Source organism: Streptomyces sp. NPDC003016 (assembly GCF_053591455.1).
The window spans coordinates 1-162,827 of record NZ_JBSFTV010000015.1; the positions used below are offsets into that span (position 1 = coordinate 1).

Annotated in this window: 140 protein-coding genes and 3 pseudogenes; 88 read left to right on the top strand and 55 right to left on the bottom strand. The window is 71.6% G+C overall.

From position 1 onward, the window contains the following. Positions 1 to 223: 223 nt before the first annotated feature. Entirely contained in the window at positions 224 to 3,442 is a 3,219-nt protein-coding gene (locus ACWDZ4_RS15010) for a tetratricopeptide repeat protein (RefSeq protein WP_451508820.1), read from the bottom strand. A 105-nt stretch (positions 3,443 to 3,547) separates the two neighbouring features. On the opposite strand from ACWDZ4_RS15010, the gene ACWDZ4_RS15015 reads away from it, so the two are divergent. Continuing rightward, a complete protein-coding gene (locus ACWDZ4_RS15015; protein WP_451508821.1) occupies positions 3,548 to 5,578 on the top strand; it encodes a thioredoxin domain-containing protein in 2,031 nt (676 codons plus the stop codon). Between the two features lie 789 nt (positions 5,579 to 6,367). Here ACWDZ4_RS15015 and ACWDZ4_RS15020 read toward each other — a convergent pair. Further along, positions 6,368 to 7,003 carry a TetR/AcrR family transcriptional regulator gene (locus tag ACWDZ4_RS15020; RefSeq protein WP_451508822.1) on the bottom strand — a complete coding sequence of 212 codons (636 nt, stop codon included), beginning with the start codon at positions 7,001 to 7,003 and terminating at the stop codon, positions 6,368 to 6,370. Between the two features lie 302 nt (positions 7,004 to 7,305). After that, the gene (gene trhA, locus ACWDZ4_RS15025) at positions 7,306 to 8,016 is read right to left on the bottom strand and encodes a PAQR family membrane homeostasis protein TrhA (RefSeq protein ID WP_451508823.1); all 711 of its coding nucleotides are present in this window, start codon (positions 8,014 to 8,016) and stop codon (positions 7,306 to 7,308) included. Positions 8,017 to 8,236: 220 nt separating this feature from the next. Here trhA and ACWDZ4_RS15030 point away from each other — a divergent pair, with 220 nt between their 5' ends. Further along, on the top strand, positions 8,237 to 10,111 hold the full coding sequence (locus tag ACWDZ4_RS15030; RefSeq protein WP_451508824.1) for a phosphoenolpyruvate carboxykinase (GTP): 1,875 nt from the start codon (positions 8,237 to 8,239) through the stop codon (positions 10,109 to 10,111). Positions 10,112 to 10,336: 225 nt separating this feature from the next. Here ACWDZ4_RS15030 and ACWDZ4_RS15035 read toward each other — a convergent pair whose 3' ends face one another. Continuing rightward, on the bottom strand, positions 10,337 to 10,726 hold the full coding sequence (locus ACWDZ4_RS15035; protein WP_451508825.1) for an SCO4983 family protein: 390 nt from the start codon (positions 10,724 to 10,726) through the stop codon (positions 10,337 to 10,339). Between the two features lie 80 nt (positions 10,727 to 10,806). Continuing rightward, entirely contained in the window at positions 10,807 to 12,018 is a 1,212-nt protein-coding gene (locus ACWDZ4_RS15040) for a pyridoxal phosphate-dependent aminotransferase (RefSeq protein ID WP_451508826.1), read from the bottom strand. 96 nt (positions 12,019 to 12,114) lie between these two features. Here ACWDZ4_RS15040 and mptB point away from each other — a divergent pair, with 96 nt between their 5' ends. Together mptB and ACWDZ4_RS15050 are read left to right on the top strand one after the other, a co-directional pair. Further along, positions 12,115 to 13,617, top strand: a complete 1,503-nt coding sequence (mptB, locus tag ACWDZ4_RS15045) for a polyprenol phosphomannose-dependent alpha 1,6 mannosyltransferase MptB (protein ID WP_451508827.1) — start codon at positions 12,115 to 12,117, stop codon at positions 13,615 to 13,617. A gap of 97 nt (positions 13,618 to 13,714) precedes the next feature. After that, a complete protein-coding gene (locus ACWDZ4_RS15050; RefSeq protein ID WP_451508828.1) occupies positions 13,715 to 15,079 on the top strand; it encodes a carbohydrate-binding protein in 1,365 nt (454 codons plus the stop codon). A gap of 100 nt (positions 15,080 to 15,179) precedes the next feature. Here the strand turns inward: ACWDZ4_RS15050 and ACWDZ4_RS15055 are convergent, their stop codons facing one another. Continuing rightward, entirely contained in the window at positions 15,180 to 16,790 is a 1,611-nt protein-coding gene (locus tag ACWDZ4_RS15055; protein WP_451508829.1) for an N-acyl-D-amino-acid deacylase family protein, read from the bottom strand. A 296-nt stretch (positions 16,791 to 17,086) separates the two neighbouring features. Beyond that, the gene (locus ACWDZ4_RS15060; protein ID WP_451508830.1) at positions 17,087 to 18,367 is read right to left on the bottom strand and encodes an amino acid deaminase; all 1,281 of its coding nucleotides are present in this window, start codon (positions 18,365 to 18,367) and stop codon (positions 17,087 to 17,089) included. A 181-nt stretch (positions 18,368 to 18,548) separates the two neighbouring features. Here ACWDZ4_RS15060 and ACWDZ4_RS15065 point away from each other — a divergent pair, with 181 nt between their 5' ends. From ACWDZ4_RS15065 to ACWDZ4_RS15090, 6 genes are all read left to right on the top strand, one after another. Further along, entirely contained in the window at positions 18,549 to 19,574 is a 1,026-nt protein-coding gene (locus ACWDZ4_RS15065; RefSeq protein ID WP_451508948.1) for a sugar kinase, read from the top strand. Continuing rightward, positions 19,571 to 20,335, top strand: a complete 765-nt coding sequence (locus tag ACWDZ4_RS15070; protein WP_451508831.1) for an IclR family transcriptional regulator — start codon at positions 19,571 to 19,573, stop codon at positions 20,333 to 20,335. The genes ACWDZ4_RS15065 and ACWDZ4_RS15070 overlap by 4 nt, the downstream gene beginning before the upstream one ends. Then, positions 20,332 to 20,742 (top strand): RidA family protein, encoded by a 411-nt coding sequence (locus ACWDZ4_RS15075; protein WP_451508832.1) that lies wholly within the window; start codon positions 20,332 to 20,334, stop codon positions 20,740 to 20,742. Before ACWDZ4_RS15070 ends, ACWDZ4_RS15075 begins: the two co-directional genes overlap by 4 nt. Positions 20,743 to 20,871: 129 nt before the next feature. Then, positions 20,872 to 22,347 carry a GntP family permease gene (locus ACWDZ4_RS15080; protein ID WP_451508949.1) on the top strand — a complete coding sequence of 492 codons (1,476 nt, stop codon included), beginning with the start codon at positions 20,872 to 20,874 and terminating at the stop codon, positions 22,345 to 22,347. 123 nt (positions 22,348 to 22,470) lie between these two features. Beyond that, on the top strand, positions 22,471 to 22,908 hold the full coding sequence (locus ACWDZ4_RS15085; protein WP_451508833.1) for a hypothetical protein: 438 nt from the start codon (positions 22,471 to 22,473) through the stop codon (positions 22,906 to 22,908). A gap of 231 nt (positions 22,909 to 23,139) precedes the next feature. Then, positions 23,140 to 24,573: an FG-GAP-like repeat-containing protein gene (locus ACWDZ4_RS15090; protein ID WP_451508834.1), complete on the top strand. Its 1,434-nt coding sequence runs from the start codon at positions 23,140 to 23,142 to the stop codon at positions 24,571 to 24,573. A gap of 103 nt (positions 24,574 to 24,676) precedes the next feature. Here ACWDZ4_RS15090 and ACWDZ4_RS15095 read toward each other — a convergent pair whose 3' ends face one another. Beyond that, positions 24,677 to 26,041 carry a M14 family metallopeptidase gene (locus tag ACWDZ4_RS15095; protein ID WP_451508835.1) on the bottom strand — a complete coding sequence of 455 codons (1,365 nt, stop codon included), beginning with the start codon at positions 26,039 to 26,041 and terminating at the stop codon, positions 24,677 to 24,679. Between the two features lie 276 nt (positions 26,042 to 26,317). On the opposite strand from ACWDZ4_RS15095, the gene ACWDZ4_RS15100 reads away from it, so the two are divergent. Beyond that, positions 26,318 to 27,625: an Nramp family divalent metal transporter gene (locus ACWDZ4_RS15100; RefSeq protein ID WP_451508836.1), complete on the top strand. Its 1,308-nt coding sequence runs from the start codon at positions 26,318 to 26,320 to the stop codon at positions 27,623 to 27,625. A gap of 64 nt (positions 27,626 to 27,689) precedes the next feature. Here ACWDZ4_RS15100 and ACWDZ4_RS15105 read toward each other — a convergent pair whose 3' ends face one another. Continuing rightward, positions 27,690 to 29,387: a chitinase gene (locus ACWDZ4_RS15105; protein WP_451508837.1), complete on the bottom strand. Its 1,698-nt coding sequence runs from the start codon at positions 29,385 to 29,387 to the stop codon at positions 27,690 to 27,692. A 621-nt stretch (positions 29,388 to 30,008) separates the two neighbouring features. Between ACWDZ4_RS15105 and ACWDZ4_RS15110 the strand changes: the two genes are divergently transcribed. The 13 genes from ACWDZ4_RS15110 to ACWDZ4_RS15170 all read left to right on the top strand — a co-directional run bounded on the left by ACWDZ4_RS15110 (position 30,009) and on the right by ACWDZ4_RS15170 (position 42,131). Next, on the top strand, positions 30,009 to 30,920 hold the full coding sequence (locus tag ACWDZ4_RS15110; RefSeq protein ID WP_451508838.1) for a hypothetical protein: 912 nt from the start codon (positions 30,009 to 30,011) through the stop codon (positions 30,918 to 30,920). A gap of 123 nt (positions 30,921 to 31,043) precedes the next feature. Continuing rightward, positions 31,044 to 31,751, top strand: coding sequence for a Flp pilus assembly protein CpaB (cpaB, locus tag ACWDZ4_RS15115; RefSeq protein WP_451508839.1), 708 nt, complete (start codon positions 31,044 to 31,046; stop codon positions 31,749 to 31,751). A 10-nt stretch (positions 31,752 to 31,761) separates the two neighbouring features. Beyond that, positions 31,762 to 33,390, top strand: coding sequence for an AAA family ATPase (locus ACWDZ4_RS15120; RefSeq protein WP_451508840.1), 1,629 nt, complete (start codon positions 31,762 to 31,764; stop codon positions 33,388 to 33,390). Next, the gene (locus tag ACWDZ4_RS15125; RefSeq protein ID WP_451508841.1) at positions 33,387 to 33,770 is read left to right on the top strand and encodes a TadE family protein; all 384 of its coding nucleotides are present in this window, start codon (positions 33,387 to 33,389) and stop codon (positions 33,768 to 33,770) included. Before ACWDZ4_RS15120 ends, ACWDZ4_RS15125 begins: the two co-directional genes overlap by 4 nt. A gap of 72 nt (positions 33,771 to 33,842) precedes the next feature. Next, a complete protein-coding gene (locus ACWDZ4_RS15130) occupies positions 33,843 to 35,189 on the top strand; it encodes a CpaF family protein (protein ID WP_451508842.1) in 1,347 nt (448 codons plus the stop codon). 6 nt (positions 35,190 to 35,195) lie between these two features. Then, a complete protein-coding gene (locus ACWDZ4_RS15135; RefSeq protein WP_451508843.1) occupies positions 35,196 to 36,134 on the top strand; it encodes a type II secretion system F family protein in 939 nt (312 codons plus the stop codon). Positions 36,135 to 36,242: 108 nt separating this feature from the next. Continuing rightward, entirely contained in the window at positions 36,243 to 37,133 is an 891-nt protein-coding gene (locus ACWDZ4_RS15140; RefSeq protein WP_451508844.1) for a DUF5936 domain-containing protein, read from the top strand. A gap of 180 nt (positions 37,134 to 37,313) precedes the next feature. Beyond that, on the top strand, positions 37,314 to 38,663 hold the full coding sequence (locus tag ACWDZ4_RS15145) for a sensor histidine kinase (RefSeq protein WP_451508845.1): 1,350 nt from the start codon (positions 37,314 to 37,316) through the stop codon (positions 38,661 to 38,663). 14 nt (positions 38,664 to 38,677) lie between these two features. Then, a complete protein-coding gene (locus tag ACWDZ4_RS15150; protein ID WP_451508846.1) occupies positions 38,678 to 39,802 on the top strand; it encodes a response regulator in 1,125 nt (374 codons plus the stop codon). Positions 39,803 to 39,981: 179 nt separating this feature from the next. After that, entirely contained in the window at positions 39,982 to 40,218 is a 237-nt protein-coding gene (locus ACWDZ4_RS15155) for a hypothetical protein (RefSeq protein ID WP_451508847.1), read from the top strand. Between the two features lie 2 nt (positions 40,219 to 40,220). Further along, positions 40,221 to 40,835 carry a pilus assembly protein TadG-related protein gene (locus ACWDZ4_RS15160; RefSeq protein ID WP_451508950.1) on the top strand — a complete coding sequence of 205 codons (615 nt, stop codon included), beginning with the start codon at positions 40,221 to 40,223 and terminating at the stop codon, positions 40,833 to 40,835. Next, positions 40,835 to 41,470 carry a hypothetical protein gene (locus ACWDZ4_RS15165; RefSeq protein WP_451508848.1) on the top strand — a complete coding sequence of 212 codons (636 nt, stop codon included), beginning with the start codon at positions 40,835 to 40,837 and terminating at the stop codon, positions 41,468 to 41,470. Before ACWDZ4_RS15160 ends, ACWDZ4_RS15165 begins: the two co-directional genes overlap by 1 nt. Before the next feature lie 4 nt (positions 41,471 to 41,474). After that, positions 41,475 to 42,131, top strand: a complete 657-nt coding sequence (locus ACWDZ4_RS15170) for an OmpA family protein (protein WP_451508849.1) — start codon at positions 41,475 to 41,477, stop codon at positions 42,129 to 42,131. Positions 42,132 to 42,174: 43 nt separating this feature from the next. Here the strand turns inward: ACWDZ4_RS15170 and ACWDZ4_RS15175 are convergent, their stop codons facing one another. The 4 genes and pseudogenes from ACWDZ4_RS15175 to ACWDZ4_RS15190 all read right to left on the bottom strand — a co-directional run bounded on the left by ACWDZ4_RS15175 (position 42,175) and on the right by ACWDZ4_RS15190 (position 45,537). After that, positions 42,175 to 42,366 (bottom strand): hypothetical protein, encoded by a 192-nt coding sequence (locus tag ACWDZ4_RS15175; protein WP_451508850.1) that lies wholly within the window; start codon positions 42,364 to 42,366, stop codon positions 42,175 to 42,177. Positions 42,367 to 42,378: 12 nt separating this feature from the next. Continuing rightward, a pseudogene (locus tag ACWDZ4_RS15180) lies at positions 42,379 to 43,121 on the bottom strand (DUF5753 domain-containing protein). A gap of 1,441 nt (positions 43,122 to 44,562) precedes the next feature. After that, positions 44,563 to 44,907 carry a hypothetical protein gene (locus ACWDZ4_RS15185; protein ID WP_451508851.1) on the bottom strand — a complete coding sequence of 115 codons (345 nt, stop codon included), beginning with the start codon at positions 44,905 to 44,907 and terminating at the stop codon, positions 44,563 to 44,565. A 189-nt stretch (positions 44,908 to 45,096) separates the two neighbouring features. Continuing rightward, complete coding sequence (locus tag ACWDZ4_RS15190; RefSeq protein WP_451508852.1) at positions 45,097 to 45,537, bottom strand: nuclear transport factor 2 family protein; 441 nt, start codon at positions 45,535 to 45,537, stop codon at positions 45,097 to 45,099. An 89-nt stretch (positions 45,538 to 45,626) separates the two neighbouring features. On the opposite strand from ACWDZ4_RS15190, the gene ACWDZ4_RS15195 reads away from it, so the two are divergent. Both ACWDZ4_RS15195 and ACWDZ4_RS15200 read left to right on the top strand, forming a co-directional pair. After that, positions 45,627 to 46,244 (top strand): PadR family transcriptional regulator, encoded by a 618-nt coding sequence (locus tag ACWDZ4_RS15195; RefSeq protein ID WP_451508853.1) that lies wholly within the window; start codon positions 45,627 to 45,629, stop codon positions 46,242 to 46,244. Then, positions 46,231 to 47,067: an SGNH/GDSL hydrolase family protein gene (locus ACWDZ4_RS15200; protein ID WP_451508854.1), complete on the top strand. Its 837-nt coding sequence runs from the start codon at positions 46,231 to 46,233 to the stop codon at positions 47,065 to 47,067. Before ACWDZ4_RS15195 ends, ACWDZ4_RS15200 begins: the two co-directional genes overlap by 14 nt. An 18-nt stretch (positions 47,068 to 47,085) precedes the next feature. On the opposite strand, the gene ACWDZ4_RS15205 is transcribed toward ACWDZ4_RS15200, so the two are convergent. The 5 genes from ACWDZ4_RS15205 to ACWDZ4_RS15225 form a co-directional block, all read right to left on the bottom strand. Beyond that, positions 47,086 to 47,358 carry a glutaredoxin domain-containing protein gene (locus ACWDZ4_RS15205; protein WP_451508855.1) on the bottom strand — a complete coding sequence of 91 codons (273 nt, stop codon included), beginning with the start codon at positions 47,356 to 47,358 and terminating at the stop codon, positions 47,086 to 47,088. A 101-nt stretch (positions 47,359 to 47,459) separates the two neighbouring features. Then, positions 47,460 to 48,677, bottom strand: coding sequence for a beta-ketoacyl-[acyl-carrier-protein] synthase family protein (locus ACWDZ4_RS15210; protein ID WP_451508856.1), 1,218 nt, complete (start codon positions 48,675 to 48,677; stop codon positions 47,460 to 47,462). Continuing rightward, positions 48,674 to 48,973: an acyl carrier protein gene (locus ACWDZ4_RS15215; protein WP_451508857.1), complete on the bottom strand. Its 300-nt coding sequence runs from the start codon at positions 48,971 to 48,973 to the stop codon at positions 48,674 to 48,676. Before ACWDZ4_RS15215 ends, ACWDZ4_RS15210 begins: the two co-directional genes overlap by 4 nt. Positions 48,974 to 49,019: 46 nt before the next feature. Beyond that, on the bottom strand, positions 49,020 to 51,200 hold the full coding sequence (locus ACWDZ4_RS15220; RefSeq protein WP_451508858.1) for an MMPL family transporter: 2,181 nt from the start codon (positions 51,198 to 51,200) through the stop codon (positions 49,020 to 49,022). A gap of 53 nt (positions 51,201 to 51,253) precedes the next feature. Beyond that, positions 51,254 to 52,531, bottom strand: a complete 1,278-nt coding sequence (locus ACWDZ4_RS15225) for a WS/DGAT domain-containing protein (RefSeq protein WP_451508859.1) — start codon at positions 52,529 to 52,531, stop codon at positions 51,254 to 51,256. A 559-nt stretch (positions 52,532 to 53,090) separates the two neighbouring features. Here ACWDZ4_RS15225 and bdeA point away from each other — a divergent pair. Both bdeA and ACWDZ4_RS15235 read left to right on the top strand, forming a co-directional pair. Continuing rightward, a complete protein-coding gene (gene bdeA, locus ACWDZ4_RS15230; RefSeq protein ID WP_451508860.1) occupies positions 53,091 to 54,026 on the top strand; it encodes a bis(hydroxyethyl) terephthalate hydrolase in 936 nt (311 codons plus the stop codon). A gap of 220 nt (positions 54,027 to 54,246) precedes the next feature. After that, positions 54,247 to 57,060, top strand: a complete 2,814-nt coding sequence (locus tag ACWDZ4_RS15235; RefSeq protein WP_451508861.1) for an AAA family ATPase — start codon at positions 54,247 to 54,249, stop codon at positions 57,058 to 57,060. A gap of 32 nt (positions 57,061 to 57,092) precedes the next feature. Here the strand turns inward: ACWDZ4_RS15235 and ACWDZ4_RS15240 are convergent, their stop codons facing one another. Next, positions 57,093 to 57,476, bottom strand: coding sequence for a DUF192 domain-containing protein (locus ACWDZ4_RS15240; protein WP_451508862.1), 384 nt, complete (start codon positions 57,474 to 57,476; stop codon positions 57,093 to 57,095). Positions 57,477 to 57,581: 105 nt separating this feature from the next. Here ACWDZ4_RS15240 and ACWDZ4_RS15245 point away from each other — a divergent pair, with 105 nt between their 5' ends. The 3 genes from ACWDZ4_RS15245 to ACWDZ4_RS15255 all read left to right on the top strand — a co-directional run bounded on the left by ACWDZ4_RS15245 (position 57,582) and on the right by ACWDZ4_RS15255 (position 60,116). Continuing rightward, positions 57,582 to 58,406 (top strand): prepilin peptidase, encoded by an 825-nt coding sequence (locus tag ACWDZ4_RS15245; protein WP_451508863.1) that lies wholly within the window; start codon positions 57,582 to 57,584, stop codon positions 58,404 to 58,406. A gap of 121 nt (positions 58,407 to 58,527) precedes the next feature. After that, entirely contained in the window at positions 58,528 to 59,646 is a 1,119-nt protein-coding gene (locus ACWDZ4_RS15250) for a baeRF3 domain-containing protein (protein ID WP_451508864.1), read from the top strand. A gap of 110 nt (positions 59,647 to 59,756) precedes the next feature. Continuing rightward, the gene (locus tag ACWDZ4_RS15255; protein WP_451508865.1) at positions 59,757 to 60,116 is read left to right on the top strand and encodes a winged helix-turn-helix transcriptional regulator; all 360 of its coding nucleotides are present in this window, start codon (positions 59,757 to 59,759) and stop codon (positions 60,114 to 60,116) included. A 347-nt stretch (positions 60,117 to 60,463) separates the two neighbouring features. On the opposite strand, the gene mgrA is transcribed toward ACWDZ4_RS15255, so the two are convergent. Next, entirely contained in the window at positions 60,464 to 61,501 is a 1,038-nt protein-coding gene (mgrA, locus tag ACWDZ4_RS15260; protein ID WP_451508866.1) for an L-glyceraldehyde 3-phosphate reductase, read from the bottom strand. A 166-nt stretch (positions 61,502 to 61,667) separates the two neighbouring features. Between mgrA and ACWDZ4_RS15265 the strand changes: the two genes are divergently transcribed. The 5 genes from ACWDZ4_RS15265 (at position 61,668) to ACWDZ4_RS15285 (ending at position 67,527) form a co-directional block, all read left to right on the top strand. After that, complete coding sequence (locus ACWDZ4_RS15265; protein ID WP_344497210.1) at positions 61,668 to 62,429, top strand: isoprenyl transferase; 762 nt, start codon at positions 61,668 to 61,670, stop codon at positions 62,427 to 62,429. A gap of 317 nt (positions 62,430 to 62,746) precedes the next feature. Further along, on the top strand, positions 62,747 to 64,069 hold the full coding sequence (locus ACWDZ4_RS15270) for a PhoH family protein (RefSeq protein WP_451508867.1): 1,323 nt from the start codon (positions 62,747 to 62,749) through the stop codon (positions 64,067 to 64,069). Between the two features lie 432 nt (positions 64,070 to 64,501). Then, on the top strand, positions 64,502 to 65,248 hold the full coding sequence (locus ACWDZ4_RS15275) for an aggregation-promoting factor C-terminal-like domain-containing protein (RefSeq protein WP_451508868.1): 747 nt from the start codon (positions 64,502 to 64,504) through the stop codon (positions 65,246 to 65,248). 123 nt (positions 65,249 to 65,371) lie between these two features. Further along, complete coding sequence (locus ACWDZ4_RS15280; protein WP_451508869.1) at positions 65,372 to 66,799, top strand: AI-2E family transporter; 1,428 nt, start codon at positions 65,372 to 65,374, stop codon at positions 66,797 to 66,799. Next, positions 66,796 to 67,527 carry a hypothetical protein gene (locus ACWDZ4_RS15285; RefSeq protein WP_451508870.1) on the top strand — a complete coding sequence of 244 codons (732 nt, stop codon included), beginning with the start codon at positions 66,796 to 66,798 and terminating at the stop codon, positions 67,525 to 67,527. Before ACWDZ4_RS15280 ends, ACWDZ4_RS15285 begins: the two co-directional genes overlap by 4 nt. Positions 67,528 to 67,601: 74 nt before the next feature. On the opposite strand, the gene ACWDZ4_RS15290 is transcribed toward ACWDZ4_RS15285, so the two are convergent. Next, complete coding sequence (locus ACWDZ4_RS15290; RefSeq protein ID WP_344497229.1) at positions 67,602 to 68,135, bottom strand: alkyl hydroperoxide reductase; 534 nt, start codon at positions 68,133 to 68,135, stop codon at positions 67,602 to 67,604. A 5-nt stretch (positions 68,136 to 68,140) separates the two neighbouring features. Continuing rightward, positions 68,141 to 68,695, bottom strand: coding sequence for a peroxiredoxin (locus tag ACWDZ4_RS15295; protein ID WP_450260635.1), 555 nt, complete (start codon positions 68,693 to 68,695; stop codon positions 68,141 to 68,143). 132 nt (positions 68,696 to 68,827) lie between these two features. On the opposite strand from ACWDZ4_RS15295, the gene ACWDZ4_RS15300 reads away from it, so the two are divergent. Continuing rightward, positions 68,828 to 69,802, top strand: coding sequence for a hydrogen peroxide-inducible genes activator (locus tag ACWDZ4_RS15300; protein ID WP_451508871.1), 975 nt, complete (start codon positions 68,828 to 68,830; stop codon positions 69,800 to 69,802). Between the two features lie 143 nt (positions 69,803 to 69,945). Here the strand turns inward: ACWDZ4_RS15300 and ACWDZ4_RS15305 are convergent, their stop codons facing one another. Together ACWDZ4_RS15305 and ACWDZ4_RS15310 are read right to left on the bottom strand one after the other, a co-directional pair. Next, positions 69,946 to 70,233: a hypothetical protein gene (locus tag ACWDZ4_RS15305; RefSeq protein ID WP_451508872.1), complete on the bottom strand. Its 288-nt coding sequence runs from the start codon at positions 70,231 to 70,233 to the stop codon at positions 69,946 to 69,948. After that, positions 70,230 to 71,165 carry an SPFH domain-containing protein gene (locus tag ACWDZ4_RS15310; protein WP_451508873.1) on the bottom strand — a complete coding sequence of 312 codons (936 nt, stop codon included), beginning with the start codon at positions 71,163 to 71,165 and terminating at the stop codon, positions 70,230 to 70,232. Before ACWDZ4_RS15310 ends, ACWDZ4_RS15305 begins: the two co-directional genes overlap by 4 nt. 250 nt (positions 71,166 to 71,415) lie before the next feature. Between ACWDZ4_RS15310 and ACWDZ4_RS15315 the strand changes: the two genes are divergently transcribed. Further along, positions 71,416 to 73,806, top strand: a complete 2,391-nt coding sequence (locus ACWDZ4_RS15315; RefSeq protein ID WP_451508874.1) for a transglycosylase domain-containing protein — start codon at positions 71,416 to 71,418, stop codon at positions 73,804 to 73,806. Positions 73,807 to 73,909: 103 nt separating this feature from the next. Here the strand turns inward: ACWDZ4_RS15315 and ACWDZ4_RS15320 are convergent, their stop codons facing one another. The 3 genes from ACWDZ4_RS15320 to ACWDZ4_RS15330 all read right to left on the bottom strand — a co-directional run bounded on the left by ACWDZ4_RS15320 (position 73,910) and on the right by ACWDZ4_RS15330 (position 78,199). Beyond that, entirely contained in the window at positions 73,910 to 75,757 is a 1,848-nt protein-coding gene (locus ACWDZ4_RS15320) for a SpoIIE family protein phosphatase (protein WP_451508875.1), read from the bottom strand. A 262-nt stretch (positions 75,758 to 76,019) separates the two neighbouring features. Beyond that, positions 76,020 to 76,694 (bottom strand): cytidylyl-2-hydroxypropylphosphonate hydrolase, encoded by a 675-nt coding sequence (fomD, locus tag ACWDZ4_RS15325; RefSeq protein WP_451508876.1) that lies wholly within the window; start codon positions 76,692 to 76,694, stop codon positions 76,020 to 76,022. Positions 76,695 to 76,783: 89 nt separating this feature from the next. Beyond that, entirely contained in the window at positions 76,784 to 78,199 is a 1,416-nt protein-coding gene (locus ACWDZ4_RS15330; RefSeq protein ID WP_451508877.1) for a class II fumarate hydratase, read from the bottom strand. Positions 78,200 to 78,316: 117 nt separating this feature from the next. Here ACWDZ4_RS15330 and ACWDZ4_RS15335 point away from each other — a divergent pair, with 117 nt between their 5' ends. Further along, positions 78,317 to 79,867, top strand: coding sequence for a ricin-type beta-trefoil lectin domain protein (locus ACWDZ4_RS15335; protein ID WP_451508878.1), 1,551 nt, complete (start codon positions 78,317 to 78,319; stop codon positions 79,865 to 79,867). A 33-nt stretch (positions 79,868 to 79,900) separates the two neighbouring features. Here the strand turns inward: ACWDZ4_RS15335 and ACWDZ4_RS15340 are convergent, their stop codons facing one another. Together ACWDZ4_RS15340 and ACWDZ4_RS15345 are read right to left on the bottom strand one after the other, a co-directional pair. Further along, positions 79,901 to 80,329, bottom strand: a complete 429-nt coding sequence (locus ACWDZ4_RS15340) for a hypothetical protein (protein WP_451508879.1) — start codon at positions 80,327 to 80,329, stop codon at positions 79,901 to 79,903. Positions 80,330 to 80,470: 141 nt separating this feature from the next. Beyond that, on the bottom strand, positions 80,471 to 82,147 hold the full coding sequence (locus ACWDZ4_RS15345) for a fumarate hydratase (protein ID WP_451508880.1): 1,677 nt from the start codon (positions 82,145 to 82,147) through the stop codon (positions 80,471 to 80,473). Positions 82,148 to 82,296: 149 nt separating this feature from the next. On the opposite strand from ACWDZ4_RS15345, the gene ACWDZ4_RS15350 reads away from it, so the two are divergent. The 4 genes from ACWDZ4_RS15350 (at position 82,297) to ACWDZ4_RS15365 (ending at position 86,041) form a co-directional block, all read left to right on the top strand. Continuing rightward, complete coding sequence (locus tag ACWDZ4_RS15350; RefSeq protein ID WP_451508881.1) at positions 82,297 to 82,959, top strand: DUF1707 SHOCT-like domain-containing protein; 663 nt, start codon at positions 82,297 to 82,299, stop codon at positions 82,957 to 82,959. A 92-nt stretch (positions 82,960 to 83,051) separates the two neighbouring features. Further along, the gene (locus ACWDZ4_RS15355) at positions 83,052 to 83,420 is read left to right on the top strand and encodes a WhiB family transcriptional regulator (protein WP_451508882.1); all 369 of its coding nucleotides are present in this window, start codon (positions 83,052 to 83,054) and stop codon (positions 83,418 to 83,420) included. 165 nt (positions 83,421 to 83,585) lie between these two features. Then, positions 83,586 to 84,035, top strand: coding sequence for an effector-associated constant component EACC1 (locus tag ACWDZ4_RS15360; RefSeq protein ID WP_451508883.1), 450 nt, complete (start codon positions 83,586 to 83,588; stop codon positions 84,033 to 84,035). Continuing rightward, positions 84,032 to 86,041 carry a caspase, EACC1-associated type gene (locus ACWDZ4_RS15365; protein WP_451508884.1) on the top strand — a complete coding sequence of 670 codons (2,010 nt, stop codon included), beginning with the start codon at positions 84,032 to 84,034 and terminating at the stop codon, positions 86,039 to 86,041. Before ACWDZ4_RS15360 ends, ACWDZ4_RS15365 begins: the two co-directional genes overlap by 4 nt. An 80-nt stretch (positions 86,042 to 86,121) precedes the next feature. Here the strand turns inward: ACWDZ4_RS15365 and glpX are convergent, their stop codons facing one another. Further along, positions 86,122 to 87,153 (bottom strand): class II fructose-bisphosphatase, encoded by a 1,032-nt coding sequence (glpX, locus tag ACWDZ4_RS15370; protein WP_451508885.1) that lies wholly within the window; start codon positions 87,151 to 87,153, stop codon positions 86,122 to 86,124. A 160-nt stretch (positions 87,154 to 87,313) separates the two neighbouring features. On the opposite strand from glpX, the gene ACWDZ4_RS15375 reads away from it, so the two are divergent. Further along, positions 87,314 to 87,838: a DUF4245 domain-containing protein gene (locus ACWDZ4_RS15375; protein ID WP_344497192.1), complete on the top strand. Its 525-nt coding sequence runs from the start codon at positions 87,314 to 87,316 to the stop codon at positions 87,836 to 87,838. A 139-nt stretch (positions 87,839 to 87,977) separates the two neighbouring features. On the opposite strand, the gene ACWDZ4_RS15380 is transcribed toward ACWDZ4_RS15375, so the two are convergent. The 4 genes from ACWDZ4_RS15380 to ACWDZ4_RS15395 form a co-directional block, all read right to left on the bottom strand. Continuing rightward, on the bottom strand, positions 87,978 to 88,568 hold the full coding sequence (locus ACWDZ4_RS15380) for a malonic semialdehyde reductase (RefSeq protein ID WP_451508886.1): 591 nt from the start codon (positions 88,566 to 88,568) through the stop codon (positions 87,978 to 87,980). Between the two features lie 175 nt (positions 88,569 to 88,743). Further along, entirely contained in the window at positions 88,744 to 88,956 is a 213-nt protein-coding gene (locus tag ACWDZ4_RS15385; RefSeq protein ID WP_451508887.1) for an exodeoxyribonuclease VII small subunit, read from the bottom strand. A gap of 151 nt (positions 88,957 to 89,107) precedes the next feature. Further along, positions 89,108 to 90,316 (bottom strand): exodeoxyribonuclease VII large subunit, encoded by a 1,209-nt coding sequence (gene xseA / locus ACWDZ4_RS15390; RefSeq protein ID WP_451508888.1) that lies wholly within the window; start codon positions 90,314 to 90,316, stop codon positions 89,108 to 89,110. 9 nt (positions 90,317 to 90,325) lie between these two features. Then, positions 90,326 to 91,711, bottom strand: coding sequence for an APC family permease (locus ACWDZ4_RS15395; protein ID WP_451508889.1), 1,386 nt, complete (start codon positions 91,709 to 91,711; stop codon positions 90,326 to 90,328). 84 nt (positions 91,712 to 91,795) lie between these two features. Between ACWDZ4_RS15395 and ACWDZ4_RS15400 the strand changes: the two genes are divergently transcribed. Both ACWDZ4_RS15400 and ppgK read left to right on the top strand, forming a co-directional pair. Continuing rightward, positions 91,796 to 92,788, top strand: a complete 993-nt coding sequence (locus ACWDZ4_RS15400; RefSeq protein WP_451508890.1) for a 4-hydroxy-3-methylbut-2-enyl diphosphate reductase — start codon at positions 91,796 to 91,798, stop codon at positions 92,786 to 92,788. A gap of 30 nt (positions 92,789 to 92,818) precedes the next feature. Continuing rightward, on the top strand, positions 92,819 to 93,559 hold the full coding sequence (gene ppgK, locus ACWDZ4_RS15405) for a polyphosphate--glucose phosphotransferase (RefSeq protein ID WP_451508891.1): 741 nt from the start codon (positions 92,819 to 92,821) through the stop codon (positions 93,557 to 93,559). A gap of 14 nt (positions 93,560 to 93,573) precedes the next feature. Here ppgK and ACWDZ4_RS15410 read toward each other — a convergent pair whose 3' ends face one another. Further along, the gene (locus ACWDZ4_RS15410) at positions 93,574 to 94,161 is read right to left on the bottom strand and encodes a DUF6542 domain-containing protein (protein WP_451508951.1); all 588 of its coding nucleotides are present in this window, start codon (positions 94,159 to 94,161) and stop codon (positions 93,574 to 93,576) included. Positions 94,162 to 94,445: 284 nt separating this feature from the next. Here ACWDZ4_RS15410 and ychF point away from each other — a divergent pair, with 284 nt between their 5' ends. From ychF to ACWDZ4_RS15430, 4 genes are all read left to right on the top strand, one after another. Further along, the gene (gene ychF / locus ACWDZ4_RS15415; protein ID WP_451508892.1) at positions 94,446 to 95,534 is read left to right on the top strand and encodes a redox-regulated ATPase YchF; all 1,089 of its coding nucleotides are present in this window, start codon (positions 94,446 to 94,448) and stop codon (positions 95,532 to 95,534) included. A 665-nt stretch (positions 95,535 to 96,199) separates the two neighbouring features. Next, a complete protein-coding gene (locus ACWDZ4_RS15420) occupies positions 96,200 to 96,451 on the top strand; it encodes a type II toxin-antitoxin system VapB family antitoxin (protein ID WP_062781983.1) in 252 nt (83 codons plus the stop codon). Next, a complete protein-coding gene (locus ACWDZ4_RS15425) occupies positions 96,448 to 96,864 on the top strand; it encodes a PIN domain-containing protein (RefSeq protein WP_451508893.1) in 417 nt (138 codons plus the stop codon). The genes ACWDZ4_RS15420 and ACWDZ4_RS15425 overlap by 4 nt, the downstream gene beginning before the upstream one ends. A gap of 494 nt (positions 96,865 to 97,358) precedes the next feature. Beyond that, positions 97,359 to 97,949 carry a hypothetical protein gene (locus tag ACWDZ4_RS15430; protein ID WP_451508894.1) on the top strand — a complete coding sequence of 197 codons (591 nt, stop codon included), beginning with the start codon at positions 97,359 to 97,361 and terminating at the stop codon, positions 97,947 to 97,949. On the opposite strand, the gene ACWDZ4_RS15435 is transcribed toward ACWDZ4_RS15430, so the two are convergent. Further along, positions 97,864 to 98,307 (bottom strand): nuclear transport factor 2 family protein, encoded by a 444-nt coding sequence (locus ACWDZ4_RS15435; RefSeq protein WP_451508895.1) that lies wholly within the window; start codon positions 98,305 to 98,307, stop codon positions 97,864 to 97,866. The genes ACWDZ4_RS15430 and ACWDZ4_RS15435 overlap by 86 nt on opposite strands. A 91-nt stretch (positions 98,308 to 98,398) precedes the next feature. After that, on the bottom strand, positions 98,399 to 99,682 hold the full coding sequence (locus ACWDZ4_RS15440; RefSeq protein WP_451508896.1) for an MFS transporter: 1,284 nt from the start codon (positions 99,680 to 99,682) through the stop codon (positions 98,399 to 98,401). 111 nt (positions 99,683 to 99,793) lie between these two features. Between ACWDZ4_RS15440 and ACWDZ4_RS15445 the strand changes: the two genes are divergently transcribed. Continuing rightward, a complete protein-coding gene (locus tag ACWDZ4_RS15445; RefSeq protein ID WP_451508897.1) occupies positions 99,794 to 100,306 on the top strand; it encodes a MarR family winged helix-turn-helix transcriptional regulator in 513 nt (170 codons plus the stop codon). A 209-nt stretch (positions 100,307 to 100,515) separates the two neighbouring features. On the opposite strand, the pseudogene ACWDZ4_RS15450 reads toward ACWDZ4_RS15445, so the two are convergent. After that, positions 100,516 to 101,403 (bottom strand): annotated as a pseudogene (locus ACWDZ4_RS15450) (pyridoxal-phosphate dependent enzyme). Positions 101,404 to 101,750: 347 nt separating this feature from the next. On the opposite strand from ACWDZ4_RS15450, the gene ACWDZ4_RS15455 reads away from it, so the two are divergent. Continuing rightward, positions 101,751 to 103,328 carry a S8 family serine peptidase gene (locus ACWDZ4_RS15455; RefSeq protein ID WP_451508898.1) on the top strand — a complete coding sequence of 526 codons (1,578 nt, stop codon included), beginning with the start codon at positions 101,751 to 101,753 and terminating at the stop codon, positions 103,326 to 103,328. Positions 103,329 to 103,492: 164 nt separating this feature from the next. Here the strand turns inward: ACWDZ4_RS15455 and ACWDZ4_RS15460 are convergent, their stop codons facing one another. Continuing rightward, entirely contained in the window at positions 103,493 to 103,936 is a 444-nt protein-coding gene (locus ACWDZ4_RS15460) for a MarR family winged helix-turn-helix transcriptional regulator (RefSeq protein ID WP_451508899.1), read from the bottom strand. Positions 103,937 to 104,088: 152 nt separating this feature from the next. Between ACWDZ4_RS15460 and ACWDZ4_RS15465 the strand changes: the two genes are divergently transcribed. The 8 genes from ACWDZ4_RS15465 (at position 104,089) to ACWDZ4_RS15500 (ending at position 112,704) form a co-directional block, all read left to right on the top strand. Then, positions 104,089 to 104,646 (top strand): quercetin 2,3-dioxygenase, encoded by a 558-nt coding sequence (locus ACWDZ4_RS15465; RefSeq protein ID WP_451508900.1) that lies wholly within the window; start codon positions 104,089 to 104,091, stop codon positions 104,644 to 104,646. Further along, a complete protein-coding gene (locus ACWDZ4_RS15470; protein ID WP_451508901.1) occupies positions 104,631 to 105,536 on the top strand; it encodes an alpha/beta hydrolase fold domain-containing protein in 906 nt (301 codons plus the stop codon). Before ACWDZ4_RS15465 ends, ACWDZ4_RS15470 begins: the two co-directional genes overlap by 16 nt. Positions 105,537 to 105,805: 269 nt before the next feature. Further along, positions 105,806 to 106,558, top strand: coding sequence for a GntR family transcriptional regulator (locus tag ACWDZ4_RS15475; protein WP_451508902.1), 753 nt, complete (start codon positions 105,806 to 105,808; stop codon positions 106,556 to 106,558). Positions 106,559 to 106,734: 176 nt separating this feature from the next. Next, positions 106,735 to 108,486, top strand: coding sequence for a purine-cytosine permease family protein (locus ACWDZ4_RS15480; RefSeq protein ID WP_451508903.1), 1,752 nt, complete (start codon positions 106,735 to 106,737; stop codon positions 108,484 to 108,486). Positions 108,487 to 108,667: 181 nt separating this feature from the next. Next, positions 108,668 to 108,847 (top strand): SPOR domain-containing protein, encoded by a 180-nt coding sequence (locus ACWDZ4_RS15485; protein ID WP_451508904.1) that lies wholly within the window; start codon positions 108,668 to 108,670, stop codon positions 108,845 to 108,847. A 64-nt stretch (positions 108,848 to 108,911) separates the two neighbouring features. Continuing rightward, a complete protein-coding gene (locus ACWDZ4_RS15490) occupies positions 108,912 to 109,340 on the top strand; it encodes a (deoxy)nucleoside triphosphate pyrophosphohydrolase (protein ID WP_451508905.1) in 429 nt (142 codons plus the stop codon). 201 nt (positions 109,341 to 109,541) lie between these two features. Next, the gene (locus ACWDZ4_RS15495; protein WP_451508906.1) at positions 109,542 to 109,970 is read left to right on the top strand and encodes an ATP-binding protein; all 429 of its coding nucleotides are present in this window, start codon (positions 109,542 to 109,544) and stop codon (positions 109,968 to 109,970) included. A 157-nt stretch (positions 109,971 to 110,127) separates the two neighbouring features. Beyond that, entirely contained in the window at positions 110,128 to 112,704 is a 2,577-nt protein-coding gene (locus ACWDZ4_RS15500) for a SpoIIE family protein phosphatase (RefSeq protein WP_451508907.1), read from the top strand. A gap of 61 nt (positions 112,705 to 112,765) precedes the next feature. Here the strand turns inward: ACWDZ4_RS15500 and ACWDZ4_RS15505 are convergent, their stop codons facing one another. The 7 genes from ACWDZ4_RS15505 to ACWDZ4_RS15535 all read right to left on the bottom strand — a co-directional run bounded on the left by ACWDZ4_RS15505 (position 112,766) and on the right by ACWDZ4_RS15535 (position 120,744). Continuing rightward, entirely contained in the window at positions 112,766 to 113,476 is a 711-nt protein-coding gene (locus ACWDZ4_RS15505; RefSeq protein ID WP_451508908.1) for a PspA/IM30 family protein, read from the bottom strand. Between the two features lie 37 nt (positions 113,477 to 113,513). Continuing rightward, positions 113,514 to 115,649 (bottom strand): TPM domain-containing protein, encoded by a 2,136-nt coding sequence (locus tag ACWDZ4_RS15510; RefSeq protein WP_451508952.1) that lies wholly within the window; start codon positions 115,647 to 115,649, stop codon positions 113,514 to 113,516. A 178-nt stretch (positions 115,650 to 115,827) separates the two neighbouring features. Further along, positions 115,828 to 116,685 carry an arylamine N-acetyltransferase family protein gene (locus ACWDZ4_RS15515; RefSeq protein WP_451508909.1) on the bottom strand — a complete coding sequence of 286 codons (858 nt, stop codon included), beginning with the start codon at positions 116,683 to 116,685 and terminating at the stop codon, positions 115,828 to 115,830. A 72-nt stretch (positions 116,686 to 116,757) separates the two neighbouring features. Then, entirely contained in the window at positions 116,758 to 117,528 is a 771-nt protein-coding gene (locus ACWDZ4_RS15520; RefSeq protein WP_451508910.1) for a succinate dehydrogenase/fumarate reductase iron-sulfur subunit, read from the bottom strand. Positions 117,529 to 117,541: 13 nt separating this feature from the next. Next, positions 117,542 to 119,494 carry a fumarate reductase/succinate dehydrogenase flavoprotein subunit gene (locus ACWDZ4_RS15525; RefSeq protein WP_451508911.1) on the bottom strand — a complete coding sequence of 651 codons (1,953 nt, stop codon included), beginning with the start codon at positions 119,492 to 119,494 and terminating at the stop codon, positions 117,542 to 117,544. 43 nt (positions 119,495 to 119,537) lie between these two features. Then, on the bottom strand, positions 119,538 to 120,374 hold the full coding sequence (locus tag ACWDZ4_RS15530; RefSeq protein WP_451508912.1) for a hypothetical protein: 837 nt from the start codon (positions 120,372 to 120,374) through the stop codon (positions 119,538 to 119,540). A 76-nt stretch (positions 120,375 to 120,450) separates the two neighbouring features. Further along, positions 120,451 to 120,744 carry a hypothetical protein gene (locus ACWDZ4_RS15535; RefSeq protein ID WP_451508913.1) on the bottom strand — a complete coding sequence of 98 codons (294 nt, stop codon included), beginning with the start codon at positions 120,742 to 120,744 and terminating at the stop codon, positions 120,451 to 120,453. A gap of 303 nt (positions 120,745 to 121,047) precedes the next feature. On the opposite strand from ACWDZ4_RS15535, the gene ACWDZ4_RS15540 reads away from it, so the two are divergent. From ACWDZ4_RS15540 to ACWDZ4_RS15595, 12 genes are all read left to right on the top strand, one after another. After that, complete coding sequence (locus ACWDZ4_RS15540) at positions 121,048 to 123,420, top strand: ABC transporter family substrate-binding protein (protein ID WP_451508914.1); 2,373 nt, start codon at positions 121,048 to 121,050, stop codon at positions 123,418 to 123,420. A 354-nt stretch (positions 123,421 to 123,774) separates the two neighbouring features. After that, a complete protein-coding gene (gene typA, locus ACWDZ4_RS15545) occupies positions 123,775 to 125,646 on the top strand; it encodes a translational GTPase TypA (RefSeq protein WP_451508915.1) in 1,872 nt (623 codons plus the stop codon). A gap of 491 nt (positions 125,647 to 126,137) precedes the next feature. Then, positions 126,138 to 127,757: a peptide ABC transporter substrate-binding protein gene (locus tag ACWDZ4_RS15550; RefSeq protein ID WP_451508916.1), complete on the top strand. Its 1,620-nt coding sequence runs from the start codon at positions 126,138 to 126,140 to the stop codon at positions 127,755 to 127,757. Between the two features lie 120 nt (positions 127,758 to 127,877). Beyond that, on the top strand, positions 127,878 to 128,807 hold the full coding sequence (locus tag ACWDZ4_RS15555; RefSeq protein WP_451508917.1) for an ABC transporter permease: 930 nt from the start codon (positions 127,878 to 127,880) through the stop codon (positions 128,805 to 128,807). Continuing rightward, a complete protein-coding gene (locus tag ACWDZ4_RS15560) occupies positions 128,800 to 129,753 on the top strand; it encodes an ABC transporter permease (protein ID WP_451508918.1) in 954 nt (317 codons plus the stop codon). Before ACWDZ4_RS15555 ends, ACWDZ4_RS15560 begins: the two co-directional genes overlap by 8 nt. 15 nt (positions 129,754 to 129,768) lie before the next feature. Further along, positions 129,769 to 130,827 (top strand): ABC transporter ATP-binding protein, encoded by a 1,059-nt coding sequence (locus ACWDZ4_RS15565; protein WP_451508919.1) that lies wholly within the window; start codon positions 129,769 to 129,771, stop codon positions 130,825 to 130,827. Continuing rightward, entirely contained in the window at positions 130,820 to 131,971 is a 1,152-nt protein-coding gene (locus ACWDZ4_RS15570; RefSeq protein WP_451508920.1) for an ABC transporter ATP-binding protein, read from the top strand. The genes ACWDZ4_RS15565 and ACWDZ4_RS15570 overlap by 8 nt, the downstream gene beginning before the upstream one ends. A gap of 196 nt (positions 131,972 to 132,167) precedes the next feature. Further along, entirely contained in the window at positions 132,168 to 133,790 is a 1,623-nt protein-coding gene (locus tag ACWDZ4_RS15575; protein ID WP_451508921.1) for a peptide ABC transporter substrate-binding protein, read from the top strand. 42 nt (positions 133,791 to 133,832) lie between these two features. Further along, on the top strand, positions 133,833 to 134,756 hold the full coding sequence (locus tag ACWDZ4_RS15580) for an ABC transporter permease (RefSeq protein ID WP_451508922.1): 924 nt from the start codon (positions 133,833 to 133,835) through the stop codon (positions 134,754 to 134,756). Continuing rightward, complete coding sequence (locus ACWDZ4_RS15585) at positions 134,749 to 135,732, top strand: ABC transporter permease (protein WP_451508923.1); 984 nt, start codon at positions 134,749 to 134,751, stop codon at positions 135,730 to 135,732. Before ACWDZ4_RS15580 ends, ACWDZ4_RS15585 begins: the two co-directional genes overlap by 8 nt. Positions 135,733 to 135,743: 11 nt before the next feature. Beyond that, a complete protein-coding gene (locus ACWDZ4_RS15590; RefSeq protein ID WP_451508924.1) occupies positions 135,744 to 136,727 on the top strand; it encodes an ABC transporter ATP-binding protein in 984 nt (327 codons plus the stop codon). Continuing rightward, positions 136,720 to 137,802, top strand: a complete 1,083-nt coding sequence (locus tag ACWDZ4_RS15595) for an ABC transporter ATP-binding protein (RefSeq protein WP_451508925.1) — start codon at positions 136,720 to 136,722, stop codon at positions 137,800 to 137,802. Before ACWDZ4_RS15590 ends, ACWDZ4_RS15595 begins: the two co-directional genes overlap by 8 nt. A gap of 144 nt (positions 137,803 to 137,946) precedes the next feature. On the opposite strand, the gene ACWDZ4_RS15600 is transcribed toward ACWDZ4_RS15595, so the two are convergent. After that, positions 137,947 to 140,073, bottom strand: coding sequence for a prolyl oligopeptidase family serine peptidase (locus ACWDZ4_RS15600; protein ID WP_451508926.1), 2,127 nt, complete (start codon positions 140,071 to 140,073; stop codon positions 137,947 to 137,949). 168 nt (positions 140,074 to 140,241) lie between these two features. Here ACWDZ4_RS15600 and ACWDZ4_RS15605 point away from each other — a divergent pair, with 168 nt between their 5' ends. The 4 genes from ACWDZ4_RS15605 (at position 140,242) to ACWDZ4_RS15620 (ending at position 143,943) form a co-directional block, all read left to right on the top strand. Then, entirely contained in the window at positions 140,242 to 140,436 is a 195-nt protein-coding gene (locus ACWDZ4_RS15605; protein ID WP_138896464.1) for a hypothetical protein, read from the top strand. 23 nt (positions 140,437 to 140,459) lie between these two features. Then, a complete protein-coding gene (gene mshB / locus ACWDZ4_RS15610; protein ID WP_451508927.1) occupies positions 140,460 to 141,347 on the top strand; it encodes an N-acetyl-1-D-myo-inositol-2-amino-2-deoxy-alpha-D-glucopyranoside deacetylase in 888 nt (295 codons plus the stop codon). Next, positions 141,344 to 141,718, top strand: coding sequence for a DUF6113 family protein (locus ACWDZ4_RS15615; RefSeq protein ID WP_451508928.1), 375 nt, complete (start codon positions 141,344 to 141,346; stop codon positions 141,716 to 141,718). Before mshB ends, ACWDZ4_RS15615 begins: the two co-directional genes overlap by 4 nt. Before the next feature lie 173 nt (positions 141,719 to 141,891). Continuing rightward, positions 141,892 to 143,943, top strand: coding sequence for a hypothetical protein (locus tag ACWDZ4_RS15620; RefSeq protein WP_451508929.1), 2,052 nt, complete (start codon positions 141,892 to 141,894; stop codon positions 143,941 to 143,943). A 6-nt stretch (positions 143,944 to 143,949) separates the two neighbouring features. On the opposite strand, the gene fabG (ACWDZ4_RS15625) is transcribed toward ACWDZ4_RS15620, so the two are convergent. From fabG (ACWDZ4_RS15625) to ACWDZ4_RS15635, 3 genes are read right to left on the bottom strand one after another with little or no spacing between them, the layout of a single operon-like run. Then, a complete protein-coding gene (gene fabG / locus ACWDZ4_RS15625; protein WP_451508930.1) occupies positions 143,950 to 144,732 on the bottom strand; it encodes a 3-oxoacyl-ACP reductase FabG in 783 nt (260 codons plus the stop codon). Continuing rightward, entirely contained in the window at positions 144,729 to 146,495 is a 1,767-nt protein-coding gene (locus ACWDZ4_RS15630; protein WP_451508931.1) for a phytoene desaturase family protein, read from the bottom strand. The genes fabG (ACWDZ4_RS15625) and ACWDZ4_RS15630 overlap by 4 nt, the downstream gene beginning before the upstream one ends. Then, positions 146,492 to 147,496, bottom strand: coding sequence for an ACP S-malonyltransferase (locus ACWDZ4_RS15635; RefSeq protein WP_451508932.1), 1,005 nt, complete (start codon positions 147,494 to 147,496; stop codon positions 146,492 to 146,494). The genes ACWDZ4_RS15630 and ACWDZ4_RS15635 overlap by 4 nt, the downstream gene beginning before the upstream one ends. Before the next feature lie 276 nt (positions 147,497 to 147,772). On the opposite strand from ACWDZ4_RS15635, the gene ACWDZ4_RS15640 reads away from it, so the two are divergent. The 5 genes from ACWDZ4_RS15640 to ACWDZ4_RS15660 all read left to right on the top strand — a co-directional run bounded on the left by ACWDZ4_RS15640 (position 147,773) and on the right by ACWDZ4_RS15660 (position 151,427). Next, a complete protein-coding gene (locus ACWDZ4_RS15640) occupies positions 147,773 to 148,048 on the top strand; it encodes an acyl carrier protein (protein WP_344497144.1) in 276 nt (91 codons plus the stop codon). Continuing rightward, entirely contained in the window at positions 148,041 to 149,273 is a 1,233-nt protein-coding gene (locus ACWDZ4_RS15645; protein ID WP_451508933.1) for a beta-ketoacyl-[acyl-carrier-protein] synthase family protein, read from the top strand. The genes ACWDZ4_RS15640 and ACWDZ4_RS15645 overlap by 8 nt, the downstream gene beginning before the upstream one ends. Then, entirely contained in the window at positions 149,270 to 150,403 is a 1,134-nt protein-coding gene (locus ACWDZ4_RS15650; RefSeq protein ID WP_451508934.1) for a beta-ketoacyl synthase N-terminal-like domain-containing protein, read from the top strand. The genes ACWDZ4_RS15645 and ACWDZ4_RS15650 overlap by 4 nt, the downstream gene beginning before the upstream one ends. Positions 150,404 to 150,603: 200 nt before the next feature. Continuing rightward, positions 150,604 to 151,008, top strand: coding sequence for an FAS1-like dehydratase domain-containing protein (locus ACWDZ4_RS15655; protein ID WP_451508935.1), 405 nt, complete (start codon positions 150,604 to 150,606; stop codon positions 151,006 to 151,008). Further along, entirely contained in the window at positions 151,005 to 151,427 is a 423-nt protein-coding gene (locus ACWDZ4_RS15660; RefSeq protein WP_451508936.1) for a MaoC/PaaZ C-terminal domain-containing protein, read from the top strand. Before ACWDZ4_RS15655 ends, ACWDZ4_RS15660 begins: the two co-directional genes overlap by 4 nt. Positions 151,428 to 151,511: 84 nt before the next feature. On the opposite strand, the gene ACWDZ4_RS15665 is transcribed toward ACWDZ4_RS15660, so the two are convergent. From ACWDZ4_RS15665 to ACWDZ4_RS15680, 4 genes are read right to left on the bottom strand one after another with little or no spacing between them, the layout of a single operon-like run. Then, a complete protein-coding gene (locus ACWDZ4_RS15665; protein ID WP_451508937.1) occupies positions 151,512 to 151,955 on the bottom strand; it encodes an ester cyclase in 444 nt (147 codons plus the stop codon). 46 nt (positions 151,956 to 152,001) lie between these two features. Then, positions 152,002 to 152,706, bottom strand: coding sequence for a 3-oxoacyl-ACP reductase FabG (gene fabG, locus ACWDZ4_RS15670; protein WP_451508938.1), 705 nt, complete (start codon positions 152,704 to 152,706; stop codon positions 152,002 to 152,004). Between the two features lie 4 nt (positions 152,707 to 152,710). Continuing rightward, positions 152,711 to 153,385: an HAD-IA family hydrolase gene (locus ACWDZ4_RS15675; RefSeq protein WP_451508939.1), complete on the bottom strand. Its 675-nt coding sequence runs from the start codon at positions 153,383 to 153,385 to the stop codon at positions 152,711 to 152,713. Next, positions 153,382 to 154,374, bottom strand: a complete 993-nt coding sequence (locus ACWDZ4_RS15680) for an AfsA-related hotdog domain-containing protein (RefSeq protein ID WP_451508940.1) — start codon at positions 154,372 to 154,374, stop codon at positions 153,382 to 153,384. Before ACWDZ4_RS15680 ends, ACWDZ4_RS15675 begins: the two co-directional genes overlap by 4 nt. Positions 154,375 to 154,517: 143 nt before the next feature. Here ACWDZ4_RS15680 and ACWDZ4_RS15685 point away from each other — a divergent pair, with 143 nt between their 5' ends. Continuing rightward, entirely contained in the window at positions 154,518 to 155,159 is a 642-nt protein-coding gene (locus ACWDZ4_RS15685; protein WP_451508941.1) for a MerR family transcriptional regulator, read from the top strand. Between the two features lie 72 nt (positions 155,160 to 155,231). On the opposite strand, the gene ACWDZ4_RS15690 is transcribed toward ACWDZ4_RS15685, so the two are convergent. After that, positions 155,232 to 155,861 (bottom strand): class I SAM-dependent methyltransferase, encoded by a 630-nt coding sequence (locus tag ACWDZ4_RS15690; RefSeq protein WP_451508942.1) that lies wholly within the window; start codon positions 155,859 to 155,861, stop codon positions 155,232 to 155,234. Between the two features lie 265 nt (positions 155,862 to 156,126). Between ACWDZ4_RS15690 and ACWDZ4_RS15695 the strand changes: the two genes are divergently transcribed. The 6 genes and pseudogenes from ACWDZ4_RS15695 to ACWDZ4_RS15720 form a co-directional block, all read left to right on the top strand. After that, positions 156,127 to 156,768, top strand: coding sequence for a DedA family protein (locus ACWDZ4_RS15695; RefSeq protein WP_451508943.1), 642 nt, complete (start codon positions 156,127 to 156,129; stop codon positions 156,766 to 156,768). A 124-nt stretch (positions 156,769 to 156,892) separates the two neighbouring features. Continuing rightward, positions 156,893 to 158,329: an MFS transporter gene (locus tag ACWDZ4_RS15700; protein ID WP_451508944.1), complete on the top strand. Its 1,437-nt coding sequence runs from the start codon at positions 156,893 to 156,895 to the stop codon at positions 158,327 to 158,329. A 56-nt stretch (positions 158,330 to 158,385) separates the two neighbouring features. Continuing rightward, positions 158,386 to 160,596, top strand: a complete 2,211-nt coding sequence (locus tag ACWDZ4_RS15705; RefSeq protein WP_451508945.1) for an MMPL family transporter — start codon at positions 158,386 to 158,388, stop codon at positions 160,594 to 160,596. Positions 160,597 to 160,772: 176 nt separating this feature from the next. Next, complete coding sequence (locus ACWDZ4_RS15710; protein ID WP_451508946.1) at positions 160,773 to 161,516, top strand: hypothetical protein; 744 nt, start codon at positions 160,773 to 160,775, stop codon at positions 161,514 to 161,516. After that, entirely contained in the window at positions 161,513 to 162,700 is a 1,188-nt protein-coding gene (locus ACWDZ4_RS15715) for a lactonase family protein (RefSeq protein WP_451508947.1), read from the top strand. The genes ACWDZ4_RS15710 and ACWDZ4_RS15715 overlap by 4 nt, the downstream gene beginning before the upstream one ends. Positions 162,701 to 162,743: 43 nt before the next feature. After that, a pseudogene (locus ACWDZ4_RS15720) lies at positions 162,744 to 162,815 on the top strand (50S ribosomal protein L16); the annotation flags it as partial. Positions 162,816 to 162,827 lie beyond the last annotated feature (12 nt).

Here is a 162,827-nt window from a genome sequence, read left to right on the forward strand (position 1 = left end):
GTCCAGGCCGGCCTCCTCGGCGATGTGGACGAACCGCATGGGGCCGCCCGCGTCGAGAACCTGGATTACGGCGGTTCCCAGCCCGTCCGGCGCTTGAGGACCGGGGTCCGGGGGCGGAGCCCCTCACCCGGCGGAGCCGCACGGTGCCGCAGCGGGAAGGGGCGGGCGGGGAACACCGCCCCGCAGGGCCCCGCCCGGCACGCCCCGGCGGCGTCCGGAGCTGTCAGCCCCGCGCCCCGTCCACCGGCACGCCCATCACCTCGCGCGCGTGCCGGTTCGGCACCATGCCCAGGCGCCATGCCTGCCAGCCCTCCGCCAGGTCCACGCCCCGCTCCAGCACCAGCCCGTACGCCTCCGCGCAGTCCTCCAGCTTGCCGTCGCGCGTCGGATGTCCCGCGCGGACCAGCCGGGAGAGTTCTTCCCGGGCCACCGCCGTGCCGGCCTCCGAGCCGCCCGGCGATCCGAACGGCAGCAGCGTGCAGCGCAGGAAGCGCGCCCAGTCCGCGCCGCGATGGTCGGCGTACGACACGAAGAGGCGGATCGCCTCGTCGCACAGCTCCAGCGCCTGGGCGGGCCGGTTGTTGCCCGCGTCCACGATGGCCAGTTCCAGGCAGGTCCACGCCTCGCCGTGGGGGACGCCGATGCGGTGGAAGTCCGCGCGGGCGTCGGCCAGGAGCTGCCGGGCGAAGCCGGAGTTGCGGAGGTTGCCGGTCTGCGCGGCGCGCTGGTCGCGGGTGACGCGGCCCGAGTGGTGGCGGGCGCAGGCCAGCCCGTACACGTCCCGCATCCGGGAGAACATGGAGCGCGCCCGCTCCAGCTCGCGCACCGCCCGGTCGGCCTCCCCCAGCTCCTCCAGCGCCTGCCCGAGGTAGTACAGGGTCCACGCCTCGCCGCGCGCGTCCTCCGCCTCACGGTGACGGGACAGGGCCTGACGCAGCTGGTCGGCGGCCGGGGAGGGGTCGCCGTCCACCAGGCGCGCGCGGCCCAGCTGCGTCAGCGCCCACGCCTCGCCGCGCCCGTCGCGCGTACGCCCGTACAGCTCCAGCGCCGCGCGCAGCTGGTCCTCCGCGCGCGGTACGTCGCCCCTGCGCAGGTACACCTGGCCGAGCTGGAAGTGCGCCCACGCCTGGCCGTGCAGGCTCTCGCTCTCGCGGTGCAGGGTGAGGGCGGTGTCCAGGTGGCCGACGGCCACGGCGAGGTTCGTCCGGTCGCGCTCCACCGCGGCCAGCGCGTGCAGTGTCCACGCGCGGTCGGCGGCCAGCTCGTCCGCCGCCTGGAGCGCGAGCGCCTCGTCCAGCTTCGCCGCGGCCTCCGTCAGGTTGCCCTGGTGGTGGAGGGTGATGCCGAGCGAACACAGGGCGCGGGCGGCGCCCGCCTCGTGCTGGGCCTCGAAGTACAGGTCGACGACGGAGGACAGCGTCGTACGGGCCTTGTCGAGCTCGCCGAGCTGGCGGGCCGCGATGCCCGTGCGCCACTGCACGGAGCGGATCAGCAGCCCCTGGTCGACGGCCTGCGTCAGCTCGCTGATCTCACCCAGGCGGTACAGGTCACCGCGCAGCAGGCAGTAGTCGCACAGCGCGCCCAGCAGGTTCAGCACGGCCTGCTGGTCGACGCCCTCCGCGTGGCGCAGGGCCGCCGTGATGAAGCTCGACTCGTCGTCCAGCCAGCGCAGGGCGGCGTCGAGGGAGGTGAAGCCGTGGGCCCCGAAGTGGCCGGCGCGTGTCGACGTCTTGCCGTCCACCAGGCGGATCACCGAGTCGGCCAGCTCGCCGTAGTTGCGGATCAGCCGCTCCTGCGCGGCCGCCCGGTCCGCCGGTTCCTCCTCGTCGGCCAGCCGCGCCTGGGCGAAGGTCCGTACGAGGTCGTGCAGACGGTAGCGGCTGCCCCGGACGTGGTCGATCAGGCCCGCCCGCGCCAGCGCGGACAGCAGCCGCTGCGCCTCCTGCTCGGCGGTGCCCAGCAGCGCCGCCGCTGCCGCCGCGCCCAGGCTCGCCCGGCCCGCGAGCGCGAGGCGGCGCAGCAGGCGGCGGGCCGCGTCCGGCTGGTCGGTGTAGCGCAGCCACAGCGCGCGCTCCACCGGATCGACCGGACCGTACGCCGCCAGATCCGTCGCCAGCGCACGCGGCGAACGCGCCCCCAGCGAGGAGCCCGCGACGCGCAGCGCCAGCGGAAGCCCGCCGCACAGCTCGGCGATCCGGTCCGCCGACCGGGCGTCGTACGGCCCCTCCTTCTCCCCCGCCACCTCCCGCAGCAGCTCCTCCGCGCCCGCCGGGTCCAGCGCCTCCACCGGCAGCTGGTGCACCCACGCCGGGACGCCGGCGGGCAGATCGAGCGGCTCGCGGGCCGTCACCAGCACCAGGCTGTCCGAGCGCTCCGGCACCAGCGTGCGCACCTGCGCCGCGTCCGAGGCGTCGTCGAGCACCACCGTCACCGGCAGCCCCGTCAGATGCTGGTGGTACAGGTCGGTCAGCCGGCGCAGTTGCTGCTCCTGCGAGGAACGCTCCCGGAAGAGCAGCTGCTCGCGCGGCGCACCGAGCCGGTTGAGCAGATGCAGCAGCGCCTCGCGCGTCGACAGCGGCGGCTCGCCCGGCGTGTCGCCGCGCAGGTCCACCACGCACGCGCCCCGGAACTGGTCCCGCAGGTGGTGCGCCACCCGCACGGCCAGCGTCGTACGCCCCGAACCCGGCGCCCCGTGCAGGACCACGACCGTCGGCCGCGTCTCGGTGCTCGCCCGCGCCGCGTGCACCCACTGCGCGATCTGCGCCATCGCCGCCCGGCGCCCCGCGAACGGCCCGTCGGGCTCCGGCAGGTGCCCGAAGGACTGCTCCAGTACGGACCGTCCGCGCGCCGCCTGGCTGCGGTCGGCCCCGCGCAGCCGGCCGGCGACGGCGGTCTTGCGCGCCGGGGTGGGGCGGGCCGCGGCCAGCAGGACGTGCTGCTGGTCCAGGAACGGCCGTATCCCCCGTGTCTCCAGCGCCGTCAGCCACTCCAGCCGCAACTGCTCCGGCCCGCCGGGCCGCGCCATCGCACCGGCCCTCCGACGGGCGGCGGGCCAGTGCGCGGCGGTGACCCTGGTGACGGTGGCGGCGGCCCCGGCGACCGCGACGGCGGCCCCGGCACCGAGCGCGGTGCCCGTCTGCGTACCGAGCGAGAGGTCCGCGCCGACGGCGGCGACGGCGGCAACCGCCGTGACCAGGAACGGGGTGGAGAGATGCGCGCCGCTGAACCGTTCCGCCAGGGACTGCTGCCCGGCCTGCGCCTCGTCCAGCGCCTCGACGTACGCGGCGTACTCCTCGTCCGCGCCGGCCGCCATCGATTCCAGCGCGGCCCGCCCCCGCACCAGCAGCGCCTGGGCGTCGACACGGCCGCCCGACCGCCGTGCCTGTTCCTCGACCGCGCGCGCCAACAGCCGCTCGGCCTCCGCCCGGTGACTCTCCCGCATGTACGTCCCCCTCCGAGAGCAACGATCGCGCGTCAAGTGTCCTGCCCGGCGCGCGCCAGCGCGAGAGAGCAGGGGGATCGGGCGGGGTTCATGCAGGATGGAGGTATGCCGAACCGACTGGCGCACGAGACGTCCCCCTACCTCCTCCAACACGCCGACAACCCGGTCGACTGGTGGCCGTGGTCGCCCGAGGCCTTCGAGGAGGCGCGCAGGCGGGGAGTTCCGGTGCTGCTCAGCGTGGGGTACAGCAGCTGTCACTGGTGCCATGTCATGGCGCACGAATCCTTCGAGGACGAGCCGACCGCCGCCTACCTCAACGAGCACTTCGTCAACGTCAAGGTCGACCGCGAGGAGCGGCCGGACGTGGACGCCGTGTACATGGAGGCCGTGCAGGCCGCCACCGGGCAGGGCGGGTGGCCCATGACCGTCTTCCTGACCGCCGACGCCGCGCCCTTCTACTTCGGTACGTACTTCCCGCCCGAGCCCCGTCACGGCATGCCCTCCTTCCGGCAGGTGCTGGAGGGCGTCAGCGCCGCCTGGACCGGCCGGCGGGGAGAGGTCGACGAGGTCGCCGGGAAGGTCGTGCGGGATCTGAGCGGGCGCTCGCTCGCGTACGGGGCGCCCGAGCTGCCGGGGGAGGAGGAGCTCGCGCAGGCGCTGCTCGCGCTGACGCGGGACTACGACGCCACGCACGCCGGATTCGGCGGGGCGCCGAAGTTCCCGCCGTCCATGGTGGTGGAGTTCCTGCTGCGGCATTACGCGCGTACCGGTTCCGAGGGAGCCTTCCAGATGGCCGCCGACACCTGCGAGGCGATGGCGCGCGGGGGGATCTACGACCAGCTCGCCGGCGGTTTCGCGCGCTATTCGGTCGACCGCCAGTGGGTCGTGCCGCACTTCGAGAAGATGCTGTACGACAACGCGCTGCTGTGCCGGGTCTACGCCCACCTGTGGCGGGCCACCGGATCGGATCTGGCGCGGCGGGTGGCGCTGGAGACCGCGGACTTCCTGGTGGGCGAGTTGCGTACGCAGGAAGGCGGATTCGCGTCCGCGCTGGATGCGGACAGCGACGACGGCACGGGCAGGCATGTCGAGGGCGCGTACTACGTATGGACGCCGGAGCAGTTGCGTGAGGTGCTCGGGGAGCAGGACGCGCAGTTCGCCGCGCGGCTCTTCGGGGTGACGGAGGAGGGGACGTTCGAGGAGGGGGCGTCCGTGCTCCAGCTCCCCGTGGGGCCCGTGGGGGAGGAGGCGGCGGACGAGGCGCGGGTGGCCGGTGTCCGGGCGCGGCTGCTCGCGGCACGCGGGAAGCGGGAGCGGCCCGGACGGGACGACAAGATCGTGGCCGCGTGGAACGGGCTCGCGATCGCCGCGCTGGCCGAGACCGGGGCGTACTTCGACCGGCCTGACCTGGTCGAGCGGGCGACCGAGGCCGCCGATCTGCTGGTGCGGGTGCACATGGACGAGGGGGCCCGGCTGGCCCGTACGTCCAAGGACGGGCGAGTGGGTCCGAACGCCGGTGTGCTGGAGGACTACGCGGACGTGGCGGAGGGGTTCCTCGCGCTGGCGGCGGTGTCGGGCGAGGGGGTGTGGCTGGAGTTCGCCGGGTTCCTGCTGGACATCGTCCTCGACCAGTTCGTGGGGGAGGACGGGACGCTGTACGACACGGCTCACGACGCCGAGAAGCTGATCCGGCGCCCGCAGGACCCGACGGACAACGCGACGCCTTCCGGGTGGACGGCCGCGGCGGGCGCGCTGCTGGCGTACGCCGCGCACACGGGGTCCGAGGTGCACCGGAGTGCGGCGGAGCGGGCGCTCGGCGTCGTGAAGACGCTCGGGCCGCGTGCGCCGCGCTTCATCGGGTGGGGCCTCGCGGTGGCCGAGGCGGCGCTGGACGGGCCGCGCGAGGTGGCGGTGGTGGGCGCGGGCGACGACCCGCTGACGAAGGAGCTGCACCGGGCCGCGCTGCTGAGCGGGGCGCCGGGGGCGGTGGTGGCGGTGGGCGAAGTGGACAGCGACGAGTTCCCGCTGCTGGCGGACCGGGGGCCCGGCGCGTATGTGTGCCGGCACTTCGTGTGCGATGCGCCGACCTCGGACCCGGGGGCGCTGCGGGAGCGGATGGGCGAGACCCCGCGCTAGCCCCCCGCGGGGCCCGTGGAGTCCGCCGCGGGCCCCGCCGGTTCCGGCAGCCCCGCTGCGCGGAGCTGCCTCCGCCCCGCCCCGCCCCGCCCCTTCCCGAACCGGGGTTCCGCCCCGGGCCCCGGCCCTCGAATGCCGGACGGGCTTGATGTGCCCCCTGGGCGATTTCAGCCCGGCGGGTCCGGGAGCGGGGTCTCGGCCGGCACGGGGCCGGGCGGGTCCGCGTCCGGCGGGTCCGCGTCCGGCGGTAGAGCCGGCGGGCCACCAGCGGGAAACGGCCCGCGAAGACCACGGCCGTGCTGATCGCCCTGGCGGGTACGGGCGCGAGGCCGCCCCACCCGATGAACAGGGCCGCCAGTGACAGACGGGCCGCCAGTGACAGGCGGGCCACCAGGTCCGCGTCGCCCACCGCCGGGCAGGTGAGCAGGCGCACCGGTCCGCTGTGGTGGCCGCGTCGCAGGCGGTGGAGGAGCGAGTCGACGAGGACGGAGTTCCACAGGAGCCCGGCCTGGTCGGCGATGTTCTGGGCGGGGGCGTAGTGCGGGCCGCCCGGTCAGGCCGAAGACGGCTGCCCGTGCCCGCGGGCCGGAGGTGCGCAGCGTCACCAGGTGGCGCAGGAAGCGCAGGCCCTCGCGCACCGTCGACTTGGACTCGCCCGCGTGCCGCTCCCCGAAGGCGTACGGCACTTCGGCGATCCCGCGCGGCCCCGGCGGTCCCGTTGGCATCGAGGGCCCCGGTGGCCCCGGTGGCCCGGACCTCAGGCGGTCCGGGCCGCCGGCCCGTCCGCGGTCACAGCCGGAAGCCGTTGCCGAGGGTGTCCAGCGTGCGGTCGACGAGGCCGGCCAGGTCGTCCTGCCGGCCGTGCTCGGCCCAGTACACGGTCGTCTCCAGCAGAGCGGCGACGAATCCCATCGAGAAGACCCGCACTTCGAGGTCGTCCGCGCGCCGCCCCGTCCGCTCGGCCACGACCTCGCACAGCATGCGCCCGGTCGCGGACATGCTGTGCATCATCCGGGCGCGTACGGCGGGTACCTCGGTCAGCAGCTTCGTGCGCAGCAGCATCTCCTCGGGCTCGTGGTCGAGCGAGTGCCGCAGGGCCTGTGTCACCACGGTCCGCAGGGACTCGACGAGCGGTTCGCCGGGCGGGCGGGCGCGCAGGGCCGCTTCCACGAGCGGGTCGTACTCGTCGGTGATGACGATGTCTTCCTTGGCCGGGAAGTAACGGAAGACGGTCGAGGGGGAGACCTCGGCGGCCTCGGCGATCTGCTCGACGGTGGTGGCCTCGTACCCCTGCTCGGCGATCAGCCGGTAGGTCGCGGTACGGATCGCGAGTCGCGTCTTGAGCTTCTTGCGCTCGCGCAGACCCGGGCGGGGCGGTGCGGCGTCGGCGAAGGGGTGGGGGGTGTCGGCGGCCATGCCCGCCATTGTCGGGCATGGGCCCCGGGCCGCCCCGGCTGTCAGCGGGGCATGTCACGATGTGTGTGGGGTAGGTGTACGGGGTGTGAATTCGGTCAGGTGTGCGGAAGGGGGCAGCCGGGGTGAGGGGAATCGTCAACGCGTCGGCCGCGGTGGTGGCCGCGCTGTGCGTCGTGAGTTTCCTGCTGGGCGGCGGGGCCGCGGTGCTCGGGGTGGTGCTGGCGGTGGTCGCGGTCGTGGCATGGCGAGTGGCCGCGGCTTCGAAGCCGCGGCCACTGCGGGGAGGGCGGGTGCGGGGACCGCACGGGCCCTCAGGCCGAATAGGCCACCAGTGAGATGCCGATGTAGTGCGCGACGAAGGCGGCCAGGGTCAGCGAGTGGAACACCTCGTGGAACCCGAACCACCGCGGTGACGGGTTGGGGCGCTTGAGGCCGTAGATCACGCCTCCCGCGCTGTAGAGGAGGCCGCCGACGACCACCAGTACCAGGACGGTGATGCCGCCCGCGCGCATGAAGTCGGGGAGGAAGAAGACCGCGGCCCAGCCCATCGCGATGTAGCAGGGGGTGTAGAGCCAGCGCGGGGCGCCGACCCAGAAGACCCGGAAGGCGATCCCCGCGAGGGCCGCCGCCCAGACCGCCCACAGCAGCGTGCGGCCGGTGGACTCGGGCAGCAGGAGCATCGTGAGGGGCGTGTAGGTGCCCGCGATGATCAGGAAGATGTTGGCGTGGTCGAGCCTGCGCAGCACGGCCTCGCCACGCGGGCCCCAGGTGCCGCGGTGGTAGATCGCGCTGATGCCGAAGAGCATGCAGGCGGTCAGGACGTAGATCCCGCAGGCCACGCGGGCGCGGGTCGAGTCGGCGAGGGCGATGAGTACCAGGCCGGCGACCACGACGGCGGGGAACATGCCGGCGTGCAGCCAGCCGCGCAGTTTCGGTTTGACCGGGCTCGGGAGATCGATCTCGACAGGCCCTCGCCCGGGGCCGTCGGGGTTCGTGAGCTGATCGGACTCGGCGGAAGTCATACGCGCAATCCTACCTACGCGACCGTAGGTTACGACCAGGTACGGGTGCTGTGAGTGGCGATGCTCACGTGTGCGGCCCCCTGGACATATGGGCGGCCGGGTCGGATGATCAAATGAGTGCGGTCGGCACCGGATGAGCGCCAATGAGTCACCACGTGAAGCGTCCGGGTCGCAGCCCCCACGGGGCCTACACCTACATACCCCTCACTTAGGAGCAATCGTGGCGCGCGACAACGCGGCTCCCTCCCCCCGGCACTCCGACGAGCTTCGTGCGGGAGGGACCTCCGTCCTTCCGACGGACCACCAGGAGCTGATCTCCTGGGTCGACGAGATCGCAGCCCTCACCGAGCCGGACCAGGTCGTCTGGTGCGACGGCTCGGAGGCCGAGTACGAGCGGCTCGCCGAGGAGCTCGTCGCCAAGGGCACGTTCAAGAAGCTGGACCCGGTCAAGCGCCCGAACTCCTACTACGCCGCCTCCGACCCGAGCGACGTCGCCCGCGTCGAGGACCGCACGTTCATCTGCTCCGAGAAGGAGGAGGACGCGGGCCCGACGAACCACTGGAAGGCTCCGGCGGAGATGCGTGAGATCTTCGCCGGCGAGCAGGGCATCTTCCGCGGCTCGATGCGCGGCCGCACCCTGTACGTCGTCCCGTTCTGCATGGGCCCGCTCGGCTCGCCGCTGTCCGCCATCGGCGTCGAGATCACCGACTCGGCGTACGTCGCCGTCTCCATGCGCACCATGACCCGGATGGGCCAGGCCGTCCTCGACGAGCTCGGCACCGACGGCTTCTTCGTCAGGGCCGTCCACACCCTCGGCGCCCCGCTCGCCGAGGGCGAGGCCGACGTGCCGTGGCCGTGCAACTCCACGAAGTACATCTCGCACTTCCCCGAGGACCGCGAGATCTGGTCCTACGGCTCGGGGTACGGCGGCAACGCCCTGCTCGGCAAGAAGTGCTACGCCCTGCGCATCGCGTCCGTCATGGCGCGCGACGAGGGCTGGCTGGCCGAGCACATGCTGATCCTCAAGCTCACCCCGCCGAAGGGCGAGGCGGAGTCCCCCAAGTACATCGCCGCCGCGTTCCCGTCCGCCTGCGGCAAGACCAACCTCGCCATGCTGGAGCCCACGATCTCCGGCTGGACCGTCGAGACCATCGGCGACGACATCGCCTGGATGCGGTTCGGCGAGGACGGCCAGCTGTACGCGATCAACCCCGAGGCCGGTTTCTTCGGCGTCGCGCCCGGCACCGGCGAGCACACCAACGCCAACGCCATGAAGACCATGTGGGGCAACTCCGTCTTCACCAACGTCGCGCTCACCGACGACGGCGACGTGTGGTGGGAGGGCATGACCGAGGAGGCGCCCGCGCACCTCACGGACTGGAAGGGCAACGACTGGACCCCCGAGTCCGGCACTCCCGCCGCCCACCCCAACGCGCGCTTCACCGTCCCGGCCGGCCAGTGCCCGATCATCGCGCCCGAGTGGGAGGACCCCAGGGGCGTACCGATCTCCGCGATCCTCTTCGGCGGCCGCCGCGCCACCGCCGTGCCGCTGGTGACCGAGTCCTTCGACTGGCAGCACGGCGTCTTCCTCGGTGCGAACGTCGCCTCCGAGAAGACCGCCGCCGCCGAGGGCAAGGTCGGCGAACTGCGCCGCGACCCGTTCGCCATGCTGCCGTTCTGCGGCTACAACATGGGCGACTACATGGGCCACTGGATCAAGGTCGGCGCGGACAGGCCCGACCAGTCCAAGCTGCCCAAGATCTACTACGTCAACTGGTTCCGCAAGAACGACGCGGGCAAGTTCGTGTGGCCCGGCTTCGGCGAGAACAGCCGGGTGCTCAAGTGGATCGTCGAGCGCCTGGAGGGCAGGGCCAAGGGCGTCGAGACCCCCATCGGCATCCTGCCGGCCAAGGGCGCCCTCGACACCAAGGGCCTGGACCTCTCCGAGGAGGAGCTGGACTTCCTCCTCGCCGTCGACAAGGAGGTCTGGCGCGAGGAGGCCGCCCTGGTCCCCGAGCACCTCGACACCTTCGGTGACCACACCCCGAAGGAGCTGTGGGACGAGTACCACGCGCTGGTCCGGCGCCTGGGCTGATCCCCGGCGCAAGAGCCGACCGGTCTCCGCGGCCGGGCCTTCCGACATCCGCCCTGACCTGTGGGGTCACCGGCCCGTCGCGGCACGGCCCCCGAAGCCCCCTCACGGCTTCGGGGGCCTCCTTCGCGCCTGAACCGGCGCCGCTCCCGCGAAGGCGGCCGGGCGCCGGCGGGTCGATCGGTGGCACCCGGCCCGTACGCCGCTGAGGCACACGGGCCGGGGCCGTCAGTGGGCTCCGACGGGGCGGAGTTCTTCGAGCGCGGCCGCGTGTGCGTCCATGCGCTCGGCGGAGAGGATCGCGACCGCCGTGTCGGCGCGCGAGGCGGCGACGACCAGCGCGCGGCCCGCGAGCTCGTGGGCCCGGCGGTGGAGTGCGGCCGGGCTCGCGTGGGTGAGGCCGGCGTGCCGGGCGGGCGGGGCGCCGCGCAACCGGGCGACCTGGGTGGCGATGCGGTCGGCGGCGGCGTCGAGGCCCAGCTCGTCGGTGACCGCGAGAAGCGCCGCGAGGTGCCCGGCGAGCTGGATGTCCAACTCCTCCTCGCGGGAACGGTGCGGGAAGTCGGCCCGGTCCTCGTCCATGCGATGGACCGACTTGCTGCGGATCGGCTCGTACATGGGATGGCCTCCTGGCAGAGTCAGGAGACCATCCTACATTGGATTCTGTCTAAGGTTGATCCGAGTCGCGCTCGTCTCGCCTAGGGCTGCGCGTATCCGTCCAGGAAGGTGCCGATCCGTGTCACCGCGTCCGCCAGGACCTCCGCCGCCGGCAGCGTCACGATGCGGAAGTGGTCGGGGTCGGGCCAGTTGAAGCCCGTACCGTGCACCACCATGATCTTCTCGGCCCGCAGCAGGTCGAGGACCATCTCCCGGTCGTCCTTGATCCTGTAGACCTTCGGGTCGAGCCGCGGGAAGAGGTAGAGCGCGCCCTTGGGCTTCACGCAGGTGACGCCCGGAATCCGGGTGAGCAGCTCGTACGCCGTGTCCCGCTGCTCCAGGATCCTGCCTCCCGGCAGCACCAGGTCCTCGATCGACTGCCGCCCGCCGAGCGCCGTCGCCACCGCGTGCTGCGACGGCATGTTGGCGCACAGGCGCATGTTGGCGAGGATCGTGAGCCCCTCGATGTACGAGGAGGCGTGCGCCTTCGGGCCGCAGACCGCCAGCCAGCCGCTGCGGTAGCCGGCGACGCGGTAGTTCTTCGACAGCCCGTTGAAGGTGAGGGTCAGCAGGTCGGGGGCGACGGCTGCGGTCGGGGTGTGCGTGGCGCCGTCGTACAGGATGCGGTCGTAGATCTCGTCGGAGCAGACGACCAGGTTGTGGCGGCGGGCGATCTCGGTCAGGGCGCGCAGCATCTCGTCGTCGTACACCGCACCCGTCGGGTTGTTCGGGTTGATGATGACGATGGCCTTGGTGCGGTCCGTGATCTTGCGCTCGATGTCGGCGAGGTCCGGCATCCAGTCGGCCTGCTCGTCGCAGAGGTAGTGCACGGCCGTGCCGCCCGCGAGCGAGACGGACGCGGTCCACAGCGGATAGTCCGGCGCGGGGACGAGCACCTCGTCGCCGTCGTCGAGCAGCGCCTGCATCGACATCTGGATCAGCTCGGAGACGCCGTTGCCGAGGTAGACGTCCTCGACGTCGAGCTCGATGCCCTTGGTCTCGTAGTGCTGCACGACCGCGCGGCGCGCCGCCAGCAGCCCCTTCGCGTCGCCGTAGCCGTGCGCGCCCGAAAGGTTGCGGAGGATGTCCTCCAGGATCTCGGGCGGGCACTCGAAACCGAACGCCGCCGGGTTTCCGGTGTTGAGCTTGAGGATGCGATGACCCGCCGCTTCGAGCCGCATCGCCTCCTCCAGCACGGGGCCGCGGATTTCGTAACAGACGTTTGCGAGCTTCGTCGACTGGATCACCTGCATAACGGCCACCTTACGGGCGCGCGAAGGGAGCCGCCCGGTGTTTTTGGCCACGCGGCCCGGCCGGCCGTTCGTACAGCTCCGATAAATTGACCGGTCATGTGGACGCTGAGTGCTGTCGGGTATCGCCGGCTGGGTGCCGCCGGATCGGTCGCGGTGGCCGTGGGCGGCGTCGCCGCCGGAAGGCTGCCGGCCCGGGATCCGTGGGGGATGTGGGTTCCCCACGGGCCTGTGACGACCGGGGCGGCCGCCGTCCTGGCGTACCTGGGCCTGACCCTCCTGGTCGTGTCCTGGTGGCGGTACGGGCGCCTGGTCGCCCGGGGCGCGGCGGGCGGGGTGCGTGAAACGCTGGTCACGCTGGTCTGGTGGGCGGCGCCGCCGGCACTGGCCCCGCCGCTCCACAGCGCCGACGTCTACAGCTACATCGCCCAGGGCGCGATGGTCCTCGAAGGCCATGACGTCTACACGTCCGGACCTTCGGTCCTCGGCCCGGACGAGCTCGGAGCCGACGCCGCGGCCAGCGTCGGCGGCCACTGGACCGACACCCCCGCCCCGTACGGGCCCGTCTTCCTGGCCCTGGCGAAGGCGGTGGTGGGGGTCACGGACGGGCAGATCGTCCCCGCCGTGTTCGGGATGCGGCTCGTCGCCCTGGCCGCGCTCGCCCTGACCGCCTGGGCGACGCTGCACATCGCCCGCGCCCGTGGCGCCAGCGAGACCGGCGCGCTGTGGCTGGGCGCCCTCAACCCGCTGATGCTGGTCCACGTCGTGGGCGGCATGCACAACGACGGCCTGATGATCGCCCTCATGCTGACCGGCGTGGTGTGCGCGCTGCACGGACGGTGGATTCTCGCCGGCGCGCTCGTCGCACTGGCGGCGACGGTCAAGTCGCCCGCCGCCGTCGCCCTGCTCTTCATCGGCGTACTGGCCGTCCGCCGCACCTCCGGGCCGCTCCTGTGGCGCCTCGTCAAGGCGTTCGCCCTCCCCGGTCTGGTGGCCGGGGCGGTCGCCGTCGCCGCCACCCTGCTCAGCGGCACCGGTTTCGGCTGGCTGCGGACGCAGAGCGTCGCCGCGACCATCCACACCGCCCTCTCCGCCTCCAGCGACATCGGCCTGGGCCTCGGCGAGCTGACGCGCCTGCTGTTCGGCTGGGACCCGGACCCGGTCAAGAACGCGGTCCAGACGCTCGGCCTGGCCCTCGCGCTCGTCGTGATCGGTTACGCCGCCCTGGCGACGTTCCGCAGCGTGCGCCCCTGGCGCGGTGCCCCGCTCCCGCACCCGGTCCATGCCCTGGGCGTGGCCCTGCTGGCCCTGGTCGCCCTCTCGCCGATGGTGCAGCCGTGGTACCTGCTCTGGGGCATGGCGGCGGTCTCCGCCACCGCCTGGAACGGCCGGCTCGGCCGGATCCTGGCGGTGCTGTCCGCCGCCCTGGTCTACGAGACCCACCCCGACGGCAGCACCCCGGCGTACGGCTTCGTCGTCGCGGCCGCCGTGTGCGTGCTGGGCGCGGTGCTGCTGCGCGGGCGCGGGCAGGACGGCGAACCGTTCCGGGGCCCCGCCCCCCGGACGCCGGCAGCCGCGGCGCCGGAGGCCATAACGCGGTGAGGGGGGTCAACCGAGAGCTCGTGTACGCCTGTTCGCACTCCTACGGTTTCGGGACACCCCGCGTGCCACACCCCCACCGAGACCGAGGAGATCCCTCATGCTCCACAGACACGCCAGAGCGGCGTGCGCCGCCATCGCCGCCGCCGGTGCGCTGGTCCTCGCCGGACCGCAGGGCGCGGCCACGGCGCAGCAGGTTCCCGAGTCCGCCGAGGCGGTGACCGGGTCCGCCGCCGACGTCCAGCCGGAACTGCTCGACGCCATGCGGCGCGACCTCGGGCTCAGCCGGGCACAGGCCACGGACCGGCTGGAGAACGAGGCCGAGGCGGGCGCCACCGCCGGCCGGCTCCAGCTCGCGCTGGCCGGTTCGTACGCCGGGGCGTGGGTGGCCGGGGCGGACTCCGCCACCCTCACCGTGGCCACCACCCGGGCCGCGGACGCCGCCGCGATCACCGCCCGGGGCGCGCGGGCCGAGGTCGTTCCCCACACGCTGGCCGAACTCGACCGCGCCAAGGCCGCGCTGGACCGCGCGGCGGTCCGCAACGCGTCGGCCGGCGTACCGGTCTGGTACGTCGACGTACGCGCCAACAGGGTGGTGGTACGGGCGGCCGGACCGGCGGCGGCCGAGAAGCTGATCGCCGCGAGCCGCGCCGACCGTGCGCTGGTCACGGTGGAGAGGACCACCGAGCAGCCGCGCCCGCTGTACGACATCCGGGGCGGCGAGGCGTACTACATGGGGAGCAGCGGCCGCTGTTCGGTCGGCTTCTCCGTCACCCGGGGCACCACGCAGGGCTTCGCCACGGCGGGTCACTGCGGCCGGGCCGGCACCACCACCAGCGGGTACAACCGGGTCGCCCAGGGCACCTTCCAGGCCTCCACCTTCCCCGGCCGCGACACCGCCTGGGTGGCGGCCAACTCCAGCTGGACCGCGACCCCTCACGTCAGCCGGGGCGGCCAGAACGTCCAGGTGACCGGCTCCGTGCAGTCCCCGGTGGGCGCCTCTGTCTGCCGTTCCGGGTCCACCACGGGCTGGCACTGCGGCACCATCCAGCAGCACAACACCAGCGTCACCTACCCCGAGGGCACCATCAGCGGAGTGACCCGGACGACGGTCTGCGCCGAGCCGGGCGACTCGGGCGGCTCCTACATATCCGGCAGCCAGGCCCAGGGCGTCACCTCCGGCGGGTCGGGGGACTGCCGCAGCGGCGGTACGACGTACCACCAGCCGATCAACCCGCTGCTCCAGGCGTACGGGCTGACCCTGAAGACGACCACCGGTGACCCGGGCGACCCGGGCGACCCCGGTGACCCGGGCGAGCCCGGCGGCACGTGGGCGGCGGGCAAGGTCTACGCGGCGGGCGACCAGGTCACCTACGGCGGCGCGGCCTACCGCTGTCTCCAGGGCCACCAGGCCCAGGCCGGCTGGGAGCCGCCGAACGTCCCGGCCCTCTGGCAGCGCGTCTGAGCGTTCCGACCGGCGCGGAGCGTCGCGTGTCACGGCTCCGAGGGGAGCCGTGACACGCGACGCTCCGTTCAGGCCGTGCTCCGTTCAGGCCGTGCTCCGTTCAGGCCGTGCGCCGGACCGACCGGCCCGCGAGGACGTCCGTCCGCCGCCCGTCCTCGATCACGAACCGGCCGTCGATCAGGACGTGCGGGATGCCGGTCGGCAGGGTGCGCGGAGCCTCGAAGGTGGAGCCCGCCGCGACCGTCGACGGATCGAAGAGGACCAGGTCGGCGCGGTAACCCTCGCGCACCAGCCCCCGGTCGGGCAGGCGCAGGCGGGCCGCCGGGCGGGAGGTGAGGTGCGCGACCGTCTCTTCGAGGGTGAGTACGCCCAGGTCGCGGGCGTAATGGCCCAGGTAGTGGGGGAAGGTGCCGTACGCGCGCGGGTGCGGCTTGTGGCCCTGGAGGATGCCGTCGCTGCCGCCCGTGTGCACACGGTGGCGCATGATCTGCCGGACGTTCTCCTCGTGACCGACGTGCTGGAGGATCGTCGAGCCGAGGCTGTCCTCGACCAGCAGGCGCCGGGCGGTGGCCCAGGGCGCCTCGCCGCGCCGCGCGGCGGACTCCGCGATCGTCCTGCCCACGCAGCTCGCCAGACCGGGGTCGCTGACGCCGGAGACCTCGATGGTGTCCCACTCGACGGGGACGCCGTGGCAGCCGTCCGCGCCGACGACCTCCATGTGGTGGCGGATCCTCTCGGCGCTCTCGTCGTCGCGGAGCCGCGCGAGGGTCGCCTCGGGGCCGCCCTCGCCCGCCCAGCTCGGCAGCATCGCGACGAGCGTGGTGCAGCCGGGGGTGTAGGGGTAGGTGTCGAGGGAGATGTCCGCGCCCTCGTCGAGCGCCTTGTCGAGGAGGGCCAGGAGGTCGGGCGCCCTGCCCTTGTTGACGCCGAAGTTCATGGTGGCGTGGGCGAGATGGAGCGCGCAGCCGGCGTTGCGGGTGAGGGTCACCATCTCCTCGTACGCGGCGAGGGCCCCGGCGCCGTACGAGCGGTGGTGGGGGCAGTAGTAGCCGCCGTACCGCGCCACCACGCGGCACAGCTCGGTGAGTTCGGCGTCGTCGGCGTACATGCCGGGCGTGTAGGTGAGACCGGACGACATGCCGACGGCGCCCTGCTCCAGGCCCTCGGCGACGAGTTGCTTCATGCGGGTGAGCTCGGCGGGTGTCGCCGGGCGGTCCTCCCAGCCCGTCGCGTACATGCGGACCGTGCCCTGCGGGACGAGGTACGCGGCGTTGACGGCGATGCCCTGGCGGTCGAGCCGGTCGAGGTACCCGCCGACGGTCCGCCAGTCGAAGTCGACGCTCGTGTCCCCGGGCGCACCGCCGTTCCAGCCGGTGATCGCCCTGCGGACCTCGGCGAGCGTGCGGTCGTCGACGGGCGCGTACGACAGTCCGTCCTGGCCGAGGACTTCGAGGGTCACGCCCTGGGCGGCCTTGGCGCTGTGGTCGGGATCGCGGAGCAGCGCGAGGTCGCTGTGCGCGTGCATGTCGATGAAGCCGGGGGAGAGGGCGAGGCCGTCCGCCTCCAGCGTGCGCCGGCCACGGGGGCGCGGGCCGCCGTCGCCCTCCCGCCGGATCCCGGTGATGCGGCCGTCGTCCAGGGCGACGTCGGCCCGGTAGGAGGCACCGCCGGTGCCGTCGATGACGCGTACGTCACGCATGACGAGGTCCATGGCTGTTCGCCTCTCTGAGTGCCTGCTGGGAGGAGGGCGGGGAGGGGCGGGAGCGCTGCCGGGCCGCCGCGCGGGGTTGTCCCCCTGCCCGCCCTTTCCCGAACCGGGGCAGGCCCGGGCCCCGGACGCCCTTCGGGCGTGTCCTCAAGCGCCGGACGGGCTTGATATGCCGCTTGCGGCAACGCTCAGCCTGTCCGGCGCTTGAGGACCGGGGTCCGGGGCGGAGCCCCGGTTACGGGAGGGGGCGGGCAGGGGAAAGGCCCCCGCGCGGCGGCCCGGCGCGCCCGCCCCCGGGGCTAGAAGAACGTGCGGATGTAGTCCGTGACCGTGCCGTCCGCCTCGACGACAGGGATCAGCTGCCACTTGTCGAAGACCGTGCACGGATGGGACAGGCCCAGGCCGAGCCAGTCACCGACTTCGAGGTCCGCCTCCGGGCCCGTACGCACCCAGCCGTGCTGGTCCGACAGCCCGGTGACCGTGATGCCGGTCGCCGGACGCACCTCGCCCGTACGGGCGTCCCGTACGGCCTGCGCCTCCGGCAGGTCCAGGTCGTACGCCGCGTCGCGCTTGCCCGCGTTGACGAAGGCCTGCCCGGGGGTGGGCCGGGAGACGACCTGCGCCCAGAGGCGGAACGCGGGCTGGAGCGCGCCCTCGTCCGGGACCCGGTTGAAGGGGGTGAGGTGGCGGTAGTGGCCGTCGTCGTGCGAGACGTACGCGCCGGAGCGGAGCAGCTTGAGCACGGGCAGCGAGAGTTCGGGGATCTCCGCGAACACCTCCGCCACCGCGTCGAACCACGCGCTGCCGCCCGCGCTGATCACGACCTCGGGGGAGCCGGCGAAGCGCCCCGCCTTGTCGAAGTCCGCGGCGACGGACACCAGTTCGCGCAGCCACGCGCGGACCGTGTCGCCGTCCGCCTGCGGGACCTCGCCCTCGTATCCGGCCACGCCGACCAGCCGCAGCGTGGCCGTGGCCGCCACCGCGTCCGCGACCGCCGCGCAGTCGGCGGCCGTCCGGGCGCCGGTACGGGCCCCCTCGCCCGCGCCGAGTTCGACGACCACGTCGAGCGGGCGCGAGGCGGACGCGGCCCGGAGCGCCTCGTCCATCAGCTCCACGCCGCGCACCGAGTCGACGTAACAGACGAAGCGGAAGCCGGGGTCGGCGTCCAGTTCGGCGGCCAGCCAGCGCAGCGCGGCCGCGTCGACGACCTCGTTCGCCAGGAAGATCCGCTGGATGCCGTACGCCCGGTAGACGCGCGCCTGGTGCGGCACGGCGGCGGTGATGCCCCACGCGCCGTGCTCCAGCTGGCGCTCGAAGAGCTGCGGCGCCATGGAGGTCTTGCCGTGCGGGGCGAAGGCGAGGCCGTGGCGTTCGGCGTACGTCTCCAGGAGCGCGAGGTTGTGCGCGAGCGACTCGGCGGAGAGCGCGAGCACGGGGGTGGTGAACCCGCCCGTGAAGAGGTTGCGGCGCTCGGCCGCGAGTTCGCCGACCGTCAGTCCCCCGGCGTCCGGCGGGAGCGCCTTGAAGCGGTGGTCCACGCGCTCGTCGGCGAGTCGGCCGACCGGGTTGCCTGCGGCCATGGGAGCCTCCTGGTATGTCGTGTTGCAGCATGTGCAACGACCATTGCGCATATCGCTGAACGCTGTCTAACATCCGAGCCGACGCAGGGTCAATGGTGAGTTCAGTGGTGTGCCCGTGGTGAGGAGCCCGATCGTGACCGCGTCCGCGGACGTATCAGCAGAGCGGGACGGAGGGGGCGCGATGATGGACGTGGTCTGCCTCGGCGAGTCCATGGTGACGTTCCTGCCGTCCCGTCCCGGCCGCCTCGCCGACGTGCCCTCCTTCGGACGCGGCATCGGCGGCGCCGAGTCGAACGTCGCCTGCGCCCTCGCGGCCGCCGGGCACCGCGCGCGGTGGGTGGGCAGGGTCGGCGCCGACGGCTTCGGCGACCACCTCGTCGACACCGTCGCCGCGTACGGCGTCGACACCTCCGCCGTCCAGCGCGACCCGCACCGCCCCACCGGCGTCTACTTCCGTACGGCGGCCGACCGTGACACCGACGGCTTCGAGGTCGTCTACTACCGGGCCGGGTCGGCGGCCTCCGCGATGTCCCCGCGGAACATGCCCCTCGACGAACTGGCCGCGGGCCGCGTGCTGCACCTGTCCGGGATCACGGCCGCGCTGTCCGCGGACTGCCTGGCCCTGACGCGCGAGCTGACCACCCGCCGCCCCGGCCGCCCCCTGGTCTCCTTCGACGTCAACCACCGCGCCCACCTGTGGCACGAGGCCGGGGGCCCCCGCGTCCTGCTCGACCTCGCGCGCGGCGCGGACCTGGTCTTCGTCGGCGAGGACGAGGCGGACGCGGCCTGGGGCGTCCAGGGCGCGGCCGCGATCCGCCGCACCCTGCCCGAGCCGGAGGCCCTGGTCGTCAAGCAGGGCGCGAGAGGCGCGACGGTCTTCACCCGTGCCCCCGGGGAAAGCCGGGGCACCGACACCGTCACCGCCGTCCCCGCCCTCCGCGTCGACGTCGTCGCCCCCGTCGGCGCCGGGGACGCCTTCGCCGCCGGGTTCCTCTCCGCGACCCTGCGCGGTCTGCCCGTACGCGACCGGATCCGGCACGGCCACCTCATGGCCGCCGCCGCCCTCACCGTCCCCGGCGACCTCGCCGCGCCGCCCTCCCGCGCCCACGCCGACCGCCTGGCCGCCCTGGACGACGACGCCTGGGGGAGACTTCGTCTCGGCCCCGGCTGGACGGGCGCCGCCGACCAGGAGGTACGTACGCCATGAGCCAGACCGTCGACCGCGCGCTGAGCATCCTGCCACTGCTCGCGCAGGGCCCCGCCGACCTCGGCCAGGTCGCCGAGCGCCTCGGGGTGCACAAGTCCACGGCGCTGCGCCTCCTGCGCACCCTCCACGAGCACGGCCTCGTCTACCGCCAGCAGGACCAGCGCTACCGCCTCGGCGCCCGCCTCTTCGCGCTCGCCCAGGAGGCCGTCGAGAACCTCGACCTGCGCGAGATCGCGCACCCCCACCTGGCCGCCCTCAACCACGAGTGCGGGCACACCGTCCACCTCGCGGTGCACGAGGAGGACGAGGTGCTCTACATCGACAAGGTCGAGAGCCGCTACCCGGTCCGCATGTACTCGCGCATCGGCAAGCCCGTCGCGATCACCGTCGCCGCCGTGGCGAAACTGCTGCTCGCCGACCTCCCCGAGTCCGAGCGCCGCACCGTCGCGGAGAAGCTCGACTACCCCGCCTACACGTCCCGTTCGACGCCGAACGCCGCCGCCTTCCTCAAGGAACTGGCGCTCGTACGCGAACAGGGCTGGGCCACCGACCTCGGCGGCCACGAGGAGTCCATCAACTGCGTCGGGGCTCCCATCCGCGGTACGGACGGCCGGGTCGTCGCCGCCATGTCGGTGTCGGCGCCGAACGTCGTCGTCACGGCCGAGGAACTCCTCTCCCTCCTCCCGCTGGTGCGCCGCACCGCCGACGCCATCAGCCGGGAGTACTCAGGAAACACACCCCCGAAGGAAGCAAGCGCATGAGCGAGAAGACCGCGATCACCCCCTCCACCCACACCGCCCCGCCCGCCACGTTCTCCCACGGCGTCCGCAAGGGCAACCTCCTCCAGGTCGCGGGCCAGGTCGGCTTCCTGCCGGCCGTCGAGGGCCGGGCCCCCACCCCCGCCGGTCCGACCCTGCGCGAGCAGACCCTCCAGACCTTCGCCAACGTCAAGGCGGTCCTGGAGGAGGGCGGCGCGAGCTGGGACGACGTGATGATGATGCGCGTCTACCTCACCGACACCGACCACTTCGCCGAGATGAACGCGCTCTACAACGCGTACTTCGAGGAGCAGGGCCTCAAGGAGGCCCCCGCCGCCCGTACGACCGTCTACGTCGGTCTCCCCAAGGGCCTCCTCATCGAGATCGACGCGCTCGCCGTCCTGAGCTGACGCCCGCCGTCCCGGTCCCCGCCCCGCACGCCGTACGTCGTCGCGGCACGCCGCCCACCGCCCGGGCGCCGTGCCGCGACACCCCCTGCCCCGAAAGCCCCATGGAATCACGAGGCCCTCCTCATGCCCCTGCTCGCTGCCGCCGCCCCCGTTCCCGCGGAGACCCCACCCCACACCGGCGGTCTCCTCACCCTCGTCGACGGCACGGCCGGTCTGCTGACCGTCGCGGCCCTCGGTATCGGCCTCCTCCTCTTCCTGATCATCAAGGCCAGGCTCCAGCCGTTCGTCGCGCTGCTCGCCGTCTCCATAGTCGTCGGCCTCGGCGCGGGCCTCTCCGTCACCGAACTCTTCGGCACGGTCCAGAGGTCCGCCGTCGTCTCCGTCATCGAATCCGGCATGGGCGGCATCCTCGGCCACGTCGCGATCATCATCGGCCTCGGCACGATGCTCGGCGCGATCCTCGAAGTCAGCGGCGGCGCCGAGGTGTTGTCCTCCCGCCTCCTGGGCCTCTTCGGCGAGCAGCGCGCCCCGCTCGCCATGGGCCTCACCGGCCTCATCTTCGGCATCCCGGTCTTCTTCGACGTCGGCATCTTCGTCCTCGCGCCGATCGTCTACGCCGCGGCCAAGCGCTCCGGCAAGTCGATCCTGCTGTACGCCATGCCGCTGCTCGCCGGCCTCTCCATGACCCACGCGTTCCTGCCCCCGCACCCGGGCCCGGTCGCCGCGGCCGGCCTCTTCCACGTCTCGCTCGGCTGGGTCATCCTCATGGGCGTCGTCTGCGGCATCCCCGCCGTCCTCGCCGCCTGGGCGTACGCCGGCTGGATCGGCAAGCGCGTCTTCGTCGAGGTCCCGCAGGACATGGTGGAGGCCGCCGAGGACGCCAGGGCCGCCGTCCTCGCCGAGCAGACCGCCGCGGGCCGCACCCCGCGGGAGCACCCCGTCCCGCTCGCCACGGTGCTGACCATCATCGGTACGCCGCTGTTCCTCATCCTCGCCGCGACGTTCTCCTCCATCGCGCTCGACGAGTCCACCCTCCGCTCGGCCGTCGAGTTCTTCGGCAACCCCTTCGTCGCGCTGACGATCGCCCTGCTGATGGCGTACTACCTCCTCGGCATCCGGCGCGGCTGGTCACGCAAGTCCCTCGAGCAGGTGTCGACCTCGTCCCTCAAGCCGGTCGGCAACATCCTGCTGGTCGTCGGCGCCGGCGGCGTCTTCGGCGCGGTCCTCAAGGCGAGCGGCGTGGCCCAGGCCCTCTCCGACACCTTCAACGACGTGGGCCTGCCGGTCGTCGTCCTCGCGTACCTGATCTCCCTCGTCCTGCGCGTCGCCCAGGGATCGGCCACGGTAGCGATCGTCACCACGGCCGGCATCGTGCTCCCCCTCGTCGAGCACGGCGACCACTCGCAGGCGTTCCTGGCCCTGGTCATCATGGCCATCTCGGCCGGTTCGATCTTCGCCTCGCACGTCAACGACGGCGGCTTCTGGATCGTCGCCAAGTACTTCGGCATCTCCGAGCGCGACACCCTCAAGTCGTGGACGGTACTGGAGTCGGTCCTGTCGGTCGCGGGTTTCGCGGTCGCCGCGATCCTGAGCCTGGTGGTCTAGCCGTGCGCACGGAGCGCACGGAGCGCACGGAGACGGAAGGCGCCCCGGGACCCGCCCGCCCCGGAGCGCCTTCCGTCGATCGGCGATACTGGCCCCGGAGACGAATGCGAGGGGCTGACTTCAGTGGAACGGAACCAGACCGGACACCCGGGCGGCGCGGCGCCGGGCCCGTACCCGCAGCCGCCGTACCAGCCGCAGCAGGGATTCGGCCCGCCGCCCCCGGTCTTCGCGCCCGCCCCCGGGTCCTTTCCCGCGCCCGCCCCCGCGCCCGCCGGGCCCGACTTCCTGGCGACGGATCCCCGTAACGCGGTCGTGGTCGATGCCCAGGGCGTCTCGCTCGAACGCGACGGCGCCACGGCCGACTTCCCCTGGCAGGACATCCGGACCGTCCACTACAAGCCGGGCACCTGGGGCCACGTCCTGATGGTGGCGGTGGTGCTCCCCGACGGCAGGTTCTTCGAGGGCGCGGTGACCGCCCGTGACCAGGGGAAGCTCCAGGAGTGGTTCACGGAGCTGGCCCCGGTACTCGCCCACTACCTCGCGGGCCGCACCGGTCAGTGAGGGTGTCTCCCCGACGCGTCGGCCGGACGCCCTCACCGACCCGCGCGGGCGCGTTCACCTGGACGCCGTCCGAGCACAACTCTCCGTACGACTCGGGTGTCACACCTTCGGAGGCGTGATCCACCTCGCCGGGAGACACCGCGCCCGGACGAGCCCCGGTCACGACCGCCACCGTGCTCCGCTGATCGTGGCTCACGGCTTCAGCTTTCTTCACGACATACGGAGAGACCTTTGCGCAACAGGAAGACCCTTTCGGCCGCGATCCTCTGCTCGGCCGGCGTCCTCGCCGTCTCGGCCCTGACCGCGGGCACCGCCTCCGCGGCGCCCGCGCACCTCAAGGGCGACTTCAACGGCGACGGGTACGCGGACCTGGCGGTCGGCGTGCCGAAGGCGACCGTCGGCGGCAAGGCCAAGGCCGGGTACGTGAACGTGGTGTGGGGCAGCGCGAACGGGCCCGCCAAGTCCACCGTCATCAGCCAGAACACCGCCGGCGTGCCCGGCGCCGCGGAGGCGGACGACCGGTTCGGTTCCCAGCTGGTGACCGATGACGTGAACGGCGACGGCTACGCGGACCTGGTCGTCTCCGCCCCCCAGGAGTCGCTCTCCGACATCTCCTCCCACCGGCACGGCGTCATCACCGTGCTGCCCGGCTCCGCCACCGGCTTCGGCACCGCGTTCACCGCGGCCCGCGGCTCCCACGAAAACGCCTACATCGGCGGGTCCCTCTCGACCGGCGACTACGACAACGACGGCGACCGGGACCTGGCGTACCAGTCGAGCAACGAGGAGTCGGCCGGGGTGCTGTGGCAGCCGGGCCCGACCGTCCCGAACCCGGCCGCCCCGGCGCGGAGCATCGTGAGCTACCAGTTCTCGGGCCCCACCGCCCTCGCGACCGGCGACTTCGACGGCAACGGCACCGACGACCTGGCGGTGACCTACTCCGGCCAGGAGATCCGCGGCACCGACGTCTACGCCTGGGAGCAGGGCGCGCCGGTCAGGGACTGGTCCACCCCCGACTACGCCGCCTCCCTCGCCGTCGCGGACTTCGGGAAGGACGGCGCCGACGACCTCGTCCTCGGCGGGGTGAGGGCCAACCCGGAGGCGGAGGAGACGTACTGCCCGCAGGCCGTCGGCGGCACGGTGCGCACGGTGGACGGGAAGCCCGGGACCGGTCTCGGTTCCGCCCACGTCTGCCTGAACCAGGACACCCCGGGCGTGCCCGGCACCGGTGAGTCCGGCGACGACTTCGGCGCCGCGGTCGCGGCGGGCGACGTCAACGGCGACGGTTACCCGGAGCTGGTGGTCGGCGTCGGCCAGGAGGCGCTCGGCAGCAAGGCCGCGGCCGGATCGGTCTCCGTACTGACCGGCTCCGCCCGCGGAGTGGACGGTGGCTCCGGCGGCCACGCCTTCCACCAGGACACGGCGGGCATACCCGGCGCGGCGGAGGCGGGCGACCGCTTCGGTGCCGCCGTGGCCCTCACGGACCTCAGCGGTGACGGCCGCGCCGACCTCGCCGCCGGCACGCCGGGCGAGAACTCCTCCACCGGCGGCGTCTGGTACGTACCGTCCCCGGCCACGGCGACGCCGGCCGGGGCCCGTGCGCTGACCCCGAACAGCCTGGGCCTGACGGGCGCGGTCGAGCACGGCCGGGTGTTCGTCCGGTAACCACCGGACGGACGGACCGGGCCCGGGTGCACGCGTGGGCCCGGAGCACGCATGCGGCTGGAGAGCGCCGGACGGGCGCCCTCCAGCCGCATGCGCCGGAGGCTCAGCTGCCGCCGCAGTACTGCTGTTCCTTGCCGATGGACCGGTACATGCAGTCGGAGTTCTCCAGCAACTGGAGCACCGCGTCGCGGTTGCGGCTCGTCTCGCGCTCGATCACCTCGTCGGGCGGGTAGAAGCCGCCGCCGCCCGAGGAGCCCGGGTACATCTCGAAGGTGTAGCCGAAGATCTTCTGGTCGCCCCACAGCCAGTCGTCGATCGACCCGTCCGTGATGTAGAGGTCGCTCGACTGCTCCGGGGTGTAGCCGTTGCTCGCGGCCATCTTCTGCCCGACGGCGGCGAAGGCGTTGCGGTCGTCCTGGGTCATGCCGGGCGCCGTGTCCGCGTTCGTGTAGCCGAACGGCCAGAGCACCAGCTCGCTGTACGTGTGGAAGTCGATGCCGGTCCTGATCTGCTGCTTCCCGCCGACGATCCGCGAACGGACGAAGTCGGCGACGACCTTCACCTCGGGGGCGGACTCGGCGGCCCGGCCCCGGTACGTGTCGGAGCTGAACGATCCCGAGGAGCCGCCGCAGCAGCCCCACTTGTAGTTCCAGTTGCGGTTCATGTCCGTGCCCACGTACGAAGAACCGGAGTTGGGCTGCCGGTTCTTGCGCCAGCTGCGGTACGCGCCGGAGGCGATGTCGTACTCGCCGCCGTCCGGGTTGAGGTCCGGCACGATCCAGATCTCGCGGTTGTTGACGGCGTTGGTGATCCGGGAGTCGGAGCCGTAGCCCGCGCCCAGCTCGCGCAGCAGGTAGAGCGCCATCTCGACGGTCAGGTGCTCACGGGCGTGCTGGTGGTGGGTGAAGAGGACCTCGGGCTCGTTCTCGTCGGTCGCCACGTTGTCGCTGATCTTGATGGCGATGAGATCGCGGCCCTGGTACGACTTGCCGATGACGCGCTTGCTCATGATGCCCGGGTACTGCTGGAGCCGCTGGTTGATCTCCGTGTTCATCTCGGCGTAGTTGTGGTAGCGCGAGTCGGCGGACGGGAAGTCGAACGGCTCGACGGCCTGCCCCGCGGTGCGCGCGGGCGGTCCGGGCAGCGCCTTCGGCGCGTATCCGAGCGCCTTGAGCCGCCCCAGCTGCGCGGAGTTGGCGCTGACGACGACCGAGTGGTCGTCGGCCTCGTCCACCGAGACTCCGGTGGCCGCGACGGCGGTACGGGCGGCGGCGGTGGCCGGGCCGTGGATCTCGTACTGCCTGATCACTTCTTCGGCGGCGGTGGCGGCGGCGGCGGGGGAAGCTGTCCCCTCCGCCGTGGTCGCGCTCGCGGTGAGTGGCGCCGCTACGGCGAGTGCCACGAGGGCCGCGAGGCCCGCGAGGGTGGCGGACTTGGCGGACCCTCTTCCGCGTATGCGGAGTCGCATGCTGTCTCCTGGGTGGGGAGTGTGGGGGTGTGCGACGCATGTCGTGCGGGAGTGCTGGGCCATATGGTGGGCGCATGACATGGACTGGTCAAGGGCGAGGACCGGCCATACGGACATACGGACCGGACATACGGACCGGCCATGGGGTCCGACCGACCGTTCGACCGCCGGGGCGGCGCGTCGGCCGCACGGACCCGCCCTACCCCTTGCGCGAACAACCCGCTCCCGCTTTGGTGACTTGGATCACCGTCGGGGACAAACGGGAGGACGCCGGAGATGACAGGCACGACAGAGAGCGGCACGGGAGAGGCCGTATCCAAGCCGCGCAAGTCCAGTTGGAAGTACATCGGCCCCGGCATCGTCGTGGCCGCGACCGGCGTCGGGGCCGGTGACCTCGTCGCGACGCTGATCGCGGGCAGCAAGTTCGGCTACACCCTGATGTGGGCCGCCGTCATCGGCTGCGTCGTCAAGATCGCGCTGGCCGAAGCCGCCGGCCGCTGGCACCTCGCCACCGGCCGTACGCTCTTCGAGGGCTGGCGCAGCCTCGGCCGGTGGACCACCGTCTACTTCGCGGTCTACGTCGTCGTCTGGGGCTTCGTCTACGGCGCGACCGCCATGTCGTCCTCCGCCCTCCCCGTCGTCGCGCTCTTCCCGGACGGGCCGAGCCTCAAGACGTGGGCGATCGTCATGGGCCTGATCGGCCTGGTCTTCGTCTGGTTCAACCAGTACGCCGTCTTCGAGAAGGTCATGACGGTCCTGGTCGGCGTGATGTTCGTGGTCGTCGTGTACGTCGCGGTCCGCGTCGGCCCCGACGTCGGCGCGTCCTTCGCCGGCCTGCTCCCCGTCCTCCCGGACGGCTCGCTCCTCTACACCCTCGGCCTGATCGGCGGCGTCGGCGGCACGATCACCATGGCGGCGTACGGCTACTGGGTGAACGCCAAGGGCTGGACCAACTCCGGCTGGATGAAGGTGATGCGCCTCGACAACCGCGTCGCGTACATCACCACCGGCATCTTCGTCGTCGCCATGCTGATCGTCGGCGCGGAGCTGCTGCACTCCTCCCAGCTCGCCCTCACCAAGGGCGACCGCGGCCTGATCGACCTCGGCGCGATCCTGGAGGACCGGTACGGCACGGTCACCGCCAAGCTCTTCCTCGTCGGCTTCTTCGCCACGTCCTTCTCCTCCCTCATCGGCGTCTGGCACGGCGTGAGCCTGATGTTCGCCGACTTCGTCGAGCGCCTCCGGCGCGACCGCGAGGGCGCCCCCGTGGACGAGGGCACGGTGGAGGAGGTGGCGGCCGGAGTGAAGGAGCGCTCGCTGCCCTTCCGGGCGTACCTGCTGTGGCTGACGTTCCCGCCGATGACGCTGCTCTGGCTGGACCAGCCGTTCGGCCTGGTCGTGGTGTACGGCGTGCTCGGCGCGTTCTTCATGCCCTTCCTCGCGCTCACCCTGGTGTGGCTGCTCAACTCCTCCCGTACGCCCGCCGAGTGGCGCAACGGCATGCTCAGCAACGTGATGCTGGTGGCGGCGGGCCTGCTGTTCGTCGTGCTGTGCGTACAGCAGGTGCGCGAACTCTTCGAGTGACGCACACGGGCAGCGCCGCCGGGGGAGCGGCGGCGCTGCCGGGCGGGGGCCGGCCGGGGGATCCCTACGGCAGGTTGTGGACGTGCGGCCCCACCGCGTTCGACCAGGCGTTGCCGGCCGTCGCGTCCCAGTTCGTGGACCAGGTCATGGCGCCGCGCAGCCCGGGATAGGTCTTGGCGGGCTTGAAGGAACCGCAGTTCGTCCCGCGCGTCAGGCAGTCCAGCGCGGCGTTCACGATGGACGGGGAGACGTACCCGCTGCCCGCGCCCCGCGTGGACGCCGGTACGCCCAGGCCCACCTGGCTCGGGGCGAGGCCGCCCTCCAGCTGGATGCAGGCGAGCGCGGTGAGGAAGTCGACGGACCCCTGCGAGTAGACCTTGCCGTCACAGCCCAGCATGGAACCGCTGTTGTAGTACTGCATGTTGACGACGGTCAGGATGTCCTTCACCGCGAGCGCCGTCTTGAAGTACTCGGTGCCGGTGGACTGCATGTCGATGGTCTGCGGCGCCATGGTGAGCACGAGCCCCGAGCCCGCCTTGGCGGACAGCTGGCGCAGCGCCTTCGTCAGGTACGTCGAGTTGATGCCGTGTTCGAGATCGATGTCGACGCCGTTGAAGCCGTACTCCTGCATGAGCGCGTAAGCACTGTTGGCGAAGGCGGTCGCGGAGGCGTCACTGTTGATGGTGACGTTGCCCTTCTCGCCGCCGACCGAGATGATCACGGACTTCCCGGCGGCCTTCTTGGCGGCGATGTCGGCCTTGAAGTCGGCGGCGCTCGCGTACCCGACGGCCGGGTCGAGGTTGAAGACGATCTGGCCGGGTGTCGTGGTCGAGTCGGCGAACGACACGGCGATGATGTCGTACTGCGCCTGCACGTCGCGCAGCTTCTGCACGGTCGCGCCGTTGTCGAAGTTCTGCCAGTAACCGGTCAGTGCGTGCTTGGGCACCGCCGGGCCGGGCCCGGGGTCGCCGCCGCCCGGGGCGGTCCGGCCCCTGACGGACGCGGACTTCGGGGACTCGCCGGCCGAGTTGACCGCGGTGACCTGGAAGTCGTACGCCGTGTCCGCGGCCAGCCCGGAGACGGTCGCGGAGGTCCCGCTCACGGACTGCACCTTTGTACCGCCGCGGTAGACGTTGTAGCCGGTGGCGCCGCTGACGCCGGACCAGGAGAGGGCGACGGACGACGGCGTCGTGGCGCCGACCGCGAGCCCGGCGGGGGCGGCCGGGATGCCCGGCTCGGGGTCGGTGCCACCGCCGCCGTCGGGACCGAAGACGGACACGTCGTCGACGTAGTAGGCGCTCTGCCCGTACCAGCCGTGCGTGTAGACCGTCACGGAGGTGGTGGACGGGCCCGCCTTGAAGCTGGTGGTGAGCTGCTTCCAGCCGGACGAGCCGGGCGTCCAGGTGGAGACGTCCGTCGTACCGGTGCCGCTCGCGCCGAGGTAGGCGTACCCGCCCTGCACCCAGGCGCTGAGTGTGTACGTCGCCCCGGGCTTCACGGCGACGGTCTGCGAGCAGCGGGCGTTGTCCTGCCCGCCGGGGGTGCCCTTGAGGGCGGCGGCGCCACCGTGCACGGGGGAAGAGACGGTGGCGCCGCTGCCTGCGGAACAGGCCCAGTTGCTGAGCCCGGACTCGAAGCCGGCGTTCTTGGCGACGTTCAGATCGGCGGCTTGGGCGACGGGAGCGGCCAGACCGGCGAGGGCGACGGTGGCTGCGGTGAGGGCGGCGGTGAGGGTGAGTCGGGGGAGTGCTGGGCGGTCCACTTGCTGCCTCCGGTGGGGGAGTGTGGGGAGGAGTCACTGGGACGGTGGCCACCGTTTGTTGTTGGTCGTTAAAATGGTTCAGACCAATTGAGTTGTCAATACCTCTGACGGAGAAGGGGACCGGGCGGGACGGGCACTCGCTCGGCGCGGCCCGCTTCCCGCCGGAGACCGGCAGGGCGTTGGTGGGTCCGGGGCGTTGGTCGCTTCGGGTGTGGGGGCCGCCTTGGGTGAGTGTGGCGGCGGAGGCCCGGCCCTCAAGGGCGCTCCTGCGTCGCGTCGCCTGCGGCGATTGCGCTGCGCCCCACCCCCTCACCCGACAGCCACCAGGCCCACCCGCGCGATATGCCGGTCGGCGTGCAGGGCGTTTTTCTTCGGGCCGCCCCGGCCCACCGACCCTGAAGCGCTCGGGACGACCCGAAATCCCCCGAAGCAACCAGCGGTTCCCCGCCCGCCGCCGCCCCGCCTCCACCACCGCCGCCCCGCCAGCGGCTCCGTACAAGAAAAACGAAAAGCGTTTTTCACCCGGTACGTCGTGGATAAAGTGCTGGTGCAGCAGGACGGAGCAGCATCGATCTGCGTACACCGGGAGCATCGGCGTACGGAGTGGACGGGGAAACCAACGTGCCGACCGCGATCGCAGTCACCAGCGCCGACCTGGTGCTGCCGCCCACCGACCCGCAGACCCCGACGGCCGCCCTGCTCCAGGCCCCGGACGCTCAGCCGCTCGAAGCCGCGCTCGTCGACATGAGCGTCATGCTGGAGCAGCACGGGTACGTCGTCGCCGTCTACCCCGCCTCCCTCCCCGTCGCCCACGAGCACCGTCTGCACACCGTCCGCTCGATGCTGGAGACCGACCGGCTGGCCCTGCTGAAACTCGATCTGCCGCCCCTGGCGACCGGCGTGCTCGTGCGCCAGCTGCGGCAGTTGTCGATCTGCGACTTCAGCGCGGGCGTCGTCGCGTCGGCGGCCCGGCTGCTGTCGCACTACATCCACGCGGGCGCGCTGCTCAACTCGGTCACGAAGCTGGACCGGGTGCCGGTCAGCCTCAAGTCGCACGCGAAGTCGTGGATGCCCGGTACGCATTTCGGCGTACTGGCCAACCCGAATCCCGAACTGATCAAGATCGGGAGCGGTGGGGCCGGCACGGGGGCAGGGACCGGGGTGGGGGCGGGGGCCGGCGCGGGTCTGACCGGGCCGGAGTTCTCCACCCAACTGCTGGTCGGAAAGGGGAACCTGGTCTCCGACTGGGTCACCGGGACACTCGCCCCCGCCTGGCAGGTCCAGGGCGTACAGGAGACCGCGCTGCCCGCCGACTCCCCGCGCTGGTGGGGCACGGCGAAGATGATCGAGTTCGCCGCTTTCCTGCCGGACATCTCGGTCCTCTACCAACTGGTGGCGTCCGTACGGCGCGAGCGCTGCCCCTGGTGCGGGATCGAACTCATCGGTGACCGCTGCGGGTTCTGTTCGGCCCCCCTCACCCCGCCCGAGAACCGGTCCCGCGCGGTCGGTGTCCTGAACCAGGGGTCGCCCTAGCGCCGCGCGGGCACGATGTCCCTCGGCAGCACAACCGTTCCACGGTTTCACCGCTCCACCCGCGCGCACCACCCCGCTCACTGCCCGTTGAACCGACGTTCCTGATCGAGGTAGCCCTTCTCCATGAACTCACGTCAGCGCCGCGGCGTCATTCTGCTGCTCCTCTCGGTTCTCTGCGCCTTCGGGGCGTTCGCCGGCGTGCTCTCGGTGATCAGCGATGTGAACTCCAAAGTGGGGCCGGAAGTGCCGGCGTACCGGCTCAAGAACGACGTGGCGCCCTACAAGCAGCTGGAACCCGGCCAGTTCGAGAAGATCTCGATGCCCGAGCGGTGGCTTTCCGCCAATGCCGTGACCGACATTTCCGAGGTGCACGGAAAGATCGCGGTGACCCAGCTCCAGCAGGGCTCGCTGCTCCAGAGCGACATGATCGTGAAGAAGCCCGAACTGGCTTCGGGAGAGCAGGAGATCGCGATCATGATCGACGCGGCGACGGGGGTGGCGGGCAAGATCAACCCCGGTGCCCGTGTGAACATCTACGCCACCTTCGAGGGCGAGGAAGAGGGACAGCCGAACAAGTCCCAGGTCATCGTCTCCGGCGCCCGCGTGCTCGACGTCGGCAGGATCACGGCGCTGGAGCCGAACCGGAACGACCGCAGCCGCAAGGCCACCGACGCGGTACCGATCACTTTCGCGCTCAACACGCTCGACGCCCAGCGCGTGGCGTACGCGGAGTCGTTCGCCGAGCACGTGCGGCTGGCGCTGGTGGCCGACGGCAGCGACACCACGATCTCGCCGCGCGACCGTGAGTACACCCTCGACGGGGACAAGTGAGGACCGGCGTATGACGACTCGTATCCTCCCGGCGGTCGGCGACCCCGAGGCCGCCCGCGCCATCACCACCCTCCTCAGCCAGCTCCCCGACGCGGAACCGGCCCCGCCCGTCGCCGACTCCACCTCCCTCCTCGACACCCTCGCGCGGCTCGCGGGCGAATCGCTCGACGAGCTGCCCGAGGTGGTCCTCGTGCACGAGCGCATCGGTCCGGTGCCCGCGCTGGAGCTGATCCGGGAGGTCGCCCTGCGCTTCCCGGCGGTCGGCGTCGTCCTCGTCGCCGCCGACACCGGCCCCGCGCTCTTCACGGCCGCGATGGACTCGGGCGCGCGGGGGCTGGTCGGGCTCCCGCTCGGTTACGAGGAACTGGCGGCCCGGGTGCAGGGCGCCGCCTCCTGGTCCACGGGCGTACGCCGCCACCTGGGCGCGGGACCGGACGTCTTCACGGGCCCCGGCGGCACGGTGGTGACGGTGACGGGCGCCAAGGGCGGCACCGGGGCCACGGTCGTCGCCGTACAGCTGGCACTGGCGGCGAAGGCTTCGGGGCGTACGGTCGCACTGGTCGACCTGGACCTCCAGTCGGGGGACGTGGCGTCGTACCTCGACGTGCAGTTCCGCCGCTCGATCGTCGACCTGGCCGGGATCGCCGACATCTCGCCGCGCGTCCTCCAGGACGCGGTCTTCTCCCACCCCACGGGCATCAGTCTGGTGCTCGCGCCGGCCGAGGGAGAGCGGGGCGAGGAGGTCACCGACCGGGTGGCGCGCCAGGTGGTGAGCGCCCTGCGCAACCGCTACGAGGTGGTGGTCGTCGACTGCGGCACACAGATGAACAGCGCGAACGCGGCCGCCGTCGAGATGGCCGACCAGGCGCTGCTCGTCGTCACCCCGGACGTGGTGGCGGTACGGGCGGCCAAGCGCATGGTGCGGATGTGGGACCGCCTCCAGATCCGCAAGGCGGAGGAGACGGTCACCGTCGTCAACCGCCACAACCGCAACACGGAGATCCAGCCGCCGCTGGTCGAGCGGATCACGGGCACGAAGGTCGCACGGGCCGCGATCCCCGCCAACTTCAAGGAACTCCAGGCGGCGACGGACGCCGGACGCATGCAGGACCTGGACAGCCGGAGCACGGTCAAGCAGGCGCTGTGGGCGCTGGCGGGCGAACTGGGACTGGTGAAACCGGCGGCGGGCGCGGGGGGCAAGGGCGGCGGGAAGCTGCTGCGCAGCGACCGGGGGGCGATCGGGTTCCGGGGGCGGGGCAGGGACCGGGACCGGGGCGCTGTCACGGTCGAGCTGGCCGGTATGGCCCCTCTGATCATCTTCGTGATGGTCGCGATGTGGCAGGCGGTCCTCTTCGGCTACACGTTCTCGCTGGCGGGCAACGCGGCGGACGAGGGCGCGCGGGCGGCCACGGCGGCGGCGACGAGCGGCGCCGGGACCGCCGCGGCGTGCGAGTCCGAGGCCAAGAAACACCTGCCGTCCTCGTGGCAGGGCGACGCCGGGATCTCCTGCGCCCAGGAAGGCAACCTCTGGAAGGCGCACGTCGCACTCACCACCCCGATCCTCTTCCCCGGGGCCGGTAACTTCCCGTGGGAAGTGGACGGCAACGCGGGAGCTGCCCTGGAGGGGGACGGTCCATGAGATCTTTATGCCGCCGCGTCACCGGCCGGGACCACGACCGGGGCGCCGCCATCCTGGAGTTCGCCGGCTTCCTGCCCATCCTGCTGATCGTCGCCATGGCCGGCATCCAGCTCGGCATCGTCGGTTACGCCGCCTCCCAGGCCGGTACCGCGGCGCGGGCGGCGGCCCGTACGGAGGCGCAGGAGGAGTTCCGGGGGCAGGGAGCGGCCACTGGCCTGGCGGCGATGAGCGACTGGCTGGCCGCGCGCACCGCCATCGAGTTCGGCGGCGACGTCACTGCCACAGTCACGGTTTCCATCCCTTCGGTCGTCCCCGGCATGGACGACTTCGGAGAGGTCGAGCGTTCGGTGACGATGCCGGCCGAAGAGGAGCGGCCGTAGCAGCCCGCCCCGCACGAAAGGCCCGCACGAAAGATCCGCACGAGCGATCCGCACCACCGAGGAGTCACCCACATGAGTCTGCGGGCACGCATCACCGCCCCCGACGAGCACGCGGGAGGGCGGGAGGACGGCCACCTGGTCGCCACCTACCGCACCAAGCTGCTGGAGGAGATCGACCTCGCGGAGATGTCCTCGCTCGCGGCGGGCGAACGGCGGGCCCGGCTGGAGCGCGTACTCGCCCACATCATCAGCCGCGAGGGCCCGGTGCTCTCCACCGCCGAGCGCTCCCAGCTCATCCGCCGCGTCGTCGACGAGGCGCTCGGGCTCGGCGTACTCGAACCGCTCCTCGAAGACGCGTCCATCACCGAGATCATGGTCAACGGTCCCGACTCGATCTTCGTCGAGCGGGCCGGCCGCGTCGAGCAGCTCCCCATGCGCTTCGCGTCCAGCGAGCAGCTGATGCAGACCATCGAGCGCATCGTCTCGACCGTCAACCGCCGCGTGGACGAGTCCAACCCGATGGTCGACGCCCGCCTGCCGTCCGGTGAGCGCGTCAACGTCATCATCCCGCCGCTGTCCCTGACCGGCCCGACGCTCACGATCCGCCGCTTCCCGCGCGCGTACCGGCTCCAGGAACTGATCGGCCTCGGCACGCTCGACGAGCAGATGCTGATGCTGCTGTCGGCCCTCGTGCGGGCCCGCTTCAACGTCATCGTGTCCGGCGGTACGGGCTCCGGCAAGACCACGCTCCTCAACGCGCTGTCCGGCCTCATCCCCGACCACGAGCGCATCATCACCGTCGAGGACGCGGCGGAGCTCCAGCTCCAGCAGGCGCACGTCATCCGCCTGGAGACCCGCCCGCCCAACGTCGAGGGCAAGGGCCAGATCACCATCCGCGACCTCGTACGCAACTCCCTGCGCATGCGCCCCGACCGCATCATCGTCGGTGAGGTGCGCGGCGGTGAGACGCTCGACATGCTCCAGGCGATGTCGACCGGCCACGACGGCTCGCTCGCCACCGTCCACGCCAACAGCGCCGAGGACGCGCTGATGCGGCTCCAGACGCTCGGCTCGATGTCGGAGGTCGAGATCCCGTTCGAGGCGCTCAGGGACCAGATCAACAGCGCCGTCGACGTCATCGTGCAGCTGGCGCGCATGGCCGACGGCTCCCGCAGGATCAGCGAGATCGCGATCCTCGTGTCGCACGGCCGCGAACGCTTCCAGATCGCCACCGTCTCGCGCTTCGTCGCCCGGCCGATGAGCGCGGACCGCACCGTCCACGGCCGGTTCGAACACCTCGGCCTGCCCCGCCGCGTCGCCGAACGTCTCCACCTCGCGAACGAGCCGGTCCCGCCCGCGTTCGGCGTGGCGGAGCTCAACGACCCGCTCAGCCCGCTCCACGTCCGAGAGGCCCAGTAGGTACGCATGAACAATTACGCACTGCTGGCGATCGGCAGCACGCTGCTCTGCGGTGTGCTGGGCATCGCCGGGCTCCACACCTACGTCTCGGGCAGGGCCCAGCGCGCCGCCCTCGTCGACCGCCTGGCCCTCACGGACGGCCGTCACGGCACGGGCCGGCAGCGGCGGTTCGCGGAGGTCGACCGGCGGCTCCGGAAGACCGCCCTCGGCAAGCGGATCCACCTGCGTCTCTCGACCACCGGACTCGACCTGACGGCGGGGGAGTTCTTCGTCTACGTGGTGGTCGGCGTGGCCGCCCTCTGGCTGATCGCCTCCTCGGTACTGGCGCCCTTCTTCGGCCCCGTGGCCGGTCTGGTCGCCCTCTGGGGAGCCAGCGCCTTCCTCAACTGGCAGCGGCAGAAGCGGATCGAGGCATTCATCAACCAGCTCCCCGACCTGTCCCGCATCCTGGCCAACGCGACGGCCGCGGGACTCGCCCTGCGTACCGCGCTGAGCATGGCGGCCGAGGAGCTGGAGGCACCGGCGGGCGAGGAACTGGCGGGCGTGGCGAACCAGCTGGCGGTCGGCCGGTCCATCGACGACGCCCTGGGCGAGCTGGCCGAACGCCTGCCGTCGCGCGAGCTCGTCGTCCTGGTCACGACCCTGGTCCTCTCCAACCGGGCCGGCGGCACGGTCGTCGGATCGCTCCGCAACCTCACCGAGACGCTGGAGGAGCGCAAGGAGACGCGACGCGAGGTCCGCACGATGCTGGCCGAGGTCAACGCCACCGCGTACACGATCCCGCTGCTCGGCCTCGGCGCGATGATCATGCTCAACTCCGTCACCCCGGGGTCCATGGCCCGGATGACCAGCAACCCGATCGGCCAGATCATCGTGATCGTGGCCATCGGCCTCTACGCCCTCGGCTTCCTCGTGATGCGCCGCCTGGGCAAGGTCGACGTCTGAACCCCTGACACCTGAACCCTTGACATCTGCACCCCTCTGTCTGACATCTGAACCTCTGACAACCGAATCGCCCGTACGAGCCGAAAGCTGAAACAGGAGGTGTCCGGCATGGTGGGACTGGGGCTCGCGCTGCTGGTCGGGCTGAGCGTCGCCGGCGTCTTCCAGGGCGTCAGGATGTACCGCGCCGAAGCCAAGATCCCGGGGGACCTGGCCGTCGCCCTGGAGATCGGCGCCTCGCGCGTCTCGGGGACCGAATCGGCCGTCGACCGCCTCGGCATGCGGTTCGCCCCGGGCGTGCTCCGCCTCATGGGACCGAAGGGGGTCGACAGGAAGCGCCGCAAGATCGACACGGCGGGCAACCCCGGCGGCCTCACCGTCGACCGGTACGCCGCGCGCCGCGCCGTGTACGGCCTGTTCGGAGGGTTGTCGGCCCTGGTCCTCCTGCTCCAGGACCTGCCGCTGTTCGCTGTGTTCTGCATCGCGTACGGCTGGTTCGCGGCGGACGTCACCATCTGGCAGGCCGTCCGGGAACGCAAGGACGTCATCGAGCGGACCCTGCCCGACTTCCTCGACGTCCTCGCCGTCGTCGTCAGCGCGGGCCTCGGCTTCCGACAGGCGCTCGACCGCGTCGCGGAGAAGTACGAAGGCCCGTGGGCCGACGAACTCCGCATCACCCTGCGCCAGATGGACATGGGTGTGAGCCGGCGCCAGGCCTTCGACGAACTGCGCAAACGCAACGAGTCCGAGCAGGTGTCCCAGTTCGTGACAGCGCTCCAGCAGGGCGAGGAGCTCGGCGCACCGATCGCCGACACCCTGATCCAGATCGCCAACGACATGCGGCGCACCGATGCCCAGAACTCCCGGCGCCGCGCCGCGAAGGCGATCCCCAAGACGACGGTCGTCACGCTCGCCTTCATGGTCCCGGCCACGCTGCTGCTCATCGTGACCAACATGTTCCTGGGGTCGGAGACCGACTTCGGCTCGGTCTTCGGCGGCTGACGGACCATGCCACTCCCCACGATCCGGCGCAGAGGTGGAACCGGAACCAGAACCGGAGCCGGAATCGGAACCGAAGCCGGAACCAGAACCGGAGCCGGGACCAGAACCAGAACCGGAGCCGGGATGCCCCAGGACGGCCCGACGGCCCCGCTCAATGGGCCGGCCGGTATGCCGGCCGGTATGCCACTCGACGTGCCGGTCGCGTCCGCCCTGGCCGACGACGTACCCGCACCGAGCATCCCGATCCAGATCAACGCCCTCCAGGCGCTGTGCCGCCAGGTCTTCGGCTTCCGCCTCGCCATGATCGCGCTCGGCGCGCCCTTCGCGCTGGCCAGGGCGGGCGGGCAGTTCGGCGGCTGGCTGGTCGGGGGAGCCGTGGTCTTCAGCTTCGTCGGCTCGTACGCCGTGCTCCGCGACTGGGAGGTGATCGGCCCCCTCCTCATCAAGTACCGCACGCTGATGGGCGTGGATCTGGTCTTCGGCTCCGTCCTGCTGCTGACGGCCTCGCCCGACTCGGCCCTCGGTTACGCCACCGTGTGTACGCCGCTTCTCGCCGGCCTGCTGTACGGATGGCGGGGCGCGGGGATCTTCACCGCCATCCAGATCCTTCTGCTGGCGGCGGCCTACACGGCCTGGGCCCAGCGGATGGCGAGCCCGGCCAGCACGCTCCTGATCAGCGGTTTCTGCGTGGCGGCCGGAGTCATCGGCGTAACGCTACGGAACCTGATGTTCCGCTTCGGGGCAGCCACCCAGGCCCTGTCCGAGGCCAACGCCCGGCTCGCGGTCACGGACGCGGTGGAGGACGAGCGGGCGCGCCTGGCCCGGGAGATGCACGACTCGGTCGCCAAGACCCTGCACGGTGTCGCCCTGGCGGCGGAGGGGCTGGAGCGGTCCGCCGACCGCATGGACCCGCTGACCGTCAAGCACCAGGCGGGCATGGTCGCGCGCTCGGCGCGGCGGGCGGCGGCGGAATCCCGCGAGATCCTCTCCGACCTGCGCAGACAGGCGGACTACGACACCGGGGGAGTGGTGATCGCCGACGAACTCGCCGCCCGCCTGGCCGACTTCGGGCACCGTACGCGCATCGAGACGGTGTTTTGCCCGGTGGGCGGCGCACCCGCGTCGGCCGTGACCGTTCCGCACACGGTCGCACGCGACCTTCTGACGATCACCACGGAGGCCATGGAGAACAGCCACCGCCACGCCCACGCGTCCCGGGTCACGCTGGAGTTCGGCCTGGTCGGCGGCGCGCTGCGGGTCAGCGTGCTGGACGACGGCCGGGGCCTGCCCGTGGGCATCAGCCTCGACGACCTCCGCAAGGCCGGCCACTTCGGCCTGGTGGGGATGGTCGAACGGGCGGCCGGTGTCGGCGCTCGGATCTGCATCGGGCGGGGCCGCAGCGCGGGAGGCACCGAAGTACGCCTGGAACTGCCGGCCGGGTCGCTCGCCTCTGGAGGAGACACCCTGGCCGCCCCGCCGCCACCGCGACCGGTCCGACCCGCCCCGGTCTCACCCCACCCGCTCTCCTGAGAGGAGGCCGCACCATGCCGGACGAAAGCCCGTACAGCGCCGGGCCCCACCAGTCCGTGCCGTCGCTGTCGCCGTCACCGCCGCCCTCGCACGTGTCCCAGCACACGTCCTCGCACACGGGGGAACCCCGCTCGGAACACACCCCCGCCCGTGTCCGCGTTCCGCCGCCGGCAGCGGCATTTCCTGCCCCTGCCCCTGCCCCAGCCCCTCTCCCCGGCCCTCTCCCCACCCCCTTCGGTCCGCCGTCCCTCCTGCGGGTCGTCGTCGCCGACGACAATCCGGTCGTACGGGCGGGCCTCACCGCCCTGCTCGGCGGCCGCGACGACATCGAGGTCGTCGCGGAGGCGGCCGACGGCCGCCAGGCCCTGGCGGCGGCCCGGCACCACCGGCCGGACGTGGTGCTGCTGGACGTCCGGATGCCGGGTGTCGACGGCATCTCCGCGTTGCCGTACCTGGCCCAGGTGGCGCCGGTGATGATGCTGACGTACAGCCGCGAGAGCGAGATCGTGCGCGAGGCGTTGCGGCTGGGCGCGGGCGGCTACCTGGTGCACGGCGAGTTCACCGCGGAACAGCTGGTGGGCGCGGTACGCGACATCAAGGACGGCCGCGCCCACTTCACGGCCTCGGCCCAGGACGCGCTGCTGGCCCACATGCGGGCCGGGGGCGCGGGGACGGGGACGGCGCTTCCGGAAGGGCTCGGCACGGCGTACGCCACGGGCATGCCGCACACGCGCACGAGCCGGATCCCTGGCCACGCCGGGACCCGCGATGCGACTGCACACGCTTCGTACGAGGCCAATGGGGGGCCAGATGTCTCAAATTCGGAGCGACTCCGAGAAACCCCTTCGCAGGTGCAATCGGTCATGGCACAGTACTCAACGATGGACCGGCAGCGGCTCCAGCAGGCGCGGAAGCCCGGCAACAGGCCCGACTTCGGACTGAGTTCGAGGGAGGTGGAGGTCATGGACCTGATCGCGTCAGGAATGAGCAACCAGCAGATCGCCGCCACCTGCTTCATCAGCGAGAAGACCGTCAAGAACCACATCAACCGCATCTTCGCGAAACTTCACAGCGCGAGCAGGAGCGAAGCGATCGCGCTGTGGCTGGGGTCGGCGAGAGGGACGACGAGCCATGGCTGAACGGACGACGACAGCGCCGAACCGGACCCGGATCCAGCTTTGGGCCCAGAGTTGGGCCCACGGACCCTCTGGCATTCCCTCTGTTCCGGCGTACGTTGCTCATGTCGAAAGCGGCACCGGCCAGGAGGAAGCCGGTTCCGCCGAGACACCCACGTCGGCCCAACTCGGAGGGGTACCCCATGCCGAAGGACATCACGCTCAAGACCGCCACGAAGACCCGGCTCGCGATCAACAACTGGCGGAACACGGTCGTGACGCGCATGCAGCAACGAGCGGACGAGGGCGCGAGCGTGGTGGAGTACGCGGGCCTGGTCGTCGTGATCGCGCTGATCGTGGTGGCGGTTCGGGGGCTGGGGTTGGACCAGACCATCTCGGAGGCCATCAGCGACGCGGTGGACGACATCACAGGCGGGTAACGCTGCGCAAGCTTCGGCAGGACCGAGGGCAGACCCTTCCCATGTACGTCGTGGTGGTGGGGGGTCTGCTCTTTCTTGCGTTCGCGTACTTTGCCTTTGCGCAGGCGGCTGTCGCCCGAAATGGTGGCCAGTCGGCTGCTGATGCGGCTGCCCTTGCGGCTGCCCAAGACGTACGGGACGAGCTGACCGATGGCTTCTTTGCCTACTTGGGCGATGCAGAGGAATGGCCCGAGTGGCTGATGGCTGAGGCAGACTTCACTGGCGACGGATATCAGGCTGCTGCGGCCCAGCTCGCTGATGAAAACGACTCGAATCTTGACGGCGGCGTAGAGGTGATCGAAGTCAACGGCTACCCGGCGTTTACGGCGAAGATCGAAACGCGCTTCACCGTGGGGGACTCGGTAATCCCTGGTACGGAGAACACGCATGCTAAGGCCAACGCCACCGCAGTAATCGAGCCCCGATGCGAAATCGTGGGAGACAGTGATCCGTCGAATCTCATCGAGATCGACTGTGAGGGCAGTGGGCTCTGGAAGGTAGATCCGAAGACCCCCCTCGAAGGGATGGTCGACCCGCCTGAGGCGAATGACCTGTTCTCTGTTCAGCTGGCCGAGTGATGAGCGAACATGAAGAAAAGGAAGAGTTGCTAATGAGTATGCGGCACGCCATGAAGGCCCGAAGGGTACTGACCGCAGTGGTGATCACGACTGGCTTGGTCCTCACGGTTGCCGGTTGCGGCGGGGGCGAGGGTGAAAAGCCCGATGCGGGCTCGTCTTCGAATTCGACTGGCAATGGCAATGAGAGTGAGGAGGAGTCGAAGGGAGTGGAAACTCAGGTCCCGGGGGAAGCCGTCTTGGCTGAGATTACGGGGGGTGCGGACAACACCACCTTGACGATCAACACCGCTGTGCGGGACGAAGGGGGATTTCTTACAGTCAGCGGAAAGGTGAAGAACGGGAAGGATGGCAGCTGGAACCCAACTCCATGGAGGGGTGAGGAAAAGGAGCTGGCTGGAAATTCAGCTTCCATGGCGGGCGCTTCCCTGGTGGACCGGTCGGGCAAGAAGAAGTACCTTATCCTGCGAGACACCGATGGGCGTTGCCTTTGTACTCAGTTCAGCGGGGCATTTAAGGCAGGGGAGGAACAGCCCTGGTTCGCACAGTTCCCCGCTCCGCCGGCCGAAACCAACAAGGTTGACTTTCAGATCGCTGACATGCCCGTAGCGACCATCGAGATCTCCGACGGTGAGTGACCCCATGTCCTTCACCTTTTCTCGAAGTCGCCCAGCGCATTTCGCCACGGCCACACTTGCAACGGCAGTGCTGCTCACTGGCATGTCCGTGACGAGCGCTCACGCCGACCCCGAACCCAGCGCACCCCCCGGCAGTACCACGACATCGCCGCCCCCAGAGGTGGACGGCAACTCACCCGGGCTCAAGCTGGCCGACGGCGGCACCCTCGCGCCCGCCCGTGTCATCGACATCAAGTCCGTAGTCGAAGACCTCGGCGGCGAGGAGCGGCGCGAGGACACCAACTCCGACGTCAAGTTCGCGCTTCAGGCCGAGGTGCTCTTCGGCAAGGACAGCGCCAAGCTCAACGCGGAGGCCGCGTCCCGCATCAAAGCCATCGCCGACGAGATCATCGCCCAGAAGGCGACCAAGATCCGCGTGTTCGGCTTCACCGACGACCTCGGCTCGTACGAGCACGGCAAAGTCCTGTCCAAGAAGCGCGCGGACGCCGTGCAGCAGGAGTTGAACAAGTCGCTCGACTCCACCATCACATTCGAGATCCGCGGGTACAGCGAGGACTATCCGATCGCTGACAACGGCTCGGAAGAGGGACGTAAGAAAAACCGGCGTGTAGAGGTGTCCTTCCCGCGTGGCGCAGTGCCTGACTCCGCCACCCAGAACTGAGCTGACCCGGTCGGCCGTTTGGTGGCCGGCCGGGCCCCTGCGACTACAACAAGTGATCCGCCTTGCCGATCTTGATGTCGCGAATCATGGTGCGCAGGGCTTCGTGGCTGTCGGTGAGGTAGCGGTCCTCCTCGCCGTTGATGGCGATGTAACCGTTGCCCTGCCCGTCCATTCCGGGACGGAAGCAGGAGTTTCCCTCGCCGCAGAATGGTTCGTCCCAGTGGATCTCTGTCATCCAGTCGCCCCCTCAGAGTTGGCGCGCGATGGTCCGAATGAAGTCCCGCGAGTCCTCGGGGGACAGTGCGATGTTCTCCATCCAGTCGAGGTGGGCTCGGTACTTCGCCAACCGCGTCTCCGAGTAGAGGAAGTCGGTCCCGTGTGAGTTGCCGATCTGTACGGCGTCGAGTTGTGGGACGGGCCCTTCCGCGTACAGGACCGTCTGCCCGGCGCCAGGAAACGCTCCTGCCTCGAAGGGCAGGACCAACAGCGTGATGTCCTCCTGCTCGGACTTCTTGAGCAGATGATCGAGCTGGGCCCGTGCTGCGTCCCGCCCTCCGAACTGCATCCACAATGCGCCCTCGTGCACGATGCCGGTGTACGCAGAAGGGGTTCCGCCATCCAGGATCTGCTGGCGCTCAACGCGATGGACGAGTCGCAGGGCGACCTCATGCTCCGGCAACTTCGGGATGACGACCCTGAATACGGCGAGCGCATGGTCTGACGTCTGGAGCAAGCCCGGCATGTGCATGGAGTACGCGGCTCTCATGCGTACGGCGGAAGCCTGCAACTCGGTGATGTCGACGAGGCCTGTGGCAAGGTGCCTCTGTACCGCTCCCACCAGCCACGCCACTGGGGTGGGGCCATCTCCACCAGGGCGTCGACGTACCGCTCGTCCGTGCAGTCACAGTCGCAGTCGCAGGCCGGCGTGCGCAACCGGTCGGGACTGATGGCCCGGATTCCGGACTGTCGCCTGTAACTGGCCGCCTGCACCTACGACAGGGCCACGGAAAGGTGGAGTTCCTACCATTGCGGGGCAAAATAACCACCACGGCGTGCGTCCGGTGATGCACCGCTCACGTTCCGATGAGTAGGAAGTGCATCACGCGGCCCTGCCCCCACTCTCCTGCCCTGAGAGGAGGGGCAGTCCCGCGTCAGGAAGACAAGCCACTGCTCACCACTCAGCACCACCACCGCACCCCGTGAGCCACCCGTGCGCGCCAACGGGCAGAGAGAACCCCGCCCGAACGTCAATCACCCGCCACCCGGACAAGGGAGTCCGTCATGGCGCCGCCCCTTCGCACCGCGCTCTGCCCCGCCGCTCCCCCCGCCGCCAGGCTCCGCCGCCCGCCGCGCCCGCCTCGCCCCTCGCGTACAGCCTGACCATCCCGGGCGAACCGCACTGCGCGGCCATCGCCCGTACCGCCGTACGCTCCGCTCTGCCCGCGCATCACCTTGGCCCGTACGCGGACCGTGCCGTACTCGCGGTCGGCGAACTCATCGCCCGGGTAGTCGGGCTGACGCCGGGGGAGGACCTCTACCTCTCCCTCCGCTACCGCAACGCCGCACTCCGCCTCGCCCTCTGGGGCCGGCATCCCCGGAACAAGGACCCGGACGCGATCACCCTCTGTGAGGAGCGCCGCGTGCGTTCACTGTGGCTGTTCGCGGCGCTCGTGGAGGACTGCGGCGACGTCCGGATCTCTGCCGAGGCCCACCCGCCGCCCGGGGCACCAAGTCCTGGGCCGTCCTGCCCTGCGAGGGGCTCGAAGCCATCGAAGCCATCGAAGCCCTTGAAGCGTCCGTACCGTGCGGGTGGGTGACCCTGCCCTCTGCCCCGGCCCCTTCACCGCCCGACCTCTCGGCCGGGACGCCTGGCGGTGAGGAGGCGTCAGGTGAACTGCTGACGAATGGTGGCCAGCATGCTCTCGGGCTGGTGGAAGACCTGGAGGGCGGTGAAACGGAGTGATGATGCGGACCTCGGGGCAGGTGGCGAGGTCGTTGAAGCGCTGAATGTCCCGCCGGTGGGCATCACGGGTGCCGTGGAACGCGTACCCCTCGATCTCCACGACCACCCCCTCCCGGCGGAAGAGGAAGTCCGGACGGCACAGTCGCCCGCTCGGAGTCCTCAACTCGACCTGCGAGTGCGAATGCAGACCCCCGTCGTGCATCCGCAGCCGGGCGATGGTCTCGGCGGGCGACCCGCATCGCGCGTCAGCCAGCACCAGCCACTCCCGGCCCCGAGCCTTCCCGGCACGCGAGCCCTGCAACTCGACGGCGAGTCGGCCCTCGTCCGTCAGGGGTGGGACGCGCCGGCCGCGGACCGTCCGCCCCGTGAGCGCGGAATCCACCGCGACCAGCGCCTCGTCGCGGGGCCCGGCCCGTAGGAGGTCCCCCAGCGTGCGGACGACGGTCGTCACCCGCAGTCCCCGCACCGTCACCACCTCGTGGGACTGGAGCGGAAGGTGGTGGACGCGGGCGGACGCAGCCGGCTCACCTCTCGGGGAGTGGTGAGCTCCACTTCCGTACGGAGCAGTTCGATGCCGTGCACGGCCGCCTCCGACCGATGGCTGACCACCCGCTCGGGCCCGGTCAGCTGGAGGGCCAGGAGCCTCACTCCCTCATCGACCGCCCTGCCCGGCGCACACCACGCACCGTTGATGATCCGGGTCCACCCGTCGGCCCGCAGCCGCCGGTTCAGCCGCCGTGGCGGCCAACCCGCCGCCCGAGCCCACGCCGTCAGCAGCACCCCACCCCGCGCCAGTGCCTCCACATCCCCCATGCCCAAACGGTCCCGCGCTTCCCCGCCTCCCGCATCCCCTGTGGAAAACCCTAGATGCGGTGAACTCGGACGCCTCGGCCCCCTTCAGGGGCGCCGAGGCCTGTCCGAAACCACCGCGCCTCCGTACCGCGTGGGTGAGCCGCCGGGCCCGTACCGCGTGGGTGAGCCGCCGGGCCCGCGCCGTGCCGGTCAGGCGGTCCCGTCGGGCTCGGGTGCGAGGCCGTCGGCCACCAGGCCGGCCAGTACCGCCTCGCTCAGGGCGTGTGACGCCGACTGCGGGCGCACCATCACCGTGAACTCCTTGATCAGGCCCGCCTCGTCGAAGTGCAGCAGGTCGATGCCGTGGATCGACTTCCCGTTCACCGCGGCACGGAAGAGCAAGGCGGCCGACGAGGTCTCGGCGCCATCCGTGTTCGTCTCCGCCGTGCCGTCGAACTCACCGACGTAACGGAAGTCCTCGAAGGTGCGCAGCAGGACGCCGAAGAGGCCCATGACCATCGGCTTGCCCTTGAGCGGCTCGAACTTCACCGGGCTGTAGAGGCGGACGTCTTCCGTGAACAACTCGTCCAGTGCGTCAAGGTCGCCCTTCTCCGCAGCGGCGCGGAAGCGTTCGGCGATGGTGCTCTGCATGAACTCACCCCATACTCAAGGATCTGACTAGTCACTTTCTTGAGTATGATGATGGAGGAACAGGCGACGGAAAGGAAGGGGGCGCATCGATGGCCTTGCGACATGCCGTACTGGCGGCCCTGCTGACCGGCGACGGCAGTGGTGGCGACGGCAGCGACGGTGACGGCAGTGGTGGCGGTGAGTACAGCGGGTACCAGCTGGCCAAGACGTTCGACATCGGCGTGGCGAACTTCTGGCACGCCCTGCCCCAGCAGCTCTACGCCGAGCTGGCCAAGCTGGAGAAGGAAGGGCTGGTCGCGGGGAGGCAAGTGGTCCAGGAGACCCGGCCGAACAAGCGCCTGTTCCGCGTCACCGAAGCCGGTCTCGCCGAGCTCGCGGCCTTCACCGCCGCCACCTCGAAACCCTCCTTCATCCGCGACGACCTGATGGTGAAGGTCCAGGCGGCCGACTCCGTCGACACCGGTCCGCTGATCGAACAGCTGGAGGAGCGGGCCTCCGTCGCCGAAGCCAAGATCGAGCTCTTCGGCAAGCTGCTCCGCAAGATGCGCGGCGAGCTGGGCGAGGAGGAGTTCCTGCGCCGGGGCGACCGGATCGGCGCGTACCTCACCTGTCTGCGCGGCCTGGCCCTGGAGCGGGAGAACCGGGAGTGGGGCCTGCGCGTCGCGGCCGTCCTGCGCGCGAGGGGGCCGGTCCGTGCCGAGCGGTGAGCAGGTGCCGTGCGAGCCGTACGAACCGCATGCACCGTACGCGCGGTACGTCGCCCTGGGCGACAGCCAGACCGAAGGTCTCGGCGACGGCGACGACACCACCGGCCTGCGCGGCTGGGCGGACCGCCTCGCCGAGCACCTCGCGGCTGTGAATCCCCGGCTCCAGTACGCCAACCTGGCCGTACGGGGCCGCCTGGCCGGCCAGGTGCACGCCGGGCAACTGGCGCCCGCCCTGGCCCTGCGCCTCGATCTCGCGACGGTCGTCGCCGGGGTCAACGACCTGATGCGGCCCACGTTCGACGCCGCCGAGGTGGCCGGTCACCTGGAGGCGATGTTCGCCGCCCTCACCGCCACCGGGGCCCGCGTGGCGACGGTCACCTTCCCCGACATCGGGAAGATCGCGCCCCTCGCCCGGCCGCTGGCGCCCCGTGTGCACGACCTCAACGGGCGCATCCGCGCGGCAGCGGCCCGTCACGGCGTCGCGGTCGCCGAAGCCGCCGGGCAGGCCTTCGCCACGGACGCGCGCGTCTGGAGCGAGGACCGGCTCCACGCCAGTCCCCTCGGCCACGAACGGATCGCGGCGGCCGTGGCCCACGCGCTCCGGCTCCCCGGCGCCGACGACGCGTGGACCCGCCCCCTGCCCCCGCTTCCCGCCCCCACCGGATGGCAGGCCGCGAACGCCGAGCTCCGCTGGGCCGCCGGGTTCCTCGGCCCCTGGCTGGGCCGGCGCCTGCGCGGCCGGTCCTCCGGCGACGGCCGTACGGCGAAACGGCCGCAGCTGCTGCCGGTGCAGCCGGTGCAGTCGGCGCACCCTGCGCGGTAGGGGACGCCGGGGGGAAGGTCACTCGGTCCGGGGCATCGCGTGCGGCGCGTAGGCCGCGACCGCTTCCAGGAGCTGCTTCCTCGTCGGGTTCACCATCGGCCTTCCCGCCACGGTCACGGTCGGCACGGTCTCGTTCCCGTCGGCCACGGAGCGGACGAACGCCGCCGCGTCCGGGTTCTTCCAGATGTTCACCCTGGTGTGCCTCAGCCGGGTGAACGGCAGCCACAGGAACAGTTTCAGGCAGTACGTGCACAGGGGCCGCCAGTAAACGACCACGCCTTCGTCGGTCATGGATGCTTGCTTCTTTCCCGGGTCACGGACGGACCGAGCGCGAGAAGGGGCGGGCTCGGGCTGTTCATCCTATTTCCGTGCGCCGGCCCGGGCGGTCGGCTTCAGCCGGTCCGGAAGACGAGTGCGGCGTTCTGGCCGCCGAACCCGAAGGAGTTGCTGATCGCCGCGGCCATGGGAGTGGGCCGGGGGGCCTTCGTGACGATGTCCAGATCGACGTCGGGGCTGTCGCAGTTCGCCGTGGGCGGGATGGTCTGTTGCTGGAGGGACAGTACGGTGCAGGCGGCTTCGACCGCGCCGGCGGCGCCCATGCAGTGGCCGAGGATGCTTTTGAGCGCGGTGACGGGCGGTGGGCGGTGGAAGACCTCGCGCAGCGCTTTGTACTCGGCGAGGTCACCCAGCGGGGTGCTGGTGCCGTGGGCGTTGACGTGGTGGATGTCGCCGGGGTCGAGACGCGCGTCGCGAAGGGCGGTGCGGATCGCCTGGGCGGCGCCGAGGCCGCCGGGGTCCGGGGCGGTGGGGCTGTGGGCGTCGCAGGAGGCGCCGTACCCGGCGAGGAACGCCCGGGACGGGGCGCTGCGGGCCCGGGCGTCTTCGGGGCGTTCCAGGACGAGCACGGCGGCGGCTTCGCCGAGCACGAACCCGTCGCGGTCGGCGTCGAAGGGCCGGCTGGCGTGCTGTGGTTGAGCGGTGCGGCAGGAGAGGGCGCCCATCCGGTGGAAGCAGACCGCCCCCGTGCGTGACCTGCCGGATTCCGCTCCGCCGGCCAGGACGATGTCGCAGCTGCCTGAGCGCAGCAGATCGCGGGCGACACCGAGGGCGGTGGCGCCGGAGGCACAGGCGGTGCTGACGGCCAGGTTGGGGCCACGGGCGCGCAGGTCCAGCCCGATCTCCGCGGCGGCCATGTTGGGGATGCTGCGCGGCAGGAGGAGAGGGGAGACGTCCTGGGACCGTCCGGCGGCGATCTTGTCGGCCTGGGTCTCGTAGTGCTCCATGCTGGTGGTGCCGACACCGATGACGACGCCCACGCGCTGCCCGTCCCACTGCTCCGGTTCCAGCGCGGCGTCGGTGACGGCTTCCCGGGCGGCGACCAGTGCCATCTGGGCGAAGCGGTCGAGTCGGTAACTGGTGCGCAGTCCCAGCCTCGCCACGGCGTCGAAACCGGGGACCTGGCAGGAGAAGTCCACGGCCAGGCCGGCCAGGAGCGGGTCGGAGGCGGCGGTGGGGCGGCCGGTCAGCAGGTGGGCCCAGGTCGCGGCGGTGCCGATTCCGGCGGGAGTGACCATGCCGATACCGGTGACCGCGATGTCGTGTCCGCTCATACCTGGAGTGCCCCGTCGGAGTTGGTCCCGTCGGAGCCGGCCGTACCGGAGTCGGCCGTACCGGAAAGGAGCCGGGCGAGGTGTTCGGCTGCGGTGGCGAGGGTGGAATCCGCGCCGAGTTCGTCGGTGAGCCGCGCTCCGGTCTGTTCCTCCACGATCAGGGCGAGTTCCACCAGGGCGAGGGAGTCCAGGTCGAGTTCGGCGAACGTGGCGTCCGGGCGCACCAGGTCGGCGGGGATGCCGAGGGTGTCGACGAGGGTCGTGGTGATCACGCTGTAGGGGTCACTGGCAGGCATGGCGTACTCCTTGGTGCTCGGGTGCTCGGGTGCTCGGGTGCTCGGGTCAGGCGTCTGCGGGGGACGGCAGCGCCGGCGGGGAGTCCACCCCTGCGTCCCCGGGTGTGGTGCGGGCTGCGGAACGGCCGGCCTTGGCGGGCCACCAGTTGGCGCCTCCGGCGATGAACAGGGCGGCCGGGACGAGCAGCATCCGCACGAGGGTGGCATCGATCAGTACCCCGGCGAACAGGCCCACCCCGACTTCCTTGATGGCGATGACACCGCTGGTGGTGAAGGCCGCGATGACCACCAGCAGCAGGCCGGCCGCTCCGGTGATGACCGAGCCGGTGTCGCGCAGACCCACCGCGACGGCGCGGCTGTTGTCCCCGGTGAGCAGGTACTCCTCGCGCACCCGGGAGAGCAGGAACAGTTCGTAGTCCAGCGAGAGCGCGAAGAGGACCACCAGTACGACGACGGGCTGGGTCGTCTCCACGTACCCGAGCGGGGTGAAGCCGAGGAGCCCGGCGAGGTGCCCGTCCTGGAAGACCCACGTCATCACGCCCAGGCAGGCGAAGGTGGAGAGGCCCGCCGTCAGCACGGTCTTGACCGGAACCAGGACCGAGCGGAACACCGCCAGCAGCAGTACGGAACTGGCCGCCAGGGCCAGGCCCGCCACCAGCGGAAGCCGTGAGCTCAGCGCGTCGGTCGTGTCGGCGTCCACCGCGGCGTTCCCTCCCACGAGGACGTCGGTGCCCGGGGGCGGTTCCAGTGCCCTGACGTCGCGTACCGTCCGGAGGTCCGCGCTCGGGCCGCCGGAGCTGCTCACGGCCACGAGCGCCGCATCGTGGCGTGTCGCCGTGACGTCGGCGCGTGAGGTGCTGGGCAGCTCGGACACGCGTTCCAGCCAGCTTCCGAGCGCGTCTCGTCCCGCTGTGGTGTCGGCCGGGGCCGGGAGCAGCACGAGGGCCTGGACAGACGGGCGTTGCAGGGCGGGGAACGCCTCGCGGACGTGGTCGGAGACGCGGCGCGAGACGGAGGAGGCCGGCAGGGTCTCTTCGGTGATGCCGCCGAACGTGGTGTGCGCGGCCGGGGCCGCCATGGTCAGCAGGACGGCGGTGCAGGCGGTCAGCCACATGACCGGCCGCCTGGCGACCCGCACCGCGAGGCGCCACCACAGCGCGCCCCGGGCGTATTCGGGCCGGGGGTTTGCGCGCAGCCGCTTGCCGGCAGGACGACCGGTCAGCCGTCCGGTCAGCCGCCCGGTCGGACGTCCGCCTTCGATGCGGGGGCCGAGGAGGAACAGCAGGGCGGGCAGCAGGGTCAGAGCGGCGGCGGCGTCGGCGACGACCACCGCGCATCCCCCGATGGCCAAGGACCGCATGAAGGCCAGCGGGAAGAGGGCCAGCGTCGCCAGGGCGGCGGTGACCACGCAGGAGGAGACCAGTACGGTGCGTCCGGCCGTACGCAGGGTCGCCGACAGGGCTTCCGAGACGGTGGCGCACCGGACGCGCTCCCGGCGGAAGCGGCTGATGACGAGCAGCGCGTAGTCCACCGCCAGCCCCAGGCCGAGCATGCTGACGAGGTTGACGGCGAAGGCCGACACCTCGGTGAACTCGGAGGCGACGCGCAACGCCGCCAGTCCCACGGCCACCGCGGCCGAGCCGGACAGCAGCGGCAGCAGTGCCGCCGCGAACCCCCGGAAGATCATCAGCAGCAGGGCGAACAGCAGCGGCGCGGCCAGCACCTCGGCTCGTACCAGGTCCTGCTGGGAGCGGGCGCTGGCCTCCTGCAGGAAGGCCAGCGGGCCGCCGAAGGCCAGCGTGACGGCTTCCGGGGCTCGCAGGGCGGCGCGAAGGTCGCCCAGGGTGCGTCGCTTGGCCTCCTCGCTGCTTCCGCGCACGGTGACGGGCACCAGGGCGGACCTGCCGTCCGCGGCCAGAGCGGGCATGCTCCGCGGGCCGGTGCTCCGCGGGCCGGTGCTCACCGGTGTGGCGAGCGGGGCCACGGCGGGACCGGTGACGGCGTCCCGGACCTCGTGGGCCAGCTGCGGTCCCGTGGGCCCGTGGCGAGTGGAGCGGAAGAGCAGGAGTACGTCGGGCTCCGTGACGCCGAACCGGGCGGACATCCGGGTCTGCGCACGGGCGGACTCGGTGTCGGGAGCCGTGAAGCCACCACCCGCCAGCCGGTCGAACACGCCGGCGGCGAGAACCAGGCAGACCCCGGTGAGCAGCAGCCAGAGCGTGAGCACGGTCCGTGGCCGGCGCCCCGCGGGGCGGGGAACGGGTCGTCGCGCGTGGGAGATCACCGGGCGGCGAGGAGGTCGACCTGGCGCACCCACAGCCGGGCCAGTGCGTCGAGGTCGGGGACCGCGCGGTCCGCGACCAGGCACAGGTGGGCCTTCCCCCCGAAATCGGCCAGGGCGCTTGCCAGGTACTGCCCGGAGGGCAAGTACATCAGCGGCATTCCCGCCATGACCGTGCGGCCCGCGAACGAGGGACTGACGGCGGGCCCCGGCACGTAGGAAGTGAGCATGGTCGTCCATCCCCGGTAATGCTCCAGGTCCAGTTCGAACCTCCCCAGCAGCCTGGTCAGCGCTCTGACGAGCGCTCCGGTGTGCGGGTCGTGCAGGGAGGCCCGGATCCGCGCCGTGGCCGCCGTGACCTGGGCGAGCCGCTGCGCGGGATCGTCGATGTGGCACGGCAGCCGCACCCAGCACCCGGTCGCCTGCTTGCTCAGGTGTCCGTCGCCGCCCTCCTTGCCCTGCAGACTGATGGGCACCAGAACGCGGACCGGCCGGCCGCCGGCCAGCCACGCGGGGTCGGGCGCCCAGGCCCGCAACGCACCGGCCAGCGCTGCCAGATACACGTCGTTGCACGTCACCCGGTGGGCGGCGGCGGCCTCGCGCATCCGGTCCGAGCCGACGCTCCCCCACATGTACTGGAGTCGCCCGGTGAGTCGGGTCGAAGGCGGCATCGGCTGCGCCGCCCGGCCGCGATCGCGCACCAGCGCGCGCGCCTCCCGCCACGCCGTCGCCCACGCACCGCCACGCCGGCCCGCGGCCGCCCCGGTGCGCCGGCGCACCACACGGCCCGGTGCCGGCCCGCCGCCGCCCAGCACACGGCCGACGATCTCGGACAGCAGCAGCCCGTCGAAGTGCGCGTGATGGCCCCGCAGCACGACGGCGAACTCACCGGGCTCATAGCCGTGCAGCACCCACACGCCCCACAGCGTGTCGGGCAACGGCTCCGCCGCCAGCTCCCCCAACGCCGTGCGCAGCCCCGCCTGCCCGGAGCCGGGAGCCACCGGGAACTCGAAGATCTGCTCCTCCACGCGGAAGGGGGCATCCATGGCTCGCCGGCGGCGCGCGGAGTCCGGCCGCGCGTACTCCCGCAGCTGGGGGTACGCGTCGACAGCCACCCCGAGCAGCAGGCCCAGCTCCTCGCGGCTCGGTGGATCGCCGGCGCACAGTGCCACCACACCGATGACGACAGACGTGGCCGGATGTGCCGCCTCGTAGGCGAACCACCTTCGGCTGAGCACTCCCGGACGTGACGCCGTCTCCGTGGTGGCCGTGTGCATCACATGCAACTCCTTGTCCAGCAAGCCGGTTTGCCCGGACCCCGACTGCCTGAAATCGTCCGACTCGTACCATATGCGGCCTTACTGTGATCTATGCCCCACCGGGCTGTACCCTGCCGCGATCTACCGCCCGGATGGCCGAACGCCCGAACGGCCGAACAGGACCCGCACGGCCCCAGGGCGGACCGGGGTCCGCCGGCCTCTCGCGCCACGCACCGCGAGGCGAAACCGCAGTGGCCCCTGGGCGGAGGGCGCGGCGGCCCCGAGGCGGAGAGTGCCGGCCGGGGCGCCGGCCGGGGCTTCCTGTCCGGCCGGCGGGGCCGGTTCCCCCTGGTCCGCCGGTCTCGGCCCACCGCCGCGGAGCCGGCTGCTCCGCGGCGGTGCCCGGGAGGCCGATCCCGGAAGACCGGTGAAGTTACCGATGTGCGCCGGCCGAGGGCGCCGCGAACCTGGCTACCGCCAATCAACACGGCGGCAGCTGTCGGTGCACCCGAGGGCCCCGGGACGACGGGCCCTGTTCCCCCGGTGCGGCTCCGCCACGACCGAGAGGACCCCCCTCGTGCGACACCTCCTCCCCACCGGCGACGCCTCCCGACGCCGCCGTACCCCCTCGAAGAGCCGCTCCCGTACGGTCCGCCTCGGGCTGGCGGCAGCCGCGACGGCCACCGGCCTGTGCGCGACGCTGGTCCCGGGCGCCCAGGCCGCGGCGGACAACCCGTACGAGCGTGGTCCGGCGCCGACCGTGTCGAGCATCGAAGCCGCCCGCGGCACCTACGCCGTCTCGCAGACCTCGGTCTCCTCGGTGAGCGTCACCGGCTTCGGCGGCGGCACCATCTACTACCCGACCTCCACCGCCGACGGCACCTTCGGAGCGGTGGCGGTCTCGCCCGGCTACACCGCCTCCCAGTCCAGCATCGCCTGGCTCGGTCCCCGGCTGGCCTCCCAGGGCTTCGTCGTCTTCACCATCGACACCAACAGCACGGTCGACCAGCCCGCGAGCCGGGGCCGGCAGCTCCTCGCCGCGCTCGACTACCTCACGGAGCGCAGTACGGTCCGTACCCGGATCGACAGCACGCGGCTCGGCGTCATGGGGCACTCGATGGGCGGAGGCGGCGCCCTGGAGGCGGCCAAGAGCCGTACATCGTTGCAGGCGGCGATCCCGCTGACCGGCTGGAACCTCGACAAGACCTGGCCCGAGCTGCGCACGCCCACCCTGGTGGTGGGGGCCGACGGGGACAGCGTCGCTCCCGTCTCCTCCCACTCCGAGCCGTTCTACACGTCGCTGCCCAGCACCCTCGACAAGGCGTACCTGGAGCTCAACAACGCCACCCACTTCACGCCGAACACCTCCGACACGACCATCGGGAAGTACAGCCTCTCCTGGCTGAAGCGGTTCATAGACAACGACACCCGCTACGAGCAGTTCCTCTGCCCGCTGCCGAGGCCGAGCGCGACCATCGAGGAGTACCGCGGCACCTGCCCGCACGACTCCTGACACGGGCAAGCGAGCTGCCGGTGGCGGAAGCGGCGCCACCGGCAACTCCCCGTACCCGTACCGGCCGGCGCACACGAACGTGAGCGTGTGCGCCGGCCGCTGTGCCGGTGCACAGTGGCCGGCGGCCCCGGTTGGGGGCCTGCCCAGAGTTCCCCGCCCGCGCCGGTGCGGGCGGACGCGAGTCTTCCGGTCCTGGTTACGCGGAAGTAACGTAACGGCCGTGACCCCATCGACGACCGTGCACAGTCCCCTCCGGCTGTACGGCCGAGACGGAGAGCTCGCCTCCCTGGAAACCCTGCTGACCCACCTGAGAGCCGGTCGCGGGGGCGCGCTCGTGCTCACCGCGCCCCCCGGACTCGGCCGCAGCGCCCTCCTGCGCCACGCCATGGACAGCTACCGCGAAGGACCGGTGCTGTACGCCGCCGCCGCTCCCGCCGAACAGCTCCTGCCCCACAGCGGACTGCACCAGCTGCTCAGCTCGGCCCCGGACCCACTGCCCACCCCCTCCTCTGCGACCGCCCCGTTCTCCGCGACCGCCGACGTCCTGCGGCCCGGCCTCGCACCCACGGCCCTGCTCGACCTGCTGCGCACCCTCGGTGCCCGCCGTCCGCTCCTCGTCTGCGTCGACGACGCCCACGCCTGGGACCGCGACTCACGCGCCGCACTCGGCTTCGCGGCCCGCCGGCTCGCACCCGGCCTGAAGGTCGCCGTCCTCGTCACCGTCCTCGCCCCCGTGGCCCGCCACCCGGCCGGCGGCCAGGACGCGTTCGGCGGCCTGCCCGCCCTCCGGCTCGGCCCGCTCGACGACCACGCGTCCGCCGCCCTCCTCGACCGGCTGACGGACGGCCGGACCGATCCCGGCGTACGGGAGGAACTGTGCCGCGAAGCCGCCGGAAACCCGCGGATCCTCACCGGAGCGGCCGAGCGGCTCACCCCCGACCAACTGGCCGGCCGCGCCCCCCTGCCCCGTCCGCTGCCGGGCGCCGAGAGCGTCCTGGAGGCTTACGCCGCCCTCCTCGACGCGCTGCCCGACGACACCCGGCTGCTGCTGTTGATCGCCGCGGCCGCGCAGGAGCACGAGCCCCACGGGACCGGCGCGGACGCGGCCCTGCTGCTGCGCGCCGGGCAGGCGGCCGGGCTCGACCCCGGCTGCCTGGAACCGGCCGAGCGGGCCGGCGCGGTCCATGACGACGGCGTACGGGTCCGCTTCACCCATCCGCTGCTGCGCACGGCCCTGCTGCGCCGGGCCCCGCTCGCCCGCCGCCGCGCCGTGCACCACCTGCTGGCCGGCCTGCTCGACGGCCCGCACCGTACGCTGCCGAGGCTGGTCCAGCGGGCCTGCGCGGCACACCGGTACGACCCGGCACTGGCGGAGGCGCTGGCACGGGCCGCCACCGCGCCCCGGCCGCACGCCGACCGCGCCGTGGCGCTCGCCCGGTCCGCCCTGCTCTCCTGCGACGACGCCCTTCGCGGCGCCCGGTTCGCCGCGGCGGCGGAGCACGCCTGGCTCGGCGGCGACCCCGGGCGGGCCCGCGACCTCCTGGCCCAGGTGCGCGTCGTACCGGCGCCCGGACACGTCCATTACGTACGCGGGCTGCTCGCCCTGCGCGACGGGCCGGTGGCCGACGCCCGGGAGGCCCTGCTCACCGCGGCGGCGCTGCTCGCCCCGCACGACGCCGGCCGGACCGTGGACGCCCTGCTCGGCGCCGCCGACGCCGCCTGGGCCATGGGAGACGTGCCCGCCTACCTCGACGCGATGGGCCGCATCCCGCTGCCACTGCCGCAGCCCGACCCGGCGCTGGAGGCGTACCGGGCGGGCATGTGCGCGGTGCTCGACGGGCGGGGGGAGCAGGGGCGCGATCTGCTGCGCGGCTGCCTGCCCCCCGCCGCCGGCAGCGATGCTCCGACCGGTAGCGATGCTCCGGTCGGCAGCGACGACCCGGCCGCGCTGCTGCGCACCGGAGTCGTCGCGCTCGTCCTCGGCGAGATCGACGCGGCCTGCCGGGCCGGGGCCAGGGCGCTCGCCGCCGTCCGCGCCCACGGCCCGGATTCCCTGCTGCCGCAGGCCCTGGAGCACCTCGCGTACGGCGAACTGCGGGCCGGCCGGCACGCCCGCGCCCGCGCCCACGCGAGCGAGGGTCTGCGCGCCGCCCACCGGCTGGGCCAGCGCAACAAGGCGGCCCACCTGCGGGCCGTGCTCGCGCTCGTCGCCTCCGTCGAAGGCGGTGCGGCCGCCGCCGCCGAGCACGCCGAAGCCGCCGCGGCGGACGCGGGCCCGCACGGCCTCGTCCAGGCCGCCACCCTCGCCACCTGGGCGGTCGCCCGCGCCGACCTGGCCGAAGGCAGACCCGCCGAGGCGGCCGCACGCCTCTTCCCCCTGGTCCGCCCCGGACCGCTGCGCGGCCACTTCGCGGCCCGGATGCCGGCGGTGCCGTGCCTCGTCGAGGCGGCGGTGCTCGCGGGCCGCGCGGCCGAGGCCGCCGCGGCGGTCGGGGAGTTCGAGGTGTGGACGGCCGCGACGGCCGACCCGCAGGCCCCCGCCCAACTGGCCCGCTGCCGGGCGCTGCTGGCCCCTCCGCACGAGGCCGCCGCCCGGTACCAGGAGGCGCTCGCCCACCACGCGCGGGCGGGCGGTGGCTTCGAGGGGGCCCGCACCCAGCTGCTGTACGGGCAGTGGCTGCGCAGGCAGCGCAGGACCCGGGAGGCGCGCGGGCCCCTGCGTGACGCGCTGGTCGCCTTCGAGCGCTGCGGTGCGCGGGTCTGGGCCGGGCGCGCCGCCGGGGAACTGCGCGCCGCCGGGGAGGCGGTGGCGGGGGACGCCGGCACCGGCCCGCTGGCCCTGCTCACCCCTCAGCAGCAGCGCATCGCGCGGTGCGTCGCGCAGGGTGCGACCAACCGCGAAGTGGCGGTCCGGCTCTCGGTGAGCCCGCGGACCGTCGACCACCATCTGCGGAACGTCTTCGCCGTCCTGGGGGTGCGTTCACGCATCGAACTCGCACGGCTGCTGGACCGTGACGAGAAGAACCCCGCCTGACACCGCCGGCGCCGGCCGCGCGGCCCCGTTCCTCAAGCACCGGACGGACCCGCTACCGCCCACACCCCTACGCGCACCCCGGGCCGCACACCCCACCCCTCCATCGCGCCCGCCTCCGCCTCCAGCACATGGCGCGCCCGCAGCCGGGGCAGGCCGAGCCGCCCCGGCGCCGTCGTCCGTACGGCGACGACCCTCAACTCCCGGTCGAGGTACGCCACATCGATCGCGAAACGCATCCCGAAGGTGTGCACACTGCTCGCCGGACTCAGCAGCATCGCGCCCGCGACCCCGTCCCGGCCCAGCAGCCCCCGCGTGCGCGCCCGCGCGGACACCGCGATCTCCAACGGCACCGCGGGCCCGTCCCGGAGACCGTGCCCCACCGTCAACCACCCCGGCCCGTCCCGCCATCGCCCCATGACGCCGACGGTAATGCCCCCCGGCGCCCCTCCCCACCGCCGTGGGCCCCCTCTGGGCCCACGGGCCCATGACCCGGCCCCCGGCCCCGGCCTAGGCTCCGTGCCGTGTACGCCACGCTGATCGCGGCCGCCGCCCTCTGGGGTGCCGCCACCGGACTCCTCGTGCCCCGCGCCGCCTACCGGCTCGCCGTCGAGCCGCAGGAGCCCTGGCGCGCGGCCTGTCCTGCCGGGCACCCCTTCACCGGCCCCGCGCGCGGCTGGCTCGGCACCGCGCGCTGCGCGGGGTGCGCGGCGGCGGTGCGTGCGGGCGCCGCCGCGCCGGTACGCGCCCCGGCCGGCGCACCGCACCGGAGGCCCGCTCCCGCGCCGTACCCGCACACCGTCCGTCACACCGCCCGCCACGCTCTCCTCACCGCCCTCGTGTGCGCGTTGCTCGCCGCCGCGACCGGCGCCCGGCCCGAGCTCGCGGTGTGGCTGCTGCTGGCGCCGTTCGCGGTGCTCCTCGCGGTCGTGGACCGCCGCGTGCACCGGCTGCCCGACGTACTGACCCTGCCGCTCGCCGCCGCGACCGCCGTGCTGCTCGGCCCGGCCGCGCTGCTGCCCGGCGCCGGGGGGGCGTGGCCGGGCGCACTGCTCGGCGGCGTGGCCCTCGGCGGCGGCTACTTCCTCCTCTTCCTGATCAACCCGAACGGCATGGGCTTCGGCGACGTCAAACTGGCCGTCGCCCTGGGCACCGCGCTCGGCTGGTACGGATGGCCGGTCCTCTTCGCCGGGACGTTCGCCGGGTTCCTGCTCGGTGCGGTGTACGGCGTCGGGCTGATGGTCCTGCGGCGCGCCGGGCGCAGGACCGCGATCCCGTTCGGCCCCTTCATGATCGCCGGGGCGCTGGCAGGTCTGCTGCTGGGCGGACTGGGCGGACCGGGCGGCTGACCGCGCGCGCCAACCGGACAATCGTGAGAAGTTGCCATGAGACGCACGTATGGACGGACGGGCGGCACGGGAAGCCGCCTGCCCGCGATCCACCGCCGCAGCCGCAGCCAGGAGTGCCCGAATGACGCAGCCGACCCGCCCCACCCCGGAACTGCTCGCCGAACTGCGCAAGCCCCGCCCGTACCCGGCGGTATCGGTCACACTGCCCACGCACCGGCACTGGCCGGAGAGCCAGCAGGACGACATCCGCCTGCGCAACCTCCTCGGCGAGGCCGAGAAGCGCCTCGCCGACGACCCCGAGGTCACCAAGGCCCAGGCAGCCGCGGTCACCCAGCACCTGGCCGCCGCCGCCGACGAGCTCGACCCGGAGTACTTCGGCGGCGGCCTCGTCATCTACGCCTCGCCCGAGGAGCACCGGAGCTTCCTCGTCGGCGGGCCCGTGCCCGAGCGCATCGTGATCAATACGACGTACCTCACCCGCAACCTGGTCGCTCTGGAGGCGCGGGAGCGGCCGTACCTGGTCCTCGTGCTCAGCACGGGGGAGGTGCGGCTGTGGCGCGGGCACGGCGACCGGGTGACCGAGGACCACGAGTCGGACTTCCCGGTCGTCTCGTCGGGTGCGGAGCGCGAGAAGGCGCCCAGCCGTGACGGCGGCCAGTGGACCACCCAGGACTTCCGGAACATGCTCATGGACGCCGACAGGAAGCTCACGGGCGTGCTCCGGGCCACTCCGCTGCCGGTCGTGCTGGTCGGGCTGAGCAAGCACCTCTCGATCTACCGCGAGGTCACCAGCCACGGGCAGGCGATCGTCGTCGACCTGGAGGTGGGCGGGCTGACGCACACGACGCCGGCGGAACTCTCCGCCCAGCTGGCCCCGGCCCGCCAGGCCCTCGCCGACGGCGACACGGCGCGCGCGCGGCACGCGCTCGACGAGGCCCGCAGCGGCAAGCGCTACGCGGCGGGCGTGCAGGACGTGTGGCAGGCGGCGGGCGAGGGCCGGGTCGCGCTGCTCGTCGTCGAGGAGGGGCTGCGCGTCACGGCCCGTCCCGAGACCGTCGAGGGCGCACAGCGCGCGACCCTCACCCTGCTGGACGAGGCGGAGGCGGACACCGAGGGCGCGGAGGAGGACATCGTCGACTCCCTGGTGGAGACGGTGCTGTCCGCGGACGGCGAGGTCGTCTTCGTCCCCGACGAGTCCCTGGCGGACGCCCAGGGACTGGCGGCGGCCCTCCGCTACTGACCCGGGGCCGCCCCGGACTGCCCCCGGCCCCGCCGCCTCCCCGACGAGCGGCCCTGCCGTGCCGTCATCCGCTCCCGTACAGTCGGCAACAGCCGGTACGGACAGAGGAGTTGGCAGTGAGCAACGACACCGGGCCTTACGTCTGCGGCATCGACGCCGCGATGGATGTGGTGGGCGGCAAGTGGAAGGCACTGATCCTCTGGGCGCTGGACCACGACGGCACCCTCCGCTTCGGACAGCTCAAGCGCCAGGTGCCCGGCGTCAGCGAGAAGATGCTGATCCAGCAGCTGCGCGAGCTGGAGGCGGACGGCGTCGTCCACCGCGAGGTGTACCGGGAGGTCCCGCCGCGCGTCGAGTACTCGCTCACGGAGATGGGCGAGGGCCTCAACGAGGCTCTCGGCCCGCTCGGCGCCTGGGCCACCCGGCACATGGACCAGATCCTCGCCCTCAAGCACCGCGACGTGGCGTAGGGCGGAGTGCGGGACGGACCGCGGGACGGGCGCAGGGCGGGCGCGGAAGGTGGCGGCGCGGAGGGCGGGGAGAGCGGTGAGTGTCCCGGCCGTAAGCGGAGCGTCAAGTCGGGTCCCTCCGCCAGGTTAGCTCTTGGGGGTTACGGGGAGCGGCCTGCAGAAGCGTATTTTCCCTAGGGCCGACTGGCCCGGTAGCCGTCCAGTCGCCTGCGCGAAAAAAATCAGGACTGACTTTTGGCGGGGCGCGGCCCCGAGCACCCCTTACGAAGGGTTATGGTGGAAACCCCCCCTCGGGCCGGTCCGTATCCCCCCCACGGACCGGCCCGTTTTTTGTGTCGTCAGTGCCGTCAGCCCCGCCCGGCCCAGATGTTGGTGCCCTCGGTGTCGACCGCGAAGGTGTCGATCTCCTTCAGTTCCCCGTCGGACAGGGCGGGCCCGCCCAGTGCCGCGACGTTCTCCTCCAGCTGCCGCACGCTCGACGCGCCGATCAGCGCCGACGTCATGCGCGGGTCGCGCAGCACCCACGACAGCGCCAGCTGGGCGAGGGACTGGCCGCGCCGCGCCGCGATGTCGTTCAGCCCGTTCAGACGGCGTACGACCTCGTCCGACAGCAGCTGCGGGTCGAGCGACTTGCCCTGTGTGGCGCGCGAGCCCTCCGGGATGCCCTTCAGGTACTTCCCGGTGAGCAGCCCCTGCGCGAGCGGCACGAACGAAATACAGCCCATGCCGGCCTCCTCCAGGGTGTCGAGCAGGCCGTCGTCCTCGGTCCAGCGGTTGATCATCGAGTACGAGGGCTGGTGGATCAGGGCCGGTACGCCCATCTCCCGCAGCAGCCCGGCCGCCTCGGCGGTCTGCTCGGAGTTGTACGACGACACACCGGCGTAGAGCGCCTTGCCCTGCTTCACCGCGGACGCCAGCGCGCCCATCGTCTCCTCGAGCGGGGTCTCCGGGTCGAAGCGGTGGGAGTAGAAGATGTCGACGTGATCGAGGCCCATCCGGGACAGCGAGGCGTCCAGCGAGGACAGCAGGTACTTGCGCGAACCCCACTCTCCGTACGGGCCGGGGTGCATCAGGTAGCCGGCCTTGGTGGAGATGACCAGCTCGTCCCGGTACGGGGCGAAGTCCTGGGCGAAGATCTTCCCGAAGTTCAGCTCGGCGGAGCCGGCCGGCGGGCCGTAGTTGTTCGCGAGGTCGAAGTGCGTGACACCGAGGTCGAACGCGCGGCGCAGGATCGCGCGCTGCGAGTCCAGCGCGCGGTCGTCGCCGAAGTTGTGCCAGAGGCCGAGCGAGACGGCGGGCAGCTTGAGACCGCTGCGGCCGGTGCGCCGGTACTCCATGGAGTCGTAACGGTCACCGGCGGCGAGGTACGAAGGGGAATCAGTCACATTCCCCTCCTTATCACGGACTTGTGACAGGCCGGGTTGGGCCGCCGGGACGGCCGCGCAGTAGTGTGGCCGCTTCGGGACTGCACGTGTGCGGCGGACAACGGCCGCGCGTGCCTGATGGTCCCGCGGGACGACCGACACGCACGACGCCATGAGGTGAGACCCAGTGAACCTGCGCGACCTGGTGTACAGGCTGTACGCACGCCGGGTGGAAGGCCGCCTCGACCACGACCAGGTGCCCAAGCACATCGGCGTGATCCTCGACGGCAACCGGCGCTGGGCGAAGGCGTCCGGCGGCACCACCGAGCAGGGACACAAGGCGGGCGCCAGCAAGATCCAGGAGCTGCTCGGCTGGTGTGCCGAGACGGACGTCGAGGTCGTCACGCTCTGGATGCTCTCCACCGAGAACCTGGACCGCCCCGAGGCCGAGCTGACGCCGCTGCTCGGCATCATCGAGGGCGCGGTCCGTGACCTCGCCGCCGACGGCCGCTGGCGCGTGCACCACGTCGGGACGCTGGACGTGCTGCCCGCCCGTACCCAGTCCGTACTCAAGGAGGCCGAGCAGGCCACGATCGGCAACGACGGGATACTCGTCAACGTCGCCGTGGGCTACGGAGGCCGCCAGGAGATCGCGGACGCCGTGCGCTCCCTCCTGATGGAGCACGCCGGGAAGGGCACCTCCCTGGAGGAGGTCGCCGAGCTCGTCGACGTCGAGCGCATCTCGGAGCACCTCTACACGCGCGGCCAGCCGGACCCGGACCTGGTGATCCGCACCAGCGGTGAGCAGCGGCTCTCGGGCTTCATGCTCTGGCAGAGCGCCCACTCGGAGTACTACTTCTGCGAAGTCTTCTGGCCGGCCTTCCGCAAGGTCGACTTCCTGCGCGCCCTGCGGGACTACGCGGCCCGCCACCGGCGTTACGGGACCTGATCCGCGGCGCTCGTGCGTACGCCGGGAGGCGCGGGAGGGTTCCCGCCTCACGAGGTGTCATATGCCATGGCATGACGACGGGCGAGAGAGGGAATACCCCTTCCAGGTCGACGTCCGGTCCACGGACGCCGTATCTCAGTGAGCGGCAAGCCCGCTCGCCCGGGAGGCCCTTTGCACCAGGACGACCACGCGCGGAGCGTGGACGAAGCGGAGGGCCGGAGTTCGGCCCGCGCATCGCGGTCCGAGCCCGGTCCCACCGCTCGCGACGCCGTCGCACCCCGACCTCAGGCTCGTCTTCAGAGGGGGTACGTCCTTCCGTGGTGACCAGCACAAAGCGCCGCATGCCCGACAGGCGCACTTACGTTCTCGACACCAGCGTCCTGCTGGCCGACCCCAACGCCATGTCCCGCTTCGACGAGCACGAAGTCGTGCTGCCGATCGTCGTGGTCACGGAGCTGGAGGCCAAGAGGCACCATCCGGAACTCGGCTACTTCGCCCGGCAGGCCCTGCGCCTGCTCGACGACTGCCGGATCAGGTACGGACGCCTCGACGCCCCCATCCCGATGGGCGACCTGGGCGGAACGCTCCGTGTGGAGCTCAACCACTCCGATCCCGGCGTGCTCCCGGCCGGCTATCGATTGGGGGACAACGACTCACGGATCCTGGCGGTGGCACGCAACCTCCAGGCCGAGGGGTTCGACGTAACCGTCGTGTCGAAAGACCTGCCGCTGAGGATCAAGGCGTCCTCGGTCGGACTGCTCGCCGAGGAGTACCGGGCGGAGCTCGCCATCACCGACTCCGGCTGGACCGGGATGGCGGAACTGACGCTCTCCGCCGAGCAGGTGGACCTGCTCTACACCGAGGAGACGGTGTACGAACCGGCCGTCGCGGACCTTCCCGTCCATACGGGCCTGGTCATCCAGTCCGAGCGCGGCAAGGCGCTGGGCCGGGTGACCGCCGAGGGCACGGTCCGGCTCGTACGCGGCGACCGGGAGGCGTTCGGCATCCACGGGCGCAGCGCCGAGCAGCGGATAGCGCTGGACCTGCTCCTCGACCCGGACGTCGGCATCGTCTCGATGGGCGGGCGCGCCGGCACCGGAAAGTCGGCGCTGGCGCTCTGCGCGGGTCTCGAGGCGGTGCTGGAGCGACGGCAGCACAAGAAGGTGATGGTCTTCCGGCCGCTGTACGCGGTGGGCGGGCAGGAGCTCGGCTATCTGCCCGGCTCCGAGTCCGAGAAGATGAGCCCCTGGGCGCAGGCGGTCTTCGACACGCTGTCGGCCGTGGCGGGCCGCGAGGTGATCGAGGAAGTGCTGGGGCGCGGCATGCTCGAAGTGCTGCCGCTCACGCACATCCGGGGCCGCTCGCTGCACGACGCGTTCGTGATCGTGGACGAGGCCCAGTCGCTGGAACGGAACGTCCTGTTGACCGTTCTGTCCCGGATCGGGGCGAATTCACGGGTGGTGCTGACCCACGATGTCGCCCAGCGCGACAACCTGAGGGTCGGCCGGTACGACGGAGTGGTCGCCGTCGTCGAGAAGCTGAAGGGCCATCCGCTCTTCGCGCACGTCACCCTCACTCGCTCGGAGCGCTCGCAGATCGCCGCGCTGGTGACCGAAATGCTGGAGGACGTGCACCTCTGAGTCCTCTGATCTCCCTCTGACCCCTCTCATCACATAAGAGGGGAAAGGCGGTTGGCGCCGTCCGGCCGGGCGCAAGATCCTAGCCGGGCGGCGTCGTGCTGCGGGGAAGTTTCGGTGAAACGAGTGGGGTAAACGGCGTGTGAGCTTTCCCACGCAACGAATAATTGCTTCCCGGCGTCCGCTTCCGGCAGAGTCTTGCTTCCGTCAGGCCCCGCATACGGCACACCAGTACGCCGCCTCCTCACTGAGGATGCGGCACCACACAACTCAACAGCCGTCGCCGTATGCCGCCCGAGTCACTACGCGGCGCTCCCGCAGAGGAGTTGCCCACCGGGTCCGCGCCTTCCCGAACCAACGCGGGGGAAGGCCAGTGCCAGGGGCACGATTGCGTCCGCGAGGTCACCCGAGCGGGCACTGCTGGAAGGAAACCGTGTGAGCCGGATTTCGGTCCGGGGATTCGCCGTGGCTTCGGCTACCGCGGTCACCACTGTCGGCGCCGTCGTGGGCGTCGCCTCGGGCGACACTCAGCCCTCGAACGAGAACTTCGAGGCGACCGCAGCCGACATGACGCTCCTCGCAGACATCCCTGCCGGCCAGCAGGCCCAGGTGCAGACCGCGTCCCTGACGCAGCAGGCCGACGCACAGGCCTATGCCGCCGATGCGAACGCGAAGAAGACCGCGGAGGAATCGGCCCGCCTCCAGGCGGCCGAGGACGCCAAGTCCAAGAAGGAGGCCGCCGAGGCGAAGGCCGAAGCGGACCGCAAGGCGGCCGAGGAAGCGAAGGCGAAGGCCGCCGCGGAAGCCAAGGAGCGCGAGGAGCAGAAGGAGCAGGCCGCCAGCCGCTCCGCCACGCGTGACGCCACCAGCTTCTCCGCGAAGAGCTCCTACACCGTCGCCGAGGTCCAGGCGATGGCGCGGCAGATGGTGCCGGGCGACCAGTTCCAGTGCTTCAGCAACATCGTGAACCACGAGTCGACGTGGAACTACCAGGCGAGCAACCCCTCGTCCGGTGCCTACGGCCTCGTGCAGGCGCTGCCCGCCTCCAAGATGTCCTCCGCGGGCGCCGACTGGCAGACCAACCCCGCCACCCAGATCAAGTGGGGCCTGAACTACATGGACGAGCGCTACGGCAGCCCCTGCGGCGCCTGGTCGTTCTGGCAGGCCAACCACTGGTACTAGTACCGGCGGCAGCTCAACCTCGCAGAGCCCCTCACCGTCCTACGGTGGGGGGTTCTGCGCGTGTACGGTCGGGTCCGGTGGCTCCCCCGGGGGAGCGCGCGACGGGGAAGAAGAGAGAGCGACATGTCAGCACAGCCAGAGCCGCAGCCGCAGCCGCAGCCGGAGCCACAGCCGCAGACACAGCCGGGATGGCTCGGCCGGCTGGGGGCGGGACTGACCCGGATCGGGGAGCGGCTGAACGAGCGCCGCGCCGAGGCCGAGGCCGACGACGACGCCGCGGGCCCCGGCGGTGCGCCGCCGTACGGCTCCGCGGACGCCGCCGGTGTCGAGCACGTCCCCGCGCCGCCCGCCTACGCCCCCGCCGTCGCGGCCCGGCCCGACCCCGTCGCCGCCGTCCCGTGGGGGATGCGCGTGGCGGCCGAGGCGAGCTGGCGGCTGCTCGTACTGGCGGGCACGCTCTGGGTGCTGATGAAGATCATCAGCGCCGTACAGCTGGTGGTCCTCGCCTTCGCCGCCGCCCTGCTCGTCACCGCGATGCTCCAGCCCACGGTCGCCCGGCTGCGCAGGACCGGACTGCCGCGCGGTCTCGCCACCGCCGTCACCGCGGTCCTCGGCTTCGTCGTCATGGGCCTGGTCGGCTGGTTCGTGGTGTGGCAGGTCATGGAGAACATCGACAACCTCTCCGACCGCCTCAAGGACGGCATCGAGGAGCTCAAGCGCTGGCTGCTCAACAGCCCGTTCCACGTGACCGAGAAGCAGATCAACGACATCGCGGACAACCTCACCGACGCGGTCGCCACCAACACCGAGGAGATCACCTCGGCGGGCCTCCAGGGCGTCACCGTGATCGTCGAGTTCCTCACCGGAATACTGCTCGCGATGTTCTCGACGCTCTTCCTGCTGTACGACGGCAAGCGCATCTGGCAGTGGACGCTCAAACTGGTGCCCGCGCAGGCCAGGCCCGGTGTCGCGGGCGCGGGGCCGCGCGCGTGGCGCACGCTCACCGCGTACGTGCGGGGCACGGTGATAGTGGCCCTGATCGACGCGATCTTCATCGGTCTCGGGATCTGGTTCCTCGACGTACCGATGGCCGTGCCGCTCGCCGTCTTCATCTTCCTGTTCGCCTTCATCCCGCTGGTCGGCGCGGTCATGTCGGGCGCGCTGGCGGTGGTCGTCGCGCTGGTCACGCAGGGCGTGTTCACGGCGCTGATGGTGCTGATCGTCGTACTGGCCGTACAGCAGCTCGAGGGCCACGTGCTCCAGCCGTTCATCCTCGGCCGCGCGGTGCGGGTGCATCCGCTGGCCGTCGTCCTCGCGGTCGCGGCGGGCGGTCTGGTCGCCGGCATCGGCGGCGCGGTGGTGGCGGTGCCGCTGGTGGCGGTGACCAACACGGTGGTCGGCTACTTGCGGACGTACAGCATGGAGACGGCGCTGCACACGGCGCCGGAGCCGCGGGGCGCGACAGCGGTCGGGCCGGCGCCGACGCCCGCGCCCGCGCCGGCATCCGCGCAGGTGCCGGTGCAGGGGGAGAGCGCGGTGGCCCAGGAATGATCTCCGAACCGGAGTTGGTGGGGGACTTCCCGGCCGCGCAGGCTCCCGAGACCGTGACGAGCACGGCCGGGGAACACCCCGGGGCGCCGCACGGCCGCCGGCCGTGGCTGTGGGCCGTGGGCGGCGCGGTGGCCGCCTCGGCGGTGTGGGCGGGCGGACTGTACGCGTACGGATCGCAGGAGGCGGTCGATACGCGGGGCTACCGGGTGGGCGAGGGGCTGTGCGGGAAGGCCGAGCTGAGCGCCCTGACGGTGAACCTGGGGAAGCGGTCCGGTGACCCGACCGAGACGGTGAGTGAGCACAGTGCTCTGGACAAGATCACCTGTAATTTCGGCTTCGAGCCCACCGGAAAGCCGACCGAGGACGGGTTCAGCGTGCACTACGAAGCCCAGTTGGTGGCCGAAATACACAAGAAGAGCGATCCGGAGCCGGAGTTCGAAGCCATCGTCAACGAACCGCACTGGAGCGACGGGCTGCCGCCGAGACCGGAGGAAGTGCCCGGCCTGGGCGAGAAGGCCTATCTGACGACGGGGAGCGACGCAACGGGTTCGCAGCTCAAGGTCTTGGACGGTGGAGCGGTGTTCACGCTCGACGTCAGTGCCAACGTCGAATACCAGGGGGACGAGGAGAAGATGTCCGACGCCGAGTACTCCGAGCCGGACCTGTCCTCGCTTCCACCCTTCATGATCGAGGACATGCGCGATCTCATGGACGCGCTGCGGGGCTGACGTACGCACGTACGGGGAAGGGCCCCGCGGACGCGATGTCCGCGGGGCCCTTCCCCGTACGTGCGTACTGCCGACTACTCGGCCAGGACGGCCTCGGAGTCGATGGTCACGCCGACGGCCTGGATCACCGCGGCGATCTTGACCGCCTCCTGGATCGTCTCGCGCTCGACACCGGCCTTGCGCAGGACCTGCTCGTGCGAGTCCAGGCACTGGCCGCAGCCGTTGATCGCGGAGACCGCGAGCGACCACAGCTCGAAGTCGACCTTCTCGACGCCCGGGTTGCCGATGACGTTCATCCGCAGACCGGCGCGCAGCGTCCCGTACTCCGGGTCGGAGAGCAGGTGGCGCGTGCGGTAGAAGACGTTGTTCATCGCCATGATCGCGGCGGCGGACTTGGCGGCGGTGTACGCCTCGGGCTTGAGGTTGGCCTTCGCCTCCGGCTCCAGCTCACGCAGCACCCTGGGCGAGCGCGAGGCGATCGCGCAGGCCAGGACCGTGCCCCACAGCTGCTGCTGCGGGAGGTCGCTGTTGCCGATGACCGAGCCGAGGTTCAGGCGCAGGTCCTTGGCGTAGTCCGGTACGGCGGACTTCAGTTCGTCGAGTGCCATGTCAGTCACTCACCCGACAGCAGGGCGACGGGGTCCAGGGTGTTCTCGCCCTTGGTCCAGTTGCACGGGCACAGCTCGTCGGTCTGGAGCGCGTCGAGGACCCGGAGGACCTCCTTGGGGTTACGGCCCACGGAACCGGCGGTCACCATCGTGAACTGGATCTCGTTGTTCGGGTCGACGATGAAGACGGCGCGCTGCGCGAAGCCGTCCTCGCCCTCGATGCCGAGGTCGCGCATGAGCTCGTGCTTGGAGTCGGCCAGCATCGGGAACGGCAGGTCGGTCAGGTCCGGGTGGTCCTTGCGCCAGGCGTGGTGCACGAACTCGGAGTCACCGGAGAAGCCGAGGATCTGCGCGTCGCGGTCGGCGAACTCGTCGTTCAGCTTGCCGAAGGCGGCGATCTCGGTCGGGCAGACGAAGGTGAAGTCCTTGGGCCACGCGAAGACGACGCGCCACTTGCCCTCGTAGGACTTGTGGTTGATCTGCTCGAACTCCTTGCCGGCCTCCAGGGACACACAGGCAGTGAGGTCGTACGTGGGGAACTGGTCACCAACAGTGAGCACACGCGCTCCTTGCAGAGAAGGAAATCCCGTTACGGGAGTTTCCTGGGGGTTGGACGGATCCCCACAGTGACACAAGAAGCATTGATCGCGGAAATAGCTAGACTGGCTTGATCCGATCGGAGGTGGTTATCAGTGGCCAGTGGTGCCGGGAGTGGCGGGAACGGCGGCAAAGGCAAGCAGCCCAGCCTCGCGCAGCTGCGCGCGTTCGCCGCCGTCGCCGAGTATCTGCACTTCAGGGACGCTGCCGCCGCGATCGGCATGAGCCAGCCGGCGCTGTCCGGGGCGGTCTCGGCGCTGGAGGAGACCCTCGGCGTGCAGCTCGTCGAGCGTACGACGCGCAAGGTGCTGCTGTCTCCGGCGGGGGAGCGGCTCGCGGTGCGGGCCCGGGCCGTGCTCGACGCGGTGGGCGAGCTGATGGAGGAGGCGGAGGCGGTACGGGCGCCCTTCACCGGGGTGCTCAGGCTCGGGGTGATCCCGACGGTGGCGCCGTACCTGCTGCCGACGGTGCTCACCCTCGTACACGAGCGGTATCCGGAACTGGACCTCCAGGTGCACGAGGAGCAGACGTCCTCGCTGCTGGAGGGACTGGCGGCGGGACGGCTCGACCTGCTGCTGCTCGCGGTGCCGCTCGGGGTGCAGGGGGTGGCCGAACTGCCGCTGTTCGACGAGGACTTCGTGCTGGTCACACCGCGGGGCCACGGACTGGGCGGGCGCGCCGACATACCGCGCGAGGCGCTCAGGGAGCTGCCTCTGCTGCTGCTCGACGAGGGGCACTGCCTGCGCGACCAGGCGCTCGACATCTGCCGGGAGGCGGGCCGCACCCAGGGCGCACCGGTCACGACGACCGCCGCCGGCCTCTCCACGCTGGTGCAGCTGGTCGCGGGCGGGCTCGGGGTGACGCTGTTGCCGCGCACGGCGGTGAAGGTGGAGACGGACCGCAACGACCAGCTGGTGACGGGGTGCTTCGCCGACCCGGCGCCGTCGCGCCGGGTCGCGCTGGCGATGCGGACGGGGGCGGCGCGCCAGAGCGAGTTCGAGACGTTCGCGCAGGCGCTGCGGGAGGCGATGCGGAGGCTGCCGGTGCGGGTGGTGGCCGGCGCGGGGTGAGAAGGGGCCCTTCGGGTGTGCCCTCGAACACCGGAAGGGCTGGAGAATCCAGCCCCTTGGGCACCTGAGGTGCTGGGTCCGGGGCGGGGCCCCGGTGACGGGCAGGGGGCGGGGTGGGGAACGGCCCCGCAGGGCCGGGGCTCCTACGGGGCCGGGGGTTCCGTATCCGTATCCGTATCCGTATCCGCGTCCGTGTCCGGCGCCTTCGGAGGCCGCCCCCGGCGGCGGATCGGCGCCGCCCCGCCGGGGAGCCTGCCGCTCTCCGACAGCGCCCGCCGCAGCAGGAACTCGATCTGCGCGTTCGCGCTGCGCAGCTCGTCGGACGCCCAGCGGGCCAGGGCGTCGTACACGACGGGATCCAGCCGCAGCAGCACCTGCTTGCGCTGCCGCTGCGGCTGCGGCTGCTTCCGCTGGGGAGTCTCGTCCGTCACTGGTAAAGAGTGCCGGTGTTGAGGACAGGCTGGGCGGACCGGTCGCCGCACAGCACCACCATCAGGTTGCTGACCATCGCCGCCTTGCGGTCCGGGTCGAGCTCGACGATGTCCTGCTCGGCGATCCGGGTGAGCGCCATCTCCACCATCCCGACCGCGCCCTCGACGATCTGCTTGCGCGCCGCGACGACCGCGCCGGCCTGCTGACGCTGGAGCATCGCCGACGCGATCTCGGGCGCGTACGCGAGGTGGGTGAAGCGGGACTCGATGATGTGGACCCCGGCCGCCTCGACGCGCGCGTGCAGCTCGACCGCGAGCTTCTCGGTGATCTCCTCGGCGTTGCCGCGCAGGGACAGGCCGTCCTCGTCGTGGGCGTCGTAGGGGTACTCGATGGCGATGTGGCGTACGGCGGCCTCGGTCTGGGTGGCGACGAACTCCAGGAAGTCGTCGACCTCGAACGTGGCCTGCGCGGTGTCCTCCACCTTCCAGACCACGACCGCGGCCAGCTCGATCGGGTTGCCGTAGGCGTCGTTGACCTTGAGGACCGCGGTCTCGTGGTTCCTGATCCGGGTCGAGATCTTCGAGCGGGTGGTCAGCGGGTTGACCCAGCGCAGCCCGTCGGTGCGGATGGTGCCGCGGTAGCGCCCGAAGAGCTGGACGACGCGGGCCTCGCCCGGCGCGACCATGTTGAGGCCGCACATCGCGAGGAACGCGGCGAAGGCGACCAGGATGCCGGCGACGATGAGCGCGGCCTTCGGGCCGGTCGTGGTGAGGGTGGCGCCGAGGACGGCGAGGGCCGCCCCGGCGAGCAGCCCCAGCAGCCCCAGCAGCAGGGCGAGGCCGCCGCCGATGCTGTGCGCGGCCCTCTCGCGGACGCGTGGTGCGGGCATCTCGGGCAGGTCGGTCGGTACGGACGGGCTGGTCGTGGGCATGGTGGTCCCCCCGGTTTCGTGCGCTGGTGGTGGTCCGGTTGTTCTAGCAAAGTGATATCACTTTTTTGGCGTCCGGAAACCTGTGCGAGGGTTTTCGCAACCCTGGAGCCCCCTCGTGAGTCGGTTCCAGTGAGACAGGTGCTGATTGTCACGTACGGAAAAGAGCGGATCGGCAGCCCTTTGTCCGCAGGTGCGGTGTTAGCTTTCTGAGCTGACATCCGGGGGACTCGACGAGCGGAGTTACGGACCAATGGGCCGAGCGGAAGCGCGACAGGACCGGAAGCGCGGTGCGCGCCGGGCGAAGAAGGCGGGAGGCATACGCCGCTTCTTCACCTGGAAGAAGATGCTGGGCACCTTCTTCGGGCTCTGCCTGCTCCTGATGGGCGTCTTCGTGGCCCTGTACATCTGGGTCCCGGTGCCGGCGGCCAACGCCGAGGCCAAGCTGCAGAGCAACGTCTACAAGTACAGCGACGGCGAGATCATGGCCCGGTCCGGCGAGGTCAACCGTGAGATCCTTCCGCTCGCCAAGATCCCCAAGGACGTACAGACCGCCTTCGTCGCCGCCGAGAACCAGAACTTCTACAAGGACTCCGGCGTCGACTTCAGGGGCACCGCGCGCGGCCTGCTCAACACCGTCACGGGCAAGGGCAAGCAGGGTGGCTCGACCATCACCCAGCAGTACGTCAAGAACTACTACCTCACCCAGGACCAGACGGTCACCCGCAAGCTCAGGGAGCTTGTGATCTCCATCAAGGTGGACCGGAAGCAGAGCAAGGAATACATCCTGGCCGGGTATCTCAACACCAGCTACTTCGGACGCGGCGCGTACGGCATCCAGGCCGCGGCCCGGGCGTACTACGGCGTCGACGCCGAGAAGCTGAGCGTCGAACAGGGCGCGTACCTCGCGGCGCTCCTCCAGGCCCCCAGCCAGTACGACTGGGCGGTGGCGAGCCCCACCAGCAGGAAGCTGGTCGAGGAGCGCTGGAACTACGTACTCGACAACATGATCGAGATGAAGGCGCTCGACCGGACCGAGCGCGACGCCATGAAGTTCGAGATACCGCAGAACCCCAAGGGCGCCGCCGGTATGGAGGGCCAGACCGGTTACATGGTCGACGCCGCGAAGGCCGAGCTGAAGAAGCAGGGCGTCAGCGACGCCGAGTTCGACGCGGGCGGCTGGACGATCACGCTCAACATCGACGAGAAGCGCCAGAACGCGCTGGAGCGGGCGGTCGAACGGCAACTGGAGTCCCAGCTCGACCGCAAGAAGAACAAGGTCGACGCGACCCTCCAGGCCGGCGCGACCTCGGTGGACCCGAAGACCGGCAAGGTCGTCGCGCTGTACGGGGGCGTGGGCGCCACCAAGCACTACCTCTCCAACGCCACGCGCTCCGACTACCAGCCGGCCTCGACCTTCAAGCCCGTCGTCCTCGCCGCCGCCCTGGAGAACGACTCCAAGACGCAGGACGGCGAGCCGATCACGCCCCACACGATCTACGACGGCACCAGCAAGCGCCCCGTCGAGGGCAGCCCCACCCCCTTCGCCCCGCAGAACGACCTGGGCAGGAGCTTCGGCCCCATCCCCGTCGAGCAGGCCATGGCCAATTCGGTCAACTCCGTCTTCGCGCAGATGGCCGTGGACGTCGGCCCCGCGCGCGTCAAGGAGACCGCCCTCGGCCTGGGCATGGAGGACAAGGGCGGCTTCGACGAGCGCCCCGCCATGTCCCTCGGTGTGATGGGCGCCAGCACGATGGACATGGCGGGCGTCTACGCGACGCTCGACAACCACGGCAAGAAGGTCACGCCGACCATCGTGAAGTCCGCGGAGCACAAGGACCGCGAGGGCGGCCGGGTGGTTCTCCCCGAGCCGGCCGCCGAGCAGGTCATCGGCCGGTCGGCGGCGGACAGCGTGACCAAGGTGCTGACCGGAGTCGTGAAGAACGGTACGGGGCGCCAGGTCTACAGCCCGGTCTACAACGCGGCGGGCAAGACCGGCACGTCGGAGAAGAACCGCTCCGCCTGGTTCGTCGGCTACACCCCCGAACTCTCCACGGCGGTGGCCATCTTCGGCGAGTCCACGAAGCAGGGCGGCGGGCAGGTCTCCCTGACCGGTACGGCCAACGCCGGCCGCGCCAGCGGTGGCGGTTTCCCCGCCAAGATCTGGGCGGACTACACCCGCGGCGCCCTGGACGGCGGCTCCGACGCCGACTTCGACCTGGAGATCGACCCGGACGACGCCTACTCGCCCCCGCCGACCGACATCCCCGAACCGACCCGTACGCCGACCACGCCCCCGGCGACCCCGACCACGCCTCCGGCCGATACGCCGTCCAGCACGCCCCCGAGCCGTACGCCGACGAGCAAGTCCCCGGACCCGACCGTGACGGCCAGCCCGTCCACCACCGGCGGCGGTGACACCGAGGGCACCGACGGCGGTGCGGACGACGGCGGTGCCACGGACGGCGGCGACACCGGTGGCGGCGACACGGGTGGGGGCGACACGGGTGGGGGCACCGGTGGCGGCGACACAGGTGGGGGCGACACGGGTGGGGACACCGGTGGCGGCGACACCGACGGCGGCATCACCGAGGGCGGCACGGACATCGGCGGCCGCGACGACACCCGGCCGCCGCGCCCCTGACGGACACCACGCTGACGGGCGCCCTGACGGACAGCGCGCCACACGGCCGCGGCGGACACCCCGGGGTGTCCGCCGCAGCCGTACGCACCGAGCCGCGGAGCGGCTACGAGCGGGTGGCCAGCTCGAACCAGACGACCTTGCCGGACGACAGCCGTGTCGCGCCCCACCGTCGCGCCAGCCGGTTCACCAGGAAGAGCCCGCGCCCGCCCTCGTCCGTCTCCCGCGCCCGCCGCTGCCTCGGCAGCTGCGGCGAGTCGTCGCCGACCTCGCAGCGCAGTACGTCCGTACGCAGCAACCGCAGCGTCACGGGCCGCTCGGCGTACCGCACCGCGTTCGTCACCACCTCGCTGACCAGCAGCTCCACCGAGTCGCTCAGCTCCTCCAGACCCCAGCGCACCAGTGCGCGCCGCGCCAGCCTGCGGGCCCGGCCGGGCGCCTGCTCCTCCGGCTCCAGGAACCAGTACGCGACATCGCTCGGCGCGATCCCGTCGAAACGGGCGGCGAGCAGCGCGATGTCGTCGTCGCGGTCACCGGGCCCGAGCATGTCGAGTACGTCGTCGCACAGGGCTTCCAGCGGCGGGGAGTGGTCGGGCCCCGTCAGCTGGGCGGTGGCGGCGAGCCGCTCCCGCAGCTGCTCGATGCCCGTCCACACGTCCCGCAGCCGCGACTCGACCAGCCCGTCGGTGTACAGCAGCAGCGTGGCGCCCGCCGGGGCGTCCAGCTCGACGGCCTCGAAGTCGACCCCGCCGACGCCGATGGGAGCGCCCGGCGGCACCCGAAGGACCTCGGCCCGGCCGCCCAGGTGCAGCAGTACGGGTGGCGGGTGCCCCGCGTTGGCGATGGTGATCCGGTGCGAGACCGGGTCGTACACGCAGTACAGGCAGGTCGCCATGCGGTCCGAGCCCAGCCGCTGCGCCTGCTCGTCGAGGTGGTGCAGGACCTCCTGCGGCGGCAGGTCGAGACCGGCGAGGGTCTGCGCCGTCGTCCGCAGCTGGCCCATGATCGCGGCGGACGTCATGGAGTGCCCCATGACGTCGCCGACGACCAGCGCGACGCGGCTGCCCGGCAGCGGGATCGCGTCGTACCAGTCACCGCCGACGCGGGCCGTCTCGGCGGCCGGCAGGTAGCGCGAGGCCAGCTTGACGCCGGTCGGCTGGGGGAGCGAGTCGGGCAGCATGGTGCGCTGGAGCTCGTCGGCGATGTACGCCTCACGCCCGTACAGCACCGCCTTGTCGATGCCGAGCGCCGTGTGCGTCGCCAGCTGGGCGGCGACCAGCAGGTCGTTCGCCTCGAAGGCGTGCCGCTCCGGGCGGCGCAGGAACACGGCGGCGCCGATCACCCGGCGCCGGCCGCGCAGCGGCGCCAGGATCGCACGGCGTCCGCCCGGCAGACCCATGGAGTCCCCGAGCAGCTCGGACAGGGCCGCCCGGGCGGACGCGGAGTCGCCGAACACCGGGCGTACGCCCCTGAGTACCTCGGCGAGGGCCCCGCCGTTGCGTACCTCGCACAGCTGCGGCGCGGGCATCGGCTCGGCCTGGAGGTCGAGCTCCTCGGTCCCGTCGTCGGCCGAACGCAGCCGGTCGGTACGGCGCAGGCGCAGCATGAACGGCACGGCGGGACGCTCGTCGCCGACGGGGAGCGGGTCGCGCAGGTACACGAGGATCGCGTCGGTGAAGGTCGGCACGGACGCCCGGCACAGGCCGAGCACGATCTCGTCGAGGTCGATGCCGCGCGCGATCCGCCGCGTCGCCGCCCCCACGAACCGCAGCCGGTCTCCCTCTCCTCTGGTCACCCCGACGGGCTCCGGGACTCCGTCGGCGGCCGGCGTGGGAGCCGCCGCGGGACTCGGCACCACCGCGGACGCCTCCTCCTGCCGTGGCCGGGTGCGCTCGTGCGGCCTGGCGACCAGGGGCTGCCGGCCTTCGTGCGAGGTGGACTGGTGCTCCGTCACGCGTGGGGTTCCGTCCGTCCGGGGAGCTTGTGCGAGGCAATCGCTCTGTGGGGCGATATACCCGCTCTGCGGGCGGCCTCGACAGGGTGGCGGTCCCGGAACTCCGCGGACTTGCTCGCGGGCACGGATCCACCCCCCTGTGGTGACATACGGTCAGTTCCTTTTGGGGGACCGCCAGTTGTCGGCGGGCCCAGTGCGTCCAGTGCGCTCGATGTTGCGGAAGACGATCCTACGTTTGACCCATGGGGGCGTATCAAGGGTCTCACGGTGCCATGTGAACAGGAGTGCGGTCCCAGTCATCGGGCAATCGGGGCACGGCCCATTTCGGATCGGGCCGCCAGTGCTCCCAGCCGTCGCGGAACGGGGCGCCCCACGCGCTGATCACGTCGACCGCGGCCCGCCCCGCGGCCCGTACCCGCCGTGCCTGGGCGGCGCTCAGCAGCCCGACCCGGCGGGCCTGTGCGAACTCGTCCTCGTCGAGCCACTGCCAGGCGCGGTCCGGGTGCACGGCGATGTCGAGGAAGTGGTCCTCGGAGTCGACCCCGCCCGACCAGCGGGTGCGCGGCTCCTCCAGGTTCACGTACCAGTTCTTGAACCGCCAGCCCTGGTCCCAGAACAGCCACACCGACCAGGGCTCGCCGGGCCGCGCCAGCTTCAGCACGCCGGTGCCCCACCACCGCGAGGTGGTCGTGGTGCGCGGCGCCGTGTAGCGGGTGGCGAGCGGCTCCTCGTGCACGGGCGTACCGTCCGCCAGCACCGGCCGCACGCACGGGGTGCCCGGTGCCATCCACGCCGCGAGGATCTCGTCGGTGTCGCGGACGACCGTGACGGGGCGGCAGATGTGGATCCGGTCGGAGGCGTTGCCGCGGTAGCGCCAGAGGATGTGGTCCCCCGGCACCCAGCGCGCCCCGCCCGTCTCACCCGCCGTATCTGTCATGAGCAGATCTTAGGAGTACGGGTGGCGGGGCGCTGCGACCGAGGTCACGGCTGCGCCGGAGGTGTGTGCAGAGGTACGTCAGGGGTACGTCACGGGTGCGTCATGCGCAGCACGTCCAGTGCCTCGTCGAGCTGGGCCGCGGTGAGGTCGCCCCGCTCGACGTACCCGGACTCCAGGACGACTTCGCGGATGGTCTTCTGCTCGGCGAGGGACTTCTTGACGACCTTCGCGGCCTCCTCGTAGCCGATGTACCGGTTGAGCGGGGTGACGACGGACGGCGACGACTCCGCGTACGTGCGGGCGCGTTCGACGTCGGCCGTGATGCCGTCGACCGTACGGTCGGCCAGCAGCCGGGACGCGTTGGCGAGCAGCCGCACCGACTCCAGGAGGTTCTTCCCCATCACCGGGAGCATGACGTTGAGCTCGAAGTTGCCCGCGGCGCCGGCCGCCGCGACCGTCGCGTCGTTGCCCGTGACCTGAGCCGCGACCATCAGAACGGCCTCGGGAACGACCGGATTCACCTTGCCGGGCATGATCGAGGAGCCCGGCTGGAGGTCCGGAAGGCTGATCTCGGCCAATCCGGTGCGCGGCCCCGAGGCCATCCAGCGCAGGTCGTTGCAGATCTTGGTGAGGGAGACCGCGACCGTACGGAGCTGGCCGGACGTCTCGACGAGTCCGTCCCGCGCGCCCTGCGCCTCGAAGTGGTCGCGGGCCTCGGTGAGCGGCAGCCCGGTGGCGCGGGTGATCTCGGCGATGACGGCGGCGGAGAAGCCGGGCGGGGTGTTGATGCCGGTGCCGACCGCCGTGCCGCCGAGGGGCAGTTCGGCCAGGCGGGGGAGGGAGGCCCGCAGCCGCTCCACGCCGTAGCGCACGGCCGCCGCGTAGCCGCCGAACTCCTGGCCGAGGGTGACGGGCGTGGCGTCCATCAGGTGCGTACGACCCGACTTGACGACGTCCGCGAACTGAGCCGCCTTGCGCTCCAGGGCGGCCGCGAGGTGGTCGAGGGCCGGGATCAGATCGCCCGTCACGGCGGCGGTGGCCGCGATGTGGATGGACGACGGGAACACGTCGTTGGACGACTGGGAGGCATTGACGTGGTCGTTGGGGTGGACGGGGCTGCCGAGGCGCTCGGTGGCGAGCGTGGCGACGACCTCGTTCATGTTCATGTTGGAGGACGTGCCGGAGCCGGTCTGGAAGACGTCCACCGGGAAGTGCTCGTCCCACCGCCCCTGGGCGACCTCCCCGGCCGCCTCCTGGATCGCCCGCGCGATGTCCTTGTCGAGTACGCCGAGTTCGGCGTTGACCTGGGCGGCGGCCGCCTTGATGCGGGCCAGGGCCTCGATGTGGGCGCGCTCCAGGCGCTGCCCGGAGACGGGGAAGTTCTCCACGGCCCGCTGGGTCTGGGCCCGCCACTTGGCGTGCGCCGGGACCCGTACCTCACCCATCGAGTCGTGCTCGACGCGGTAGTCGTCCCGGTGGCCGTCGCGGTGCTCGTCGGTCGTCATGATCACGTACCTCCTGTGGAAAGTTCGAAAAAGTTGAGCACTTGTCTTGTTCTGCGTATTCCCAAGTCGCCTACCCGCCAGTAAATACCGGGGTTAACAACAAACCGGGGAGGCGCAATGCAGCGCACACGGCTCAGACTTCGCCCTACGGCACTCCGCTCTACGGTCCTTCGCTCCACGGTCGCCGCGACCGCCGCGCTCGCGGCGGCCGTCGGCGGCCTGGCGGCGACGGCCCCCGCCACCGCCGCCGACAGGATGTCATCGGCGTCCACCCCCCTTCCGGCCGAACTGGAGGCGGTCCGCGCCGCCGAGGCCACCCGGCTCTACGGCGACCCGGCCGAGCGGCCCATGGACCAGCGCAGGACCGGGCTGATCTCGCTGGGCGACAGCGAGATATCCGGCGAGGGCGTCGGCACGTACGACCCCGCCACCAACCGCCCCGGCAACTGGTGCCACCGCTCGCCGGACGCCGCGATCCACCGCACCGGCATCCCGGCCGACGTCACGTACAACGTCTCCTGCTCGGGCGCGTACACCGGCAACATCAGGATCGGCGGAACCAGGCAGTACGCCGACGAACTGGTCCAGAGCGACAATCTGGCCGTCAAGGCCCGCAACACCCGCATCAAGATGGTCCTGCTGGTCGCCGGAGCCAACGACGACCTCCAGTTCGGCCCGGTGATGACGGACTGCGTCACGCGCTGGCTGACCGTCCAGGGCCCCTGCGAACCCAAGTACGCCCCGGGCTGGCAGGCACGCGTCGACGGTCTCGTCCCCAAGGTGGAGCAGACGGTCCGGGACCTGCGCAGCGTCATGCGCGACGCCGGATACGCCGACGGCGACTACAAGATGGTCGTGATGGGCTACCCCAGCCCCATCGGTCCCGACATCAAGGACAACCCGGACTTCCCCGGCAAGATCCCCGGAGGCTGCGCGGGGTACGACTCGGACGCGGCCTGGGGCCGCGGCAGCGCGGTGCCGGCCTTCGAGCGCGGCATGCGCAGGGCGGCGGCCAGTACCGGCTCCGTCTACCTCGACAACTCCCGCCTCTTCCACGGCCACGAGGTGTGCATGGAGGACCCCTGGGCGCGCGGCCTCTACATCGACCTGTCCAAGCCGGGCCTCCCGGACGAGAACTCGGTCCGCCAGTCCTTCCACCCGAACATCCGCGGCCACGCGGCCTTCGCGTCCTGTGTCACCCAGCTCTACAACTCCACTCTGCGCGAGGCGAGTTGCGCGGACCCGGCGAGTACGGGAAAGCCGGTGCTCTTCGCGGGGGCGTGGGACGACGCGTACAAGCCGCTGAAGAACACGGGGACGGGCACCTGCGCCGACGTCCCCGGATCGACGACGCGCAAGGGGACGGCGGTCGGCGGCTGGGACTGCCACGGAGGCCGGAACCAGGGCTGGTGGTACGACACCGACCGGAAGTCGCTCCGCACGGAACTGAGCCACGACCGGTGCCTCGACGTGCCCGGGGCGGAGTACGAGGCGGGCACGGGCCTGGTCCTCTGGGACTGCTCGGGCGCGGCGAACCAGCAGTTCGTGCGTGACGGCTCCACGATCCGCCCGGCGGCGTCGACGGGCCTGTGCGTGACGCTCGCGGCGGCGAAGGACCCGCTGCGGCTCCAGCCCTGCACGGGCGCGGCGAACCAGCGGTTCGCGTAACCGGGGCGGCGCGGCGCGATGGTGCGGGCCCCCTCACCGGGGCCCGCACGGCGGCGTGGCCAGGGCGGCAAGGGCGGTCCCCAGCGCCTGGCGGAGTACGGCCCGGCCGGTGGTGTCGCTCCCCGGCCGGACCACCCCGTCGTGCGTGAGCCCTTCGGCGGATGCCACGGCGATCCGCCCGCCCGCCACGGGGTCCGGGCTGCCGAGCCCGGCGGCCAACGGGCGGGCCTGCTCGACGAAGCGTTCCCTTGCGCGCCGCGGCTCGGCGCCGGTCCCGTCGTCGGGACGGCCGGCGGTCAGCAGGACCTCCGGCCGGGCCCGGGTGCGCTCCCGCTCGGGGCCGAGCCCGTGGGCCAGTACGCCCGCGAACCGGTCGGCCACCTGCCGGACCGGCGGGGCGGACGCGAACTCCTCGGCGGCTTCCGTCTGTCCGATGTCGGCCGGGTCGGCGAGCGTGCTCACGGAGGGACCCCTCTGCCGGACTCCGCTTCCGCGGAGGACTCCACGGAAGCAGAGGGAGGTGAGGGTGAGAACGGCGACTGCCCCCGACCGCGATGCGGGGCCGGGGGCAGTCGCCGGGGCGGGACCGGGGCAGGGGCGCTGTTACGCCAGGCCGGGACCCCGTACCGGGATCGAGGTGAACGTCGGGGCCGGGGCGGGCTCGGTGAAGAAGTCGTTGCCCTTGTCGTCCACCACGATGAACGCCGGGAAGTCCTCCACCTCGATCCGCCAGACCGCCTCCATGCCGAGCTCCTCGTACTCGACGACCTCGACCTTCTTGATGCAGTCCTGCGCGAGCCGGGCGGCCGGCCCGCCGATCGACCCGAGGTAGAAGCCGCCGTGCGCGCCGCAGGCGTCCGTGACCTGCTTGCTGCGGTTGCCCTTGGCCAGCATCACCTTGGAGCCGCCCGCCGCCTGGAACTGCTCGACGTAGGAGTCCATCCGGCCGGCCGTCGTCGGCCCGAAGGAACCGGACGCGTACCCCTCGGGGGTCTTCGCGGGACCGGCGTAGTACACCGGGTGGTCCTTCAGGTACTGCGGCATCTCCTCGCCCGCGTCCAGCCGCTCCTTGATCTTGGCGTGCGCGATGTCGCGGGCGACGACGAGCGGGCCGGTCAGCGAGAGCCGTGTCTTGACGGGGTACTTGGTGAGCTCGGCGAGGACCTCGTCCATCGGCCGGTTGAGGTCGATCCTGACGACGTCCCCCGCCTCGTCGAGCTGCTCGTCCGTCGTGTCCGGCAGGAACCGCGCCGGATCCTTCTCCAGCTGCTCCAGGAAGACGCCCTCGGCCGTGATCTTCGCGACCGCCTGGCGGTCCGCCGAGCAGGACACGGCGATCGCGACGGGCAGCGAGGCGCCGTGGCGCGGCAGCCGCACCACGCGCACGTCGTGGCAGAAGTACTTGCCGCCGAACTGCGCGCCGATGCCGATCTTCTGCGTCAGCTCGAAGACCTTCTCCTCCAGCTCCTTGTCGCGGAAGCCGTGGCCGGTCGGCGAGCCCTCGGAGGGCAGCTCGTCGAGGTAGTGCGCGGAGGCGTACTTCGCGGTCTTGAGCGCGAACTCGGCCGACGTACCGCCCACCACGATCGCCAGGTGGTACGGCGGGCAGGCGGCCGTGCCCAGCGAGCGGATCTTCTCCTCCAGGAACTTCATCATGGAGGTCTCGTTGAGGACTGCCTTCGTCTCCTGGTAGAGGAAGGACTTGTTGGCGGAGCCGCCGCCCTTCGCCATGAAGAGGAACTTGTACGCGCCTCCGTCGGTCGCGTACAGCTCGATCTGCGCGGGCAGGTTCGAGCCGGTGTTCTTCTCCTCCCACATGTTCAGCGGGGCCATCTGCGAGTAGCGCAGGTTGAGCTTGGTGTACGCGTCGTAGACGCCGTGCGAGAGGGCTTCCTCGTCGCCGCCCTCCGTCAGGACGTTCTGGCCGCGCTTGCCCATGACGATCGCCGTGCCGGTGTCCTGGCACATCGGCAGGACGCCCGCCGCCGCGATGTTCGCGTTCTTCAGCAGGTCCAGCGCCACGAACTTGTCGTTCGAGGAGGCGTCGGGGTCGTCGATGATCCGGCGCAGCTGGGCGAGGTGCGCGGGCCGCAGGTAGTGCGAGATGTCGTGCATCGCCTCGGCGGCGAGGGTGCGCAGCGCCTCGGGTGCGACCTTGAGGAACGTACGGCCGTCGGCCTCGAAGGTGGAGACACCCTCGGCGGTCACCAGGCGATACGGCGTGGTGTCCTCTCCCAGGGGGAGCAGATCGGAGTACGCAAACTCTGGCATTACGGCCATTCCTCACTCGGCAGACGGCGACTGGCCTCCATTGGCGCAGCGCGTCCACCAGCGTAAGACTCCGGCGCGGCGCCGGGCCTGTGAGGTAGGGCTCAGTTGCCGGGCTTCCGCACTAGTCGCGATCTATCGCGTTTGGGTACGCTGGGGCGGTGGACCTCGACAAGAACCATCCAGCGCCCACCCCCCGCGAGCCCGCGCTCCGCGCGTCCGACGCGGACCGCGACGGGATCGCGGACATCCTGCGCGACGCCATGGCCGAGGGCAGGCTGACCGCCGAGGAGCACTCCGACCGCATCGACGCGGTCTACCGCGCCAAGACCGTCGCCGAACTGGAGCCGCTCGTCCAGGACCTGCCCGTTCCCGGCGACACCCGTCGCGAGACGGCCACGGCGGCGTACGCCCCGGACGATCCCTCGGCGCCGGTCTCGGCGGAGCACCTGGTCGCGGTCTTCAGCAGCTCCACGCGCAGGGGCCGGTGGCGGATCGGCCGCAGGACCAACGTCTTCGCGCTCTTCGGCAGCGTGGAGATCGACCTCACCGAGGCGCTCTTCGGGCAGCGGCTGACCGTGATCAACGTGACCTCGATCTTCGGCAACGTCGAAGTCTGCGTCCCCGAGAACATCACGCTGCGCGGCAGCGGCACCGGGGTCTTCGGCAACTTCGAGGTCGACACCCTCGAAGCCCGCAACCCCGAGGCGCCGGTCGTGGTGGTCAACGGCTACTCGGTCTTCGGCCACATCGAGGCGAAGCCCAAGCGCGGAAAGCGCATCGCGGACCTGCACGGTCGCATGCGCAAACACCTCGGGCACTGACGCGGTTCGAAACCCTGTGCATAGGCGCGCGCACAGCGGGTAGGGAGTGCTGCATCGCTGCTCGCTCCCGAAGTCGTCGTCAGGAGTAGACCGTGCTGCATCCGCCGCATCAGTCCCTGCAGGTCGCCGCCGTTCCGTCGCAGCGCGCGCCGGCCCGGGATCAGGCCGGCCCATGGCACACGGAGGCGGTGTGCCGCCGGGACGAGGCCGGGCTGTTCTTTGCCCCTTCAAAGGAGCCGACGGCCGCGAGACTGGCCCGGGAGGAAGCCGCGAAGCGGGTCTGCGCGCGGTGCCCGGTGATGGTCGAGTGCCAGGAGCACGCACTGCTCCAGCCCGAGCCGTACGGCGTCTGGGGCGGCCTGACCGCCGCCGAGCGCCGGGTGGTGCTGGCCAGGCGCAGGCGGCGCGAGATGGAGCTGAAGGCCGCCTCGCCCGCAGACCGGATCGCCGCCGCGGGCTGACCCCGGCCCGCGCCGCCCCCGCTCCTCCTCCTCGCCCCCTTCGACTCCTCTTCCCCCTTCCGTGCGTTTCAACTGGCGTCTTTTCCCATGCCAGTTGTGCGAGCATCGGACGGGGTGCGTGTGACGCGCGCCACCTGAGGCGGGCCGAGGTGTACGGGGAGTCGCATGGACCGCAGGCACGGCACGGAGGTCAGGTTCGGGGTGGCCGCAGGCCCGGATCGTGACGCGGATCTGCGGTCCCTCTACAAGTGGCTCTCCGACGACCTGTCGCTGCGTGGCCACGCGCGCATCGACAAGGTCGCGGAGGACGAGGACACCGCGGCGCAGGGCCGGATGGGGGTCGACGCGGAGGCCGTGGCCGCGCTGGTGTCCATGGCCGCCGCGGTGGCCCAGCTGCCGATCTCGTTCGACGCGTGGCGGAGGGCGCGCAGGCCCCGCAGCCCGATCACGGTCCATGTCTTCGGCGCGGACCCCGAGCAGATCGCGGAGATCCTTCGCGCGCACGGACAGGAGCCCCCGGCGGCGGCGGGCCCGGAGCCCCCGGCGGCGGGCTCCGGCTCCCCGGACGGTACTCCGCCGGGTCCCGGCCCGGGCCCCGGCGCATGCGCCCCGTGACGCCCGCCGTCCGCCCCGCGGGGGCCCCGCTGCCGCCGGAGGGCGGGACGCAGCGGATCGACCCGGACCGCTCCGCGTGCGTACTGATCGGGGTCGACAAGTACCCCGGCGGCAAGGGTCTCGCACCGCTGCGCAGTGTCCGGCACAACCTCACCGAACTGCGCGGGGCACTGACCGACCGATCCGTCTGGGGCATTCCCGACGACCGGATCGTGACCGTCTCGAACCCCAAGACCTCCGCCGAGATCTGCGATCCGATCAGGGCCGCGGCCGAGCTGGCACTGGACACCCTGCTGGTCTACTACGCGGGTCACGGCCTGCTCGACCGGGACGACAGCAGGCTCTGCCTCACCGTCCCCGGCTCCAGCGAGGACAAGCCGGAGACCTGCGTGGACGCGGGCTATGTGCGCCGTGCGATGAAGGACAACGGCGCCGCGATGCGCCGGGTGCTGATCCTCGACTGCTGCTTCAGCGGCAAGGTGCTCCAGATGTCGCCGGCCGGGGCCGGGACCGTGGCCGCGGACCTCGGGGTGCGGGCGGCGGTGAAGACCCTGCGGAACATCAAGGGCTCGTACGTGATGACCTCCGCCACGCACGACCGCCCGTCCCACGCGCCGGACCCGGACGAGTGCAGCGTCTTCACCGGGGAGCTCGTCGACGTACTGCGCGAAGGCGTTCCGGACGGGCCGGAGATGCTCGGGCTGCACGCCGTCTTCCAGGAGGTCAGGGACCGGGTCGTCGGGAGGGAGGATCTGCCCACACCCCAGGAGCCCCAGGACGAGAGCCAGAACGGCGTCGGCGACCTGGAGTTCGTCCGCAACCTCGCCGTACTCCCGCCGTTGCTGGCACTCGACCCCGTCGTCCCCGCGACGCGCAGGCGGCGCTGGCCGTGGGCCACCGCGGCCGGCGTGCTGGGGCTGGGGATCGGGTTCGCCACGGTGCCGGCCGTCCACTGGTGGCAGGAGAGCGTCCGCGAACCGGTCCTGGCGGTGGGGGAGTGCGCCGAGGGGGCCGTCCTGCTCGACCACTCCGACGCGCTCGACAAGAAGGAGGCCGACGGCGAGAAGCTGTCGGGCCTGTCGGGCCTCGCGCTCCTCCCCGGCGGGAAGGGCGAGGCACTCGCGCTCGCCGACAACGACTTCAACCGGGTCTTCCCGTTGCGGCTCGGTGGTTCCGAGACCCTGGAGCCCTCGGCGGAGACCGCCACCACTCTGCGCCCCGCGCCGGGCGGCAGGCTGCCCGCCTGGATCGACGCGGAGGCGCTGGTCGTGGAGAAGGGAGGCCGGACGATCCTGGTCGCCGCGGAGACGGGTCCCGCCATCCGCAGATTCGACCTGACGACCGGCCGTCAGGTCGGCGCGGACCTGCCCGTGCCGAAGGAGTTCAAGCCCTGGCCGGCCGGCGGCGCCCAGACCGGCCGCACCATCGAGGCGCTCGCCCTCAGCACCGACGGCCGCCACCTGTACGCCGGAATGGAAGCGTCGCTGTCCCAGGACGGCGACGAACGCGGCCGCAACCTGCTGCGCATCCAGCGCTACAAGGGCACGCCGGGCGGCTCGTACGTACCGGACCGGCAGTACGCCTACCGGGCCGCGGACGGGCTCTATCTGACCGAACTGGTGGCGGCCGGCGAGAACGAACTGCTGGCCCTGGAGCGCCAGTACGCCGCCGGGGTCGGCAACGCGGTCCGCGTCCAGCGGCTGTCGCTCGAGGACGCGCAGGACGTGATGGGGGAGCAGGCGCTGTACCGCAGGCCGGCCGACGAGTTCGTGCGCAGCGACAAGCTCTTCGACCTCGGAGACTGCCCGGGCGGAGACCCCGGGCAGGTGGCCACGACGGAGCAACCGCAGGCGAACCCGCTGCTCCAGAACGTGGAGGGGATGGCGCTCGGCGAGCCGTGGACCGAGGGAGAACACAAGGGGTGGCGGCCGCTCTACCTCGTCTCGGACGACAACCTCAACCACGTGCAGATCACGCGTCTGTATCTGCTCGCCGTACGGGTATAGCCGTACGGGCACAGCCGGTACGGCGAGCAGAGGACGGCGCCCCTCGGGCGGACGAGGGGCGCCGTCCCGTGGCCGGGGCCCTACTTCGCGCGGTCGAAGTCGATGGCGCTGTAGGCGCGCAGCTTCGAGAGGCGGTGCGTCGAGTCGATCTGGCGGATCGTGCCCGACTTGGAGCGCATCACCAGGGACTGGGTGGTGGCGGTCTCGGCGCGGTAGCGGACGCCGCGCAGCAGCTCGCCGTCGGTGATGCCGGTGGCGACGAAGAACACGTTCTCGCCGCTGACCAGGTCGTCCGTGTGCAGTACGCGGTCGAGGTCGTGCCCCGCGTCGATGGCCTTCTGGCGCTCGGCCTCGTCCTTGGGCCACAGCTTGCCCTGGATGGTGCCGCCGAGGCACTTGATCGCGCAGGCCGAGATGATGCCCTCGGGCGTACCGCCGATGCCCATGAGCAGGTCGACGCCGGTGCCTTCGCGCACCGCCATCACCGAGCCCGCGACGTCGCCGTCCGAGATGAACTTGATCCGCGCGCCCGTCTCGCGGATCTCCTTGACGATGCCCTCGTGGCGGGGGCGGTCGAGGATCATCACGGTGACGTCCTCGGGCGTCGAGTGCTTGGCCTTCGCGACCCGGCGGATGTTGACCGAGACGGGGGCGTTGATGTCGACGAAGTCGGCGGCCTCGGGGCCGGTGACCAGCTTCTCCATGTAGAAGACCGCGGACGGGTCGAACATGGTGCCGCGGTCGGCTGCCGCGAGCACGGCGATGGCGTTCGGCATGCCCTTGGCGTTGAGCGTGGTGCCGTCGATCGGGTCGACGGCGATGTCGACCTCGGCGCCGGTGCCGTCGCCGACGCGTTCCCCGTTGAACAGCATCGGGGCTTCGTCCTTCTCGCCCTCGCCGATGACGACGATGCCGTTCATCGAGACGGTCGAGACGAGGGTCCGCATGGCCTTCACCGCTGCGCCGTCCGCGCCGATCTTGTCACCGCGGCCGACCCACCGCCCGGCGGCCATGGCGGCGGCCTCGGTGACCCGGACGAGCTCCAGGGCCAGGTTGCGGTCGGGGGCCTCGGGCGAGACCTCCAGCTGAGACGGGAGATGGTGCTCGGTCATCGGAGCGCACCTTTCTGTACGGCGACGGCCGGATAAAGAGGGTGCCGCCGACTCTATCGGTACGTCGACAAAATGAGCAGAGGGGGGCACGTATGAGCGGCATATCGGGATGAGCCGCCCCACGCGCGGGCGGCGTCCGGGCATGGGGGACGATGGGGGAGTGGCAGGTATGAAAGGCAAGCAGACGGTCCGGGGCATGGTGCTGTCGATGTCGGTGATCGGCATCGCCGCCGCGAGCATGTACATGTTCATCCCGCACGACGACTCGGCGGACCCGTTGAAGCCGGTCGACTACCGGGTCGAGCTCGTCACGGCGCGGCGGGCCGCGCCGTACCCGGTGGCGGCCCCGGTGGGGCTCCCGGAGACCTGGAAGCCGACGTCCGTCTCGTACGACCGGCAGGCCGGCGACGCCTGGCACCTGGGCTACCTCGACCCCGACCGGGAGTACGTCGCGGTCGAGCAGTCGTCCGGGCCCGCGGAGAAGTTCGTCCGCGAGGTCAGCCGGCAGGCGACGAGGACCGGGAAGACCCTGCGGGTCGGCGGGGAGGGCTGGCAGCGCTGGGAAGGCCCGAAGTACGACGCGCTGGTGCGCGAGGAGAAGGGCGTGACGACGGTGGTCACGGGGACGGCGTCGCAGGAGCGTCTGACGGAGATGGCCGAGGCGCTGGAGGCGAAGAAGTCCTGAGCCGCCGGGCCGCCCGGGTGTGACGAACATGACGAAGCCGCCGTGATCCGGGGATTACGGCGGCTTTCTCGCGTCCTGTCGTCCGGACTGGCCGGGTGGACCGCACGGCCGGAAGGCCGGAAGTCCGGACGGACTGACGTCAGACGGTGGTGACGACCTCGTCGTAGGCCAGGCGCGGGGAGCGCGGGAACCACGCGTCGTCGCCGGGCTTGCCGATGTTGACGATCATCAGCGGGGTGTGGTCGCCGTCCAGGAACTCCTTCTGGACGGCGGCGAAGTCGAAGCCGGTCATCGGGCCCGCGGCCAGGCCGGCGGCGCGGACGCCCACGAGGAAGTACGCGGCCTGGAGGGTGGCGTTGAGGCCGGCGGCCTCCTCGCGGACCGGGCGCTCCGAGAAGAACATGTCCTTGGCCTGCGGGAAGTGCGGGAACAGGGCCGGGAGTTCCTCGTGGAACTCGTTGTCGGCGGCCAGGATCGCGACCAGCGGGGCGGAGGCGGTCTTCGGCCGGTTGCCCTCGGCCATGAGCGGGACGAGGCGCTCGCGGGCCTCGGGGGAGCGGACCAGGACGACCCGCAGCGGCGACTGGTTGAACGCGGTCGGACCGAACTTGACCAGGTCGTAGATCGCCTGGACCTGCTCCTCGGTCACCGGCTCGTCGGCGAAGGTGTTCGCGGTGCGGGCCTCGCGGAAGAGGAGGTCCTGGGCGGCGGCGTCAAGAACGAGAGACATGCGGCTTGCCTTCCGGGCGTACGGGGGTGGTGGGGCGAAGGGGTCGGGCAGTGACTTCACCGTAGGTCAAAGTAGGTTAACTTTCAACTAAAGTGGGATCGTCGTGATCGGCTTCACAGCGCGCGCCCGGCCCCCTGCCGGTCCCGCCCGGCCTCTTCTCCCCCCGGCCCGTCCCTCAGCTCTCGTCCGCGAGCGCGGCGTCCAGGCGGGCCCTGGCCCCGTCCAGCCAGCGTCGGCAGACCTTCGCCAGCTCCTCGCCGCGCTCCCAGAGCGCGAGCGACTCCTCCAGCGTCGTACCGCCCGCTTCCAGGCGCTGTACGACGTCGATCAGCTCGTCCCGGGCCTGCTCGTAACCGAGCGTCGCCGCGGACTCGTCCGTTTCGGCCATGCGTTCCACCCTATGCGTCCTCTGTGTGCGTACGAACAAGACTGTCTCTGCACCGCGCCCCACCCCTTCCCGGCCCTCCCGAAGGAGTCGGTCACCGGCCGCCCGCTTCACCCCGGTGCGGCAGGCTCCGTGACGGACTCACTCCACTGCCTCACTCCACGACCCGCACGGCGAACTCCCCCTCCGAGACCCGGGCCCGCAGCTCGTCGCCCGGCGCCACCTCCCCGGGAGAGCGGACCACCGCGCCGTCGCCCCGCTGGAGCACCGCGTAACCGCGCTCCAGCGTGGCCGCCGGAGACAGCGACACCACCCGGGCCCTGGTGTGCGACAGCTCCGAGTCCGCGCGGTCCAGCAGGTGCCCCAGCGTGCGCCGGCTGCGCGCCACCAGCGCGTCGACCTCCGCCTCGCGGTCCTCCACCATCCGGTGCGGCCGTTCCATCGCGGGCCTGGCCAGCGCGTGCGCGAGCCCGCGCTCCTCGCGGTCCAGCAGGCCCTGCACGGTCCGCAGCGCCCGGTCGCGCAGGAGCTGGACGCGGTCCAGCTCCTCGCCGACGTCCGGCACGACCTTCTTCGCCGCGTCCGTGGGCGTCGACGCCCTCAGGTCCGCCACCAGGTCGAGCAGCGGCGAGTCCGGCTCGTGCCCGATCGCCGACACCACGGGCGTACGGCACCCGGACACCGTCCGTACGAGCTGCTCGTCCGAGAACGGCAGCAGGTCCTCGACGCTGCCTCCGCCGCGCGCCACGATGATGACGTCGACCTCCGTCAGCTCGTCCAGCTCCTTGACGGCCTGGACGACCTGCGCCACCGCGCTCACCCCCTGCACCGCCACGTTGCGCACCTCGAAGCGGACGGCGGGCCAGCGCCGGCGCGCGTTCTCCAGGACGTCGCGCTCGGCCGCCGACGCCCGGCCCGTCACCAGACCGATACGCTGCGGCAGGAACGGCAGGGGCCGCTTGCGGTCCGGTGCGAACAGCCCTTCGGCCGCCAGCGACTTCTTCAGCAGCTCCAGCCGGGCGAGCAGCTCACCGATCCCCACCGGCTTGATCTCCGCCGCCCGCAGCGACAGCTGCCCGCGCGGCGCGTACCACTCGGGCTTCGCGCGCACCACGACCCGCGCGCCCTCCGTGACCACGTCCGCGACCGGGTCGAAGACCTGCCGGAAGCAGGTCACGCCCACCGAGATGTCCTGCGAAGGATCACGCAGGGTCAGGAAGACGACCCCGGCGCCAGGTCTGCGCGACAGCTGCGTGATCTGCCCCTCGACCCACACCGGCCCCAGCCGGTCGATCCACCCGCCGATGAGGCGCGAGACCTCACCGACGGGCAGCGGAGCGTCAGCGGACGTATGCAGAGCCATGCACGAAGGCTAACCGCCGGCACCGACACCGGGCCCGGTCCGGCGCCCCCGCTGCGCGACCACCACGACCAGCCCCACGACCAGCCACACCGCGCCCACCACCTGCGCCGTGCGCGACGCCTCCACGATCACCGCGACCGCCACCACCGCGCCCAGCGCCGGCATCAGCACGTGCCGCCACCACACCGGAGGCCCCGCCATCCGCCGTACGGCGAACCAGCTCACCACCGACACGTGCAGCAGCACGAACGCCGTCAGCGCCCCGACGTCGACCACCGACACCAGATGGTCGAGACCGTCCTCGCGCCGGGCCGCCCACACCGCCGCCACCAGCGTCACCACGGCCGCGACCCCCAGCGCGAACCGCGGCACGCCCGAAGCGGGGTCGACCTCCGCCAGTACGCGCGGCAGCCGCCGCTCCCTCGCCATCGCGAACAGCAGCCGCCCGGCTGCCGCCTGCCCCGCCAGTGCCGCGAACGCCGCTCCGATCGCCTTGCTCACCGCCACCAGATCCCCCAGCCAGGTCCCGACCGAGGCGTCCACCGCGTCGTAGAAGGCGGTCCCCTGCCTCCCCGGTTCCGCGGCGAGCCCCGCCGCCGTCCCCGGCTGGAGCAGCGCCGCCAGATACGTCTGCGCCACGAACAGCACGCCCGCCAGCGCCAGGCAGAACAGCACCGCCCGCGCCACCTTCGCCGAGCCGCCCGTCACCTCCTCCGCGAACGACGCGATCGCGTCGAACCCGAGGTACGACAGCACCGCCACCGACACCGCGCCCAGGACCGCGGCGAGCGAGAAGCCGCCCAGGGAGCCGTCGCCGGACAGCGGCGACAGCCAGCCGCGCCGCGCCCCGTCCTGCACGAGCACCACGACCGCGGCCACCACGAACACCAGCAGCACCACGATCTCCATGGCGAGCACCGCGAAGCCCACGCGCGCGGCCGCCCGTACGCCCCACATGTTCAGCCCCGTGGTCACCACCACCGCGAGCGCCGTCCACACCCACTGCGAGACGGACGGCACGAGCGCGTGCATCGCGATCCCGGAGAAGAGGTACGCGACGGCAGGGATCAGCACGTAGTCCAGCATCGCCATCCACCCGGCGATGAACCCGGGGCCCTCGCCGAGCGCCTTGCGGGCGTACGCGAAGACCGAGCCCGCCTGGGGGACCACCCGCACCATCTGGGCGTAGCTGAACGCGGTGAACGCCATCGCGACCGTCGCGACGACGTAGACGAGGGCCACCGCGCCGTGCGACTTCGCGTCGAGCGTGCCGAACACGCCGACCGGGGCCATGGGAGCGATGAAGAGCAGCCCGTAGACGACCAGGTCCCGGAACCCCAGACTGCGCCGGAGCCCGGCCGCCTCTTCCCGCGTCCCGTCTCTCGTCCCGGTCATCGCGCCTCCGTACGCAGAACTCCGCGGTCAGGCGCCCAGTCTTGACCACGGACCTGATCTCCGGGCTCCGGGCACGCCCGTACGATGGGAAACATGACGACTGCACCTGCCGCCCGCCGTGTCCTTCTCGCCGCTCCCCGTGGCTACTGCGCGGGCGTGGACCGTGCCGTGATCGCCGTGGAGAGGGCCCTGGAGCAGTACGGAGCGCCGATCTACGTCCGCCACGAGATCGTCCACAACAAGTACGTCGTCCAGACCCTGGAGAAGAAGGGCGCGATCTTCGTCGACGTGACCGCCGAGGTCCCCGAGGGCTCGATCGTCATGTTCTCCGCCCACGGCGTCGCGCCGGCCGTCCACCAGGAGGCCGCCGAGCGCAAGCTCGCGACGATCGACGCGACCTGTCCGCTGGTCACCAAGGTCCACAAGGAAGCCGTCCGCTTCGCCAAGGAGGACTACGACATCCTCCTGATCGGCCACGAGGGCCACGAGGAAGTCATCGGCACCTCCGGCGAGGCGCCCGACCACATCACCCTGGTCGACGGCCCCGAGGACGTCGCGAACGTCTCCGTGCGCGACGAGTCGAAGGTCGTCTGGCTCTCCCAGACCACGCTCTCGGTCGACGAGACCATGGAGACGGTCGACGCCCTGAAGCAGAAGTTCCCGAACCTCCTCTCCCCTCCCAGCGACGACATCTGCTACGCCACGCAGAACCGCCAGATCGCGGTGAAGAAGCTGGCCGAGGACGCCCAGCTCGTCATCGTCGTGGGCTCCAGGAACTCCTCGAACTCGATCCGCATGGTCGAGGTCGCCCTCGACGCCGGCGCCCCCGCCGCGCACCTGGTGGACTTCGCCGACGAGATCGACGAGGCGTGGCTGGAAGGCGTCACCACGGTCGGCCTGACCTCCGGCGCCTCCGTCCCCGACGTCCTGGTCGACGGCGTACTGGAGTGGCTGGCCGAGCGCGGCTACGGCGACGTGGAGACGGTGAAGACCGCCGACGAGTCGATCACCTTCTCGCTGCCCAAGGAGCTGCGCCGGGACCTGCGCGCCGAAGCCGCCCGCCTCTCGGGCACGTGACGGTCAGCTCCACCCCGTAACGTTGAGTCCATGAACGTGTTCGGAGTGGACATCGGCGGATCCGGCATCAAGGGCGCTCCCGTGAACCTGGAGCGCGGCGATTTGGCGGAACCGCGGCACAAGGTACTGACTCCGCACCCGGCCACGCCCGAGCGCGTGGCCGAGTGCGTCCAGGAGGTCGTCGGCCATTTCGGCTGGAGCGGCAGGGTCGGCGTGACCTTCCCCGGCGTGGTCACGGGCGGGATCACCCGTACCGCCGCGAACGTCGACAAGGGCTGGATCGACGTCGACGCGCGGGCCCTGATCGGTGACCGTCTGGGCCTGCCCGTCACCGTCCTCAACGACGCCGACGCGGCCGGCGTCGCCGAGATGACGTTCGGTGCGGGCGCCGGCCGCAAGGGCACGGTCTTCCTGCTGACGTTCGGTACGGGCATCGGCAGCGCGCTCTTCCGCGAGGGCGTCCTGGTGCCCAACACCGAGCTGGGCCATCTCGAGCTGCACGGCCACGACGCGGAGAAGCGCGCCTCCACGAAGGCCAAGGAGGACGAGGACCTGTCCTGGGAGCAGTGGGCGCACCGGGTGCGCAAGTACCTGGCGCACGTCGAGATGCTGTTCTCGCCGGAGCTCTTCATCATCGGCGGCGGGGTCAGCCGCAAGGCCGAGAAGTTCCTCCCCCTGATCGAGGGCGTCCGCGCCGAGATCGTCCCCGCGCAGCTCCAGAACAACGCGGGGATCGTGGGCGCGGCCATGGCGGCCGGCGCCGGCTCGTAGCGGCTCCTGCTCCGCTACTCCGCAGGTTTGCGGGCCGCGCGCCGGGTGGCGGCCCTGGCGGCGGCAGACCTGACGGCGGCGGTCTTGGTGGTGGCTTTGGCGGTGGCGGCCTTGGCGGTGACATGTGCGGCGGGCTGGGCGGGCTGCGCGACGGCTTGGGCGGCTGCTCGCGCGGTGGTCCGCCGCCGCGTCATCAGCCGCACCTTGCGTACGGTCGCGATGAGCCCGGCGACGAGCGTGCCGCCGTACAGCCAGCCCGCGTGTACGGCGAGCGCCGTGACCACGGCCATGACACGGCCGCCGAACCCGCTCGAGCCCCCGGCGATCGGCACCAGGCCGACGGCGAAGGCGATCGGTACGACGATCGGCGCGGTGACCAGGTCGGCGGGGCGCACCCACAGTGCGGTGAGGGCACTGAGGGGCAGGAACAGCAGCCCGTACACGAGCGGCGAACCGTCGAACAGCAGCCGGTCCAGGCCGCCGGCCACCAGCATCACGGCCGCGGCGAACAGCCCGCTGCCGAGCCCGGTCAGCCGAGGATTGGGCAGCCGCCGCAAGGCCAGTACGACGGGCGGCACGGCCCGTGCCGGTCTCGCCGCCACCCGGTGGGCGGCGGGGGCCCCGGTGGACCCGCCCGACGGGAGCAGGGGGGTCTGCGACCGCTGCTGGGGACGAGGGGGACGTGCCCTGTGTTGCTCCACCTGGACAACGTAGGTCGCGGGGAGGGACGAACCAGGCGCAGGACACGCCCTTTGGGTGACCTTGGCCCTGCGTTCGAAGTCACGCGGCCGCTCGCCCTTCCGGTCGTGGGTCCGACAGGACACGCCCGTAAACTGGGGGATCGGTCCACTCCCGTGGCCAGTCCGCACTCCAGGAAGTCGCCAACGTGTCGCTCACGATCGGAATCGTCGGCCTGCCGAATGTCGGCAAGTCGACCCTGTTCAACGCCCTGACCAAGAACGACGTGCTGGCGGCCAACTACCCGTTCGCCACCATCGAGCCCAACGTCGGCGTCGTCGGCGTCCCCGACCCCCGCCTGGCGAAGCTCGCCGAGATCTTCAACTCCCAGAAGGTCCTCCCCGCCACGGTCGACTTCGTCGACATCGCCGGCATCGTCCGCGGTGCCTCGGAGGGTGAGGGCCTGGGCAACAAGTTCCTGGCGAACATCCGCGAGTCCGACGCGATCTGCCAGGTCATCCGTGCCTTCAAGGACGAGAACGTCGTACACGTCGACGGCAAGGTCTCGCCCAAGGACGACATCGAGACGATCAACACCGAGCTGATCCTCGCGGACCTCCAGTCCGTCGAGAAGGCGGTGCCGCGCCTGACGAAGGAGTCCCGCCTCCAGAAGGAGAAGGTCGCGGTCCTGGCCGCGGTCGAGGAGGCCCAGAAGATCCTCGAAGCGGGCACCACCCTCTTCGCCGCCGGCATCACCGCCGGCACGGAGAAGGGGCAGCTCCTCCACGAGCTCCACCTCCTCACCACCAAGCCGTTCCTCTACGTCTTCAACGTCGACGAGGACGAGCTGGTCGACGAGGACTTCAAGAACGAGCAGCGCGCGCTCGTCGCCCCCGCCGAGGCGATCTTCCTCAACGCGAAGATCGAGTCCGAGCTGATCGAGCTCGACGACGAGGAGGCCCTGGAGCTCCTCCAGTCCATGGGCCAGGAGGAGCCGGGCCTCGCCACCCTCGGCCGCGTCGGCTTCGACACCCTGGGCCTCCAGACCTACCTGACGGCAGGCCCCAAGGAGACCCGCGCCTGGACGATCAAGAAGGGCGCGACGGCCCCCGAGGCGGCCGGTGTGATCCACACCGACTTCCAGAAGGGCTTCATCAAGGCGGAGGTCATCTCCTTCGCCGACCTGGTCGAGACCGGCTCGGTCGCCGAGGCCCGCGCGAAGGGCAAGGCCCGCATGGAGGGCAAGGACTACGTCATGCAGGACGGCGACGTGGTGGAGTTCCGCTTCAACGTGTAGTGGATGACATATCACCACGTCGCTGATCTGGCAAACATGCAGGTCAGGAAGGGTCCGGCTCTTCGGGGTCGGGCCCTTGGCTTTTCCCGTGCTGGGATGGTGCTGGGATGGATGACTCCTCGTCACCCGCCATCACCCCTGCTCATCCCTACCGTGCTGGGATCGTGCTGGGGTGCGGGTGGGCTGCCCGTGCTGGGATCGAACCTGGCGTACAGCCCCGCTCTTCTGTGCAGTCGTACGGTCCGGTGCGCAGGTCCACCCCACTGTCTGCGCTCTCTTCACGCGACAGTTCAGGGAGAGAACTGGTTGGGTTGAGGCGAACGCCAGGTACTGGGGCGGTCAGGCTGCGATCTTCCGCGCCCTCATCGCTCACTCCGCTGAGGCCCGGCGGTATGGGCTGCCCCGCGAGTACAACTTGCCGCAGCAACGGATGTGGCCCTCCGCTGCCTCCTGTCTGCCCCAGGCAGCCGATGGGGCCGGCGACAACGTCCCCGCTCTGATTTTCACGTACGCCCGCTGCATAGTGAGGGCGGATACAGGACTGGCCTGCCCGGAGCGATTCGGCCCCTGATCCAGGTGCCCTCGGGATACCTCAGCCTTCTGATGTCATTTCTAAGTCTGAATTGATATCATTGGTAGGTCGTCGGACTGTGGAGGGACAACTGATGGCCAGGACTGTGATCGATCTGGATGAGGAGATCGTCGAGCAGGCGATGCGGGTGTACGGGGTGAAGACGAAGGCCGCCGCAGTGCGGGCGGCCATGGAGGAGGGGGTGAGGCTGCGGCTGCGCCGGGAGCTGTTCGATGCCATTGACGAGGGTGAGTTCGAGGACGCGTTCGCGGAGATCCGGTCGCAGACGGGGCCGCGGAATCCGGACGGCTCGCTAAAGCGCGAAGGCGGGGCTTCGGCGGCGTGAAGGGGCGCTACCTCATCGACAAGTCTGCGCTGGCCCGCCGGGGCAAGCCGGCGGTGCGGGCGCGGCTGGATGCGCTGGACCGTGACGGGCTCCTGGCGGTGTGCGCCCCGACCGAGTACGAGGTTCTGTACTCGGCGCGCGGAAAGCCCGAGGCGCTGCGCCTGCGTACTCTGCTCCGTGGTTTCGACTACGTGCCCTGCAACGACGAGGAGTTCGAGCGGGCACTCGCGATCCAGGCACTGGCGCTGAACGCTGGTTTTCACCGGGCGCTGTCGCTGGCCGACGTCCTCATCGCGGCAACCGCCGAACGGCACCGGGCCACGGTCCTGCACTACGACGGCGACTTCGACATGATCACCTCGGTGAGCGGGCTGCAAGCCGAGTGGGTCGTGGAGCCCGGCACCGCCGACTGAGCCGGGAACGCGCATGCCGTGCCAGGGCATGCCCCGACGGGTGGGGGCAGGGCCTGCTCGTCGTCAGCCGGATCGTTGTGGATCTGCTCAATGGTGCGGTTCGAGGGCTGCGGCTGAAACTCAGGTCAGAGCTTCGAGCATCCGTGCACCGGCGCCCGCATATGTTAGGTAGCGTTCTCGGCGTCGAATCTTCTTGTGCTTTGTCGAGATTCCCGTGCTGGGATGGTGCTGGGACGCGCCCGCATATCCGCAGGTCAAGCCGGTTGTGGTGGAGTTCCGCTTCAATGTGTGAGGGATCGAAGCAACGCCGCGTAAATATGCAGGTCGGATGGGGCCGGGCTCTGGTGAGTCCGGTCCCTTCCGCGTTTCCGTGCCGACTTTCGGTTGCCCCGGGGCGGGACGGAGGGCTTCGCCGGCGTCGTGGCGCCGGTGGGGCTCCGGTGTAGTACCGGGAGGAAACGGTCAGAATTCTCCGGCCTCCGGAGGGGGGCGTGATGTCCGAGCAGACGCTGGAGCCGGTGCGGCAGGAGCAGTTCGCGGAGCGGATGGGCCAGGTGCTCCATGATTCCTGCCCGGGGTATCTGTGCAGTCTCGGCCACCGGACGGGGCTGTTCGACGTCATGTCCGGCCTGCCGCCGTCGACCAGTGCGCAGATCGCCGTGGCCGCCCGTCTCGACGAGCGGTACGTGCGGGAGTGGCTCGGCGGCATGACGGTGGGCGGCTTCGTCGAGTACGGCAGACCGGAGGAGAACATCGGCCACCCGCTCGGCCCCGCCCTTTACCCCTTCTCGGTCTTCTACGGCATGACCGTCTCGCTCGGGAGGGCGGCGGCCCTGGGCGCGGTGTGGGGCAAGCAGCGGGTGTTGCGGCTGCTCGGGGATGCGGGGTTCGGCGACGTCGAGGTGCGTGAGGTGGAGGGTGGCGTCCTCAACGTGTACTACGTGGCCCGCAAGCGCCGCCGGTGGAGTGAGGTGGGACGAGATGAGGTGACGGGTGCTGTCACCTCCCGGGTCGCACCGGCACGTTCGGCAGGAGGCCGAGCTGGCCGAGGAAGTCCAGCTGGTCGAGGTAGAGCCGATAGCTGACGATCCTGCCGCCCTCGACCGTCGCGACGTCGCAGCCCCGTATCCTCACTTCCTTGTGCGTCGGCTCCGGGCTCTCGCCGGACGGCAGCACCAGCGGGCCGGTGTTCCTGCCCGTGAAGTAGCCCTCGTCGATCGCCGTGTTGCCGGATTCGTGCGCGTACACCGACTCGTACCTGCTGTCCGGGATCGCGTCCGTCATCTGACGCCAGTACTCACCGATGTTCTCCCGGCCCCGGAACTCTCGGTCCGGCGTGACGGCGACCGCGTCCTGCGCGAAGCACTCCATGATGGCCTTGAGGTCCGTTCCCCCGGTGAGCGCCTCGGTGAGCCGGTCCATGACCTCGCGCGCCTGGCCCATGATCCACCTCCGGTGTGTGCGTGGTGGCAGGTCTGTCTCATTTTTTCACAAAGCGGGATGGACGCGGCAGTTCTGCCGGGGGAATCGTCGGTCAGGTGAGGGTGATCAGGGCCGCGATCGCCGGGCCGAACGCGCCGCCGAGCTGGTAGCAGAGGCTGAACAGCCCGATCACCGTCGGGCGCTGGGAGTCGGAGGCGGCCTGGGTCGCGTACACCGCGAGGGTCGCGTTGCCCGCCGTGGTCGTGAGGGCCGCGACCGCGGCCACCAGGAGGAGCAGCGGCGCCCAGGGGGTCACGGTGGCCGTCACCGGCGCCAGCGCGCCCAAGGCGATCAGGACCGTGAGGACCGTGCGCCTGCCCAGCCGGGCGGAGAGCGCGGCGAGGACCAGCGAGAGGAGGGAGCCGACCAGGAGGGCGATCAGCTGGCCCGCGCCGATGGTGGCGGTGGACCAGTGCGTACGGGCGGTGAGGAGCTGGGGCACCGCGAAGAGCAGCGTGAAGTACGACGTCGACAGGGCGCAGGCCAGCAGTGCGGCCGACAGGAACGCCGGGGTGCGCAGGAGCGCGGCCGGGACGAAGCCGTCGGGGCGGGTGCGGACGTGGGCCACCAGGAACGCGGCCCCCGCGAGCGCCGCACAGGCCGCCGGCAGCGGGTGGTGGGGGACGAGGACCAACGCGGTCGCCAGCGCCACCAGGAGGGAGGCGCCGCGGGCGTCGAAGGCGGTGGTGGGGGCCGGGGGCGTGCGGGGGGCCGCGCGGGTCACGGCCGGGAGGGCGAGCAGGGCCAGTACGGAGACCGTGAGCGACACGCGCCAGGAGAACGCGTCCGCGATCAGCGAGCCGAGCAGCGGGCCGGCCGCGCCGAGGACGCCGAAGCCCGCGGTGATCACCCCCATCCGGCGGACCGACCCCGCCAGGCTCATGGCCGAGGTGATCAGCCCGGCGCCGCCCACGGCCTGGGCCGCCCGGCCCGGCAGAGCCAGCGCCATCCAGGGCGCGAGGGCCACCAGCAGGGTTCCGGCCAGGACCAGGACCGTACTCACGCGCAGGGTGGTGCGCAGGCCGCGGCGGCGCAGCAGACTCGCCATCAGCGGGGTGCCGACCGCCATGGCCCATGCGAACGTCGTGACGAGCCAGGTGGCGGTCGCGGGCCGGACCCCGAAGGAGCCTGCCATCTCCGGGAGGATCAGGACCGGGCTGTTGGCGCCGGCGGCGACGGGGGTGGCGAGCAGCGCGAGCCAGAGGGCGGGGACCTGGCGGTTTCCGGTCGGGGCGGGCGGGATGGAGGGGACTGCCGTGGACGGGGCGGAGGAGGTTGAGGGGGCGGACGGGGTTGAGAGGGCGACCGGGGTCGGGGTCGGGGCGGGCTCGGGCATGAGAGCTCCTGTCGTTCAGGCTTGATAATCTCAACGTTGAGATAAAACAGTCCCTACCTCTCAACGTCAAGTGTCTTAACGTTGAGATTGCTTACGTTGAAGGGAATCAGGATGAGCGACGCGGTGGACGCGATCATCGGCCAGTGGCTCGTGGAGCGCCCGGACCTGGAGGAAGACCTCTGGCCCGTGCACGTCCTCGGCCGGCTTCAGCGTCTCGGGCGCGTGCTGGACAAGGAGTTCAGGACGTTCGCGGCCCAACGCGGCCTCGAACTCGGCGAGATCGACGTACTCACCACCCTCCAGCGCTCCGGTCCGCCGTACGCCCTGCCGGCCGGCGCACTCCTCAAGGCCGCCATGGTGACCTCCGGCGCGATCACCAACCGCATCGACCGCATGGAGGTCAAGGGGCTGGTCGAACGCGTGCGCGAAGAGAGCGGCGGCGACCGGCGCACGGTGAGGATCCGGCTCACCGACCACGGCCACGAGGTCACCCGTGAGTACATGGCCGCCCACCTCGCCAACGAGGCCCGCATGCTGCGCGTGCTGGGCCGCGAGGAGAGCGACCGCCTCGGCGGCTCCCTGCGCAAGCTGCTGGAGTCCTTCGGTGACACGTCGATCGGCTGACGGGTACGGGCGGACCACCGGGGCCGTGGCCGAACCCGCCGGGCGCCGGCGATCACGCCCGCGAGCGGGAGGAGCGGAGCGCTCGGTCCCGGCGTGCACAGCGGGGTGACGGAGGTGATGCGGCCGAGATGGCGTGGTGAAGCGGAAGGACTCTTCGGCAAGGGTTCTTCGGGAAGGGTTCTTCCGGGAGAATCCTTCCGCTTCTTCCGCTACTGCGCCGCCAGGCCCGTCTTCGCCCCCGCACCGCACAGCGGTACCACCGCCGTGCGGCCCTCCGGCGGCGGCTGTGCGCTCATCGCGGCCCAGTACGTCACCCCGGCCCAGCACGTCACCCCGGCCGGCTCGACGAAGAGTCCGCGTGCCGCCAGGTCCAGTTGCGTGGCCCGGAATCGGTCCTCGGTCACGGTCAGGAACGTGCCGCCCGACTCCCGTACGGCGCACAGGATCTGACGGGCGCGCGGTGGGCGCGGGATGGCGATGCCCTCGGCGAGGGTGGGCCGTCGATGTCTCGTCGGCGGCATCCGGACGCGCCGGACGCGCCGGACGCGCCGGACGCGCCGGACGCGCCGGACCTTCCAGGTCTTCGGCGCACGGGCGGAAGGCCGCCGCCAGCGGCGACACCGCCTGGGCCTGTACGGCGATCAGTGCGGGGCGGCTGTCGATGAGTCCGTGGGCGTGCAGTTCGGCGATCGCCGTGCCCGCGTTGCCGCTGCTGTCCGCGACGGCGCGGGCCACCCGGCCGGGGCCGAGGCGGCGGGCGGGACGGCGGGCGAGTTCGGCGAGCATGACCGCGCCGCGGTCCTTGAACGGGAGCGCCGGCATCAGGAAGTCGAGTGTGGCCGAAACGGCGTCGGTGAGGGGGTGAGCGGAGTGCGGCCCTCCCCGAGCGTGACGGCGGTCGCCGTACCCGTCAGTGGCAGTGTCTCCTCGTAACACCACAGTGAACTCCCCCGTCCCGCGAGTGACTTCAGCGGTACGGGCGAGGAGGGGGTGAAGCCGAGATCCCAGGGGCCGCCGCAGGCGGGGCAGTGCCGGGCGAGGGACTCGGCGGGGCGCGGGAGCCGTCGGCGGGGCAGCGGTAGGTCACGGCGCCGCAGGAGCCGCAGGAGCCGCTGGTGTCGTTGAGGTCGCCGGGTGGTGCCGGGGGTGCCGGGGTGACCGGGGGTGCCGGGGTGGCCGGAGTCGTCGAGGCCGTCAGGCGGGAAGCGTAAGGAAGTCCTCCGCGCGGTGATCGTCCATGTCGGGTGTGTGGCAGGTGTATTGCGGGTCCGAATTGACTCTTGTGGGATTCCTATGGATGCGCCAATCTTTCGCCTGGCGGCAAGACGCGGGAAACGACGCGGACCCCGAAGCGTCAATTTGTCATGCCCATGTCCTGCTGTTGTACCGCCGCACCGCCGCACCACCCCCCACCAGCGCACCGCCAATGAGGAGGATCCCTCACATGTCCGTGATGCGTAGTTCCCGGCGAAGAATTGCCGCAGCCAGTGCCACCGCCGTCGTAGCCCTCGCGCTCGGCGCGGCCTCCGCCCTCCCCGCCACCGCGGCCACCGCCGCCGAGGGCCGGATCCTGAACGCCGGAGCCCCCGGAACCATCGCGGGCAGTTACATCGTGACCCTCGACGAGGCGGCGGCGGACGCCGGTTCGGCGGAGGGCAAGGCGCTGGCGAAGGAGTACGGCGCAAAGATCAGGAAGACGTACACCGCGGCCCTCAACGGGTACGCCGTCGAGCTGTCCGAGGCGCAGGCGAAGAAGTTCGCCGCCGACCCGGCCGTCGACTCCGTCGTGCAGAACCGCACCTTCACCGTCAGCGCGACCCAGCCCAGCCCGCCGTCCTGGGGCCTGGACCGCATCGACCAGAAGGCCCTCCCGCTGAACCAGAGCTACACCTACCCGGACGCCGCCGGCGAGGGCGTCACGGCGTACGTCATCGACACCGGCGTACGCATCACCCACAGCGACTTCGGCGGCCGCGCCTCCTACGGCTACGACGCCATCGACAACGACAACACCGCGCAGGACGGCCACGGCCACGGCACGCACGTCGCCGGTACGGTCGCAGGCGGCGCGTACGGCGTCGCCAAGAAGGCCAAGGTCGTCGGCGTCCGCGTCCTCAACAACCAGGGCTCGGGCACCACCGCCCAGGTCGTCGCGGGCATCGACTGGGTGACGAAGAACGCCGTCAAGCCGGCCGTCGCGAACATGAGCCTCGGCGGCGGCGCCGACGCCGCCCTCGACACCGCCGTACGCAACTCCATAGCCTCCGGCATCACCTACGCCGTCGCCGCGGGCAACGAGTCCACCGACGCCTCCACCAAGTCGCCCGCCCGGGTGAGCGAGGCGATCACGGTCGGCGCCACCACCAGCACCGACGCCAGGGCCAGCTACTCCAACTACGGCAGCGTCCTCGACATCTTCGCGCCGGGCTCGTCCATCACCTCGGCCTGGAGCACCAGCGACACGGCGACGAACTCCATCTCCGGTACGTCGATGGCCTCCCCGCACGTCGCGGGCGCGGCCGCGCTCTACCTGGCGGCCAACAAGACCGCCACTCCGGCCCAGGTCTCCACCGCGCTGACCTCGGCCGCCACCACGGGCGTCGTGACCAGCCCCGGAACCGGCTCGCCGAACCGCCTGCTGTACGTCGGTACGGGCGGCACCACCCCGCCGCCCACCGGCAAGCGGTTCGAGAACCTCACCGACTACACGATCAGCGACAACGCCACGGTGGAGTCGCCGGTCACCGTCAGCGGCGTCACCGGCAACGCGCCCGCGACGCTGAGCGTGCCGGTCGACATCAAGCACACGTACGTCGGTGACCTCAAGGTCGACCTGATCGCCCCCGACGGGACCGCCTACACCCTCAAGGGTTACGGCACGGGAGGCAGCAGCGACAACCTGATCACCACGTACACCGTCAACGCCTCTTCGGAGGTGGCCAACGGCACGTGGAAGCTGCGGGTCAGCGACAACGCGGCGAACGACATCGGGAAGATCGACTCCTGGGCGCTCCAGTTCTGACCTGCTCTGACCAGATCTGACGCGCTCTGACGTGTTCTGACGCGCCGAACGGATGAAGGGGGGCGGTCGCTTCGGCGGCCGCCCCCCTGTCGTGTGTCCGCGTGCCGCTTCCTTCGGGTTCCCCGGGCCGCCGCGTGCTCCGGAGCCCCGTGCTCCGGCGGCCTTCAGGCCCGGTCCAGGCAGGGCGGCCGGCCCCACGGTGCCTCCAGCGCCGCCCGCAGGGCGTCGACCGCCTCGCGGCCGATCCGTCCCGCCAGCTCCTCCTCCAGCCTCGCGAGGATCACGCAGGCCCGGCGGTGCGCGCGTTCGCCCTCCGGGGTGCGCCGGATCAGCCGCTGCCGGCCGGAGGCGGGGTCGGGGACCTGTTCCAGCAGTCCGTCGGCGACCAGGCCGTGCACGGCCTGATGCGCGGTCTGCCGGGTGACGCCCATCCGCCGGGCGAGCTCGGAGGCCGTGGTGCCCTGCTCGTCCAGTACGGCGAAGAGCCGGGCCTGGGTCGGGGACACCGGCACCGCGCCGGCCTCGTCCAGAGTCGCCAGCAGCGCGTCCTCGAACCAGCGCCGGGCATCACCGAGCAACTGGGGAAGGTCGCGGCCGGTGGCGTTCATCTGTTCCTCACGTGTTCCTCACGGCGGTCGGGCGGGTCGGGCCGGCCGGTGGGCCGGCGGGGACGAGTTTATTGCCGGCGGCTTGCCCGTCGGCCGACTCTTATGTCAGGCTACCTGACATTCCTTGTGTGAAGCCGACCCTGGGAGAACCCATGACGATCGAGTACGCCACCCGCTACCGGCGTGCCTCGCGCATCCCCGCCGAACCGGGGAAGCCCTATTTCATCGAGAAGGGCGAGGGGGACCGCGCCCACCTGTTCGGCGACCTGATCACCGTCTACGCGGGCGGCGAGCAGACCGAGAACACCTTCAACTTCTTCACCGTCGAAGGCCCCAAGGGCGACCTCATCCCGGCCCACCTGCACATCGACACCCACGAGGTCTTCTACATCACCCAGGGAGCGGTCCGGCTGTTCGTCGAGGACACCGAAGGCAACCAGCAGGAAAAGCTCCTCACCCCCGGCGACTTCGGTTTCGTGCCGAAGAACTGCCGGCACGCCTACCGCATGGAGCGCCACCACAGCCAGGTCGTCGGCGTCGCCGCCGGTCCCGGAGGCACCTTCGAGCGGTTCTTCGAGAACCTCGGCGCGCCCGCCGAGGAACTGGGCCTGCCGAAGGAGCCCGTCGTACCCGAACCCCACAAGTTCGGTACCGTCCCTCAGGAGTTCGACGTGCGCTTCCTGCCCGACCACCAGTGGCGGACGCGGTGAAGCCCGGCCGCCCCTCCCTGCGGGAGCTGATCGCCGCGCCCCACCCGGACGTCGCCCCCCTGCCTCCCTCCGCCGTGTACGGGGACGAGTCCGGCGTACGCGTGCTGCGCGGCGTCCCCTGCGGTGCCATCGAGGGCAGCCGCCCGCTGGAACTCGATCTGTGGCTGCCCGGGGCCGCCCCGGCCGGGCCCGCCCCGCTGGTGCTGTTCGTGCACGGCGGTGCCTGGCGCCGCGGACGGCGCGACGACATGGGCCTGCGTACGCGCCACTGGGCCCCGGGGCCCTTCGCCCGCATCGCGGCGGCGGGGGTCGCGGTCGCCTGCGCCGACTACCGGCTCAGCGGCGAAGCCACCTTCCCCGCCCCGCTGGACGACCTCCGCACCGCACTGCGCTGGCTCACGCTGCGCTCGGCGGAGCTCGGCATCGACACCGGGCGGACGGTGGTGTGGGGAGAGTCCGCCGGCGGGCACCTCGCCTCCCACCTCGCCCTCACCCACACCGACCCGCCCCTGGCCGGCGCCGTCGTCTGGTACGGCCCGAGCGATCTGACCACCCCCCGCGACGGCTACGACCCCGCGAACCCGGCCACCCCGGAGGCCCTGCTGATCGGGGCCGCCCCGGCCGCCGCCCCCGACCGTGCCCGCGCCGCGAGCCCCGTCACGCACGTCCGCTCCGACGCGCCGCCCTTCCTGCTCGTCCACGGCGAGAAGGACACCATGGTGTCGTGCACGAACAGCGAAGCCCTGGCCGCCGGCCTCAAGGGCGCCGGTGCGCCGGTCGAGTTGCGTACGGTGCCGGACGCCGATCACGGCTGGTACGGACTGCCCGACGAGGAGGTGGAGGACATCTTCGCCCACTCGCTGCGCTTCGCCCTGCGCCTGGTCACCTGAACCGCGCCCGAACCGCGCGGCCCCCGAACCGCGCCGTCCCCGCATGCGCTGCCCGCGGCATTCCTGACGGTGAGTCGCCGGACGGGGTGCGGGGGCCGGAAGCGGAATCTAATCGGCCGGTTCGGGGGTGAGGGGCTGACATCCCTACCCACGCCAAGGCCCTGCGTAAAAGCAAATCATCACTTCGGGTGAAACTTTGGCCCGTGCTTGCGGTCAACAACCTACGGTTGTCACGCTGTTGCTGTCTGTCAACCTGATGGGAGTGGCCAGTGACATTCGGTGAGCAGCCGGCCTATCTGCGCGTCGCGGGCGATCTACGGCAGAAGATCGCCGACGGTTCCCTGCCACCCCACACCCGTCTCCCCTCCCAGGCCCGCATCCGCGCGGAGTACGGCGTCTCCGACACCGTCGCCCTGGAGGCCCGCAAGGTCCTGATGGCGGAGGGCCTGGTCGAAGGCCGCTCCGGTTCCGGTACGTACGTGCGCGAGCAGCCCGTCCCGCGCCGCATCTCCCGGGCCGGCTACCGGGGGACGGTGCCTTCGACCCCGTTCCGGCAGGAGCAGTCGGAGGCCGGCGCGCGCGGCACCTGGGAGTCCGGCAGCGAGCAGGAGGAGGCGACCGCGTCCATCGCCAAGCGGCTCGGCATCCAGGAGGGCGACCGCGTGATGCGCACGCGGTACGTCTTCAGGGACGCGGGGGAGGCGATGATGCTCTCCACCTCCTGGGAGCCCCTCACCGTCACGGGGCGTACGCCCGTGATGCTGCCCGAGGAGGGCCCGCTGGCCGGCTGCGGCGTCGTCGAGCGGATGGCCGCCATCGACATCGTCGTGGACAACGTGGTGGAGGAGGTCGGCGCACGCCCCGGCCTCGCGGAGGAGCTGCTCAGGCTCGGCGGCGTACCGGGCCATGCGGTGCTGGTCATCGAGCGGACGTACTACGCGTCGGGGATGGCGGTCGAGACGGCCGACGTGGTGGTCCCGGCCGACCGCTACCGGATCGCATACCACCTGCCCGTGAAGTGACCGGCGCGAAGCGGTCGACGGCTGGTGTGCGGACACCTGGTCCGCCCGCCGTGATCCCGAGTTGACGCACCGCCGTATCCCGTAACGGCCGGGTAACCGACGGCCGCGACGGGCTGTCATGTCCCGGTCCTAATTTCCCGTGCGTACCCGCACACCGGACGGACGGGAAGCCACCGATGACGGACACCGCCACACCCGCGACCAGGGCCCCTGACGAGCGGCCCGGCCGGCCCGGGCAACCGGGGCAACCCGAGCGATCCGGGCAACCGCCCAAGCGGAGTTACGCCCGGCTCGCCGCCGACGAGAGCCGCGAGGACTACTCGCTCCGGTACGCCCCGCACTCCTTCCGCCGCTGGTCGCCGTCGATGGTCGCGGGCACCGCGCTCGGCGGCATCGCGTATCTGGCGGACTTCGCGATCGGTGCGTCGATCGTCTTCACGTACGGCTTCACGAGCGGCCTCGCCTCGATCCTGTGCGCGGCCGCCGTGATCTTCCTCACCGGCATACCGATCGCCCGCGCCTGCGCCACGTACGGCCTCGACATGGACCTGATCACGCGCGGCGCCGGCTTCGGCTACTTCGGCTCCACCCTGACCTCGCTCATCTACGCCTCCTTCACCTTCATCTTCTTCGCGCTCGAAGGCTCGATCATGGCGCAGGCCATGCACCAGGCCGTCGGACTCCCGGTCGGGATCGGCTACTTGGTCACCACCCTGATCGTCATCCCCATCGTCTTCCGGGGGATGGGCGCGCTCGCGAAGGTCCAGGCGTGGACGCAGCCGGTCTGGCTGATCGGTCTCGTCCTGCCCTTCGTCGTGATGGCCTTCGAGGCGCCGGACGCCTGGGGCGAGTTCACGACGTTCGGCGGCACCGAGGGCGCCGGCTCCGGCTTCTCCTGGGTCGCCTTCGGGCTCGGTACGGGCGTCGCGCTCTCCCTCATCGCCCAGATCGGCGAGCAGGCCGACTACCTGCGCTTCATGCCCGCCAAGACCGAGGCGAACAGACGCCGCTGGAACCTCGCCGTGCTGGCGGCGGGGCCCGGCTGGGTCGTCATCGGCGCGGCGAAGCAGCTCGGCGGCGCCTTCCTCGCCTTCGTGGCGCTGGAGGTGGTCGGCAGGACGCACGCGCTGGAGCCGATCACGCCCCAGACCGAGGCGCTCAAGCCGTGGCTGGGGTCCGTCGCCCTGCCCGCCGCCGCGCTCTTCGTGATCGTCTCCCAGATCAAGATCAACGTGACCAACGCCTACAGCGGCTCGCTGTCCTGGTCGAACTTCTTCTCCCGCATCACGCACAAGCACCCCGGCCGCGTCTGGTACATCTTCCTCAACCTCGCCATCGCGCTGACGCTGATGGAACTGAACATGTTCGCGGCGCTCAACAAACTGCTGGGCTTCTACTCGAACGCCGGCATCGCGTGGATCGTGGCCGTCGCCGCCGACCTGGTGATCAACAAGCGGATCGGGCTGAGCCCGCCGTACATCGAGTTCAAGCGGGCCTATCTGTACGCGGTGAACCCGGCCGGCTTCGGGGCCATGGTCATCGCCTCGACGGTTTCGATCCTGGCCTTCTTCGGGCTCTTCGGGGAGTACGCCGAAGCCTTCTCCACCTTCATCGCGGCCGGACTCGCACTCGTCCTGTGCCCGCTGATCGCCCGGCTCACCCGGGGCAGGTACTACCTGGCCCGCCCGAACCCGGTGAACGGCCCGCACGTCGACGTCGACGACATCACCGCCACCCACACCTGCACGGACTGCGAGACGGCGTACGAACTGCCGGACGTCGCCGACTGCCCCGCCCGGTCGGGGCCCGTCTGCTCGCTGTGCTGCTCACTCGACTCGGAGTGCGGCGACATGTGCCGCAAGGGGGAGGCGGCGGGCCCCGTGCTGATGCCGGTGCCGACGCTGCCACTGCCGCCGCGCGAGGGCTGAACGGCCATCGGGAAAGGGGGCGCACTCGCCGGAGTGCGCCCCCTTTCCCATGGCTTGATGCGTACCTCTTTGTGTAAAAGCGTATCCGCTGAGTGAAGGTCAGGCGTAGGGTCGGGCATATGCGGACTGCGGTTTCCTGGGGATCCTTAGAAACGGACACGCCGGCGGACGGAGGCGCACGATGAGCGACAGCGGCGCTGTTCTCCCGTGGCTGGTCATACGGCAGGACGACAACGGCAACCGGTACCGCGTCGGCCGGTACGCGACCAGGGCCGAGGCGCAGAAGATCGTCGACAGCTTCGACGGCTGCGGCCACAAGCGGCTGTACTGGGTCGAGCGGCTCGGCCAGAGCGTCCAGTAGCCGCCCGTCCGGGGCCGCCCGTCCGCGTCCCGCCGCTTTTCCCGTACGCCGTAGGCTCCGGGGCATGACTGGCGTGACTGATCGTGTCGTGGTGGTGGGCGCAGCCGTGTTCCACGAGGGGCGGTTGCTGGCCGCGCGCCGCAGCGCCCCGCCCGAGCTGGCCGGCGGCTGGGAGCTGCCCGGCGGCAAGGTCGAGCCCGGCGAGAGCCCGGAGCGGGCGCTCGTACGCGAGCTGCGCGAAGAACTGGGCGTCGAGGCGGACGTGAGGGAGCGCATCCCCGGCGAGTGGCCCCTCAAGCCCGGTTACGTCCTCCAGGTGTGGACCGTCCGGCTGCTGTCCGGCACCCCTCGCCCGCTCCAGGACCACGACGCCCTGCGCTGGCTCCTTCCGCACGAGGCGGACACCGTGGACTGGCTCGTCCAGGACCGCCCCGCCGTCGCCGAGGCGGTACGCCGCCTGAGCGCTCTGCCGGGGACCGCCGCGCAGGCGTGACGGACGACGCCGCGCCCCCCGCCGTACGCGCGGCTCCCACGCAGACCCGGAGCCCCGACCGCGGGGCGTGCGGCGGGGGCCTGTACGCCGTTCGTGCCCCTGTGCACCCAGGGCTGCGATAGCTCGGCCCTTATATCGGGTATGTGCAGATTAACCCCACGAAAAAGGACGCGGGTCTGCTGCAGGTCTGGGATCTGGGATGTGATCGGCGTGATCGACACCGACGGCGCCTGCGCCGAGTGGTCGTTCCCTGCTGAGCCCGGTGCCGTCCGTACCGCCCGCCACGCCGTCCGGGACGCGCTGCGCGCCTGGGACCTGTCGGATGCCGTCGGAGACGTGACGGTACTGCTGGTCAGTGAGCTGGTGACCAATTCCTTGCGGTACGCGTCCGGGCCGATCGGGGTCCGTCTCCTGTGCCCCGCCACCGACGGCCACCCGCCGGGCGCACGGCCCGTACTGGTGGTCGAGGTCTCGGACCCGCTTCCGGATCCGCCCCTGGAGCGGGCCGCGGGCCCCGATGACGAGGGAGGACGGGGTCTGCAACTGGTGGCCTGTTCCACCCGGCGATGGGGCACCCGGCGCGGCAGAACGGGCAAGACGGTGTGGTTCGAGCTGGCTCTCCCTGGTTAGAAGAGGGAAGGGACAATGATCACCTCGGGGGAAATCTTTCCTGGCCGAAAAGGAACGAGACCGTGCTGTGATCGTGAACGCCGTGCAGGTTGTGACCGTAGTGCTGAATACTGCGGGAAGGACCGGTCCGGTGCGCTGAGCTGGAGGGGACGGTCGCGTGAACGAGATACCAGCGACAGCTGGCGAAGTGATGTGGCAGAACAGCCCGCCCGGCTCGATCTACGACTACATCGGAGTCGCCTCCTTCTCGGTGGGCCCCGACGGGCTGGTCGAGCAGTGGAGCAGGCGGGCCGAAGAGCTGTTCGGCCTGGCCGCCGACGAGGTCGTGGGCAAGGACCCGGTCGAGACCTTCATGCCCTGCGAGCTGCGGATGCGCGGACAGCACCGGCTCGCCGGGATCCTCGACGGCAAGGAGTGGACGGGCCTCGTACCGTTCCGGACGCCCGGCCGCGAGGGTGAGCAGGGCGCGCAGGGCGCGCAGGGCGCGCAGGGCGCGCAGGGCGTCGCGGAGATCTATGTGATGCCCAGCGCGGCGAGCGACGGCGAACGGGCCGCGCTCTGCATCGTCGTCGACATCCATGCCGTGCGCCGGATCGAGACCGACCTCGCTGCTTCGCAGGCCATTTTCGGTCAATCTCCTTTCGGATTCCTGCTTTTCGGTACGGACCTCACCGTCCAGCGTGCCAACCAGCGCTTCGCCACCGTCTTCGGCGGCAGTGCGGCCGACCACCGCGGCCGCACCGTCCACGACTACCTCTCCCGCCCCGAGGCCGACCGGATGACCGCGGCCCTGGAGCGGGTCCTGGAGACCGGCGAGGCCGTCACCGACCTGCAGATCGTCGGCACCGCCCCCGGCGAGACGGAGCGCAGGCACTGGTCGGTCAACCTCTACCGGGTGCACAGCGGATCCGGCCGCACCATCGGGGTCGCCGGGCTCGCCACCGACGTGACCCGCCGCCACGTCGCCGCCCGCGAGGCCGCCGACGCCCGCCGCAACCTCGCCCTGCTGAACGAGGCCGGCGCCCGTATCGGCAACTCCCTCGACCTGGAGACCACCGCCCGCGAACTCCTCGGCGTAGCCGTCCCCGGCTTCTGCGACCTCGCGTCCGTCGACCTCTACCAAGGGCTCCTGTCCGGTGACGAGACCCCGCCGGGCCGGGCCGACGGCAGCGCCGAGCTGCGCCGCGTCGCCTTCGCCAGCGCGGTCTCGGACGGCCCGCCGGTCGTCCCCGCACGCCTCGCCGGAGGCGACGCCCCGGCGCCGGCCGAAGTCGGCGACGTCCACCGCTACCCGTTCAACTCGTCCTGCGCGAGCGCCCTGCGCACCGCCCGCGCCCGGGTCGTGCCCGGTGAGGAGGGCAGCCTCGTCCACACCACGCTCGCCGTGCCGATGGTCGCCCACGACACCGTCGTCGGCCTCGCCCAGTTCTCCCGCGCGAAGGGGAGCGAGCCCTTCGGCGAGCGCGACCTCGCGCTCGCCACCGAACTCGCCGCGCGCGCCGCCGTCTGCATCGACAACGCCCGCCTCTACCGGCGCGAGCACGAGCGCGCCCTGATCCTCCAGCGCAGCCTGCTGCCCCCCGGCGACCCCGAGGCCGCCGGACTCGACATCGCCTGCCGCTACCTGCCCGGCAACACCGCGACCGAGGTGGGCGGCGACTGGTTCGACGTCATCGAACTGCCCGGCCACCGCACGGCCCTGGTCGTCGGCGACGTGATGGGCCGCGGCCTGCGTGCCGCCGTCGCCATGGGCGAACTGCGCACGGCGGTACGGACCTTGGCGCTCCTCGACCTGGAGCCCGCCGAAGTCCTCTACGCCCTCGACGAGATCGCGCGCGGCCTCGGCTCGCCCAGCGGCGCGCAGCACGCCTCACGCGCCGCCCACAAGGCACGCGAGGCCGACCTCTCCGAGGTCTACCTCGCGACCTGCGTGTACGCCGTCTACGACCCGGTCACCCGCCGCTGTACGTTCGCCAACGCCGGCCACCTGCCGCCCGTCCTCGTCGAACCGGGCGAGGAGGCGCTGCTGCTCGACGTACCGCCGGGCATGCCGCTCGGCGTCGGCGGTGAGCCCTTCGAGGAGGTCGAGGTCGAGGTGGCCGAGGGTGCGCTGCTCGCCCTCTACACGGACGGGCTCGTCGAGTCGAGGGACCATCCGCTCGACGAGGGGCTGCGCGAGTTCCGCAGGGCGCTCGCCGATCCTGTACGTCCCCTGGAGGAGGTCTGCGACCACGTGCTGAGCACCCTCGACACCCGGCACGGCGAGGACGACATCGCCCTGCTGATGGCCCGCATCCAGGGGCTGCCCGCCGATTCCGTCGGCGACTGGCGGCTGCCGCGCGAGCCGCGCTCGGTGGGCCGGGCGCGGGAACTGGCGCGGGCGCAGCTGCTGTCCTGGGGCCTCGAGGACCTGGTGGACACCACGGAGTTGCTGGTCAGCGAGCTGGTGACCAACGCCCTGCGGTACGGCGAGGGCGAGATCAGGCTCCGGCTGCTCCTCGACCGTACGCTCGTGTGCGAGGTGTGGGACGCGGGCCTCGTCCAGCCGCGGCGACGCCGGGCGCGCGACACCGACGAGGGCGGGCGCGGGCTTCAGCTGGTGGACCTGCTCAGCGCCGCGTGGGGCTCGCGGCGCACCCCGCGCGGGAAGACGGTCTGGTTCGAACTCGCCCTGCCGACGGGGGAGGCGGAGAAGGGCGGGCTCAGTGTCGACGAGCTGCTGAGCCTCTTCTGACGGCGGAGCCGGGACCGGAGCCGGAGCCGGGACCGGAGCCGGAGCCGATACGGAACGGCGGTCACCGGGCTTTCATGGCGGCCAGCCTGGCCTCGATCTCGGCGTCGTCGCCCAGGTTGTCCAGCTGCTCGAACTGGGCGTCCAGGGACGAAGCGGCCAGCTCCTGCCTGCCCATCGCCTTCGCCTCCTCCCGGCGCACCTTGTCCTCGAAGCGGCTCAGCTCGCTCGTCGGGTCCAGGACGTCGATGCTCTTCACGGCGTCCGTCATCCGGTTCTGCGCCTGCGCGGAGGTGGCGCGGGCCACCAGTTCGTCGCGCTTGGAGGTCAGTTCGGTCAGCTTGGTCTTCATCCGCACCAGACCGGCCTTGAGCTTGTCGACCACCTCCGTCTGCGTGGCGATGACCGGCTCGGCGGCCTTCGCCTCCTTCTCGGACCGGAGCTGCCGCTGGAGCGCCACCTTGGCGAGGCGGTCGAAGGCGTCCGCCTGCGTCGCCGGCCCGGCGCCGCGCATCTCGTCGGCCTTCCTGCTGGCGGCGAGCGCCTTGACGCCCCACTCCCTGGCCGCCTCGACGTCCTCCTCGTGGTCCAGCTCCAGGAGCCGCAGATTGCCGACGGTGGCCGCGACGGCCTCCTCGGCCTCCCTGATGTTGTCGGTGTAGTCGCGGATCAGCTGGTCCAGCATCTTCTGCGGATCCTCGGCCTGGTCGAGGAGGGAGTGGACGTTGGCCCTCGCGAGCTGGGTCACGCGGCCGAGGACCGTCTGCTTCGTCATGCGCATCTCCTTGAGTGGTGTGCGAGCGGTGTACGGGTCAGAACCGGCCGCCGCCGCCCCTGCGGCCCCGCGTGCCCCCGCCGCCGAAACTGCCGGGGCCGCCGCCGAAGCCCCCGCCCCCGCCGCCGAAACCTCCGCCCCCGCCGAAGCCGCCCACGCTCCGGCCGCCGCCGAGGAGGCCGCCGAGGAGGATGCCGCCGAGCACGGCCCCGTCCAGGCCGCCTCCGGCCGCGCCGCCCGCGCCTGCGAAGCCGCCGCCGAACCGGTCGTCGTACCCGCGTACGTCCTGTTCGGCCAGGCTCTGCGCCTGCCGGGCCATGGCGTCCGCCCGCTGGGCCTCGGCGAGCGCGCCGGGCGCGTCGGACGGTGCGGTGGCCGCGGACCGTTCGAGGTGGCGCTGCGCCTCCGCGAGCCGGGTGCGGGCCCGGCTGCCGACCGCGCCCCGGTGCGTGGTGATGTAGTCGGCGGCCGCCCCGGCCGTGGCACGGGCGGCGAGCGTGGCCTGGCCCAGCAGGGCGCGCGCCCGCTGCGCCACCGTCTCGCGCTCGCGCGCCCCCGCCAGGGCCGCGTCGAGCACCGAGTCGGCCTCCTCGACGCGGCGCAGGGCGTCGATCGGGTCGTACCGCCCCGACCGCTCCTCCTGCCGTACGTCGGTGACCACCGCCTCCGCGCGGGCGATGCGCCCCTGGAGGCCGGCGGTCGGGGCTCCGCCGCCACCGCCTTGCGCCGCGGACTCGAGGCCCTCCAGAAGACCGCGGGCGTCGGCGAGGTCGGTCTCGGTCTCGGTCAGCGCGCCGGGCAGTCTGCCCGCCGCCTCGGCGAGCTCGCGCGCCCGGCGGTCGACGGCGTCGATGAGCGTGGCCGCCTGGCCGACGGCGCTCTCGGCGGCCCGTACGAACACGGCCGCCCGGCCCGTGTCGCCCGCGTTCACCGCCTGCCGGGCCTCGGAGAGGCTGCCGGTCGCGAAGGCGAGCCGGTCCTTGGCCCGCTCGGCGTGGCCGGCGACCGGCGCGGCCGCGGAGTCGGCGTACCGTCCGCGCATCGCGGTCAGCACCGCCTCCGCCGTGCCCGTACGCCCGGCGAGATCGCGGAACGCCGCCTCGGCGGCGGCCAGCGCCTGAGGGGCGTTCTGCTCCAGGGCGCGCAGTCGGTCGAACGACTCGGCCTCGGCGTCGAGCCGGCGGTTGGCCTCGGCGCAGCGGGCGACGATCTCGTCGAGCATGCGGCGGCGGACGGCATCGTCCTCCGGGTGGGCGTCGTCGAGCTGCTGGCGCAGCCGGAAGGCGGCGGCCAGCTCGCTCCTGGCGTGCGCGAGCGCCTCGGCGAAGGGGCGGGCCGCCTCCTCGCCGAACTGGGCGGTCGCGAAGCCCAGTTCCTCCTCGCTGGTGCGGACCGCGTCGTCCGTCCCAACGAGCTCCCGTCCGGCCCGCGCGTCCAGCTCGGACAGCGGGACCTCCGGCTCCCGGGCCTCCCGGGCCGCCTCGGCCTCCCGGGTTTCCCGGGCCCCCCGGGCGGGCGTGGTCCGGGTGCTCGCGCGCCTCCTGCGCCGGGTGTACGTGTACGCCGCCAGCGCACCGGCCGCGCCGACCGCGACCACGGGAAGCACCAGATCCCCGGCGCCGCTCACGCCGTCCCCCGCACCGCCGCCGGGGTCGGCTTCGCCCGGGGTGGGGGTGGGGGCCGGGACGGGCTGTCCGGCGAGCACCGCGGCGCAGCCGTTCGCGGCGCCGATCGCCGCGCCCGCCCAGTCGTTCTCCCGCAGGGCGGGTTCGATCGCGATCCTGGCGACGTCGTCGAGCTGGGTGTCGGTGAGGCGCGAGTCCTGGTCGACGGAGTAGGCGTACTGCCGGTCGTGGGTGGCGACCGCGAGCAGCACGTCGTCGCGGCCGAGGCCGCTGCGCCCGGCGGTGGCGTCGGCCCAGCTCTGCCCGGGCCTCCCGGAGAAGTCACGGACGTACGCGACGAAGAGCTGGACGCGGCGGGTGTCGTAGAGGCGGTCCAGCGCGGCCTCGACGTCGTTCGCACGGTCGCCGAGCGCGCCCGCCCTGTCGGTGATCTGGCCGTCGCGGGAGAGGCGGACGGGGTCTTCGGCGGATGCGGGGGCCGTGGGCACTGCGAGGCACCACGCCGCGAGCAGTGTGCTGAGGAAGATCCGGGCGGCGGCGGTTCGCATCACGTTTGTGAGGTTATGTCCGTGCTGCGCGGCTCGCGAGCGGAGGACGGGGCGGGGCCGTGCCCCGCGGGGCACGGCCCCGCCCCGTCCTCGGCGATCCCAGCCTCTTGGGACTCCCCCCGGACGAGGTCCGGGGGGAGGGGGAGTTCGCGGAGCGGCGGCTGGGCCGACGCCGGCGTCAGACCAGCTTCGTCAGGAGCAGGTCCGCGTCGTCCGGGGTGAGCTCGATGCCGAACACGTCCGCCAGGACCTTCGGCACCTCCTCCGGCTCCAGCTCCCGCACCTCCGGCGGCCCGGCGACACCCGGCCTGACGGTGGTCAGCGTGCGGTTGTCCAGGACGTGCAGCCGGTCGGGGTGCACCCGCTGGACGAAGGGGCGGGAGCTGAAGGGGGAGTGCGGGCTCGTCGCGATGAAGTGGTTCGCCGTCCGGAAGTCGACCGGGTACTGCGGGTCGAGGGTGAAGGTGTGCCGCGCCATCCACCCGTCACCGGTGTCGTCGCTCTCGCCCTCGCGGGCCGGCTGGTAGAGCGTCCACCCGTCCGCGCCCGGCGTGACCTCCCCGCGCCGCAGCCGGTACGCCCACACGCCGTCCGTGGTTTCCGTACCGTCCGTGCCGTCCGTCAGCTCGATCGGCTCCAGCGGGCTCGCCCCGAAGCCGATGTCGCTCAGCCAGCGCCGCCCGTCGATCTCCACGATCAGCATGGCGTGCGTGGTGGGCAGCATCTTGGGCGCGCCCATCCTGATCCGGCCCAGGACGGTGAAGAACCGGAAGCCGAGCCGCTCCAGGGCCGCGGCGTACAGCGAGGCGTGCTCGAAGCAGTAGCCGCCGCGCGGGTTGCCGATCATCTTGCTCTGGATCGTGGCCGGATCGAGCGGGACGTCCCCCCGCAGAACCGCTTCCAGGTTCTCCCAGCGCACGTTCAGCACGTGCGCGCGGTGCAGCGCGCGCAAGGTTCCCAGGGTGGGGGAGCGGTCCCCCTCGTACCCCAGGTGGTCCAGGTAGGCGTCCAGATCGAGTGCGTCACCGTTCCACATGCGTGTGTCCCCCGTCGTACCGTCGTAATCGTCGACTCATGGCGACAGGTGCAGCGCGGCGGCGTACCGCCTCTATTCCGGGCGCCGGAAAATCTTGTTGCCCAGTTGGACCAGCGGATCGTACTTGCGGTCGGCGGCCCGCTCCTTCAGGGGAATCAGGGCGTTGTCCGTGATCTTGATGTTCTCGGGGCAGACCTCCGTGCAGCACTTGGTGATGTTGCAGTAGCCGAGCCCGTGCTCGTCCTGCGCGGTCTTCTTGCGGTCGACGCCGGCCTCGGCCGCCGCGTCCAGCGGGTGCATGTCCAGCTCGGCGATCCGCATCAGGAACCGCGGACCGGCGAAGGACCCCTTGTTCTCCTCGTGGTCGCGGACCACGTGGCAGGTGTCCTGGCACAGGAAGCACTCGATGCACTTGCGGAACTCCTGCGGCCGCTCCACGTCGATCTGCTGCATCCGGTAGTCGCCCGCCGCGACCCCCGGGGGCGGTACGAAGGCGGGCACCTCCCGTGCCTTCGCGTAGTTGAAGGACACGTCCGTCACCAGGTCGCGGACGACGGGAAAGGCCCGCAGCGGTGTGATGGTGACCGTCTCCTCGCGCGAGAAGACCGACATGCGCGTCATGCACATCAGCCGCGGCCGCCCGTTGATCTCCGCGCTGCACGAACCGCACTTGCCCGCCTTGCAGTTCCAGCGCACCGCCAGGTCCGGCACCCGGGTGGCCTGGAGGCGGTGGACGATGTCGAGGACGACCTCGCCCTCGTTCACCTCGACCTCGAAGTCCTCCAGCCGCCCGCCGTCCGCGTCACCGCGCCACACCCTGAAGGCCGCTGTGTAGCCGCTCATGCCGTGCATCCGCTCATGACAGGAGCTCCTCTTCGGTGAGGTACTTGATCAGCTCTTCCTTCTCGAAGAGGCCGAGCAGATCGGGACGGATGGGTTCGGTGGTCTCCCGTACGAGCGAGATCTGTCCCTCCACCGGATCGGCCGGCGCCGCACCGCCGGCCGCGTCCGTCAGCCGGCAGAGCAGGTTGACCCGGCGCCACTCCCGCTCCATGGCCGGGCAGTCCTCGCGGGTGTGACCGCCGCGGCTCTCGGTGCGCTCCAGCGCCGCCCGCGCGACGCACTCGCTGACCAGCAGCATGTTCCGCAGGTCCAGGGCCAGGTGCCAGCCCGGGTTGAACTGGCGGTGCCCCTCGACCACGGCCCGGCGCGCCCGTACCCGCAGCTCGGACAGTTTCTCCAGGGCCCGCTCCATCTCCGGCGCCCGTCTGATGATGCCGACCAGGTCGTTCATCGTCTGCTGGAGCTCCTGGTGGAGGGCGTACGGGTTCTCCGGCGGACGCGTGCCGGTCGCGCCCGGCTCCGGCCCCTGCGCGCCGAACGGGCGCAGCGCCTCGGCCGCCGCCGCGTCCACCTGGGCGGTGTCCGGCCGCGGCCGTGCGGCCTCGGCCTCGAACCCGATCGCGTACCGCGCGGCGTGCAGACCGGCCCTGCGGCCGAAGACCAGCAGGTCCGAGAGCGAGTTGCCGCCGAGCCGGTTGGAGCCGTGCATGCCGCCCGCCACCTCGCCCGCGGCGTACAGCCCCGGGACGGTACGGGTGGCGGCGGTGTCGGAATCGACGGCGACGCCGCCCATCACGTAGTGGCAGGTCGGCCCGACCTCCATCGCCTCGGCGGTGATGTCGACGTCCGCCAGCTCCTTGAACTGGTGGTACATCGACGGCAGCCGGCGCCGGATCGTATCGGCCGGCATGCGCGTCGACACGTCGAGGAAGACACCGCCGTGCGGGGAGCCGCGGCCCGCCTTCACCTCGGAGTTGATGGCGCGCGCGACCTCGTCGCGGGGGAGCAGCTCGGGGGGACGCCGGTTGCTGTCCGGGTCCTCGTACCAGCGGTCGCCCTCCTCCTCGGACTGCGCGTACTTCTCCTTGAAGACGTCGGGGACGTAGTCGAACATGAACCGCCTGCCCTGGGAGTTGCGCAGGACGCCGCCGTCGCCGCGCACCGACTCGGTGACGAGGATGCCCTTCACCGAGGGCGGCCAGACCATCCCCGTCGGGTGGAACTGCACGAACTCCATGTTGAGCAGCGGGGCGCCCGCGAGCAGCGCCAGCGCGTGGCCGTCGCCCGTGTACTCCCACGAGTTCGACGTCACCTTGAAGGACTTGCCGATGCCGCCGGTGGCCAGCACCACGGCCGGCGCCTCCAGCACGAAGAAGCGGCCGGACTCGCGCTCGTAGCAGAAGGTCCCCGCGACGCGGTCGTCCGCGTCCTTCAGCACGCGGGTGACCGTGCACTCCTGGAAGATCTTCAACCGCGCCTCGTAGTCGCCGGATTCGCGGAAGTCCTCCTGCTGGAGCGCGACGATCTTCTGCTGGAGGGTGCGGATCAGCTCCAGACCGGTCCGGTCGCCGACGTGCGCGAGGCGCGGGTACTCGTGCCCGCCGAAGTTGCGCTGCGAGATCCTCCCGTCCGGCGTACGGTCGAACAGCGCGCCCCAGGTCTCCAGCTCCCACACCCGGTCGGGCGCCTCGCGCGCGTGCAGCTCCGCCATCCGCCACTGGTTGAGGAACTTCCCGCCGCGCAGGGTGTCGCGGAAGTGGACCTGCCAGTTGTCGCCGGAGTTCACATTGCCCATGGACGCGGCGATGCCGCCCTCGGCCATCACCGTGTGCGCCTTGCCGAAGAGCGACTTGCAGATGACCGCGGTACGGGCCCCCCGCTCCCGCGCCTCGATGGCGGCGCGCAGTCCGGCGCCGCCCGCGCCGACCACGACGACGTCCCACTGCTGCCGTTCGAGCTGCGTCATCGGGCACCTTTCATCCGGTCGTCCAGTTGTCCTGTCCGGTCGTCTAGAACAGCCGCGGGTCCTCGAAGGCGCCGGACGCCAGCAGGTACACGTAGAAGTCGGCGAGCGCGACGCTGATCAGCGAGGCCCAGGCGAGTGCCATGTGATGGGCGTTGAGCCTGCTGACCCAGCCCCACAGCCGGTAGCGCACCGGGTGCTTGGAGAAGTGCTTGAGCCTGCCGCCGACGATGTGCCGGCAGGAGTGGCAGGAGAAGGTGTACGCCCAGATCAGCGCGGTGTTGACCAGGAAGACGAGGGTGCCCAGGCCCAGGTGGCCCCAGGCGTACGTCTCGTCGCGGAAGGTCAGCACGGTGTCGTAGGTCAGGATCCCGGCGACCGGGACGGCGGCGTAGAAGAAGTACCGGTGGATGTTCTGGAGGACCAGCGGGAAGCGGGTCTCGCCGGTGTACTTCCTGTGCGGCTCGGCGACGGCGCAGGCCGGGGGCGAGGCCCAGAAGCCCCGGTAGTAGGCCTTGCGGTAGTAGTAGCAGGTCAGCCGGAAGCCGAGCGGGAAGACCAGGATCAGCAGGGCGGGGGACAGGCCCCACCAGGTGCCGAGGATCTCCCAGTTGGGGCCGTCCTTCATCGGTACGCAGTTCTCCGCCAGGCAGGGCGAGTAGAACGGCGAGACGTAGGGCGCCGCGTAGTAGTCGGCGTTCGCGAAGGCCCGCCAGGTCGAGTACACGACGAAGGCGAGCAGCCCGGCGGCGGTCGCGGCGGGCGCCAGCCACCAGCGGTCCGTACGCAGATGGCGGGCGGTGATCGTGGCGCGCGAGGCGTCGTGGACGCCATGGGCGCCGGGGACGTCCGTGCGGGGCTGGGGTTCCGTACCAGTGGCCAACGAGGACTCCGTAGGGAGCGGGCAGTCGGGACAGGGCGGGGACGGCGACGGACGGCGGGCCGCTGCGGCCGTCCCGCTACGGCGCGCGCCGGTCGCGGGCGCCGAGACCCTCGTCGTCCGAGTCCGTCCACAGCGCGCTGTTGTACGGGTCGTCCGAGATGGCCACCAGGTCGGGGCGCGACGGGGGGCGGTGCAAGGTGGGGGCGGCCTCGGCCAGCAGGACGAGGCTCTCGCGGAGGTGGCTCGCGTCGGTGCGTACACGCCTGATCTCCAGGCTGCCGCCGCCGACCTGCTTCTCCAGCCGTTCGACCGACTGGACCAGAGTGTCGAGGCAGCGCTGAACCGCTGCCAGGTCGTCCTGCAGGGACATGGGATGCCCTCATTTCCACGGTGGCGCGTGGTCACGCTCATGCGCCTGCGAGTGTCGCGCGTCACATCCCTCCTTGTGAAGGGATGTGCAGCGATTCTCGGCGCGCGCTGGTCCGTGCGCCCCCTCTGTTGGGCCGCACGGGTGGGGTTCTCGGGGTGTGCCGCCGTGTCGCCGACGGCTCACGCGCGGGGTCCTTTTCAGTTGATGGGCAGGAGATGTGATCACCATCATATGCCGCCATATGTGAAAAACCGGACCCATTCCGACCGGGTGTGGGCCGGGCCGGCCCTGGAGGTACCAGCCATGTCCCACGTCGGCGTCCCCCGCGGGAAGGTCCCCCCCGGGGAGGCACCCCGCAGGAAGGCACCCCTCCGCACGCCCCGGTGGGCCCGGGCCGTCCCCTGCCTCGCGCTCGTCACCGCCGGTGTGCTCACGCTGCCCGCACTGGCAGGCTGCTCCTCGGGCGACGACACGGCGCGGGCGGCGGCGGCCCCCCAGGACACCGCCCCGGCCGGACGCGACCAGCTGGCCGACGGCGGCACGGTGCGCTGGGCCCTCGACACGAAACCGGCCACCCTCAACGCCTTCCAGGCCGACGCGGACGCCTCCACCACACGCATCACCGGCGCCGTACTCCCCGCGCTCTTCACCCTCGACGAGCGCGGCCGCCCGCAGCGCAACGCCGACTACCTGGAGTCCGCCGAGGTCGTCGAGCGCGAGCCCAAGCAGGTCGTGCTCTACAAGCTCAACCAGCGGGCGGTGTGGAGCGACGGCCGGGAGATCGGGGCGCCGGACTTCGTGGCCCAGTGGCGTGCGCTCAACGGCAGGGACACCGCGTACTGGACCGCCCGCAACGCCGGCTACGAGCGCATCGAGAAGATCGAGCGCGGCGCCGACGACCTGGAGGTCCGGGTCACCTTCGGCAAGCCCTACGCGGACTGGCGCTCGCTCTTCACACCGCTCTACCCGAAGAGCGTGACGGGCAGCCCCGACTCCTTCAACGACGGCGCCCGCGCCAAGCTCACGTCGACGGCCGGCCCCTTCGTGTTCAAGAGCCAGGACCGCGCGGCCGGCAAGGTGACGCTCGTCCGCAATCCCCGCTGGTGGGGGCGGATCGCCAAGCTCGACACGCTCGTCTTCCGTGCGGTGGCGCGCGACAAGCGCACCGCCGCGCTCGCCGCCGGTGAGCTCGACATCGCCGACATCGGCCGCACCACCGCGGACCGGATGGCCCTGGCCGCCCGGCAGGCGGGCGCCGGCGCCAAGGGGCAGCGGCCGGACCACGGTCCCGGAGCCGCCGTCACCCCCGCCTCCGCGCTCAGGTCCTGGGCGGTCGCCCACGGCTCCGCCGAGGAGGAGGCCGAGGCCGAACAGAGGGCCCGCGAGAAGTCCCGCGAGGCGATCAGGAAGTACGCCGACGAGCAGGCCGAGCTGCGCGGCTTCTCCGTCCGCAAGTCCCTCGAACCCGCCTACACGCAGCTGGCGCTGAACGGCACGTCGGGCCCGCTCACCGACGACCGGGTACGCCGCGCCGTGGCCCGCGCGCTCGACCGCCGCGCGCTCGCCGAAGTCGTACTGAAGCCGCTCGGCCTGCCCGCCCACCCGCTCGGCAGCCACCTCGCGCTGGCCGGCCAGGAGGGGTACACCGACAGCAGCGGCGCACTCGGCGACCAGGACACCCAGGCCGCGCAGGCGCTGCTCGCCGACGCGGGCTGGGCACCCGGCGGCGCGGCGCGGCAGAAGCCGGACGGGGCGAAGGCCGGCAGCGAGGCGGAGAAGAAGGAGAAGAAGGAGAAGAAGGAGAAGAACAAGGAAAGCGAAGCCGACGAGGGCATGTACATCGTCGGAGACGACGAGAGTGACGAGAAGAACGCGGACGTGAGCGATTCCAAGCCGGGCGGCAGGGCCTACGGCCCGGAATCCGGTACGTACGTCCTGGCCCCGGCGCCGGACGCGGTCCTCCAGAGCCGGGCGCTGCGCGTGCAGGCGCGCTTCGTGGACCGGCCGCGGAGCGACGCGGGCACCAAGGACAGCGCCGAGGGCCGGCGGAAGGGCGGCGTCGCCGGCGCCTACGCCCCGCTCGGCACCGCGGCCCCCGCCGGCGCCGCCCCGGGCCCGCTCGCCAAGGACGGCAAGACACTGACCCTGCGTTTCGTCCTCCCGGCGGGCCCCGGCTCGGAGACGCTGCGCGCCGTCGGCGACAAGATCTCGCAGATGCTGGAGCGCATCGGCGTACGCACGGAGATCAGCAAGGTCTCCGACGCGAGCTACTTCAAGGACCACATCGCCTCGGGCGACTACGACCTCGCCCTCTACTCCTGGCCCGCCACCCCCTACCCGGCCACCGACGCCCGCCCGATCTTCGCCAAGCCGGAGCCGGCCGCCGACGGGTCGCTGCTGGTCGAGCAGAACTACACACGCGTCGGTACGGACCACATCGACCAGCTCTTCGACCAGGCCATGGCGGAGCTGGACGAGGAAGCCGCCCGTGACCTGCTGAAGCGGACCGACGCCCGGATCTGGGCCGCCGCCGGGTCCATCCCGCTCTTCCAGCGTCCCGAGGTCGTCGCCGTCAGGTCCGGTCTCGCCAACGCGGGCGCCTTCGGTTTCGCCACCCCGCGCTACCAGGACATCGGCTTCCGGAAGGCCGAAACCGACAACCGGTCGAAGAAGTAGCGAAGAAGGAGCGAAGAAAGCCGGAGGAAGAGGAGAACTCGCAGGTCAGGACCCTCAGGATTGGCTCAAGTCACTTGCCCGCCGGCCGTGCCGGCGGGCAGAGTGGCGGGTGCCCCTTGACCCGGGACAGCCCCGCACCCCACCTCTCCGCAAGGGCCCGGACACCTTCCCCGGCACGGCTTCGCCGGACCGATCCGGGCCCCGCACGGGGCCGGTACCGATCGCCCCGGAAGCCCGCGCGGCTCACTCCCCGTACCATGGGGGGTAGCCGTGGCGCGACCGCCCGGCGGGCGTATGAGGAAACGAACCGAATACGACGCCCGATCCCACGATCGAGAGAAGCGCAACTCACCCATGCCCACGCGCCACGACATCCGTAACGTAGCCATCGTCGCCCACGTCGACCACGGCAAGACCACCCTGGTCGACGCCATGCTCAAGCAGGCCGGCGCCTTCGCCGCGCACGCCGCCGAGCACCTCGACGACCGCATGATGGACTCGAACGACCTGGAGCGTGAGAAGGGCATCACGATCCTGGCCAAGAACACGGCCGTCAAGTACCACCCCAAGGATGGCGGCGACGTCATCACGATCAACATCATCGACACCCCCGGCCACGCCGACTTCGGTGGTGAGGTCGAGCGCGGCCTGTCGATGGTCGACGCGGTCGTGCTGCTGGTCGACGCCTCCGAGGGCCCGCTGCCGCAGACCCGCTTCGTGCTCCGCAAGGCGCTCGCCGCGAAGATGCCGGTCATCCTCTGCATCAACAAGACCGACCGCCCGGACTCCCGGATCGCCGAGGTCGTCGACGAGACGTACGACCTGTTCCTGGACCTGGACGCGGACGAGGACCAGATCGAGTTCCCGATCGTCTACGCCTGCGCGCGTGACGGCGTCGCCTCGCTGACCAAGCCGGAGGACGGCACCGTCCCGGCCGACAGCGAGAACCTGGAGCCGTTCTTCACCACGATCCTCCAGCACGTCCCGGCCCCCGAGTACGACGAGTCCGCCCCCCTCCAGGCGCACGTCACCAACCTCGACGCCGACAACTTCCTCGGCCGCATCGCGCTGTGCCGCGTGGAGCAGGGCGAGCTGCGCAAGGGCCAGACCGTCGCCTGGATCAAGCGTGACGGCACGATGTCCAACGTCCGCATCACCGAGCTGATGATGACCGAGGCCCTCACCCGCAAGCCCGCCGAGAAGGCGGGCCCGGGCGACATCTGCGCCATCGCCGGTATCCCGGACATCATGATCGGCGAGACCCTGGCCGACCCCGAGAACCCGATCGCGCTGCCGCTGATCACGGTCGACGAGCCGGCCATCTCGATGACCATCGGCGCCAACACCTCGCCGCTGGTCGGCAAGGGCGGCAAGGGCCACAAGGTCACGGCGCGTCAGATCAAGGACCGCCTCGACCGCGAACTGGTCGGCAACGTCTCGCTGCGCGTCCTGGACACCGAGCGCCCCGACGCCTGGGAGGTGCAGGGCCGTGGTGAGCTGGCGCTGGCCATCCTGGTCGAGCAGATGCGCCGCGAGGGCTTCGAGCTGACCGTCGGCAAGCCCGAGGTGGTCACCAAGGAGATCGACGGCAAGAAGCACGAGCCGATCGAGCGCATGACGATCGACTCGCCGGAGGAGCACCTCGGCGCGATCACGCAGCTCATGGCGACCCGCAAGGGCCGCATGGAGACGATGACGAACCACGGTTCGGGCTGGGTCCGCATGGAGTGGATCGTCCCGTCCCGCGGCCTCATCGGCTTCCGTACGGAGTTCCTGACGCAGACCCGCGGCACCGGCATCGCGCACTCCATCTTCGAGGGCCACGAGCCGTGGTTCGGCGAGCTGCGCACCCGTCACAACGGCTCGCTGGTCGCCGACCGCGCGGGCACGGTGACGCCGTTCGCGATGGTCAACCTCCAGGAGCGCGGTGTCATCTTCACCGAGGCCGGCACCGAGGTCTACGAGGGCATGATCATCGGTGAGAACTCGCGCGCCGACGACATGGACGTGAACATCACCAAGGAGAAGAAGCTCACCAACATGCGTGCGGCTTCCGCGGACACCACCGAGAACGTGGTCCCGGCCCGCAAGCTCTCCCTGGAGCAGTCCCTGGAGTTCTGCCGCGAGGACGAGTGCATCGAGGTGACCCCGGAGACCGTGCGGATCCGCAAGGTCGTCCTGGACCAGAAGGAGCGCGGCCGTACGGCTTCGCGCGCCAAGCGCTGACACCCGGGTGCGCCTGACGCGCCGACGTCCTGCGTACTGACGTTCTGACACGCCGAAGGCCGGTTGCCGTCGCTCCCCGCGGGGAATGACGGAAACCGGCCTTCGGCGTGTCAGGAACCCGGAACCGGCACGCACTTATGATCTTTGTCGTCAAACGTATTTAGGGGCGGGTGCGTCCGGTTATCGGTCATTGCTCTCCGGAAGTTGCGTTAACAGTCCGTTTCGGGGGTGTCTGTGTGTGATCGCTTTGTCCGGATTTCGGGCAGGTGGGCCCGGTCGATGTTGTCAAAACGAGACCCTTTAGGTGTGGTTTACGGGTCGGTGTTACTTAATAGTTGGCTCCATTGAGCTCGGGTCAATGGGTCACGCACTGTGGGGAGTGCCGACTCACGAGCACACTCGGGGTACATGCGACTCATCGCCGTCAGGGGTGTCGGCGACCGTCTGCTTACCCCTCTTGTAGTGATCAGTGGACTCATGAGGAGGAACCCATGCGCGGTGCCAAGAGCGCCAAGTGGGTCGCAGGTGCGATAGTCGTGGCTCTGTCGGCAACGGCGTGCGGTGGCTCGGACAGCGGCGACACGGATGCCAAGGAGAAGGGCAAGCCCGCCGGTTACGTCTCCATCGACGTCGGCGAGCCGCAGAAGCCGCTGATCCCGGCCGACACGAACGAGACGCTCGGCAGCTACGTCATCCAGTCGCTGTTCACCCAGCTCCTGGACTTCGACGCCAAGGGCCAGATCGTCTACACGAACGCCGAGTCGATCGAGACCAAGGACTCGAAGACGTGGACGGTCAAGCTCAAGAAGGGCTGGAAGTTCCACAACGGCGAGGCTGTCACTTCCGAGTCCTACATCAACGCCTGGAACTGGTACGCCAACGTCAAGAACAAGCAGCAGAACGCCTTCTGGTTCGAGGACATCAAGGGCTACGAGGACGTCCACCCGGCCAAGGGTGACCCGAAGGCCGACAAGATGTCCGGCCTCAAGGCCGTGGACGACACCACGTTCACCATCGAGCTGTCGAAGCCGGTTCCGTACTTCGAGTACAAGCTCGGCTACACGACCTGGGCCCCGCTGCCCAAGACGTTCTACGACGACCCGAAGGCGTTCGGCCTGAAGCCCGTCGGCAACGGTCCCTACATCTTCGAGAAGTGGGACCGCAAGAAGCTCATCCAGGTCAAGGCCAACCCTGACTACCAGGGTCCGAACAAGGCCCAGAACAAGGGTGTCCTCTTCAAGAACTACGCGACCGTCGAGGCCGCGTACCAGGACCTGCTCTCCGGCAACCTGGACATGATCCGCCAGATCGGCCCGAAGGACCTGCCGAAGTACAAGCAGGACCTGGGCGACCGCGCGATCGACCAGGAGTACGCGGCGATCCAGTCGCTCGTCCCGACCTTCTACAGCAAGACCTTCAAGGACATCGACCCGAAGGTCCTGCAGGGTCTGTCGATGGGCATCGACCGCCAGACGATCACCAAGACGGTGCTCAACGGCACGCGCACGCCCGCCACGAGCTTCACGCCCGTCGGTGTCCAGGGCAACCAGAAGCTCGACACGGACGTCTTCACGTTCGACGCGGCCAAGGCGAAGAAGCTCGTCACCGAGGGCGGCGGCGTTCCGGGCAACAAGATCTGGATCCAGTACAACGCCGACGGTGGCCACAAGGAGTGGGTGACCGCGGTCTGCGAGTCCATCCGCAACTCCACCGGGGTCGAGTGCCTCCCGGACGCGAAGCCGGACTTCCAGACCGACCTGGAGGCCCGTGACAACAAGCAGGTGAAGTCCTTCTACCGCGGTGGCTGGGTCGCCGACTACCCGGTGAACGCCAACTTCATGCGCGAGCTGTACGGCACCACCGCCGAGGCGAACAACGGCAAGTTCTCCGACAAGGAGGTCGACGCCGCGTTCAGGAAGGGCGACAACGCCAAGTCCCTGGAGGAGTCGGTCAAGCTCTACCAGGACGCCGAGAAGCTCCTGCTGGAGAAGATGCCGGCCATCCCGCTGTGGCAGTACCGCATCAACGGCGGACACTCCGAGGCCGTCGACAACGTCGAGGTCGACTTCCACGGCGACCTCGAAGTCACCGGCGTCACCGTCAAGAAGTAGTCCGCCCGCTGACCACCCCTCATCCGGTCAGTACCCGCCACCGCACCGGCGGTAGGCCCGGGGGCCGCTTCCTCGATCAGGAAGCGGCCCCCGGCCACAGTTATCCACACGGAGGCAAACATGGGGCGTTATGTCGCGCGGCGACTGCTCCAGATGATCCCGGTCTTCATCGGGTCAACCTTGCTGGTCTTTTTGATGATGTACGCCCTGCCCGGTGACCCCGTGCGCGCGCTCGCCGGCGAGCAGGCCGTGGACCCGGCACAGATCGCCCAGATGAAGAAGGACCTCGGGCTCGATCTGCCGATCTGGCAGCAGTACTGGAACTATCTGACCGGCCTGTTCCAGGGCGACTTCGGTACCCAGATCGCCACCCAGCGCCCCGTCGCCGAGGTGATCGGGGACGCGTTCCCGATCACGGTCCGGCTGGCCCTGTTCGCCTTCGCCTTCACGGCGATCGTCGGCATCGCCATGGGTGTCCTGGCCGGCCTGAAGGCCGACACCTTCCGGGACCGGGGACTGCTGGTGGTGACGCTCCTGCTGATCTCCGTTCCGTCCTTCGTACTCGGCTTCCTCGCCCAGTACTTCTTCGCCCACCAGCTGGGCTGGGTCGAACCGAATGTGAGCGCGCTGGCGGAATCGCACGAGCTGATCCTGCCCGCCGTGGTCCTGGGTTCGCTCTCCCTCGCGTACGTCGCCCGGCTCACCCGTACCTCGGTCGCGGAGAACCTGCGCTCCGACTACATGCGCACCGCCGTGGCGAAGGGCCTGCCCCGCCGGCGCATCGTGGGCGTCCACCTGATGCGCAACTCCATGATCCCCGTGGTCACCTTCCTCGGCACCGACATCGGCACCCTGATGGGCGGCGCGGTCGTCACCGAGGGCATCTTCAACGTCCAGGGCGTCGGTTACGCCGTCTTCGGTGCGCTGAAGTCGCGCGAGGGCTCCACCGTGGTGGGCATCGTCACCCTCATCGTGGTCGTGTATCTCGTCGCCAGCCTGCTCGTCGACCTGCTCTACGCGGTCCTGGACCCGAGGATCCGTTATGCCTGAGGCGCTCGAAGCCATCGTCAAGGACGGGACGCCGGTCGCACCCGACGCCCAGGTCAAGGCCGCCGACGCGGCCAAGTCCGAGAAGCCGCGCAGTCTGTGGTCCGACGCCTGGCACGACCTGCGGCGCAACCCGCTGTTCGTGATCTCGGCGGTCCTGATCGTGTTCCTGCTGACCATGTCCGCCTTCCCGGGCCTGTTCACCAGCGCCGACCCCCGGCACGCGGACCTCGCCAAGCACTACCTCCAGAAGCCGAACTGGGGGAACCTCTTCGCCGAGGACTGGTTCGGTTACGACGTCCAGGGCCGCTCCATCTACGCCCGCGTCATCTACGGCGCCCGGGCGTCGATCGCCGTCGGTGTCCTCGTCACCCTCCTGGTCACCGTCGTCGGCACGGTGACGGGCATGCTCGCCGGTTACTTCGGCGGCTGGATCGACACGCTGCTGTCCCGCGTCACGGACATCTTCTTCGGCATCCCCTTCATCCTCGGCGCGATGGTGGTGCTGACCTCCTTCGAGCAGCGGCACGTCTGGGTCGTGATCCTGGCGCTCGCGTTCCTGGGCTGGACCCAGATCGCCCGTGTCGCCCGGGGCTCGGTCATCACCATCAAGCAGGCCGACTACGTGATGGCGGCGAAGGCGCTCGGCGCCTCCACCTCCCGCATCCTGCTCCGGCACATCCTGCCCAACGCGATCGCCCCGGTGATCGTGGTCGCCACCATCGCGCTCGGCGGCTACATCTCGGCCGAGGCCACGCTGTCCTTCCTGGGCATCGGTCTCGCGGAGCCGACCGTCTCGTGGGGCGTCGACATCTCGTCGGGCCAGGAGCAGCTGCGCAACGCGGCCTACGTCCTGATCATCCCGTCGATCATGGTGTCGATCACCGTCCTGGCCTTCATCATGCTCGGCGATGCGGTACGCAACGCCCTCGACCCCAAGCTGCGCTGAGGGAGGCGTACGTACATGACCATCATCGACAAGACGGCGGATGTTCCCGCGCCCCGAGGTTCGACGGACAGCGGCGGACCGCTGCTCGACGTCCGTGACCTGCACGTGGAGTTCAAGACCCGCGACGGCGTCGTCAAGGCCGTCAACGGTGTCAACTACAGCGTCTCCGCCGGCGAGACCCTCGCCGTGCTCGGCGAGTCCGGTTCCGGCAAGTCCGTGACGGCGCAGGCCATCATGGGCATCCTCGACATGCCGCCCGGCCGCATCCCGCAGGGAGAGATCCTCTTCCGCGGCCAGGACATGCTGACCATGGGCTACGAGGAGCGGCGCAAGATCCGCGGCCAGAAGATCGCGATGATCTTCCAGGACGCGCTGTCCTCCCTCAACCCGGTGCTGACCGTCGGCTACCAGCTCGGCGAGATGTTCCGTGTCCACCAGGGCCTGTCCAGGAAGGACGCCAGGGCCAAGGCCGTCGAGCTGATGGACCGGGTGCGCATCCCGGCGGCGAAGGAGCGGGTGGGCGACTACCCGCACCAGTTCTCCGGCGGCATGCGCCAGCGCATCATGATCGCGATGGCGCTCGCCCTGGAGCCCGACCTGATCATCGCCGACGAGCCCACCACGGCGCTCGACGTGACCGTCCAGGCGCAGGTCATGGACCTGCTCGCGGAGCTTCAGCGCGAGTACAACATGGGCCTGATCCTGATCACCCACGACCTCGGCGTCGTCGCGGACGTCGCGGACAAGATCGCGGTCATGTACGCGGGCCGGATCGTCGAGACCGCCCCGGTCCACGAGCTGTACAAGCGCCCCGCGCACCCGTACACCCGCGGCCTGCTGGACTCGATCCCGCGCCTGGACCAGAAGGGCCAGGAGCTCTACGCGATCAAGGGCCTGCCGCCCAACCTGCTGAAGATCCCGTCCGGCTGCGCCTTCAACCCGCGCTGCCCGAAGGCGCAGGACATCTGCCGTACGGACGTCCCGGCCCTGCTGTCCGTCACCGAGCGGGACGGCGCCGAGCTGCCCGGCCGCCGCAGCGCGTGCCACTTCTGGAAGGAACAGATCCATGGCTGAGCCGAAGAGGAACGACGAGGCCGCCGTGGACACGACCCCCAACGTCACCGAGGTCGAGACCGTCGACGCCGCCACCACCGAGGAGGCGGTGGCGGCGATCGAGGCCCCGGTCGAGCGCGGGGAGCCGATCCTCCAGGTCCGCAACCTGGTCAAGCACTTCCCGCTGACGCAGGGCATCCTGTTCAAGAAGCAGGTCGGTGCGGTCAAGGCGGTCGACGGGATCTCCTTCGACCTCTACCAGGGCGAGACGCTCGGCATCGTGGGGGAGTCCGGCTGCGGCAAGTCCACCGTCGCGAAGCTCCTCATGACGCTGGAGACGGCCACCGCCGGCGAGGTCTTCTACAAGGGCCAGGACATCACCAGGCTGTCCGGGCGCGCGCTGAAGGCGGTGCGCCGCAACATCCAGATGGTGTTCCAGGACCCGTACACCTCGCTCAACCCCCGTATGACGGTGGGCGACATCATCGGCGAGCCGTACGAGATCCACCCGGAGGTCGCGCCCAAGGGCGACCGGCGCCGCAAGGTCCAGGAACTCCTGGACGTCGTGGGCCTCAACCCGGAGTACATCAACCGCTACCCGCACCAGTTCTCCGGCGGCCAGCGCCAGCGCATCGGCATCGCCCGCGGCCTCGCGCTCCAGCCCGAGATCATCATCTGCGACGAGCCGGTGTCGGCGCTGGACGTGTCCGTCCAGGCGCAGGTGATCAACCTGATGGAGAAGCTCCAGGACGAGTTCAACCTGTCCTACCTCTTCATCGCGCACGACCTGTCGATCGTCCGGCACATCTCGGACCGGGTCGGCGTCATGTACCTCGGCAAGATGGCCGAGATCGGTACGGACACGCAGATCTACGACCACCCGACGCACCCCTACACCCAGGCGCTGCTGTCGGCGGTCCCGGTCCCCGACCCGGAGGCCCGCGAGGGCCGCGAGCGGATCATCCTCACCGGCGACGTCCCGTCGCCGGCGAACCCGCCGTCCGGCTGCCGGTTCCGCACGCGCTGCTGGAAGGCGCAGGACAAGTGCGCCGAGGAGGTGCCGCTGCTGGCGGTGCCCGAGCGCTTCAAGTCCTCGGACTCCCCGGCCGCGCACGACTCGGCGTGCCACTTCGCGGAGGAGAAGGACGTCGTGCACGCGGCGTGACCCTGCCCGTCCGTACGCACACCGGGGGCGCCCCGGGCCATCGCGGCCCGGGGCGCCCCCGGCTGTCCGGCGCGCCTTCGCCGGTCCGGTGCGCGTCCGCGTCCGCCGCGCGAACGGGCGCGGTTGAAGTGCGGTACGTACGACTCTGGGGTGGTATGGGTGCTACGTGAGACCCAAGGACCCCAGGAGGGACTCCATGCGCGGAGCCACGCACGCCAAGTGGGCGGCATGTGCCATGGCCGTCGCCCTCGCGGCGACAGCCTGCGGCGGCGGTGGCGACGGCGGCGGTGGGTCAGGGGTCATCAGCTCGTCCTGGGGTGACCCGCAGAACCCGCTGGAGCCCGCGAACACCAACGAGGTACAGGGCGGCAAGGTCCTCGACATGCTCTTCCGCGGCCTCAAGCGGTACGACCCGAAGACCGGCGAGGCCGAGGACTGGCTGGCCGAGAGGATCGACACCACCGACTCGCAGAACTTCACCGTCACCGTCAAGGACGGCTGGACGTTCAGCAACGGCGAGAAGGTCACCGCCCGGTCCTTCGTCGACGCCTGGAACTACGGCGCGCACCTCAAGAACAACCAGCGCAACGCCTACTTCTTCAACTACATCGAGGGCTACGACGAGGTGCACCCCGAGAAGGGCAAGGCCACCGCCGACACCCTCTCCGGCCTGAAGGTGAAGGACGACAGGACCTTCACCGTCAAGCTCACCCAGAAGTTCTCCACCTGGCCCGAGACCCTCGGCTACAGCGCCTTCGCACCGCTGCCCAGGGCGTTCTTCGACGACCACGACGCCTGGCTGTCCAAGCCCGTCGGCAACGGCCCGTACACCGTCGAGTCGTACACCAAGGGCTCGATGATGAGCCTGCGCACGTGGGACCAGTACCCCGGCGAGGACAAGGCGCGCAACGACGGCGTGGACCTCAAGGTCTACACCGACAACACCATCGCGTACACCGACCTCACCGCCGGCAACCTCGACCTCCTCGACGACGTACCGGCCTCCCAGCTCAGGAACGTCCGGGCCGACCTCGGCGACCGCTACATCAACACCCCGGCCGGCATCATCCAGACCCTCGCCTTCCCCTACTACGACAAGCGGTGGAACGCCGACGGCATGGAGAAGGTCCGCAAGGGCCTGTCCATGGCGATCAACCGGCAGCAGATCACCGACACGATCTTCCAGAAGACCCGCACCCCCGCCAAGGACTGGACCTCCCCGGTCCTCAAGGAGGAGGGCGGCTTCGACGACGGGCTGTGCGGCGAGGCGTGCGAGTTCGACGCGGCCGAGGCGAAGAAGCTGGTCGAGGAGGGCGGCGGCATCCCCGGCGGCACGCTGCGGATCACGTTCAACGCGGACACCGGCTCCCACCGGGAGTGGGTCGACGCCGTCTGCAACAGCATCAACAACGCGCTGGGCAACGACCGGGCGTGCACGGGCAACCCCGTCGGCACCTTCGCCGACTTCCGCAACGAGATCACCGACCGCAAGATGACGGGCCCCTTCCGGGCCGGCTGGCAGATGGACTACCCGCTGATCCAGAACTTCCTCCAGCCGCTCTACTACACGAACGCCTCCTCCAACGACGGCAAGTGGTCCGACGAGGAGTTCGACCGGCTCGTCGACGAGGCCAACGCCGAGACCGACCCGGCGCGGGCGGCCGAGAAGTTCAAGGACGCCGAGGAGGTCGTACGCGACGAGATGGCCGCCATCCCGCTCTGGTACCAGAACGGCAGCGCCGGCTACTCCGACCGGATCTCGAACGTGGCCCTCAACCCCTTCAGCGTCCCCGTCTACCACGAGATCACGGTCGGCTGACACCGGGCCAAGACGTAGGCGCCCCCTTCCGAGGAGCCCACCATGGGACGTTATGTGATCCGGCGTCTGCTCCAGATGATCCCGGTCTTCTTCGGCACCACACTGCTGATCTTCCTGATGGTGAACGTCATGGGCGACCCCGTCGCGGGGCTCTGCGGCGACCGGCAGTGCGACCCCGCGACCGCCGCCCGGCTCCGCGCCGAGTTCGGCCTCGACAAGCCCGTGTGGCAGCAGTACGCGACGTACATGGGCAACGTCTTCACCGGCGACTTCGGCACCGCCTTCAACGGCCAGAAGGTCACCGAGCTGATGGGGACCGCCTTCCCCGTGACCGTCCGGCTGACCGTCGTCGCCGTCGTGTTCGAGATCGTGATCGGCATCAGTCTCGGCGTCCTCACCGGCCTGCGCCGCGGGCGCCCCGCCGACACCGGCGTCCTGCTCGTGACGCTCGTGGTCATCTCGGTCCCGACGTTCGTCACCGGCCTGCTGCTCCAGCTGCTGCTCGGCGTGAAGTGGGGAATCATCAGACCGGCCGTCTCGTCCGCGGCCACGGTCGACGAACTGCTGGTCCCCGGCCTGGTCCTGGCCTCCGTCTCCCTGGCGTACGTCACCCGCCTCACCAGGACCTCCGTCGCCGAGAACGCCCGCGCCGACTACGTCCGCACGGCCGTCGCCAAGGGCCTGCCCAGGCGCCGCGTGGTCTCGCGCCACCTCCTGCGCAACTCGCTGATCCCCGTCGTCACCTTCATCGGTACGGACGTGGGCGCCCTCATGGGCGGCGCCATCGTCACCGAGCGGATCTTCAACATCCACGGCGTCGGCTTCCAGCTCTACCAGGGCATCGTCCGGCAGAGCTCCCAGACCGTCGTCGGTTTCGTGACCGTCCTGGTGCTGGTCTTCCTGCTGGCGAACCTGATCGTCGACCTCCTGTACGCCGTACTCGACCCGAGGATCCGCTATGCCTGAGCCCCACCACGATCCCGACGCGGCGATCTCGGCGGCCGGAGCCGGCGGCGCGACGGACCTCGCCATGGACGAGGGCGAGACGCTGGAGAAGGGACCCGGCGGCGGCCCGCCGGGCCCGGACCCCGCCGGCAGGCCGCGGAGCCTGTGGTCCGACGCCTGGCGGGACCTGCGCCGCAATCCGGTCTTCGTCGTCTCCGGGCTCGTCATCGTCTTCCTCGTCGTCATCTCGCTCTGGCCGTCCCTGATCGCGAGCGGCAACCCGCTCCACTGCGACCTCGGCAGGGCCCAGGAGGGCTCCCGGCCCGGCCACCCCTTCGGCTTCGACGGCCAGGGCTGCGACGTCTACACCCGGACCGTCTACGGCGCCAGGACGTCGGTGACGGTCGGCGTCTGCTCCACCCTCGGGGTGGCCCTCCTCGGCAGCGTCCTGGGCGGGCTCGCCGGCTTCTTCGGCGGCAGCTGGGACGCGCTGCTGTCCCGCATCACCGACGTCTTCTTCGGCATCCCCGTCGTCCTCGGCGGCCTCGTCTTCCTCTCCGTCATCACCAGCACCACCGTCTGGCCGGTGATCGGCTTCATCGTGCTGCTCGGCTGGCCGCAGATCGCCCGTATCGCCCGCGGTTCGGTCATCACCGCCAAACAGAACGACTACGTGCAGGCGGCGCGGGCGCTCGGCGCGAGCAACGCGCGGATGCTGCTGCGGCACGTCGCGCCCAACGCCGTCGCGCCGGTCATCGTCGTGGCGACCATCGCCCTCGGTACGTACATCTCCCTGGAGGCGACCCTCTCCTTCCTCGGCGTCGGCCTGCGCCCGCCCGCCGTGTCCTGGGGCATCGACATCTCCGCCGCCTCCAGTTACGTCCGCAACGCCCCGCACATGCTGCTCTGGCCGGCGGGCGCGCTCGCGGTCACGGTGCTCGCGTTCATCATGCTCGGTGACGCGGTGCGCGACGCCCTCGACCCCAAGCTGCGCTGAGGAGCCCCGACATGCCCGGCACGCTGCTCGAAGTACGTGACCTGCACGTGGAATTCCGTATGCGCGACGGGGTCGCCAAGGCCGTCAACGGCGTCGACTACGCGGTGGCGGAGGGCGAGACGCTCGCCGTGCTCGGCGAGTCCGGCTCCGGGAAGTCCGTCACCGCGCAGGCGGTCATGGGCATCCTCGACATGCCGCCGGGGAGGATCACGGGCGGCGAGATCCTCTTCCGGGGCCGCGACCTGCTGAAGCTCAAGGAGGACGAACGGCGCGGGGTCAGGGGCCGGGAGATGGCCATGATCTTCCAGGACGCGCTGTCCTCCCTCAACCCGGTGCTGACCGTCGGCTACCAGCTCGGCGAGATGTTCCGTGTCCACCAGGGCCTGTCCAGGAAGGACGCCAGGGCCAGGGCCGTCGAGCTGATGGACCGGGTGCGCATCCCGGCGGCGAAGGAGCGGGTGGGCGACTACCCGCACCAGTTCTCCGGCGGCATGCGTCAGCGCATCATGATCGCGATGGCGCTCGCCCTGGAGCCCGGCCTGATCATCGCCGACGAGCCGACGACCGCGCTGGACGTGACCGTCCAGGCGCAGGTCATGGACCTGCTCGCGGAGTTGCAGCGCGAGCTCGGCATGGGGCTCGTGCTCATCACGCACGACCTCGGCGTCGTCGCGGACGTCGCCGACCGGATCGCGGTCATGTACGCGGGCCGGATCGTCGAGACCGCCCCGGTCCACGACATCTACAAGGCGCCGGCCCACCCGTACACCAAGGGCCTGCTCGAATCGATCCCGCGCCTGGACCGGAAAGGCCGGGAGCTGTACGCGATCAAGGGCCTGCCGCCGAACCTCACGCACATCCCGTCCGGCTGCCCCTTCCACCCCCGCTGCCCGCTGGTCCGCGACGTGTGCCGCACCGATGTGCCGCCGCTGTACGAGGTGGAGGACGGCCGGGGGAGCGCGTGCCACTTCTGGCAGGAGACCCTCCATGGCTGAGCCGGCCGAGCGGGCCACCGAGCCGATCCTGGAGGTACGGGACCTGCACAAGCACTACCCGCTCACACGGGGCGTCCTCTTCAAGAAGCAGGTCGGCTCGGTCAGGGCGGTCGACGGCGTCGACCTCGGCCTGGCGGCGGGCGAGACGCTCGGCATCGTGGGGGAGTCGGGCTGCGGCAAGTCCACGCTGGCCAGGCTGCTGGTCCATCTGGAGCGGCCCACGTCCGGGGCGATCCGCTACAAGGGCGAGGACATCACCAGGCTGTCCGGGCGCGCGCTGAAGGCGGTGCGCCGCAACATCCAGATGGTGTTCCAGGACCCGTACACCTCGCTCAACCCCCGTATGACAGTGGGCGACATCATCGGCGAGCCGTACGAGATCCACCCGGAGGTCGCGCCCAAGGGCAGCCGGCGGCAGAAGGTCCAGGACCTGCTGGACGTCGTGGGGCTGAATCCGGAGTACATCAACCGCTACCCGCACCAGTTCAGCGGCGGGCAGCGCCAGCGCATCGGCATTGCGCGGGGGCTCGCGCTCCAGCCGGAGATCATCGTGGCCGACGAGCCGGTGTCGGCCCTCGACGTCTCGGTCCAGGCGCAGGTCGTCAACCTGCTGGACCGGCTCCAGGGAGAGTTCGGCCTCAGCTACGTCTTCATCGCCCACGACCTGTCGATCGTGCGGCACATCTCCGACCGGGTCGGCGTCATGTACCTCGGGCGGATCGTCGAGACCGGCCGGGACGCCGAGATCTACGACCACCCGACCCACCCCTACACCCAGGCGCTGCTGTCCGCCGTGCCCGTGCCCGACCCCAGGGCCCGCGACCACCGCGAGCGGATCCTCCTGACCGGTGACGTGCCGTCGCCGGCGAACATCCCGTCGGGCTGCCGGTTCCGCACGCGCTGCTGGAAGGCGCGGGACCGGTGCGCGCTGGAGGTGCCGCTGCTGGCGGTGCCGGCGGTCTTCCGGGACGAGGACTCCCCGGCGGCGCACGACTCGGCGTGCCACTTCGCGGAGGAGAAGCACGTCGTCCCGGCGGAGGGCGGACCGGGCGCGTCCGGCGGTCGGCCGGGTTAACGGCCGCGCAACTCGGCCGACCCCGCACCGATATGTGAACGGGCGACACTGAACACCGTGCGGCCGTGCGGGTGCCGTTGCCCGGCCGGGGGCGTCGCCATGTCGCCCCCGGCCGGGTACCCGCGCACCGGGGCCCCGCAGGGATCACCTCGCCCCCAGCGACCGCCGCAGGAAGTCCACCTGGAGCAGGAGCAGGTTCTCCGCGACCTGCTCCTGCGGCGTCATGTGCGTCACCCCCGACAGCGGCAGCACCTCGTGCGGCCGCCCCGCGGCGAGCAGCGCCGACGACAGCCGCAGCGTGTGCGCCGCCACCACGTTGTCGTCCGCCAGGCCGTGGATGATCATCAGGGGCCGGTGTTCGCCGGCCGGCCGGGACAGCCCGTCGTCGGTGACGAGCGAGTTGGCGGCGTACACCTCCGGCCGCGCCCCCGGGTCCCCGAGGTAGCGCTCCGTGTAGTGCGTGTCGTACAGCCGCCAGTCGGTCACGGGCGCGCCCGCGATCCCCGCGTGGAAGACGTCGGGCTTGCGCAGCACCGCGAGGGCCGCCAGATAGCCGCCGTACGACCAGCCGCGGATCGCGACCCGTCCGAGGTCCAGCGGAAAGTCCGCGGCCAGCCCGTGCAGCGCCTCGATCTGGTCGTCGAGCGTGAGCGTGAAGTCGTCCCTGACGGCCTTCTCCCAGCCGGGGGAGCGGCCGGGCGTCCCCCGCCCGTCCGCCACGACCACCGCGAAGCCCTGGTCGGCGAACCACTGCGAGGTGAGGTGGGCGTTGTGGACGGCGACGGCGCGCCGGGCGTGCGGTCCCCCGTACGGGTCCATCAGCACCGGAAGCGGGCCGTCCCCCTCCGTGTAGCCCGTCGGGAGCAGAACGGCGCACGGAATCCGCCGCGCGCCCCCCTCGACGAGCCGCACGCGGGCGCGCAGCACGGGCTCCTCGGCGTACGACGCGACCACGGCCTCCTGCTTCCCGTCGCGCACCACCCGCACCACCGTGCCGCTGCTCTCCAGGCACGCCGAAGCCAGCACCGTCACCCCGCCCGAGCGCACCGCGGAGTGCACGCCCGGCCCCTCCGAGAGGCGCTCCACGCCCAGCTCGTCGACCCGGTAGACGTGCTCCTCGCCGATCTCCGCGGCAGCGGCCTCCGGGCCCGCCGAGGCCGACACGAGCACATCGCCGTCCGACACGTCCAGCACCGCCCGCACCTGCAACTGCGGCCCGGTCAGCGCCCGGTCGCCGACGGTCAGCACCCGCGCCCCGCCCTCGTCCGCGATCCGTACGAGCCGCCCGTCCGGGGCCCGGACCGGCACCCCGTCGAAAAGATCCAGCCACACCGGGTCCTCGTCCACGTGCACGGTCCGCGTCGTCCCGGTCCCGGTGTCCACCTCCAGATACGCCTGGCGGCGCTGGTCCCGCGCCTGCACCAGCAGCAGCGGCGCGCCCGCGTCCGACCAGTGGACCCGGGCCAGGTACGGATACCCGGCCCGGTCCCACACCACCTCCGTGCGCTCCCCGCCGTCCACCCCGTACAGGAAGAGCCGCACCTCGGCGTTGGGCGTCCCCGCCGCCGGATAGGCGACCCGCGCGGGCTCGCGCTCCGGGTACGCCGGATCCGCGATCCACCAGCGCGCCACGGCCGCGTCGTCGGCGCGGGCGACCAGCAGCCGGTCCGACTCCGGCGACCACCAGAAACCGCGCGAGCGGCCCATCTCCTCGGCCGCGACGAACTCCGCGAGACCGTACGCCGTGTTCTCGTCCTCCGGCTCCGCGAGCGCCCGGTCGCCGTCGCCCTCCGCGCCGATCACCCGCAGGGCGCCCCGGGCGACGTACGCGACGCGCAGCCCGTCCGGCGACGGCCGGGGGTCGAGAACCGGCCCCGCGGCAGGCAGCTCGCGGGCGGTGCCGGCCCGCAGCTCGGCCGTGAAGAGCCGCCCCGACAGCGCGAACGCCGCCAGCTCGACCGCCGCGTCCACGGCGTACGACACGATGCCCGCGGACCCCTCCCGGCTGCGCTCGCGGCGCGCCCGCTCCTGCGCCGACAGCTGCTCGGCGGCGCCGCCGAGCAACTGTCCGGGATCGGCGGCGACGCGCTCCTGCGCGCCCCCCTCCAGGTCGAGCACCCGGAGCCGGTTGGCGCGGTCGGTGCCGGACGAGGAGCGGAGGAACACCACACGGGCCCCGTCGGGCGACACGGTGAACGCGCGTGGTGCCCCGAGGGAGAAGCGCTGGGTCCTGGCGTGCTGCCGGGGGAAAGAGAGCTGATGCGGTGTCATATGCCCGAAGTTACCGCTCGCGCCGCCCCTTCATGCGCCCCTCGTGCTGCCGTGCACCGATCAATGCGTACACACGGATAGTTATGATCCGTAGCGCCTGGTGGGTATGAACTTGCCGGGAGCTGTCCGCATGCCCGTTCCGGCCTGAGTAAGTGGAGGTGAACCGCCGTGGCACTCTCGATTTCGGCGGTAGTGCTGTTGGCGATCATCGTCATCCTGATGGTCCGGAAATCGGGCCTGAAAGCCGGACATGCAGTGGTTTGCGTGCTGCTCGGCTTCTATCTCGCCAGTTCCTCCATCGCTCCCACCATCAACGAACTGACCACGAACGTGGCCGGGATGATCGGGGGCATCAAGTTCTGAGCGGAGCCTCGTAGGGTGGTCCCATGACGGACCAGGACCACCCAGCCCGTCGTCTGCTTCTCGTGCACGCGCACCCGGACGACGAGTCGATCAACAACGGCGCCACCATGGCCAAGTACGCCGCCGAGGGCGCCCGGGTCACCCTGGTGACCTGCACCCTCGGCGAGGAGGGCGAGATCATCCCGCCCGCCCTCGCGCACCTGGCCGCCGGCCGCGACGACACCCTCGGCGCCCACCGCATCGCCGAACTGGCCGCCGCGATGAAGGAACTGGGGGTCACCGACCACCGCTTCCTCGGCGGCCCCGGCCGCTTCCGCGACTCCGGGATGATGGGCACCCCGCAGAACCACCGCGAAGGCGCCTTCTGGGCCGCGCCGGTGGACGAGGCGGCGGCGTACCTCGTCGAGGTGGTCCGTTCCGTACGCCCGCAGGTCCTCGTCACCTACGACCCGGACGGCGGCTACGGACACCCGGACCACATCCAGGCCCACCGCGTCGCGATGCGCGCGGCCGACCTCGCGGCCGACCCGGACTTCCGTCCGGACCTCGGAGCACCGCACACCATCGCCAAGGTCTACTGGAACCGCGTGCCGCGCACCTACGCGGAGGACGGCTTCGCCCGCCTGCGCGCGGCGGCGGTGAGCTTCCCCGCCAGCGCCGCCGTGGACGACGTCCCCGGAGTCGTCGACGACGCGCGCATCACCACGGAGATCGACGGCGCGCCGTACGCCGGGGCCAAGACCGCCGCGATGCGCGCGCACGCCACCCAGATCGCGGTGGAGGACGGTTTCTTCGCCCTCTCCAACCACCTGGGCCAGCCCGTCCTCGTCACGGAGTTCTACGAACTGGTACGGGGCGAACGCGCCGCCGGCGGACGCGAGACGGACCTCTTCGCGGGGGTGGCCCCGTGACCGTGGCCCGCATCGCCGTCCACCTCCTCCTCGTCGTCCTGGGCGCGCTCACGGGCGCGGCGGGCGTACTCGTCCACGCGGCCTGGTTCCCCGGCGGCCTGCTGCTGGCGCTGCTCGCGGCGGCGGGCGTCTTCTACGGCTCCCTGTACGCCACGGGCGCGAAGGCCGGTGTCGGCGCGTCCGCCGCCGGATGGCTCGTGGCCGTCGTCCTGCTGGCCGTCAGCCGTCCCGAGGGCGACCTGCTCGTCGGCGGCTCCGCGGTCTCGTACGCCTACCTGGGCGGGGTGGCCGTCGCTGTGATCTGCGCCACGATGGTGGAGTTGCCGCGACCGGATGCGACCCGCGCCCGACTTGGCCGACTTGGCGCATGACGTACTACTTGAGTCCGTGAACCGACCGCGCCCGCGCGGCCGTCGGGCCCTTCGCCGCCATGGGCGCGGGGCGTCTGTCGGCGGCGGCCAGTATGGTGGTGCGCGCCGCCGGGCCTCCCGCAGTGCAGTACAGGGTAAGAGCGGGCGAGCGGAGCTAACCGGGAGAACCTGCCTTGAGTCGTGAAACTGACAGTTCGTCCTCCGGCCCCCAGGGGCGTGGCGGAGCCGCGTACCCCTCGGGTACGCCGCCGTACGGATCCCGCCAGTATCCGTCGCCGAACCCCGGGCAGGACGCTCCGGAGGAGACTGCCGGGGCCGCCGCGCGGGCGGAGTCGGACGAGCCCAGGACCGAGACCACGCTGACCACCCGCATCCGGATCAACATCCCCGGATCGCGGCCGATCCCTCCGGTCGTCATGCGTACGCCCATGGGCGACGTGGAGCCGCCCTCCTCACCCGTGAAGCCGGAGCGCACGGGCAGCCGCACGGGCACCACGCCCCGCCCGCCCGAGCCGTCGCGGGACACCGCGGCGCAGGCGCCGCGGGAGGAGACCGGTCCCGGCGAGGACACGCAGCCGCCGCCCAGCGACTGGTTCGCGCCGCGCAAGCCGTCGGCCGCGCCCGCTCCGTCGCCGGCCGCCGCGGCGCCGGCCGCGCCGCAGGGCGGTGGGCAGCGCCCCGAGTTCCCGTACTCCACGCCTCCCACGCCCTCCACGCCGGAAGAGGCGCAGCGCCAGGGCGCCGCCCCGCTGCCGCGCCGCACCACCGGCGGCTCGCCCGGTGACGCGGCCGCGAACGGAGGCGGCCGCGCCGCCGGCACGCGCCCGTCCGGCCCCGCGGGCCCCCTGGGGCCGACCGTCGGTCCGGCGGGTCCGGCGGGTCCGACCACCGGCCCGATGACCGGCAGCTCGCCCTTCCTGGGCTCCGGCCCCCGCCCCGGTTCCGGCGTACACCCGCCGGGCGCCGCGGGCCCCCCGGCCCCGGCCCAGCCCTCCATGAGCGACGACACGGCGGTACTGACCCCGCAGAACCCGGCCCCGGGTCCCTCCGCGGGCGGTCCCTTCGCGGGCGGCAACGTCTCCGGTGACACGCTGACCAGTGGCATGCCCGTGGTCCCGGCGGCGGAGCGGCACTCGCCGTTCGCCCCGCCGCAGGCCGGCGCCCGCTTCGTCCCGGACCCGGTGGCCCCCCTCACGGACGACCCGGCGGCTCCGACCCCCGGCCCGGCCCGGACCACACCGCCGCCCGCCGCTCCCTCCGCCTCCGCCGCCCCCGCGAAGAAGGGCCGCTCCAAGCTGGTCCTGCTGGCCGTGGGCGTCGTGGGCCTGGCCGGTGTGGCGTACGGCGCGGGACTCCTCATGAACCACTCCGACGTACCGAAGGGCACCACGGTCCTCGGCGTCGACATCGGCGGCGGCACGAAGGAGGAGGCGGTCAACAAGCTCGACACCGCCCTCGGCAAGCGCGCCGCCACGCCGCTCGTCCTCACCGTCGACGGCAAGCAGGCGAAGCTCAAGCCGTCCAAGGCCGGTCTCGCCCTGGACAGCCAGGAGACCGTGCGCGGCGCCGCGGGCAGCGACTACAACCCCGTCTCCGTGATCGGTTCCCTCTTCGGCGGCGAGCGCGTCGCCGAGCCGGTGATCCCGGTCGACGAGGAGAAGCTGAGCGTCGCGCTGGCCGACCTGGCGGGCACCTCGGGCACGGCCAGCGAGGGCACGATCAAGTTCGTGCCCGGCAAGGCGGTCGCCGTACCGGGCAAGGCGGGCAAGCAGCTCGACGTGGTCCGCTCGATGACCCGGGTCAAGGACGCGTACCGCGCCCAGGTGGAGACCGGCAGGCCGAACACGGTGGAGCTGCCCGTCGCCACCAAGTCCCCGACGATCGGCCAGGCCGAGCTGGACCGGGCCATGCGGGAATTCGCCCAGCCCGCGATGTCCGGCCTGATCACGATCAAGGCGGGCGGCAAGCAGATCCAGTTCGGCCCGGCGAGGTCCCTGCCGAAGATCCTCTCCATGAAGCCGATCGACGGCCGGCTGGTGGAGGTCTACGACAAGCAGGCGATCGAGCAGCTTCTGGAGGGCGTCTTCGACGGCGTCCAGATCACCAAGGGCGACGGCAAGAAGCACCCGGTCACCGCGGACGACGTGGCCTACGCCATGCGCACGGCACTCGTGGGCAGGACCCCGGCGCAGCGTGTCCAGGAGATCAGCCTCGACCCGAGCTAGCGGCGGTCAGGAGGTACCGAGGCCGCCGCAGACGTTGAGTGTCTGGGCGGTGATCGAAGCGGCGGTGTCGGTGGTCAGATAGCCGACCAGGCCCGCGACCTCCGCGGGGGTGGAGTAGCGGCCGAGCGGGATCTTCGACTGGAACGTCTTCAGGGCCGCTTCTTCACCGATGCCGTACGCCGCCGCGTACTCCCGCCGGATCCGCCGGGCCGTGGGTGTCTCGACATGCCCGGGGCAGACGGCGTTGACCGTGATGCCGGTGGGCGCCAGTTCGTTGCCGAGCGCCTTGGTGAAGCCGATGACGCCGTGCTTGGAGGCCGAGTAGGGGGCGTCGAGGACGTCGCCCCGCGTGCCGTCGGTGGAGGCGATGTTGATGATCCGGCCGCGCTTCTTGTCACGCATGCCTCCGGCGGTGAGCACCTCGCGGGTCATCAGGAAGACGCTGTTGAGATTGGTGTCGAGCACGTCGAACCACATCTCGTCCGTGAGCTCCGCGGTGCTGCCGCCGCCGGAGCGGCCCGCGTTGTTCACCAGGACGTCGACCGTGCCGAAACGGTCGACGGCGTGCCGCACCACGCGCCGGATGTCGTCGCGGTCGCGGACGTCGCCCGCCGTCCCGTCCACGTCCAGGGCCTCCGCCTGGAGCTCCCTGACCGTGGCCGCGACGGTACGGGCGGTGCGCGCGCACAGGAAGACCTGGTGGCCACAGGCGGCGAGCGCGCGGGTGACCGCCAGGCCGATACCACTGGTGGCGCCGGTGACGACGGCCACTTTCGGAGTCAGGCTCATCGGCTCTTCCCCAGGGCGGGCTCGAGTCCCGGCCCGGTTCCCGGCCCGGTTCCCGGCCCGGTTCGCGGTCCGGTGCGGACAAGCCGGTCCTGGTCGCCGCGGGAGACCTCCAGCGGGTCCCAGTCCGCGCGGCGCTCCGGCAGCGCCGCCGGGTCGCCCAGGGTGGCGCCGCTGTGCACCTCGTGCATCAGGCGACGGCCCAGGATCTGGCCGGCGCAGGCGATGCCGCTGACCGCCGAACCGGTGATGCCGTTCCCGTAGCGGGTGTTGGCGCCGGCGACGTACAGGCCCTCGATGAAGGTCGCCGTGTCGGGCCGGGCTCCGGCGGCGCCCCAGTGCGCCATTCCGAACGGCGTGCCACCGGTGGAGTGCGTGTACCGCTCGTGGGTGAGCGGCGTCGCGGTCTCCAGATGGGTGATGTGGCCCCGGAACGGCCCGAGCGCCTCCTCGGCCGCGTCCAGCACGGCCTCCGTGAGCCGGGCCTTCTCCGCCCGGTACACCGGATTGCGGCGGTACTTCTCGCCGTCGGCCGGGCCCGCCGTGACACCCCAGCGCTCGAAGCCGGGGGGACACAGCGTCATCAGCTGGAAGTTGGAGTGGCCCGGCGGGCAGATCCGCCGGGTGACGGGGTCCTTGCCGGAGGCGAACGAGGCGAAGAGGAAATCGGCTGTGTCCGTGCCCCCCGAAGCGGTGCCCCCGGAAACGGCGCCGGCGTCCGCGCCGGCGCGCAGGCCGGCGTAGAACCGCTCGATGTCGTCGCTCCGGTACCACCACAGATTGGCGTGCTGCTCGATGTCGATGTCGAGCGCGACGTACACGGTCGCCCAGGGCAGCGCCATCCGGGCGTCCCGCGTCTTGGCGGCGAGCCTGCGCGGCAGCCGCTCCTCGCCGACCAGCCCGAGCATCGTCCGCCGGTAGTCGGCGTTGGACACCACGACCGGCGCCAGCGCCCGGCTGCCGTCGGCGAGTTCGACGCCCCGGGTCCGCCCGTCGCCGACCGTGATCCGGCTGACCCTGCTGTACGTGCGCAGGGCGCCGCCGTACGCGCGGACGACCTCCAGCAGTCCGGCGGCCAGGGTCTGGCCGCCGCCCTCCGGGTAGTACGCGCCGCGCACGTAGTGGTCGGTGACCGTGGCGTGCAGGGCGACGGTCGCCTCGTCGGGCGCCATGCCGTAGTTGGGGGACTGGGCGGCGAGCAGCGTCCGGGCGCGGGTGGACAGCCCGCAGTGGGCGAAGAGCTCGGCGAGCGTACGCCGTCCCCAGGACACCGACTGCGGTGCGTGCTGCGGCAGTTCGGACATCGGCACGTCGCCGGGGGCGACGATCGCGTCCCGCCGCTCCGCGCCCAGCCCGGACACGACGCCCAGGAAGGTGTCGATGCCGGGCGCGTCCGCGGGGCACGCCTCGTGCAGCCGCTTGCGGTACGTCTCCCAGTCGGCCGGCATGTCCAGGGTGGCCCCCGGAATCACGATGCGGTCGAAACCCCCCGGGTCCATCTCCCGGTAGCGCAGCCGGTCGCGCAGACCGAGACCGTTCAGGATGGCGGGGAGCAGGCCGTCGGAGCCGCAGTCGCCGAGGTAGTGCACGCCGACGTCGAACTCGTACGCGCGGCGCCTGCGGAAGACGTGGCTGTTGCCGCCCGCGACGCCGCCCTGCTCGGCGACGAGCACCCGCTTGCCGGCGACCGCGAGGTAGGCGGCGCAGACGAGCCCGCCGATCCCCGAGCCGACGACGATCGCGTCCCAGTGCTCCTCGGCGCTCACGCGGCGCTCCGTACCGAGGAGGTGCGCAGCGAAGGCGTCACCGCATCCACCGTCGAGGAGTCCGCGCAGGACGGCGCCGGCGCGGGCACGGCGACCAGCTGGCCCGGTTCGGAGATCGTCAGCCGGGAGACCTGGGGGGTGATCTTGCGGGCGAGACCGGTGAGCGTACGGCCGGGGCCGATCTCCACGAACATGTCGCAGTACAGCTCGTCGGCCATCGTGCGCACCGACTCCGCCCAGCGCACCGGCCCGGTGATCTGCTGCCCGAGCCGGTGCGGCCAGGCATCGGTGCCCCGGTGCGGACGGGCGTCCACATTGGCCACGACCGGCGCGTAACCGGGACGGAACTCCGCGCTCAGCGCCGCGCGGGCGAACGCGTGGGCCGCGGGCCGCATCAGGGGCGTGTGGAAGGCGCCGCCCACCGGAATCGACACGATCCGGAGCGCGCCCCGGGCCTGGGCCGCCTCGGCGCACCGGGCGACCGATCCGCTCTCGCCGGAGATGACGCTCTGCTGCGGCGAGTTGAGGTTGGCCACCCACACCCGGCCGCCGTCGTCGCGGACCCCCGCCGCCGCCTGCTCCACGACCTCCGGGGACAGGCCGAGCACCACGGCCATGGTGCCGGGCTCCGTGGCACACGCCGTGCGCATCGCCTCGCCGCGCGCGGTGACCAGCCGTACGCCGTCGTCGAAACCGACGATTCCGGCGGCCACCAGCGCCGCGTACTCCCCGAGGCTGTGACCGGCGCACACGACGGGCCGCCTGGCGGCGGGCAGCGCATGACGCACCTCGTGGAGGATCACCATCTCCAGGACGAAAGTGGCCAGCTGGGCGTTGTCCGTACGACGCAGGGCGTCCTCGTCCGCGTGCAGCAGCAGCTCGACGACATCGCGCCCGGACACCTCGGCCGCCCGCTCCGCCAGGAACCAGCCGGGCCGGCCCGCCCAGGGGCGCCCCATCCCGGGCTGCTGTGCTCCCTGGCCGGGGAATATCAATGCCAATCGTGGACCGCTCATCGTGGCTTCTCCCGTCTCCAGCCGAATCTCCTCCGATTCGAGCAAGGGCAATGGTGGCAGCGGGATTTGAAAGGCGTATGAAGGGCAGATAAAAGCGTCGAGGGCGGTTCGTGAATGGGCCGGGTATCACTTTCGGGGAATGCCGTGTCTCTTTGGTGCGGCCCCTCTTGCTGCCCGGACTCCGAGCCGCTTACGTTCCTCTCGTCTTGCCCCGCGACAGCGGAAACGGCCCGCGACGGCGGAAAAACGAGAGGTAGACGCATGACTCAGCAGACTGTGGCAACGGCGGCCGACTTCCAGGAGCAGGTGAGCCGGATCGTCATTGAGGAACTGGAGCTGGAGGAGGGCGAACTCACCGGGAGCGGCCACTTCATCGACGACTACGACAGCGATTCGCTGTCGCTCATCACCGTCGTTTCCAGGATAGAAAAGGAATTGGGAGTGGCCATTCCCAAGACGGAACTCGGCGACCTGGTGAACCTGAGCCTTCTCGTCGAGGCCGTCGTCCAGCACGCCGCGGAGAGCAACCATGGCTGAGCTTCCTTCGGCGCCACGGCGCCGGGTGGTCATCACCGGACTCGGCGCGGTGTCGCCGGTCGGCATCGGCGCGGACGTCTTCGCGTCCGCCGTCCGGGCCGGCGCCGACGGCACCGCGCCGATCCAGAGCTTCGACGCGAGCGGCTTCCCGCGCCGTCGGGCGGGCGAGGTCACCGACTTCGAGCCCACCGACCACCTCAAGCGCCTCGACCCGGCGGCATGGGGCCGCAGCGGCCTGCTGGCGGCCGCGGCCGCCCGGCTCGCCGTCGCGGACGCCGGGATCGGCGAGGAGCAGCTGGAGCAGGGCCGGGCCGGGGCGATCATGGGCACCACCAGTGGTGAGTCCGCCGTCGTCCAGGCGCTCGCCGAGCAGTGGGTCGCCGACGGGCTGGAGTCCATCGACGGCGAGCTGGCCGGGCAGACCCCGGCCTCGCGCATCGCCAACGCGGTGAGCGCCGAACTGCGTCTGCACGGCGAGACCCAGACCATTCCCACCGCCTGTTCGGCCAGCAACTACGCACTGGGTTACGCCTACGACCTGGTGCGCAGCGGCGAGGCGGACGTGATGCTGGCGGGCGGCGCGGACGCCGTCAACCGGCTCACCCACGCCGGCTTCTACGCGCTCGGCGCCATGGCCGAGGACCTGCCGCGCCCCTTCGCCGCCGACCGCACCGGCATCATCACCGGCGAGGGCGGCGCCGTACTGCTCCTGGAGACACTGGAGCACGCACGGGAGCGCGGGGCCCGTATCTACGCGGAGATCCTCGGGTACGCCGCCAACTGCGACGCCACGCACATGGTGCACCCCGACGCGGCCAGCATCGCCGCGTGCATCCGCGCCGCGCACCGCAACGCCGGCGTCGAACCGGAGCAGATCGACTACATCTGCGCCCACGGCACGGGCACCCCGACCAACGACACCACCGAAGTGGCCGCCGCCCGCGAGGTCTTCGGCGGTCGCATACCGCCGATCAGCTCCATCAAGTCGATGCTCGGCCACACCATGGGCGCGGCCAGCGGCTTCGGCGCGATCGCCTGCTGCAAGGCGCTGGAGCAGGACTTCCTGCCGCCCACCGCCAATGTCACCGAGGCGGACCCCGCGCTGGGCGACGGCGTGGACTGTGTACCGGGCACCGGCCGCGAGGCCCGCCTGGACATCGTGCAGAACCACGGGTTCGCGTTCGGCGGCAACAACGTCATCACCATCCTCGGGAGGGTTTCGTGACCACGGCGACCGCCACAGCGGCCGCGGCCGGGACAGGGACGGCCACCCGGCCGCTCTACGTCACCAGCGCCGGCGTCGTCTCCTCGGCCGGCCACGGCCTCGCCGCGCTCGCCGGGCTGCTGCGCTCCGGCGCCGGGCCGGCCGGGGAGCCGGCCGGCGAGGACGGGGCCGCGTACCCGCCCCGTCCGGTCCGGGCCGTCGACGGCTTCGACGTGAAGGCGCACCTGGGCCGCAAGGGCACCAAGTACCTGGACCGGCTCACCTCCTTCGGCCTGGTGGCCTGCAAGGAGGCCATCGAGGGCATGGACGCCACCGAGGTCGCGGGGGACCGCACCGGCGTCGTACTGGCGACCAACACCGGTTCCGTCTCCAGCCACAGCGCCCTGCTGCACGACACGCTGACCCTGGACAAGCCGTACCTGGTCAACCCGGGCCAGTTCCCGAACACGGTGATGAACTGCGCCGCCGGACAGGTCGCCATCCGCAACGGACTGCGCGGCCTCAACGCCACGGTGGCCGGCGGCCAGACCGCCTCGCTGCTCGCCTTCCGGCACGCGCGTCTGGCTCTCACGCTCGACCGCGTCGACCGGCTGCTGGTGGGCGGCGCCGAGGAACTCAGCGCCCCCGCGGCCTGGGCCTGGCACCGGACCGGGGTGCTGAAGGAGCGGGCGGCGCTCGGCGAGGGCTGCGCGGTGTTCACGGTGCAGCGGGAGGCACCGGCGGACGACGCGGACGTACTGGCCGAACTGCTCGCCTGCGAGGTGCGCTTCTCCGCCGACGCGCGGGACTACGCCGACGGCCTCACCGGGGCCGTCACCCGCGCCCTGGACCGCAGTGGGGTCCGCCCGGAGGAGGTGGACGTCGTCTCCCTCGGCGCCGTCCACCACCGTGGTCTGGAGCGGATCGAGGAGCGCGGCGTGCGGGCCGCGCTGGGCGGCGGGCTGCCGCGCACCGTACGGGTCGCCGATGTGCTCGGTGAGACGTACAGCGCCAGTGGTGCGATGCAGCTCGCCGCCCTGCTCGCCCTGTGGCAGGCCCAGCCGCCGGCCGAGCGGGTGTACGCGCTGGTCACCTCGGTCGGCCGGGACGGGAACGCGGCCGCGATGGTGGTGCGCAGCCCGCTTCGCTGACCACCCCGGTCCCGCCCCGGGCCACCCCGGTCCCGCCCCGGACCACCCCGGGCCACCCCGACCACCCCGACCACCCCCCTTCCCCCCCCGGACAGCAGCGGCGCCCGTGACCTCTCCCTCCACGGGCGCCGCTGCATGTCTGCCCGTCCGTCCGACCGAAGACCGACCGAAGACCGACCGAAGACAAGGAGCCCTGTCCCATGAACACGGCGTACGCCGGGCGGAGTTACCCGCCCACCGAGCCCTACGAAGTCGGCCGCGAGAAGATCCGCGAGTTCGCGCTCGCCGTCGGCTCCGACCCCGGCGACGGGCGCACCGCGCCCCCGACCTTCCCCATCGTGCTGTCGATGCACGCCGAGAAGCAGGTGGTGGACGACCCCGGCTTCGGCTTCGACTTCTCCCGCGTGGTCCACCGCGACCAGCGGTTCGACTCGGTGCGCCCGGTCAGGTCCGGCGACCGGCTCACCGTCACCGTCGAGGTGGTCGCCGCGGACACCGTCGACGGCAACGACGTGGTGACCCTGCGCGGCCACATCCGCGAGGCGGACGGCGGGGCGCCGGTGTGCACCACGACGTCGACGCTCGTCTCGCGAGGTGAGCGATGACGGTCACGGGCGAGCGGATTCCCACCCGCACCTTCCGCATCACCCGCACCGATCTGGTGCGTTACGCCGCTGCCTCCGGCGACCACAACCCCATCCACTGGTCGGATTCCCGCGCCGCGGCCGTCGGACTGCCCGGCGTCATCGCGCACGGCATGCTCAGCATGGGACTGGTGGCCACCACCGTCACCGACTGGGCGGGCGAGGGCGCGGCCGTCAGTGAGTACAGCACCCGTTTCAGCCGTCCCGTGCTGGTGCCCGACACCGCCGAGGGGGTGGAACTCACCGTCGAGGGCACGGCCGGCGAGATCCGGGCGGACGGGTCGGTGCGCGTCGACCTGACGGTGCGCTGCGGCGCGTCGAAGGTGCTGGCGCGGACCCGGGCCGTACTGGCGCCGACTGCCTCGGCGACGTACACCTGAGGGACGTACACCTGAAAGCGCATCCGCAACGCGAAGACCGCCGGTCCCCGAGGGGGCCGGCGGTCCGTCTGTGCGTGGGGCCGGTCAGGCCTGAGTGCCCGCCGGGGGCAGCTTCAGCTCGACGGCGCCGATCTGCGCGAGCAGGAACAGGTCCTGGCGGCAGGCCCAGTGCTCGTGGACGAGGCCGTCGTCACCGACGCGGTAGATGTGGATGTGCTCGACGTCCACCTTGTTGCCGGTGCCCTCGAAGCCGAGGAAGTTGCCGGTGTGGATGCCGGTGAAGCGGACCCGGATGACGGCCTTGTCGCCGTCCGCGAAGCTGTCGATGTGGTCCCAGGCGGCCTCGGAGAACACGCTGTTCATCCAGCGGGCGGTGCCGAGGTAGCCGGCGGGGCCGCCGGGGGTGCCGGGCGAGGCCTCGTAGTCGACGAAGTCCGGGGCGACGAGCTCGTGGGCGACCTTCTCGTCCAGGTCGTTGAAGATCTTGCCCATCTGCTGGGAGATCTCCAGCACGGTGGCGTTGGACATGGGTTTCCTTCCTTGGGAACGGGAGCGGGGCGGGGTGCGGGGGGTATCAGTGGCCGACGCCGAGACCGCCGGTGACCGGGATGATCCCGGCGGTGACGTACGAGGCCTCCTCGCTGGCGAGGAAGCGCACGACGTGGGCGACCTCGTCGGGCCGGCCGGCCCGGAAGAGCGAGGTCTGCCCGAGGACGTGCTCGCGGCGGGCGTCGGTGACGTCCTTGACCATGTCGGTCTCGATCAGACCGGGCGAGACCATGTTGACCGTGACGTTCCGCTTGCCCACCTCACGGGCGAGCGAGCGGCCGAAACCGATCAGACCGGCCTTGGACGCCGCGTAGTTGGTCTGGCCGGGGGCGCCGGCCAGCGCGCTCATCGACGTCATCAACACCACACGGCCCCAGCGGGCCTTGAGCATGTCCGGGACGACCTCCTTGGCCACCGTGACGGCGGACATCAGGTTGGTCTCGATGACGCTGCGGAAGTCGTCGTCCTCCATGCCGACCAGCAGCTGGTCGCGGGTGATCCCGGCGTTGGAGACCAGCACCTGGATGGGGCCGTGCTGGCTGCGGGCCTCGTCGACGGCGCGGCGTACGGAAACGGGGTCCGTCACGTCGCAGCGCACGCCGAACAGCCCCTCGGGCGGCTCACCCGTGCGGTAGGTGACGGTGACCTTGTCGCCCTGGGCGGCGAAAACGCGGGCGGTGGCGAGGCCGATGCCCCGGTTCCCGCCGGTGATGAGCACGGAACGGCTCACGGAATCAGTTCCCTTCTGCTGCTGGTGAAATGTCTGAAGCGGACAGCAGCTCGTCGAGCCGCTCCACCGCCGCCGCGGTCTCGGTGAAGTGGACGGCGGTCCAGCCGGCCGCCTCGGCCCCCGCGCAGTTGTGCGCGAGGTCGTCGACGAGCACGCAGCGCCCGGCCGGCACCCCCGCCCGCTCGGCGGCGAGCGCGAACATGCCGGGCGACGGCTTGCGGTGCCCCGCCTCGAAGGACAGGAGTACGTCGTCGAAGAGCTCGTCCGGGTCGACCATGCGGCGCCAGTGCGCGTCCCAGGTCGGCACCATGTTGGAGAGCATCCCGACGAAGGCACCGCGCTCGCGCGCCTTGCGCAGCGCCGCGACCCAGGCGAGGTTCGTCTCGCGGCCGTCGAACCAGGCGTCGGCGAGGGTCGTCAGCCGCACGCCGTGCACGCCGTGATCGGCCGCGAGCACCTCGGAGACCTGGCCGAGCCACTCCTCCTCGCTCACGAGGGGGGTGTCGATCGGCTCCATGATGTCGGTGGTGCCGTACCGCGCCGTCACCTTCCCCAGCGCCTGCTGGAGCACCGCGGGGTCGAGGCCCTGGCCGGCGCAGAAGGTGCCCATGGTGTGGGCGATGGACGGGGTCAGTACGCCGCCGAAGTCGGTCCAGACGGCCAGGCGTTCGGTGCTCACAGTTCACTCCCGGAGGCGAGGGTCACGGTCACCCGGGCGATCTCGGCGTCGCCCTGGAGGAAGCGGACCGGCACCTCGCCGCGGCCGCCGACCAGGCGCGGCCGGGGCGCGGTGGCCCGTACGGTCTCGTCCAGTTCGGCGAAGCGGGAGAACCGGGCCTCGAAGCCGACGGCGTACGTCGACAGCGGCTCGTCCACCGCCAGGAACGACAGCTGCCGGGCGGCCTCGACGAGGGTCATGGCCGGCAGGTGGTCGTAGACGTGGTCGAACAGCCCCCGGTTGGCGAACCACGGGGTGACCCGGGCGGCCACTTCCGTGGGGGAGCTCTCGGCCCGGGACAGCACGACGTTGAGCGGGTTGCCGCGGCCCACCCGGGCCGGTTCGACCTGCCGGGAGCCGTCGGCGCCCGCACCCTGGCCGGGGAAGTCGGAGGTGAGGGGGGCCGGCGTGCCGCGCTGGGCGTGCCGGAGCACCTCGTTCTCGTGCTGGTTGATGAAGAGCACGTCCATCTCGTGCTCCCCCACCTCGGTGTCCCCGATGTAGAAGCGCTGGGCGACCTTGCCCTTGCGGTAGCGGCCGCGCCGGGTGGGGCGTCCGATGTAGTCGGTGTCGATGCGCAGCCGGCCGGGCTCGGGCCCGATCAGCAGCTCCTTGAGCCCGGTCAGGGACAGCCGGAAGGAGTCGACGATCATCGTGGTGCCCTCGGAGAGGCCGATGTGGGTGTGCGAACCGGCGATGGCCGCCTGCCGTCCCGATTCCAGCAGCAGCAGGGCGTCGTACAGGGCGGGCCGCTGCAGATGATCGCTGTAGTAGCCGTGGATGAGCGGTAGCTGCACCGCTGCGCGCACCTTCTTGAGGGCCAGCGGGAGGATGTCCGTGACGAAGACCTCGGACACCGCGGCCCGGTGCACCAGCGAGCGGTCGACAGTGCGTCCGTAACTGAGCTCGACGGGTGCCGAAGGAATCTCCGGGGCCGTTTGTGTGGTCATACCTGTTCCTTTGGAATCGGGTACCGGTACGGAGAGCCTCGCAGCGCCGGATGAAGCCGGGGTCGAGCGCGAATTCAAGCGCGATAAAAGAGGGGAATTCGCGAGGGGGCCGGGCGGGTTGCGGGTCCGGTTATGCTCGGGGGATGCGTATTGGAGAGCTGGCGCGGCGCACCGGAATTCCGGTTCCCACCATCAAGTACTACCTGCGGGAGGGGCTGCTGCCTGCCGGTGAGCGCACCAGCCCGAACCAGGTGCAGTACGCCGACGCGCACGTGCGCAGGCTGAAGCTCGTCCGCGCGATGCTGGAGGTCGGCGGCCTGTCCATCGTGGCCGCCCGCGAGGTGCTCGCCGAGGTCGACTCCCCGGCCCGTACGGTCCACGGCATGCTCGGCGCCGCCCAGTCGGCGGTCACCAGGATCACGGCGAACCGCGGCACCGAGGAGGAGTGGGAGCGCGCGGAGCGCGAGGTCACCGAACTGGTACGGCGCCACGGCTGGGCGACGAAACCGGACAACCCGGGGTGGAAGGCGCTGGTCCAGATCGTGCTGACGTACCGGGACCTGGACCGGGGCGATCTGCTGGCCCTGCTCGACGGGTACGCCGAGGCGGCCGCCGAGCTGGCCACCGCCGAGCTGGCCGTCCTGGCGCAGGTGCCCAGCACGGACGGCAAGGTGGAGAGCGCGGTGCTCGGCACGGTCCTGGGCGACGCGGCGATGGCGGCACTGCGCAGGATCGCCCAGGAGGACGCTTCCCGGCGGGTGCAGCGGCAGCCGCACTCCGCCTAGCCCGGCCGCAACCTCGGGCCCGTCTGCCGTCCGCCGCCTGCCGCCCGCCGTCCGCCGCCGGACGGCGCGGGCTCAGCCGATGTACGCCGTGCTGGCCAGCGGCGCCAGGTGGTGCACCCGGGCCGGCGGCAGGTTGCCCAGCACCGTTTCGGTGCGGAAGGCGTGGCTGCGCAGCGTCCCGCCCACCACGGCCTGGACCGCGAGCGTCCGTTCGCGCGCCGCGCCCCGGGTGAACGCCCTGCGCAGCGGCGGCACCCCGGCGTAGGCGAAGAACGACAGGGTGCCGCCGGGACGCAGGGCGCCGATCAGCCGGTCGAAGATGTCCTGCGCGGTCGCCGCGTCGAAGTTCGCGAACGGCAGGCCGCACACGATCGTGTCGTACGAGCCGAGTTCGTGCTCCTGCACCAGGCCGGTCAGCAGCCGCAGCCGCTGTTCGTGGCGGTAGGTGCGCGCCAGCAGGGCGGCGAAGCGCGGGTTCGCCTCGACGAGGTCGAGGGTGTCCAGCCGGCCGAGCGAGGCGGTGATGTGCCTGGTCACGGCGCCCGTCCCCGGACCGACCTCGAGTACCGCGCGCGGCCGGTCGGCAGAGGGCACCACGTAGCGGGTCAGCGCTCTGGCGAGCAGGGGGCTGCTGGGGGCGATGGCCCCGGTGTCCCGGCGGGTCCGGGCGAACTCCCTGAAGAACAGCGTCACGTCCGTCATGGCCTCTCCTGCGTCATGGGGCCGCACCCTCGGTGCGTACGGCGGCACCGAGGTGCTGCGCCGAAAGTGATAGTGCAACTATCGATAGCCTAAGTTATGGTTGTTGAGGAGTTGCCGGTAGACCGCGCCCTCCGGACCGCGACATCGACGCTAGTGGGCCTGTGACCAGGGGTCATGACTCACCAACGATCCGGCGGATGTTTCCAAAGGAGCATTGCGCACCCGACTTGAGGGCCTCCGTAAGCGGCGGCATGAGGGGCTGACCATGGACTTCGCATCGCTCGTGGGATGGATCGACATCACGTCCGGACTGACGGCCCGCATGGCCGGGGCCGCCTGCTGGGCGTACGCGATCCTGGCGATCACGACGCTGCCGCCGCTGCTGCCCAACGCCGCGCTTCTCGTCACCGGCGGGATGCTCGCCGCCCGGGGCGAGATGTCACTGACGCTCGTGCTCCTCTCGGTGGCCGGCAGCGCCCTGCTCGGCGACCTCCTGATCCACCGTTTCGGCTGGTCGGCGGGGGGATCGGTACGCCGCCGCGTGGCCTCCCGCAAGCGCCAGGGCGAGCTCTTCGACTGGGCCGCCGGGCGCATACAGCGCGGCGGCATCCCGTTCGTGATCGGCGTGCGCTTCCTGCCGAGCGGACGGCTGCTCGGCGGCCTCGCGGCAGGCGCCGCGGGTTACCCCGTCCACAAGTTCGCGATCGGCGCGGCCCTGGCGGAGGCGGTCTGGGCGGCGTACTCGGTGGGCGTCGGCTACTTCGGCGGCGCGATGAGCGACGACCCGGTCGTCTCGGTCGCCCTCGGGCTCGGGCTCTCGCTGGCGGTGGGCGCGGTCGCCTGGCTCGCCCAGCGGCGTACCGCGGTGCCGGCCGCGGCGAACGCCTCTGCCTCCAAAGAGACATGAGGGATTCCACCTCGCGTGAATATCCCTCTCCCCTCGCCACTGAAATGCTCGCATTGCCGCTCTGCCGAGTCGCTCTGCTGAGAAAAGGAAGCCTGAGGCTGACGTGTCGCACAAGAATTCAGCGGTGCTGTGGGCACTTCTGGCCACATCGGTCCCCATGTTCATGGTGTCGCTCGACAACCTCGTCGTCACCAACGCGCTGGCGGACATCGCCCGTGATTTCCGTACCACCCAGCCCGAACTCCAATGGGTCGTGAACGGCTACGTGCTGCCTTTCGCGGGCCTGCTGCTGGCCGGCGCCGCGCTGGGCGACCGCATCGGCCGCCGCCGGGTGTTCGTCTGGGGCGTCGTCCTGTTCACCGCCGCCTCCGCCGCCTGCGCCCTCGCGGGCTCCATCGGTGAACTGGTCGCCGCGCGGGTGGCGCAGGGCGCGGGCGCCGCCATGATCCTGCCGGTCTCGCTGACGCTGGCGGTGGCCGCCGTCACGGAGAAGCGGCGCAATCTGGCGGTGGGGGTCTGGGGCGGAGTCAACGGGCTCGGCATCGCGTTCGGCCCGCTGGCCGGCGGCCTCGTGACGGAGGGCCTGGACTGGAGCTGGATCTTCTGGATCAACGTTCCGGTGGGAGTGGTCGCCGTTCCGCTGGCGCTCTGGGCCCTCAAGGAGAGCAGGGGCACCCAGCGCCACCTCGACATCGCCGGGATGACGCTCGTCGCCGGGGCCGTGGTCGCCGCCGTATGGGGCGTCGTCCAGGCCGCGGAGCACGGCTGGAGCCACCGGGGCGCCCTGCTCGGCCTGGTGGCCGCCGCCGCACTGCTGGCCGGCTTCGTCGTCTGGGAACGCCGCACGAGCCGCCCGCTCGTGCCGCTGCGCCTGTACCGGCTCCCCGCCTTCCTGCTCAGCAACGCGGTTTCCCTGGCCATGTACTTCGGCGTCTTCGGCTCCATCTTCTTCCTCGCGCAGTTCATGCAGGGCCCGATGGGCTACTCGCCCTTCGAGGCCGGCCTGCGCACCCTGCCCTGGACCGCGGCGCCCATGGCGGTGGTGCCCCTGGCGAGCCTGCTGGTGGACCGGATCGGCGGCGGAGTCCTCCAGGCGCTGGGCTGCGCTCTGCAGGCCGTCGCCCTGGCCTGGTTCGCGCTGGTCATCGGCCCCGGGCTGCCGTACGCGGCGATGGTGATCCCCATGGCCCTGGCGGGCGTCGGCATGGGCCTGGTCTTCGCCGCCAACCCCGCCACCGTGATCGCCTCCGTGGAGGAGAGCGAGCACAACACGGCGTCCGGCGTGAACAACACCGTCCGGGAGTTCGGCGGAGCGCTGGGCATCGCCGTACTGACGACGGTGTTCACCCACGGCTCGGCCGGCCACGTGGCAGACGGACCGCGGGCCGGGGCGGCGGCGTTCACCGCCGGTCTGCAACCCGCCCTGTGGCTCGGCGCCCTCGTGGTCGCGCTCGGCGCGGTCGCCGCGCTGCTGATCCGCCGCCCGCGGCAGAAGCCCGTGGCAGGAGACCCGCCCCCCGGACCGCAGGCTCGCAGCGCCGAGCTCGCGGCCGCCGAATGACACCACGAGCGGCGCCCCCCGCGCGCCCGGCCGTCTCGTACCAACGGAGGAAAGAAATGTTTGCCGCCCTTGGCAAGTTCACCGCACGACGCCGCAAATGGGTCGTCGTCGCGGCAGTGGTCTTCACGCTGTTCGCCGGTGTCTGGGGAACCGGTGTGTTCGGTTCCTTCACCGGCGGCGCCGGCTTCGACGACCCGGCCAGCGAGTCCGTCGCCGCCGACAAGGTCCTCGACGGACCGCTCGGCCGGGAGTCGAACGACCTCATCGTCCTGTACGAGGACAAGGACCGCACCGTCGACGACCCCGCCTTCTCCGACGGGGTGAGCAAGGCGCTCGCCGGCGTGCCGCGCGAGGACATCGAGCGGCTGAACTCGTTCTGGGAACCCGGCTCGCAGGACAAGGCCGCGTACGTCTCCGAGGACCGGCACGCGACGTACGCCACCGTGCAGTTCACCTCGGACGTGGACCAGGAGCAGGTCGAGTCGCTCGCCACGATCAAGGAGTCCTTCCAGGTACCGGGCGTGACGGTCCGCTACGGCGGTGTCGCCGCCATGACCGAGCAGGTCAACTCCCTCACCGGCTCGGACATCGCACGGGCCGAGATGCTCTCCGTGCCGATCCTGCTGGTGCTGCTCGTCCTCATCTTCCGCAGCGCGGTGGCGGCGCTGCTGCCGCTCGCCGTCGGCACGTTCGTCGCGCTGGGCTCCTTCGTCGTGCTGCGCGTCCTGACGATGTTCACCGAGATCTCCAGCACCGTCATCAACGTCATCACCATCCTCGGCCTGGGTCTGGCCATCGACTACGCGCTCTTCCTGGTCAACCGCTACCGCGAGGAACTGCACGCGGGCGCCGACGTGGACACCGCCGTGCACCGCGCCACCGCCACCGCCGGCCGCACCGTCGCCTTCTCCGGCCTCGCCGTCGCCATCTCCTTCGCGGGCCTGACGCTGTTCCCGTCCCGCTTCCTCAGCTCCATGGGGTACGCGGCCGTGGCCGTCGTCGCCTTCGCGGTCGTCGGCTCGCTCACCCTCCTGCCCGCCCTGCTGCGCTACACCGGCCACCGCATCGACAAGTGGCGCATCCCCCTCCCCGGCGGCCGCCGCCGGGCCCCCGTGGCCGAGACGCAGGGCCGCTGGTACCGCACCGCCCACGCCGTGATGCGCAAGCCGCTGCTGTCCACGCTCGCGATCGTCGCCGTCCTCGTCGGCCTCGGCGCCCCGCTGCTCGGCGTCAACTGGGCGCGCCCGGGGGAGTGGGTGCTGCCGTCCGGCGCCGACGCGAAGGTGGTCGGCAAGCAGCTGAGCCAGGACTTCGACGTCAACCCCGCCCAGATCATGACCGCGGTCGTACGCTTCGACGGCCCCGCGCAGCCGCAGCGCGACGGAGTCGACGCGTACGCGCGGAAGCTGGCCGCGGTCGACGGCATCTCCGAGGCGCGCACCACCGCGGTCGTGGGCGACGACGCGCGCGTCACCCTGCGCTACACGCCCGACCCGATGTCGGCGCAGTCGAACGACATGGTCCATGACGTACGGGCGGTCGCACCGCCCGAAGGCGCCACCACGGCCCAGGTCACCGGCATGCCCGCGTCCCGTGTCGACATCGTCGACATGATCGGCGAACGCCTGCCCTGGATGGCCCTGTTCGTCGCCGTCGTCTCCTTCCTGGTCCTCTTCCTGGCCTTCGGTTCACTGCTCCTGCCGCTCAAGTCCGTGATCCTGAACCTGCTGTCGCTGCTCGCCGCCTTCGGCGCGATCAAGTGGATCTTCCAGGACGGGAACCTGTCCGGGCTCCTCGGCTTCGAGGCCATCGGCGCGGTGGACGCCAACTTCCCGGTGCTGATCATCGCGATCGCCTTCGGCCTCGCCATGGACTACGAGGTGTTCCTGCTCTCCCGGGTCCGCGAGGAGTGGGAAGTCAGCGGCGACCCGGTCGAGTCGGTCGCTCTGGGCGTCCAGCGCACCGCGAAGATCATCACGAGCGCGGCGCTCCTGCTGGTCGTGGTGGTCGGCGGCTTCATGACCTCGTCGATCCTCTTCATGAAGATGATCGGCGTGGGCCTGGTGATCGCGGTGATCGTCGACGCCACGATCGTACGGGCCCTGCTGGTGCCGGCCACGATGGCGCTGATGGGCAAGTGGGCCTGGTGGGCCCCGGCGCCGCTGGCCCGCTGGTGGTCCAAGTACGGCATCCGCGAATCGGACCCCGCCCCCCTGGCGCCGCAGGCCGACCCGTCCGCCGACGACCGGGCCGGGGCCCTGCGATGACCCCGCCCCACCCCGATTCCCGGGCGTCCGGGCCCACGGCCACCGTGCCGGGCCCCGGACGCCCCGGGCCCCGGAAGCCCGTCACCGGCCCGGCGCCCGCCGTCACCGGCCCGGCGCCCGCCGTCACCGGCCCGGCGCCCGCCGCTGCCGGGTCCGGAGACGGGGCGGAGCCCGCCGTGGGGCAGGACTCCGGAGCCGCCGGGGCCGTCGCCGCCGGTGTCACCGCCGTACTGGCCGCCCTCTTCGGGGACTGGGGTGCCTGGTCCGGGCCCTTCGGGGCCGGCGCGTCGTGGTTCCCGCTGCCCTGGGGAGTGACCGCGGGCCCGCCCGTGCTGCTGCTCACGATCGCCGGCGTCCTGATCGCACGGGCCGGCGCCCCCTCCTTCGCCCGTACCTGGGCGCATACGGCCGCCGGACTCGCCGCCGCGGCCGGCCTGCTGGTGCTGGTGCTGGAGCCCCTCCGGCCGGAGACCGTCTGGAACGCGCTCGCCGAGGCCGCGCACGCCGGTCTCTTCGGGGTCGCGCTCGGCTGGGTGCCCGCCCTCGCCGCGCTCGCCCTCACCGGCCGGCGGCCCCGGCGGAGTACGGGACTCGCCCCGTACGTATGGCTCACCCTCCTCGGCGCCGTCGTCCCCCTGGTCGCCCTGACCGCGGGCCTCGCGGGCGCCTCACCGGTCCACGGCGCGGTGTGCACGGCCACCGAGTGCATCAGCCCGCGCGCCGGGCTGCTGTTCACCGGCGAGCTCTCGCTGCGCCTCGCGCTGCCCGCCTGGGCCGCGGGCGCCGCGGTGCTGGTCCTGGCCCGGCGCAGCCACCGCCTCCGCCGGCTGCGCGGCGGGTGGCAGGTGCTGCTCGCGCTGGGTGCCGGCGGACTCGCCGTCCTGTTCTCACCGGGACTCGTCTTCGGAGCATCCGTATGAACTCGCCGTACAGCAGACGCCGCGTCCTTTCCATGGGCGCGGCCGGCGCCCTGGCCGCCCTCGGCTGGACCGGCGCGAGCGCCGCCGCCGGCGACGGCCCGCGACCGCGGGCCCGGCGGGCGTACATCGGCGGGTTCACCATCGGCGAGTACGGCCTGCCCGGCCTCCCCGGCATCGGGATCGCGACCGTCGGCGCGGACGGCCGGCTGGAACTCACCGGCTGGCGGCGGGGCATCGAGAACCCCTCCTTCCTCACGCTCTCCCCGGACCGCCGTGTGCTGTACGCGGTCAGCCAGCTCCCCGGCGGGGCGACCGGCGCCGTCCACGCCTACCGGATCGACGCCGGCCGGCTCACCCCGCTCGGCCGGCCCCGTTCCAGTCACGGCGCGGCCCCGGTCCATCTCGCCGTCCACCCGGCCGGGCGCTTCCTGCTCACCGCCAACTACGACTCCGGGCACCTCGCGGTCCACGCGCTGGACGCGAGCGGCGAGATCGGCGAAGCCGTCCAGGTGGTACGCCACCGCGGCAGGGGCCCGCACCCCGTGGAACAGCGCGGCCCCCACCCGCACATGATCGCCTTCGACCCGGCGGGCAGCCGGGTGCTCGTGCCCGACAAGGGCGACGACCACATCCACGTCTACGACTTCGACGCCCGCACCGGCCGGCTGACGCTCGCCCACCGGACCCTCGTCGGCCGCCGCACCGGCCCCCGCCACCTCGTCTTCCACCCTTCGGGGCGGCTCGCGTACGTCACCAACGAGCTCGGCCACTCGGTCACCGCCCTGACCTACGACCAGACCACCGGAAGGCTGCGCCCCGTCTCGCACGCCTCGGTCGCCCCGCTCGGCCTCGATCCGCGCAACGCGCCCTCCGCGCTGCACCTCACCCGTGGCGCCGGGCTGCTGGTCACCACCGACCGCGGTCTCGACACGGTGGAGACCTTCCGGGTCGGCGGCGCCGGCCGCACGCTCACCCTGCTCGAATCGCAGCCGGTCACGGCCAAGGCACCCGGCACCCGCTGGCCGCGCGACATCGCGCTGGACCCCTCGGACCGCTTCGTCTACGCGGCCAACCAGGCGGGCCAGTCGGTGAGTCAGTTCCGCCTCGATCCGTCCAGCGGCCGGCTGCGCCCGCTGGGGCCGCCGCTGGAGGTGGCGAGCCCCTCCTGCGTACTGCTCCTCTGACGGAGCACAGAGCGCGCGGGAACAAGCGGGAGTACGGGCGGCGGCGCTCACCCGCGCTGCTCACAAGCTTCCGATGAAGTGCCGGATTGTTCGGCGCGAGGCAGGTGAGTCGTGATGGTGGCCGGTA

Excerpts from the sequence above, each read along its gene's own strand:
- ACWDZ4_RS15485 (WP_451508904.1), top strand. The coding sequence starts at position 108,668 with ATGAGCGACAGCGGCGCTGTTCTCCCGTGGCTGGTCATACGGCAGGAC.
- ACWDZ4_RS15480 (WP_451508903.1), top strand. The coding sequence starts at position 106,735 with ATGACGGACACCGCCACACCCGCGACCAGGGCCCCTGACGAGCGGCCC.
- ACWDZ4_RS15140 (WP_451508844.1), top strand. The coding sequence starts at position 36,243 with ATGGTGGGACTGGGGCTCGCGCTGCTGGTCGGGCTGAGCGTCGCCGGC.
- ACWDZ4_RS15655 (WP_451508935.1), top strand. The coding sequence starts at position 150,604 with ATGAACACGGCGTACGCCGGGCGGAGTTACCCGCCCACCGAGCCCTAC.
- fabG (WP_451508930.1), bottom strand. The coding sequence starts at position 144,732 with ATGAGCCTGACTCCGAAAGTGGCCGTCGTCACCGGCGCCACCAGTGGT.
- ACWDZ4_RS15155 (WP_451508847.1), top strand. The coding sequence starts at position 39,982 with ATGCCGAAGGACATCACGCTCAAGACCGCCACGAAGACCCGGCTCGCG.
- ACWDZ4_RS15395 (WP_451508889.1), bottom strand. The coding sequence starts at position 91,711 with ATGACCGGGACGAGAGACGGGACGCGGGAAGAGGCGGCCGGGCTCCGG.
- ACWDZ4_RS15590 (WP_451508924.1), top strand. The coding sequence starts at position 135,744 with ATGCCCGGCACGCTGCTCGAAGTACGTGACCTGCACGTGGAATTCCGT.
- ACWDZ4_RS15015 (WP_451508821.1), top strand. The coding sequence starts at position 3,548 with ATGCCGAACCGACTGGCGCACGAGACGTCCCCCTACCTCCTCCAACAC.
- ACWDZ4_RS15310 (WP_451508873.1), bottom strand. The coding sequence starts at position 71,165 with ATGCCCACGACCAGCCCGTCCGTACCGACCGACCTGCCCGAGATGCCC.
- ACWDZ4_RS15445 (WP_451508897.1), top strand. The coding sequence starts at position 99,794 with ATGAGCGACGCGGTGGACGCGATCATCGGCCAGTGGCTCGTGGAGCGC.
- ACWDZ4_RS15055 (WP_451508829.1), bottom strand. The coding sequence starts at position 16,790 with ATGGACCTCGTCATGCGTGACGTACGCGTCATCGACGGCACCGGCGGT.
- typA (WP_451508915.1), top strand. The coding sequence starts at position 123,775 with ATGCCCACGCGCCACGACATCCGTAACGTAGCCATCGTCGCCCACGTC.
- ACWDZ4_RS15385 (WP_451508887.1), bottom strand. The coding sequence starts at position 88,956 with ATGGCCGAAACGGACGAGTCCGCGGCGACGCTCGGTTACGAGCAGGCC.
- ACWDZ4_RS15665 (WP_451508937.1), bottom strand. The coding sequence starts at position 151,955 with ATGTCCAACGCCACCGTGCTGGAGATCTCCCAGCAGATGGGCAAGATC.
- ACWDZ4_RS15685 (WP_451508941.1), top strand. The coding sequence starts at position 154,518 with ATGCGTATTGGAGAGCTGGCGCGGCGCACCGGAATTCCGGTTCCCACC.
- ACWDZ4_RS15240 (WP_451508862.1), bottom strand. The coding sequence starts at position 57,476 with ATGGGGCGATGGCGGGACGGGCCGGGGTGGTTGACGGTGGGGCACGGT.
- ACWDZ4_RS15505 (WP_451508908.1), bottom strand. The coding sequence starts at position 113,476 with ATGACGAAGCAGACGGTCCTCGGCCGCGTGACCCAGCTCGCGAGGGCC.
- ACWDZ4_RS15660 (WP_451508936.1), top strand. The coding sequence starts at position 151,005 with ATGACGGTCACGGGCGAGCGGATTCCCACCCGCACCTTCCGCATCACC.
- ACWDZ4_RS15515 (WP_451508909.1), bottom strand. The coding sequence starts at position 116,685 with ATGTGGAACGGTGACGCACTCGATCTGGACGCCTACCTGGACCACCTG.
- ACWDZ4_RS15600 (WP_451508926.1), bottom strand. The coding sequence starts at position 140,073 with ATGACACCGCATCAGCTCTCTTTCCCCCGGCAGCACGCCAGGACCCAG.
- ACWDZ4_RS15095 (WP_451508835.1), bottom strand. The coding sequence starts at position 26,041 with ATGCGACTCCGCATACGCGGAAGAGGGTCCGCCAAGTCCGCCACCCTC.
- ACWDZ4_RS15360 (WP_451508883.1), top strand. The coding sequence starts at position 83,586 with ATGGACCGCAGGCACGGCACGGAGGTCAGGTTCGGGGTGGCCGCAGGC.
- ACWDZ4_RS15170 (WP_451508849.1), top strand. The coding sequence starts at position 41,475 with ATGTCCTTCACCTTTTCTCGAAGTCGCCCAGCGCATTTCGCCACGGCC.
- glpX (WP_451508885.1), bottom strand. The coding sequence starts at position 87,153 with ATGACCGAGCACCATCTCCCGTCTCAGCTGGAGGTCTCGCCCGAGGCC.
- mshB (WP_451508927.1), top strand. The coding sequence starts at position 140,460 with ATGACGGACCAGGACCACCCAGCCCGTCGTCTGCTTCTCGTGCACGCG.
- ACWDZ4_RS15195 (WP_451508853.1), top strand. The coding sequence starts at position 45,627 with ATGGCCTTGCGACATGCCGTACTGGCGGCCCTGCTGACCGGCGACGGC.
- ACWDZ4_RS15145 (WP_451508845.1), top strand. The coding sequence starts at position 37,314 with ATGCCACTCGACGTGCCGGTCGCGTCCGCCCTGGCCGACGACGTACCC.
- ACWDZ4_RS15510 (WP_451508952.1), bottom strand. The coding sequence starts at position 115,649 with ATGCGAACCGCCGCCGCCCGGATCTTCCTCAGCACACTGCTCGCGGCG.
- ACWDZ4_RS15645 (WP_451508933.1), top strand. The coding sequence starts at position 148,041 with ATGGCTGAGCTTCCTTCGGCGCCACGGCGCCGGGTGGTCATCACCGGA.
- ACWDZ4_RS15150 (WP_451508846.1), top strand. The coding sequence starts at position 38,678 with ATGCCGGACGAAAGCCCGTACAGCGCCGGGCCCCACCAGTCCGTGCCG.
- ACWDZ4_RS15135 (WP_451508843.1), top strand. The coding sequence starts at position 35,196 with ATGAACAATTACGCACTGCTGGCGATCGGCAGCACGCTGCTCTGCGGT.
- ACWDZ4_RS15715 (WP_451508947.1), top strand. The coding sequence starts at position 161,513 with ATGAACTCGCCGTACAGCAGACGCCGCGTCCTTTCCATGGGCGCGGCC.
- ACWDZ4_RS15595 (WP_451508925.1), top strand. The coding sequence starts at position 136,720 with ATGGCTGAGCCGGCCGAGCGGGCCACCGAGCCGATCCTGGAGGTACGG.
- ACWDZ4_RS15035 (WP_451508825.1), bottom strand. The coding sequence starts at position 10,726 with ATGTACGAGCCGATCCGCAGCAAGTCGGTCCATCGCATGGACGAGGAC.
- ACWDZ4_RS15210 (WP_451508856.1), bottom strand. The coding sequence starts at position 48,677 with ATGAGCGGACACGACATCGCGGTCACCGGTATCGGCATGGTCACTCCC.
- ACWDZ4_RS15065 (WP_451508948.1), top strand. The coding sequence starts at position 18,549 with ATGATGGACGTGGTCTGCCTCGGCGAGTCCATGGTGACGTTCCTGCCG.
- ACWDZ4_RS15215 (WP_451508857.1), bottom strand. The coding sequence starts at position 48,973 with ATGCCTGCCAGTGACCCCTACAGCGTGATCACCACGACCCTCGTCGAC.
- ACWDZ4_RS15520 (WP_451508910.1), bottom strand. The coding sequence starts at position 117,528 with ATGAGCGGCTACACAGCGGCCTTCAGGGTGTGGCGCGGTGACGCGGAC.
- mptB (WP_451508827.1), top strand. The coding sequence starts at position 12,115 with ATGTGGACGCTGAGTGCTGTCGGGTATCGCCGGCTGGGTGCCGCCGGA.
- ACWDZ4_RS15010 (WP_451508820.1), bottom strand. The coding sequence starts at position 3,442 with ATGCGGGAGAGTCACCGGGCGGAGGCCGAGCGGCTGTTGGCGCGCGCG.
- ACWDZ4_RS15060 (WP_451508830.1), bottom strand. The coding sequence starts at position 18,367 with ATGGCCGCAGGCAACCCGGTCGGCCGACTCGCCGACGAGCGCGTGGAC.
- ACWDZ4_RS15465 (WP_451508900.1), top strand. The coding sequence starts at position 104,089 with ATGACGATCGAGTACGCCACCCGCTACCGGCGTGCCTCGCGCATCCCC.
- ACWDZ4_RS15525 (WP_451508911.1), bottom strand. The coding sequence starts at position 119,494 with ATGACGCAGCTCGAACGGCAGCAGTGGGACGTCGTCGTGGTCGGCGCG.
- ACWDZ4_RS15550 (WP_451508916.1), top strand. The coding sequence starts at position 126,138 with ATGCGCGGTGCCAAGAGCGCCAAGTGGGTCGCAGGTGCGATAGTCGTG.
- ACWDZ4_RS15690 (WP_451508942.1), bottom strand. The coding sequence starts at position 155,861 with ATGACGGACGTGACGCTGTTCTTCAGGGAGTTCGCCCGGACCCGCCGG.
- ACWDZ4_RS15460 (WP_451508899.1), bottom strand. The coding sequence starts at position 103,936 with ATGAACGCCACCGGCCGCGACCTTCCCCAGTTGCTCGGTGATGCCCGG.
- ACWDZ4_RS15185 (WP_451508851.1), bottom strand. The coding sequence starts at position 44,907 with ATGGGGGATGTGGAGGCACTGGCGCGGGGTGGGGTGCTGCTGACGGCG.
- ACWDZ4_RS15705 (WP_451508945.1), top strand. The coding sequence starts at position 158,386 with ATGTTTGCCGCCCTTGGCAAGTTCACCGCACGACGCCGCAAATGGGTC.
- ACWDZ4_RS15330 (WP_451508877.1), bottom strand. The coding sequence starts at position 78,199 with ATGACGACCGACGAGCACCGCGACGGCCACCGGGACGACTACCGCGTC.
- ACWDZ4_RS15165 (WP_451508848.1), top strand. The coding sequence starts at position 40,835 with ATGAGCGAACATGAAGAAAAGGAAGAGTTGCTAATGAGTATGCGGCAC.
- fomD (WP_451508876.1), bottom strand. The coding sequence starts at position 76,694 with ATGACAGATACGGCGGGTGAGACGGGCGGGGCGCGCTGGGTGCCGGGG.
- ACWDZ4_RS15100 (WP_451508836.1), top strand. The coding sequence starts at position 26,318 with ATGACAGGCACGACAGAGAGCGGCACGGGAGAGGCCGTATCCAAGCCG.
- ACWDZ4_RS15225 (WP_451508859.1), bottom strand. The coding sequence starts at position 52,531 with ATGCACACGGCCACCACGGAGACGGCGTCACGTCCGGGAGTGCTCAGC.
- ACWDZ4_RS15585 (WP_451508923.1), top strand. The coding sequence starts at position 134,749 with ATGCCTGAGCCCCACCACGATCCCGACGCGGCGATCTCGGCGGCCGGA.
- ACWDZ4_RS15175 (WP_451508850.1), bottom strand. The coding sequence starts at position 42,366 with ATGACAGAGATCCACTGGGACGAACCATTCTGCGGCGAGGGAAACTCC.
- ACWDZ4_RS15420 (WP_062781983.1), top strand. The coding sequence starts at position 96,200 with ATGGCCAGGACTGTGATCGATCTGGATGAGGAGATCGTCGAGCAGGCG.
- ACWDZ4_RS15070 (WP_451508831.1), top strand. The coding sequence starts at position 19,571 with ATGAGCCAGACCGTCGACCGCGCGCTGAGCATCCTGCCACTGCTCGCG.
- ACWDZ4_RS15555 (WP_451508917.1), top strand. The coding sequence starts at position 127,878 with ATGGGGCGTTATGTCGCGCGGCGACTGCTCCAGATGATCCCGGTCTTC.
- ACWDZ4_RS15570 (WP_451508920.1), top strand. The coding sequence starts at position 130,820 with ATGGCTGAGCCGAAGAGGAACGACGAGGCCGCCGTGGACACGACCCCC.
- ACWDZ4_RS15315 (WP_451508874.1), top strand. The coding sequence starts at position 71,416 with ATGGGCCGAGCGGAAGCGCGACAGGACCGGAAGCGCGGTGCGCGCCGG.
- ACWDZ4_RS15380 (WP_451508886.1), bottom strand. The coding sequence starts at position 88,568 with ATGTCTCTCGTTCTTGACGCCGCCGCCCAGGACCTCCTCTTCCGCGAG.
- ACWDZ4_RS15130 (WP_451508842.1), top strand. The coding sequence starts at position 33,843 with ATGAGTCTGCGGGCACGCATCACCGCCCCCGACGAGCACGCGGGAGGG.
- ACWDZ4_RS15565 (WP_451508919.1), top strand. The coding sequence starts at position 129,769 with ATGACCATCATCGACAAGACGGCGGATGTTCCCGCGCCCCGAGGTTCG.
- ACWDZ4_RS15040 (WP_451508826.1), bottom strand. The coding sequence starts at position 12,018 with ATGCAGGTGATCCAGTCGACGAAGCTCGCAAACGTCTGTTACGAAATC.
- ACWDZ4_RS15580 (WP_451508922.1), top strand. The coding sequence starts at position 133,833 with ATGGGACGTTATGTGATCCGGCGTCTGCTCCAGATGATCCCGGTCTTC.
- ACWDZ4_RS15440 (WP_451508896.1), bottom strand. The coding sequence starts at position 99,682 with ATGCCCGAGCCCGCCCCGACCCCGACCCCGGTCGCCCTCTCAACCCCG.
- ACWDZ4_RS15535 (WP_451508913.1), bottom strand. The coding sequence starts at position 120,744 with ATGTCCCTGCAGGACGACCTGGCAGCGGTTCAGCGCTGCCTCGACACT.
- ACWDZ4_RS15640 (WP_344497144.1), top strand. The coding sequence starts at position 147,773 with ATGACTCAGCAGACTGTGGCAACGGCGGCCGACTTCCAGGAGCAGGTG.
- ACWDZ4_RS15125 (WP_451508841.1), top strand. The coding sequence starts at position 33,387 with ATGAGATCTTTATGCCGCCGCGTCACCGGCCGGGACCACGACCGGGGC.
- ACWDZ4_RS15285 (WP_451508870.1), top strand. The coding sequence starts at position 66,796 with ATGATCTCCGAACCGGAGTTGGTGGGGGACTTCCCGGCCGCGCAGGCT.
- ACWDZ4_RS15335 (WP_451508878.1), top strand. The coding sequence starts at position 78,317 with ATGCAGCGCACACGGCTCAGACTTCGCCCTACGGCACTCCGCTCTACG.
- ACWDZ4_RS15345 (WP_451508880.1), bottom strand. The coding sequence starts at position 82,147 with ATGGCCGTAATGCCAGAGTTTGCGTACTCCGATCTGCTCCCCCTGGGA.
- ACWDZ4_RS15050 (WP_451508828.1), top strand. The coding sequence starts at position 13,715 with ATGCTCCACAGACACGCCAGAGCGGCGTGCGCCGCCATCGCCGCCGCC.
- ACWDZ4_RS15205 (WP_451508855.1), bottom strand. The coding sequence starts at position 47,358 with ATGACCGACGAAGGCGTGGTCGTTTACTGGCGGCCCCTGTGCACGTAC.
- ACWDZ4_RS15430 (WP_451508894.1), top strand. The coding sequence starts at position 97,359 with ATGTCCGAGCAGACGCTGGAGCCGGTGCGGCAGGAGCAGTTCGCGGAG.
- ACWDZ4_RS15695 (WP_451508943.1), top strand. The coding sequence starts at position 156,127 with ATGGACTTCGCATCGCTCGTGGGATGGATCGACATCACGTCCGGACTG.
- trhA (WP_451508823.1), bottom strand. The coding sequence starts at position 8,016 with ATGACTTCCGCCGAGTCCGATCAGCTCACGAACCCCGACGGCCCCGGG.
- ACWDZ4_RS15290 (WP_344497229.1), bottom strand. The coding sequence starts at position 68,135 with ATGGCACTCGACGAACTGAAGTCCGCCGTACCGGACTACGCCAAGGAC.
- ACWDZ4_RS15190 (WP_451508852.1), bottom strand. The coding sequence starts at position 45,537 with ATGCAGAGCACCATCGCCGAACGCTTCCGCGCCGCTGCGGAGAAGGGC.
- ACWDZ4_RS15455 (WP_451508898.1), top strand. The coding sequence starts at position 101,751 with ATGTCCGTGATGCGTAGTTCCCGGCGAAGAATTGCCGCAGCCAGTGCC.
- ACWDZ4_RS15560 (WP_451508918.1), top strand. The coding sequence starts at position 128,800 with ATGCCTGAGGCGCTCGAAGCCATCGTCAAGGACGGGACGCCGGTCGCA.
- ACWDZ4_RS15075 (WP_451508832.1), top strand. The coding sequence starts at position 20,332 with ATGAGCGAGAAGACCGCGATCACCCCCTCCACCCACACCGCCCCGCCC.
- ACWDZ4_RS15435 (WP_451508895.1), bottom strand. The coding sequence starts at position 98,307 with ATGGGCCAGGCGCGCGAGGTCATGGACCGGCTCACCGAGGCGCTCACC.
- ACWDZ4_RS15400 (WP_451508890.1), top strand. The coding sequence starts at position 91,796 with ATGGGAAACATGACGACTGCACCTGCCGCCCGCCGTGTCCTTCTCGCC.
- ACWDZ4_RS15250 (WP_451508864.1), top strand. The coding sequence starts at position 58,528 with ATGACGCAGCCGACCCGCCCCACCCCGGAACTGCTCGCCGAACTGCGC.
- cpaB (WP_451508839.1), top strand. The coding sequence starts at position 31,044 with ATGAACTCACGTCAGCGCCGCGGCGTCATTCTGCTGCTCCTCTCGGTT.
- ACWDZ4_RS15490 (WP_451508905.1), top strand. The coding sequence starts at position 108,912 with ATGACTGGCGTGACTGATCGTGTCGTGGTGGTGGGCGCAGCCGTGTTC.
- ppgK (WP_451508891.1), top strand. The coding sequence starts at position 92,819 with ATGAACGTGTTCGGAGTGGACATCGGCGGATCCGGCATCAAGGGCGCT.
- ACWDZ4_RS15280 (WP_451508869.1), top strand. The coding sequence starts at position 65,372 with ATGTCAGCACAGCCAGAGCCGCAGCCGCAGCCGCAGCCGGAGCCACAG.
- xseA (WP_451508888.1), bottom strand. The coding sequence starts at position 90,316 with ATGGCTCTGCATACGTCCGCTGACGCTCCGCTGCCCGTCGGTGAGGTC.
- ACWDZ4_RS15680 (WP_451508940.1), bottom strand. The coding sequence starts at position 154,374 with ATGACCACACAAACGGCCCCGGAGATTCCTTCGGCACCCGTCGAGCTC.
- ACWDZ4_RS15540 (WP_451508914.1), top strand. The coding sequence starts at position 121,048 with ATGTCCCACGTCGGCGTCCCCCGCGGGAAGGTCCCCCCCGGGGAGGCA.
- ACWDZ4_RS15020 (WP_451508822.1), bottom strand. The coding sequence starts at position 7,003 with ATGGCGGGCATGGCCGCCGACACCCCCCACCCCTTCGCCGACGCCGCA.
- ACWDZ4_RS15575 (WP_451508921.1), top strand. The coding sequence starts at position 132,168 with ATGCGCGGAGCCACGCACGCCAAGTGGGCGGCATGTGCCATGGCCGTC.
- ACWDZ4_RS15120 (WP_451508840.1), top strand. The coding sequence starts at position 31,762 with ATGACGACTCGTATCCTCCCGGCGGTCGGCGACCCCGAGGCCGCCCGC.